The 230,686-nt window shown below is 59.7% G+C and carries 205 protein-coding genes, 3 pseudogenes, 1 riboswitch and 1 other annotated feature (1 of these 210 cut by a window edge); of the genes and pseudogenes, 149 read left to right on the top strand and 59 right to left on the bottom strand.

Annotated features, from left to right (window positions below; translation table 11 throughout):
- Positions 1–286, bottom strand: the beginning of a protein-coding gene (locus ACFSKT_RS22690; protein ID WP_377717628.1) for a Nif3-like dinuclear metal center hexameric protein. Its footprint begins 512 nt before the window's first position; only the first 286 of its 798 coding nucleotides appear in the window; its start codon is at positions 284–286; its stop codon lies beyond the left edge, outside the window.
- A gap of 91 nt (positions 287–377) precedes the next feature.
- Here ACFSKT_RS22690 and ACFSKT_RS22685 point away from each other — a divergent pair, with 91 nt between their 5' ends.
- From ACFSKT_RS22685 to ACFSKT_RS22675, 3 genes are all read left to right on the top strand, one after another.
- Positions 378–2,495, top strand: coding sequence for an alpha-glucuronidase family glycosyl hydrolase (locus tag ACFSKT_RS22685; RefSeq protein ID WP_377717627.1), 2,118 nt, complete (start codon positions 378–380; stop codon positions 2,493–2,495).
- A gap of 80 nt (positions 2,496–2,575) precedes the next feature.
- Positions 2,576–3,559: a glycoside hydrolase family 43 protein gene (locus ACFSKT_RS22680; protein WP_377717626.1), complete on the top strand. Its 984-nt coding sequence runs from the start codon at positions 2,576–2,578 to the stop codon at positions 3,557–3,559.
- A 114-nt stretch (positions 3,560–3,673) separates the two neighbouring features.
- Entirely contained in the window at positions 3,674–4,105 is a 432-nt protein-coding gene (locus ACFSKT_RS22675; protein ID WP_377717625.1) for a hypothetical protein, read from the top strand.
- 93 nt (positions 4,106–4,198) lie between these two features.
- Here ACFSKT_RS22675 and ACFSKT_RS22670 read toward each other — a convergent pair whose 3' ends face one another.
- Both ACFSKT_RS22670 and ACFSKT_RS22665 read right to left on the bottom strand, forming a co-directional pair.
- The gene (locus ACFSKT_RS22670; protein ID WP_377717624.1) at positions 4,199–5,041 is read right to left on the bottom strand and encodes a phosphotransferase family protein; all 843 of its coding nucleotides are present in this window, start codon (positions 5,039–5,041) and stop codon (positions 4,199–4,201) included.
- 11 nt (positions 5,042–5,052) lie between these two features.
- Positions 5,053–5,442, bottom strand: coding sequence for a VOC family protein (locus tag ACFSKT_RS22665; protein ID WP_377717623.1), 390 nt, complete (start codon positions 5,440–5,442; stop codon positions 5,053–5,055).
- Between the two features lie 274 nt (positions 5,443–5,716).
- Between ACFSKT_RS22665 and ACFSKT_RS22660 the strand changes: the two genes are divergently transcribed.
- The 4 genes from ACFSKT_RS22660 to ACFSKT_RS22645 all read left to right on the top strand — a co-directional run bounded on the left by ACFSKT_RS22660 (position 5,717) and on the right by ACFSKT_RS22645 (position 10,682).
- Entirely contained in the window at positions 5,717–6,721 is a 1,005-nt protein-coding gene (locus ACFSKT_RS22660; protein WP_377717622.1) for a LacI family DNA-binding transcriptional regulator, read from the top strand.
- A gap of 285 nt (positions 6,722–7,006) precedes the next feature.
- The gene (locus ACFSKT_RS22655; protein ID WP_377717621.1) at positions 7,007–8,425 is read left to right on the top strand and encodes an ABC transporter substrate-binding protein; all 1,419 of its coding nucleotides are present in this window, start codon (positions 7,007–7,009) and stop codon (positions 8,423–8,425) included.
- Positions 8,426–8,503: 78 nt separating this feature from the next.
- Positions 8,504–9,586 (top strand): carbohydrate ABC transporter permease, encoded by a 1,083-nt coding sequence (locus ACFSKT_RS22650; protein WP_377717620.1) that lies wholly within the window; start codon positions 8,504–8,506, stop codon positions 9,584–9,586.
- 1 nt (position 9,587) lies between these two features.
- Positions 9,588–10,682, top strand: coding sequence for a carbohydrate ABC transporter permease (locus ACFSKT_RS22645; RefSeq protein ID WP_377776352.1), 1,095 nt, complete (start codon positions 9,588–9,590; stop codon positions 10,680–10,682).
- 87 nt (positions 10,683–10,769) lie between these two features.
- Here ACFSKT_RS22645 and ACFSKT_RS22640 read toward each other — a convergent pair whose 3' ends face one another.
- Genes ACFSKT_RS22640 through ACFSKT_RS22630 form a run of 3 tightly spaced genes read right to left on the bottom strand, consistent with a single transcriptional unit; the run spans position 10,770 to position 12,627 of the window.
- Positions 10,770–11,105: an AzlD domain-containing protein gene (locus tag ACFSKT_RS22640; protein ID WP_377717618.1), complete on the bottom strand. Its 336-nt coding sequence runs from the start codon at positions 11,103–11,105 to the stop codon at positions 10,770–10,772.
- A complete protein-coding gene (locus ACFSKT_RS22635) occupies positions 11,096–11,830 on the bottom strand; it encodes an AzlC family ABC transporter permease (RefSeq protein WP_377717617.1) in 735 nt (244 codons plus the stop codon). The genes ACFSKT_RS22640 and ACFSKT_RS22635 overlap by 10 nt, the downstream gene beginning before the upstream one ends.
- Positions 11,830–12,627, bottom strand: a complete 798-nt coding sequence (locus ACFSKT_RS22630; RefSeq protein WP_377717616.1) for a PhzF family phenazine biosynthesis protein — start codon at positions 12,625–12,627, stop codon at positions 11,830–11,832. Before ACFSKT_RS22630 ends, ACFSKT_RS22635 begins: the two co-directional genes overlap by 1 nt.
- A 310-nt stretch (positions 12,628–12,937) precedes the next feature.
- On the opposite strand from ACFSKT_RS22630, the gene ACFSKT_RS22625 reads away from it, so the two are divergent.
- Positions 12,938–13,276, top strand: a complete 339-nt coding sequence (locus ACFSKT_RS22625) for a winged helix-turn-helix transcriptional regulator (RefSeq protein ID WP_377717883.1) — start codon at positions 12,938–12,940, stop codon at positions 13,274–13,276.
- Between the two features lie 7 nt (positions 13,277–13,283).
- On the opposite strand, the gene ACFSKT_RS22620 is transcribed toward ACFSKT_RS22625, so the two are convergent.
- Both ACFSKT_RS22620 and ACFSKT_RS22615 read right to left on the bottom strand, forming a co-directional pair.
- Complete coding sequence (locus tag ACFSKT_RS22620) at positions 13,284–13,847, bottom strand: NAD(P)H-dependent oxidoreductase (protein WP_377717615.1); 564 nt, start codon at positions 13,845–13,847, stop codon at positions 13,284–13,286.
- Positions 13,848–14,094: 247 nt separating this feature from the next.
- Positions 14,095–15,186, bottom strand: a complete 1,092-nt coding sequence (locus ACFSKT_RS22615) for an alpha/beta fold hydrolase (RefSeq protein ID WP_377717614.1) — start codon at positions 15,184–15,186, stop codon at positions 14,095–14,097.
- A 399-nt stretch (positions 15,187–15,585) separates the two neighbouring features.
- Between ACFSKT_RS22615 and ACFSKT_RS22610 the strand changes: the two genes are divergently transcribed.
- Positions 15,586–16,476: a LysR family transcriptional regulator gene (locus ACFSKT_RS22610; protein ID WP_377776351.1), complete on the top strand. Its 891-nt coding sequence runs from the start codon at positions 15,586–15,588 to the stop codon at positions 16,474–16,476.
- Positions 16,477–16,544: 68 nt separating this feature from the next.
- Here the strand turns inward: ACFSKT_RS22610 and ACFSKT_RS22605 are convergent, their stop codons facing one another.
- Together ACFSKT_RS22605 and ACFSKT_RS22600 are read right to left on the bottom strand one after the other, a co-directional pair.
- A complete protein-coding gene (locus ACFSKT_RS22605; RefSeq protein ID WP_377717612.1) occupies positions 16,545–16,784 on the bottom strand; it encodes a glutaredoxin family protein in 240 nt (79 codons plus the stop codon).
- A 210-nt stretch (positions 16,785–16,994) separates the two neighbouring features.
- Complete coding sequence (locus ACFSKT_RS22600; RefSeq protein WP_377717611.1) at positions 16,995–17,501, bottom strand: DUF6022 family protein; 507 nt, start codon at positions 17,499–17,501, stop codon at positions 16,995–16,997.
- A 207-nt stretch (positions 17,502–17,708) separates the two neighbouring features.
- Between ACFSKT_RS22600 and ACFSKT_RS22595 the strand changes: the two genes are divergently transcribed.
- From ACFSKT_RS22595 to ACFSKT_RS22570, 6 genes are all read left to right on the top strand, one after another.
- Positions 17,709–18,482: a MerR family DNA-binding transcriptional regulator gene (locus tag ACFSKT_RS22595; RefSeq protein WP_377717882.1), complete on the top strand. Its 774-nt coding sequence runs from the start codon at positions 17,709–17,711 to the stop codon at positions 18,480–18,482.
- Positions 18,483–18,618: 136 nt separating this feature from the next.
- Entirely contained in the window at positions 18,619–18,981 is a 363-nt protein-coding gene (locus ACFSKT_RS22590) for a hypothetical protein (RefSeq protein WP_377717610.1), read from the top strand.
- A 658-nt stretch (positions 18,982–19,639) separates the two neighbouring features.
- Complete coding sequence (locus tag ACFSKT_RS22585; RefSeq protein WP_377717609.1) at positions 19,640–20,701, top strand: ABC transporter substrate-binding protein; 1,062 nt, start codon at positions 19,640–19,642, stop codon at positions 20,699–20,701.
- An 83-nt stretch (positions 20,702–20,784) separates the two neighbouring features.
- On the top strand, positions 20,785–22,806 hold the full coding sequence (gene fhuB, locus ACFSKT_RS22580) for a Fe(3+)-hydroxamate ABC transporter permease FhuB (RefSeq protein WP_377717608.1): 2,022 nt from the start codon (positions 20,785–20,787) through the stop codon (positions 22,804–22,806).
- Positions 22,807–22,977: 171 nt separating this feature from the next.
- Entirely contained in the window at positions 22,978–23,742 is a 765-nt protein-coding gene (locus ACFSKT_RS22575) for an SDR family NAD(P)-dependent oxidoreductase (protein ID WP_377717607.1), read from the top strand.
- A 184-nt stretch (positions 23,743–23,926) separates the two neighbouring features.
- A complete protein-coding gene (locus ACFSKT_RS22570; protein WP_377717606.1) occupies positions 23,927–24,364 on the top strand; it encodes a hypothetical protein in 438 nt (145 codons plus the stop codon).
- On the opposite strand, the gene ACFSKT_RS22565 is transcribed toward ACFSKT_RS22570, so the two are convergent.
- Positions 24,358–25,236, bottom strand: a complete 879-nt coding sequence (locus ACFSKT_RS22565) for a LysR family transcriptional regulator (protein WP_377717881.1) — start codon at positions 25,234–25,236, stop codon at positions 24,358–24,360. The genes ACFSKT_RS22570 and ACFSKT_RS22565 overlap by 7 nt on opposite strands.
- Before the next feature lie 169 nt (positions 25,237–25,405).
- Between ACFSKT_RS22565 and fsa the strand changes: the two genes are divergently transcribed.
- From fsa to ACFSKT_RS22550, 3 genes are all read left to right on the top strand, one after another.
- Positions 25,406–26,080, top strand: a complete 675-nt coding sequence (fsa, locus tag ACFSKT_RS22560) for a fructose-6-phosphate aldolase (RefSeq protein ID WP_377499723.1) — start codon at positions 25,406–25,408, stop codon at positions 26,078–26,080.
- A 204-nt stretch (positions 26,081–26,284) separates the two neighbouring features.
- Entirely contained in the window at positions 26,285–26,572 is a 288-nt protein-coding gene (locus tag ACFSKT_RS22555; RefSeq protein WP_377717605.1) for a hypothetical protein, read from the top strand.
- Between the two features lie 220 nt (positions 26,573–26,792).
- A complete protein-coding gene (locus tag ACFSKT_RS22550) occupies positions 26,793–27,215 on the top strand; it encodes a helix-turn-helix domain-containing protein (protein WP_377717604.1) in 423 nt (140 codons plus the stop codon).
- A gap of 179 nt (positions 27,216–27,394) precedes the next feature.
- Here ACFSKT_RS22550 and ACFSKT_RS22545 read toward each other — a convergent pair whose 3' ends face one another.
- Together ACFSKT_RS22545 and ACFSKT_RS22540 are read right to left on the bottom strand one after the other, a co-directional pair.
- A complete protein-coding gene (locus ACFSKT_RS22545; RefSeq protein WP_377717603.1) occupies positions 27,395–28,759 on the bottom strand; it encodes a sensor histidine kinase in 1,365 nt (454 codons plus the stop codon).
- Positions 28,756–29,475: a response regulator transcription factor gene (locus ACFSKT_RS22540; RefSeq protein WP_377717602.1), complete on the bottom strand. Its 720-nt coding sequence runs from the start codon at positions 29,473–29,475 to the stop codon at positions 28,756–28,758. The genes ACFSKT_RS22545 and ACFSKT_RS22540 overlap by 4 nt, the downstream gene beginning before the upstream one ends.
- A gap of 170 nt (positions 29,476–29,645) precedes the next feature.
- On the opposite strand from ACFSKT_RS22540, the gene ACFSKT_RS22535 reads away from it, so the two are divergent.
- The 5 genes from ACFSKT_RS22535 (at position 29,646) to ACFSKT_RS22515 (ending at position 34,165) form a co-directional block, all read left to right on the top strand.
- Complete coding sequence (locus tag ACFSKT_RS22535; protein WP_377717601.1) at positions 29,646–30,512, top strand: hypothetical protein; 867 nt, start codon at positions 29,646–29,648, stop codon at positions 30,510–30,512.
- 138 nt (positions 30,513–30,650) lie between these two features.
- The gene (locus ACFSKT_RS22530; RefSeq protein ID WP_377717600.1) at positions 30,651–31,706 is read left to right on the top strand and encodes a GGDEF domain-containing protein; all 1,056 of its coding nucleotides are present in this window, start codon (positions 30,651–30,653) and stop codon (positions 31,704–31,706) included.
- Positions 31,707–31,947: 241 nt separating this feature from the next.
- Positions 31,948–32,460, top strand: coding sequence for a hypothetical protein (locus ACFSKT_RS22525; protein WP_377717599.1), 513 nt, complete (start codon positions 31,948–31,950; stop codon positions 32,458–32,460).
- Between the two features lie 221 nt (positions 32,461–32,681).
- Positions 32,682–33,425: a metallophosphoesterase family protein gene (locus tag ACFSKT_RS22520; RefSeq protein ID WP_377717598.1), complete on the top strand. Its 744-nt coding sequence runs from the start codon at positions 32,682–32,684 to the stop codon at positions 33,423–33,425.
- Positions 33,426–33,457: 32 nt separating this feature from the next.
- A complete protein-coding gene (locus ACFSKT_RS22515) occupies positions 33,458–34,165 on the top strand; it encodes a hypothetical protein (protein ID WP_377717597.1) in 708 nt (235 codons plus the stop codon).
- Positions 34,166–34,378: 213 nt separating this feature from the next.
- Here the strand turns inward: ACFSKT_RS22515 and ACFSKT_RS22510 are convergent, their stop codons facing one another.
- Together ACFSKT_RS22510 and ACFSKT_RS22505 are read right to left on the bottom strand one after the other, a co-directional pair.
- Positions 34,379–34,807 (bottom strand): VOC family protein, encoded by a 429-nt coding sequence (locus ACFSKT_RS22510; protein ID WP_377717596.1) that lies wholly within the window; start codon positions 34,805–34,807, stop codon positions 34,379–34,381.
- Positions 34,808–34,919: 112 nt separating this feature from the next.
- A complete protein-coding gene (locus ACFSKT_RS22505) occupies positions 34,920–35,150 on the bottom strand; it encodes a DUF6199 family natural product biosynthesis protein (protein WP_377717595.1) in 231 nt (76 codons plus the stop codon).
- A gap of 52 nt (positions 35,151–35,202) precedes the next feature.
- Between ACFSKT_RS22505 and ACFSKT_RS22500 the strand changes: the two genes are divergently transcribed.
- Together ACFSKT_RS22500 and ACFSKT_RS22495 are read left to right on the top strand one after the other, a co-directional pair.
- The gene (locus tag ACFSKT_RS22500; protein WP_377717594.1) at positions 35,203–35,625 is read left to right on the top strand and encodes a VOC family protein; all 423 of its coding nucleotides are present in this window, start codon (positions 35,203–35,205) and stop codon (positions 35,623–35,625) included.
- Between the two features lie 383 nt (positions 35,626–36,008).
- A complete protein-coding gene (locus tag ACFSKT_RS22495) occupies positions 36,009–42,203 on the top strand; it encodes an S-layer homology domain-containing protein (protein ID WP_377717593.1) in 6,195 nt (2,064 codons plus the stop codon).
- Between the two features lie 84 nt (positions 42,204–42,287).
- Here ACFSKT_RS22495 and ACFSKT_RS22490 read toward each other — a convergent pair whose 3' ends face one another.
- The gene (locus ACFSKT_RS22490) at positions 42,288–42,755 is read right to left on the bottom strand and encodes a DinB family protein (RefSeq protein ID WP_377717592.1); all 468 of its coding nucleotides are present in this window, start codon (positions 42,753–42,755) and stop codon (positions 42,288–42,290) included.
- 282 nt (positions 42,756–43,037) lie between these two features.
- On the opposite strand from ACFSKT_RS22490, the gene ACFSKT_RS22485 reads away from it, so the two are divergent.
- Complete coding sequence (locus ACFSKT_RS22485) at positions 43,038–44,033, top strand: hypothetical protein (protein ID WP_377776350.1); 996 nt, start codon at positions 43,038–43,040, stop codon at positions 44,031–44,033.
- Between the two features lie 273 nt (positions 44,034–44,306).
- Here ACFSKT_RS22485 and ACFSKT_RS22480 read toward each other — a convergent pair whose 3' ends face one another.
- Positions 44,307–44,681, bottom strand: coding sequence for a hypothetical protein (locus ACFSKT_RS22480; RefSeq protein WP_377717590.1), 375 nt, complete (start codon positions 44,679–44,681; stop codon positions 44,307–44,309).
- A 164-nt stretch (positions 44,682–44,845) separates the two neighbouring features.
- On the opposite strand from ACFSKT_RS22480, the gene ACFSKT_RS22475 reads away from it, so the two are divergent.
- The 6 genes from ACFSKT_RS22475 to ACFSKT_RS22450 all read left to right on the top strand — a co-directional run bounded on the left by ACFSKT_RS22475 (position 44,846) and on the right by ACFSKT_RS22450 (position 53,807).
- Entirely contained in the window at positions 44,846–46,201 is a 1,356-nt protein-coding gene (locus ACFSKT_RS22475; protein WP_377717589.1) for an ABC transporter substrate-binding protein, read from the top strand.
- 146 nt (positions 46,202–46,347) lie between these two features.
- Positions 46,348–47,235 (top strand): carbohydrate ABC transporter permease, encoded by an 888-nt coding sequence (locus tag ACFSKT_RS22470; RefSeq protein ID WP_377717588.1) that lies wholly within the window; start codon positions 46,348–46,350, stop codon positions 47,233–47,235.
- 4 nt (positions 47,236–47,239) lie between these two features.
- Positions 47,240–48,070, top strand: coding sequence for a carbohydrate ABC transporter permease (locus tag ACFSKT_RS22465; protein WP_377717587.1), 831 nt, complete (start codon positions 47,240–47,242; stop codon positions 48,068–48,070).
- A 46-nt stretch (positions 48,071–48,116) separates the two neighbouring features.
- On the top strand, positions 48,117–50,849 hold the full coding sequence (locus ACFSKT_RS22460) for a glycoside hydrolase family 2 protein (protein ID WP_377717586.1): 2,733 nt from the start codon (positions 48,117–48,119) through the stop codon (positions 50,847–50,849).
- A 15-nt stretch (positions 50,850–50,864) separates the two neighbouring features.
- Positions 50,865–52,151 carry a glycoside hydrolase 5 family protein gene (locus ACFSKT_RS22455; protein WP_377717585.1) on the top strand — a complete coding sequence of 429 codons (1,287 nt, stop codon included), beginning with the start codon at positions 50,865–50,867 and terminating at the stop codon, positions 52,149–52,151.
- 423 nt (positions 52,152–52,574) lie between these two features.
- Positions 52,575–53,807: an MFS transporter gene (locus ACFSKT_RS22450; RefSeq protein WP_377717584.1), complete on the top strand. Its 1,233-nt coding sequence runs from the start codon at positions 52,575–52,577 to the stop codon at positions 53,805–53,807.
- Between the two features lie 46 nt (positions 53,808–53,853).
- On the opposite strand, the gene ACFSKT_RS22445 is transcribed toward ACFSKT_RS22450, so the two are convergent.
- Entirely contained in the window at positions 53,854–54,315 is a 462-nt protein-coding gene (locus ACFSKT_RS22445; RefSeq protein ID WP_377717583.1) for an SRPBCC family protein, read from the bottom strand.
- Between the two features lie 210 nt (positions 54,316–54,525).
- Entirely contained in the window at positions 54,526–55,560 is a 1,035-nt protein-coding gene (locus tag ACFSKT_RS22440) for a YheC/YheD family endospore coat-associated protein (RefSeq protein ID WP_377717582.1), read from the bottom strand.
- A 563-nt stretch (positions 55,561–56,123) separates the two neighbouring features.
- Here ACFSKT_RS22440 and ACFSKT_RS22435 point away from each other — a divergent pair.
- Together ACFSKT_RS22435 and ACFSKT_RS22430 are read left to right on the top strand one after the other, a co-directional pair.
- Positions 56,124–56,495, top strand: coding sequence for a hypothetical protein (locus ACFSKT_RS22435; RefSeq protein WP_377776349.1), 372 nt, complete (start codon positions 56,124–56,126; stop codon positions 56,493–56,495).
- 246 nt (positions 56,496–56,741) lie between these two features.
- Entirely contained in the window at positions 56,742–57,377 is a 636-nt protein-coding gene (locus ACFSKT_RS22430; RefSeq protein WP_377717880.1) for an HAD hydrolase-like protein, read from the top strand.
- Positions 57,378–57,390: 13 nt separating this feature from the next.
- Here the strand turns inward: ACFSKT_RS22430 and ACFSKT_RS22425 are convergent, their stop codons facing one another.
- The gene (locus ACFSKT_RS22425; protein WP_377717581.1) at positions 57,391–58,155 is read right to left on the bottom strand and encodes an MBL fold metallo-hydrolase; all 765 of its coding nucleotides are present in this window, start codon (positions 58,153–58,155) and stop codon (positions 57,391–57,393) included.
- Positions 58,156–58,352: 197 nt separating this feature from the next.
- Here ACFSKT_RS22425 and ACFSKT_RS22420 point away from each other — a divergent pair, with 197 nt between their 5' ends.
- On the top strand, positions 58,353–58,946 hold the full coding sequence (locus ACFSKT_RS22420; RefSeq protein ID WP_377717580.1) for a TetR family transcriptional regulator C-terminal domain-containing protein: 594 nt from the start codon (positions 58,353–58,355) through the stop codon (positions 58,944–58,946).
- A 96-nt stretch (positions 58,947–59,042) separates the two neighbouring features.
- Here the strand turns inward: ACFSKT_RS22420 and ACFSKT_RS22415 are convergent, their stop codons facing one another.
- Positions 59,043–60,866: a galactose-binding domain-containing protein gene (locus ACFSKT_RS22415; RefSeq protein WP_377717579.1), complete on the bottom strand. Its 1,824-nt coding sequence runs from the start codon at positions 60,864–60,866 to the stop codon at positions 59,043–59,045.
- A 634-nt stretch (positions 60,867–61,500) separates the two neighbouring features.
- Between ACFSKT_RS22415 and ACFSKT_RS22410 the strand changes: the two genes are divergently transcribed.
- Positions 61,501–62,547, top strand: coding sequence for a LacI family DNA-binding transcriptional regulator (locus ACFSKT_RS22410; RefSeq protein ID WP_377776348.1), 1,047 nt, complete (start codon positions 61,501–61,503; stop codon positions 62,545–62,547).
- Positions 62,548–62,611: 64 nt separating this feature from the next.
- On the opposite strand, the gene ACFSKT_RS22405 is transcribed toward ACFSKT_RS22410, so the two are convergent.
- Positions 62,612–62,758, bottom strand: a complete 147-nt coding sequence (locus ACFSKT_RS22405; RefSeq protein ID WP_377717577.1) for a hypothetical protein — start codon at positions 62,756–62,758, stop codon at positions 62,612–62,614.
- Positions 62,759–63,265: 507 nt separating this feature from the next.
- Here ACFSKT_RS22405 and ACFSKT_RS22400 point away from each other — a divergent pair.
- The 10 genes from ACFSKT_RS22400 (at position 63,266) to ACFSKT_RS22355 (ending at position 76,767) form a co-directional block, all read left to right on the top strand.
- Positions 63,266–64,912, top strand: a complete 1,647-nt coding sequence (locus ACFSKT_RS22400; protein WP_377717576.1) for a type 2 periplasmic-binding domain-containing protein — start codon at positions 63,266–63,268, stop codon at positions 64,910–64,912.
- 31 nt (positions 64,913–64,943) lie between these two features.
- On the top strand, positions 64,944–65,900 hold the full coding sequence (locus ACFSKT_RS22395; RefSeq protein ID WP_377717879.1) for an ABC transporter permease: 957 nt from the start codon (positions 64,944–64,946) through the stop codon (positions 65,898–65,900).
- Positions 65,901–65,913: 13 nt separating this feature from the next.
- Positions 65,914–66,789, top strand: coding sequence for a carbohydrate ABC transporter permease (locus tag ACFSKT_RS22390; RefSeq protein WP_377717575.1), 876 nt, complete (start codon positions 65,914–65,916; stop codon positions 66,787–66,789).
- 596 nt (positions 66,790–67,385) lie between these two features.
- On the top strand, positions 67,386–68,219 hold the full coding sequence (locus ACFSKT_RS22385) for an alpha/beta hydrolase (protein ID WP_377717574.1): 834 nt from the start codon (positions 67,386–67,388) through the stop codon (positions 68,217–68,219).
- Positions 68,212–70,116 carry a discoidin domain-containing protein gene (locus ACFSKT_RS22380; RefSeq protein WP_377717573.1) on the top strand — a complete coding sequence of 635 codons (1,905 nt, stop codon included), beginning with the start codon at positions 68,212–68,214 and terminating at the stop codon, positions 70,114–70,116. The genes ACFSKT_RS22385 and ACFSKT_RS22380 overlap by 8 nt, the downstream gene beginning before the upstream one ends.
- On the top strand, positions 70,113–70,943 hold the full coding sequence (locus ACFSKT_RS22375; RefSeq protein ID WP_377717572.1) for an NAD-dependent epimerase/dehydratase family protein: 831 nt from the start codon (positions 70,113–70,115) through the stop codon (positions 70,941–70,943). Before ACFSKT_RS22380 ends, ACFSKT_RS22375 begins: the two co-directional genes overlap by 4 nt.
- 40 nt (positions 70,944–70,983) lie before the next feature.
- The gene (locus ACFSKT_RS22370) at positions 70,984–71,712 is read left to right on the top strand and encodes an SDR family NAD(P)-dependent oxidoreductase (RefSeq protein WP_377717571.1); all 729 of its coding nucleotides are present in this window, start codon (positions 70,984–70,986) and stop codon (positions 71,710–71,712) included.
- Between the two features lie 19 nt (positions 71,713–71,731).
- Positions 71,732–72,373, top strand: coding sequence for a ThuA domain-containing protein (locus ACFSKT_RS22365; protein ID WP_377717570.1), 642 nt, complete (start codon positions 71,732–71,734; stop codon positions 72,371–72,373).
- A gap of 635 nt (positions 72,374–73,008) precedes the next feature.
- Positions 73,009–74,904: a Calx-beta domain-containing protein gene (locus tag ACFSKT_RS22360; RefSeq protein ID WP_377717569.1), complete on the top strand. Its 1,896-nt coding sequence runs from the start codon at positions 73,009–73,011 to the stop codon at positions 74,902–74,904.
- 303 nt (positions 74,905–75,207) lie between these two features.
- Positions 75,208–76,767 carry an IS1182 family transposase gene (locus ACFSKT_RS22355; protein ID WP_377776347.1) on the top strand — a complete coding sequence of 520 codons (1,560 nt, stop codon included), beginning with the start codon at positions 75,208–75,210 and terminating at the stop codon, positions 76,765–76,767.
- A 227-nt stretch (positions 76,768–76,994) separates the two neighbouring features.
- Here the strand turns inward: ACFSKT_RS22355 and ACFSKT_RS22350 are convergent, their stop codons facing one another.
- Positions 76,995–77,600 carry a TetR/AcrR family transcriptional regulator gene (locus ACFSKT_RS22350; RefSeq protein ID WP_377716396.1) on the bottom strand — a complete coding sequence of 202 codons (606 nt, stop codon included), beginning with the start codon at positions 77,598–77,600 and terminating at the stop codon, positions 76,995–76,997.
- A 220-nt stretch (positions 77,601–77,820) separates the two neighbouring features.
- Between ACFSKT_RS22350 and ACFSKT_RS22345 the strand changes: the two genes are divergently transcribed.
- From ACFSKT_RS22345 to ACFSKT_RS22310, 8 genes are all read left to right on the top strand, one after another.
- Entirely contained in the window at positions 77,821–78,579 is a 759-nt protein-coding gene (locus ACFSKT_RS22345; RefSeq protein WP_377716398.1) for an SDR family oxidoreductase, read from the top strand.
- A gap of 170 nt (positions 78,580–78,749) precedes the next feature.
- A complete protein-coding gene (locus ACFSKT_RS22340) occupies positions 78,750–79,241 on the top strand; it encodes a CBO0543 family protein (RefSeq protein WP_377716400.1) in 492 nt (163 codons plus the stop codon).
- A 261-nt stretch (positions 79,242–79,502) separates the two neighbouring features.
- A complete protein-coding gene (locus tag ACFSKT_RS22335; protein WP_377716401.1) occupies positions 79,503–80,426 on the top strand; it encodes an aldo/keto reductase in 924 nt (307 codons plus the stop codon).
- A gap of 244 nt (positions 80,427–80,670) precedes the next feature.
- Complete coding sequence (locus tag ACFSKT_RS22330; RefSeq protein ID WP_377716403.1) at positions 80,671–81,609, top strand: aldo/keto reductase family protein; 939 nt, start codon at positions 80,671–80,673, stop codon at positions 81,607–81,609.
- A 33-nt stretch (positions 81,610–81,642) separates the two neighbouring features.
- Positions 81,643–82,491 (top strand): NAD-dependent epimerase/dehydratase family protein, encoded by an 849-nt coding sequence (locus tag ACFSKT_RS22325; RefSeq protein ID WP_377716405.1) that lies wholly within the window; start codon positions 81,643–81,645, stop codon positions 82,489–82,491.
- Positions 82,492–82,494: 3 nt separating this feature from the next.
- Complete coding sequence (locus ACFSKT_RS22320; RefSeq protein ID WP_377716406.1) at positions 82,495–83,391, top strand: DMT family transporter; 897 nt, start codon at positions 82,495–82,497, stop codon at positions 83,389–83,391.
- Positions 83,392–83,515: 124 nt separating this feature from the next.
- A complete protein-coding gene (locus ACFSKT_RS22315; protein ID WP_377716408.1) occupies positions 83,516–84,496 on the top strand; it encodes a Gfo/Idh/MocA family protein in 981 nt (326 codons plus the stop codon).
- 346 nt (positions 84,497–84,842) lie between these two features.
- Positions 84,843–85,841, top strand: coding sequence for a DUF3231 family protein (locus ACFSKT_RS22310; protein ID WP_377716411.1), 999 nt, complete (start codon positions 84,843–84,845; stop codon positions 85,839–85,841).
- A 118-nt stretch (positions 85,842–85,959) separates the two neighbouring features.
- Here ACFSKT_RS22310 and ACFSKT_RS22305 read toward each other — a convergent pair whose 3' ends face one another.
- A complete protein-coding gene (locus ACFSKT_RS22305; protein ID WP_377776386.1) occupies positions 85,960–86,160 on the bottom strand; it encodes a methyl-accepting chemotaxis protein in 201 nt (66 codons plus the stop codon).
- Positions 86,157–86,687, bottom strand: coding sequence for a GNAT family N-acetyltransferase (locus tag ACFSKT_RS22300; protein WP_377716413.1), 531 nt, complete (start codon positions 86,685–86,687; stop codon positions 86,157–86,159). The genes ACFSKT_RS22305 and ACFSKT_RS22300 overlap by 4 nt, the downstream gene beginning before the upstream one ends.
- A 134-nt stretch (positions 86,688–86,821) precedes the next feature.
- On the opposite strand from ACFSKT_RS22300, the gene ACFSKT_RS22295 reads away from it, so the two are divergent.
- From ACFSKT_RS22295 to ACFSKT_RS22200, 20 genes are all read left to right on the top strand, one after another.
- Positions 86,822–87,700, top strand: coding sequence for a LysR family transcriptional regulator (locus ACFSKT_RS22295; RefSeq protein ID WP_377716415.1), 879 nt, complete (start codon positions 86,822–86,824; stop codon positions 87,698–87,700).
- Positions 87,700–87,987, top strand: a complete 288-nt coding sequence (locus ACFSKT_RS22290) for a hypothetical protein (RefSeq protein ID WP_377716416.1) — start codon at positions 87,700–87,702, stop codon at positions 87,985–87,987. Before ACFSKT_RS22295 ends, ACFSKT_RS22290 begins: the two co-directional genes overlap by 1 nt.
- A gap of 92 nt (positions 87,988–88,079) precedes the next feature.
- Complete coding sequence (locus tag ACFSKT_RS22285; protein ID WP_377716418.1) at positions 88,080–88,619, top strand: GNAT family N-acetyltransferase; 540 nt, start codon at positions 88,080–88,082, stop codon at positions 88,617–88,619.
- A 164-nt stretch (positions 88,620–88,783) separates the two neighbouring features.
- Entirely contained in the window at positions 88,784–89,650 is an 867-nt protein-coding gene (locus ACFSKT_RS22280) for a transporter substrate-binding domain-containing protein (protein ID WP_377716632.1), read from the top strand.
- A gap of 37 nt (positions 89,651–89,687) precedes the next feature.
- Complete coding sequence (locus ACFSKT_RS22275; protein ID WP_377716419.1) at positions 89,688–90,482, top strand: amino acid ABC transporter permease; 795 nt, start codon at positions 89,688–89,690, stop codon at positions 90,480–90,482.
- The gene (locus ACFSKT_RS22270; protein WP_377716421.1) at positions 90,472–91,182 is read left to right on the top strand and encodes an amino acid ABC transporter permease; all 711 of its coding nucleotides are present in this window, start codon (positions 90,472–90,474) and stop codon (positions 91,180–91,182) included. Before ACFSKT_RS22275 ends, ACFSKT_RS22270 begins: the two co-directional genes overlap by 11 nt.
- Positions 91,179–91,931 (top strand): amino acid ABC transporter ATP-binding protein, encoded by a 753-nt coding sequence (locus ACFSKT_RS22265; RefSeq protein WP_377716423.1) that lies wholly within the window; start codon positions 91,179–91,181, stop codon positions 91,929–91,931. Before ACFSKT_RS22270 ends, ACFSKT_RS22265 begins: the two co-directional genes overlap by 4 nt.
- Before the next feature lie 11 nt (positions 91,932–91,942).
- Entirely contained in the window at positions 91,943–92,953 is a 1,011-nt protein-coding gene (locus tag ACFSKT_RS22260) for an LLM class flavin-dependent oxidoreductase (protein WP_377716424.1), read from the top strand.
- A gap of 22 nt (positions 92,954–92,975) precedes the next feature.
- On the top strand, positions 92,976–94,163 hold the full coding sequence (locus ACFSKT_RS22255) for an amidohydrolase (protein ID WP_377716426.1): 1,188 nt from the start codon (positions 92,976–92,978) through the stop codon (positions 94,161–94,163).
- Positions 94,160–95,332, top strand: coding sequence for an N-methyl-L-tryptophan oxidase (solA, locus tag ACFSKT_RS22250; protein WP_377716428.1), 1,173 nt, complete (start codon positions 94,160–94,162; stop codon positions 95,330–95,332). Before ACFSKT_RS22255 ends, solA begins: the two co-directional genes overlap by 4 nt.
- A 15-nt stretch (positions 95,333–95,347) precedes the next feature.
- Positions 95,348–95,938 (top strand): DinB family protein, encoded by a 591-nt coding sequence (locus ACFSKT_RS22245; protein WP_377716429.1) that lies wholly within the window; start codon positions 95,348–95,350, stop codon positions 95,936–95,938.
- A complete protein-coding gene (locus ACFSKT_RS22240) occupies positions 95,935–97,272 on the top strand; it encodes an LLM class flavin-dependent oxidoreductase (RefSeq protein WP_377716431.1) in 1,338 nt (445 codons plus the stop codon). The genes ACFSKT_RS22245 and ACFSKT_RS22240 overlap by 4 nt, the downstream gene beginning before the upstream one ends.
- Before the next feature lie 398 nt (positions 97,273–97,670).
- Positions 97,671–98,108 carry a MerR family transcriptional regulator gene (locus ACFSKT_RS22235; protein ID WP_377716433.1) on the top strand — a complete coding sequence of 146 codons (438 nt, stop codon included), beginning with the start codon at positions 97,671–97,673 and terminating at the stop codon, positions 98,106–98,108.
- Positions 98,109–98,178: 70 nt separating this feature from the next.
- Complete coding sequence (locus ACFSKT_RS22230; protein ID WP_377716434.1) at positions 98,179–99,093, top strand: DMT family transporter; 915 nt, start codon at positions 98,179–98,181, stop codon at positions 99,091–99,093.
- A gap of 401 nt (positions 99,094–99,494) precedes the next feature.
- On the top strand, positions 99,495–99,809 hold the full coding sequence (locus ACFSKT_RS22225; protein WP_377716436.1) for a hypothetical protein: 315 nt from the start codon (positions 99,495–99,497) through the stop codon (positions 99,807–99,809).
- A gap of 248 nt (positions 99,810–100,057) precedes the next feature.
- Complete coding sequence (locus ACFSKT_RS22220) at positions 100,058–101,011, top strand: SMI1/KNR4 family protein (RefSeq protein ID WP_377716634.1); 954 nt, start codon at positions 100,058–100,060, stop codon at positions 101,009–101,011.
- A gap of 11 nt (positions 101,012–101,022) precedes the next feature.
- Positions 101,023–101,577, top strand: coding sequence for a hypothetical protein (locus ACFSKT_RS22215; protein ID WP_377716438.1), 555 nt, complete (start codon positions 101,023–101,025; stop codon positions 101,575–101,577).
- A gap of 42 nt (positions 101,578–101,619) precedes the next feature.
- A complete protein-coding gene (locus ACFSKT_RS22210; RefSeq protein WP_377716439.1) occupies positions 101,620–102,009 on the top strand; it encodes a hypothetical protein in 390 nt (129 codons plus the stop codon).
- Positions 102,010–102,263: 254 nt separating this feature from the next.
- A riboswitch (cyclic di-GMP riboswitch) is annotated at positions 102,264–102,348 on the top strand.
- Positions 102,349–102,419: 71 nt separating this feature from the next.
- A complete protein-coding gene (locus ACFSKT_RS22205; protein ID WP_377716441.1) occupies positions 102,420–103,916 on the top strand; it encodes a diguanylate cyclase domain-containing protein in 1,497 nt (498 codons plus the stop codon).
- Positions 103,917–104,002: 86 nt separating this feature from the next.
- Entirely contained in the window at positions 104,003–104,695 is a 693-nt protein-coding gene (locus ACFSKT_RS22200; protein WP_377716443.1) for an MBL fold metallo-hydrolase, read from the top strand.
- A gap of 126 nt (positions 104,696–104,821) precedes the next feature.
- On the opposite strand, the gene ACFSKT_RS22195 is transcribed toward ACFSKT_RS22200, so the two are convergent.
- The 3 genes from ACFSKT_RS22195 to ACFSKT_RS22185 form a co-directional block, all read right to left on the bottom strand.
- Entirely contained in the window at positions 104,822–106,021 is a 1,200-nt protein-coding gene (locus ACFSKT_RS22195) for a serine hydrolase domain-containing protein (RefSeq protein ID WP_377716444.1), read from the bottom strand.
- A gap of 205 nt (positions 106,022–106,226) precedes the next feature.
- Positions 106,227–106,961, bottom strand: coding sequence for a suppressor of fused domain protein (locus ACFSKT_RS22190; protein ID WP_377716446.1), 735 nt, complete (start codon positions 106,959–106,961; stop codon positions 106,227–106,229).
- Positions 106,962–107,063: 102 nt separating this feature from the next.
- A complete protein-coding gene (locus tag ACFSKT_RS22185) occupies positions 107,064–108,446 on the bottom strand; it encodes a cryptochrome/photolyase family protein (RefSeq protein ID WP_377716447.1) in 1,383 nt (460 codons plus the stop codon).
- A 169-nt stretch (positions 108,447–108,615) separates the two neighbouring features.
- Here ACFSKT_RS22185 and ACFSKT_RS22180 point away from each other — a divergent pair, with 169 nt between their 5' ends.
- On the top strand, positions 108,616–120,828 hold the full coding sequence (locus ACFSKT_RS22180; RefSeq protein ID WP_377776346.1) for a fibronectin type III domain-containing protein: 12,213 nt from the start codon (positions 108,616–108,618) through the stop codon (positions 120,826–120,828).
- Between the two features lie 71 nt (positions 120,829–120,899).
- On the opposite strand, the gene ACFSKT_RS22175 is transcribed toward ACFSKT_RS22180, so the two are convergent.
- The 5 genes and pseudogenes from ACFSKT_RS22175 to ACFSKT_RS22155 all read right to left on the bottom strand — a co-directional run bounded on the left by ACFSKT_RS22175 (position 120,900) and on the right by ACFSKT_RS22155 (position 124,925).
- Positions 120,900–121,061 carry a hypothetical protein gene (locus ACFSKT_RS22175; RefSeq protein WP_377716450.1) on the bottom strand — a complete coding sequence of 54 codons (162 nt, stop codon included), beginning with the start codon at positions 121,059–121,061 and terminating at the stop codon, positions 120,900–120,902.
- Complete coding sequence (locus ACFSKT_RS22170; protein WP_377716452.1) at positions 121,058–121,300, bottom strand: Ger(x)C family spore germination C-terminal domain-containing protein; 243 nt, start codon at positions 121,298–121,300, stop codon at positions 121,058–121,060. Before ACFSKT_RS22170 ends, ACFSKT_RS22175 begins: the two co-directional genes overlap by 4 nt.
- Before the next feature lie 121 nt (positions 121,301–121,421).
- A pseudogene (locus ACFSKT_RS32670) lies at positions 121,422–122,309 on the bottom strand (Ger(x)C family spore germination protein); the annotation flags it as partial.
- Positions 122,306–123,394 (bottom strand): GerAB/ArcD/ProY family transporter, encoded by a 1,089-nt coding sequence (locus ACFSKT_RS22160; protein ID WP_377716453.1) that lies wholly within the window; start codon positions 123,392–123,394, stop codon positions 122,306–122,308. The pseudogene ACFSKT_RS32670 and the gene ACFSKT_RS22160, both read right to left, overlap by 4 nt.
- Before the next feature lies 1 nt (position 123,395).
- Complete coding sequence (locus ACFSKT_RS22155) at positions 123,396–124,925, bottom strand: spore germination protein (RefSeq protein ID WP_377716455.1); 1,530 nt, start codon at positions 124,923–124,925, stop codon at positions 123,396–123,398.
- 224 nt (positions 124,926–125,149) lie between these two features.
- Here ACFSKT_RS22155 and ACFSKT_RS22150 point away from each other — a divergent pair, with 224 nt between their 5' ends.
- The 11 genes from ACFSKT_RS22150 to ACFSKT_RS22100 all read left to right on the top strand — a co-directional run bounded on the left by ACFSKT_RS22150 (position 125,150) and on the right by ACFSKT_RS22100 (position 143,142).
- Entirely contained in the window at positions 125,150–126,037 is an 888-nt protein-coding gene (locus tag ACFSKT_RS22150; protein ID WP_377716457.1) for an ROK family protein, read from the top strand.
- A 321-nt stretch (positions 126,038–126,358) separates the two neighbouring features.
- Positions 126,359–126,856: a GNAT family N-acetyltransferase gene (locus tag ACFSKT_RS22145; protein WP_377716458.1), complete on the top strand. Its 498-nt coding sequence runs from the start codon at positions 126,359–126,361 to the stop codon at positions 126,854–126,856.
- A gap of 69 nt (positions 126,857–126,925) precedes the next feature.
- A complete protein-coding gene (locus ACFSKT_RS22140; RefSeq protein ID WP_377716460.1) occupies positions 126,926–127,426 on the top strand; it encodes a phage tail protein in 501 nt (166 codons plus the stop codon).
- Positions 127,427–127,467: 41 nt separating this feature from the next.
- Positions 127,468–127,965: a phage tail protein gene (locus tag ACFSKT_RS22135; protein ID WP_377716462.1), complete on the top strand. Its 498-nt coding sequence runs from the start codon at positions 127,468–127,470 to the stop codon at positions 127,963–127,965.
- A gap of 11 nt (positions 127,966–127,976) precedes the next feature.
- Entirely contained in the window at positions 127,977–128,513 is a 537-nt protein-coding gene (locus tag ACFSKT_RS22130; protein ID WP_377716463.1) for a phage tail protein, read from the top strand.
- Between the two features lie 199 nt (positions 128,514–128,712).
- Entirely contained in the window at positions 128,713–136,233 is a 7,521-nt protein-coding gene (locus tag ACFSKT_RS22125; RefSeq protein ID WP_377776345.1) for a cadherin-like beta sandwich domain-containing protein, read from the top strand.
- A 243-nt stretch (positions 136,234–136,476) separates the two neighbouring features.
- Positions 136,477–137,619: a sugar ABC transporter substrate-binding protein gene (locus ACFSKT_RS22120; RefSeq protein WP_377716470.1), complete on the top strand. Its 1,143-nt coding sequence runs from the start codon at positions 136,477–136,479 to the stop codon at positions 137,617–137,619.
- 96 nt (positions 137,620–137,715) lie between these two features.
- Complete coding sequence (locus ACFSKT_RS22115; protein ID WP_377716472.1) at positions 137,716–139,236, top strand: sugar ABC transporter ATP-binding protein; 1,521 nt, start codon at positions 137,716–137,718, stop codon at positions 139,234–139,236.
- Positions 139,233–140,228: an ABC transporter permease gene (locus ACFSKT_RS22110; protein WP_377716473.1), complete on the top strand. Its 996-nt coding sequence runs from the start codon at positions 139,233–139,235 to the stop codon at positions 140,226–140,228. The genes ACFSKT_RS22115 and ACFSKT_RS22110 overlap by 4 nt, the downstream gene beginning before the upstream one ends.
- 124 nt (positions 140,229–140,352) lie before the next feature.
- Positions 140,353–140,582: a binding site (T-box leader), on the top strand.
- Between the two features lie 49 nt (positions 140,583–140,631).
- The gene (gene argS / locus ACFSKT_RS22105; RefSeq protein ID WP_377716475.1) at positions 140,632–142,362 is read left to right on the top strand and encodes an arginine--tRNA ligase; all 1,731 of its coding nucleotides are present in this window, start codon (positions 140,632–140,634) and stop codon (positions 142,360–142,362) included.
- Positions 142,363–142,389: 27 nt separating this feature from the next.
- Positions 142,390–143,142, top strand: a complete 753-nt coding sequence (locus ACFSKT_RS22100) for a hypothetical protein (protein WP_377716476.1) — start codon at positions 142,390–142,392, stop codon at positions 143,140–143,142.
- 95 nt (positions 143,143–143,237) lie between these two features.
- Here ACFSKT_RS22100 and ACFSKT_RS22095 read toward each other — a convergent pair whose 3' ends face one another.
- The gene (locus ACFSKT_RS22095; RefSeq protein ID WP_377716478.1) at positions 143,238–143,774 is read right to left on the bottom strand and encodes an NAD(P)H-dependent oxidoreductase; all 537 of its coding nucleotides are present in this window, start codon (positions 143,772–143,774) and stop codon (positions 143,238–143,240) included.
- Between the two features lie 97 nt (positions 143,775–143,871).
- Positions 143,872–144,240, bottom strand: coding sequence for a winged helix-turn-helix transcriptional regulator (locus ACFSKT_RS22090; protein ID WP_377716480.1), 369 nt, complete (start codon positions 144,238–144,240; stop codon positions 143,872–143,874).
- A 190-nt stretch (positions 144,241–144,430) separates the two neighbouring features.
- Between ACFSKT_RS22090 and ACFSKT_RS22085 the strand changes: the two genes are divergently transcribed.
- From ACFSKT_RS22085 to ACFSKT_RS22075, 3 genes are read left to right on the top strand one after another with little or no spacing between them, the layout of a single operon-like run.
- Positions 144,431–144,817 (top strand): CidA/LrgA family protein, encoded by a 387-nt coding sequence (locus ACFSKT_RS22085; protein WP_377716481.1) that lies wholly within the window; start codon positions 144,431–144,433, stop codon positions 144,815–144,817.
- Positions 144,804–145,496, top strand: a complete 693-nt coding sequence (locus tag ACFSKT_RS22080) for an LrgB family protein (RefSeq protein ID WP_377716483.1) — start codon at positions 144,804–144,806, stop codon at positions 145,494–145,496. The genes ACFSKT_RS22085 and ACFSKT_RS22080 overlap by 14 nt, the downstream gene beginning before the upstream one ends.
- 29 nt (positions 145,497–145,525) lie before the next feature.
- Entirely contained in the window at positions 145,526–146,164 is a 639-nt protein-coding gene (locus ACFSKT_RS22075) for a YdcF family protein (RefSeq protein ID WP_377716485.1), read from the top strand.
- Between the two features lie 19 nt (positions 146,165–146,183).
- Here ACFSKT_RS22075 and ACFSKT_RS22070 read toward each other — a convergent pair whose 3' ends face one another.
- From ACFSKT_RS22070 to ACFSKT_RS22060, 3 genes are all read right to left on the bottom strand, one after another.
- A complete protein-coding gene (locus ACFSKT_RS22070; RefSeq protein ID WP_377716486.1) occupies positions 146,184–147,227 on the bottom strand; it encodes a hypothetical protein in 1,044 nt (347 codons plus the stop codon).
- 617 nt (positions 147,228–147,844) lie between these two features.
- Positions 147,845–149,656 (bottom strand): sensor histidine kinase, encoded by a 1,812-nt coding sequence (locus ACFSKT_RS22065; protein ID WP_377716488.1) that lies wholly within the window; start codon positions 149,654–149,656, stop codon positions 147,845–147,847.
- Positions 149,653–151,356 (bottom strand): response regulator, encoded by a 1,704-nt coding sequence (locus ACFSKT_RS22060; protein WP_377716489.1) that lies wholly within the window; start codon positions 151,354–151,356, stop codon positions 149,653–149,655. The genes ACFSKT_RS22065 and ACFSKT_RS22060 overlap by 4 nt, the downstream gene beginning before the upstream one ends.
- A 252-nt stretch (positions 151,357–151,608) precedes the next feature.
- On the opposite strand from ACFSKT_RS22060, the gene ACFSKT_RS22055 reads away from it, so the two are divergent.
- The 26 genes and pseudogenes from ACFSKT_RS22055 (at position 151,609) to ACFSKT_RS21930 (ending at position 176,327) form a co-directional block, all read left to right on the top strand.
- On the top strand, positions 151,609–153,045 hold the full coding sequence (locus ACFSKT_RS22055) for an extracellular solute-binding protein (protein ID WP_377716491.1): 1,437 nt from the start codon (positions 151,609–151,611) through the stop codon (positions 153,043–153,045).
- Positions 153,046–153,229: 184 nt separating this feature from the next.
- A complete protein-coding gene (locus ACFSKT_RS22050) occupies positions 153,230–154,126 on the top strand; it encodes a carbohydrate ABC transporter permease (protein ID WP_452474002.1) in 897 nt (298 codons plus the stop codon).
- A 235-nt stretch (positions 154,127–154,361) separates the two neighbouring features.
- Positions 154,362–155,249 (top strand): carbohydrate ABC transporter permease, encoded by an 888-nt coding sequence (locus ACFSKT_RS22045; protein ID WP_377716492.1) that lies wholly within the window; start codon positions 154,362–154,364, stop codon positions 155,247–155,249.
- 78 nt (positions 155,250–155,327) lie between these two features.
- A complete protein-coding gene (locus ACFSKT_RS22040) occupies positions 155,328–157,526 on the top strand; it encodes an exo-alpha-sialidase (RefSeq protein ID WP_377716494.1) in 2,199 nt (732 codons plus the stop codon).
- Positions 157,527–157,925: 399 nt separating this feature from the next.
- Positions 157,926–158,846 carry a dihydrodipicolinate synthase family protein gene (locus ACFSKT_RS22035; RefSeq protein ID WP_377716495.1) on the top strand — a complete coding sequence of 307 codons (921 nt, stop codon included), beginning with the start codon at positions 157,926–157,928 and terminating at the stop codon, positions 158,844–158,846.
- Positions 158,847–158,898: 52 nt separating this feature from the next.
- A complete protein-coding gene (locus ACFSKT_RS22030) occupies positions 158,899–160,305 on the top strand; it encodes an ABC transporter substrate-binding protein (RefSeq protein ID WP_377716497.1) in 1,407 nt (468 codons plus the stop codon).
- A 127-nt stretch (positions 160,306–160,432) separates the two neighbouring features.
- A complete protein-coding gene (locus tag ACFSKT_RS22025; protein ID WP_377716498.1) occupies positions 160,433–161,308 on the top strand; it encodes a carbohydrate ABC transporter permease in 876 nt (291 codons plus the stop codon).
- A 12-nt stretch (positions 161,309–161,320) separates the two neighbouring features.
- A complete protein-coding gene (locus ACFSKT_RS22020) occupies positions 161,321–162,160 on the top strand; it encodes a carbohydrate ABC transporter permease (protein WP_377716500.1) in 840 nt (279 codons plus the stop codon).
- A gap of 28 nt (positions 162,161–162,188) precedes the next feature.
- Positions 162,189–162,899, top strand: coding sequence for an N-acetylmannosamine-6-phosphate 2-epimerase (locus tag ACFSKT_RS22015; RefSeq protein WP_377716502.1), 711 nt, complete (start codon positions 162,189–162,191; stop codon positions 162,897–162,899).
- Positions 162,900–162,910: 11 nt separating this feature from the next.
- A pseudogene (locus ACFSKT_RS22010) lies at positions 162,911–163,294 on the top strand (ROK family protein); the annotation flags it as partial.
- Positions 163,295–163,361: 67 nt separating this feature from the next.
- Positions 163,362–163,790: an ROK family protein gene (locus ACFSKT_RS22005; RefSeq protein WP_377776344.1), complete on the top strand. Its 429-nt coding sequence runs from the start codon at positions 163,362–163,364 to the stop codon at positions 163,788–163,790.
- Between the two features lie 56 nt (positions 163,791–163,846).
- Positions 163,847–164,299, top strand: coding sequence for a NanQ anomerase/TabA/YiaL family protein (locus ACFSKT_RS22000; RefSeq protein ID WP_377716505.1), 453 nt, complete (start codon positions 163,847–163,849; stop codon positions 164,297–164,299).
- A 213-nt stretch (positions 164,300–164,512) separates the two neighbouring features.
- Positions 164,513–165,757, top strand: a complete 1,245-nt coding sequence (locus tag ACFSKT_RS21995; RefSeq protein ID WP_377716507.1) for a threonine synthase — start codon at positions 164,513–164,515, stop codon at positions 165,755–165,757.
- The gene (locus ACFSKT_RS21990; RefSeq protein ID WP_377716508.1) at positions 165,754–166,419 is read left to right on the top strand and encodes an amino acid ABC transporter permease; all 666 of its coding nucleotides are present in this window, start codon (positions 165,754–165,756) and stop codon (positions 166,417–166,419) included. Before ACFSKT_RS21995 ends, ACFSKT_RS21990 begins: the two co-directional genes overlap by 4 nt.
- The gene (locus tag ACFSKT_RS21985) at positions 166,400–167,059 is read left to right on the top strand and encodes an amino acid ABC transporter permease (protein WP_377716510.1); all 660 of its coding nucleotides are present in this window, start codon (positions 166,400–166,402) and stop codon (positions 167,057–167,059) included. Before ACFSKT_RS21990 ends, ACFSKT_RS21985 begins: the two co-directional genes overlap by 20 nt.
- Before the next feature lie 36 nt (positions 167,060–167,095).
- Positions 167,096–167,863: an amino acid ABC transporter ATP-binding protein gene (locus tag ACFSKT_RS21980; protein ID WP_377716511.1), complete on the top strand. Its 768-nt coding sequence runs from the start codon at positions 167,096–167,098 to the stop codon at positions 167,861–167,863.
- On the top strand, positions 167,860–168,816 hold the full coding sequence (locus tag ACFSKT_RS21975) for a transporter substrate-binding domain-containing protein (RefSeq protein WP_377716513.1): 957 nt from the start codon (positions 167,860–167,862) through the stop codon (positions 168,814–168,816). The genes ACFSKT_RS21980 and ACFSKT_RS21975 overlap by 4 nt, the downstream gene beginning before the upstream one ends.
- A 284-nt stretch (positions 168,817–169,100) precedes the next feature.
- Complete coding sequence (locus ACFSKT_RS21970; protein ID WP_377716514.1) at positions 169,101–170,003, top strand: class I SAM-dependent methyltransferase; 903 nt, start codon at positions 169,101–169,103, stop codon at positions 170,001–170,003.
- Positions 170,004–170,098: 95 nt separating this feature from the next.
- Positions 170,099–170,896 (top strand): lipid II flippase Amj family protein, encoded by a 798-nt coding sequence (locus ACFSKT_RS21965; protein ID WP_377716515.1) that lies wholly within the window; start codon positions 170,099–170,101, stop codon positions 170,894–170,896.
- Positions 170,897–170,990: 94 nt separating this feature from the next.
- The gene (locus ACFSKT_RS21960) at positions 170,991–171,407 is read left to right on the top strand and encodes a hypothetical protein (RefSeq protein WP_377716517.1); all 417 of its coding nucleotides are present in this window, start codon (positions 170,991–170,993) and stop codon (positions 171,405–171,407) included.
- Between the two features lie 252 nt (positions 171,408–171,659).
- Complete coding sequence (locus ACFSKT_RS21955; protein WP_377716518.1) at positions 171,660–171,938, top strand: hypothetical protein; 279 nt, start codon at positions 171,660–171,662, stop codon at positions 171,936–171,938.
- Between the two features lie 28 nt (positions 171,939–171,966).
- Positions 171,967–172,089, top strand: coding sequence for a hypothetical protein (locus ACFSKT_RS21950; RefSeq protein WP_377716519.1), 123 nt, complete (start codon positions 171,967–171,969; stop codon positions 172,087–172,089).
- Between the two features lie 37 nt (positions 172,090–172,126).
- The gene (locus ACFSKT_RS21945; protein WP_377716521.1) at positions 172,127–172,507 is read left to right on the top strand and encodes an iron chaperone; all 381 of its coding nucleotides are present in this window, start codon (positions 172,127–172,129) and stop codon (positions 172,505–172,507) included.
- A gap of 265 nt (positions 172,508–172,772) precedes the next feature.
- Complete coding sequence (locus ACFSKT_RS21940; RefSeq protein ID WP_377716522.1) at positions 172,773–173,636, top strand: hypothetical protein; 864 nt, start codon at positions 172,773–172,775, stop codon at positions 173,634–173,636.
- A gap of 234 nt (positions 173,637–173,870) precedes the next feature.
- Positions 173,871–175,190: pseudogene (locus ACFSKT_RS21935) on the top strand (alpha-L-fucosidase); the annotation flags it as partial.
- A gap of 21 nt (positions 175,191–175,211) precedes the next feature.
- Positions 175,212–176,327, top strand: coding sequence for a glycoside hydrolase family 88 protein (locus ACFSKT_RS21930; RefSeq protein WP_377716638.1), 1,116 nt, complete (start codon positions 175,212–175,214; stop codon positions 176,325–176,327).
- 204 nt (positions 176,328–176,531) lie between these two features.
- Here the strand turns inward: ACFSKT_RS21930 and ACFSKT_RS21925 are convergent, their stop codons facing one another.
- Both ACFSKT_RS21925 and ACFSKT_RS21920 read right to left on the bottom strand, forming a co-directional pair.
- Entirely contained in the window at positions 176,532–176,936 is a 405-nt protein-coding gene (locus ACFSKT_RS21925; RefSeq protein WP_377716524.1) for a carboxymuconolactone decarboxylase family protein, read from the bottom strand.
- A 79-nt stretch (positions 176,937–177,015) separates the two neighbouring features.
- Complete coding sequence (locus ACFSKT_RS21920; RefSeq protein WP_377716526.1) at positions 177,016–177,690, bottom strand: Crp/Fnr family transcriptional regulator; 675 nt, start codon at positions 177,688–177,690, stop codon at positions 177,016–177,018.
- 286 nt (positions 177,691–177,976) lie between these two features.
- Between ACFSKT_RS21920 and ACFSKT_RS21915 the strand changes: the two genes are divergently transcribed.
- On the top strand, positions 177,977–178,231 hold the full coding sequence (locus ACFSKT_RS21915) for an acyl carrier protein (RefSeq protein WP_377716528.1): 255 nt from the start codon (positions 177,977–177,979) through the stop codon (positions 178,229–178,231).
- 74 nt (positions 178,232–178,305) lie between these two features.
- On the opposite strand, the gene ACFSKT_RS21910 is transcribed toward ACFSKT_RS21915, so the two are convergent.
- The 3 genes from ACFSKT_RS21910 to ACFSKT_RS21900 are packed head-to-tail and all read right to left on the bottom strand — an operon-like array spanning position 178,306 to position 181,576.
- The gene (locus ACFSKT_RS21910; protein ID WP_377716530.1) at positions 178,306–179,355 is read right to left on the bottom strand and encodes an ABC transporter permease; all 1,050 of its coding nucleotides are present in this window, start codon (positions 179,353–179,355) and stop codon (positions 178,306–178,308) included.
- Positions 179,352–180,407 carry an ABC transporter ATP-binding protein gene (locus ACFSKT_RS21905; RefSeq protein ID WP_377716532.1) on the bottom strand — a complete coding sequence of 352 codons (1,056 nt, stop codon included), beginning with the start codon at positions 180,405–180,407 and terminating at the stop codon, positions 179,352–179,354. Before ACFSKT_RS21905 ends, ACFSKT_RS21910 begins: the two co-directional genes overlap by 4 nt.
- Positions 180,408–180,409: 2 nt before the next feature.
- Positions 180,410–181,576, bottom strand: coding sequence for a COG1470 family protein (locus ACFSKT_RS21900; RefSeq protein ID WP_377716534.1), 1,167 nt, complete (start codon positions 181,574–181,576; stop codon positions 180,410–180,412).
- Positions 181,577–181,747: 171 nt separating this feature from the next.
- Between ACFSKT_RS21900 and ACFSKT_RS21895 the strand changes: the two genes are divergently transcribed.
- Both ACFSKT_RS21895 and ACFSKT_RS21890 read left to right on the top strand, forming a co-directional pair.
- A complete protein-coding gene (locus ACFSKT_RS21895) occupies positions 181,748–182,341 on the top strand; it encodes an RNA polymerase sigma factor (RefSeq protein WP_377716536.1) in 594 nt (197 codons plus the stop codon).
- Positions 182,338–183,135, top strand: coding sequence for an anti-sigma factor domain-containing protein (locus ACFSKT_RS21890; RefSeq protein WP_377716538.1), 798 nt, complete (start codon positions 182,338–182,340; stop codon positions 183,133–183,135). The genes ACFSKT_RS21895 and ACFSKT_RS21890 overlap by 4 nt, the downstream gene beginning before the upstream one ends.
- Positions 183,136–183,219: 84 nt before the next feature.
- Here ACFSKT_RS21890 and ACFSKT_RS21885 read toward each other — a convergent pair whose 3' ends face one another.
- Positions 183,220–183,609 carry a hypothetical protein gene (locus tag ACFSKT_RS21885; protein ID WP_377716540.1) on the bottom strand — a complete coding sequence of 130 codons (390 nt, stop codon included), beginning with the start codon at positions 183,607–183,609 and terminating at the stop codon, positions 183,220–183,222.
- A 312-nt stretch (positions 183,610–183,921) separates the two neighbouring features.
- On the opposite strand from ACFSKT_RS21885, the gene ACFSKT_RS21880 reads away from it, so the two are divergent.
- A complete protein-coding gene (locus ACFSKT_RS21880; protein WP_377716542.1) occupies positions 183,922–188,202 on the top strand; it encodes a glycosyl hydrolase in 4,281 nt (1,426 codons plus the stop codon).
- Between the two features lie 218 nt (positions 188,203–188,420).
- Here ACFSKT_RS21880 and thyA read toward each other — a convergent pair whose 3' ends face one another.
- From thyA to ACFSKT_RS21865, 3 genes are all read right to left on the bottom strand, one after another.
- Complete coding sequence (gene thyA, locus ACFSKT_RS21875) at positions 188,421–189,281, bottom strand: thymidylate synthase (protein ID WP_377716640.1); 861 nt, start codon at positions 189,279–189,281, stop codon at positions 188,421–188,423.
- Between the two features lie 81 nt (positions 189,282–189,362).
- On the bottom strand, positions 189,363–190,385 hold the full coding sequence (locus tag ACFSKT_RS21870) for a serine hydrolase domain-containing protein (RefSeq protein ID WP_377716544.1): 1,023 nt from the start codon (positions 190,383–190,385) through the stop codon (positions 189,363–189,365).
- Positions 190,386–190,400: 15 nt separating this feature from the next.
- Positions 190,401–191,225: a MerR family transcriptional regulator gene (locus tag ACFSKT_RS21865; RefSeq protein ID WP_377716546.1), complete on the bottom strand. Its 825-nt coding sequence runs from the start codon at positions 191,223–191,225 to the stop codon at positions 190,401–190,403.
- Between the two features lie 106 nt (positions 191,226–191,331).
- Here ACFSKT_RS21865 and ACFSKT_RS21860 point away from each other — a divergent pair, with 106 nt between their 5' ends.
- Positions 191,332–192,015: a hypothetical protein gene (locus ACFSKT_RS21860; protein ID WP_377716548.1), complete on the top strand. Its 684-nt coding sequence runs from the start codon at positions 191,332–191,334 to the stop codon at positions 192,013–192,015.
- Between the two features lie 322 nt (positions 192,016–192,337).
- Positions 192,338–193,660, top strand: coding sequence for an ankyrin repeat domain-containing protein (locus ACFSKT_RS21855; protein WP_377716550.1), 1,323 nt, complete (start codon positions 192,338–192,340; stop codon positions 193,658–193,660).
- Positions 193,661–193,674: 14 nt separating this feature from the next.
- On the opposite strand, the gene ACFSKT_RS21850 is transcribed toward ACFSKT_RS21855, so the two are convergent.
- Complete coding sequence (locus ACFSKT_RS21850) at positions 193,675–194,247, bottom strand: hypothetical protein (protein ID WP_377716552.1); 573 nt, start codon at positions 194,245–194,247, stop codon at positions 193,675–193,677.
- 166 nt (positions 194,248–194,413) lie between these two features.
- Here ACFSKT_RS21850 and ACFSKT_RS21845 point away from each other — a divergent pair, with 166 nt between their 5' ends.
- The 9 genes from ACFSKT_RS21845 (at position 194,414) to ACFSKT_RS21805 (ending at position 203,090) form a co-directional block, all read left to right on the top strand.
- Positions 194,414–195,334 carry a DMT family transporter gene (locus ACFSKT_RS21845; RefSeq protein WP_377716554.1) on the top strand — a complete coding sequence of 307 codons (921 nt, stop codon included), beginning with the start codon at positions 194,414–194,416 and terminating at the stop codon, positions 195,332–195,334.
- 33 nt (positions 195,335–195,367) lie between these two features.
- Entirely contained in the window at positions 195,368–196,588 is a 1,221-nt protein-coding gene (locus tag ACFSKT_RS21840) for an MFS transporter (protein ID WP_377716556.1), read from the top strand.
- A 105-nt stretch (positions 196,589–196,693) separates the two neighbouring features.
- Positions 196,694–197,236 (top strand): eCIS core domain-containing protein, encoded by a 543-nt coding sequence (locus tag ACFSKT_RS21835; protein ID WP_377716558.1) that lies wholly within the window; start codon positions 196,694–196,696, stop codon positions 197,234–197,236.
- An 81-nt stretch (positions 197,237–197,317) separates the two neighbouring features.
- The gene (crcB, locus tag ACFSKT_RS21830) at positions 197,318–197,710 is read left to right on the top strand and encodes a fluoride efflux transporter CrcB (RefSeq protein ID WP_377716560.1); all 393 of its coding nucleotides are present in this window, start codon (positions 197,318–197,320) and stop codon (positions 197,708–197,710) included.
- A complete protein-coding gene (gene crcB, locus ACFSKT_RS21825) occupies positions 197,707–198,063 on the top strand; it encodes a fluoride efflux transporter CrcB (RefSeq protein ID WP_377716561.1) in 357 nt (118 codons plus the stop codon). The genes crcB (ACFSKT_RS21830) and crcB (ACFSKT_RS21825) overlap by 4 nt, the downstream gene beginning before the upstream one ends.
- 96 nt (positions 198,064–198,159) lie before the next feature.
- A complete protein-coding gene (locus ACFSKT_RS21820; protein WP_377716562.1) occupies positions 198,160–198,435 on the top strand; it encodes a YuzF family protein in 276 nt (91 codons plus the stop codon).
- A 258-nt stretch (positions 198,436–198,693) separates the two neighbouring features.
- On the top strand, positions 198,694–200,598 hold the full coding sequence (locus ACFSKT_RS21815; RefSeq protein ID WP_377716564.1) for a DUF2334 domain-containing protein: 1,905 nt from the start codon (positions 198,694–198,696) through the stop codon (positions 200,596–200,598).
- Between the two features lie 40 nt (positions 200,599–200,638).
- Positions 200,639–201,889 (top strand): glycosyltransferase family 2 protein, encoded by a 1,251-nt coding sequence (locus ACFSKT_RS21810; RefSeq protein WP_377716566.1) that lies wholly within the window; start codon positions 200,639–200,641, stop codon positions 201,887–201,889.
- A gap of 28 nt (positions 201,890–201,917) precedes the next feature.
- Positions 201,918–203,090: a CPBP family glutamic-type intramembrane protease gene (locus tag ACFSKT_RS21805; protein WP_377716568.1), complete on the top strand. Its 1,173-nt coding sequence runs from the start codon at positions 201,918–201,920 to the stop codon at positions 203,088–203,090.
- A 105-nt stretch (positions 203,091–203,195) separates the two neighbouring features.
- Here the strand turns inward: ACFSKT_RS21805 and ACFSKT_RS21800 are convergent, their stop codons facing one another.
- Positions 203,196–204,155 carry an EamA family transporter gene (locus ACFSKT_RS21800; RefSeq protein ID WP_377716570.1) on the bottom strand — a complete coding sequence of 320 codons (960 nt, stop codon included), beginning with the start codon at positions 204,153–204,155 and terminating at the stop codon, positions 203,196–203,198.
- Between the two features lie 467 nt (positions 204,156–204,622).
- Between ACFSKT_RS21800 and ACFSKT_RS21795 the strand changes: the two genes are divergently transcribed.
- The 3 genes from ACFSKT_RS21795 to ACFSKT_RS21785 all read left to right on the top strand — a co-directional run bounded on the left by ACFSKT_RS21795 (position 204,623) and on the right by ACFSKT_RS21785 (position 208,423).
- Positions 204,623–204,991 (top strand): hypothetical protein, encoded by a 369-nt coding sequence (locus ACFSKT_RS21795; RefSeq protein ID WP_377716572.1) that lies wholly within the window; start codon positions 204,623–204,625, stop codon positions 204,989–204,991.
- 36 nt (positions 204,992–205,027) lie between these two features.
- Complete coding sequence (gene secD, locus ACFSKT_RS21790; protein WP_377716574.1) at positions 205,028–207,202, top strand: protein translocase subunit SecD; 2,175 nt, start codon at positions 205,028–205,030, stop codon at positions 207,200–207,202.
- A gap of 132 nt (positions 207,203–207,334) precedes the next feature.
- Entirely contained in the window at positions 207,335–208,423 is a 1,089-nt protein-coding gene (locus ACFSKT_RS21785) for a threonine aldolase family protein (RefSeq protein ID WP_377716576.1), read from the top strand.
- A gap of 374 nt (positions 208,424–208,797) precedes the next feature.
- Here the strand turns inward: ACFSKT_RS21785 and ACFSKT_RS21780 are convergent, their stop codons facing one another.
- Positions 208,798–209,115 (bottom strand): thioredoxin family protein, encoded by a 318-nt coding sequence (locus tag ACFSKT_RS21780; protein ID WP_377716577.1) that lies wholly within the window; start codon positions 209,113–209,115, stop codon positions 208,798–208,800.
- On the bottom strand, positions 209,087–209,494 hold the full coding sequence (locus ACFSKT_RS21775) for a MerR family transcriptional regulator (protein ID WP_377716579.1): 408 nt from the start codon (positions 209,492–209,494) through the stop codon (positions 209,087–209,089). Before ACFSKT_RS21775 ends, ACFSKT_RS21780 begins: the two co-directional genes overlap by 29 nt.
- Before the next feature lie 154 nt (positions 209,495–209,648).
- On the opposite strand from ACFSKT_RS21775, the gene ACFSKT_RS21770 reads away from it, so the two are divergent.
- A complete protein-coding gene (locus ACFSKT_RS21770) occupies positions 209,649–210,197 on the top strand; it encodes an RNA polymerase sigma factor (protein ID WP_377716580.1) in 549 nt (182 codons plus the stop codon).
- Entirely contained in the window at positions 210,184–211,326 is a 1,143-nt protein-coding gene (locus ACFSKT_RS21765) for a hypothetical protein (protein ID WP_377716581.1), read from the top strand. The genes ACFSKT_RS21770 and ACFSKT_RS21765 overlap by 14 nt, the downstream gene beginning before the upstream one ends.
- A 414-nt stretch (positions 211,327–211,740) precedes the next feature.
- Here ACFSKT_RS21765 and ACFSKT_RS21760 read toward each other — a convergent pair whose 3' ends face one another.
- Both ACFSKT_RS21760 and ACFSKT_RS21755 read right to left on the bottom strand, forming a co-directional pair.
- Positions 211,741–212,721, bottom strand: a complete 981-nt coding sequence (locus ACFSKT_RS21760; protein ID WP_377716583.1) for an asparaginase — start codon at positions 212,719–212,721, stop codon at positions 211,741–211,743.
- Between the two features lie 103 nt (positions 212,722–212,824).
- Complete coding sequence (locus ACFSKT_RS21755) at positions 212,825–213,517, bottom strand: DUF421 domain-containing protein (RefSeq protein ID WP_377716585.1); 693 nt, start codon at positions 213,515–213,517, stop codon at positions 212,825–212,827.
- 148 nt (positions 213,518–213,665) lie between these two features.
- Here ACFSKT_RS21755 and ACFSKT_RS21750 point away from each other — a divergent pair, with 148 nt between their 5' ends.
- Entirely contained in the window at positions 213,666–214,250 is a 585-nt protein-coding gene (locus ACFSKT_RS21750) for a GNAT family N-acetyltransferase (RefSeq protein WP_377716587.1), read from the top strand.
- 75 nt (positions 214,251–214,325) lie between these two features.
- On the opposite strand, the gene ACFSKT_RS21745 is transcribed toward ACFSKT_RS21750, so the two are convergent.
- From ACFSKT_RS21745 to ACFSKT_RS21735, 3 genes are read right to left on the bottom strand one after another with little or no spacing between them, the layout of a single operon-like run.
- Positions 214,326–215,204, bottom strand: a complete 879-nt coding sequence (locus tag ACFSKT_RS21745; RefSeq protein WP_377716588.1) for a DMT family transporter — start codon at positions 215,202–215,204, stop codon at positions 214,326–214,328.
- A gap of 26 nt (positions 215,205–215,230) precedes the next feature.
- Entirely contained in the window at positions 215,231–215,683 is a 453-nt protein-coding gene (locus tag ACFSKT_RS21740; RefSeq protein ID WP_377716590.1) for a GNAT family N-acetyltransferase, read from the bottom strand.
- Positions 215,684–215,731: 48 nt separating this feature from the next.
- Complete coding sequence (locus ACFSKT_RS21735; RefSeq protein ID WP_377716592.1) at positions 215,732–216,619, bottom strand: AraC family transcriptional regulator; 888 nt, start codon at positions 216,617–216,619, stop codon at positions 215,732–215,734.
- 166 nt (positions 216,620–216,785) lie between these two features.
- Here ACFSKT_RS21735 and ACFSKT_RS21730 point away from each other — a divergent pair, with 166 nt between their 5' ends.
- The 6 genes from ACFSKT_RS21730 (at position 216,786) to ACFSKT_RS21705 (ending at position 223,237) form a co-directional block, all read left to right on the top strand.
- Complete coding sequence (locus tag ACFSKT_RS21730) at positions 216,786–218,540, top strand: glycoside hydrolase family 35 protein (protein ID WP_377716594.1); 1,755 nt, start codon at positions 216,786–216,788, stop codon at positions 218,538–218,540.
- Between the two features lie 204 nt (positions 218,541–218,744).
- On the top strand, positions 218,745–219,158 hold the full coding sequence (locus tag ACFSKT_RS21725; protein ID WP_377716596.1) for a VOC family protein: 414 nt from the start codon (positions 218,745–218,747) through the stop codon (positions 219,156–219,158).
- A 281-nt stretch (positions 219,159–219,439) separates the two neighbouring features.
- A complete protein-coding gene (locus tag ACFSKT_RS21720) occupies positions 219,440–220,198 on the top strand; it encodes a methylenetetrahydrofolate reductase (RefSeq protein ID WP_377776343.1) in 759 nt (252 codons plus the stop codon).
- 152 nt (positions 220,199–220,350) lie between these two features.
- The gene (locus ACFSKT_RS21715) at positions 220,351–221,631 is read left to right on the top strand and encodes an ArsB/NhaD family transporter (protein WP_377716600.1); all 1,281 of its coding nucleotides are present in this window, start codon (positions 220,351–220,353) and stop codon (positions 221,629–221,631) included.
- 12 nt (positions 221,632–221,643) lie between these two features.
- Entirely contained in the window at positions 221,644–221,928 is a 285-nt protein-coding gene (locus ACFSKT_RS21710) for a hypothetical protein (RefSeq protein WP_377716602.1), read from the top strand.
- A 145-nt stretch (positions 221,929–222,073) separates the two neighbouring features.
- The gene (locus ACFSKT_RS21705; RefSeq protein ID WP_377716604.1) at positions 222,074–223,237 is read left to right on the top strand and encodes a cation:proton antiporter; all 1,164 of its coding nucleotides are present in this window, start codon (positions 222,074–222,076) and stop codon (positions 223,235–223,237) included.
- On the opposite strand, the gene ACFSKT_RS21700 is transcribed toward ACFSKT_RS21705, so the two are convergent.
- From ACFSKT_RS21700 to ACFSKT_RS21690, 3 genes are all read right to left on the bottom strand, one after another.
- Positions 223,238–223,891 carry a hypothetical protein gene (locus tag ACFSKT_RS21700; protein ID WP_377716606.1) on the bottom strand — a complete coding sequence of 218 codons (654 nt, stop codon included), beginning with the start codon at positions 223,889–223,891 and terminating at the stop codon, positions 223,238–223,240.
- A gap of 154 nt (positions 223,892–224,045) precedes the next feature.
- The gene (locus ACFSKT_RS21695) at positions 224,046–224,342 is read right to left on the bottom strand and encodes a hypothetical protein (RefSeq protein ID WP_377716608.1); all 297 of its coding nucleotides are present in this window, start codon (positions 224,340–224,342) and stop codon (positions 224,046–224,048) included.
- A complete protein-coding gene (locus ACFSKT_RS21690; RefSeq protein ID WP_377716610.1) occupies positions 224,339–225,007 on the bottom strand; it encodes an ArsR/SmtB family transcription factor in 669 nt (222 codons plus the stop codon). The genes ACFSKT_RS21695 and ACFSKT_RS21690 overlap by 4 nt, the downstream gene beginning before the upstream one ends.
- 318 nt (positions 225,008–225,325) lie before the next feature.
- Here ACFSKT_RS21690 and ACFSKT_RS21685 point away from each other — a divergent pair, with 318 nt between their 5' ends.
- From ACFSKT_RS21685 to ACFSKT_RS21655, 7 genes are all read left to right on the top strand, one after another.
- Entirely contained in the window at positions 225,326–226,018 is a 693-nt protein-coding gene (locus tag ACFSKT_RS21685; RefSeq protein WP_377716612.1) for a metal-dependent hydrolase, read from the top strand.
- A gap of 205 nt (positions 226,019–226,223) precedes the next feature.
- Entirely contained in the window at positions 226,224–226,652 is a 429-nt protein-coding gene (locus ACFSKT_RS21680; protein WP_377716614.1) for a MarR family winged helix-turn-helix transcriptional regulator, read from the top strand.
- Positions 226,653–226,685: 33 nt separating this feature from the next.
- The gene (locus tag ACFSKT_RS21675; protein ID WP_377716616.1) at positions 226,686–227,771 is read left to right on the top strand and encodes a YhgE/Pip domain-containing protein; all 1,086 of its coding nucleotides are present in this window, start codon (positions 226,686–226,688) and stop codon (positions 227,769–227,771) included.
- A 93-nt stretch (positions 227,772–227,864) separates the two neighbouring features.
- Positions 227,865–228,287, top strand: coding sequence for an organic hydroperoxide resistance protein (locus ACFSKT_RS21670; RefSeq protein WP_377716618.1), 423 nt, complete (start codon positions 227,865–227,867; stop codon positions 228,285–228,287).
- Between the two features lie 129 nt (positions 228,288–228,416).
- Positions 228,417–229,001: a P-loop nucleotide/nucleoside kinase family protein gene (locus ACFSKT_RS21665; protein ID WP_377716620.1), complete on the top strand. Its 585-nt coding sequence runs from the start codon at positions 228,417–228,419 to the stop codon at positions 228,999–229,001.
- A gap of 21 nt (positions 229,002–229,022) precedes the next feature.
- Complete coding sequence (locus tag ACFSKT_RS21660; RefSeq protein ID WP_377716622.1) at positions 229,023–229,586, top strand: NUDIX domain-containing protein; 564 nt, start codon at positions 229,023–229,025, stop codon at positions 229,584–229,586.
- A gap of 140 nt (positions 229,587–229,726) precedes the next feature.
- Positions 229,727–230,539 carry an HAD family hydrolase gene (locus ACFSKT_RS21655; protein WP_377776342.1) on the top strand — a complete coding sequence of 271 codons (813 nt, stop codon included), beginning with the start codon at positions 229,727–229,729 and terminating at the stop codon, positions 230,537–230,539.
- The last annotated feature ends 147 nt before the right edge of the window (positions 230,540–230,686 follow it).

Below are 230,686 nucleotides of genomic sequence, written 5' to 3'. Positions count from 1 at the left end.
GCCCCGATTGGCGGAGGAAGTCGCGCTTGAACCGGCACACCGGGTCATCGGCCAGATGCGGCGCATGCTCCGGACGATGGCTGTAATACGGACTTTCGTGGACGACGAGCAGGTTGGCGCCCATAGACGCGGCTTGCTCGATCACCGCCTGCGTCGGCATGAACGCGACGGCGATGCTCGTCACGGGCGTCTCCGGCGACGCGCCATCCAGCGTGTCGGCCGTGTCCGCGATGGGCGGCACCGTGCCGCGAAGCTCGGCGATGACGTCTTGCATCGTAATCGTCATGATTCTGTCCTCCCGTGAATGGATGATATGACCAACATTCTAAGACGAAGGACCTTGATGTTGTCAAGATCAAAAAAGAAGGAGAGTCGACATGAGCGAACAGCAGCATGAAGGGCAGGCGGGCTACCGAGCTTGGCTCGCTTATCACCCGCGCGTAGATTCTGCGACAAGCAAGGAGGATTCGCTCCGTTATGGCTGGATCGCCTCCGGCGACCGAGACGATACGGTCCGCGCGGCTATCTCGGAGCTGGCCGAAGGGATCGGGGCCATGTACAGTGAACTGCCTGAGATTCATGTGTTCCCGACAGACGCCGCCGGAGAGAACGGCGCAAGGGACCCCGAGCCGGATACCGCGATCGGCGTCGGGACCGGCATTCTCGTCGGCACCTTCGCGGCCAACGAACGGCTGCGGGACATCTTCGGCGTCGAGGTTGCGGAGCTCGGCCGCGAAGGGTTCGCCATCCGGACCCGAGAGGGCGCGACCGCGATCGGCGCTCACACGCCGGTCGGCGCACTGTACGGCGCCTTTCACCTGCTGCGGCTGCTGGCGACGGGGGCCGACCCAAGCGGGCTGGAGGTAATCGAGCGGCCGGCGAACAAGCTGCGCATGATGAACCAATGGGATAACATCGACGGCAGCATCGAGCGCGGTTACGCCGGGCCGTCGATCTTCTACAAGAACGACGCGATCGACTTCGACCCGGCGCGCATTCGGGATTATGCCCGGCTGCTCGCATCGACCGGCATCAACGCGATCTCGATCAACAACGTGAATGCGCATCGGCTGGAATCCCGGTTCGTCACCGAGGACTACTTGCCGCGCATTGCCGAGCTGGCGGATATCTTCCGTGTCTATGGCATCCGGCTGCTGTTGAGCATCAATTTCGCTGCGCCGATCGAGGTCGGCGGCTTGCCGACGGCCGATCCGCTGGATGCGGACGTGAAGCGGTGGTGGCGGGATAGAGCGGCGGACATCTACGCGGCAATTCCTGATTTCGGCGGCTTCCTGGTCAAGGCGGATTCCGAGAACCGGCCGGGGCCGTTCACCTACGGGCGCGGCCACGCGGAAGGCGCGAACATGCTGGCCGAGGCGCTTGAAGAGCATGGCGGGCTGGTCGTCTGGCGCTGCTTCGTCTACAACTGCAAGCAGGATTGGCGCGACCGGAAGACGGACCGCGCGCGGGCCGCGTACGATCACTTCCTGCCGCTCGACGGCGCGTTCCACGATAATGTCGTGCTGCAGATCAAGAATGGGCCGATGGATTTCCAGGTGCGCGAGCCGGTCTCGCCGCTGCTCGGCGCGATGGAGCGGACGAACCAAGTCGTCGAGTTCCAGATCACGCAGGAATATACCGGCCAGCAGCGGCATCTATGTTATCTCGTGCCGCAATGGAAGGCGGTGCTGGACTTCGAGACGTACGCGAAGGGGAACGCCTCCCCGGTCAAGCGAGTCGTGGACGGCAGCGTTCACGACCGGGCGCTTGGCGGGTTCGCGGCAGTGTCCAATATCGGCGCCGACGCCAACTGGACCGGCCATCCGCTCGCCCAAGCGAACCTGTACGGCTACGGCCGTCTGGCGTGGAATCCCGAGCTGTCCGCCGAGGCGATCGCCGAGGAATGGGCCTTGCAGACGTTCGGCGCAAGCCGGCAGGTCACGGACGCGGTAGTCGGCATGCTGATGGATTCGCTGGACATATACGAGTCGTACACGGCGCCGCTCGGCGTCGGCTGGATGGTCAATCCGAACCATCACTACGGACCGAACGTGGACGGCTACGAGTACGACAAATGGGGCACGTACCATTTTGCCGACCGCGACGGCGTCGGCGTCGACCGGACCGTGCTCACGGGCACGGGCTACGCGGGTCAATATATGGGCCCGAACGCCGGCATGTACGAATCGCTCGCGGAATGCCCGGATGAGCTGCTGCTGTTCTTCCACCACGTCCCTTACGGGCATCGGCTGAAGTCCGGGCGCACGGTCATCCAGCATATCTACGATACGCACTTCGATGGGGCGCGGCGCACGGAGGAGCTAACCCGGCGGTGGGCGTCGCTCGAAGGGCTCGTCGCGGCGGATGTCTACGACGCAGCCCTGGCCCGATTCCACGAGCAGGCGGAGCACGCCAAGGAATGGCGCGACCGGATCAACACGTATTTCTACCGCAAGAGCGGCGTGCCCGACGAGCAGAAGCGCGCGATTTACTGAGCAGAGCTGAAGCTAACAATGAGCAAAGCCAATCGCATAGCCCGCCAAACCATTTCGGAACGAGGAAAGGAAGCGAGAACATGACCCAACGCACCAAAAGCGGCGAACCGCTCGTGAAGCATATCTATACCGCCGACCCATCGGCGCACGTATTCGAAGACAAAATCTATATCTACCCGTCGCATGACCTCGACCACGAGCGCGAATCCAACGACAACGGCGACCAGTACGATATGGAGGATTACCATGTGCTGTCCATGGAAGACGCGGATGCCGCGTGCGTCGACCACGGCGAAGCGCTGCACGTGAAGGACGTGCCGTGGGCCTCGAAGCAAATGTGGGCGCCTGATGCGGCGTACCGGGACGGCAAATACTACCTGTTCTTCCCTGCTCGGGATCACGAGGACGTCTTCCGCATCGGCGTGGCGACGGGCAGTCGGCCGGAAGGTCCTTTCGTCGCGGAACCGGACTATATCCCCGGAAGCTTCAGCATCGACCCGGCGGTGTTTATCGACGATGACGGCCAGGCGTACATGTATTTCGGCGGTCTATGGGGCGGCCAACTGGAGAAGTGGCGGACGGGCGAATACGACGCGGCAGGCGAAGGTCCTGCGGCCGACGAGCCGGCATTGGGTCCGCGCGCGGCTCGGCTCAGCGACGATCTGCTGACGTTCCGCGAGCAGCCGGGCGAGATCGAGATCGTGGACGACGCAGGCAATCCGATCCTGGCAGGCGACGAGGAGCGGCGGTATTTCGAAGGACCGTGGATGCACAAATACAACGATCGCTACTACTTGTCCTATTCGACGGGCACGACGCACCAGATCGTCTACGCGATCGGCGACAACCCGCTCGGCCCCTTCGTCTTCCAAGGCACGATCCTGACGCCGGTCCTCGGCTGGACGACGCATCATTCCATCGTGCAATTCCAAGACAAATGGTATCTGTTCTATCACGACAGCTCGCTCTCCGGCGGCGCAGATAATAAGCGCAGCGTGAAAATGACGGAGCTGACGTACAACGAGGACGGCACGATCCGGACGATCGACCCGTACGGCGAATAAGGGCAGGCCGATGGCTTGGATGGCGTAAGCCTACCGCCGTCACGGACCGAAAAGGAATGCCGCCGCCGAACGATGTAGAGTCAAGCTGATTTTAAGCCAAGGAGGCGGCGGCCGATGGAACACCTCCCCTACATCACCCAGGAAGACATGCGGGCGGAAGCCGAACTTTTTCAAACTGTATATACGTCGTTGATCCGCGAGATCGACCGAGGCGAAAGTCTGCGGGGCAAGCTGAACGACTTCCAGCTGCAGCAGGCGGTCGCGCACGCGAAGGACGGGATGGGCGTGCTCAGCTACGAGCGCAGGCAGACGATGAACGCCATCTTCGAGAACTTCTCGGCGATCTACCGGTCGGACGGCCGGGCAGCCGCGGCCGTCTGGGCAAGCCAGAACTTCGGCTGCTCGCTGTCGGACGCCGGCTCCGAAGACCGGAACGACATGCGCGCGCGCATCGAGGAGCTGGCGCTGCTCATCCAGATGAAGGAGACCGAGCTGCTCCAGCTATACCGGGAAATCCACGCGCTGCAGCAGTCGCTCGCGGAGTGACCGGCGTACGGCTAATATCGAAGATACATACACAAGCAGAACAGGCAGCCATGGGAGGCGCGAACGCATCTCCGATGGCTGCCTTTGTTGTTCCTAACCTTCGGACTTCGTCGCTTGCAGCCGCTCCCGAATCATGGACGCCAGACGCGCGGCCTGCTCCTCCGGAATGGCCCCGGACGCGATTGCCCGCGCGGCCAGCGGGACATACCATTCGCGGATTTCCGCCTCCGACATCCCCGACAACCGGCAATACTCGCCGATGAACAGGCGATAGGCGGCCTCTCGTGTTTCTTCGAAGAACCGTTTGGCCGCAGCGGGCGTCTCGGGCGGCAGGACGGCATACTCCAGCATCACGCATACTTCCGCGACGTCCGCGGCCGGGTTGCCAAGGGAGGCGTGCATCCAGTCGATCATGACCGCTTCGCCGTCTGCTTCCCGAATGAGGAGATTATTCGGGTTCGCGTCGCCCTGGCACAGCTGCCGTTTGGCGGGAAGGCGGTCGAGGTACGCGTGGAGAGCCGTGATCTCTTCCGGTATCAGGCCAGGGGGCCGACTGATAATGCCCTTCAGATTCGCCTTCTGGTCTGTGATGATCCCGGGAGGGGACATCTTATGTATGCGATGCAGCACGTCCGCGAGCAGACGCAGCTCCGCGTCCATCGGTTCCTGCGCGTTCAATCTGGCGAACAGCCGGCTGACGAGCGTATCGCCGGCGACCCGCTCGAACACGATGCCGAGGCGATCCTCCCATTTCACTTGCTCATACGGTCGTGGTACCGGCAGCCCGGAGGCCCATGCCGCTTCGTGATTGCCATATTCGAGCCGAACGGCGTGCGGCGGCGTATCGGCATGGAACAGCTTGATGATCTTGTCCGGGCCGTCCCATTCGTACACCTCGCAGCTCGATCCTTCCGCGATGCGCGGTCCTAGCATCATAAGGCCTCCTTTTAGAACGATTGAACGATCATCAGACGGTGCCCGTCCGGATCTTGCACGGTAATGAACGCGACGTCAGGGAACCGCTCGATGCCTTCGCCGACGATCCGAACGCCGAGCCGCTCCAGCTGCTTCAGACTTCGGTCGATGTTGTCGGAATCGAACGCGAACAGCGCGTGCGGCGAAGGCGATACGGGATCGTCTCCAATCGAGTCGAGCAATAATATCGTATTCTCGAGCGGGATGGAGACGATGGGCGAGAAGGGCGCTTCGGGTACCGATAGCCCTAGCAGGTTGTGGTACCAGGCGACGGAACGGGACATATCCGAAGTCTTGATGAGGACGGAGCCGATCTTCGGCTGAGCGGCTGGTTGGTTGGCATTAGCGGAATGGCTGGACACGGAATCTCTCCCCTTCGCGATGTTATAGTTTACAGAATAATCCAGTATCAGTTTATCGAATGCACATCTCGACTGTAAAGAAGGAGTTGCCTGTAAAGGAAGCCGGCGAATGGCAAACTGTTCGTCGGACAGACCACCCCAAGAAGTTGTTGTCAAAATCATGCGCGATGGTTATAATACAAAATGTAAGGGCTTACAGAAAACCTTTTCAGAAAAGCTTTTCAGTCTACATATCTGCCATACTTCATCCTAAACGAAGAGGACGTTCGTACGCATGAAACCGACCATACACGACGTGGCTAGAACGGCGGGCGTCTCGATCAGCACCGTATCCAGAGTGATGAACGCCCCGGAGACGGTGACCGAAATGAAACGGCTGCGCGTGCAGGAAGCAATTGATCTGCTGCAATATCAGCCGAATGGCTTCGCCCGCGGACTGATCTACAAGAAGTCGGGCACGCTCGGCGTGATGATTCCGGATATCGAGAACCCGTATTACGCCGGTCTGCTAAGGGGGATGCAGGACGAGGCGGTACGGCTCGGGCACAGCCTGATGATTTGCAACACGGACAGAGACAAAGACCGGCTGATCGCCTATATCCAGAGCTTCTACGAGAAGCAGGTCGACGGGATTATCTTCGCGAGCGACGCGCTTCATCCCGAGTATATCGAGGAGATGCAGCGCTATCGGATGCCGATCGTGCTCGCTTCGACGAACGCGCCCGACTACGACATTCCCTCGATCGACATCGACGACGAGCTGGCCGCCTTCGAAGCATCCGCCTACTTGATCGACTCGGGTCATGTCCGCATCGGCATGATCAGCTTCCCGCCGGGAGACACGATATCCGGGAGACCGCGCATGGAAGGCTTCCGGCGCGCGCTCCGCGAGCATGGCCTGAAGGCCGAGGAGGCTCCGGTCGCCTATGCGGCGCACCGTTTTGAAGACGCTTACGCGGCGACGGGCGAGCTCCTGGCGGCTGAGCCGGAGCTGACGGCGATCTTCGCGGCATCGGACGAATTCGCCATGGGCGCGATTTCGTATTTGCGCGAGCATGGCAGACGCGTGCCGGATGACCTGTCGGTGATCGGCTTCGACGATATCCGGATGGCCGGGATGTTCATCCCGAAGCTGACGACGATCGCCCAGCCGGTGTACGAGATCGGGGTGCGCGCGGTGCGCAAGCTTCATGAGCTGGCGATCGGAGGTCACGTGGAGCCGCTCCGGGAGAAGGTGCCGCATAAGCTGGTCGTTCGCGAGTCGAGCCGAAGTCTATGAGGCGTGGGGAGCGCAGCCTCCCGCTCGCGGCCTTCGAGCCGCGAGCGTCCCGACGACCCAAGTCGGTCACGCGCTGGCGGATCAACCCAAGCGGACTCTTTTCGCCCCTCTCTGAAAAGCTTTTCAGAATGTCGTTTGCCGATTGGTTGGGACGGGGTACTAATAAAAAAACGAACCTATACAGTTTATTTTAGGGGGTGATGCGGACCCATTCAGGCATTCCGCTCCACAAGCAATCGCGTTAGCGCCATACACAAGCAATTATTCGGAAAGGGTTGAGGTCTTTTGAAAACGAAGAAAAAGAGCGCATTGGTGATGTTCGGCACAATTATCGCGCTGTCGGCGGCGCTTAGCGCCTGCGGCGGCAACAATGAGACGAACAATTCGGGGAATACGGGCGGCGGAAGCACGAATACGACCGACACGACGAACCAAGGCGGGACGAATACGACAACTCCGGATACGGCGGCGGGAGATTCCTACGTGGCCAAGGCGCTGAACGGTGACTATAAAGGAACGAAGGTAACGATGTTCGGCCCGTTCACGGACGCGGACGAACAGAAATTCAACGCGGCGATCAAGGATTTCGAGGACAAAACGGGCATCGACATCGCGTACGAAGGGTCCAAGGAGTTCGAGGCGACCATCTCCGTGCGCGTGAACGGCGGCAATGCGCCGGACATCGCGGACTTCCCGCAGCCGGGTCTGCTCAAGGGCTTCGTCAAGGACGGCAAGGTCATCGACATCAAATCGTTCCTGTCGGACGACTATCTGAAGAAGCAATATAACCAAAGCTGGCTGGACATGGCGACGATGCCGGGACCGTCCGGCGACGTCTACGCAGGCGTATGGGCGCGCAGCAGCGTGAAGAGCCTCGTCTGGTACAACAAGAAGGCGTTCGACGAAGCGGGCTACACCGTGCCGACGACGTGGGACGAATTGATGGCGCTGTCCGACCAAATCGCCAAAGACGGCGACCCGGCGTGGAGCATCGGCATCGAGAGCGGCACGGCTACCGGCTGGCCGGCGACGGACTGGATCGAGGACATCATGCTGCGCACGACGACGCCGGAGAACTACGACAAGTGGGTGAGCGGCGAGCTGCCGTTCACCGATCCGATCGTCAAGAATGCGGTACAGAAAATGTCCGACATTTGGTTCAACGACGACTACGTGTACGGCGGACGCAAATCGATCGCCACGACGTCGTTCGGCGATGCCGTGAAGCCGCTGTTCGACAATCCGCCGAAAGCATGGCTGCACCGCCAGGCGGGCTTCATCACCTCGTTCTTCCCGGAAGGCCTGAGCGCGGATAGCTTCGACTGGTTCCCGCTGCCTCCGATCGATGCGCAATATGGCCAGCCTGCGCTCATCTCGGGCGACATTTACGCGATGTTCAACGACCGTCCGGAAGTGCGCGCGGTCATGGAATTCTTCACGACGGCCGATTCGCTGAAGACGTGGATTCAATCCGGAGGCGTAACGGCGCCGATGAACGGCGCGGATCCGTCGTGGTACGCGAACGATCAAGAGAAGCGCATGGCGGAATTCCTCTCGTCCGCGAAGACGATCCGCTTCGACGGCTCCGACCTGATGCCGGGCGCGGTAGGCGCGGGCACGTTCTGGAAGGGCATGACGGACTACGTCAGCGGCACGGTCGATTTGGATAAGGCGATGGAGGAAATCCAAGCCGGCTGGAAATAATTTTGGGCAAGCTGGAGGCGTGCGCGCGCCTGACGCGGCGCGTACGTCTCTTTTTCTATGACGTGAGGAGGTTGTCGGATGGAACTTAGAGCTGGAAAAGGCAATGCTCTGCGCTTGCTGTTGCTGTCCGTTCTCGTACCGGCTCTGAATATCGGCGTGCATGGGCTGATTTTCTGGTTCTTCCGGGATTCCGGGCTGCCGCCGGTCGCGAACGCCGTGTTTGCCGTGTTATGGGGCGTAATCGGGATCTACAGCATTTACTTCACATTCAACTGGCTGGTCGAACAATATCCCGACCAATGGAAGCGGAGACTATTGCCTTTCGTATTCGTCGGGCCGGCGGCGCTGCTCTTGGGCTGGCTGCTCGTGCTGCCGACGCTAAGGACGCTTTATTTGAGTTTCATGAACGCGAATTCGACGGAGTTCGTCGGCTTCGCCAACTTCGCGGCCGTGTTCACCGACCGGCTGCTGGTCACCGCGCTGCGAAATAACCTGCTGTGGGTCGTGTTCGGCACATTCCTGTGCGTCGGCTTCGGCCTGCTCATCGCCATTCTGGCGGACCGCAGCAGCTTCGAGCGGGTGGCGAAAGCGATTATTTTCATGCCGATGGCGATCTCGTTCGTCGCGGCGGGCGTCATCTGGAAGTTCATCTACTACTACCAGCCGGAGCAGGAGCAGATCGGCCTGCTGAACGCGATCGTCGTCGCCTTCGGGGGCGAACCGCAAGCGTGGCTGAGCATGATCCAGCCGTGGAACAATCTGTTCCTAATCGCCATCCTCGTCTGGATGCAGACCGGCTTCGCGATGGTCATTTTCTCCGCGGCGATTAAGAGCATTCCGGAGGATATGCTGGAGGCGGCCCGCGTGGACGGCGCGAACGAATGGACGATTTTCTTCAAAATCATGATCCCGACGATCTCCGGCACGGTGCTGTCGGTGACGACGACGATCATCGTGTTCACGCTGAAAATTTTCGACGTCGTCATGATCATGACAGGCGGCCAGTACGAGACCGACGTCGTAGCGACGCAGTTCTACCGGCAGCTGTTCATGTACCAGAACACGGGTTACGGCTCGACGCTCGCCATCGTGCTGCTGATCGCGGTAATCCCGGTCATCATCGTCAACCTGCGCCAGTTCCGCAAGGAAGGAGGATTCTAGGATGGCCAAACGCAGAAGCAAGCTGAAGAAATCGAAGTGGCTCGTCAATACCGTCCTCGCGGTCATCTGCCTCGTCTGGTCGATTCCGACGATCGGACTGCTCGTCTCCTCGTTCCGGCCGGCGGCGGACATCCTGCAATCCGGCTGGTGGAACGTGCTGCCGCATCGCGAGTGGCAGACGGTGGAGCAGCTGACGCTGCCGAAGGACACCGACTTGCGGGAGCCGATCGACGTGAACGGTCAGACGTACACGGACGACCAGCTGCGGGCCGGCATCACGGTCGGCGATCAGCGGTACATTTGGGAGAATCGCCGCGCCCGTCTCCTCAACGTGCAGGAGAAGCATTGGGGCGCGATCACCAACTTCACGACGCAGAACTATGAAGCCGTCCTTGGCGGCAAGGAATACAAAATCGCGCTGCCGGACGGCGGCACGAAGACGGAGAAGGGCAGCGGCATGGGGCAGTCATTCTGGAACACGATGGCCGTCACCGTGCCCGCGACGATCATCCCGATCCTGATCGCTTCCTTCGCGGCGTATGCGTTCGCTTGGCTGCGCTTCCCGGGAAGACGCTCGATCTTCGTCATCATCATCGCGCTGCTCGTCGTGCCGATTCAGGTGGCGCTCATCCCGATTTTGAAGGATTACACGTCGCTCGGCCTGAACGGCACCTATGCCGGCATCTGGCTTGCGCACGCCGCGTTCGGGCTGCCGCTCATCACGTATTTCATGTACAACGCGATCAGCCAGCTGCCGAAGGATCTGTTCGAATCGGCGTTCATGGACGGCGCGACGAATTTTACGATCTTCAGCCGCCTCATCCTGCCGCTCACCGTGCCGGCGCTGGCGTCGATCAGCATCTTCCAGTTCCTGTGGGTGTGGAACGATTACTTGGTGTCGCTCATCTTCCTCGGCAGCCAGCCGGAGGTGCAGGTCATGTCGATGAAGATCGCGAACCTGGTCGGCTCCCGCGGCAACGACTGGCACCTGCTCACCGCGGCCGCGTTCATCTCGATGCTGACGCCGCTCGCCGTCTTCTTCGCGCTGCAGAAGTATTTCGTGCGCGGATTGCTCGGGGGCTCGGTGAAGGGGTAAGTCGCATCGCCGCAACAAGTCAAAAAGCCGCTTCGCGGGATTCCGAGAATCCGCGAAGCGGCTTTTTGGCTTTGGCTTAGCCCGCGCTTATGACCCGGGAAATAACAGCCGCAGCACCATCAGCACCACGATCCCCGTCGTTACGGTCGCGAGAATGCTGCGCGTCTTGACCGCGACCAAGAAGGAGGGTATCGCCGTATAGAGCGCCAGGTTGCCGCTCAGTCCGACGGCCGCGCCTTCCGGGAAGAACAGCGCCTGTCCGACGAGCGCCGCCATGACCGAGACGGGCACGTAATGCAGCCATCTCATCAACCATCCAGGCAGGCTCAGGCGGCTGAGCAGCATGAGGGGCACGACGCGCGGCAGCAGCGTGACGAGCGACGCGCCGAATATCGCCAGGAAGACGTCCCATCTTACTTCCATCGTTCCACCGCCAATCCCGCCGTCGAGGCAATCAGGGTCGCGGCGATGACCGCAAGGCTGCCGGAGAGGAAGAAGAAGCTGCCTACGGCGACAATAACGGCAATACTGGCGACGATGACGTCCGTCCGGATTTGGTTCCGTCCCAGAATCGTCAAGACGAGGAGCGAGATGAACATCGCCGGAAGGGCGAAATCGAGCCCGAACCGCTCCGGATCGGCGATCCACTGACCGAGCATCGCGCCCGCGATATTCGCGAGCCACCAGAAGACGTAAGCCGTCAGGTTCAGTCCGTGCATCCACCGCTCGCTGATCGGCTTCCCGTCCGACGCCTTGCTGATGGCGACGCCGAACGTCTCGTCGCTGACGAGCGCGCCGACGAACAAATTCCGAAGCGGGGTCAAATGGCGGAAATACGGGGACAGCGCCGCGCTGAGCAGCAGATAACGCAGATTGACGAAGAACGCGCCGATGACGATGCCCGCGATCGAGCTGCCGGAGACGAGCATGCCGACCGCCATGAACTGGGCCGAACCCGCGTACAGCAGCAGGCAGAACAGCGTGATCTCCATCAGACTGAGTCCGGCGGTCGTCTGGATGACGCCGGCGGCCAGGCCGATGCTTAGATACCCGGGCAGCGTAGGCAGACAATCCTTCATCCCTTGGCGAAAATCGCGGGCGCCGCCGGCCATGCGGGACTGCGCGGTTGAAGTGTGCTCCAACGCCATTAGTCCGCTACTCCGACATGAAGCTCCGCGGTGGCATAGAGCACGGCCCGCCCGCTCATGCTCACCCGCTCGCCCAAGTCTTCGCAGTAGAGCGTCCCGCCTCGCGCGGACACTTGACGGGCGGTCAGCTTCCGCTTGGCCAGCCGCTCTGACCAGTACGGCACGAAGCTGCAGTGCGCCGATCCGCAGACGGGATCCTCCGGCACCTTCAGCTTCGGGAAGAAGGCGCGGGAGACGAAGTCGTACGGCTTCCCTTCCGCGCTTGGCGCCGTGACGAGCGCGCCGAGCCCATCCGGCAGCGCGGCAAGCTTGGCGAAGTCGGGCGACAGATTCGCGACGTCGGCCTCCGATGCCAAGACGAACATCAGGTCGCGGCCCAAGTATGTCTCGAGCGGCATAATTCCGAGCGCGTCGGCCATGGGAGCGGCGAACGGATGAGCGGCCGGCATGCGGCTCGGGAAGTTCATCTCGTACAGGTCGCCGAGCCGCCGGACGACAAGCTCGCCGCTCAGCGTCCGGAACCGGATCGTCTCTACGCCGAGCTCGCGGAAATTCGCGATCACGAAAGCGGTCGCGAGCGTCGCGTGTCCGCACAGGTCGATTTCGCCGCCCGGCGTGAACCAGCGCAGCCGGTAATCGTCGCCTTCCGGGACGGCGAAGGCCGTCTCGGAGAGGTTATTCTCGATCGCGATGCGCTGCATGAGATCGTCCTTCAGCGGTTGGTCCGTGACGATGACGCCGGCGGGATTGCCTTCGAACACGCGGTCCGCGAACGCGTCAACGACGTAATATTTCATAGTCATACACCTTCCTTGCGTGCTAGCTATCGGTTGTCTATGTGCCATTGTAGCAGTGGCGGTATGGCGGTTCAACGCGATAATTGTAGGCCATACAATTTTTCGCGTGACGGCTCTTCCTGTTGCGAATGATTCCGCCGCCTCCTAATAAAAGGTAAAGTAAGAAGAGGCGAAGAGGAGGAGCCGCCAGCGACTCCTCTTCGGGTTGAACCGAATCGCGCGTCATATTTTGGTGGGAGGTGAGGCAGTGAAGAAGGATGCGGGCGCCGCGGGAGCGCGGGTTGACGAGGGGGTAAGGGGTGCGCGAGCGATGGACGATACTTGCGTGCCGACCGGCGTCAAGCTTCATGAGACAGGCTTCGGATACACGCTGTCCGTCATTGGCGGCAAGTATAAAATGATCATTCTGTACTGGTTGTCCGAGCATAAGGTGATGCGATTCAACGAATTGAAGCGGGGGATCGGCACCATTACATTCAAGACGCTCAGCGTCATGCTAAAGGAAATGGAGGCCGACGGGCTCATCCGGCGCGAGGAATTCCCGCAGGTACCTCCAAAGGTGGAATATTCGTTAACGGAACGGGGACGTTCGCTCATGCCGCTGCTGGACTTGATGTGCGAGTGGGGCGAGAAGAACGATCCGTTCTGAACCGAAATTACAGGTTGTGGATAAAATGCAAATACCGCCGCGCGCTGTCGTCCAATAAGCTGTTAGCTGGTTCGTCCTCCTGCCCTGGCACATTCTCGCCCGGTTCGCCTTCCGTGCCATAGTACGCAAAGAACGATCGGTAATCCGCCCTGCAATAGCGGAACGTCAATTCGAAGGGCGCCAAAATTTGCCCGAGCGAATAGCTGTATTTGCCGTCCGGTCGGTAATCGGATTCCTTGATGCCCGCCGAGACCGCCAGCGCTATCTTGCGGCTGCGCAGCTTGTCGCCTCCGTTCGAGCCGTACGCCCATCCGTACGTGAACACATCGTCCAGCCACTTCTTCAACAGCGGCGGACAATTAAACCAATAGATCGGGAATTGGAGCACCAGGCTGCCGTGCGCTTCGATTAATGCCTGCTCGCGTTTCGCGTCGATGCGGCCATCCGGGTAGGTCTTGTGCAAGTCGTGCACCGTGTAGTTGTCGGGATAGTTGCGAAGCTCTTCGACCCATCGCTTATTGACGACGGAACGTTCAAGATCGGGATGCGCGACGATGACAAGCGTGTTCATGCGGTTGCCCTCCTTCAACATGGATCATTTCGTGTTTGAGTATACGGATCGCACGGCGGCATGGAAAGTACGCACTTTTGTAACAGGTACTGTCGTAAAGGTAAGCGTCAAACTAGCTCAGATCCGTTCGCCTAGCAGGTTGGGCCGGTAGACGCTCAGCGCAAGAGCGCGTCCTGGCAGCGCAAAAAGCAGCCGAAATCTTCCGATTCGGCTGCTTCACCTTTCTATTCGGCGCTTTGACCCCTGCTTACAATACCGTCTCGAGCGCCTGTCGCAGCACGCGCTCGAATGCCTCCGGCTGCTCAAGCATCGCGTCATGCCCGGCCCCTTCGATGACATGCAGCTGTTTGAGCGGCGCTTGAATCGAGGGGTAATGGGCTTCCATCAAAACACGGTAAGGCCAATCGTATTCGCCCAGCATGACGATTACCGGAACTTCATAAGCGGAGCTGCGCGTCCGGAGGTCGAAGGTGCTCAAGTATTCGGTCAGCGGCGCCTGCAGCTGCTCTCGCCGGGCGAAGTAGACCAGCTGCTTCATGGAGAACGTCGGGGACACACTGCCGGCTTTCAGGAACAAGAGCGGGTCGGGCTTGTAGGGCTGATGCTTGGCGGCAAGCTTATGCAGCTTGGCCGTCGTCTGCTCGGTCGTCTTGACATCCCGGCGCAGCCGTCCCGCCAGCCGTTCCGCGGCCGCGGCATCCCGCTCGGCTCCTCGCGACAAGGCGAGCTGCCGGACGTCCTCCGCCATCCGCGCGGCGCCGTCGTGGAGCTGCACGACTTGAGCGATGCTCACATAGGCGCGGGTCAACGCCGGGTAGCGCTGCGCGAACAGGCTCCCGAGGACGCTCCCCCAGGAATGACCGATCATGATGATCTTCTCCTGCCCGAACCGCTCCCGCAAATACAGGACGAGCTCGCGTATGTCCTCGACCAGCTGGTCTGCGGTCAATGCATCTCGCACCTGTCCCGCCTGCGATTTGTTCAGCAGGTAGGTACGCCCGGCATTGCGCTGGTCCCAGTTGACGACCGTGTAGTCGCGCTCCCACCCGAATTGGTATTTGTGCATGACCGGCGTGAACGGGCCGCCGGGCCCGCCGTGGAGGTAGAGGATGACCGGATTGCGGATATCATGCCCTCTAATATTCACGTACTGGCGCAGACCGCCAATCTCAAGCGCTAGCTCCTCGTCGATTCCGTGCTCTGTCGCGATGCGATGCTCTTGCGCGAGGCGGCGCCGCATTCGCGCCCGATAGCTCAGGGCGCCGAGCATGACGGCCGTGACGACCGCGAGCCATGGCGATACGGCCGCCAACAGCAGACTAAGCAGCCGCGTGATCATCATTCGCCCTCCGACCCGTCGCCGTAGCCGCGGCGGCAGCTGCGCTCGTGCCGCCTTGGGCTTGCAAGCCGTGGGCTGAAGCTAATAAGGCGGCATACGTTTGCTGGAGCAATGGTAATGGTTTGTCGTCGTGCATGAAGGTGCATCTCCCGTTAAATAAACATGATCCTGTCTAATTAGCTTAGCAGGGAACGATGCACGGGACAATGGTTCAAGCCTGCCGCGAGCGCTGGGAACGAGTGGGCGGAAGACGAAGCGTCGCTTTATTGATATAGTGACAATAGCTATGACAGGCGGTATAGAAGGAAGGGGATTCGGTATGGACGATCATGTGTTTGGCGAAGTAAGCGGAGCAGCCGGGCATGTAGGGTGCGGATCGCCTAAACGGGGGACGAGCAGATGGAGCTGAAACAGCTGGAGTATTTTCTTGCGATCTGCCGGGAGCTGCATTTTACGCGCGCGGCGGAAAAGCTCGGCATCGCCCAGCCTTCGCTGAGCCAGCAGATTCGGCTGCTCGAGCATGAGGTGGGGACGCCGCTCTTCGACCGCATCGGCAAAAGAATCGCGCTTACGGAGGCCGGCGGCTTGCTGCAGACGCACGCGCTTCATGTCTTCCACGAGCTGGCGCAAGCCAAAGCCGCGATCGGGGAACTGCAAGGGCTCAAGCGGGGAACGCTTAAACTTGGCGCGCTGCCGTCGGTCGTAAGCGACTTGCTTCCTCCCGCGCTTGCGAGATTTCACGCCCGGTACCCGACGATCGAGCTGACGGTGCAGGACGCGAGGACGGGCGAAATTATCGATCGTCTGATCCGCAACGAATTGGATATCGGCATTGTAATGTCGGCCGGATTGGATGGGAACGTGGATCTGTTCGAGCGAATGCCGCTCTATCGCGACGAGCTGGTGTTCGCCGTGCCGACGGAGCATCCTTTGGCGGTGCGCGGGTCGCTGCCGCTAACGGCGCTGGAGGATACGCCCGCGATCCTGTTCCCGACGCCATACGTGCTCCGCCGACAGCTGGACGAAGCGTGCGTCAGTCTCGGCTTCAAGCTCAAGCCGGTCCTGGAGATGACGACGATGGAAGCGCTGCTGCGCATGGTCGCGACGGGAGTAGGCCTCTCGATCGTGCCTGCATCGGCCGTCAGGACGAGCGGCGGGGCCGTTCGCGCGATTCCGCTCGAGGGCTCGGCGATTATGACGGAGGTCGCGTTGATCTACCGGAAGCACAAGCATCTTTGCGCGGCCAGCCGGGCATTCATCCAGGAGCTGCATGCCTCGGTCAGTGCGTGAATCACCAGCTAATGAGAGAAGGCGCCCGGAGCGGAAGTTGCATTCCGCTCCGGGCGCCTTATTCGGCTTTACCCTTTCTTGACATCCTCCAGGCTGGCGCCGAAATTGATGTGGTACACATTCCCTTCGATCAGCAGCGCGGGCACGGATTGCACGCCGGCCAGCTCCGCTTCGGAGATGCGGTCGCGGTCGGTGCCCAGATGGACCACCTCCACGCTAAGCTTAGCGGCATCCAGGTAGTTCAGAACGGTTTGCTCGGCATCCACGCAAACGGGGCATCCGGCATGATAGAAGACGGCTTTCGACATTTGAATCACTCCTTGTACGGGTTAGGTTCGGGTCGTGCACGGCCCTTGCACTACTGATGTTACTCCGAGCCCTATCGATCATCAATTGCGATTATCATATCGAAATGATAGGTATTTCCTATCGACCGCGGAGTCCCGAAATGTGTAGGCCGGAAGCGAGAGCGTGCGTTCGACGTCAAGCAAACGCAGTCGGAGTGGCGTTAAAAGCGTTCAGTCTTCCTTGCCGCCTTCGCCCTTCACCCGCCTGATGCCCGCTGAAATTTGTTCCCGTTCATGCTCGGCCAGCGCGTACAGCTTCGGGCTGGAAGGAATATCGAATTTCAGATGAGAGTGGGGGATATCGGTCAGCAGCGCGCCGATCGGCTCGCCTTGCGCATCTCGGACGACATTCCAGAAGACGCGGGAGCGGTTGTCCTCGCTGCCCCATTTTTCCATGGAGCTTCGGAACACCAAGCATTGGCCGATGACGAAATCGTCCTCCCGCAGAGGTTCCATCACGTCGAAGCCCGCCTCGATCAGACCGCCGAACACGGCTGGCATCAACCGGTCCAGATACAGGCCGTACGCCGCATCCTCGATCGTCCGGAACGCCTCCGTCAGCTCTGCATGCAACTCCTCGTATAATCGCTTCCATTCGCCCTCGATATAACGGTTGCCCGCCTCGCTAATTTCCTCGATCGTCATGCCTTGCCGGAAAGCCGGATACTCGTTTTTCATCAATAAAACCCTCCTTGGCTGATTGGGTTGCGTCCACGTAAATGGATGCAGCATTCAGCGGATTTTCTCGTGCTCACTCATTGTATAACATGCATGCAAATTGCAAGGTTTAGCGAAAGTTTGATCCCAAATTGCTGCATTTGGCACCATAAACCTTATAATGAAGCTAATGTTGAGCTAATGGAGGGAGTGAATCTGATCGTGAGCATGCATCCGTCGAAAATGGCCGCCAGGTTCGGCATAAGTCCGAGTACCTTGCGTAATTACGAAGCCAAAGGCTTGATCCCTCCGGCGATTCGAGCCGAGAACGGTTACCGCGGTTATACGGAGGAGCACGAGGCCTATCTGGCCTGCATTCAGGCGATGGCGCCGGCCTTCAGCATCGAGATCGTAACCGAGGTGCTGCGTTTGTTTAGGGAGGACAAGCTGGACGAGGCGCTGTGGGTGGTCAAAGCGCGGGAGCTCGCGTTGTACGAACAAAAGCGAAGACTCGAGACGTTAATCGCCGACTTACGAAACGAAGAGAAGGACCCGCAGCAGGCGGAACGGAACGATCGGCTGACGCTGCAGCAGGCGTCGACGCGGGTCAAGGTGCCGAAGTCGGCCATCCGCTATTGGGAGAAGGCGGGCTTGCTCGCGGCCAAGCGGGATCCGGCCAACGGCTATCGGCTGTACGGCGCGTCAGATCTGCGGCTCATGCGGCTGCTGGGCGTGCTGCGCAATACCGTGTATTCGGCGGATACGGTGATGCTCCGGCAAGCGGTCGCCCAGGCGACTTCGGACGATGCGGGCGGACAAGGGGCTATGCGCATCGCATTGGATGCCATGGCGCATATGAACAAGCTGAATCAGGCGCAAATGCGGGGCGTTAGCTATCTATATCGGCTAATTCGGACAACGCGGCCGGGCATTTTGAATGAAATACCGGATTGGGAACAGCGGTTGGAGCAGCGGGATACGGAGCGCGTCGAACCTGTTTAACGAGAGTGGGAGCCGCTCGCGACCTGGTAGGCGAGTCAACGGAACATTTTGGCCGGAGAGACGGCTTACGGTGCAACATCAAGCAACCGGATAGCGTCCGAAGTAGGGAAATACTTACAGGGAGGCGTTGGAACGCATGGTCTATTGGACGGTTAGTTTGATCGTAGTCGCCGGTTCCATTCTGGGGCTTTGGAAAGCGGGGGTTCGGCATCCGTTCTCCAAAGGCGTCGCGATTGCCGCCGCTCTCTCCTTGCTTGCGGTGATAGGTCTGGCTCAAAATTACACGCAAAGCCTCATACCCGAAGCGAATGACGGCATCGGCATCTCCAATCCGGTCGCCTACTGGATCATTGGCGAAGACGGCTGGTCGCGGTCCTTGTTTCATGCGGCGTTCCGCATGTCGATCTACTGGACGGTGGCGCTCATCGCGCTTTATCCGTTCGTCGCGGCGGCCGAGACCAGGTACCGGGCCGGCATGAAGGCGGAAATCCGCGGATAGGACGGCGAGCGCGGTGGCCTATGATGTTTCATTTCATCTTGCGTGTATTAAATACACGTTGTATGATTATAAATAACAAACAGGAGAGCGCGCCAACGCTCTCCCTGCACGACACTTGGATGAGAGTCCTCCGAACAGTATCAGAGAATAACCCGTTCCCTTGGCGCTAACCTGGGCGGGTTATTTTCGTTTTCCGTTAAGATAGGTGAGCAACGCGAGAACGAACATCCCGAGCAACATCACTTCTTCGAACGTAAACGTCATAGGCATACACCTCCTTCCCGGAGGCTGCCTGTCCCACCCAAGTCTGTCGTGCGTTTCCGGTATATCAGAAGTCTATCGGGCATCGATAGGCTTATTTTGATTGCGTAAAATGGACAACCGATTTGTCTGACGAATGGATCCGAATATCGTGGCCGACTTTGTTCGCATATAGGACCTAACTCTCCGGCACGCGAGTCGCGCCGTCTGCGTTTTTCGTATTTCGACAAGAGGTCTGATGTAAATTGCTATAATTCCCGATCGGATTTCCTTTTTTACATTGACACCAAGAGTGAGAACCATTATCATTGGTTTCAATTGATTTGAGAATGATTATCACTCTTTCTCGTTCTGTTTCAAGAAAAAGACGATATCAAGCATCTAGGGGGAAATGATTGTGTCCAGATTTAGAACGTCCATGCTATTCATCGTATTTGCCATCGTGCTCGTTCTGGCAACCGCTTGCGGGAATAACGCCAACAACGCGAGCAGCACGAACGGCGGCAACAGCGCGAATGGCGCAAACAATGCGGCATCGACGAATGCCGGCGCGAACGAACAGGCAACCGATACGGCCGATACGACAAGCGAGACGCGCAGCATCAAACACGCGCTGGGCGAGCTGCCGATTACGGGCGTGCCGCAGAAGATCGTCGTGCTCGAATGGACCTACGCGGAAGATCTGCTGATGGTCGGCGTACAGCCGGCTGGCGTAGCGGACATCGAGAACATGAAAAAATGGGTGTCTCCTCCAACCGCGCTTTCGGCCGACGTGACCGACGTGGGCACGCGCCAAGAGCCGAACCTGGAGACGATCGCGGCGCTCGAGCCGGATCTGATCATTGGCGTGAAGTTCCGTCACGAAGCGACGTACGATCAGCTGAACGCCATCGCGCCGACGCTGCTGTTCGACCCGTATCCGGCCGAAGGTCAAGGCGACCAATACCAAGAGATGATCGAGACGTTCAAGACGATCGCGGACGTCGTGGGCAAAACGGCCGAAGCCGACAAGGTGCTCGCCGATCTGCAGCAAGCGTACGACGACGGCAAGGCGAAGCTTGCCGCGGCCGGCAAGGAAGGCGCGCAGATCGCGCTGGCGATGCCATGGGTTGACCAGAACGCGGTAACGTTCCGCGTCTCTACGGATAATGCCCTCGCCATCAAAGTGCTCGAGCAGCTCGGACTGAAGAATACGTTCAAGCCGGCGCAATTCGAAGTGTATGGCTACTCGCAGGGCGGCGTTGAGCTCTTGCAGCAAGTGCCGGACGCGAACTATCTGCACATTACGAACGAAGACAACGTCATGGGCGTGCTGGAGAAGAACGCGGTTTGGACCGGTCTGAACTTCGTCAAAGAAAACCGCGTCTTCGCGCTTGGCGGCGACACTTGGCCATACGGCGGCCCTCATTCCGCGAAGCTGCTGGCAGAGCGCGCCGTCAGCGTGCTGACAGGTCAATAATGAAACTAGCGAAGGAACGGGTAACCGCTCCCTCTCCATTGAACGAAACTCCAGCCCGTCGCACCTCGCGTGCGAAGGGCTGGATGCCGTTTGCGATGCTTGCCGGAGGGAGCCTGCTGCTGGTCGCGCTGACCTTCTTCAGCTTGACGCAAGGGATGAAAGCTTTATCGCCGTCGACCGTCGTCGACGCGCTCTTCTGGCCCAAGGATACGCCAGAGCATCGCGCCATCAACGGCGTTCGTCTGCCCCGCACGGTCATGGGACTGCTGTCCGGCGCCGCGCTCGCCGTGGCCGGCGCGCTCATGCAGTCCGTCACGCGCAATCCGCTCGCCTCGGAGACGACGCTCGGCGTCAATGCCGGTGCTTTCCTCGTCGTCGTCATCGGTACGATCTTCTGGCCGGGCTTGCTGCACCAGTATGCCTTCTTGTTCGCCGTGCTGGGCGGCGGCGCGGCCGCGCTCGCCGTCTTCGGCATGGGCGGGGGGCGCAAAGGAACGCCGATCCGGATCGCGCTGTCGGGTATGATCGTCACGCTTGTCCTCTCCTCGGTGACGAGCGCGCTGATGATGCTGTTCGAGCAAGATACGCAAGGGCTGTTCGTGTGGGGCTCCGGCAGCTTGAATCAGAATGACTGGAGCGGGGTTCAATTCGTCTGGCCGTGGGTGCTCGGCGGCGTCGTGGCGGTGCTGCTCGCGTCGCGGCACCTGGACCTGCTCGCCTTCGGCGAGGAAAGCGCCCGCTCGCTGGGCCAGAATGTGGGCCGCACCCGTATGTTCGCGATGGCGATCGGCATCGTGCTGGCTTGCGTGAGCGTCAGCGTCGTCGGGCCGATCGGCTTCATCGGCTTGCTCGCGCCGCATATCGTCAAGCTCTCCGGCATGCGCGCCCATGCGCTGCTGCTGCCGGTCAGCGCGATATGGGGAGCGGCGATTCTCGTCGGGGCGGACACGGTCGCCCGCGGCTTCGCGGCCAGCGCGGTCGGCGAGCTGCCCGCGGGCGCGGTAACGGCCTTCATCGGGGGGCCGTGGATTATATGGCTGGCGCTTCAAGCGTCCAAGCACGCGGCCTCGTCGTCTCCGATAGAGGGCCGATCGTCGATGAGCGTCGGGTCGATCGGCAGGCGTCTGCCCTTCGTTCCGCTCGTCATCGTATCGGCTGTGCTGCTCGTCGTGGTCAGTATCGCGGCGCTGATGAACGGCACGCTGCATCTGTCCGTGAGCGAAGTAGTCGCGACGTTAACCGGCAGCGGGACGAAGCTGCACGAGAAGGTGCTGCTCGAGCTTCGGCTGCCGAGGCTGCTCACCGCCGCCGTCGTTGGGATGATCTTGGCGGCCAGCGGCGCGCTCATGCAGAGCGCGGTGCGCAATCCGCTCGCCGATCCGCAGATCGTCGGCGTCTCGAGCGGCGCCGGCGTCGGCGCGATGCTGCTCCTCGTCGTATTCCCGCAGCTTCCGGCCGGCTGGGTGCCGGTCGGCGCCTTCATCGGCGGCATTGCCGCGGCGGTCATCGTATACGCCGCCGCTTGGCGAAGAGGGCTGAATCCGACCGTGCTGACGCTCGTCGGGATTGCGGTGGCCGCCTCAGGCACGGCGCTCATCAATATTCTCGTCGTCTACGCCAAATTAACCTTGGCCCCGGCGCTGACTTGGCTGGCCGGGAGCACGTATGCAAGAAGCTGGCCGGAATTCGCGCAAGTTGTGCCGTTCGCGCTCATCCTGCTGCCGATCGGTTGGTGGATGGGGCGCAAGGTGGATCTGCTCTCCTTCCAGGACGACAGCTCGACCGGGCTTGGTCTGCCGGTACGCCGGACCCGGCTGCTCGTGACGCTGCTGGCCGTCGTGCTAACTTCCGCGGCGGTGTCGGCTGTCGGCGCCGTTGGCTTTATCGGCCTGCTCGCTCCGCATGCCGCGCGCATGCTGGTCGGCTCGAACCATAGACGGCTCTTGGTGTTGTCCTCGCTGCTCGGCGCGATCCTGCTCGTAGCGGCCGACTGGATCGGCCGCATCATGCTGTCGCCGAGGGAGATCCCCTCCGGCATCGTCGTCGCCTTAATCGGCGCGCCGTACTTGATCTTCCTCATGTTCAAGTCCCGCACGGCGAAATAGCGCGAAGAAAGCTCCTTCCGATCCCCTGCAACCAGGGCGGGAGGAGCTTCTTGCCGTGTCCTCAAGCATTGGGCGGATTCCGCAATTCAGAAGAAGCCAGGCTCATCGCAGTCAGGTATGATGAGGATAGGCTTTTCTTTCATCCCATACCATGATCAAGGAGGATGCTTCATGCTGCTTAAGGATAAGATTGCCGTCGTGTACGGCGCAGGCGGGAAAATCGGCGGCGCTGCCGCTCGAGCGTTCGCTCGCGAAGGCGCGAAGGTGTATTTGGCCGGGCGCACGTTTGACAAGGTTGAAGCGGTCGCCAGAGAGATTGAGCAAGAGGGCGGCACGGCCGAAGCGGCGGAAGTGGACGCGTTGGACCTCGATGCGGTCGAGCATCATCTCGAGCAAGCCGCGGGGCGGTCGGGGCGCATCGATATTTCGTTCAATGCCATCGGCATTCGCGGGGATTTGCAGGGCACGCCGCTGCTGGAGATGGCGTATGAGGATTTCACGCTGCCCGTGTTAACCGGCGTTCAGACGCACTTCCTCACCGCGACGGCCGCAGCCCGGTACATGGTCCGGCAGCGGTCGGGCGTTATTCTGACGTTATCGACGTCTGCATCCGTCTTGTCCGGACGGGATCGGCGCTACCACTTGACCGGCGGGTTCTCCACGGCGTGCCTAGCGATCGAAGGGTTCACGCGCAGCCTGGCCGGCGAGATCGGCTCTCAAGGCGTGCGGGTCGTCTGCCTGCGTTCGGATGCGATTCCGGAGACATGGGGTGACCCGCACGCGCCGGCAAGAACGTACATGACGGACGGAACGGCGCTAGGACGACTCCCGACGCTGCGCGAGGTGGCCGACGCCGCCGTACTGACGGCTTCCGACCGGGCGAGCGCCATCACGGGAGCGATCGTGAATATAACGTGCGGCTCGGTCATGGACTAGCGGTTACGGGGTTATATCGGACTACATACTAAACAAAAAAGAGCGCATGCACCCAGCAAGCGCTCTTCTTTGCGCATCGTTGCGCGAAAATAAGAAAAAACATCCGAGCTTTTTGCGCTTTTTGCGATCGCGGGCATTCCCTTATAATGGCGGTAACCATCCTTTGAGGAAGGACGTGCGGCAGATGCGGAGAATCATCGAGTTGAGCCTGGCCCCATTCGTGCATAGCGGCTTCGCCATATTGTTTCTCGCGTATCTGCTGAACTACGCCGATCTCGTCATCATCTGCGCTTTGTTCATGATCAAGCTTGTGGTCCATGCGGCGCTGACGGCGATGACCGCACGCGGAAGAGGGTACGTCCTGATGACGAATCTCCTGCTCTTCCTTTTCTTCCTACTCCTCATGTTCGCCGGCCGGCACGGGCTAACAAGTCCGAGCGAACCGGCTGAAGAAGACTACGGCGCCGGCATCCTGCTGCTCGTCGTGGGGTTCCCGCTGTCCTTGGCGAGCTTGCTAATCGGATCGTTCGCCGGTCTGATGCTGTCCATCGTCCTTCGTCGGCCGATCGCGCGGATAAGACGGCGTATCTACCGCAAGCTCGCCTGCCGCACGCTCTATTGAATGAGCTCGAGAAACTTGCTCGCGCTGCCCGATAGCGGCACGCTGCGCAGCGTCATGATGCCGACGTGCGAGGGCGGCAGCTGCACGTCCAGCCGAATTTCGAACAGCGATCCGTCCTCCAGCTCCTTGGCGATGAACTCTTTGGCCACGTAGGAAAGTCCGAGTCCTTTGCGCGCGAATTCGATGAGCAAGTCGACGCTGCCGACCTCGATGCCCGGCTTGATTTTGTACCCGTATCCCCGGAACAGCTCCGTGATGGCCATGCGCGCGCGGCTGTTGCGCGAGAACAGAATGATCGGATGCTCCAGCAGCTCTTCCAGCGTGATGACGCGGTCCTTGAGCCCCGAGAACGCGGCTCCGGCCACGAAGCAGTCCTGCAGCTGCAGGCTTTCCTTCACCGCGAGCTGCGGATCGACGATCGGCATCCGCACGACCCCCATGTCGATGCGGCCTTCCTTCAAGAACGTGATGATCTCCGGCGTCGTGCCGTGGTTCAAGTGAAGACGAATGCCGGGGTAGGTCCGGTGGAAGCGCTCGAGGTACGGCAGCAGATAATGCTTGAACAGCGAATCGCTGCCGCCGATCCGAAGCTCTCCGCTGTCCAGATTTTTGAGCGCGCTCATTTTCTCCTCGGCGAGCGAGATGAGCATTTGGGACTGTTCGATGTAGGAGTACAGCACGGTGCCCTCCTGCGTCAGCGTCACGCCCTTGGACGTCCGGTAGAAGAGGGTCAGACCGAGGCTTTCCTCCAGCTGCTTGATGGCATGGCTGACGCTCGGCTGGGTCAAATAGAGCGATTTGGCGGCTTGGGACAGGCTGCCGGTCTTGGCGGCCCAATAGAACACTTTGTACAGTTCATAGTTATTGGTCATAGACACGATCTATAGCTCCTGTGAAATGTATTAATTACGCATATATTGATTAATCGTATTATAGTTGATGTAATGGGACTTAGAAAAGAGAGACCAGAAATGCCAGGAGTGGCACGAGAGAAGCAAGCCCGATTAAGGCGAGACCAAAAATGAACGGAGGCAATGAATCATGAAGTTTTTTATCGATACTGCGAATTTGGCCGATATCAAGAAAGCGTATAAAATCGGCGTGCTGTCCGGCGTAACGACGAACCCGTCCCTGGTGGCCAAGGAAGGCGTCCGTTTCGAAGACCGCATCGAGGAGATTTTGCGCGAAGTGCCGGAAGTGGAATCCGTATCGGCGGAAGTTACGCCGGACGCGCTGACGGCGGAAGAAATGATCGCCCAAGCGAACGAACTGATCAAGCTGAACAACAACGATAAAAACATCACGATCAAACTGCCGATGACGCTGGCTGGCCTGGAAGCTTGCCGCTACCTGACCAAGAAAGGCGTCAAAACAAACGTCACGCTCATCTTCACCGTCAATCAGGCGCTGCTTGCCGCTCGCGCAGGCGCAACGTATGTTTCGCCGTTCCTGGGTCGTCTGGACGACATCTCCGAAGATGGCGTACTGCTCGTTTCCAAAGTCGCCGAGCTGTTCCGCACGCATAACCTCGACACGCAAATCATCGCCGCATCCGTTCGTCATCCGGACCACGTCACGCGCGTGGCGATGGCCGGCGCGCACATCGCGACGGTTCCGTTCACGGTTATCGAGCAAATCTCCAAGCATCCGCTGACGGATCAAGGCATGGAGAAGTTCGCGGCGGACTGGAAGAAAACCGCTGAACTGAAAGTATAATCCGCATTGAAGCATCATCGGCAAGAACGGTAAGTGTAAGGCGCACTGGCTAATTGAACGCTTTGAATTCCGGTCTGAAGCCGGGATTCAAAGCTTTTTTTTGTTCACCTACAAGCACGCAGCCGATTCCCATTATCGCGTGGTTTAGAATTCGGCGGAGGGCTGTATGATGAGAATGGAGAGCATTTTGGGGGAGGCGAGGGTATGTGGGATGGCATGCTGATCACGACGCTAGCGCTGCTCGGCGCATCGTTTCTGGCGCTAGGCGCATGCATGGCGGGGCGAACCGCGCGTACGGTCGTCGGGATCACGTTCGCGGCGCTGGCTTTTCTTTTGCTGTATGGCCAATATGAGGACTGGAGTGGAGAGTACGAGGATGCGAATATCGGCCTTGGGCTTGCCTATATGCTCGTATGGGGCGCGTCGGCGGTCGCGATCGTCGGGGCGATCATCGCATGGCTCCTCAAGGGAGGAAGCAAGCGCCGCGGATAATGGTTCTGCGGAGGTAGACTATTCGCATGGGTTGGCGTCCGCCGCACTGACCTGTAGAAGGGCCGGTGCGGCGTCGACGCTTCCCTAGCAGACGACCTCCGAATCGATCTCGCCTAGCTTTGGCAGCTTCTTGCCAATCGCGGCGGAATGATTTATGATTCAAATGATAATGATAATTATTATCAATTAAAGTTGTCGATTTTCCAGTAGGAGGTATCACATGCTCGATAACACGAATTCTTCCCCAGCCTCGGACGGCAGCGCGGCACGGATGTCGATGGATGAAGTGCGCGCCTATATCATAAGTCATTATCATGAACCGTTGTCGATCGAATTATTGGCGCAGTTGGCCGGACTGAGTCCGAATTATTTTGGCGAAGCGTTCAAGAAGGCGACTGGGCGCAGCGTGATGGACTATGTGACGGGACTGCGCATCAGCAGGGCGAAGCAGCTGATCCGGGAGACGGACCTCTATATGCGGGAGGTTGCCATAAGCGTAGGCTACAGCGACGAATATTATTTCAGCCGCAAATTCAAGAAGGAGGTCGGCGTCTCGCCGTCGGCGTTCGGCCGGAGCGCCCGGCAGCGCTTCGCGGTGTTGTCCGCGTCATCCATTGGGCGATCCGAAGGAAGCGAGCTATAATCACCCTCTTAATGAGAATGATCATCATGGAGTTGGCCGCATTCCGCGTTTCCTATCTTCCGCGCCGAGCCATGAATTGGGCAGCTAGAGGGCTGGGAGGCCGGCAAGCCGTATCTAGCACGCACAAAAGCCCGGCAACCATGGTCTGCCGGGCTTTTGCGTGCAGCTGAACTATGACGTCAGCCGTCTGCGGCTGGGAAGCGCATCGCGATCAGCGCGCCGCCCTCCCTGCGGTTGGCGGCGGCGATCGTGCCGCCGCTGCGTTCGACGATCGCCCTGGCGATGGCGAGCCCCAGGCCGGACTCGCCGTCCTTGCCTTTCACGAAGCGGTGGAACAAGCTCGGCAGCAGCTCCTCCGGGAAGCCGGGTCCGTCGTCCGCCACGCTCAGCGCGAGCAGCCCGCGCTCTCGGCGGGCCGTCACCCAAATATGTCCGCGCGCGTACCTGGCCGCATTGGCGGCGACGTTGAGCAGCGCCTGCAGCAGCTTCTCCGGATCAGCCTTGACGATCATCTCCGCTTCGTCCTCGCCCTGCAGATGCAGCGTCAAGCCGCGCCTTACGAGCAGCGGATTGATCCGCTCGGCGGCCTCCTTGAGCAGCTCCGCCGCGCTGACCGGGGCCGGGCGGAAAATATCCTCCTCGCTGTCCAGCTTGGCCAGCAGCGTCATCTCCGTTACCAGACGCGTCAGCCGTCCGCTTTCATCCAAAATGATCTCCAAGCCTTTGCGCGCGCTCTCGCCTTCGAAAATGCCGTCGCGGATGCCTTCGGCGTAGCCGGCGATCGACATGAGCGGCGTCTTCAGCTCGTGCGAGGCATTCTGGAAGAACTGCTTCTGCGCGACGCTCGCCCGGTTCAGCTCGCCGGCCATCTCGAATACGGTTTGCGCGACCGCGCCGATCTCGCCGCCGCCCTTCACGAGCCGCACCTCCATGAACTGCCGCCCTTTGACCTTGCGCAGCTCCTCGCGCAGCAGCATGAGCGGCCGGATGAGCTTGCGCGTCATGAACAGGCTCAGCAAATAGAGCACCGCTCCCACGGCGAAGAGGACGAGCACGAGCCGGCCGAGCAGCGCCTGCTCGATTGCCCGGATTTTGCTCATGGGGGAGAGCAGCGTCAACGTTCCCGCCGGAATGGGGCTGACCTCAACAACATATTGGCCGGTGGCGCTGTCGATGATCTTCGCTTGCGACGCGCGGATTTCGTAGATCGGTTTCTGCGTTAGCTCTGTGACGAACGGCGCGGCGGCGGCGCTCAGCGGGGTCGTAGATGAGATGATGTTGCCCTGGCTGTCCGCAACGATCGCTTCCACGCCCGAATAACCGGCAGAGGCAAGGTATCGCTTCACCCGGATGGCCTGCGCGCCGGAATCGGCGCTCGTGATGCGCAAGGTCGACGACATGGCCGTGCTTAGCGTCCGCAGATCGTCCTTCTGCGCGCCGACGAAGTGATCCAGCAGGACGTAATGGACGATGATGGCCGTTATGGCGAGGATGAGCGCGAGCGCCAAGCCGAACGCGAGGTTAATTTGATGAACGAGCTTCATGGCCGGCCTCGCTCCTCGGACGTCCTCATCCGGTAGCCGTGTCCCCATACGGATTCCACCGGCAGGCCGTCAATCTTCTTGCGAATCCGCTTGACGAGATGGTCTACGGCGCGGTCGCTGCCGTAATAGTCGTCCCCCCACACGAGCGTCAGCAGCTCGCTCCGCGTGAACGCGCGGTTCGGGTGCTCGGCCAGCGTCTTGGCGAGCAGCAGCTCCTTGGCCGTCAGCTCCACTTCCTCGCCGCGCCAGAACGCGCGCCGCTCCTCGAGCAGCAGCGATAACTCGCCGAGGTTGAGCGCGGCGGCCGCTTCCGTCGCCAGCGCAGCGCTCGCTCCTTGCCGCATTCTCGCCCACCGCTCCAGCTGACGTTTCACGCGCGCGACGAGCTCTCTTGGGCTGAACGGCTTCACCATATAATCGTCGCTGCCGAGCGTCAGCCCGAGGATTTTGTCGACCTCGTTGTCCTTGGCCGAGATCATGATGATCGGCACCTCGGCCTCCTGGCGGATGCGCCGGCATAATTCGTACCCGTCCATGCCGGGGAGCATGATATCGAGCACCCACATGTGGGGCGGGTCCTGCCGCCACAGCTCCCACGCTTCTTCGGCGCTGGACAGTCCGATCGTGCGGTAATGCTCCTTGCGCAAATAGGCCTCGATCAAATGCCTTATATTGGCGTCGTCATCCACGACGGCGATCACGTAATCGTTGTTCATGGGTTTGTTTCGATCCTCCTACCCTTGTCTCTATCGCCAGTATACCAAAGGTAGAGCGGCCGATAGGGCGCTGCCATCGTTTTTCCACAAATCCACCATTATCGTGCCACACCCGTTCGGTACATTGGTTACGGCAAGACCACTACGAACCGAGAAGGAGTGTTTTCCCCATGAACAAACGCATCCATTTCAAAAACGCCGCGCTCTCCGCGATGCTGCTGACCAGCCTCGTCGCCATGCCAGTCGCGACGAGCGCGGCCGCCGTCACCACGTCGCAGGCCGCCCAGCCTTCCGCGCCAACGAAAGCCGCCGAGAAACGGATCATCCGCTTCGGCGCCGCCGATCCGCTGGCGCTGGCCAAGCAGTACGCCCCGGAGACGGCCGCGGAGTGGGAGCGCGTGCTGAAGGCGTATAAAGAAGCCGGAGGATTCGTGCTACCGGGCCCAATTCGCGTCGGCAAAGCAGCCGCTGTCGAGGGGAGCGACACGTTCATCAAGACTGGCGGGGATGGCGACGCGGTTATCCTGCACGACGTCACGCAGAGCGGCGAGCATCGAGTAGCCGTACGCTTCCATCAGACGCCAGCCCAAGACGGCGATCAGGATGTGTTCACGGAGCGAGCGGTGAAGATTACGAAGGCCATAGAGGCAGAGAAGATCGGCGAGATCGGCGACACCGTTCCTATCGTGAAAATAGAGGGAGACGCCAGTACAGCGGAAGGCGCGGGCGTTGTGAAGACGGCGATCCCGCTGGACGAAGCCGCCATCGCGAAGCTTAAAGAGCTGCATGGCGCCGAGATCGCGATCGCTTCGCCGATCGGGGCGAAGGCGGATGCGATCCGTGCCGAAGCGATCGCGATCGAAAGTGCGGACGAAGGCGAAGGCGGCATCAAAATCAAGATCAAAGCGCTCACCGAAGCGGACAAGGCGTTCTTCGAGGCGCGCGCCGAGCTGGCCAAAGCGGCGGCATCCAAGGACGCGGCCGCGATCAAGGTCGCGTTGGCCGAGCTGCTGAAGCAGTATAAGGCGCAAATCTAGTAGAGCGTCTCCCCAACCTCCTCCGATACTTAAGCAACGACCCTTCCCGTGGGCTATCTGCCCACGGGATTTTTTGTCAGCAAAAAGGCATACTAGGCGAAAGGAGATGTGGCTAAAACAGAGCGAGGAGCGCTAGGCATGCGGACAGAACTTACGCGGTCTCCAAGACTGATCGCACCTCCGATCTACCGGTATGCGACAGTCGGCGGGCTGCTCATTCATCTAGCGTTCGTGGTTTTTTTTTATGTGCTCGGCTATTCCTTCATGGCCTGGTTGAATCTTGGCTCATCCGTCTGCTACGCGGCAGCCATGCAGCTGCTGAGGCGCGATCGTATGGAGGGGTGGAGTGGTCTCGTCGCCTCCGAGCTGCTGATCTATGCGGTCGTGGCCACCGCCCACATGGGGTGGAACGCGGGTTTTCACTATTACCTGTTCTTCGTCATATACGGCGCTTACGCGACGCTAACGTCCAAGATAACCTCGCGCGCCTTCGTGACCTTGAGTCTGATTGCCTACGTTCTGCTGTACCGCTATGCCCCGAGCGGGATGGCCGAAGGAGGCGGCGTGCCCGTCTGCCGGATGCTGCATTATTTGAATCTGATCAGCACGCTCGGCTACACGACGCTGTTGTCGTATTATTACCGGCAAAGCATAGAAAGGTCCATGGCGAACCTGCAAGAGGCCATACAGGAGCTTGAGATTCTGTCTCGCACCGATCCGTTGACGGGCTTGCGCAATCGGCGGATGATCTACGAGCGGCTGGAAGAAGCGCGCCGGCGTCACGAAACGGCGGGCGAGCCCTTCAGTCTCCTGTTGGCGGACATCGACGGGTTCAAGCAGGTGAACGACCGCTATGGGCATAACTGCGGCGATGCGGCTATTCAGCACTGCGCGTCTCTCATCGAAGAGGCGGCGGAAGACGGGGCGCTTGCGGTCCGATGGGGCGGCGAAGAATTTCTCGTGCTGCTGCAGGGAAAGCCGCTTCAGGAGGCGGTGGCGCTGGCCGAGCGGATCCGGTCGGAGGCCGAACGAAGCGCATTCCGGCACAAGGAGCGTCAAATTCCGATCACGCTCACGATCGGCGTCTCTGCGCACCGCGTAGGCCAGCGAGTCGACGAATGCATCCACCTGGCGGACGTGGCGCTAATTGAAGGGAAACGGGCGGGCAAGAACCGGGTCGTGGCGAGCCGGTAAACCTTTTACTCCGATTTCATCGTAAATAGTTGAACGATGAATGAACGGGGATGTGCTCTATGCGGTCAATCGGATCATGCCGATTGTGTAGCAGCGTCCAAGCAGCTCGATACACAATCGGGGAATCGCCGTGAAGCGTCTTTCGGACGCCCGGAGTTCCCTGCCAAAGACAGTTAGTTCTGCCGCTGGTGAATAATTCCTGCCGGATATGGGGAGTTTCTTATCCATACGGGGTGAAGACATGAAGTGGGAAATGCTCAAAGAGCTGGAACGGTTTACGCCGATCGGCGAGCTGCCGTTCGCCAAGCCGTCGGAGGTCGGCGTGCGAATGTACGAGGCCGGGGACGGATTCTGGATCGCCGCCGCCGAGAAGAAGTTCGGCACGGAAGGATCGGGCCGGATCGAATTCGGCGCGCGTGGAGCGTACTTGACCAGCATCTTCTTTTTTCAATACAGGCGCGGACTTGAGGCGTATTTTAATTTGACGCCCTCCACGCGCAGGGGGGAGATGCTGGGCGAGCGGTTTGAAGTTTGCGAGGGCATCGCGATTGGGGACGCCCTGGAGGACATCCAGAGTCTGCTTCGCCGCAACCATCGCGTCTTTCAGGTTAGCGAATCCGGCAAGCTATCGGGAGGCGAGATTCAGTTCCGCTACTCGGAGCTCGTCTGGGAACGTTACCGATTCTTCTTCTTCGACCGGTCGAAGCAAGCCCGGCTTGCAGGATTCGAGTACACGCCGGGGCCTGCCGTATAAGGCGGAAGGAAGCCATTCAGACGGGAAATGCGCCGTCATGGATGGCTTTTTTGCCGTCTGACAATGAATGTGCGCGGGGAAGTCGGAAAAGGCGTGGTTGATCGGCAGCCGTAGGTTGGGGGAGCAACTTTTAAAGCTAGGGTGCGTCAAAGATATGTTGGAACCAAATGGGAATTGCTGCAAGGATGAAAAGATACGATTGGTTAGGAGCGACGAGGAAGATGCAAACAGCCGTCATTGCGGTTATTTCCGATATCCATGGGAACAAGCAGGCGCTCGAGGCGGTGCTTCGGAATATCGACGCCAGGGGGATTCCGCGCATCGTGAATTTGGGCGACGCGTTGTTCGGACCGCTTGATCCGGTCGGCACGGCGAAGCTGTTGATGGCAAGGCCGAACATGACGCATATCAGGGGCAATTGCGACCGCTACCTGCTGCAGGACGAGATGGACTCGGCAACGTTCCGATACGTCAAGCCGCAGCTTACGGCGGAGATCGAAGCGTGGCTGCGCGCCTTCGCCCGGACGGCCGTCTTAAGCGACGCGCTGTTCTGCCACGGTACGCCGTTCTCGGACGAAGCGTATTTGCTGGAAGAAGTGACGGCCTCGGGCGTCAGGGACCGAGACCGCGATGCGCTGATGGCGGAGCTGGCGCCGATCGGGCAGCGGGTTATTTTCGCCGGTCATACCCACCTTCAGAAGACGGTCCGGCTGCCCGACGGCAAGCTTCTGGTCAATCCGGGGAGCGTCGGTCTGCCCGCGTACGAAGAGACGCTTCCCTTCCCGCATGCGATGGAGTCGGGCACGCCGCACGCCAGGTACGCGATTGCGTCCAGGCAGGGGGAGCAATGGGATATCGAGCTCGTCGCGCTGACTTATGCGCATGAGGAGGCAGCCGAGATCGCGGCCCGGAACGGAAGGGATGATTACAGCCATGCCATTCGGTATGGAAGCGTGCTAGGGTAGATTGGAACAACGAAGAGAGAGCAGGCAGGGGAATGAAAACAGGGGCATTGGCCGGAGTGGCGATCGCGATCGCGCTCCTATTGGCGGGCTGCGACGACAACGGCGGGAATGCAGGACAGCATCAGCCACCGGCATCGGTGACGCAGGATAAGGCCGAGCAGGCAGCGGAAAAAGAAACGGAGGCGTCTACTGAATCCGGAACGGCGTCCGCCAATAAAACGTCTGCACCAGACGCTGCGACGACGGCAGAACAGGGGAGCGAGTCGCGCCGCAGCTTCTCCTACTTGGAGCAGCTGCCGCCTGAGAAGCAAGAAGCGTACAAGGCGTTCGAGCAGAGCCGGGATTTGGATCTACTGACGAATTTTACGCCGGAGGATATGGTGGTGGCTTATTTCCATACAATCTCGAACGGCGATCCGTACGTGCTTTATCCACTTATTTATAACGGAGGGTATCTGTCGGATCCGGGACGTTTTACCGAAGAATATTTCAAATATGTAAGCAACCATGATTCCGAAACCGCCATGCATTACCGGTATTACGATTCGATCAAGGTGGACGAGCTGAACTCCAGCCCGGACTATAAAGCAGTCGCAACGACCGTGAGCATAGGCATACAACACCATAGCATGCTGCTCGGCCTCCGAGAAGAAGACGGCGTCTGGAAGCTCGACGTGTATGGTTTGATGAAGGACCAGATCCGGGCAGGCATAGAGGCGGAGCGCAAGATGAAGAAGTAAGGCCATCCTCGGCGCACGTGAAGAACTTGCGGAATGGGAGAATCCGAATGAACGGCGATAGAACGAATCAAGAGCAGGAGTTACTTGGGACGTCTGCGCGAGCTGCTCGTTGACTTCTGACCCGCTAGCCTCGAATTGCGCGTAAGCGCGTTTTTGCGGCAATGGGCGCAAAAAAGCTCCCCCGCCGTTCCTTGCGGGAGAGCCGTCGTTCTATTAGTGAGGCTTGCCTTCCGCGAAGACTTGGAACGTCACGCCGAACTTGTCTACGACGATGCCGTAGGCCGGACTGAAGAACGTTTCCTGCAGCGGCATGTTGACGTTCCCGCCGTCCTGCAGGGCGTTGAAGTAGCGGGTCGCTAGTTCCTTATCGCCTACAGTCAGACAGATCGTCACCTGCGTGCCGATTTGGTGAGGCTGGCCCGGGAACGTATCCGAGAACATCACTTCGGATTCGCCGATTTTGAGCGTCGCGTGCGAGACCCGGTTTTTCGCTTCCGGCGGAAGCGGGAATTCCGGATTGTCCGGCATCTCGCCGAATGTCTGGCTGAAGAGCAGCTGCGCGTCCAGCGCCTTTTGGTAGAAGCTCATCGCTTCGGCCGCGTTGCCGTCCATTACCAAGTAAGGAATCAATCTTACGGTCATTGCGTCACTTCTCCTATTCGGATAGGGTAAAGGTTCCATGACCAAGTATATCCGAACGGCCGATTTTGAAACCGGCTGCCGGAGTTGTCCCTGCATCCCGCCGAAGTCCCCATTATTCGTTCCACAGACGAATGGCCGAGATGACGAACACGATCGCCAGGAAGACGATGGCGGCAAGCGAGGCGAATTTCATGTAACGAAGGTAGCCCTCCGAATACTCGGGTTCTTCCTCGTACATCCATCGTCTGCCCCATTTGAGGCTGGACTCCGGATCCAGGTACGTCCAGACGAGGACGGCAAACAAGGGGATCATAAGCATGAAGATGAAAATAAGCTGAGCCATGGGCAGGCACCTCCAAATCGTATTGAAACGGAATGAAGAAGGAGCGTAAGTCATGAAGCAATCCATCGTCCATATCGCGCTCGTGGTCCACGATTACGACGAAGCGATCGAATTTTACACGAAGAAGCTGAACTTCGAGCTGTTGGAAGACACGTATCAGCCTGAGCAAGACAAACGCTGGGTCGTCGTGTCGCCGCCGGGCTCCATCGGCACGAATCTGCTGCTCGCGAAGGCGTCCAAACCCGAGCAGGAGACGTTCGTCGGCAACCAAGCGGGCGGACGGGTCTTCCTGTTTCTAAACACGGACGATTTCTGGCGGGATTACAACGAGATGACGGCAAGGGGCATCGAATTCGTGCGGCCGCCTCAAGAGCAGCCGTACGGCATGGTAGCGGTATTCAAAGATTTGTACGGGAATTTATGGGATTTGTTGCAGTTGAACGAGGAACATCCGATCGCGAAAAGGGCGAGATAGAGTGAGGTGGCGCTGACAGCGAGTGGCTTGATCGCGATATCGCACCGCAGCGCTTCTCGTTTAACGAGACAATCCAGCACCCATGGCTCATCCTAAGGAGCAAACAAGGCTATCCATTAACCAGCAGCTCTAACCGTGAAGCGAATCACGGCTAGGGCTGTTTTTTGCTTTTCCTTAAAGTCTTAATTCAACAATTTCAACTAATTAATTATACTAAATTAAAAATATTTCAATTATCTATTGTGCGACGGGGTGAATCTGCATATAATCTTTTTAAGCGCTTACATAAAAAGCGGGGTCGAGACGCGCGTCAGACCCTGCATGAACGAACATTTTCTTCCCTAATCGACCTCGCGAAAACCGCATACGAAAGGATGAACGAATTGAGCACAACAACTCGCAAATTGAAGAAACCTGCGCACATGCTGATGGCCGGTTCGCTGCTCGTCAGCTTGATATCGCCGGCGATCGGCGGCAGCCCGGCAGCGGCGAACGGCCTCGCTCCAGAAGGGGAGCCGATCGCGATCGAAGCTCAGGCGGCGGCTCAGCCAGCCGCCTCCGTCTTCGCCGATTTCATCACGGTCGACGGCGACGCGCTGATGGAGGGCGACCAGCCGTTCCGTTTCGCCTCGCTCAACTATCCGGGGGCCATGCGAGATCCGGCGTTCTCGCAGGAGGACGCGCTCCGCACGATTGCCGCCATGGGCGGCAAGGTGACGCGGACGTACGTGCCGCCGGTCAAGCGGTACGATAACGCGAACGCGTCGTACGCGCTCGTGAAGGGGCCGGATGCCGAGGGCGTCATGCAGTTCAACGAGGAGGGCTTCCGCAAGCTGGACCATCTGCTGGCGCTGGCGAACCAATACGGCGTGCGGCTCATCATTCCGTTCGTCGACCAGTGGCAGTGGGAGGGCGGCATCGAGAGCTATGTCAACTTCCGCTATCCCGGCACGATCTCCAATGATGCGGCGAACGATCCGGATGCATGGAAGTTCTATACCGATCCGCTCGTCATTTCGGACTTTAAGCAGGTTATTCATTACATGATGAACCGCGTGAATACGATCACGGGCGTCAAGTACAAGGAAGACAAGGCGATCCTCGCCTGGGAGACGGGCAATGAGCTTGGCGGCTACAACCAGGATAAATTCCCGCAAGCGTGGACGACAGAGATCGCCCGCTACATCCAAGAGGAGGAGAATCCGAGTCAGCTGCTGCTGGATGGCCGGTTCGCCGTACATGCGGATTCGCTCGCCGATCCGAACGTCGATATCGTGGGCAACCACTTCTACACGGGCAACTTCATCGACAAAATCAATGCCGACCAGGCTTCCGCCGAAGGCAAGAAGCCGTACATTCTCGGCGAGTTCGGCCTCTATACGACGGGCGAGCCGGTCGATCAGCTGTACAACGCCGCCCTCCAGAATGGGACGGACGGCATCATGATCTGGTCGCTTCGCCCGCATAAGGACGATGGCGGCTTCTACTGGCACGACGAGAATCCGGGCAACTGGGCGTCGTACCACTGGCCGGGGTTCGCGTCCGGCAATTATTACGGCGAGAAGGACATCATTCGTACGGTTTATAAGTACGCGCATTACATGAACACTGGCGATACCGACAAAACGACGCCCGTGCCGCCGATTCCGGCGCCTGCGAACGCGCCGGTGCTGTTCCCGATCGAATCGGTCGCGGATATCCGCTGGCTCGGCTCTGTCGGCGCGTCGGGCTACGAGGTGCAGCGTTCCACGGACGGCGAGAATTGGATCAGCGTCACGACGGATTTCTCCGACGGCGGACGGGCGGGGACGCCATCCTTCCACGACGAGAAGGCGATTACGGGTCAGGCGTACCAGTACCGCGTGCGCGGCGTTAACGAGACCGGCGTCTCGGACTGGTCCAACGTCGAGCTGACGAACGCGAAGCACGTCATCACCGACGAGCTGAGCCTGCTCTACAGCGAGAAGGAGAAGCGCCGCACGTACGCGTACGACCACTCCTCGAACCTCCTGACGAGCTCGCCGGACGGCAACGAGCGGGGCTATGGGTACAAAGCCTACGTATCGACGCCTGCTGCAGGCACGTTGACGTACGCGTCGCCCGTTCCGCTATCAGAAGTGCGGATGACGGCGGCCGGCAGCGGCGTAGTCAAATGGTTCGCGTCGGAGGACGGCCGCCAGTATGAGGAGGTCCAGCCTGCGGAGCAGGACGGCCAACTCGCCGCGAAGGAGCTGCCGGCCAATACCCGGTACGTCAAGTTCAGCATACCGGGCGGCAATGCGGTGCAGATCGACCGCATCCAGCTGCTCTACAACTATGACGGCACGGGCTACGTAGCTGTTCCGCCGCTCGTCCGGAGCGGGTTCATCAAAGATGCGGCGTTCGAGGACGCGCCAGTCTGGCGCACGCCGAATTTGCAGGTGGACTCGATTCAGGCCGGCGGCGAGACCGTGAATGCGCTGGTCAAGCAGAGCAGCGGCGACGCGGAGCTTGTCTACAAGGCGGACGGAGACATCAACTCCTACCGCGTAACGGCGTATGCGGACACGGCGGCGGACATCGAGTTCCATGCTTCGATCGACGGCTTGACGTATACGAAAGCGACGCCCACAGTCAGCCGTACCGCCCTCTCCGGCGGATGGAGCAAAGTTGTCTATACCGACTTTGCCGTGCCGGCCGGCGCGCGTTACGTGAAGCTGGTCTATCCGGCGGCGGCCGGCGAACAGTCGCCGGCGGTGGCGCGCTTCGAGCTGGGCTATGGCAGCAGTATGATTCCGCCGACGGATCAACCGCCGGTGAACGTGCTGGAGGACGGCGAATACGATTACGGCCAGAACGAGAGCATTCAGGCGAGATACGAGCAGGATGCGGCAGGCGGCGATATTGCCGTGACGCTGCTCGCGCTCGATACGCTGGTTGCGGCGAACGCCAAGAAAGGCACGAGCAGCATGCAGCTCGCGTACGATCTCGGCGAGGAAGATTTCGCGGGCTTGACGCGTACGACCGGTCATGCCGACCTGTCCATGTTCGACGCGCTGCATGCGGTCGTCCGAGGCGACGGTTCGGGCAATACGCTGGCGATTCGCCTGACCACGGCGGACGGCAGCGCATGGGAAGGTCTCAAGACGCTTAGCGGCACGAACGAGGAGACGATCGAGATCAAGCTGACGGATTTCGTCCGCGTAAGCGGCGAGGCGGCGGAGCCGGATTGGAGCGACGTGACGGCGTTCGGCATGTACGTCGTGCGCGGCGAAGGCGCAGCGTCCGCCAACGGCACGATCACGCTGGACAACATCAAGCTGGCCAACGCCTCGAAGCTGGACGGCTTCGAAGGCTACGGCGGCTACAACGTCCTGCTGCAGAAAGCCTTCTCGCGCAATGCGGGCGGCGGCGCCTTCGCGGTGTCCCTCGATGCGGAGCATCGCTCCGAGGGCGGCTACGGCATGCGCGTGGATTACAACTTTGCCGGTCCGGGCTACGCGGGCGGCAGCTTCAACCCGGACTTCCTGAACCTGAAGGGCTATGACGGCTTCACGTTCTGGTTCCAGCCGGACGGCGCGGGCAACGAGCTGGCCATTCAGTTCACGGACGACGCCGGCAAGTATTGGGAGACGAAGGTCGTGTACAAAGGGAACGACGCGCGGCTCATGTACGTGCCGTTCGACGCCTTCCGCCATCCGGGCTGGTACAGCCAGGACCAGACGGCGCGGCCGGATGCGAATCGCAATATCGTGGCGTTCTCGCTGTATATCGGCGGAGGAGAAGGGTCACTCGCAAGCTCGGGCACGTTCTACGTCGACGATATTAACGGCGCCAAGTTCGTGGACGAACTCGGAGCGTCGACCGTCGTAATCGACAAGACAGCCCAGTCGGCCACCGCGCTGCCGGTTACGTTCCGCGGTACGGCGACGGGAGCCGAATATGTCGCGATTCACGCCGGAGAGCTGATCTTCCATGCTCCGGTTCAACCGGACGGCGCGTGGACCTACGCGAGCGACAAGCTGCCGAACGGGGAGATCGCGATCAAGGCGGCGGTCGAGCTGTACGACGGCACCGCGCTCAGCTCGGATACGCATACGCTGAACGTCAACGTACCGAATAATCCGAATACGGGCGGCGAGCCGGGACCGGTGCTGACCAACTACGTGCAGAACCCGGGCTTCGAGGAGCCTGTGGACGCGAACGCGTCTCCGCCGCTGCCGAAGCATTGGACCCATAAGGATGCGGCGGGCGCGGAAGTCACAAGCGGCATCGCGAAGATCGAAGCGGTATCCCCGCGCTCGGGCACGTATCGGCTGGCGCATTGGAACGATGCCGCGTACGAGGTCACGACCTCGCAGACGGCGACCAATCTGCCGGACGGCATCTACGAGCTTCGCGCCTGGACGAAGAGCAAGGGCGGCCAGCAAATCGCCGAGATGACGGCAGCCGTGCCGGGCGGCGAGACGAAGAAGATCGACATTCCGGCGGGCGAAGGCACGTGGGTCTACTTGAAGCTGTCCGACCTGGCGGTTCGCGGCGGCGAGCTGACGCTCGGCTTCCACTCCAAGGACCTCGGCGGCAATTGGATCGCGGTCGAAGACGTGGAGCTGGTGAAAACCGGCGACATCAACTACGCATCGAACCCGAGCTTCGACGAGCCGGTCGACGCGGGCGTCTGGCCGATTTTGCCGAAGCAGTGGACGAACAAGGACGCGAGCGGCGCAGACATCACGAGCGGCATCGTAAAGCTGGAAGCGGCGAATACGCATTCGGGCGCGTACCGTCTGGTGCATTACAACGACACCGCATATGAAGCGACGACGTCGCAGACGGTGACGAATTTGCCGGACGGCATCTATACGCTGAGCGCGTTTACGAAATCCAAGGGCGGACAAGAGAAGGCAGAACTGCAAGCGATCGTCGGCGACGCTGTGCGTTCGGCTGCCATCCCGACCGGCGAAGGCGCGTGGGTGACGACAAGCGTGGCGAATATCGAGGTGCGGGGCGGTTCGCTTACAATCGCGATCCATTCGAAAGACGCGGTAGGCAATACGTGGATCTCCGTCGATGACGTAACGCTCGTCCGCAGCGGCAATTTGGCGGTGACGGCGGTCACGGGCGTAAGCTTGAACAAGAGCGCGTTGACGATCGACGTCGGCGCAAGCGAGCCATTGACGGCGGCCATCGCACCGGCGAATGCGACGAACAAAGCCGTGACGTGGAGCACGAACGATGCAAGCGTCGCAACGGTCGTTGACGGTCTCGTCACCGCCAAGAAAGCGGGCACGGCAGTCATCACCGTGACGACCGCGGACGGCAGGAAGCAAGCATCGGCGACCGTGACGGTCGTATCGCCTTCGACAGGCGGCGGCTCGGGACCCGTGGTTACGCCGCCGGTCACGACGGATCCGAATCGCGTAGTCGAGGGCGGAGACATTCGTCTGAGAGCCATCGGCACGGGCGCTGATTCGGTCGTGACGGTTAAGAACGACGAAGTGAACAAGGCGCTGGAGCAAGGCAAAGACGGCGTGCTGGCCATCAAGGTGGAGACCGGAACCGACGCGAAGGCGCTCACGCTGCGCATCCCGGTCGGCGCTTTCGGAAGCGACGCGGACGCGAAAGCGATCCGGATCGAATCCGGCCTCGGCACGGTAACCGTGGCGCGCGACCTGTTCCTCCAGGCGCTCGCGGGAAGCGGAGCAGCCGAGCAAACGCTGGAACTGACTATTCAAGCGGTCGATCCATCCGGTCTGCCGGCCGACACGCAGACGCAGCTGTCCGGCAGCACGGTGTACGATTTCGCGCTGCGCGTGAACGGCAAGGCCGTGCGCGAGTTCGAAGGGCACCAGGTACAAGTGGCGATCCCGTATAAGCTTCAGGCGGGACAGCATCCGAACGCCGTCATCGTCTACTATGTCGATGAGGCAGGTAAGCTAACGATTGTTCCTGCTGCGCATTATGAATCGGCTACCGGCCTTGCGGTATTCGCGGCGGAGCACTTCAGCGGCTACGCGGCGGCGTATCGGGCGATCGCATTCGAGGATGCCGGCAGCGCGCCTTGGGCAGCAGACGCGATCCAATTCCTGGCGGCACGGGATATCGTCCGCGGAGTGGGCGAAGGACGGTTCAACCCGGATGGTTCGGTGACGCGGGCGGAGTTCGTGCAGATGCTCATGAACGCGGCGGGCTTCGAGGCGAAGGGGATCGAAGGCGGAGCGGGTGCCGAATCGGCATTCTCGGATGTTGCCGCATCGGCATGGTACTACGAAGCTGCAGCCGAAGCCAAGCAGCTTGGCCTGGTGAAGGGCAGAGCGGACGGCAGCTTCGGCGCGAACGAGCGGATCACGCGGCAGGAGATGGCCGTGCTGATTCACCGCGCGGCGCTCCTGCTTGAAGTCGAGCTGGCGAAGCCGGACCAAACGGACGCGTTCCTGGATCAAGCTGCCATTGGCGGGTTTGCCCGTGAAGCGGTGCAAGCCGTGCAGGCTGCCGGCTTGATGCAGGGTGCAAGCGGCAAATTCTTGCCGGACAGCACGGCAACGCGCGCCGAAAGCGCGGTCGTCGTGTATCGGTTGTTTCAATTGTTGAACGCATAAGTTGGATTGCTGAGCATGACCGGAAGCCGCCCTTCGCGAAGGGCGGCTTTTGGCCGTTTGCCGGGTACGGCGATGGATTGAACTTCAGGCCAAGAGCATCGCGTCGCCCAGCACGATTTGGCGTAGATGGTGCTTCAGGTGCGCGACATAGTCCGTGATTAGCCACGCCAAGGTTTGCGTTTCGCCGCTTGGCAGCCTTACCGTTCGAGCCGTGACTTCGTCCGGCAGATGGGCGATCATGCGCACGATCGACCGGTTCAAGCTCACCCAGAGCGCGATGATCTCCTCGATGGGGGCATCCGCGTAACGCTGAGCCGCTACCCACTCGTCCTGGTTATAGGGCTGGAGCTGCAAAGGCTCCGGCCTATGCTGGACGTGCACGAACCGGGTCAAATTATGAAGCGCCGAATCGCACAGGTGACCGAGAATTTGCAGCCGCGACCATTTGCCCGGATGAGGGGGCGTTACCATCGCTTCGACAGATAGGTCCGCGATTGCGGCGGGGACTAAAGCAAGAAATGCTTCAAGTTGGGCAGTGGCGTTTAAGGCCATCCGATTCGCTCCTATTCACAGGGGATTTTCAACTTCTCAGCTTGAAGAATAACATGGATCGGAGCGCGCGAGTTATCGAGAGATTTCGATGCGGATGATCGGTTATGGTGATGCGAGCGGCTATCTGCGGCAAAGGCTTGCTTGTTGTCTCTCGTGCCAAAAGCTGTTAATTTGGTTGGTGGGAGTCAAGGCAACAGGCATGAATGAAAGCGGAGGTGAAATGCGCGATGAAGTCACGGGTATTCATCCTTGCCCTGCTCGCGCTGGCAGTGGGGTGCAGCAATGGAGCGAACGCGCCGGAACCGGCAGCTCAGCCGCCATCCAGCGCTGCCCATACGGGGGGGGACGCTACCGGCGGACGATGCTTCGCCTACGGGCAACGACGCGGAGCAGGCAGCTCCATCGAGCGACCCGAATTCGATCGGCGGCATGGTGGGGAAAGTCGTACCGTCCGGCGATACGCCGAGCGCACAGCCTGCGCAAGCTTCGGACGCGATCGTCGGCGAAACGGTGAAGGAACAGTCCTTTCCGGTCGAGTTCGAGCTGGCGGGGAAGTCGGAATTCATCACGACCGCGGAGGACGTGGACGGTCGGCCGCAGCTGCACTTTTACGTCAAAAAAGCGGATGCGGTGATCGAACTCGACTATGAGGCTGAGTCTCCGGGGGCTTATTATAGCGTCGCCGCGGTCGCGTTCCGGGACGTCAGCGGGGATAACCGCAAGGACATGATCATCCTGATGGAATACGTGACCGGAGCGGGTCAGATGGGCGCTGTCCCGGTATCGCAGCTGCTGATCTATAAGCAGACGGAATCCGGGTTCGTCCAGGATCAAGCGCTGGAGGAGGAGGCGAGGGCCGGCGTGCCCTACCGGATCTTAACGATTCAGGACGTCATGACGGGCTTAGCGACCGCGCCGGCCGACAGCATCACGCATGCATGGAAGAAGCTGAAGCCCGGCCGGTACGAGCTGGAAGGCTCGACGGAGCTGCAAGCCTCTACGCTGACCGTCGAGGCGGTCGAGGGCGACCGATTGCGCTTCCGTCTGGATGCGATCTACGCGGCGGACGAAGAGGCGGCCGAGCGGGGCGGCGTCAATATCGGCAATATCGAATCGGGCGAAGCGACGTTGTCCGAGGCGGATATGATTTTCCGCGATGGCGACTTCGAGCTGACGATCTCGTTGATTGCCAGCAACAAGCTGTATGTCAGCGACAATGGCGTGGGGTATTTCGGACATAACGTATGGGTGAAGGGGATGTACGAACAGTCCCAATAACCCGCAGCAAACAAACGGCAGCTGGTTCAGCTGCCGTTTGTTTTATTTGGGTGTCATCATCAATGTCAAGCTTAGAGGCTTCTTGCACCAGGAGGCCGAGCATGAGCTTGCCGTAACCCATTCCTCGAAGGGAGGGACGAATGACGTAGCCAATATGCCCGCCATGCCGTTTCAATTGGTCGTTCAACCGATGTCTAATCTTCCCCTATCCCGCAGGGGAGCCGTTGATGAGGAGCCAATAGGTCTAAGTTCAACCAACTTCCGACTCCTCCTTTATTTCCCCGAACCCCGCACCTGCAGCAACCGTTCGCCTTCCGAACGCGCACGTGCCTTCTTCCGGACAAAAACCTTCGCTTCCGCCAATGTCGCGGGCCGGTACCCCGGACCATCGCAACCGCACGAATGGTACGTATAGCCATGCCGGTATAACAATTCAACTTTTTTCCATTGTTTCAAATCCGTCTGCTTCGGCGCTTGAAAGTCATGGCCCATATCCTTCATTGTCTCGCCGCATTGCGGACACCGGTAATGCCGGTTTTCCTGTTCGCTTTTGTCCAGCTCGTGCGCCGAGGTTTGACGAAATACTTTGCGGCATGCGAAGCAGGCATAGTTGTCTTTGTATGGACCGTACATGGCGTAGCGGCACATGGCGTTCCCTTCTTTCGGCAGCAAGGTTTATGTTTGGTTTTCAACAAGTTGAATTAAATTATATTGAATTTAGTTAAAATATGTTGAACAAATAGTTTCAACATGTTAAAATCGTTTCTGTAAGCGATATCAATACACATCATGCCTTAAGGGGGATTCACGCAATGAAGAAGTTCGGTTTGGTGCTGGTCACGGTCTTCATGACGGTCGCGCTTCTCGCTGCTTGCGGCGGCGGCAATGGGGGCAACAACGGGGGCAACGCGGTTAACAATGGCGGAAATGCGGCCAATGGCGGCAGCAATGCCGGAGCCGAGAACGCGGGCGGCAGCGCTGGCGCGGCGGAAGGGGAGTCAACGGAAGGCGGCGACATCAGCGGCACGATCACGTTCCTGACCAACCGCACGGACATGATCGACAAGGAATACGTCGATTACGCGAAACGCTTCAAGGAGAAATATCCGAACGCCGAGGTCAAATTCGAAGCGGTCACCGATCTCGACAAAACGACGAAGATCCGCATCGCCTCGGGCGAATTCCCGGACGTCGTGCTCATCCCGACACTGCCGAACAGCGACCTGCCGAAATATTTCGCGCCGCTCGACGATCTCGGCCTGAACGACCGCATCTACTTCAAAGACTACAAGTCGTTCGAAGGTAAAGTGTACGGCATCTCCGCGGGCGGCAGCACGACGGGCATCGTGTACAACAAGAAGGCGTTCGCCGACGCGGGCATTACGGCGATCCCGAAGACGCTGGACGAATTCTACGCGGCCGCCGAGAAGCTGAAGGCGAAGGGCATCGTGCCGCTCGCTTCCAACTTCAAGGATCAATGGACGCTCTATCCGTGGGCATCCGAGCTGCCGTCTTCGATCGCGGGCAACGCGAACCTGAATAATGAGCGCGTGAACAGCGACACGCCGTACACGCTGGATAACCCGTACGGCCAAGCGATGACGATCATCCGCACGATGTACGAGAAAGGCTACCTCGAGCCGGACGTCAACTCGACGAACTGGGAGCAATCCAAGAAAGACATCGCCAGCGGCAAATTCGCGATGTACCTCCTCGGCAACTGGGTCATCCCGCAGGTGATCGAAAGCGGCACGACGAGCGACAACGTTGGTTTCTTCCCGATGCCATACGACAATTCCGGCAAAGTGAACGTGGCGCTCGCGCCGGACTGGGGCTATGGCGTCAACAAAGACAGCAAGAACCTCGCCACGGCGAAAGCGTTCGTCAAGTGGATGGTCGAAGAATCCGGCTTCGACGACTTCGCGGGCTTCATTCCGGTCTTGAAGGACAAAGAAGCAAAGGTCGCGCAGCTCTCCGAATTCAACAGCTTCAGCCCAACCTACATTGAAGCGGTATCGGATTCGGCGGAGACGACGGAAGTCGTGAACAAGGCGCAAATCGTCAAGGAAGCGCTCGTGCAGGAATTCGTGCTGGCGAAGGATCCGCAAGCGATTTTGGACAAGTACAACAAGCAATGGGCGAAAGCGAAGAAAGCCGTTCTTAAATAAGCACTCGGCGTTTGGGACCAGGCAGGCTATCTTGGGACGGGATAGCCTGCCTTTTCTCTGGCATGCAGCGCGCTTCGCCTTCGATAGCGAGGCGGCAGCCGTTCGTCCAACCCAAACGAAAACCGAGGCGGAAATGGAGTGGAACCATGGGAAGCATCTCGTACAACGCGCAGCGCAAGCTGATTCTGATCGGATTTCTGGCGATCCCACTGCTGCTGCTTGGCCTTTTGACGTATTACCCCGCGATTAAGCTGGTCTACTTAAGCTTCACCGATTGGGACGGCATCAGCTCCGATAGCATGTGGCTTGGCTTGGAGAACTACAAGGAAATTTTCACGAACCCGGATCTATTCGGCGTCTTTCTACATCAGATTCCCTACGCGCTAATCGGCATCATTCAAAATATCGTCGCGATTGTATTCGCCGTCATCCTGAATTCCCGGCTGAAGGGGCGGAACTTCTTCCGCGTGCTGCTGTTCCTGCCGTTCATCATGAACGCGGTCGCCGTGGCCTTCATGTTCCAATATGTGCTCGACACGACGAACGGCTCGCTGAACGGACTGCTCGGGGCGCTCGGCCTCTCGTCCTTGCAGCAAAGCTGGCTCGGCAACGCTTCTCTTGTCAATTACTCGCTGGCGTCCATCGGATTCTGGCGGTTCATGGGGTATAACATGGTCATTTATCTGGCGGCGCTCCAGGCGATCCCGGGCGATATGTACGAGGCGGCGAAGATCGACGGCGCCGGCCGTCTGCAGACGCTGTGGCATCTGACGCTGCCGAACTTGACGAAGATCATCCAGCTCAACATGTTCCTGACGATCAGCGGCGCGCTTGCCGTATTCGACCTGCCGTTCGTCCTGACCAAAGGCGGCCCGGCCGGCGCGAGCGAGACGTTCCTGCTCAAGACGATCGAGACGGCCTTCCAATTCAACAATTTCGGCTTGGCGTCGGCGATGAGCGTCGTGCTGCTGCTGCTTACGATCGTCGTGCTCGGCATCCAGAACGCCGTCATCAACCGCAGAGGAGGGGAGTAAGCGCATGACGACCAGACGATTCGATCCCGTACAACCGATCAAATACGTGTTCCTGCTCATCGGCGCCTTCGTCGTGCTGTTCCCGCCGTACGTCGTGCTGGTGAACGCGTTCAAGCGGGAGGACGAGGGCGGCAGTCCGTTCGCGCTGCCGGCCAGCTTCCTGAACATGGACAATTTCCGGACGGTGTTCGAGCGCGCCGACCTAGGGCATGCGTTCCTGAACACGCTTGTCATCATTATCGCTTCGCTTATTGGCAATATCATTCTCGGTACCATGGTCGCGTTCGCGCTCGGACGGATCGAGTTCCGGGGCAAAGGCGTCATCCTCGGCGCGTTCCTGTTCGCGACGCTCATCCCGACGATTACGACGCAGGTTGTCGTCTTCTCGCTGCTCCAGGATTTCGGCCTGTACAATACGCTTGGCGCGCCGATCCTGCTGTTCATTGGAGCGGACGTCGTCCAAATCTACATCTACCTGCAGTTCATCAAGAATATCCCGGAGGAGCTGGACGAAAGCGCGATGATGGACGGGGCGAGCCTGTTCCGCATCTACCGGACGGTCATCTTCCCGCTGCTCGGCCCGGCGACGGCGACGCTCGTGATTCTCAAGACGATCAACATCTACAATGAGCTGTACATTCCGTTCCTCTATATGCCGAAGACCGAGCTGGTCGTCGTCTCGACCTCGATCATGCGCTTCGCGGGCAACAACCAGGCGCAGTGGGGCAATATTTGCGCGGCGATCCTGCTCATCATGATTCCGACGGTCGTCATGTATTTGTTCCTGCAGAAGTACATTTTCTCCGGCGTGACGAGCGGCGCGGTCAAAGGGTGAGCCGGCGGCGATTCCCGAACAACGCATGGACAAAGGAGCGGTAACGATGACAACGAAGAGCGCCATGGAATGGAATCTTGGCGGCGAAGGCTGGGAGCTGAAGGGCTTCTGGCCCTGGGTGCCCTTGAAGGGCACGAGCATGGAGATCGGCAACGAGCTGATGGGCGTGACCGACTGGATGCCGGCGACGGTGCCGGGCGGCGTCCACCACGATCTATACCGGGCCGGACTGCTGGCGAACCCCTATCGGGATTTGAACAGCCTGCACGCCGAATGGGTCGAGAACCGCTGGTGGGCGTACCGCAAGAAGTTCCGCGCGCCGGCGCAAGCGGGCGCAACGATGCAGCTGATCTGCCGCGGACTGGATTATGAGGCCATGGTGTATTGGAACGGCGTTCTGCTCGGCGAGCACAAAGGGATGTACGAGGCGGCCGTGTTCGACGCGACGGACCATTACCGGCCCGAAGAGGAGGTCGAGCTGCTCGTCGTCTTCAAGCAAGCGCCGGACGAAATGGGCCAGATCGGGCGGACGAGCGAGACGTTTACGCAGAAGAGCCGGTTCAACTACAAATGGGATTTCTCGACGCGCCTTGTAAACGTGGGCATCTGGGACGACATCGTGCTCGCGGCCAAGGGCGCGTATTCGCTCGGCGAGCTGTCGGTGACGACCGATGTTCGGGGCGAGACGGGGCTGATCCGGGTGGTAGCCGAGGTCGAAGCGAATGGACGGCGCGGTAATGGTTCTGCGGTCGGCACGAAGGAATCGCAGTACGAAGAAGCGCTTGGTATGACCGGCCGCGGGTCGGAGAAAGGCGGGAGGGCAGCCGATTCATCGGTCGCGGTCATCGTGAAGCTGTACGATCCGGAAGGCGCGCTCGCGCACACGATGCAGATCGTGCCGGACGACGAGGGGCTTGCGAGCTGCACGATCGAGGTCGAAGCGCCGATGCTCTGGTATCCGAGCGGCTACGGCGATCAACCGCTTTACCGGGTGGAGTTGACCCTTGCGGGCGATGCCTGCGATTACGATTCACGCTCGCTGCGCACGGGCATCCGCAAGCTCGAATACGTGCAGAACGAAGACAGCCCTGCCGATGCGCTGCCGTACACCTTTGTCGTGAATGGACGGAAAATTTATATCAAAGGCGCGAACTTGACGCCGCTCGATCATCTGTACGGGAACGTCACGGAGGAGCGTTATGGCTGGATGGCGCGCTTGGCCAAGGAAGGGAACTTGAACCTGCTGCGCATATGGGGCGGTGGGATCATCGAGAAACCAGTGCTGTACGACCTGTGCGACGAGCATGGCATTCTGATCTGGCAGGAGTTCATTCAATCCAGCTCCGGCATCGACAACGAGCCTTCCAAGCGGCCGGACTTTCTGCCGCTGCTCGCGCGGAGCGCGGAGGCGGCGCTGAAGGCAAGGCGCAACCATGTCAGCCTGACCGTATGGAGCGGGGGCAACGAGCTGATGAGCGCGCCGAACGTCCCGTCCACCTTCGCCGACGAGAATCTGGCCATGCTGCGCGAGCTCGTACGGCGGCATGATCCGGGACGGTTGTTCCTGCCGACGTCAGCATCGGGGCCGGTCCAGTATATTACGGAGGAGCGCGGCGTCAGCCATGACGTCCACGGTCATTGGAAATACATGGGCAACCCCGATCATTACCGGATCTATGGCACGGCGGACCATCTCTTCCACAGCGAGTTCGGCGTCGACGGGCTAAGCGGGGTGAAGAGCATCCGGAAATTCATCGGGGAAGCGCACCGGAAGCCCGTGCCGATGAAGGACAGCCTCGTTTGGCGGCATCACGGCGAATGGTGGGATACGTTCGACCGCGATACGGCGCTGTTCGGGCAGATGACGACGCTCGCGCGGTTCGCGGATTGCAGCCAGTGGATGCAGGCGGAAGGGCTTCGTTATATTCTGGATGCGAACCGGAGACGGAAGTTCAACAACAGCGGCAGCATCATCTGGCAGCTGAACGAGCCATGGCCGAACGTGACGTGCACGAACCTGGTCGATTACTACATGGAGCCGAAGATGGCGTATTACGGGGTGCGCGAAGCGTTCCAAGGCAGAAGGGCGAGTCTGGATTACGTGCGGCTCGATTGGCAGGCGGGCGAGGCGATGAGCCTTCCGGTCTACGCGGCCACGGACGGCGAATCTGCGGATTGTCTCGTCTGCGCCGAGGTGCTGGATAGCGCGGGCAAGGTGCTGCACGGTCAGGCATTCCAGAGAAGGACGACGCCGGACCGGACGCTGCGGCTGGGCAGCTTGTCCTTCCAAGCGCCGGAGACGGCAGACGGGCTATTTTATATTCGGCTTACGCTCGCGGTGAACGGCGAGGCGGCAGCCGTGCCGGGCGCGCCGTACATCTTCTCGACGCGTCCGGATCCGATCTATGCCCCGGCGTTGACGCTTGCGGGCGGGAAACTGGCGACGGAAGCTTTGGGCGAATGGGCGGCTGAATCTGGACATGGGGATGCTGCGGCCGACGCCGTGTTTACGCGCCAATACGTCGTCAGAAATACGGGCGACCGGGTTCTGCTGCATGTGTATCCGATCGAGCGTACCGACCGTTACTGGACGCTGGCCAGCGACGCCTACTTCACGCTGTTCCCTGGCGAGGAGCGGGTCGTGCGAGTCAACTGCAGGAAGCGAACGGGCGAGTTGTTCCTGGAGACGTCGACTAGCGCCGCGGCCGACGCGCAAGAGCGGCCTCATATCGACTTTCTATATTTCAACGCGGCTGCGGCGGCAAATATCAATCCATAAAGGCGGGAACTGGCGATGGAGCAGAATGAATTTGTAACCCGGGAAGGCGCTCGCTTAATGCTCGGCGGGCAGCCGTTCCGGTTTGCGGGGCCGAATATCTACTGGCTCGGCTTGGACGAGAATGTGGACGGCGTCGATTGGCCGTCGCCCTTCCGGGTGACGAACGCGCTCGATACGGCCGTCGAGATGGGCGCGACGGTCGTCCGCTCGCATACGCTCGGCGCTTCGCACGGCTGCGAGAAGGCGCTGATGCCGTCGCTTGGCGAGACGAACGAGGAAGCGTTCCGCCGGGTGGACTACGCCATCAAGGAAGCGGGCAGCAGAGGGCTTAAGCTCATCATTCCGTTCGTCTGCAATTGGCATTATTATCACGGCGGACGCCGCACCTTTACGCTTTGGCGCGGGTTGGATGATCCGAACCTGTTCTATGCGGATGAAGACGTCATCGCGGACTTCGAGGCGTACATCTCGCTGCTGCTGAACCGGGTGAACAGCTATACCGGCATCGCTTATAAGGACGATCCGACGATCATGGCGTGGGAGCTGGGCAACGAGCTCAATGACGCGCCGCCGGCTTGGGTTGAGCGAATCTGCAACCATGTGAAGGCCATCGATGCGAACCATCTGGTCGCGCACGGCAAGCAGTTCCAGCTGGACGTCGACAAGCTGGCCGTCGATGCGCTCGATATCCTCGACGTCCACTATTATCCAGCCAACGCGGCGGAGCTTCGGCAGGATTCCGAAGCCGTCCAGGCGGCGGGCAAAGTGTACATCGCGGGCGAATTCGGCTGGCCCAACTGCGATCTGGCCGCCTTCCTGCGCGAGGCGGAGTCGAACGCGGCGGTGTCGGGAACGCTGTTCTGGTCGCTCTTCGGTCATCATGACCGGGGCGGATATGTGCAGCATTTCGACGGGTTCGCCGTCCATTATCCCGGGACGGGCGTCAATGACGACGTCCGCATGCGGGTGAAGGCGCTGCGCGAGCATGCTTTCGCGATGAGCGGGCGCGAAGTGAAGGAGGAGGCGGTGCCGGGCAAGCCGATCATCGTCGACGCGGAGTGCGGACGCATCGCGTTCCGCGGCGTCGTCGGCGCCGCCAGCTACACAGTGGAGAAGTCGCTTACCGGCGAGGGGGACAGCTGGCAGATCGTCTACGACAAGCGTCCGGCGGATCACGCCATGCCGTGGACCGATCCGACCCGCATCCAGTCCGCGCCGGCCTACTACCGGATCAAAGCGGCGAACGCCTCAAACGTGGAAGGGGCGTATTCCGACGTGTTTCATGCGGTGCCGTTTAAGTAGATAAACAAGCGGACTGTAGAACGCAAGGACATCGAAGAGTTCTCTTGAAATTTATGGGATTTACAACCAAACCTTCGATCTGCTACGATGACTCAAACGCGATGACGAGAAGAGTAGATAAACGCGGTCTTTCGCCAGAGAGCTCCGGCAGCTGGAAAGGAGCAAAGAACGCCTTATCGAACCAAGTCTCCGAGCAGTCCGATGGAACCGGAATGATCCGGGGATGGCGGGACGGGAGCTCCCGTTATAGAGCTGGGGTATACGCATGCCGTGTCATGCCGTACCTGACGAGGCTAATCCGGCGACGGAGCGGCAAATTGGGGTGGCACCGCGACGATCGATCTCGCCCCCAAGACCTTGGTCTTGGGGGTGGGATTTTTTTTGTTTTTACGTATGAATCGATCGCGGAAGGAGCTGCCCTGCATGAGTGCTAGAGGCTTATTCGAAAGCTGGAAATACCCGGCGATCCTGCTGCTTGGCATCGGTATCGCCAACGTCAGCGGGTGGATCTATTTCATCGCTTTAAATCTGATCGTGCTGCATACGACGGGCTCCGCGCTTGCCGTATCCGGGCTGTACGTCGTCCGGACGCTGGCTTCGCTGTGCGCGGGCGCCTGGTCGGGCAGCTTGATCGATCGCATGAATAAGCGGACGCTGATGATTGCGCTGGATATCTTTCGCGCCGGGGTGATCGCGATGCTCCCGCTGCATGGCGCGATCGGGTATATCTATGTGATGGTATTCGTCATTCATATGGCGGGCGCCGTCTTCGGTCCGGCTTCGGGTGCTTATGTCGCGAAGCTGATTCCGCCGGACCGACGGCAGCGGTTCAATTCGCTCAACGCCTTGATCGGCTCGGGCGCGTTCCTGATCGGTCCGGCGATCGCCGGCTTGCTGTTCATGGCCGGTTCGCCGTCTACGTCGATATATATCAATGCGGCGGCGCTGCTCGTCTCCGGCGTTCTTACCATGTTCATGCCCAATCTGGAGGACGATATGGGCGGCGTCATGCAAGAGCGGATGAGCTGGGCGATGATCCGGCAGGATTGGCACGACGTGATCCGCTTTTACGCGCGGTCGAAGCATGTGCTGGCGGTCATCCTGCTGTTCGGCGGCGTCATGGTCGTGATGGCGTCGGCCGTGGATTCGCTGGAAGCGGCATTCGCCAAGGTCGTTCTGGGCTTGTCGGAACGCGGTTACGGGCTGTTGGTCAGCGTGGCCGGAGCGGGCATAATCGCCGGCGCAAGCGTCAATGCGCTGTTTGCGGCACGGATGCCGGCGATCCGCTTGATCGGACTGGGAACGCCGGGCGTATGCGCCGGATATTTCATCTACGCGTGCTCATCCGGCTTCACGGGAGCGGCGGCCGGATTTTTCATCCTCGCGTTCTTCCTTGCTTTCGCCAATACGGGGTATGCGACATTCTATCAGACCCATATTCCCGTCGAGAGGATGGGAAGGGTCGGGAGCGTGAACGGCTTCGTCGAAGCGCTGCTCGTCATGACGGCGACAACCGCGATGGGAGCGGCGGCCGAGGTGCGGGCGATACAAGACGTCGTCCTTGCGGGTGTAGCGGTCATGACCGTGTTAGGGGGAAGTTTGAGCGTTTATTTACTTCGGTCCAAAAGGAACGGGCAACCAGAGAAGCGCCCCTGACGGGAGCGCCGCATGCTGCTTGCCCGGGGGACGAAGCGATATCGATCTAGACGTGGAAATCCGGCGCTTTGTCGGCCACCAGGTTGAGTTCGATGTTATGCTCCAGCAGCGCCTTCAGTCCGCACAGCACCATCGTATAGCCGCCCATGGAATCGATGGCCTGATTGACGATCTCATCGCCGGTGCCCGCGAATCCCGCGTTCGTAATGACGACATGCGTCTGATCCTCGGCACGAGCCGTGAAGGTCCACTCGACCTTGGTGCCGTCCGAGGAGACAATCCGGATCCGTTTGTTCGCCTCGAGCGCCTCGACGTAGATGCGGTCGGCGACGCCGTACATTTCCCATTCCCATGTCGCATGCTGCCCGGATTCCAGTCTGCCGCTGCTTTTGGTGAACCAGAATTTCGTCGTCACGGCCGGATCGACGAACGCTTCGTACACTTGACTGGCCGGTTTTCGGATGAGCATCTCGGCTTTGACGACCAGATCGGAATTGAAAGTGGTCATTGTATATTCCCTCCTTTGGCGTGTAGGGCTTGTCCTTCCCACAGCTTAACACAACATGAGGGGAAGAGCATGATTGCGGGCGCATGCCAATCCCCCGCCGGCTGTGCTGGCGGGGGTGTTCGTGCGAGTAACCGGATGCCGCGTGACGGAGTTGAAAATAGACGCGTAACCTTGCCAAGCTATATCCCATATGCTGATAACCGGAACCGATTAGCGGCTGCACAAATATTGCGCGTATTGGATCGGGCGCTTGTACACGGCGGTTTGCTTGCGGATGCCCTGATAGAGCTCTTTCTGCGGCTTCCCGTTGAGCTCGATGATCCAAGCATGGGCGTTGTCGTCCAACGCGATGTCCACGCTGAACTCGCCCATATGATAGTCGGTTTCGGTGTCGATGATTTCGGCTGAGCGCAAACTAAGATTATAAATGGAACGAATTATTCCATTCACGTTTTCGAGCGGATACAACCGGTTGAGGACTTCTTGCGATAAACAAGCCTTCTCGTAGATGCTTGTATTATAGCTGCCTCTAGAAGCAATCCGGCTCACAAGATTCGTAACCGACCAAGCGCCCCTCTCGTTCCTTTGGACGAGAGCCCGTATATCGAACGTTTGACCGTTTATTTTACATATATCGACGCCCTGTTGAATGATATAGGGTGTTGAGCCGAGAAGTGCTTCCATGCTCTGTTGCCATGCGCCGACGTCGTTCACGATGGTTTGTGGCGAGAAATAGTGGTGGCCAATGTGGATTTCGCCTTCAGGCTTCAAGTCTACGCGATAAACGCCCTTGCCCTGATGCCCAAAAACGGGTTTGAAATAGATCGTATGATGCTTAAGCAGCATTTGCACGGCAGTATTAGGGTCATAAGCGACGGTTTCCGGTAAATGGCCGCCGAGCCATCTGCCTAATCGCTGGTAGATGTCGAGTTTGTTGAATTGATTGAGATGATTAAAGCATTTATCGCTTCCGATCACCGCCTCCAGTCGTTCGATGATCTCCTGATTGGTGCCGTAACAGCGGTTATACACGACATGGGGAAGAGGGAATCGGCGGACGGCCCATTTTCCGTTTGAACGATGTAGTCCGACTACGGTTTTCTTCTCCCAGTCTATCGAGGAGGGAGTGAAACTGAATAGCTTCATATTCGTCGTATTGTGTCGGAGATATTGACCTAGTACGCGCTTTCTTTGCTGCAAGTTAGCCACCATAATCCCCACTAATCCGGTTTTAAAGTTGTTCATGATTCGCCTCCGTCATGTACTAACAAGCCTCATAGTATAGCATATGTAGGAGAGATAGAATGGTATAGACAACAATACAGCCAAGGGACACAAAATGATCACGTAAGGAATACAATATTCTGTAATTCGAAGGCCTTGAGACCGCATCGGCAGCGCGGAAGTTCTTCGCACGCCCGCGTGCCTCGAGACCGCCGCTTCACGAAAAAATGTTAAGGGGCGTGAATCAGAATATGGGTAAATTAGTCGGTCCTCCAGGGCCTCCGGGGCCGCAAGGTCCACAAGGGCCAGCCGGTCCTCAGGGACCAGCCGGTCCTGCGGGTCCAGTCGGTCCAGCCGGTCCTCAAGGGCTCGTCGGTCCAGTGGGTCCTGCCGGTGCCGTGGGTCCAGCCGGTCCTGCAGGCCCTGCCGGCCCTGCCGGTGCCGTGGGTCCAGCTGGTCCTGCGGGCCCAGCCGGTCCAGCCGGCCCTGCGGGCCCAGCCGCGGTAGCATCATTTGCGTTTCTGTGCAGCACGGTTGCCCAGACGATAGCCGCTGCGCCGGCGCCGGGCGGTCAAGGAGGAGCCGTGACGTTTAATGACGGGGTCATCAACTCGACCGCGCTAACCTTCACCGCACCGTCCACGATTAATGTTTTGGAGAGCGGGTTCTACCATATTAGCTGGGAAGTCTTCCCTACGCCGGGAAACTCCGCTTTCGGATTGTTCTTTGATCCCGACGCTGCCGGTCCGCTTCCTCCTGCTCTGGTTCCTTGCAGCAATTACGGTTCAAGCGCAGGTAACAATCCTTATCAAGGCCAAGTCGTCGCTCAATTAACGGCCGGCGGGGTGCTGACGTTAAACCGGATTGATAATATGGGCGTCGTGACCTTGCAAGCGGCAATTGGCGGAGGGACGCCGGTAGTTAGCGCATCGATTGTTATTCAGAAATTTTCATAAAAGCAAAGTCGGGAGCTGTCCAATGAGATCCGGGAGGATCTTTTGGGGAAGCTCCCTTTTGCTGACGAGGCAGCATCTACGAGGACGACGGCCAGGTCGGCGTCACCCCGCCGGACGAAGCGACCGAAGCGGCTGGTCATCATCGCGACGGCGGGGTTTTGCGCGAGCCGTAGCCGAGGTCGATCCGATTTGGTATGATGGCATGAGATTATTTTCCAAGGATGGGAGAGGGCGGCGTTGACGTGCGTGGTGTTTAATTTTAATGGCGTGCTGGTCCAGACCAGACCGCTGGCTGTGAAGTACTATAATGAGATCGCGCGCGATAAGGGCTACCGGCCGATTGCCCCGGACGAAGCGGAGTCGCTCGGCGGACTGTCTATCCGGGAGCGCTGCAGATTGCTGGGCGTGCCGCTGCACCGAATGCCGCTCGTCGGGATGGCGATCAAGCGGCGGTATCAGGCGGATTTGCCGGCGCTGTCGGCCATTACGGGCATGCCGGAGCTGCTGGCCGAATTGAAGTCGCGCGGGTACAAGCTTGGATTCGTAACGTCGAACGGGAAGGAAGCGTCGCGCGCGTTCCTGCGGCACAACCGGATGGAGCTGTTCGATTACGAACGTTACGCCGCGCACCCGTTCTCCAAGTCGAGAGACTTGATGCGGTTCGTCAAGTCCAGCGGCATGGACCGGGCGCGGCTGCTGTACGTCGGCGATGAACGCCGGGACTTGGCCGCGGGCAATCGGGCGGGGATTGTAAGCGTCGGCGCCGCATGGGGCTACGATTCGAGCGGGCTGCTTCGGCAGAGCAATCCGGCATTCGTGGCCGAGCGGCCGGAGCAGCTCCGGGCGTATCTGCTGGACGATCGGTTCGAAGGCGGCCTATAAAGAAGCATAAAAATTAATGCGAGTGTCCTGCTGCGCAGCAGCGCTTATGCTCGAGTGCCGGCGGCAGCTGCAGGAGCGAGCGGACGTGACGCTCGACCTCGGCCGCCTTCAATGGACCGCCGTGCCCGATGTGGAAGGTTTCGACGCCGGAGGCAAGGAGCCGATCGAGCTCGCGGGCAACGGCATGCGGGTCATCTTCGAAGGGCGGGCGCGCGGCGCGGCCGGTCCGGACGATGCCGCCGAGCAGAATGCCGGAGGCGACCAAGTCGCCGACCAAGGCTTCCCGGCGATCCAATTCGATCGACACCGAGCCTGCCGTATGCCCGGGGGTCGGCTTGACGTGGCCCGCGATGCCGAATCGGCCCAGATCAATCGTCTCTTGCCCGCGGAGCAGAATGTCCGGCGCGAAGGCGCGATATGGCCTGAACATGACCGGCGTCTTGATATACAGTCTGGCGACCCAGCCGGTCGGGCAGAACGTCATCGTCTCTTCCTGCGCAAAATGTTTCGCATCGCCTTCATGGGCGACGATCGGCGCGCCCGACCATTCGCGGACGATCGCCGCGCTTCCGGCATGGTCGATATGCGCATGCGTGATCACGATGAGCTTGATATCCTTGAAGGTCAGCCGCTCGCGGGCGAGCGCCAATTCGATTTTCTTCTCGGACCCGGGTATGCCGGCATCGACCAGAATACAGCCGTCCGGACCGATCAGCAGGTGGGCGTTGACCATCTGCAAGGGGAGGATGGGGATGCGGACGATTCGGAATGCGTTCATGCGAATGCTCCTCTCAAGATAGGGGTAATGGTTGCGCTGCAACCGAACCGAACCGTTCGGTTCGGAATAAGCATAGTCGAATTCTCGCGGCGATTCAACCCTGATTTTCCATGCCGTTCCACATCGGGTTGTGACGCGGCTCCGGATCGGTGTTACAATAGCGCCAAAGCGATATAGGAAGCATGGAGGCGTGAAGGATGCGCAAAGACGAGCAGGCGCGGCGGCAAATCGTAATGAAGGCGGCCGAGCTTTTCAATCAGAAGGGTTATGCGGCTTCGTCGATCCAAGACATCATGGATACGACGGGACTGACGAAGGGCGGGCTCTACCGGCGCTTCGCCAACAAGGACGAGATCGCGCTGGAAGCATTCGAATACGCCGGCGAGCTGCTGCTGGACCGACTTACGAAGGCCATCGGCGAGGCGCGGTCCGCGACGGACAAAATCATGGCGATCTGCGGCGTGCACGCGGACCCGGTTCACAATCCTCCGCTCAAGGGCGGCTGTCCGCTGCTCAACGCGGCGGTCGAGAGCGACGATACGTTCCCCGAGCTGCGCGATAAAGCGTTGACCGCGTATGAGGTGATGGTCGGACTTGTCCGGCGGATCTTGGATGAGGGGATTGCGAACGGCGAACTCCGCAGCGAGCTGGATGCGGAATCGATGGCGTCCTTTATCGTATCCGCCCTCGAAGGCAGCGTCATGGCGAGCGGGCTGACCCGGGACGCCAAACACGTGGGGTTCATGATGCGGCAGGTTCGCCACTTGTTGGACAGCTATGCCGTGAAGTAGGCAGGTTGGAGGAAGGACAAGCAGGCAGCCGCGAAAGAAGAAGCCCGTCATCCTGCGAGGATGGCGGGCTTCTTGGCTAAATTCCGTTATGTCGCGCTAATTCCAGCCTGGCATTTCGTCCAGCGTCAGCACGTTGGAGGCGCTGTAGATGCCCGGCAGCGTACTGCGGTTCTCTTCGATGAAGTCGGGCCAGAGCATGGCGTAAATCCACTTATTCTGGCTGGCGAGCAGCGAGGCGGACGGCATGAACTGGCATTCGCCGATCGCGATCGGCTTGCCGGCCGATACCCGGAGCATCGTGTTGTAGTTGTTCTGGGTGTAGCCGGTGTTGTACACGTCGAGCGAGGCGATGTCGAAATAAGCGGCCCCCGGGTTGTAGGCGTCGATCTCCGTGCTCAGATTCGAGAAGTCCTGCACGTTCCACACCCAGATCAGGTTCTCGAGCCCCTTGGTATTGGCGAGGTAGTCGTGCGTAATCTGATACAGCTTCGCGGTCCCGTTCGCGCCCTTGTGGCACGCCCACCAGAAGACGCATTGATTCATCTCGTGGAACGGACGGAACAGCACGACGACGTTGTTGTTCTCCAGATCCTGCAGGTAGGTCGCCAGCGTGTCGAGACGACCGATCCAGGCATTGTACAAACTCGTCCCCGGCGTCGTGAGCTGGGTGAATTGAGTGGAGGTCAGCTTGGCGGCATTGCCGGCCCCGATGTCGTCCCACGAGCAGTATTCGTCGCGCGTAGGCGCGCAAGGATGGTACATAAGCGTGACGAGCGCGCCTTTGTTGAACTGGTTCTTCGCTTCGTTGATCATGTTCCAGCGGTTATTCACGGCCTGGCTCCCGAACCCGAAATCGCCGCCCCACAAGGAAGGCGTCCTACCCGTGATCGAAGCGATCGTATTGCTGTCGCTCGTCGGGGTGCCGGCGTTCTTGTTCTCAATGCCGACGATGGTATGGTTGCCGGATATGCCGTACAAATAATCCAGCACGCGCTGCTTGACCGCCGCGACGCCGCCGGTACCGCCGCTTGCGCTGGCATACGCTTCAAGCTCATAGAGAGAGAAGCCGTAAGTCGTCGCGCGTTGGATGAGATAGACCTTCACGTAGCGGGCCGTAACGGGCGAGAAGGTGATGGAATTGACGCCGCCGGTGCCGTTGTAATTAGAGTAAACGGTCGTCCAGGTGATATTATCCGTGGAGGTCTGCACCTGGAACTGCTTTGCGTAAGCCAGCTCCCAGCGCAGGACGACCTTGGCTACAGCCTGCTGCGAGCCGAGATCGACGGTGATGTACTGCTGATCGGCGTAGGACGAGCTCCAACGCGTTGCCGTGCTGCCATCCACCGCATAGGAAGCGGCCTTGGTCGCGTCCTCGGTCGTGGATACGCTCACCGGCTTGCCGAGCGCGAGGTTGCCGCCGCCCGAGCCGGCGCCGTCCTCGCCGTAAATCTCGAATTCGTACAGGGAGTAACCATAAGCGGTCGCGCGCTGGAACGCGTACATCTTGACATAACGGGCATTGGCGTTGAATGTAATCGTATTCGTGCCGCCGGTGCCGTTGTAGTTGGAGTACACGGTCGTCCAGGTCGTATTATCGCCCGAAGTCTGGATTTGGAAGCCCTTGGCGTACGCGGCTTCCCACTTCAGAACGACGCTCGAGATCGAGCGGGACGCGCCGAGGTCGACGATGATGTACTGCTGATCGCTCGCGGCCGACGACCAGCGGGTGGCGGTGCTGCCGTCCACGGCATTGGCGCCGCCGTATTGGGCATTCTCCGTGGAGGAGACGGTAACGGATTTGCCGAGGGCGAGATTGACCGTGGCCGCCTTGGCGGGGGCGGCTGCGAACGCGGCGGCGCAAGCGAGCAGAAGCAGCGCCGACAAGACAGCAAGCCATAATGTGCGGGTGTTGAACGTCATGAATCTAACCTCCTAAAGGAATGAGATGGGCCGAAGGGCCGGATGATTGCAGCAGGCCGTCCGGGCGAAACCGAACTACAACGCGAATCAAGCCGTCTTGCCGTCAGCGAACAGGTGGTCTTTGGGCCTCACCTCCCTCATTTTGATGTAAGTGCTTTCATTTGTTTGAATCCAAGCATGGATAAGTTCCGCGCTTATCCAACGTCTTGGATTTCATGATCGATGCGACGTCCGCAGGCAACAACAGGCATTTCACTTTGATTCAACGATATAATAAAATTAAATAAACAAAAATGCAATACAGTCATAAAAGTTGAATTTATTTAAATCTTCCTGTCATCGGAAACGAGAAGCGTACCTGGGAAGAACCGGAGACTCCATGAGGATGGATCGGTAGATAACAGATAAGACGGGCAGGAGCATAACAGAATGGGATTCGAAGTTAACGCTCACCGGGGCGAACAAACAAGAGGGCACACAACAAGGTGACGCTCGGTACGGATAGAACGGAAGACGGCGAGCAAAACGCTTGTTTGTCTATTAATTGGGCTAATATGTCCATCGATAGTTGAAATTTGTTGAACTAACCATTATGCTTATTTTATACATGCAACATCAAGGGGGATCGAAAGCCGTGAAGAAAGTAACGCTGCAGATGATCGCGGATCATTTGCAAGTCTCGAAGGCGCTCGTCTCGAAGGCGCTGTCCAACGATCCGGCCGTCAACGACGGGACGAAGGAAACGATCTGGAAGACGGCGGAGGAGATGGGCTACCGCTTCAAAATGTCCCGGAAAACGATACCGGCGGCGAAAACCGGCAATCTGGCGGTGCTCATGCCAAGAGCTTACCTGGACGATATGGAGTATTGGGGCAAGGTGCTCCATGGCATCGAGAACGAGCTGCAGAATCATAACTTCAGCATGATTCTATCCAGCATCGATATTTCGCTCTCCCCGAAGGACGGGCTCCCCTCGAGCATCCACGAGCGCAAAGTGGACGGGGCGATCGTCATGGGCCATCTGCCCGACAGCTACATCAACTCGCTCAAGGCGAACGCCTTCCCGTTCATGATGGTCGACGCGAATTTGCTCGACCCGTCGATCGACCACGTGCTGGCCAACAATTTCCTCGGCGCCTACCAAGCGACGACGTACTTGCTTGAGGCCGGACACCGCAGAGTCGCCTTCGTCGGCGACGAGCATACATCTTGGAGCTTCCGGGAGCGCAATCGCGGCTTCATCGAGGCGATCCGCGATTATACCCGCCGGACCGGCAAGGAAGTGACGTACGAATTCATCGCCGGCGTCGGGGTAAGCGGCACCGGCATGTACGTCTCGCCGGAGTTTGCGGCCGATCTGAGGGCGCAGGCTTCGGGAGAGCGGCCGGTGACGGGGTTGTTCTGCGCGAACGACCTGACCGCCTTCGAGGCGCTGCGCTTCCTGGCGGAGGGCGGCATTCACTGCCCGGCGGACGTCTCGGTCGTCGGCTTCGACGATCTGACGCTGACCGAGATCATGCATCCGAAGCTGACGACGGTTCGCGTGCCGAAGTCGGTCATCGGCAGCCGCGCGGCGCAGCTCATCCTGCGCCGGATCAACGAACCGGAAGCGACCGCCGAGCACGTGCTGCTGTCGACCGAGCTGGTCGAACGCGCTTCGGTAAGCGAATATAAGGGGTAACGCATTGGACTAATAACAAAGCCGGCCGCGCACGTCATTCGTGCGCGGCCGGCTTTGTTTCGGTTTAGAAGTTGCGGCGGCGTTGTCTGCCCCATCCGCCCTGCGTATCGTTCAATTCCTGCTCGGTCAGTTCTTGCTCGATATCGTTCACTTCCGCTTCCGGTTCGTACGTCTGCGGCTCTTGTTCCTTCGGGTTCTGCGATTCGGACATGTCGGCACCTCCACTTACAGTAGCGCTATCATATCATGGCCGGAGCGCGGGCGGTATTACCCTTTTGGGGGAGTGAGCGGCCACCGGTGGAAGCTCGGCCATTCAGCAGCATGAAGGCTGTTCTACAGAGGCGGCATTATAAATCCATTCCGGAATTTCAACTTTTCAACGAAAATGAATTACTGCTCCGATCAGCGGACTCACATTCTATGTCGCGGAAACGTAGTTCGCAATCGAGCGAAATCCTTGAAGATCCGCCGTGCGAGCAACTCTTTCTTCGTCGTGACCCCGTTCCTCCAATCCGCCGCTGTTCGTCAAGACTCTCCTTTCGGCGCAGTTCTTTCGACTATTTTCGAGAAACTAAATTAAACAAATTGAATTATTTTTATTAAAATAAAATAATTTTGTTTACAGAATTTAACGGCGGGGATATAATCAACGTGTAATTGTAAGCGCGTACATTTCCAGGCGCGCCCAATGCACGAATTCATAATGGGGGGATTGTGAATGAAACGGACGAGAGTGCTTCTGGCTTTAACGCTGGCGTCGGTCATGTTCGTCGCCGCGTGCTCTGGCGGTAATGGCAGCGGCAGCGGTAACGGGAATGGAGCAGACGCGAATGAACCGGATAACGGCGGCCAAGCGGCGAACCAAGAAGGCGGCAATGCCGCATCGACCGAGCCGCTTGCGATCAGCATGGCGCTGATGGCGGGCTCCAAGACGCCGGATTCCTGGGCGGAGAAGACGCTGGAGGAAGAAGCGGGCAAGCAGATGGGGCGCAAGGTCGACGTGAAGCCGGTTTTTCTCCCGGACTGGTCGGAGCTGAATACGAAGATCAATCTGCTGATGAGCGCGAAGGATACGCGGCCCGGCATTCTGTGGACGGGCGACACGAAGGAATTCACGAAGTGGGTGGACGCGGGCATTGCGCAAGATTTGACCCCGTCCCTGCAGAAATACGGCAAAGAGATCATTAATTACTACTCCAAAGACACGCTGTTCTACCATTGGGACAAGAGCGGGAAGATGTTCCGCATTCCGGGCGACGTGCCCGAGGCGAGCTACATGACGACCATTCTGCGCAAAGACTGGCTCGACAAGCTCGGCCTTCAGGTGCCAAAGACGCTGGAAGAATACGTGAACGTGCTGCGCGCTTTCGCGAACAATGATCCGGACGGGAATGGCAAGAAGGACACGTTCGGCCTTTCGGGCGACAACTATTACCGCAGCTTGGCGCCGTTCTTCTACGCGTACGGCCTCGACGTCGAGAATTTCGTGAAGCAGCCGGACGGCTCCATCCGATTCGGCGCGCTCGATCCGCAGGTGAAGACGGTGCTCGCCCTGCTCGCGGACCTGTACAAGGAAGGCGTCCTGGATCCCCGCATGACGACGAGCGCGAACAACGACGACACGAAGGTGAACGACATCTACGCCTCCGGCAAGGTCGGCTCGTTCTACCGCTGGGTCGATTACTTCAACCCGGGCAATTCGGTCGCGATGTCGTTCAAGAAGCTCAACCCGCAAGGCGAATACATCTCGGTCGACCCGATCCAAGGTCCGGACGGCTTCAGCTCGGATATGCCGGATCCGCGTATCGGCTGGTGCTATCTGATCGTGACGGACGCGGCCGAAGCGGACGAAGCCGTGCAGGTGCTGAATACGATGGCGACGCCGGAAGTATTCAAGCTCGTCACGTTCGGCCGGGAGGGCGAGCACTACAAGATGGAGGACGGCATCTTCACGCCGACGATCCAGCCGGAGGAAGGCAGCAAGCTCGGCCTCGGGAATTTCGGCTGGTACATTCAGCGCAAGGACGCGGCCAACATCAAGAACACGCCGGAAGTGACGGCCATGTTCGAGCAGAAGCTTGCGACTTCCCAGCCGATGCGCGACAAGATCGTCGTATTCAAGGCGATCAACCGGCCGGAGTGGGACCGCTATTCCGCGGACGTGAAGAAGGCGCGCGACGAGCTGTTCTGGGGCATCATCACGGGCAAGACGCCGATCGACGCGTTCGACGGCTTCGCCAAGACGTACGAGAAGCTGGGCGGCAAGAAGATCGACGAGGAAGCGGCGGGACTGTTCGACAAGGAGCAGGCCGAGCGCGCCGAGTACGACAAGTGGTATGAAGCGAACATTACGCCTTACAAGTAAAGGGCGATAGGAGGAGAAGCGCATGGCAGTGATGAATGGAGCGGCGCGCCGGGGGCAAGCGGCGGGCTTGGGAGCTCGCGCTAGGCGGCCGCTGTGGAAGGATTTGATCCGGGACCGGTATTTGTACCTGCTGCTGCTGCCGGGCCTGCTGCTCATCCTCTTGTTCCGCTACGGTCCGATGTACGGCGTGGTGATCGCTTTTCAGGACTACAACATTTACAAGGGCATCTCGGGGAGCGAGTGGGTCGGGTTCGACCAGTTCACGCGGCTGTTCAACTCGCCCGATTTCGTCGAAATCTTAAGCAATACCATTATCATCAGCCTATACAAACTGGCGGCGTCGTTCACGATTCCGATCATACTGGCGCTGCTGCTGAACGAGCTGCGCAGCGTCGTCTTCAAGCGGTTTGCCCAATCGGTGATCTACCTGCCGCACTTCGTCAGCTGGGTCATTTTCTCCGGCATCATCATCACGTTCCTGAATCCGGTCGACGGCATGGTCAACGTCGTCATCCAGCAGTTCGGCGGTTCGCCGATCGACTTCCTGGGCGACGTGCGCTACTTCCGCCCGATGCTCGTCATCACGGACGCATACAAGGAGGTGGGCTGGGGCACGATCATCTACCTGGCGGCGATCGCCGGGGTGAACGCGGAGCTGTACGAGGCGGCGCGCATCGACGGAGCGACCAAGCTGCGCCAAATGTGGCATGTGACGCTGCCCGCGATCCGGCCGGTCATCGTCATCCTGATCATCCTTAGCCTGGCGAACATTCTGGAGGCGGGCTTCCAGCAGATCTTCCTGCTGTACAACGCGCTCGTCTACGACGTGGCGGACATTATCGACACGTACGTGTACCGCGTCGGCATCCAGGAGGCGAATTACAGCTACGCCACGGCGGCGGGATTGTTCAAATCGGCGGTGGCCATGGTGCTGATCCTGACCGTCAATACGATCGTGAAGAAGAGCGGCCAGGAAGGCCTGTGGTAAAGGAGCGAACGGCATGGGACTTACGCGAGGCGAAAAACTATTCTCGGCGGCAAACGGACTGTTCTTCATCGTCCTGATGCTGATCATGATTTACCCGTTCTGGTATATGGTCATGGGCTCGCTCAGCGAGTCCGACCGGACGGCCGAAGGCGGGTTGTTCCTCATCCCGGCGGGCTTCTCGCTGACGGCGTATGCGGCGGTGTTTCAAAATGTGTCGATCCTCTCCGGCTTCAAGGTGACGCTGATCACGACGATCTGCGGCACGGCGATCGGCACGTTCTTCTCGGCGACGACGGCGTACGCGATCTCGCGGAAGCGGCTGCGCGGCGGCAAGCTGTTCTCGCTGCTCATCCTGTTCACGATGCTGTTCAGCGGCGGCTTGATTCCGACTTACCTGCTCGTGAAGACGCTCCATATGATCGACACGTATTGGGCGCTTATTCTGCCGGGGGCGATGGGGGCATGGAACATTTTCGTCATGGTCGGCTTCTTCCGCGGCATTCCGGATGAGCTGGAGGAGGCGGCGCGCATCGACGGGGCGAACGATCTGACGATTTTCTTCCGGGTCGTCCTCCCGCTCTCGAAGCCGGTGCTCGCTACCGTCGGGCTGTTCATCGCCGTGGGGTATTGGAACGACTTCTTCTCCTCGGTGCTCTACGCGACGGAGAAGGACATGTGGCAGCTGCAGATGGTGCTCAAGGATCTGATCAGCAACACGTCCGCGGCGATCTCGCAGGCGGGCATCTCGGTGGCGGTGCAGCAGCAGGTCAACCCGTTCACGGTCAAAATGGCCTCGATCATCGTGTCGAGCCTGCCGATTCTCGCCGTCTATCCGTTCCTGCAAAAGCATTTCGTCAAGGGCGCGCTGATCGGCTCGGTGAAAGGCTGAGCAAACCAACACAAGCAAAGCCCCTGGCGACGGGGGCTTTGTCATTGCTAGGAACCCTCCCCCCACCCCCTCCGCCGAGGAGGCTCCAAAGGGCTTCGCCCTCTGGACTCCCTTTTCGAGCAGCATGCAGGGGGAGTGGGCGGCGGGTGTCTTCGAGCGGGGCACGCTTTTGTCCTAACGGACAAAGCTAACGTTGGGTCTCCACACCAAAGAAATCTTCACCGAACGATTTTCTTCTTAACCTGACAGAAATGCGGCGGAGGAGGAACCCACTCGCCTGGAGCTTTGTCCGCAAGGACAAAAGCGTGCCAAGCTCGAACCACCCGCCAACCGCAAACAACTCGTATTGGCACGAAGACGGAGTCCAGAGGGTGAAGCCCTTTGGTTCCCCTCGGCGGAGGGGGAAGGGGGAGGGATATAGATTTTGAAGGCCAAAGTTCTGGGTTCCCGCTCGCCTGGAGCTTTGTCCGCAAGGACAAAAGCGTGCCGAGCTCGAACCACCCGCGCACAGCGAACAGTTGTATTGGCACGAAGACGGAGTCCAGAGGGCAAAGCCCTTTGGTTCCCTCGGCGGAGGGGGAAGGGGGAGGATAAACATGGCTATTGCCCATGTAGATTTTTTCGCGGAGACGCTCGGGCTGCAGAGCGCGATCGACGTGATCCTGCCGGAGCGGACGCGCAGAAGGGTCGGACTCGCATCGTCGGCAGGCGGACCGCCTTATCCGGTGCTCTACCTGCTGCACGGCGCGTCCGATAATCACACCTGCTGGCAGCGATTCACCTCGATCGAGCGGTACGCCGCGGACAAAGGGATCGCGATCGTCATGCCCGCGGTGCAGTACAGCTTCTATTCCGATATGAAGCAGGGCTTCCCGTATTGGACCTATCTCGCCGAAGAGCTGCCGGCGATCGTGAGAGACTTCTTCCCCGTGTCGGACCTTCGCGAGGATACGTTCGCCGCGGGGCTGTCGATGGGCGGCTACGGCGCGTTCAAGCTCGGCATCCGGCAGCCGGAGCGGTTCGGCGCGGTCGCGAGCCTGTCGGGCAGTCTCAGCCAGCGCAGCCGGATCGTCGCCGACCCGAACGCGGGTTTCAGCAATCCGATCTTGTTCGAGATGGCGCGTCTGACGTTCGGCTCCGCGGAGGCGTATGACGGGAGCGAGCATGATTTGGCGTATGTGCTGGAAGGAAGGATCGGAGAGGGCGCGCGGCTGCCGAAGTTCTACCAAGCGTGCGGAACGGCCGATTTTAACCTCGAGCTCAATCGGGATTTTCACCGGCAATTCGCGGGCCGCGCCGATCTGACGTATGTCGAGACGCCGGATGCGGGGCATGAGTGGCGCTATTGGGATAACGCGATCCAGCAGGTGTTGGATTGGCTGCCGATCCGGCGAGGGAAGGGCGAAAGGAGCGAAGAAAGAGATGGCTGAAGAAAGGCCGAACGAGGGGGGCGCGCGGAGGAACACAGTTGGCACGATTATCGTCGATACGGATCACGTGCTGGTCGAATCTTACATGGGCGTCGGCTTCGAATGGGATCCTTCCGACGATTACGACTATACGGAAGAACAATGGGCGATGATCGTGGAACGGGTAGCGTTCACGCGAGTGCCGCTGATCCGGCTCATGCTGCGGGCCAACGCCTATACGACTGGCTGGGACGCGGAAGGGGAGCCGATCTACGACTGGAACACCCCGATGATGAAGCGGACGTATCGCATTCTGGATTATTGCGAGCGTCACGATATCCGGGTAATCATCGGGGAATGGAGCCGCAGTCCGGAGATCGGCTTGACGGCCTCGGACGATGCGGCGTGGGCTGAGCTGATCGGCGACTTTCTCGTACACCTGTTGGATGTGAAGGGCTACACCGTGCTGCTGTACTACAATTTCATCAACGAGCCTAATGGCGCTTGGGCGACGGAGGACGGCAATCGGTTCGCGCTCTGGAGGCGCGGCATGCTGCATGTACGCCGGATGATGGAGGAGCGGGGGTTGACGGAACGGATCGGGCTCATCGGTCCGGATTCTTCGAACGAGGACGACTGGGTCGATTTGACGGTATACGCGCTTGGCGGCATCGTATCTGCCTATGACGTGCACCGTTACGTGAATGACCGGGACATCGTGAGCGGGGAGATGGAGCGGATGGTGCGGGAGAAACGGGATTTCATCGACCGGCATGATCCGGAGGGAGCCGCGAAGCCGTACCTGATGACCGAAGCGGGCATCGTGGAAGGGAAGGACGAGGCGCACGACCAGCAGAGCCGCGTGAGGACGTTCGAATACGGCCTGCTGATGGCGGATTTCGCAATCCAGACGATGCGTGGCGGGCAAGCGGGCGTCATCGCCTGGATGCTGGACGATGCGATGCATCGCGCGCCCGGTTATCCGGCGGGCTCCGGCCAGCTGAAGACGTGGGGGTTCTGGAACACGGTCGGCGACGAGACGGATCGCGGGCTGCGTCCGTGGTATGATCCGATGGCGATGTTGTCGCGGTATTTCCCCCGGGGAAGCCGGATCGTGTACGCAAGCGAGAGCGGCGTCCCGGGCGTGCGCGCTGCCGCGGCCGTCGTCCCGGGGACGGAAGGCCGCGGGCATCTGTCGCTGATCGCGGTCAATCATGGGGACGAGGAGCAGCGAATTCGGTTGGTTGTGCCGGATGCGGCCGGACGAACGGAGTTGAGCGTGTACGAATATCGCAAGGATGCGCGGTCGGCGGATGACGCCGGGTTCCCGGCGCCGGCGTTCCGAATCGCAGACGCGAATCTGGCGGAAGGGACGGAGGTGCGGCTGCCGGGTCGAAGCGTGCTGCTGCTCACAACGCTGGAAACCGGTATCGACCCAGAGGGCGTTCGGTTCGCGGAATCGCGCAATATCGCGCGGCATCGTCCTGTGGCCGTCAGCTCCTGCCAGTATGCGAACGAACAGGGCGGCAAATGCGCGGTGGACGGAAGGCGGGAGACCGCATGGGTATCGAAGCGCCGGGGTGGTCAGTGGCTAACCGTCGATCTGCAGGCGGCGCATTGGGTGAAGCGGATCAAGCTGCTATGGGGTGAAGGATACGCGCGCGTATTCGACGTGGCCGTCTCGGCGGACGGCGAGCGGTGGACGACGATTCGCGAGCGGACGCATGGGACGGGCGAGCCGGAGCAAATATGGCCGGAGCGTCTTGACGCACGGTATATCCGGGTGAACATGGCGGAAGCGGGCACGACGCTCGGATTCGCGATCCGCGAGCTCGCGGTGTACGGCGAGCGGACGGGAAGCGAAGATGATGGAGTGCGCGTGATAGCGGTGGCGGAACCGGAGACGGGGATATCATGAGAATCGCCGTCACCGGCGGAAGCGGCCGAATCGGCGTCTACGTCATCGAAGAGCTGCTCGCGCATGGGCACGAGCCGGTCAATCTGGACCGGCAGCTCCCGCGGAAGCGGCTGTGCCGGACCCGAATCGTCGATCTACTCGACTTGGGCGAGGTATACGGCGCGCTTCAAGGCGCCGAGGCCGTCATCCATCTGGCGGGTATCAACGCGCCCGGCACGCATCCGAACGAAAAAGTTTTTCAACTCAACGTCATGTCCACCTATAATGTACTTGAGGCGGCGGCCGGGCTTGGCATCGCCAAGGCTGCAATCGCTTCCAGCGAATCGATCTATGGTTATTGCTACGCCGCCAACCGGTTCGCCCCGCATGTGATTCCCGTCGACGAATCGCATCCGCTGCTGCCGCAGGAGGGCTATGGCCTCTCCAAAATCGCCTGCGAGCAGACGGCCGCCATGTTTCACCGCCGCTGCGGCATGCAGGTCGTCTCGCTCCGGTTCGGCCACGTGCCGCTGCCGGACGAATACGCTTGGCTGGCCCGTCATGAGGGCGCCTCCCGATTCCTGTGGAGCTATGTGGACGCTAGGGATGCGGCGCGGGCGGCGCGTCTTGCGGTAGAGAAGGACGGAGTAGGCTGCGAGGCGTTGAACATTACGGGAGACGATACCTGTTCGCCGTTGGACAACGGGGAACTTCTGAGACGGTATTACCCGTCCTTGGCTGATCGTTATGCGGGACTAACCGGTCATGCGGCATGGTCCAGCAACGCCAAGGCGAAGCGGCTGCTCGGTTGGAAGCCCGAGCACGGCTGGCGGCACGACAACGATTAACGGCAAGACAGCTCGAGTATGTGGAGGAGGAGAGGCTCGCATGAAGAAATACGCGGTTGTCACCGGCGCGGATCGGGGGCTTGGCTTCGCGTTGACGATGGAGCTCGTAAAGCAAGGTTATACGGTATTCGCAGGCCGGTATTTGTCGGATTGGCCGGCGCTCGATGAACTGCCGGAGGAGATTCGCGGCAAAGTGATCGTGCTCGAGCTCGACGTATCGGACGAGGCGAGCGTTCGGGAAGCCGCCGGGCGGATCGCAGCGTTCACCGACCGGATCGAGCTGCTCGTGAACAACGCGGGCATCGCGGGCAACCAGGAAGGAAATATGCACGGCGGCATCGATTACGAACGGCTCCAGATGATGTACCGGGTGAATGCGGTCGGGCCGCTGCGGATGGCGGAGGCGCTGACCGGACTGCTACTGGCGGGCGGACAGAAGCTCGTCGTGAACATTTCGTCCGAGGCGGGCCAGATCAACCAGACATGGCGCGAAGGCTGGTACGGCTACTGCATGTCGAAGGCTGCGCTCAATATTCAATCCAATATTCTACATAACGAGCTGCGCAAGCACGGCGGCAAAGTGCTCGTCATCCATCCCGGCTGGATGCGCAGCTATATGGGCGGCACGCTTAGCGAGCACGGCGCGATCTCGACGGAGGAAGCGGCGACGGGCATTGCCGGCGTCATCGCGGCTTATCTAGACGAGACGGAAGATCGCGCGCATCCGGCGTTCCGGGACTATACCGGTGCCGAGATGAGCTGGACCTAATCCAAGGGAGGCGAGACGGATGACTGTATTTGCGAAAGCATTGTTGATCGGGGATTTGACGAATCCGCAGTACCACCCGCTGCAAGCGGCGATGGACGAGGTGCGGGATATTTTTCAGGGCGAGCTGGAGCTGGCGGTAACAGAAGACTACGGACGGCTGCGCGCGTCGGAGCTGGCGCCGTACGAGCTGGTCATCTCCTACGCGGACGCATGGCAAATCAAGAAGGAACGCGAGGAAGTCGCCGGTCTGCTGGGCTATGTCAGCGGCGGCGGCGGGCTGCTCGTCATCCACAACGGCATCTCGCTCCAGTGCGATCCGGAACTGGCGCAGCTGATCGGGGCGAGGTTCACGGGGCATCCGGCATATACGGAGCTGCGGTTCCATCCGGCTGCCGGCGCGGAGGTGCATCCAATCATGGCAGGCATCGACGGGTTCACGATGGACGAGGAACCGTACCGATTCGACATGGACCCGATCGGACAGACGACGCTGCTCCTCGAGTACGAGCACGAAGGCGAGCGCTGGCCGGCGGCATGGGCGCACGACTTCGGCCTTGGGCGGGTCGTCTATCTGATGCCGGGCCATCACAACCCGTCGTTCAAGAGCGAGACGTATCGGCGGCTGATCAAGCAGGCGGGGCTGTGGGCGCTGCGCAGGTAGAAGCGCTGCCCGACATTTAAGAATAGCGTCCGTATCGCGCTGCATGGGACGTGTCAAACCGAGTCCTTAGATCCGCCAGCCACGCTTGGCAGGGAGACTTTGGCACGGGATGGTGCGTCCCTTTTTTAGGCACAAAGCATCGCCTAGGCCTATTTATTGAAGTAGGTCTTGCCAAAATTGATTTTTGTGGCAATATAGATACGTAACGTATCAAACACCACCGCATCACCCTATGCAAGTCTGGTAATTCCCCTCATTCGGCAAGTGCTTTCTACCTTGCCCATCTGTTTTCTTCCCAATGTTTTCTACCTTTTCTCTTTTTCCCTCGATTGTTTTTTGGCTAAGTATGTTCATGTTCTCCCACTACAATTGCGTTGTCCTTACGCTCTGAAAGGAGGTGAAGGGCATACGGAACGATTGACGACAAGCCTCGCCGCAGCAAGAGGCGACTTCATGGATACATCTGCGTATGACCGTCTATTCCCCGCTTAGAAGCGTCTGATCCACGAAATCCGAAGCTTGTCCGCTCGTTTATCCTCCGGGTGCGGTCCCGCCCCGCGTATGTCTCTGCTTACCCTGCCAGTTCCACCCATCCATTAATCCTATGAAAATCAAATCATATCGGAGGTTTTATTATGCAAGGTTTATTTGTGCTGAACACGAAAGCGATTCGCCTTAAAATCGGAGCCGCGCTGCTGGCCGCTTCGTTGGCGCTGCCGGGCAGCGTGATCCATGCGGAGGAGGGGGACGATTGGATTCCGGACCCGCCGGCTACGATCTCGTTCGACGCGCCGACGGTTACCGTCGACGAAGGCGCCGGCTACGTCTATGTCGGCGTGAGCCGCACGGGCGCGGCAAGCTCCTTGACGGTCGACTACGCCACTTACGGCGGGACGGCGACAGAGGGGACGGATTATTTGGCCGCGAGCGGGCAAATCACCTTCGGACCGGGCGAGACGTTCGCGACGATCGAGATCCCGATCACGAACGACATCAAATACGAGCCGGACGAATCGTTCAGCGTCGAGCTGTTCAACGTCAGCGACGGCGTAACGACGATCGACCGCGGCACGACGACGGTGACCATCGCCGACAACGATCCAGACGTGCCGTACAATCCGGGCAAGTTCGGCTTCTCGACGTCGCTGACCGAGATTGACGAGGCTCATCCGGACGGAACGGTCACCCTCACCGTCACGCGGACCGAAGGAACGGATGGCTATGTCTCGGTCGATTACCAAGTCGACAGCGGCACGGCGGGCAATGGCTCCGATTTCGAAGGAACGGGCGGCACGCTGGCGTTCGAGCCGGGCGAGAGCAGCAAGACGATTCAGGTGACGCTCTATGACGACGCGGAGAGCGAAGGCAACGAATATTTCCATCTGTCCTTGAGCAATCCGACGAACGATGCCACGCTCGCCGAGCCTTCCTTTACGAAGGTCCGTATTCTGGACAACGAGCCGTGGACGCCGCGCGCGGGCAGCTTCGAGGTGAATCCGACCGCACCGATGGGCGAAGCGTCCGGCACACATTACATTAACGTTATTCGCACAGACGGCGCGGACGTGGAGGCCGCCATCGACTATACCATTACCGGCGTTACTGCCGAAGAAGGAAGCGACTTTACCGGCTCGAGCGGCACGCTCGTATTCCCGGTGGATGAGACGCTGCAATATATCCCGCTGCCGATTCTCGACGATGCGCTGTCCGAGGGTAACGAGACGCTGACGATTACGCTGTCCAATCCGACGAACGGCGCGGTCATCGGCACCTATGGCGCGAGAACGTACACGATCGAAGACAACGAGCCGCACGAGGAGCAGCATCCGGGCATGTTCATGCTGGGCGCGAGCCAGTACACGGTGGATGAGAACGGCGGTTCGGCGAAACTGCAGGTGACGCGGATGGACGGCGCCGACGGCGAAGCCACGCTGACGTATGCGATTCTGGGCGGATCGGCTGCGGAGAACGCGGATTATGCGGGCAACAGCGGTCAACTGACGTTCGCAGACGGCGAGACGGAGAAGTTCATCGAGGTCCCGATCGTAGACGATAGCGTGCACGAGGCGGAGGAGCAATTCCAAGTCCGGCTGCTCGACGCGACGGGCGGCGCGGTCGTCGGCCCGAACTACCTGAGCGGCGTGACGATCAAGGATAACGACCCGGCGGGCGTGCTGCAGTTCAGTCCGTTCACGACGACCGTCTATGAAGAGAGCAAGCAGGTGATGATGACGGTCGAGCGTACCGGCGATACGAGCGGAACGGCTTCGGTGAGCTATGCCACGAAGGATTATTCGGCGCTGGCCGGCCGGGATTATGCGGCGCAATCCGGCGTGCTGACGTTCGCTCCAGGCGAGACGAAGAAGACGATTACGATCACGATGTACGATGACAGCGTCAAGGAGTGGTTCGAGTATTTCTCGATTCTGCTGTCCAGCCCGGCAGGCGCGGAGCTGGGGACGTATTCGACGGGGCTCGTCTATGTCTACGATAACGACAAATACACCATTCCGACTTGGCCGCGTTACTAGAGTTAGGGAATCCGCAGGTCAGCAGGATGAATGAGGAAGGGGGTGTCCCAAAAGTCATCAAAAGATGACCTTGGGATACCCCCGTTTTTTAAAAACAATGTCTGGGTTACCGCACCCACTGCGCGGTCACATGTTTTGGGCGAAGGTAGGAATCCGCTCACAAAGGCGAACGCTGACGCTTCTCCAGAATCATGCGACCTGCTCCGTTTTGGCTAACCATTCATTAAAATTTCAAAACAAAAGAAGCCTGTCCTTGTTAGAATGGAAGTACCACCAACCATCTAACCAAAGGAGAGGCTTCTTTTGTACAAAGAATATACCATGGACCAACTGTCCTTGCCAATGGACTTGCAAGAAGATATCCCTCAAAACCATCTCGTTCGCATCGTCAATGATGCGGTCGACCGCTTAAATATGAACCTCTTCACCAAGGCCTATCCCGGCGGCGGTCGGGACAGCTACCACCCCAAAATGCTGACGAAGATCATCATCTACGCTTACACGCAGCGGATTTACTCCTCACGCCAAATTGCCAAAGCCGTTCGGGAGAACATCATGTTCATGTGGCTGGCTGCGCGGCAGCGCCCAGACTTCCGCACCATTAATCACTTTCGTTCCGAGCGCATGAAAGACGTATTGGAATCCATTTTCACCGCCGTTCTTCAGTTTCTCATCGAAGCGAAGTACGTCAAACTCGAGCATTACTTCGTAGACGGGACCAAGATTGAAGCCAATGCGAACCGCTACACCTTCGTCTGGGGTAAGGCGGTCATTAAACACAAAATGAAACTGCAGGAGAAAGTACAGACCTTGTTCGCGACCATCGAAGAAGCGGAGAAGCAGGAAGATCAAGTCCTCCGCGGTCTGGATCTAAGTGAGCTTGGTGAAGCAGCAGACATGACGAGCGAAAAGCTGGAACATGCGGTGCAGCAGCTCGAACAACGACTCGAAGCGAAACCAAAGGACAAGCCGCTCAAGAAAACAGTTCGCATCCTTCGTAAAGACCTGCTGCCGCGACTCCAAAAGTACGAATCCCAGCAAACCATCTTGGGGAGCCGCAACAGTTTCAGCAAAACAGATCCAGACGCCACCTTCATGCGCATGAAAGAAGACCATATGCGAAATGGTCAGCTCAAACCCGGCTACAATGTACAGATCGGAACCGAGAACCAATTCATCCTAGGGTACAGCGTTCACCAGCGTCCAACGGACACCAGATGCCTGAAGCCGCATCTGGAGAAAGTGAAACACGCATTAGGTGTACTACCTGGCACGATCATCGCGGACGCCGGCTATGGCGGAGAAGAGAACTACGCGTACCTGGAGCAAGAAAACGTGGAAGCCATTGTGAAGTACGCAACGTACCATCGCGAGAACACCAAGGCATGGCAGCAAGACGTGAGCAAACTAGATAACTGGACGTACACCGCTGAAGAGGACAGCTGGGTATGTGTGGCGGGACAAACGCTTACCTTCCGCAGAGAAAGCAAAGAACGTACGGAAAGCGGTTATGAACTTCGCCACCGTCATTACCGTAGTGCCAGCTGCGAAGGATGTCCGCTAAAAGTAAACTGCACAAAGGCAGCTGGTGACCGCGAGATTAAAGGGAGCTTGGATTATCTTCGCTACAAGCAACAGGCACGTGAGCGCTTGAAGAGCGAAGAAGGCTACGCACTCTCGGTTCGACGAATGCATGAACCCGAGAGCGTATTTGGACAGATGAAGAACAACCGGGGATTCCGAAGATTCCTGCTTCGGGGCTTGCCAAAAGTGAGCCTGGAGGTCGGGTGGCTTTCGCTCGCCCATAATTTGCTGAAGAAAGCCGCAATGGACCGAAAATGGCAAATGGCGTCACAGGGATAAGACCCTGTAACGCCATTTTTTGTGCAATTGGAGGCCATTCGCGAGTTAGGAGTCACTTACTTCAACCCTTTTGAGACGGCCTCTTTTGCGGTCCAGGTAAGTGGACTGTAGAGCCGAAGCCTCTGTACGGAAGAGAAGAAACCAAAGCCGCGTCCGTGAAAGGTCGCAGGTCTGAACGGCTTTGTTCGCATGCAAGCGGACAAGGCCGTTTTTATATGCGCTCAAACCTACTTGCTTTTCGGCCTCGGCACGACGGTCCGAGCGCCGGACGGGCGCCAATTGATGATCTTCACGAGCTGATCCTGCATATAGGACGTCGAGTGGGCGAACCCGCCCTCCACCCAATAGAGGACAAGGCCGAGCAGCGCGTGGATCGAGTAGATGGCGAGCAGCTCCCGGTCCGGTCCTTCCACTTCGTAGATCAGCTCTTCCTGCGTAATCCGCTTGAGCGCGGAGAACATGCGCTCGCGCAGGAGCGGGAGTACGTCGCTCTTCATCAGCGTCGTATAGACGTCGGCATGTTCGCTGAAGTGCTTGAAGATCGTGACGGAATTGGCCGGCAGCTCGTAAACGTTGAACACCTGCACGTTCTCGTAAGGCGCCCGGTAGGATTGAAGCAGCTTCTCGATGAGCTCGTCCAGCACGTCGTCGAGCAGCGCTTCCTTGCTCTCGTAGTTGGCGTAGAACGTGCCGCGATTGTAGTCGGCCAGCTGTACGATCTCGGTGATGGAGATCGCGGTGAACGGCTTCTCCGCCATGAGGGCGAGCAGCGCTTCACGCAGGGCGGCGCGGCTGCGGAGAATCCGCCGGTCGGTTTTTTTCGTGTCGGGCATGCCTTTCCATTCCTTTTTCGTGTTATTGAACAGTTTGGCGCGATTTGTGCGTTAGCGGTCAAATCGGCCGATTTTACTGATTGTAACCCCTTCCAATCGTCTATTATACTCGGTTTAACAACTGTTCTCTACTGTACAGTTGTTGGTTTACTCGTCTAGACGGCACCGACTCGCGCGATGCCACAACCTATACATTATCCCTTGCAGGAGGTCATTCAACATGAAACTTACGGGCAAAGTAGCCGTCGTTACGGGCGCGGCATCGGGCATGGGCAAAGCGATCGCGGAGCTGTATGCGGCCGAGGGCGCGAAAGTCGTCGTCGCCGACCTGCGGCTTGAATCCGCACAGGAGGTCGTGGCGGGCATTGAAGGCAAAGGCGGACAAGCGATCGCGGTTGCGGCGAACGTCGCCATCGAGGCGGATATTCAGCAGATGATCGATACGGCCGTCGAGCAATACGGCACGGTCGACATTCTAGTCAACAACGCGGGCATCATGGACAACTTCGTGCCGGCAGGCGACCTGACGGACGAGCTGTGGGAGCGCGTCTTCGCGATCAATACGACGGGTCCGATGCGCGCGACGCGCAAAGCGCTGCCGATCTTCCTGGAGAAGAAGAGCGGCGTCATCATCAACGTGGCTTCCGCGGGCGGCTTGTACGGCTCCCGGGCAGGCGCGGCCTATACGGCGGCGAAGCATGCGGTGGTCGGCTTCACGAAGAATGTCGGCTTCCAATACGCGACGTCGGGCATTCGCTGCAACGCGATCGCCCCGGGCGGCGTCGCGACGAACATCGGCACGTCGATGACGGCCCCGAACGAATTCGGCATGAGCCGCGCCATGGTGGGCATGCAGATCAATCCGCGCGTAGGCACGCCGGAGGACATCGCGAAGGTCGCGCTGTTCCTTGCTTCCGACGATTCCGGCTTCGTGAACGGCACGGTCGTGACGGCCGATGCAGGCTGGACAGCCTATTAATTCGTCTCGTTCAAGTTGAACCACGCAAGGCGGTCAACGGCATGATGCCGATTGGCCGCTTTTTTTGCGTCGAGCCCGCGCGGATGCCGAACAGATGTGCATACAAATTGTTGCCTGATGCAAAATAATGGTGTGCGCGTAAACATCCGCCACGACTGGAGGTGAACGGCGTGTCCGAATTGGCCATCGATCGGACGATACTTATATCCATCGACATCATAATCGCGCTGGCCTTGATCTGGCTCACGCCCAAGGACAAGCTCCGGGAGGCGACGATCATCTTCCTCTTCAAGCAGACGATGACGTGGAGCTTCGGCTTGCTGGTCGTGGAATGGGGACTAATCGAGTATCCGGTTCGCGAATTCGTAAGGGCGAACGCGACGAGTTTTTCGTTCGAATATTTTATCTATCCATCCCTGTGCGTCATTTTCAATCTTCGCTATCCGACAAGGTCGGCAAGATGGAAGAGATGGGCATGGATCCTCGCTTTTCCGACCGCGATGACGATCTTGGAAGTCATGATCGAGCGCAATACGGAGTTGATCCGTTTCGTGCACTGGAACGGTTACTATACATGGATAACGCTCTTGCTCACGTACTTAATGTCGCGGACGTATTTCGTATGGATGTATCGTCACAGCGGCAAAGGCTACAGCTGGTAAAACCCCGTCGGGCGGCCGACGGGGTTAATTGCTTAGAGCATGCGGCCGATTCGCCTTGCCTGGGCAAGTATCGTTATAACGGTTCTCGGCCTTGTCTGAGGCGACGTATTCGTTACAATAATGGGGGATGAACGGGCGGCTGTTGCCCTACGGCGTCCTTGATCTCGGCGCTGCGATTGTGAGACAATGCGGTTGGCCTTATGGCTTCGTCCTGATGATGGCATGGATAAGAGCGTGAACACAAAGAGGAGGATACACGGTATGCGTACGATCAAGCTTGGCACGAGCGGATTGGATGTGCCTGTTGTCGCGGTTGGCTGCATGCGGATCAATTCGCTGGAGAAGAAGGAAGCGGAGCGGTTCGTGCAGGCTTCCTTGGAGCAGGGGGCGAATTTCTTCGATCACGCGGATATTTACGGCGGGGGCGCCTGCGAAGAGATTTTCGCCGATGCGATACATATGAATGACAGCGTGAGGGAGAACATCATCCTGCAGTCCAAATGCGGCATTCGTCCCGCTAAGGGCATGTTCGACTTCTCGAAGGAACATATTCTGGCGTCCGTCGACGGCATTCTGTCCCGTCTTCGCACCGATTATCTGGACGTCCTGCTGCTGCACCGTCCGGATACGCTCGTCGAGCCGGAGGAAGTGGCCGAAGCGTTCGATCAGCTGGCCAGCTCGGGCAAGGTGCGCCACTTCGGCGTCTCCAACCAGCATCCGATGCAGATTCAGCTGCTCCAGAAATACGTGAAGCAGCCGCTGGTCGCCAATCAGCTGCAGCTGAGCATTACGAACGCGACGATGATTTCGAGCGGCTTCAACGTGAACATGGCCAACGAATCCGCGGTGAACCGCGACGGCGGCATTCTGGACTTCTGTCGTCTGCACGACATCACGATTCAACCGTGGTCGCCGTTCCAGTACGGCTTCTTCGAGGGCGTGTTCCTCGGCAGCGACAAGTTTCCGGAATTGAACGAGGTCATCGACGAGATCGCGGCCAAATACGAAGTCAGCGCCACGACGATCGCCATGGCATGGCTGCTCCGCCATCCGGCGCGCATGCAGCCGGTGACGGGTACGACGAACGTCGAACGTCTGACCGACTGCATCAAGGCGAGCCGCGTCGAGCTGACACGCGAGGAATGGTATGCGATCTTCCGCGCGGCGGGCAACGTGCTGCCGTAAGGAACGCGATTGGCGTTGCGGCTATCCGCGGCGCAACCGTCTCCGGCCACTGCAGGCCGGGGACTTTTTTTGTCGTTTAAGGCCAACGTCCACGTCCGGCACTGCGGGGGCGGTTTTACATAGAACTTGCCAAATCTCTTTCCTTACGTTGAACTTATTTCCATCGTCATCGAAGTAGGATAGAATGTTGATGTATCTCGTAGCACTAGATTTTGGTAACGAATGAATAGGAGGCGTTGTGTTCATGAAGTATCGGAAATTAGGCGGGAGCGGCATCAAGGTTAGCGAAATCAGCTTGGGCAGCTGGCTTACATACGGCGGCTACGTGGAGCGCGAGAACGCGGTGAACGCGATCAAGACAGCCTACGAGCTTGGCATCAATTTCTTCGACACGGCCAACGTGTACGAGCGGGGCGCGGCGGAAGAGCTCGTCGGCGAAACGTTGAAAGCGTATCCACGGCATTCCTACGTGCTGGCGACGAAGGTGTTCGGCCAGATGGGCGACGGTCCGAACGACCGCGGCCTCTCCCGCAAACATATCCTCGAGCAGGCGGACGCCAGCCTCAAGCGGCTCGGCCACGATTACGTGGACATCTATTACTGCCATCGCTACGACCCGGAGACGCGGCTCGAAGAGACGCTGCGCGCGCTGGATGATCTCGTTCGCCAAGGCAAAGTGCTGTACGTCGGGGTGAGCGAATGGCAAGCCGCCCAGATGGCGGAGGCGCTCGGCGTCGCGGATCGCTATCTGCTGGATCGGATCGTCGTGAATCAGCCGATCTACAACATGTTCGAGCGCTACATCGAGAAGGAAGTCATCCCGCTCGGCGAACGCGCCGGCATCGGTCAGGTCGTGTTCTCGCCGCTGGCGCAAGGGCTTCTGACCGGCAAATACACGTCGGCGTCCGCCATCCCGGAAGGCAGCCGCGCGGCGAGGCTCGAGTGGATGCGCAATGGCATCACCGAGGAGAAAATCTTGAAGGTGCGCGCGCTCGAAGGCGTCGCGGCCGAGCTCGACATCACCGTGGGCAACCTGGCGCTGGCTTGGATCCTGCGTCAGCCGAACGTGGCGAGCGCGCTCGTCGGCGCGAGCCGTCCGGAGCAGGTGACCGAGAACGCGAAGGCGTCCGGCATCGAGCTGAGCGAGGAGACGCTCAAGCGAATCGACGAGATCTTGGCATAAATTCTATTCTTCATCAGACAAGGAGAGCGCACAATGGCAAAGGTAGTTGTAACGGGCGGAAGCGGGATGCTGGGCCGGTGGGTCGTCAAACATTTTATCGAGCAAGGCTATGAGGTGCTGAGCGTGGACACCCGTCCACCCGAAGAGGCGGTATGCCCCTCGCTGACGATCGATCTGGAGGATCTTGGCCAGACGTACGGAGCGCTGGCTGGCGCGGACGCGGTCGTGCATATGGCGGCGATTCCGAGGGCGGGCATGACCTCGCCGGAGGTGACGTTCCGCAACAACGTCATGACGACGTACAACGTGCTGGAGGCGGCGGCCGGACTGGGCATCCGCAAGGCGGTTATCGCCTCGAGCGAGTCGTCCTACGGCATCTGCTTCGCGGTGCATCCGCTTAGTCCTGCGTACGTGCCGATGGACGAGGCGCACCCTCAGCTGCCGCAGGACAGCTATGGGCTGTCCAAGATCGTGAACGAGGCGACGGCGGACATGTTCCACCGCCGCACGGGCATGCAGGTCGTGTCGCTGCGCCTTGGCAACGTCATTCCGCCGGAATGGTACGAGCGGTTCCCGTCGTTCATCCATAAGCCGGAGGAACGCGAGCGCATCCTGTGGAGCTACATCGACACGCGCGACGCAGCGGAAGCGTGCCGGCTGGCCGTCGAGGCGGAAGGGCTCGGATCGGTCGCGCTCAACCTTGCGGCGGACGAATCGAGCATGGACATCCCGAGCCGCGAACTCATGGCCGCCCGGTACCCGGGCGTGACCGACTTCCGCGCCGAGCTGTCCGGCCATGAGTCGCTGCTCAGCAGCGAGAAGGCGAAGCGCCTGCTCGGGTGGCAGCCCCGTTACAAGTGGCGCGAGCAGCTGGGCCGCTAACTTGTGAGCTATGTGCTGCTTCTGCTGGCGACGCTCTCGTGGAGCTTCGTCGGCATTCTCGTCAAGCTGGCTTCGAGCGTGGCGGACAGTTGGCTCATCACGTTCGCGCGATTCTTCCTCGGCGTCGTCTTCCTCGGCGTTTATTTGCTGCTGAGAGATCGCAAGCTCTCGCTTCGGGCGGCGCTTCCCTGGATCTGGATCGGGGCGATCGGCAAGTCGCTGAACTACCTATTCGAGAATATCGCGATCGCGATCGGGTACGCCTACGCGGACATTCTCGTGCAGCCGGCGCAGACGATCACGCTGCTATTGGCGGCGCGCTTCATGCTCGGCGAGCGAATTACGCCGCGCGGCTGGATCGCCTCCGCGCTCTGCGTGACAGGGGTGCTTATCGTCGGCTGGAACGGCATGCCGATCGGGCTGCTGCTTGGCGGCGGCGCGCTCACGACGCTGCTGTTCACGCTCGCGGGCATCGGCGCGGCCGTGCATATTCTGAGCCAGCGCGTCCTCGTGCGCACCATGGACGCGGGCAATCTGAACTTCTCGGTGTTTCTGTGGAGCGCCGCGCTGTGCGCGCTGCCGCTGCCTTTCCAGTCGGAGGGCATAACCGGCGAGTGGACGGCTGCCGCCTGGATCGCCTTGCTTCTGCTCGGCGTGATCACGGGACTGAGTTTTCTGTGGTTCGCCGAGGCGATGAAGAAGGTGCCCTTCGCGATCGTGGCGATCGTCGGCAACTGCTCGGTGCTGTTCACGATCCTGTGGGCGTACCTGTTCTTCCGCGAGCCGATAACGTGGATCGTCATCTTGGGCACGATCGTATTCGTCGCCGGCTTCCTGCTGCTTAACTTTTCGGTACCGCGCCGGGAAGCAAAGCGGGAGAGCGGCGAACTGACCGCATAAATTACGCCTGACCCAAGCCGGGTAATAAGGCTTGCGGGCTTTCAATACGCAACGTATCCGAGCCTCCGGCACGCCATGTCCCGGAGGCTGCGTTGTACGAAATAGCGAGAGGATGAGGGGAATCATGACGTTGAATGTGGGGATTATTGGGACTGGCTGGTTCAGCAACGTGCACGCCGATATTTTAACCCGTATGGACGGGGTCGCCGTGAACGCGTTCGCGGGATCCAGTCTCGCGAAGGCGGAGCAGTCCGCGCTGCGCTACGCGTCGTCCAAGCCGTATGCGAGCGTGGAGCAGATGCTCGATCAAGCCAAGCCGGACGCGGTGTATATTTGCGTACCGCCCTTCGCGCACGGCGATATCGAGCGGCAGCTCATCGAGCGGGGCATTCCGTTCCTCGTCGAGAAGCCGCTCGGCACCGGCATGGGGGAGCCGCTTGCGATCGCCGAGGCGGTGAAGAAAGCCGGATTGACGACGTCCGTCGGCTACCACTTCCGGTATGCGGACGCGGCTTCGAGAGCGGCGGACCTGCTTCGCGACCGGACGGCCGGCATGGCGCTCGGGTATTGGATGGGCGACATGCCGCAGGTGTACTGGTGGCGCAAGCAGGAGGGCTCCGGGGGCCAATTCATCGAGCAGACGACGCATATCGTCGACCTGCTGCGTTATTTGCTCGGCGAGGTGGAGGAGGTATACGCCGCCTTCGCGCAGCGCGCGATGCACGAACGGCACGAGGGCGTGACTGTCCACGACGTGGGCACCGTGACGATGAAGCTGGCGAGCGGCGCCGTCGCGACGATCTCCAACACGTGCATCCTGCCGGAAGGCGGTCAGGTCGGCCTGACCGTCTACACCGCGCAAGGACAGGTTGAAGTGCGGCCAGACAAGCTGATCGTGACGGAGAAGGGCGTGCTGACCGAGCATCGGAACGCGGGCAATCCGTACGAGCGGGAGAACGAAGCGTTCATCCGGGCCGTGCGAACGGGCGACGTCTCGGGCATTCGTTCGTCGTATGCGGACGCGGCGAGGACGATGGCGGTGACGCATGCGGCGCTGCGCTCGGCACAGAGCGGGCTGCCGGTTCGGGTGGCGTACGGCGAGTAAGTTCGCGATGATGAAGAAAGATAGGAATGACGGGAATGCGAAATCTCGTCATTCCCTGCCGGGAGAGCCGCTCGATCGAGCGGTTTTTTTTTCGTTTCATGGCAAATGTCTGCCGGGATCGGCCGAGCGGCGAGTCAAGCGGCGGTGCACGAAGGGCTGCTTGCCGCGTCCCGGAAGGACAAGGGTTCTGTCTAGTCGTCGGCGGTGACGCGGTATCGGGTGCCGACTACTGAAGCGCGCCATGCAACGCTCCCCGTCTATAGCAAGAAAAGCATGACGAAAAGTATGCTTTTTGCGGGAGTAGGGCATTTTAGGGAACAACGACCCGCATCGGGAGGCATCCAACGTGAAGCATCATACTTCGCTAACGTCGGCAGAGGTAGGGAACCTATGGAATTTCTACATGGCCAATACGCTTTCACATTGCTTGCTGAGCCATTTTTTGGCGACCGTCGAAGATAAAGAAGTCCGCGGCATTTTAAAGCAATGTGACAATCTTGCCGTGGAAATCTCGGATTACGTCGTGGAAGTATATAAGCCGGAAAGACATCCGCTGCCCTTTGCATTTAACGAGCAGGATGTGAACAAAGGCGCCCCTCGGCTATATTCGGACAATTACTACATTGAGTTCATGGATATGATGTTGAAGGTCGGCATAATCTATTATGCCATTACGCTTCCGAATACTTCGAGGCCTGACGTGCGGAAAGCGATCACGAAGTTCCTGTTCGACACGGCCGAGCTGTCGAACGAAATGACGGAGATCATGCAGCGCAAAGGGTTGTATATCCGACCTCCGTATATGCCGCCGAGCGAGAAGGAGATCGTGCTTAAGCAAAGCTTCTTCAACGGGTTGTTCGGGGACAAGCGGCCTCTGCTCGGCGTCGAGATCTCGCAAATTTTCGCCAACGTGCAGTTCAATTCGCTCAAAGCCGTGCTGCTGACCGGTTTTGCCCAGGTGGCGGAATCCCAGAAGATTCGGGATTATTTTATCCGCGGCAAGAACATCAACATCGAGCAAGGCAACGCCCTGCTGAACCTGCTTCGCAAAGAGGATTTGCCGGCAACGCTGCCTTCGCAATATACGATAACCGCCAGCACGGTCCCGCCGTTCTCGGATAGACTGATGCACTTTTTCGTCACGAGTCTGTCCTCGGCCAAGGTGCGTAATTTCGGAGACTCGATCGCGGTCAGTCCGAGACATGATTTGGGGGCCCTATACGCCAAACTGTTGGTTCAGACCGGCAACTACGCCGAAGACGGGGGCAATCTGATGATCGAGAACGGCTGGATGGAGCAGCCGCCGCATACGCCGGATCGGCACAAACTAGCGATGAAAACTTAGTCTTCGGCGGCGAGGAGTCGGAATGACCCGGCGGCGATTCGCGCCAATCGAAAAAACCGCCGCGGATCGCCGCGGCGGTATTCGTGTTGCATTTGAAGCACTTACAGCTCGAAACGATTCATCCGCTCGTCGAGCTGTCAGGCGATTTCGCCGAGCTGGCTCGCGCTCTGCGCGATTTCCTCCGCATCGTAATGTTCTCCGCGCAATCCGCGACTTGAGCGGCAAGATTGCGCACCTCGCCGGCCACGACTGCGAAGCGGCGTCCGCTCTCGCCGGCCCGCGCCGGCGATTGCCGATGGCGTGTGAGCTTATCGTCTATATCCGCAGCGCCGCCTCGTTCAGCTCGAGCCGATAGCCTTTCACGACCGCTTCTCCGCCCGTCATATCGGTCTCGCTGGCTCGTTCGAAGCCTAGCCGCTCGTATAGTCGGATCGCATCCTGCATCAAGTCGGTCGTATGGAGATTCAGCCGATCGGCGCCGAGCGCCTTGGCGCGGCGGATCGCCTCGCGGATGAGCAGCGTGGCCACGCCGCGGCCTCTGGCCTCGGGGGCGACCGCCAAATAACGAAAGACCGGGTTGCGAATGTTCAGCTCCGGCATGCCGTAGGCTTCCTCTGATGAGCCGAACAGCTGCAGGCTGCCGATGAGCCGTCCTTCCAGCACGGCGACGATGCGGGCGATCGGCCGTCCTTCATCGAACGATGCGCGGAGCGAAGCCCGATACGTTTCCCAGCGTCCGGCAGGCAGCACATCCGCGTATTGGCCGTATGCGGCCAGCAGCACGTCGATGAAGCCGTCCCGATCCTCCTCCCTCGCATCTCGCACTTCAATCACGGCATTACGCATGCGCGTCCCCCTTTACATTTTTTATACGCCTACTATATTCCAAAATCCCAACTATTCCTATATGATAAAGTTAATTTCAATGCTGGAATTGAAAACTTCTATCGTGCCCATTCATTCCAAGGAGGGATCCGCGCATGAATATCGAGAACATCGAAGCCTTCGTGTACGTCAACCATTACGGCAGCTTCAACAAGGCGGCCGAAGTGTTATTCTTGTCCCAGCCGTCGGTGACCGCCCGCATTCAGACGCTCGAGCGCGAGCTGGACTGCAAGCTGTTCGACCGCCAAGGCAAGCAAATCATGCTGACGGAGAAAGGCAAGCAGTTCCTGCCTTATGCCCAGCAAATTCTCCAGACGATCCAGAAAGGCCGGCTCCACTTGCAGGACCGAGTCGTCCGTCCCCAAGAGCTGCGCATCGGCAGCACGGTGTCGGTGTCGAACTATTTAATCCCGGATATTCTTCCCCAGCTGCGCCGCCAGTTCCCGGAGCTTGCATTCAAGCTGACGACCGCGCCGTCCGACGAGCTGGTCAAAAAGCTGCTCGACCGCGAGATCGATCTCGCGTTCGTGCGCAAGCTCAGCCATCCCTCGCTGCAATCCTATCCATTCTATGAAGATCCGATCCGGCTCTATGTCTATGAAGGACATCCGTTCGCCCGGACGCGCCGGGTGACGATCAGCGAAATTCGCCATCAGACGCTCGTCTTCTTCGAGTGCGGCTCGCTCGATTGGCTGCGGCTGCATCGCGTCTTCGAGCATCTCGAGCACAAGCCGCATATCGCGTTCCACGCCGACAACTCCGAGACCGCCAAGAAGCTCGTGCTTCAGAAGGCGGGCATCTGCTTCCTGCCCGGCCTGTGCGCCCAGGAGGAGGAGGAGCGGGGAAATCTCATCCCGGTCGAGATTGAGGAGACCAAGGGCATCTCCCTGTATACGAACTTGATTGCCCTGACTGGCGAGAACGAGGAGTTCATCCATGCGATTATGGCGAAAGAGAGCATGTATAGTATTTGATGGGCAAGGCACAAAGCTGTGAGGAAGGACATCCGCCCAGCTTTGTGCTGTTGTCAAAATGCTGCCCAGTTTATCAACTGTGGCAAAATGCTGAGCAGTTTAACCTCGTTGGCAAAATGCTGAGCAGCTTAACCGCTGCTCAAACCAATTTGCCTGCTCAAACCAATTTGCCTGCTCAAACCAATTTGCCATGGGCAATCCAATTTTCCAAGGCACAAAGCTGTGCAGACCGCCATCTGCCCAGCTTTGTGCCATTCTTCAATCCATCTATAGAGAAACTCTATTAGCGCGCCGGGAAGAGGCGGTGATACAGTAATAACATCCTAAATCCCATTAAACACATGGGAATTATGTTTATCCAGATAGAAGGGGTGAAGTCATGGGGGAAGTGTTCCGTTTGGCAGGCGTGGACGATGCCGCCCGGCTTCGGGAGGTTATCTATGAGGCGTATTCGCTCATTCGGGAGCTGAAGCTGAGCTGGCCGGCAGCCCATGCGGACGTCGCGTTAGTGAGAGATAACATCATTCGGAACGAATGCTACGTGCTGGAAGCGGACGGCGTCATTAAGGCGACGATTACGCTGTCCAAGGGGAACGAAGTGAAGGATTTTACGGACTATCCGTTCATCAAATGGTTCGCGGTTCATCCGGACGAACAAGGCAAAGGGTATGGCGACAAGCTGCTGACGTGGGTGGAATACGAGGTCATCCGCGAGCGGGTCGGCGAGCCGGCGGTGACGCTCGGCACGGCGGAGCGTCATCCTTGGCTGCTGCCGATGTACCTGCGCCGGGGCTACGAGAGCATCCACGCGTTCGACCCCGGCAACGGGGACGGCACGATGCATTTGCTTCGCAAGGTGATCGACCCGGATCTGTTCGCGCGGCGAAACGGGGATCGGCGGCAGGCGGCCGGGCATTAGCGGGCGTCGAGCGCGCGCTTGCGACCCGAGCCATGCCGCAAGCGCAGAGCTTGCGGACCGCGAACGCGACCCAATGACTACACCAAACCAATAAGAAACGGCGAAACGGCAAGTCGACCCGATCATGGGCGCGGTCGTTGGCCAAATATGGAGGGGCATGGATGATGAAGAGAAAAATGTTGACGGCGGCTGCGGCCGCGCTATCTTTGACGCTGGTCGTAACGGGGTGCGGTTCGAGCAAAAACGAGGGCGGCAATAACGCGGTGAACGCATCGGCGACGGCATCGGGCGACAATGCGAAAGCCGGCGGCGAGGCGAAGAAGATCATTGTGGGCACCGGCACGGAATTTCCGCAAATTTGCTTCATCGACGAGAACGGCAAGCTGACCGGCTTCGACGTGGAGCTGGTGCGCGAGATCGACGAGCGGCTGGCGGAATACGAGTTCGAATTCCAGACGATGGAGTTCTCGAACCTGCTGCTGAGCCTGGAGACGAAGAAGATCGACTTCGTGGCGCACGAGATGGAGAAGAATCCGGAGCGCGAGCAGAAGTATCTGTTCAACAAAGTGCCGTACGCCCACTGGCGCAACCGGATCATCGTCGCGAAGGACAACGATTCGGTCAAGACGCTGGATGACCTCGCCGGCAAGAAGGCGATTACGAGTCCGACGAGCGCGGGCAATCAGATTCTCGAGAATTACAACAAGGATCACGACAAGAAGATCGAGATCGTCTATGAGGGCAGCGCTGCCAACGATACGATCAACCAGATCGCGAGCGGCCGCGTCGACGCGACGATCGGCGCCGATTTCTCGCTGGCGCTGGAAGACCCGCAGAAGAAGCTGAAGACGGTCGGGGAACCGCTGTCCGAGGCGGATATCCTGTTTATTTTCCGCAAGGACGAACCGGAAGCGCAGAAGCTCGCGGACGCGATCGACGGCGCGCTGACGGAAATCAAGTCGGACGGCACGCTCGGCAAGCTGAGCGAGGAATGGCTGGGCAGCGACTTTACGGGAGATACGGTCAAGTAGCGTAACCTTACTTAGACGAGAAAGGTGAGAGCGACGGATGGAGTATGGCTTCGATATCACCTACATTTTCGATTTTATCCCCAAGCTGCTGCAGGTGCTGCACCTGACGCTGGCGATCGTGGCGGGCGCGATCGGGATCGGGCTCGTCGTCGGCCTGCTGGCTGCGCTCCCCCGGCTGTACAAGGTGCCGGTGCTGCAGCGGCTTTCCCAGGTATACGTGTCGTTCTTCCGGGGTACGCCGATTCTCATCCAGCTGTTCCTGTTCTATTACGGGCTGCCGGAGCTGCTGAAGCTCGTGCATATCGACGTGACCAAGGCGCCGGTGCTGTTCTTCGTCATCGTCACGTTCGGCCTGAACGCCGGCGCGACGATCGCGGAGATCATCCGCGCTGCCGTGACGGCCGTAGACCGGGGGCAGGTAGAGGCGGCCTACTCGGTCGGCATGACGGGCTACCAATCGTTCGCGCGCATCGTGCTGCCGCAGGCGCTGGCGACGGCCGTGCCGGTATTCGCGAATCTGGTCATCGCCATGCTGAAGGAGACGTCGCTTGCCTTCGCGCTGGGCGTGATGGAGCTGACAGGCAAAGCGCAGACGCTCGGCACGCTGACCCGCCATTTCATGGAGACGTATATCGCGCTGGCCATCATCTACTTGGCGGTCAGCTTCACGCTCGAGCGCGTCTTGCTGCTCTTCGAGCGCAGGCTGCAGCGTCACCTGCGGCGAGATACGCCGGATCGGGAGCGAGGCTGGCGGATATGGCGCGGACGCAAGCCGCTGCGCGAGCTGTCCCCGGAATTGAGCGGCAAGGAGGTGCCGAGATATGAAGCTTGACCTATCCTTTATCTGGACCGCGTTCGTCGGGCTGCTGCCCGCGATTCCGACGACGCTTATTCTGACGCTGGTCTCCGTTACGTGCGGTTTCGTCATCGGCACGGCGACGGCGCTGGCGCGCTTGTACCGCATTCCGGTGCTGGCGCAGCTCGCGAGCAGCTACGTGACGTTTATCCGGGGTACGCCGATGCTTGTGCATTTGCTGCTCATTTATTTCAGCCTGCCGCTGCTGATCGACGCGCTGTCCGCACAGCTGGATCTCGGCTGGAATTCGGCGAAGGTGCCGATGATCACGTTCGCATTCGTCTCTTTCTCGATTACGGCGGGCGCTTATATGTCCGAGGTCGTGCGCTCCGGCCTGCTGGCGATCGACCGCGGCCAGATGGAAGCGGCGCTGTCGGTCGGCATGACGGTGCCGCAGGCGCTGCGGCGCATCGTGTTCCCGCAGGCCGTCGCGGCCGCGCTGCCGAACCTGACCAATTCCGTCATCGGCATGCTGCATGGGTCGACGCTCGCATTCACCGTATCGGTCGTCGATCTGAACGCGAAGGCGCAGATCGTCGCGTCGACGAACTGGAAATATTTCGAGGCGTATTTGGCGGTCGCGATTATCTTCTGGGGACTCACGATCGTCATCGAGCGGATCGCGGGGGCAATCGAGCGGCGAATCAGCCTGTACAGCAGAGGAGGGGTAGCATGATTCGATTAAGCGGCATCCGCAAGAGCTTCGGGCGCAACGAAGTGCTGAAGGGCATCGATCTGAGCGTCGGGAAAGGCGAGGTCGTCGCGATTCTCGGGCCGAGCGGTTCGGGCAAAACGACGCTGCTCCGATGCATCAATTATTTGGAGAAGCCGGGCGAGGGCGAAATTCGCATCGGCGATCAGACGCTGGATGCCAGGCGCGCCGGGAAGAAGGACATCCATGCGCTGCGCCGGCGCTCCGCGATGGTGTTCCAGCAATACAATCTGTTCAGCCACAAGACCGCGCTTGAGAACGTAATTGAAGGCCTCGTCGTCGTGAAAAAAATGAACAAGGACGAGGCGCGCAAGCGGGGCATCGCCCTGCTGGAGAAGGTCGGCCTCGGCGCGAAGCTGGACGCGTATCCGAGCCGGCTCTCCGGCGGTCAACAGCAGCGCGTCGGCATCGCCAGGGCGCTCGCGCTCGAGCCGGAAGTGATTCTGTTCGACGAGCCGACGTCGGCGCTCGACCCGGAGCTGGTCGGCGAAGTGCTCGCCGTCATCCGGCGCATCGCGAAGGAGGGCATCACGATGATCATCGTGACGCACGAGATGGGCTTCGCGCAGGACGTGGCGAACCGCGTCGTCTTCATGGATGAAGGGGTCATCGTCGAGGAGGGGCCGCCCGCGCAGCTGTTCGGCAATCCGAAAGAAGAGCGGACGAAGCAATTTCTGAAGCGGCTCACGCCAGAGGCGAGCTACACGATTTAGGAGGAATGAGGATGAGCGTCTCATTAAGCATATTAGATCAAAGCCCGATCTATCCGGGCGAAACGGGCGCGGACGCGCTGGCGAAGACGGTGGCGCTGGCCCAGCGGGCGGAGGCGCTCGGCTACCGCCGATACTGGGTCGCGGAGCACCACGATTCGGAGCATCTGGCCGGCTCGTCCCCGGAGGTGCTGATCGCCTACCTGCTGGCGAAGACGAACCGCATCCGCGTCGGCTCCGGCGGCATCATGCTGCAGCATTACAGCCCGTACAAGGTGGCGGAGAACTTCAACGTCCTCGCGTCGCTCGCGCCGGGGCGCGTCGATCTGGGCGTGGGCCGCGCGCCGGGCGGTCTTCCCCGCAGCACCCAAGCCTTGCAGCGGGGCGTTGCGAACCCGGAGCCGCTCACGGACAAAATCATCGGGCTGCGGCGGTATCTGACGGGCGAGCTTGAAGAGAGCGATCCGCTGGCGGGACTTGCGGCGACGCCGATTCCGCTCGCGCCGCCGGAGCTGCACGTGCTGGGCGCATCGGAGGATAGCGCCGCGCTCGCGGCAAGCCTTGGTTTGCCGTACGTATTCTCGCTGTTCATCGGCGGGGACGAGGAAGCGGCGGTCCGGGCGGTAAGAAGGTACAAGGACGAATTCCGCGGGGCGGACGGCGCTTCGCCGCAGACGATTCTGGCGCTGTCGGCGATCGTGGCGGACACGGACGAGGAGGCGCGCGAGCTCATCCCGCCCCAGAAGCTGGTGAAGGTCTACTTAGCCAGCGGGCGGAAGGTGACGCTCGGCACCCTCGAGCAAGCCGAGGAATACGGGCGGCAGTCCGGAGAACCGTACACGATCGAGGAGAAATCGCCGCTGATCGCGGCCGGCTCCAAGGCGACGGTGCGGGCGAAGCTGCTGGAGCTGCAGGAAGCGACCGGCGTCGACGAATTCATCGTCACGGCCAACGTCGCCCCGTACGAGAAGCGGGTGCGCTCCTATGAATTGCTGAGCGAGGCGTTCGCCGAAGTGACGGCATAAAGCAAAGCGAGGAGAGGGCGATATGAGCAAGGAAACGACGCTTCGCAGCGCGGCGGCCCTGTCGGGGCGCCTGTCGGAGATCCGGCGGGAGCTGCACCGTTACCCCGAGCTGTCCCACGAGGAGTTCGAGACGACGGCACGGATTCGCAGATGGCTGGAAGCCGCCGGCATCCGCATCGCGGCATATCCCCTCCGCACGGGGTTGGTCGCGGAGATTGGGGGCCAGCGCCCGGGACCGATCATCGCCCTGCGCGCGGACATCGACGCCCTGCCCATCCAGGAGGAGACCGGGCTGCCGTTCGCGTCCGAGCATCCGGGCAAGATGCACGCCTGCGGCCACGACTTCCACACGGCCGCGCTGCTCGGCGCGGCTTTTCTGCTCCAGGAGCGCGAGGCGGAGCTGGCCGGTACGGTCCGGCTGCTGTTCCAGCCCGCGGAGGAGAAGGCGTCCGGGGCGCGGAAGGTGGTCGAGAGCGGAGCATTGGACGATGTGCAGGCCGTATTCGGCCTGCACAACAAGCCGGATCTTGCGGTTGGCACGATCGGCATCAAGGGCGGGCCGATTATGGCTGCCGCGGACGGGTTCATCGTGGAGGTGGCCGGTCTCGGCTCGCACGCCGCGGTGCCCGAAGCGGGCATCGACCCGATCGTGACAGCGGCGCATATCGTGACGGCGCTGCAGTCGATCGTCAGCCGCAGCGTCGGCTCGCTTGACAGCGCGGTCGTCAGCGTGACGAAGCTGCATAGCGGCACGATCTGGAACGTCATCCCGGAGCAAGCCGTACTCGAGGGCACGATCCGCACGTTCGACGAGCAGGTGCGCAGCCGCGTGATGACGCGCTTCGCCCAAATCGTCGAAGGCGTCGCGGCCGCATATGGCACGACCGCCAAGCTAAGGTGGATCGAGGGGCCGCCCCCGGTCCGCAACGACGAGGCGCTGGCTGCCCTGGCATGGCAGGAAGCGGAGCAGCTCGGCTTGCTTCCGGTCGTACCCGTTCCATCTCCGGCCGGCGAAGACTTCGCGGTCTATCAGCAGCTCGTTCCGGGACTCTTCGTCTTCCTCGGCACGTCCGGGCCGCACGAGTGGCATCATCCGTCGTTCGATCTGGACGAACGCGCGCTGCCGGTCGCGGCGGATTTCCTCGCCGGGACGGCGGTTCGGGCGCTCTCGCATTTCGCGGCCCAAGCCGGCGGGCATCTCGCCGGATGAGCAGGGCGACCGGCGAGCGCGCCTACGACGTCATCATCGTCGGTGCGGGCTCCATGGGCATGAGCGCCGGCTACCAGCTGGCCAAGCGAGGGGTCCGGGCACTGCTGCTCGACGCGTTCGACCCGCCGCACGGCGAAGGCAGCCATCACGGCGAGACGCGGCTGATCCGCCATGCCTATAGCGGCGGCGACGCTTACGTCCGTCTTGCGCAGCGCGCCCAGCAATTGTGGGAGGAGGCGGAGGCGCTGACAGGCGACCGTCTCCTTGCGAGATCGGGCGTGCTGAACCTCGCCGACCCGGAGGTGTATTCGCATCGCGGCAGATATGCGGACGCGGCGCGGCTGGGCGTATCCGCCGAGCTGCTGGACGCGGCGGACATCCGCCGCCGCTGGCCGGGGCTCGCGCTGCCCGATCGGTTCGAGGCGCTGTACGAGCCGGACGCCGGCTATTTGTTCAGCGAGCGCTGCGTAGCCGCCTACCGGAAGCTGGCGCTGGCCCATGGCGCGAAGCTTCTGACCGGCACGCGGGTGACCGGCGTTACGGCCCGCGCGGGAAGCGCGAGCGTATATACGCCGCATGGCCAATACCATGCCGAGGCAGTTATTCTCTGCGCTGGCGCATGGTTCGGCGGGCTGGCCGATTTCCTGCCGCTGCCGATTCGCCCTCTTCGCAAAGTCGTCGGCTGGTTCGAGACGAGCGGCGGCGGCTTCCGGAAAGGAACGTTCCCGGGATTCACGATGGCGACAGCAGGCGGCGTGTATTACGGCTTCCCGGATATCGCGGGGACGGGGCTGAAGATCGGCCGGCACGACGGCGGCCATCCTTGGCTGCCGGGCGAGCCGCTGGCGCCCTTCGGCCGATACGCCGAGGACGAGGGAGATCTGCGCGGCGCGCTCGAGGCTTTCATGCCCGGCGCGGCCGGTCGTCTGCTGCGCGGCTCGGCGTGCAAATACGCGATGACGCCGGACGAACATTTCATTATCGACCGTCATCCGGAGCATCCGCACGTGCTGATCGCGGGCGGCTTCTCCGGCCATGGCTTCAAGTTCGCAAGCGCAGTCGGCGAGCTGTTGGCCGAGATGGCCGACGGCACCGCCGACCGCGCGGATATCAGCCTGTTCGCGCTCTCTCGCTTCAACCCGGCGTCCGCGCCGGCACACGACCATTAAACGGAGGGGAACCGTATGAGCGAAACCGATATCCAGTCCTATCTGGACACGCATCTGCAGCTGACCCGGGCCATTGCGGGCCTGAATGAGGAACAGCTGAAGTGGAAAGAGTCCGAGACCAAATGGAGCGTCGCCGAAGTGCTGGCCCACTTGGCCGATCATAATATCGTCGTCTCCTTCCGCATCCGGGATATTCTGGCGGATACGAAAGCGCAGCTGCCGGCGTTCAACCAAGATCTATGGGTGTCCGGGCAGCATGCCAACGACAGCGACGTCTATGAGATTCTCGACGCATTCTGGGGGCTGCTCCGCTATAACGGCCAGCTGTTCCGGCGGCTTGGCGAAGCGGATTTGGATAAGAAGGGCATTAATTTCAAAGGCGAGACGGTGCGCGTTCGCGATATCATTCGCGGCTTCTCGAAGCATGTCCAGACGCATCTGAATCAGATCGAACGGATCAAGCAGGCATACGAGGCTGAGCGCGGCGGCGAAGCCCGACCGAGCGCGAAGGCGCCGGCGGCCGTCGCATCCGGCGAGTCTTCGTCATGCAGTCTGCCGTCCGCCAGTCTCCCGGCATCCGCCGCGCAAGGAGGGCAGCCGGCATGAGCAGACGCAGACAATTAAAGCTCGGCGCGATGCTGCACGGCGTCGGCAGCAGCACGTCGCTCTGGCGTCATCCGGACGTCCCGTCCGATGCGAGCGTCAATTTCGAGGTGTATAAACGATGGGTCGAGCAAGCCGAAGCCGGCAAGTTCGATCTGGCCTTCATCGCCGACGGTCTCTATATTAATGAAAAATCGATCCCCCACTTCTTGAACCGGTTCGAGCCGATTACGATCCTAAGCGCGCTCGCCTCGGTCAGTAAGCACATCGGCCTCGTCGGGACGCTGTCGACGTCCTACAGCGAGCCGTTCACGGTGGCGCGCCAGTTCGGCTCCCTCGACGTCATCAGCGGCGGCCGCGCGGGTTGGAACGTCGTGACTTCTCCGCTCGAAGGCTCGGCGCTCAATTATGGGAAGAAGGAGCATCCGGACCATGCCAAGCGGTACCGGATCGCGACGGAATATCTCGAGGTGACGCGCGGACTGTGGGACTCGTGGGAAGACGACGCGTTCGTGCGCGACAAGGCATCGGGCGTGTTCTTCGATCCGGCGAAAATGCACGCGCTGGATCACGAGGGCGAATTTTTCTCGGTGAAGGGACCGCTGAACATCGCGCGCAGCAAGCAGGGCCGGCCGGTTATTTTCCAGGCCGGGGCATCCGAGGTCGGGCGGAACTACGCGGCCAAGGAAGCCGATGCGATCTTCACCGGACACGAGACGGTCGAAGAGGCGATCGCGTTCTATCAGGATGTGAAGCGCCGCGCGGCCGGATTCGGCCGGAATCCGGACGAGATTCTGATCTTCCCGGGCATCGGGCCGGTCATCGGTTCGACCGAAGAGGAAGCCGAGCGCAAATACCAGGAGGTCGTCGATCTCGTGTCGCCGGAGAACGCGCTGCTCTACCTGGGCCGGTTCTTCGAGCATCACGATTTCTCCCAGTACGAGCTGGACGCGCCGTTCCCGGAGCTGGGCGACCTCGGGCGCAACAGCTTCCAGAGCAGCACGGACCGCATCAAGGCGCAGGCGAAGGAGAAGGGGCTGACGCTGCGGCAGGTCGCGCTGTCGGTCGCGACGCCGCGTCCGACCTTCATCGGCACGCCGGAGCAAGTCGCGGACCGGGTGCAGGAATGGTTCGAGGCGGGCGCCGCCGACGGCTTCATGGTCGGCTCCTCGGTGCCTCGCGGGCTGGAGGATTTCATTGCGCACGTCGTGCCAATTCTGCAGGAGAGAGGCTTGTTCCGGACCGAATACGAGAGCGATACGCTGCGCGGTAATCTGGGACTTGCGATTCCGGTTAATCGCTACGCGGAAGCGAAGCGAACGGCGGAGCGAGTGTAAGGCGGCATGTAGCGAACGAGCAGAAAACCTTTGCGGGCGGTATATCTACCGTTGACTGCAAAGGTTTTTTTCTTTAAATACAAGAATTTATAAGTTACACGTTTATAAATCATCTTGTATTTCACGATCGCCGAATGCTGCATTCCCAATCCTTGGATTGTGAACGCAAACCAATCCGCTTCTCCGGAATGAAACTTGCTGCGCCGCCAATGGGCGACAGCCGTTTCACCTTGTATAACCAAAATCTAACGTTAACGTAAGCTTCGGAATCTGGTATGGTAGGGAGATCATGAACACCCCAGGCGAAACGGCTATCGCCGTCTTTTGCGGCGAGGCGCGTGTCGTGCCAAACGGATTGGTTTGCGTTCAGGTGGACGAAAGGAGGCCGCTTCCGCCCGATGACGGAAATCCGGAAATATACGGTGGAGGAAGTGACGCGGCAGCTCGGCATTACCGCCCGGACGCTGCATTATTACGAGGAGGTCGGCCTGCTGCCAGGCGTCTCCCGCACCGAAGGACGCCATCGGCTCTATTGCGAGAGCATGCTGGCGCGCACCCGGCATATTCTGAAGCTGAAGCAGGTGCTGGGCGCTTCGCTGCAGGAGATCCGCGATATTTTGCAGGCAGAGGAAGAACTCGACCGGCTCAAGGCTTCCTACTACCAGGAGCCGCATACGGAAGAAGAACGCGATGCGCTGCTGGAGGAGGCCGCGCAGCGGCTGGAGGACATTCTCGGACATATCGACGAGAAGATGGAGAAGCTTCGGATGCTCCGCGACGGCTTCGCCGAGCGGCTCGCGCGGGCGAACGCGCTGAAGCGTCGGCCGCGCGGCTAGAAGATGGGGATGGGGGAATCCGTCTCCGTCCCGAAGCATTTATATTGGCAATCAAGGAGAACACACTATCATGTCAGATCGTACGGTATATCTTAAATTATGGGGCGTCTCCCTGCTGTGGGGAGGCAACTACGTGGCGAGCGCGTACATGCTGCGCGAATTCTCTCCGATCTTCTTGTCGTTCGCACGGCTCGTCGTCATGTCGCTCTTCCTCATCTCGGTGGCGATAATTAACAAATCGATGCGGAGGCCGACGATGCGCGAGTGGGGTCTCTTGCTCATGGCGGGCATTACCGGCACGCTGATTAACCAGCTGTTCTACTTCACCGGGCTGCAGGAGTCGACGGCGGGCAACGCGGCGCTGATCGTCGCGCTGTCCCCGATCGCCACGACGCTGCTGTCTCGCGTCTTCCTGAAGGAAGTCATTACCGGGCAAAAGCTGGCCGGCGCGATCATCGCGCTCGTCGGCGTCGTCTGCATCGTGCTCTACGGAGGCAAAGAGCTTGGCATCTCGCACGGCGACGTATACTTGCTGGTCGCGATGCTGGGCATGTCCGTCAGCCTCTTGTTCATCCGCAAGCTGACGGCGGCGATGTCCGCGTACGAGGTCACGATCTACGCCACGGTGATCGGCACGATCCTCATGTCGCCGGCCGTCGCGGTCGAGGCCATCAGCGGCGATCTGCATGCGAGCCATCGGGTGCTCACGTGGATGCTGCTCGTCTGCGTCGCCGTCATCGGCCAAGGATTGGCCGGCTTCTGGTGGAATTCCGGGATCGCGGTGGCGGGCGCGTCCATGAGCGCGATGTTCATGAACATACCGCCGTTCATCGCGATTATCGTCAGTCATTTCGCGCTGGGCGATCCGATCCTGCTCGCGCAGCTCGGCGGCGGCGTGCTGATCCTGGCCGGCGTCGCGATCACGAACATGAAGCGGCGGCTGCCGCGCGAGCCGAAGACGGGCTTGGGGGTTAAAGGCGCCTAGCCGCTGTTGATTTCGCATAGAGGACCTGCTTGTCTGCGTTTGCGCGCTTGCGCACCGCGGCGGGCAGGTTTTTTGCATGGGAAGAGTAGGTCCATAACCACGAGAGAGTTATATTTTTTGAATGGATTTACAAGACGAACGTTAGTGCGAGGTGATACAATAAGCAAGATTTTGTAATTTGATAGAAGGTACTGGGAAAGGAGATATCGATGGCTTGGCGTCTGTTGATCGCGATTATCGCAACTGGCGGCATATACGCGAAGCATCGCTACTTCTTTAGCCCGTTTCTTCATTCTTCGGAGAGAGCACCCGGCATCGAGTGGAGTCGTTGGGGCTTGAAGACGATGAACAATAGATGCTTGGACCAGCGTACACCTGAACGACAGAGGAGGAACTCCGAGATGCATAATTCGGATTTGAAGCTGCTTATTGCGCAATATGAACAGCTGACGATCGAAGAACAACGTAAAATCGCGACGGCGCTTGAACGGCATTTTGGCCGCGAGATTCGGTTTGACGAGCCGGAGCTTGCGAAGCTCGAGGCCCCGGATTTGGCCGTTATACGCTCGATGATTCAGGGTTGGCTGATGACGAAGCAGTATGTGCCGAATGTGAAGGATGCCTATGAGGCGTTGAAAGGAACGGAGCTGCCGCGTAAAGTCTCGTTCGGCCGCCGCATTCGAGGCGAGAGCGACGCAGAGTCATCCGGCGACTGAATCTGCACAAGCTCGAGCCGGCGGCATGGCCGGCAATCTCAAACCTACGGAGCGGTCGTTCGTCGTCGGCTCCTTTTTGGGCTGCGCGAGAATCGGCATCGGGCCGCAAGTCCAAGGAACAAAAAGAGCTTCGGCGTCGTTTAAAAGTTAAAGGTACAGGCAAATTGGAATTCATGGTACAATATGGTTCCTTGACGATCGGATCGAAATCGCAGGAGCCTTGCATAGAGGGGGAGAGCAGGTTGGATATGAAGCTGGCGGACAGGCGCCATTATGTGAAACTGCGCGATTGCAGCGAGCTGGAGGCGATGTTCTTCGAGCAATTGCTGGAGACGGAAAGCATCCCTTATTTCCGCCGCGAGCCGGGGGCCGGCGGCTATATGCGCGTGTTCATGGGGAGCGCGCCGTTCCCGATCGAGCTTCACGTGCCAAGTGACCGGTACGAAGAGGCGGATGAGCTGATCACCGCGTTGACGGCTGAGGCCGATTGGCGAGAGGAGCTGGTCGGGCCAGCGGAGGAAGCGGAAGAGGAAGGACGCGACAAAGCCAAGCGGCGTCCACGTTACTGGCGACGAGGCTTAGCGGCGTTGTTTCTGCTGGTGTTGATCTCCGTGAATCCGCTCTCGGAATACGAGGTGTCGAGCACGGTCATGAGCCTGGTTGAGATGCCCTATGCGGAATTGATGGACGGTTCGATGGCTCCGACGCTGTTGATGCCTGGCGAGCCCGAGGAGCCGTACGCGGAAGTCTCATTGCCGCCGCCTCCCGAGCGCGAGATTGCCGGCGAGCCCGGCGAGTTCCCGTATCCGCCCGCATTCCTCCGCATGCTGGAGGAGGGGGCGCAGCCGGAGTCGGTCATGCAGGTCGTCCTGCCGGACGGCGAAGGGACGCTGCTGCTGAGCGGATTTTTGAACTTCAATCCAACCAGCGACGATTATTTGCCCGCTAAACATCGGATGTTCGCGGAGAGCCGGGGCTTTCCGGATAAGCTCGTTCCGTTCGCATGGGATCCGTTCGGCGAATATTATTTCTTCGATTACCGCGAAGAAGCAGGCGACAATCCGCCGATCGTGCAGGTGGTGGAGGAGTGGGAAGAAGGCGTGTATGCGGATGGCATGGCAATAACCGGCGTCGAGACCATGCCGATTGCGGCTTCGTTCGAGGACTTCATGGCCAGCTTGACCGAGATGACGGACGAGTAGGAGGGCACGCCATGAACCGCAACTATAAATCGAACGGCTTCATACTCGCCGCCGTCGCTCTGCTTGCGATCCTCATCCTTTACACGTCGGGCAAAGACAAGCAGCTTTACGGCAATGATAATCAGTCGGTGATTGAGGTTATTCAATCGATCGACAGCTATCGCGGCGCCGCGGTCGAGCTGCTGGAAACCCGGGATATCGGCGCTGACCGCTACGTGGCGTTTTTGGCTGATGGCAAACCGGCCAATATTCATTTTAAGCAAAATGACAAAGGGAACTACCCGATGATCGATACCGAAGGACCGGCAAGGCATGATTTTGCCGATTTTCTTATATTTCCGGATAAGGAGTCCGGAAACCTGCCGCAATTTCTATTCGTAGCCAATGAACGAAGCGAAGTCGCCAAGCTCGAGCTCACCGTGAACGACGAGACGATCGTGCAGACGTTCCCTGTCCGCCAGAAGACGGCGACTTGGCTCGAGCTGCCGAATACCGAGGAACATGCCTACCGTTTCGCTTACAACTACTACGATGAGGCGGGCAGCCTGCTTCATACGCCGAACTAGCTTCGGAGCTGCGAAAGCTTGCCATCTTCGGAGGTGAAAAGGATGACAATCCGTCGAATAGGGGCCTATGTTACCGGCCTCTTGCTCCTGTGCCTGGCTGCAATCGCGGGGATGATCCTCTGGAGCAAAAGCTATTATCCCCCTCTCCCCTTCGATTCCGTTAGCCGTAAAGAGGCGCTCGCGATCGTCCGGCAGGCGCCCGCGGACACGCTGGCGAAGGTGGGGGAGGACGCGCGCTCCGACTGGTATCTGACGAGGACAAGCGATGCGAAGGAGAAGGTCAAACGATGGTTCGCGGAGCGAGGATGGACGTTCAAGGATCAAGAAGGCGCCGGTCTGTTCTTCGAGCGGAACGGCCGAACGGCGATCGCCACGACGACACAATGGACGGGGCGTTACGTGCTGTGTCAGATTCCGGCGGATGTGACGTGAACGGGATGTGCCTGGATGCATACAAGCCCTCGGCGGTCATATGCATGACGCGCCATACGATTCAGAAGCCTTCGAGCCCGCTAAGCAGCGGAGCCGGAGGCTTTTTATAGAGCTGACGGAGAAGACCTCGTTCTGCCTAAATCGACAATTCCTTGCCATGTATACCTGTCTGCATCCTGTTCTTGTAAGTATTGGTCATGGAAAATAATCGCCAATCGCTGTATAACTAGATTACGATAATATGACCTATCACGATCACGTTTCGGCAAACTTACTGAAAAGTAAGGACGCAAAGTCATGGGCCTAACGCGCGCGCGCAACGGCTGCCAGACCGCTTGCCCCGAGGCATTCGCGTCAGAAGCGGATGCCTTTTTGCCCTATATATACCAAGTATGCACGGGGGAACAACTATGAATGCACGATCGCGGCCTAACGCCCTTGTACTTTTTACTGTTTTTCTTTGTTTTCAGTTCTTCGAGATGATTCGTTCGGACGGGGATAGCGACCTGCTTTACGTGATGAATATCGTGGCTCCGGCACTCGCGATAGCCTTCATGCTGCCGATGCTGAAACGGGTTGAAGCCGGAAAGCGTCGATTTTGGCGATTGATCGTCTTTACGCTGGTGCTTGAAACGCTCGCGCAATCCATGTGGGCGGCCAGCGATTGGATCTGGCAGACCCCCACGCCGGAGCTAAGCGCGGCAGATGTGCTGTGGCTGCTGCAGTCCGGACTGCTCGTGGTGGCAATGGCGCAATTGGTGCGCGGCGGCAAGGAGCGGTTCCGTCTCGTCACCGACTCGCTCTCGCTCTTGGTCAGCCTCTTGGTCGTTAGCTGGGAATTCGTCATCAAACCGGCGTATACCGATGCGTGGACCGAAGGGATCGACCTGTCGGTCGCGGTCAATATGCTGTACCCGATTGCCGATGCCTTGATGCTGTTTATTCTGTTCATCTGGGTGTTGAATAGCGATCGTCTATATAGCCGGGCGGCCCGGTCATATATTGTCCTCGCCTTCCTGCTTTATATTGCCGGCGATACAGCGTACTGGCTGTTCGTGGATATTCGGGAGCTGGATATCGAGGGCTATCTGGATGCCTGCTGGAGCGTTGGCGCATTCGCGTTGGCGCTGGCTTGCATGCATGAGGCGACGGATACGCGGAACGCGGCGTCGAACGAGCTGCCGCAGCAAAACCGAGTCTTTCAGATGATCAAGTTCGGCGTGCCTTACTTGGGTCTCATGATTGTGACAGGCATCATTCTCATCGACCGGATGAACCCGTTTATCCAATACGCGCTGCTGTTTATCGTCGTGTTGATTATCATTCGTCAGGTGCTGTTCTTTGCGGAGCGGGAGCGCCTGCACGAGCGGCTGCAATCCACGCTGGCGATGACCGAATTCGTAGCTCGTCATGATGGCTTGACCGGGCTGCTCAATCGAAAGTCGTTCCTTGAGAAATTGGAGGCGTCAATCGATGAGGCTGCCCGATCCGGAGAGCAGGTCGCGGTCTGCTACTTCGATCTGGACCGGTTCAAGCCGGTGAACGATCAATATGGCCATCGGGCAGGCGACTTGCTGCTGCAAGCCGTAGCCGACCGGCTTCGGGTGCTGCAGGAGGAGAACGTCACCTTCGCGCGGCTGGGCGGAGATGAATTCGCACTCATCATGGAGCATGCGACTCGAGCGCGCGTCGGACAGCTGGCGGCGTCGATCGCGGCCTGCCTGTCGGAGTCATACCGCATCGAAGAGCTGGAGCTGCACGTCTCATCCAGCATCGGCGTCGCGCTCTACCCGGACCATGCCGCGATGTCGGTGGAGCTGATCCAGCTGGCGGATGCCGCGATGTATATGGCCAAGCGCAAAGGCGGATGCCAGGCGGTGTTTGCTCCCGCACAACCGGGCGGTTGACACCGTGAGCCGAAGCAGGCATGATGCAAATATAACCCGATGCAGCGCTACCGGGCTCCATATGAACCAAGATGGGGAGTGAGGACATGGCCTTAGGGAACCAAGGGCTTCAGACAATCGTATTCCAGATGGATGTGAACGGCAATCCGTTCGTCGTCCATACCGCTTTGCTGGCAGACGAGCAAGGCGCGATTCTCGTCGATACGGGCATACCCGGGCAGTTGGAGCTGATCCGCGGGGTGCTGGAGCAAGCGTCGCTGCCGCTCGCGGAGCTGTCGACGATCATCATTACGCATCAGGACCGCGACCACATCGGCAGCCTGCCAGAGCTCGTCGATGCGACCGGAGGTACCGTACAAGTATGGGCGCACGAGGTCGGCGTGCCTTACTTGGCGGGCGAGATGCCGCTGTTGAAGAGCAAACAGCTCGCCGTGCCGGTCAAGGTCGACCGCGCGCTGCGGGACGGAGATGTGCTGCCCGTGGCAGGAGGACTGCAAGTCGTGCACACGCCGGGCCATACCCCGGACCACATCTCGCTGTATCATCAGCCGAGCAAGACGCTGATCGCGGGCGATGCCTTGACCGCGGCGGACGGCGTGCTCCGCGCGTTCGACCCGCGCCATACGCTCGATCCCCGCACGGCGCTTGCGAGCATCGCCAAGCTGGCCGAGCTGGATATCGAGACGGTCATCGCCTATCATGGCGGCGTCGTGACCGGCGGCATTCGCGAACGTCTGCGTGAACTCGTGGACACCACGATCCTCACCGATCCGGCATAATGCATAAAGCGGCCTCTTCCCTTCGCGGGAGAGGCCGCTTTTGTCGTCAGGTCGAGGTACGTGTGGGTAAAGAGAAGACGTTCGTCGGTGTTGCCTAGAGATGCGCCAAGGTGAGGGGCCGTATCGTTACATGCCCGTCTCCGCAACCAACCGTTTCATCAACGCATGCAGATTAAGCGCCCGCAAATTCAAATCCAGCTCTTGGTTGAAGAAGGCGATGAAGCCCGATTTGGTGTCCGGATTAAACGCCGTAATCGTCGTCACACCGGGATCGGATCCGCTGTGTCCGAGTGTCGTTCCTTTGGCGACGCCGTCAAGATAGAGGGAATTCAGCACGTCGTACGACCAGCCGAGCGCCTGGTTGCCTTCGTCCGCCTGCGGTTTGAACATCTCCGCAATTGAAGAGGCCGTCAAAATACTGCCGTGCTCGCCGCGCCCGCCGTTCATGATAGCCAGATAGAATTTCGCGAAGTCGGCGGCTGTCGTCTTGAGCGCCCCGTCCGGATACGTCGGGAACGAATAAGGCGTGATGGGCTTGTTCTTTGCTTCATAGGGGATCGCGAGCCGCGTAGGATCCGTCAGATCCGCGTGCAGCCACTTCGTGCTCGTCATGCCGAGCGGGTCGAAGATGTGCTGCTGCGTGTACGCCGGGAACGGCATGCCCGATATTTCTTCGACCAGGTAGCCGAGCAAGCCGTAACCAATGTTGCTGTACGCGAACGTCGTGCCAGGTTGTTTGTTCGTAAAATTCTTTTCCTCGTCGTACCACTTGCCGCCGGATACGAGAAATCCGCTCAGGAACGTCTCCAGTGAAAGGGGAGAATCGCCGCCGCCGTCATGCAGCGTGTAGAGACTATCGTAGACGTCCCAATTGTTGTCGATGCTCGAGGTGTGGGTAAGCAGCATGCGGAACGTTATCGGCGTGTCCGTGAACTTCGGATGCGCAACGCGGAACGGCAGGTACTCGTTGATGTCGTCGTCAAGCCCGATGCTCCCCTTCTCCGCCAGCTGCATGACCGCCGTCGCCGTCACGGTCTTGGAGACCGAGGCGATCTGGAACATCGTCTCGTCCGTCACCGGTTTGTCCTTCTCCGCATCGGCCATGCCGTAATGGATGATGCGCGCGAGCTTGTTGTCTTCGATGAGGGCGATGGATGCGCCGGTTATGCCGGATTTGTTCATTTTGGCCTCGACGAACCGGTCTAGATCCCGCGGATTCGTGAAATCCACGTGCACGTACATGAGTACCCCGAGCGTCAACGCTGCCGCGCCCAGCAGCAGGCCGATGATTTTCCAGACACGGCCTTTCTTTCGTTTCTCCTTCAACGTTCTCTCCACCTTTCGCCGGCTTTTGTTGCTATCCATAGATTACCAGCGGCGGTGCGGAAGGGACTCATTCCGGAGGCTTGATGTGCTCCCCGTCCAAGGGCGGAATTCGTCTCCGGCTGGAAGCGGAGCGGCGTAAAAGGGGGCTGTATACATGAAAAAGCCGCTTCTCTTCACGGAGAAACGGCTCGTGCTCACGATAAATTTAAAAAAGACCGAACAGCTTTTTCTTGGCGACGTTCTTCCGGTCCAGCTGCACCACTTCGTTCACGCCGGCTTGATCCAGCTTCACGCGCAGCGCCTCCGTCCCTTTCGACAGCTTGAGATCCATCTCTTCCGCGTAGAGCGGGATTAAGCTGAAGAAGTGCACATCCTTGTCCGGTTCCATGTTCAAGGTGAAGAAGGCGTGCAGATCGTCGACGATCGTCGGCAGCTCGACCAGCATACCGGCCAGCTTCGTATTGCGGGCATACGGTTCGGCCGGATCGCCGTTCGGAATCGTATGCGCGTGATACAGCCAGGTGCCGTATTCATGCGGAAGGCGAGCGAGCATCTTCAGCATGCGGACCGGCCAGTAGTGCTCTTCGTTCCGGAACGCCTCTTCCGACATCGGCCACGACGGCGGCAGACACAGCATGAGCTCCGCGAAGCGGAAGTTCTCGGCGCCCTCGGGCACCGTCATGGGCCGGTTGCTCATGCCGCACGTCACGAGAGTATGGTAATTGCGCTGCGGCGTCGGCGGCACGAATAGAATATCGATATGCACCAAGTCCGAGACGATTTCGTGGAACACGTTCGCGACCGGCCCGATATGCTGCTCGACATGGGCGGTAATGCGCGCGATGGCTTGCTCGTCGCCGGCCGCGAAATCGATCTCGCGCTCTTTCGCTTCGTGGCGGTAAATGGGAATGCCGGATGCGGAAACTTCTTGGTTGCTCATGGCAGCCTCCTTAAATTTGGACGAAATGGCTTGTCCATCTAACTGTACGACGAATCGGCCGGTTTGTGAACGGCTTCTTGGCGTAATTGGACAACCCGGCGACTATTCTTCGGGCGGCTCGTCCGGCCGAACGGATGGGCGAAGAATGTCGCGGTACGCTTCGATGGCGAGCGCCCGCGAGCGCTTCAGATCGACGACCGCTTCCGGTATCGGCTGATGAATCTCCTTGTCCGGGAGATGGGCTAGATGCGGCAGCCAGCGGCGAATGTAACTGCCGGACGGGTTGTGCGTCATCGATTGCGTGACCGGGTTCATGATCCGGAAGTAAGGCGCGGCGTCATAACCGAGCGAAGAGCTCCACAGCCAGCCCCCGCGGTTCAGCGTGTTGTCGTAATCGGCAAGCATATCCCGGAAATAATCTTCGCCTTTCGTGAACGGGCAGCGCAAGTTTTTCGTCAGGAACATGGCCGCGATCATGCGCAGCCGGTTCGGCAGCTCGCCCGTCTCGCGCAGCTGCGTCATCGCGGCGTCGATGATCGGAATGCCGGTTCGGGCTTCGGCCCATGCGTCAAAATACGTCTCCGACAGCGGGCTAAGGTCAAGCAATCGCTCATAGGCGAAGTAGTCGGGATTCTGGCGGGCTTGCATGAGATAGAAGTCGCGCCAGGCAAGCTGGCGAATCCACGATTCCGCGCCGTCGCGGCCGGCGACGGTCTCGTACGCCAGACGCGGCGAAAGCGTGCCATGGTTCAGCCAGCGGGCAAGTCCGCTTCCGGCGTCCACGGCGTAAAGGTCCCGACGCTCGGCGTAATCCGCCAGGCTCGATTCCGCGAAGGCGGCCAACTGCTCCAGCGGGCTTTCCTCCGATGCGTTCGCCTTCGCCGCCGCCGTCAACCGCGAGAAGATGTCCGCCGGCAGGCGGAAGCGGGCATCGATGCCGCCCTCCAGCTTGCGAATCGTCTGCAGTTCGGCAAGACGGGTTTTCCCGGAGGGAGCGTAGCATTGGCGCATATAGCCGAGCCACATGCGGTAGAAGGGCGTGAACACTTTATAGGGCTCGGACCGCTTGGCGAATTGGTCGAAATCCGCCAAGTCGACGAGCGGCGCGTCGTCATAGGCTTTGTATCCGCGGCCGTGCCGCTCGCAGATGAGCTGCAGCCGCGCGTCGCGCCGCAGCGCGTACGGCGTGTAATCCGCGTGCACGACAAGCCCCGCGATCGGCATCGCCAGCAGGAGCGCTTCCGCGATCTCCCCCGGATCGCCATAGAGCAGATGCAGCGTCCGGTTCGCCGCCTTGTAGTCGGCGAAAAGCCGGGCGAGCGCGCGGAGGAACGTTCGTCCGCTGTGGCTGTCCAGACGCCGGCGATCGGCAAGCGCGGGATCGAAGACGAACAAGTGAATGCCTTCGCCGCCGCGCCGCCGGATCGCGTCGAAGGCGCGAAGGTCGTAGCCGCGCAAATCTTTGCGGTGCATGAAGAGGTACATGGGCCGGCTCCTTTCGTTAAGTAAGAGTTCAAAAAGTCGACGATTCACCTCTTTAATAAAAGTTTAGCATTGACCCGATATTTTTGAATAGACAGAGAAGATTAACCAATGGTATACTCCCAAACATGTGGATACGGTACGTATCTGAACGTGAAAAGGAGCATATAGCGTGAAGCAGCTAAAATTGAATACGCGGAAGCGATGGACCAGGCGATTGGCCATGGTGCAGACTGGCGTCCTGCTCATCGGATTGTCGGCCCCATTTGCGCATGCCTCGCAGACCAGCGATTCCCAAACCATTCAGCATTTATTCGAGCAATTCCTGCAAAACAACCCCCAGATTGAACGCAGCACCTTGGATTCATCCGCTTTACCCCCCAATGCTTCAACCACAGCTTCACCACCAACCTTAACGAATACCATTAAGATCGCAACCCTGGATAACGAACCATCCTCCCAAGATTCATCATCCGGCGACACCGGGCAACCCGCGCAAGACGAACCATCTTCTTCCGATTCCAACTCATCTCAACCACCCATTTCAAGCGAAGATATTTCTGATGATGTACCCGATCCGAGTTCGAATGATTCGGCGGGCGGCGATGATGGCGGCCAATCTTCCGGTGAAGCGCCGACGGACGATGGCGGCATCGAAGCGCCAAATGATGGCGAAGAGCCTGGACCATCGAGCGAAGATGGTGAAATTCCCGACGAAAATCCTGATCCATGGACGTCATTCGCGAATCAATGGGCGTTCGGCCATATCGAGACCGAGGCTGCTTCCGCGCTCGTCGCGGCAAGCGGAGCGATGCCGAAGACGACGGTCATCGCGGTAGTGGACACGGGCGTCGACGCGACGCATCCGCTGCTCGATGGCGCCGTGCTGCCCGGCATCGCGTGCACCGGCGAAGGCGAGGGCATATGCGACGGCGACGATGCCGGCGATGCCTCCGAGTCCGGTCACGGCACAAGCGTAACGGCGCTAACAGCCGGATTAGCTAAGCTAGCCGCGCCGCAGGCGCAAATTCGCGTGCTGCCCGTGGCAGTAGGCGACGAAGACCGCGAAGAGCGGCTGGACCGCTTGGCGGCTGGCGTCCGAGCGGCCGCCCAGTGGGAAGGAAGCGGCGGCGAGAAGGTCGGCGTCATTCTGATCGGTCTTGGCCAGCGTTATCCGGGCTTGCCGTTCAGACTCTCCGAAGCGGTCGAAGAGGCCCGGCAAGCGGGCATTCCGATTCTTGCGCCAGCTGGTAACGATGGCAATCCGATCGTCATGGAAGACGAGGAGATCGGCTCCTATTACCCGGCGGCGCTGCCTGGCGTTACTGCCGTAGGCGGTTACGACCGATTGGGCCGGCCGATCTCCAATAGCGGCGCTTCTCTTCTTCTGCCGGGCGAGGCGTTATTCACGGCCTCGATCGGCGGCGATTACGCGGAGAATAGCGGAAGCGAATATGCCGCTGCCCTATCGGCTGCCGGAGCGGCCATTATCCGGGCGTATAGCGAGACGCCGGCGGAAGAAGCGCTCACAGGCGGCATGCTCAGCGGCACATGGAGCTTGAAGCGCGCGCTCGAGACGGCGTTCCCGGACCCGAACGACAAGACGGCGCCGGCATGGCCGGATGGCGCGCAGATGACTCCAATCGGGATCGGTTACGCCAGCGTCAAGCTGGATTGGCCGCTCGCGCAGGACGACAGCGGAAGCGTTCGTTACGAGGTCACCCAAGCGGGCGTCAAATTACCGGGGAACTACTTGCCCGGACAGACGTTCGGCGGCTTGAAGCCAGGCACGGCCTATGCGTTCGCCGTCGCGCCGGTCGACCGCTCGGGCAATCGCGGCCTTCCGCTCGGCGTCTCGATCGAGACGAAGGCGGTATCGCCGATCGAACGCATCACGGCTGCGGCCGATGGCGCAAGTCCGAACGGAGACAGCGAGTTCGCCTCCGTCAGCGACGACGGCAACCTGATTGCTTTCGAATCGGAGGCGAGCAATCTCGTCGCGGGCGACGGCAACGGGGAAGCGGATATTTTCGTCCGCGATCGCGCGGCCGGCACCACCCGGCTGATCAGTCGCTCTTCTTCGGGCGGCGATTCGGACGGCGGCAGCTATGCGCCTCTAATTAGCGGAGACGGCGCTTATGTGCTCTTTACCTCCCACGCGTCCAACCTCGTGAAAGGTTTGGAGGCTGGCGAGACGGAAGATCTGTATTTGGCGAATCTCAGGACCGGCGCTATCGAGCGAGTGGCGGAGAACGTGATGGCCGGCTACATCTACAATACGGCGCGTCCTTACGCCATGAGCGATGGAGCCCGGTACATCGCGTTCTCCTCCTATGCCGCCAACGGCACGGCGAACGACTACAACGGCACATGGGACGTATTCGTGAAGGACCGGACGACCCAGACCGTCACGCGAATTACGGACCGTCTGCCCGACTTCTTCAATTCGTCTCAGCTGGACATTACGCCGAACGGGCGGTACGTGACTTTTGCCATTAATCAAATCGGCTTGCTGCAAGAAGACATCAATATTGACGACGACATCTATGTGTACGACACCTTGTACGGGGAGTATGAGCTGATCAGCCATAATCCGCAAGGCTTATCCGGAAGCAATAGCAGCCGTAATCCGTCCATCAGCGACGACGGCCGTTACGTGACGTTCGAATCATTCGCCGGCGATCTTAGCGACGAGGATCAAGATTATACGAACGATGTGTACGTCTACGACCGGAAGACGCGCAGCTTGAAGCTGGCCAACTATACGGTGGATGGTCAGGCAAGCGGAGGAGAGAACGTGCTGGCTTCTATGAGCGGCAGCGGCCGGTTCGTGGCCTTCGAGTCCGACGACAGCCTCGATCCGTCCGCCGTTAACCGAAGCGTATATATCCGCGATCTGAAGCGGGGCATGACGTATTGGATGGGGCAATCCCCGACGGGCGAGTCGGCCAATGCGGACGTACAGCGTCCTTCGATTAGCGACGACGGCAGCCGTCTCGTCTTCCAATCCCGCGCGTGGAACCTCGTGCCGGGACAGGAGGAGGGCGCGGGCTACACGGAAATTTATTATGCGACATCTCCTGTCGAGCTGGACAATGAAGCGCCGGTGTGGGAAGACGGGGCCGAGCTGAAGGTTGCGCAATATGGTTCGACTTATGCCGCGCTGCAATGGCCGCAGCCGAAATCGAGCTCGGGCGCACCGCCCGCTTACCGGATTTACCGGAACGGCGAGCTCGTCGGCTCGACGACAGAGCCTTCCTTCCTGGTGACGAATTTGAAGCCGGGCGCGAGCTATGCATTCAAAGTCGTGGCCGGCAGCGTCGACCATAAATGGGGGAGCCAGGCGCTTGCAACGAATCTTACGACGCTGGCCGAAGCGGAGACCGACGCGCCGAGCGGCGTGTCGGACGCGAGCCTCTCGATCCAGCCCGGACAGGTCGCCGTCAGCTGGACCGATCCAGCCGATCTGGATTTCATGTACGTTCAAGTGCTCTGGCGCAAGCTCGGCGCGCCGGATGACAAGACGAACGCGACGCGCATGCTGCCCAAGGGCAAGCAGAAGGCGCTCATTACGAATCTGGTCAACGGCACCACGTATCAATTCGCCTTCGCGGTCTATGACGCCGAAGGCAACAAACGCGTCTATTCGGCCGATAGCGTCACGATGGGAGCGGGTCCTCGGATCGCCCGCGTGGCGGGCTCCGATACGGACGGCGACAACATGTCGGGCTACGGCGGTATTCAGATCAGCGCCGACGGCCGCTACGCGGTGTTCGAATCTACCTCGCCGCGGCTGGCGGAAGGCGATACGAACGGCGGGTTTGACGTATTCCTTTACGATTACGTGGATGGGACCGTTCAGCTGATCAGCCGTGACGAACTCGGCATGCCGGGCGACGGCCAAAGCATGAAGCCGGACATTAGCGGAGATGGACGTTTCATCGTCTTCCAGTCGGATGCCCAGAATTTGATGGGCGCGGTTTCTTCGGGAACGGATACGCAGATTTTCGTCATGGATCGCGACGCGGACGGCAACGGGAAGTTCGACGAGCCCGGCGGCGTAACGTTGAAGCGAATCAGCGAATCCCCGATGGGCGATCCGGCCAACAATCACAGCGAGCTGCCTTCAATCAGCGCGGACGGCAAGACGATCGTCTTTATCTCGCGCGCGGATAATCTGTCCGGCGTCAAGACGAACCAGACGGAGCAGCTCTACATCTACGATAACGGAAGTCGAGAAGGCGGGCTGACCTTGCTCTTGAACGCCGAAGGCAAACTGCCGAATGCTTCGATGTCCGAGCCGGACGTCAGCGGCGACGGCAAGACGATCGTATTCGGCACCAATGCGACGAATCTAGCGCCGGACACGAACGAGTCCGAGGACGCCTACTTATACGACGTGGCGACAAAGACATTCACGCCGCTCACTCATTTCGAGAATGATAATCCGTTCTATTATAATGATGTGAGCCAACCGACTGTCAGCATGGACGGCAAACGGGTCGCATTCGCGTATCACGGCTACGAATTCAGCGGATTCGATATCTACGTGTACGACCGCGGCGGCGATGCGCCGACCGTAAGGCGCATCACCGACAAGCCGAACGAAGAGCTGTACTACATCAACAGCAAACAGCCGTCGATTAGTCCGGACGGCCGCTACGTAGCCTTTAGCTCGGATCTGCCGAATTTGGTCGCCGGGGATAAGAACGGTAACACGGACATCTTCCTCTACGATCTGCAGGAGAACAAGGCGAGGCTGGTTAGCCGCGCGTTCAACGGCGAGCAAGGCAACGGTTCATCCTACAACCCCGCGGTCAGCGAAGGCGGCAAAGTCGTCGCATTCCGCTCGGTCGCGGAAAATCTCGTCACGGGCGATTTCAACGGCGTCGATCTGTTCGTCACGGAGACGGACGAGGAGACGGGCGAAGGCGAGCTTGCCGCCTTGGCGGCCGAGCTGCTGGGAGACGGCAAGGTGAAGCTGACTTGGAGCGCGCCATCCGCCGCTGGCGATATCGCGGCGTATGAAGTCGTCCGCACGGGCAGCAATCAAATGCCGGTGACCATCGCGACGCTTGACGCAGACCAGCACACGTACACGGACCAGCCGGACATGCAGGACGTGTTCAGCTACCAGATCATCGCCGTGGATCGGCAAGGCGCCAAGCGTCCGTATTCGGAATCGAAAGTTATCCGCGTGACGGATCTGGTAATCCGGACGGTCAGCTACCATACCCCGCTCATGCAGAACCGATACGCGGCGGTCGGCGGGCGGATCGCGGTCAGCGCGACCGGCACGTCCGAAGCTGCGGCTGCAGCGGTGCTAACCTATCGGTACGGCGCCGAATCGCGAACGGCCGAAGTCGCGCTCACGGAACGGACGGCAGGCGGCTACGAAGGCGCATTGACCGTGCCGGAGGGCGCTTCCGAGTTGATTGCGCTTCAGATCGTGCTGGCTAAAGACGGCAACGAGGTCGCCAAAAGCGCGCTCACCGGTTCGATCCGAGTCGGCGGCGCCATGCGCTTCACGTTCGATACGCCGCATGGCGAATTGCTCAAAGACGCGTATTTATCGGTTTCAAGCGCGGCCATGAAGGCGCGCGCAGGTCTCAAGTTATCCGGCGGCGGCGAAGTGGTGCTGAACGGCCTGCCGCAGGCGAGCGACTACCGGATTAGTCTCGTGACGGACTCCGGTTTGGAGCTGCTGGCGAAGCCGGGCGACCGTATGTATACCGTGACTTGGGGCTCGGAAGAGAAGTTGAATTTGGTGCCTGGTTTCGAATCCACCTTGTTGACGAGGATCATCGGTCCGGACGGCAATGCGCTGCCCAACATCGACGTCACGATCTGGGATGAAGCGAGCGTGGTCCTTCGAACCGGCCAATCGTCGGCTCAAGGCACGATCAGCCTGCTCAAAGGCCGATATTCCGGCGAGAAGCTGTCGGTGGAAGCTAACGATGCTTCACGGGAATACTTGTGGCAATCGAAGGATATTACGCTCTCTCCGGGGACGAACGAGATCGTGCTCGCCCTGGACGAACGACCGACAGCGAAGGTAAGCGGGAAGGTCGCGTATGCCGACGGCAGACCGGCGGTCAAAGCCGACGTGACGTTGATTCAAACAGTCGACGGCAGCCCGCTGACGAAGACGGTGAAAACCGACGCAAGCGGCAGCTACGCGGCGGATGTCTTCGCGGGCGAACTCAAGCTGCTGGCCGCGGTCGCCAAGTTCGGGCGTTCCCAGGCGAAGTCGCTTACACTTGCGAGCGGAGCGTCGCCTACAGTCGACTTGGAGCTCCAAGAAGGCGAACCGACGTCCGTCCGTATAAACCTCTATACGAAGCATCTCGGCGCCGAGTGGGTGGGACCGCTCGAGCTGGATTGGCGGACGATCGCGCACTATCATTTCACGGTGCCGACGCACACGGTGCTCTCCTCGGGCAATCCGATGATGATCAAAGCGTCGCCTGGCGACGAGGTGCGGGTGTGCGCGCGCGGCGTTGAGTCTCGCCTGCCGGACGCATGCGGAACGGCAAAGGTCGGCGAGAACGGCACAACCGAGCTGGAAATCCGGATGGAAGACCTTGGCACGCGCTTCAAAGGCGAGCTGCTGGCGAAATTCGCGCCGGATCAAGGCTGGCCAGCCATGAATCTGTTCAGACTGGACGCGCAGGGCAAACGCCAGCTGGTGCTGGAGAGTGCGATCAAAGCCCGCGCCTTCGAGTTCACCCTGCCGAGCGAAGGGCGCTACGTCGCGCAGATCAAAACCGGCGGCCGCATCGTCGAGCGCGAGTTCGAAGCTAGACGAGGAGAACCGTCCGACCTGGGCAAGATCGCGCTGCCGGAGAAGACTTTCTACGGCGGCCAGTCGGGCAACGGCTTGACGCTGACGCCAGGGAGCGTCGCGCTCGACACCGATTTCCAGGTCCGCGCGACGTTCCGCAATCAGGGAGAGGCCGTGACGGACCAGACCAAAATGCGCTTCATGCTCCCGCAAGGCGTCAGCTATGTGCCGGCCAGCGGCGCCCTGAACGGTCAAATTACGATTCCGAATCTTGGCGACGGTTACGTGGAGTTCTCGCTAGGTCAAGTGGCCAAAGGCGAAGCGGGCGTGCTGGTCTTCCGCCTGAAGCTGAGCAAGAGCATGAACGCGGCTTCCGTCGTGCTGGCTTCGGAAATGTCGTTCGCGGCAAGCCGCCAGAATGTCTCCGAAGTCGTTGCCCGCGCGGCCGCGGAAGTCTCGTCGGTTACGCTCGACGCGCCTGATGTGACGGGCCGCCGCGATATCAAGCTGAGCGGCATCGCGAAATCGAACAGTACCGTTCGGATCTACGAAGGCGAATCGCTCCTCGGCGAGACGCGAGCTACTTCCGCGGGAACGTGGAAGCTGCCGGTCAACTTGCCGGATCGCGGGGAAGAGGCGACCTACCGTATCTTCGCCGAATCGGACGACGGCACGGTCAAGACGCCTAGCGATATCAAGCGCATTCGGGTCAGCAAGGCTTATCCGCAAATGACGAAATTTTCGATGCGCCAGGTGGACGGACGGGAAGTCACGTTCGACCCGGGCGACGGCGTGGCGAAATTCCCGTACGTGTTCGCACCGCACCTGCCGTTCATTTTCAAAATCTCCTTTAATAATCCGGACGCGGTGAAGAACGTGAAAGTATTCTCCGGAAGCGAATCGGCGATCGCCGAACGAGGCGACGACGGCGTCTTTACGGCCGTGCTGCAAACGAGCAACCCGGACGGCATCTCCGTCTCGTACGAGGCGCAGGAGGTATTCACCGTGCCGCCGCAGCCGCAGACCGACGAAGAATACCGCGAGCAGCTGCCGCCAGACGTGCAAGACTTCGTGAAGGAAGATCTTCAGCTCAATACGGCGAGCGCGACGGTGCATACCGCGACGATGAAAGGGTCCGTGCCGGTCGAGGGCGGCAAGGTCGGGATGAGCATGAATTACCGGCTCGAGCGGATTGAGAACTATACGCCGCCGGCCGCCGACCGCTCGGGTTCGCCCGTGCGCGGCCTGCGTTTCAACTACAGCCTTAGCAACAATCAGTTGAACGTCTCCATGACGGCTTATATTCCGGAATCGGAATTCGCTTCGCTCGGCGTCGAAGGGGCCATCGCGAAGATGTCCTCCGCCATGAGCGGCGACAAGAACGCGGAGCGTTCGTTATCCGCGTTCAGCGGCGCGGGCGCAGCCATCAAGATCGCGGTGCAAAACGCCATGAAATGGGAAGGCGCGGGCAAAGTATGGACATCGATCGATACGCCGTATTCGATCTTTGACGGCTTGGGCGTCAACGATTCGCTCAAGGAGCTCGGCGACATCGCGCTGTCCGCGGGGGGATGCTCGCCGGGCGTGGCGCAGCAATACGCCGACGAAGCCAACGATATCGCCAAGCTGGCGATGGCTTACGAACTGGCCAAGTGGTCGATGATGCTCGGATCGCTCGTGGCCGGTCCGGCCACGTTCGGCTGGGGTACCGTCGGGCTGTGGATGCTGACCAACGGCATCGGCAAAGTCATGGATGCCCACATCGGCGCGAAAGTCGACGATCTGAAGGCGCGCGTGGCGAACGATGAAGACTGCCGCGACGACGAGGACGACGACGAAGATGACAACGACGATGACAACGACGATCGCGATGACGACCGCGATGATTCCGAGGATGTCGCCGATCCGGTCTGGATTTACGATCCGAGCGGCTACGTGTACGAGGTGACGGAAGCCCGGCGCGTGCAAGGCGTCAAAGCGACGGTCATGTACAAGGACGAAACGACCGGCGAGTGGAAGGTATGGGACGCGGACTGGTTCGGCCAAGTGAACCCGCAATTTACCGATACCGCAGGGCGTTACGGCTGGGACGTTCCGCGCGGCTTGTGGAAAGTCGTGTACGAGAAAGAAGGATTCGTCACCGCGGAGAGCAGCGAGCTTCCGGTGCCGCCGCCTCACTTCGACGTCAACATCCCGCTCGTCTCCGTATTACCGGCGACGATGACCGATGCGTATGCGCAGGCAGGCGGCTCTGCGATCGACCTCGTGTTCGATCGACATGTACGGCTCGATACGATCGAGGCCGGCGGTATTGCCGTCATGGCCGAAGGCGACGGTGGCCAACCGTTGGAAGGCTTGTTCACAGCGGTGGATGAGACCGATTGGAAAGGGATAAAGGTCGCCCGCCATATCCGGTTTACGCCGGCGACCGCCTTGCAAGCCGGTGCGGTATACACCGTCGCGGCGAGCAGCGCGGTGCTGAGCTACAATAACATTCCATCCGGTGCCGACACGAATAAACAAGTGACGGTCTCCGCAGCCGATACGACGGCGCCAATGGCTGTCACGAATCCGGCAGCCTTCGCGGAACGACGCGCGTTGCTATTGACCTGGGAAGACCCGGCCGACATCGACTTCAAGCAGGTCGAGCTGACCTGGAAGCCGAGAGGCGGCAAGGATCCCGCCCAGACGGTCGCAATTGCCAAAGGACAGCAATGGGCGCGGTTATCCGGTCTTGAGACGGGAACGGAATATCAGATCGCCTTCCGTTCGATCGACGAGACGGGCAACGCCGCCGAGACGATCATGATGAAGACGACGATCGCCGCGGACGAGACGGCGCCAGACACGGTCGGACCGCTCGACGTGACGAACGTTAGCGCGACGCCAGGCCGCGATAAATTGACGCTCACCTGGACCGATCCGACCGCGACCGATCTGGCGAACGTGCAGATCACGTGGCGCGAAGCCGGCACGGAAGCGGTTCAAGGACCGGTTACGGTGGCCAAAGGCGAGCAGACGTATACCATCGCCGATCTGAAGAGCGGCACGGCGTACGAAATGATGTTGACCGCCTTCGATGAGGCGGGCAACGGCTCGTTCGGCATTACCGAGACGGCCCAGACGAAGGGCGAAATCAACGAAGTGACCAACGTCAAAGCCGAACCGAGCCTCGATAAGCTCAAGCTGACGTGGACCGACCCGACGTTCGCGGATCTGAAGCACATTCGGATCACGTGGCGCGAAGAAGGCGCGGCAGCCGAGCAAGGAACAGCGACGGTGGAGAAAGGCGCGCAAACGCACACGATCACCGGTCTCAAAAGCGGCACGAAGTATGAAGTGACGCTCATTGCACTTGATAATGACGGCAACACCTCGACAGGGGTTAATGTCACGGCGCAAACGAAGCAAGCGCCGACGAACCCGACTAACGTCAAAGCCGAACCGAGCCTCGATAAGCTCAAGCTGACGTGGACCGACCCGACGTTCGCGGATCTGAAGCACATTCGGATCACGTGGCGCGAAGAAGGCGCGGCAGCCGAGCAAGGAACAGCGACGGTGGAGAAAGGCGCGCAAACGCACACGATCACTGGTCTCAAAAGCGGCACGAAGTATGAAGTGACGCTCATTGCACTCGATAATGACGGCAACACCTCGACAGGGGTTAATGTCACGGCGCAAACGAAGCAAGCGCCGACGAACCCGACGAACGTCAAAGCCGAACCGAGCCTCGATAAGCTCAAGCTGACGTGGACCGACCCGACGTTCGCGGATCTGAAGCACATTCGGATCACGTGGCGCGAAGAAGGCGCGGCAGCTGAGCAAGGGACAGTGACGGTGGAGAAAGGCGCGCAAACGCACACGATCACCGGCCTGAAGAGCGGGACGAAATACGAAGTCACGCTAGTCGCAGTCGACACCGACGGCAACGCCTCGACGGGTGTTAAAGTCACGGCGCAAACGAAGCAAGCGCCGACGAACCCGACCAACGTCAAAGCCGAACCAAGCCTCGACAAACTGAAGCTGACGTGGACCGACCCGACGTTCGCGGATCTGAAGCACATTCGGATCACGTGGCGTGAAGAAGGCGCGGCAGCCGAACAAGGAACAGCGACGGTGGAGAAAGGCGTGCAAACGCACACGTTCACCTCGCTGAAGAGCGGCACGAAGTATGAAGTGACGCTCATTGCACTCGATAATGACGGTAACGCCTCGACGGGTGTTAAAGTTACGGCGCAAACGAAGCAAGCGCCGACGAACCCGACGAACGTCAAAGCCGAACCAAGCCTCGACAAGCTCAAGCTGACGTGGACCGACCCGACGTTCGCGGATCTGAAGGAAATTCGGATCACGTGGCGCGAAGAAGGCGCGGCGACGCAGCAAGGCCCGGTCACAATTGCAAAAGGTGCGGAAGCGCACACGATCACTGGTCTCAAAAGCGGCACGAAGTATGAAGTGACGCTCATTGCACTCGACACCGACGGCAGCGCCTCGACGGGTGTTAAAGTTACGGCGCAAACGACAACCGCCGGCGGTGGTGGCGGTGGTGCTCCCGGTGGCGGAGGTGCCCCAGGAGGTGGCGGTACTCCCGGCGGTGGTGCCGGCAATGGCAACGGTAACGGAAACGGCCAGCAGCCGGATATCGATACCGGCTCCCTCGCGACAGGACCAAGCGGCGGTAACTATCTGCTGCTGGACGGGAAACTCGCCGTCGTCGTGCCGGCGTATGCGTATGCCGCGGATACGTCGATCGCCGCGAAACGGAAGCCGGTCGGTTCGCTTGCCGGAACGTTATTGAAGCCGGCATCCGAAGCCTATGAGCTGACCGGGGCGGCACCGTCCAAGCCGATTGAGCTTACGCTATCGTACAGCAAGCCGCAAGCGGCAGGCATCGATCCTCGGAAGCTAGCCGTGTATCGCCTGCTTCCGAACGGACAATGGCAGCTGACCGGCGGTCTTGTCCGGAAGAACAAGGGCACCGTGACGGTAACCATCTCCAGCCTCGGCACCTATGCCGTCCTGGCAGCAGAGCCTCGCTTCGCCGATTTGCAAGGTCACTGGAGTCTTGCCGACGTGGAAGCGCTCGTCAGCCGCGGCATGATGGACGGCGTTGGCGGCGGCGAGTTCAAGCCGAACCGTCAAGTCACGCGCGCGGAAGCGGCGAAAATGATGGTGACGCTGGCCCTTTCCTTAGGACGCTTCTCGGCGCAAGCGGACGTAAGCTTCTCCGACGTCGACGCCGATGCGTGGTACGCGGATGCGGTCCGTCAGGCGCAGTCGCTCGGCATCATCGAAGGCGCCGGCGGCAGGTTCAGACCGAACGATCCCATCACGCGCGAGGAGCTGGCGCTTATGTTCGCCCGCGCGAGCGGCGCCGATCTGGCGCAGATGGCTGACCGGGCGGATCAGGTCCTGGCTCCATTCGCCGACGGCGGACGAATCCCGGCCTGGGCACGCCAAGCCGTCGCTTTCGCGGTGGAGGGCGGCTTGATGAAAGGGGCGCACCATGCGCTGAACGGCGACGGTCTGGCCACCCGCGCCGAAGCGGCGGTCATGCTGCTGCGGACGCTGGAAGCCAAGTCGCCGCTCGCGGCCGACTGACGAACACGCAAAACGAAAATCCCTCTCGGGCACGAATCCGAGAGGGATTTTTTGACGCTTGCGATCTGCTGCTAGCCAAACACGATGTAAGCTCCAAGCGGCAGGAAGCTCGCGGCGACCAACAGGATGCCGGCGCCGGCGGCCTTATTGCCGACCTTCCATGCTTCTCGGGCCTGTCCCCACGTATAGAGGGTCATGTAGATACAAAGGATGGCCATGATGATAGACGTCATCCCGCTTGACCCCCCTCGATTTCGAGCGGCAGAGGCGGCCCGATTTGCTTACCGAAGTTCTCGATGCGCATGAGAATCGTGACATGGACTTTCGCTTTGCTATAGTGCATCCCCCAATCGTACGCCTGATAAGCCTTCAAGGTCCAAAAATGCTTGCGGGCGATCAGATGCCATAGGAAAGGCTCGCACTCGTAGGTTTGCTGCGTCTTGGCGATAAAGGAATCGATCTTTGCTTTCATGCTGTCCTCGATCGACTTGCGCAGCTTGTCCAGCTTTCGAGGGTCCTCTGCATAATCCGTGAATCCCGGACGGAATAGAGAGAATTTGCGCCCGCAGCGGCAGGGTGACCCGTATATCGGGCCGCTCCCGACTGAGATTCATCTTGATGCGTGTATCCCCGTCCTTAATCAGTCTGGCGGTTACCTGATAATCCGGGTGAAGCGGGTCCGGATACGAGGAGATATACGAATGGGCGAGCGACTTTCTACGCAAAAAGAGCGCGAGCCGGGTCTCCTCGCCCGTAATCGTGCCGATCATACGGCCGGCTTTGAACAAGGCGGATCCCATGATTTGCACGGGATCGCCGTTCCGCTGGGGAATCTCCCCGGCCAAATATTGGTCTTCCTCGCGCGCGTATTTCGGCTTCGTTCGTTTGGTCGTGCCGTAGATCGCCAGAAACAACGTATCGTTGCCAAGCCGCTGGAAGTAGCGGTTGAGCGTCGAGAACGGCACATAGCCGGTGTCTCGCCAACGCTCCTGCATGAACGCGTAATATTTATGCGGCCGTGTCTCCAAGCGGGGTTTGTTCCGGGCGATGAAGTCGGAGGCTCGTTCGCGCGAGATAATGAGATTCGTTTCCCGTCTCATCTCCGGGTCCCGGATCGAAGAACCGATGATTTGGTTAAACAGCTTGGATGCGGCGAACGTCTGGCTGATAACGATGGTGCGCAGATGGGCGAAGCTGATTTTTCGGGTAATGACGCTGTTAGCGATTTCCTTGGCGGATAATATATCCGGCGCGGCGAACGTGACGATGTCGCTGGGCGGTTCGTGAGGAGACGACCCTTTGTCGCTGGAACCCACCTGAGGGTTAGCGACCTGAAACGTGACGGACACCAGCCCGTCCGGCGCCTTGTCCAAGCCAAGGACGACGACGAAAGCCTGCTCCTCCAGCTCTAGCTTATCCCAGCATCCGCTAAGCAGAAGCGCGACGCATGCCAGCAAGAATGCGATGATCCCTCTCTTCATTGCGCAAGCCTCCTTAGGCGAATCATGCCCCATAGGACAAACGGCAGCAGGAAGAACATGAACGAACTGACGTGCAGCGTCGTATCGAGCAGCTCATTCACGCGCGAAATGTTCTCGGGCATCATGCCGATCAAGAGCGTCAAGCCGGTAAAAGGAAGGATGAGCGGCTCGAACGCGTCAAGCCCGAGCGAACGGGCGAACAAAAAGGCAAGCAGGTACACGTAGACGGCAAAGTGGATGACGGTCGTGATGATCCAAAAGGCGAAAAAAACCGATTCCACATGGGAGATGATTTGCCCAATCGACGCGGCCCGCGTCAGCTGCTGGAACGGAAACGCCATATTCTCCGCCGGCGGATAATCGTACACGGCCACGAATACGGCCATCATGCCGGCGATCTTCACGGCGCACGCGCCATATCCGACCCAGGAAGCGGCCTTGAACGCGCGCAAATTGCGCACCAGCGGCACGAAGGCCGCAAATAGGATCATTTCGCCGAAAATGGAGCCATGGCTCGCGCCTTCCCGCAGGAGCACGGGCAACCCCGGCCCGGCTGCAGGAAGCAGGTGCAGCCATTCCACGTCGTACCAGACGAAGACGACGAGCAGCGCAAGGAAAACCTCGATGTACGGCACCACGATCCAGGCTGTGCGGCCGATGGTTTCGAATCCCCGGTTCGCGATGTAGAAGACGGCCGCCATCAGCATCAAGTAGAGCGCGAATATCGGCGTGCGCTGATAGCCCATCGTGTTAATGATATCAATATATGTGCGGCTGCTAAGCGCCGTCGAAACCAGCGTGACCAGGCATAATACCAGGCCTATAAGCATGCCGCCCCAGCGACCGGCCGCGAGTACCAGCAGATCGACCAGGCCTTTTCCCGGATGCGCCTTTAACATGGCGAGCAGCAGCAGGAATGGGGCGAGCATCGCGGCGAAGGCCAGAAGCGGAACGACCCAAGCGGCGACTTGCCCGCTCTTGAATAGGAGGGAGGGTGTCGTGTCGGATAGCTTTAGGCCGACGGTTAGCAGGAGCAGCGCGGTGTATTCCCGCGTGCCGGTCTTCCCGTTTGAACGGCTCAGCATGCTATCCCCCTCCTTCCGGCTTGTTCTTGCGTCGTTTATCCAATGGGTGAATATTGAACGGCCGGAGCCAATGTTTCCATACCGGCGGACGCACGATCAGATCCTTGGAGGAACGATAGTGCGGAGAGAGCGGCGACAAGAACGGAACCCCGAACGATTTGAACGAGACCATATAGGCGATCACGCACGTCAGCACGAGCGAGATGCCGAAGAATCCCATGAACGATGCCGCGAACAGCATCGCAAAGCGGAGGATCCGGACAGCGAAGTTGAAGCTGATCTCCGGAATCGTAAAGGACGAAATGCCCGTCAGCGCCACGATAATGACCAGAATCGGACTGACCAGGTTCGCTTCAACGGCCGCTTGTCCCAAGATGAGCGCGCCGACGATCCCGATGGTCGGGCCGATTACGGACGGGATGCGAACGGCCGCCTCCCGAACCAGCTCGAACGCGATTTCCATAACGAGCACCTCGATCAGCGCGGGGAACGGCACGCGCTCCCGCGTCGCCCCGATGGCCAGAAGCAGATCGGTCGGGATCATTTCCTCGTGAAACGTGCTGATCGAGATATATAAGGAGGGAGTTAAGAGAGCGACGAATACCGCCAGAATGCGCACGACGCGAATAAAGTTGCCGTACGCCCAGCGCAAATACTGGTCTTCCGGCGTATGGAACAGCGCCCAGAACGTCACGGGCACGACCATGGCGGTCGGCGAATTGTCCATGATCAGGACGATATGTCCCTCCATAAGGAACGAGCAGGCCCGGTCGGGCCGTTCGGTCAACAGCGCCGAAGGGATGAGGGAATACGGCCGCTCCTCGATATACTGCTCGAGGATCGAGAGATTGGCGACCGTATCCGCATCGATGGCTTGCAGCCGTTTCTTCACGTCCGCCACTAGTTCGGGGTTGGCCAGATCCTTCACGTACAGGATCGACACGTCCTTGACCGATCGCTGACCGACGGTGACCGTCTCCGAGACCAGCTGACGGTCCCTCAGCTGCTTGCGAATGAGCGAACGATTGACGGCGGCGGATTCGATGAACGCTTCTTTCGGGCCTTTCAGGACATGCTCGACCTGCGGTTCGGTGACGGCGCGAGATTGAAAGCCCGGCGTCTGCAGCGATAACGCGGCCGACTCTCCCTCCAGCAGGAGAAGCGCGCTCCCCTTTAGCAGCTCGCCGGGCAGAAGCGAAAGCTCTTCGATCATGGCGCCAGCCGGGCTGGTCACGATCTCGCGCAAGATGGACGCTAATTTATTGGCAGGTTGCGGCGAGACCGGCGATGTCGTAAGCAGCGGCTCGATAATGTACGATTCAATCAGCCTGTCGTCGGCCGCTCCTTCGAGATACACGACGGCCGCCTCTGCGTCCAAGGCAGAGACTCGCAAGCTTCGGATCAGCAGCGCCGTATTTTCGGGGAAGGCGAACAGCCGCTTGATCCAGGCCAAGTTCTCCTCCAGCTGGGATGATAACCGGCGGGGCATGTCTTCGGGCATGTCGCCGGGCGTGTTCCCCGTGTCCGCCAAGTTCGTTCGCCTCCTCGCATCCGGTATTTACCAATCGGGTTCTATCGTTAAGATAACACCAATCCAGGCAGGTTATTCCAGCCGCGGCGCGAGCGACTTCCTGGCCTTCTACGAATTGGTAATCGCTGTAATTCCGATCGGCGGCAAAGACGTGTAAAATAAGAGGAAGCAAGGGAACGCAGGACAAGCTGATCGAGCGGTCCGGCCATAGAGGAGGCAAAAGGATGCGTATTGGCGCGGTAGAAGCGGGCGGCACGAAATTCGTCTGCGGTATTGGCAACGAGCACGGCGTGATCGAAGATCGCGTTAGTTTCCCGACAGAGCGGCCAGCGATTACGATGGCGAACGTGATCGGCTATTTCCGGGACAAAGGCGTAGAGGCGATGGGGATCGGCTCTTTCGGCCCGATCGATATCGACAAGACGAGTCCATCGTACGGGCATGTCACGACGACGCCGAAGCCGGGCTGGTCGGGCTTCGATCTGGTGGGGACGCTGAAGCGGGAGTTCGATGTTCCGTACGGCTGGGATACGGACGTGAACGCGGCGGCGCTCGGCGAGGCGACATGGGGAGCGGCCAAAGGACTGGACAGCTGCGTCTATTACACGGTGGGCACCGGCGTGGGCGTCGGCGTCTATGCGGAAGGGAAGCTCGTGCACGGGCTCGTGCATCCGGAGGGCGGACATGTGCTCACCCGCAGACATCCGAAGGACGACTTCGCGGGATGCTGTCCGTACCACGGCGATTGTCTGGAAGGAATGGCGGCAGGGCCGGCGATCGAACAGCGTTGGAAGGTGAAAGGGCACGAACTCCCGGCGGACCATCCGGCATGGGGCATCGAAGCGTATTATATCGCGCAGGCGGTGACGGGCACGATCCTGCTGCTTTCGCCGAAGAAAGTCATTCTGGGCGGCGGGGTGATGCAGCAGCAGCACCTGTTCCCGCTGATTCGCGAGGAAGTGAAGCGGAATCTGAACGGCTATGTAAGCGCGGCCGCGATTTTGAATCAGATCGACAGCTACATCGTTTCGCCTGGTCTCGGCCACAATGCGGGTTTGAGCGGCTCGCTGGCGCTTGGAGTAGAGGCGCTGAAAGATGCCACCCGAGGGTAATCCGCACATGGTCAGCACGAAAGTCGGTTTCGCCGAAGCCGCAATATACTCCATTCGGGGTATGGGAGCAAGGCGCGTTAAATGTTACGATTAGCCAAGTGAGCATGTTCTAGAAACAACATGAAAGTCAGTCTGGAAGGGGGAAGCCCCTTCTTTTTTTGTTCCAACGTTTATATAGATCTAGGAGAAGACTGAAATGAAAAATATGACAATTGAGCAGGGAAAAATGGACTGGTATCGAATTACTAGATTTGGTAAGAAAAATGTCGAAAAAAACTCAAAATAGTGCTTAAGTGGCGAAGGGGAGGATCGGAATAAGTCATGGTTGGGGATGCACGCATCTCAACGAGAGAAGCGACCTGGGGAGATGAATCCTTCCGCTTTCGCGTCTACGAGAGCACCCGTCAATCCGAGTTCGCATCGCTTGGTTGGGAACCGGCGCAGTTGGAAGCCTTTCTTCGCATGCAGTTCGAGATGCAGCAGCGCTCCTACGCGATGCAGTATCCGGGATCCGGCTACCAGGTGGTTCTTCTGGACAGGGAGCCGGTCGGCCATTTCATGACCGTCGAAACCAGCAACCGTCTGCTGCTCGCTGATATTGCGCTTATGGCGCCTTATCGGGGAGGCGGAATCGGGTCCGCGTTGATCCGGCGGCTGCAGCACGCTGCGGCTGCCAAGGCGCTGCCGCTTGAGCTTCGCGTTGTCGCTTCGAATCCGGCGGCGGGCCTGTATGTGCGCTTGGGTTTTCGCGCGGTCGAAGAGCAAGGGCTGCATGTTTTGATGCGGTGGGTGCAGGAGGAAGACGACGGCTTCGTCTAGCAACGGGATGCTGCAACGTCACTTAGCACGTGCATGATCGCTTTTACTACTTTTATAGAGGTGATAGACATGAGTGATTCTTATTTGGGGGAAATTCGTATATTTGCCGGCAACTACGCGCCGCAAGGCTGGGCGCTCTGCCAAGGCCAGCTGCTGTCGATCGCCGAGAACGAGGCGTTGTTTGCGCTGCTTGGCACGACCTATGGCGGTGACGGCCAGACAACCTTCGGACTGCCGGATTTGAGAGGACGTTTGCCGGTTCATCCTAGCACCGCGATTCCGCTGGGAAGCCAGGGCGGAACGGAGACGGAGACGCTTACCTTGAATCAGCTGCCGGCGCACACGCATACGGCAAATGCCAATACGGCCGCCGGGAACGCTAACATGCCGGATAACCATGTTTGGGCGGGCTCGGCTTTGCAAAATTACAATACGGGCGGCGAACTCGTCGGAATGAACGCGCATGCGCTAGCACCCGTTGGCGGCAATCTCCCGCACGACAACATGATGCCTTCGTTGACTGTTTCGTTCATCATTTCGCTATACGGGGTTTTCCCGCCTCAGCCGTAAAGCGCTATCACAATCTGACAACCAATAGAGGAGGTTTTCTAATGTCCGAACCATTTGTTGGCGAAATTCGCTTGTTTGCAAACAACTATGCGCCGCGCGGCTGGGCGTCATGCGAAGGTCAACTTCTTCCGATTAATATGAACCAAGCGCTTTACTCGCTGCTGGGCAATGTATATGGCGGCGATGGCGTCACGACGTTCGCTTTGCCGGATCTGCGCGGACGCGTCGCGCTTCATGTCAGTCCGACCATCCCGCTCGGCACGTCGCAGGGCGAGGCGGCGCACACGCTGACCGTGAACGAAATGCCTCAGCATACGCATCAAGTGAGCGCCTCCAACGTCCAGGCGGACCAGATTTCGCCAGCCAACAACGTTTGGGCGCAGGTCAATGCGCCTTATGACCCGGCGGCTGCAATGGTGCCGATGAACGCAGGCGCGATTGGGACCAGCGGAGGCAGCCAGCCGCACAACAATATGCAGCCGTATTTGGCTGCGAATTATTACATTGCGGTTCAAGGAATATTCCCGTCGCGGAACTAGGAGGAGAATTTATGGCAGAAGCATATATTGGCGAGATTCGAGTATTCGCCGGCAATTTCGCGCCAAAAGGCTGGGCGTTGTGCAACGGGCAGCTCATGTCGATTATGCAAAATACCGCGCTCTTCTCGATATTGGGCGTCCAATACGGCGGCGACGGCAAGACGACGTTCGCCTTGCCGAACCTAATGGGCGCGGCCCCGATGGGCCAAGGCCAAGGCCAAGGGTTAACGCCCCGCACGGTGGGAGAGAAGGTCGGCAGCCAGACGGTTACGCTGCTCACGACCGAAATACCTGGCCATACCCATACGCCCATGGCCGTGAACGCGCCATCGTCGGAGAATGACGCGGCGAATAACTATTGGGGCCAGACGCCTCCGGTTGGCCGCTCCAAGACCCAGACTCCGGTATATGCGGCAACGCCCAATGCACAGATGTCGCCTGTGGCTTTGAATGTCGCAGGGGGCAGCCAACCGCATAACAACATGCAGCCTTTCGTGGCGATGAACTACATCATTTGTTTGCAGGGCGAATTTCCGCCGAGAGGCTAAATTCTGGGTAAGCGATTGCAATCATATACTTTCGATGGCAAAGAGACGAGACTGCGTGGATGTAGGGATCTGGCAGTCTCGTTGTTTTTGAACGAAGCGATGACAGAGATGGTATAAAGGGAGAGGGTAAGCAGTGAAGCGTGCATTCGGGAATCAAACGGGGCCAATAAGAAGGTGGGGAATGAGATCAGCGCTCAGAATGACAATGCTGCTTGCGCTCGTGGTATCGTTGTGCGTGCCTTTCGTGCCTGCGGCCACGATATATGCGGCCGCCGTGCCTGCGGACGGCACCTATACGTTCGGCGGCGCAGTTACGCCGAGCTCGGAAGCGGGTTTTAAGAATGTTGGCACGATGTGGCGCGTGAACAACGCAATCGAGCAGGAAGGAACGGTGCTCTACGATTCTGCCGGTACGCCCGGTTCGACCGGCTCGCTCACCTTAAAAGTGCAGCCAGGGACGTTAAGGAGTTTCAACTTCAACAATTTAAGTATCTCGCCTACAGCTTCGGGTTTCTATATGACCAGCATTAGTATTCAATTGCGGGATTCCAACGGGGGAGTGGTTCGCAATATCGTTAGCAGCTTCTCTCAGGCGAAACAAATTCCGACCGGCATCACGCCTTTATCGAATTTTATTAATGGTTCCAGCGGGTTTAACGTGCCGAATACATCCGAGGTTTATGTAACATGGCAGCTTGCTGACAACAGACCCGCGGTAGATATCAGCTTCGAGTCGATCACGATCTCGAACGCGCTTGGTCCGGCCAGCGTAAACGCGGATTTAAGCAATCTGACGATTTCCGCAGGAACGCTGAACCCCAGCTTCTCCAGCGCGCAAACCGCATATAGCGCCAATGTGGGTTCGGGCGTCTCGAGCTTGACGGTAACGCCGACGGTGGCAGACAGCAAAGCGACGGTGACCGTGAACGGCCAAGCGGCAACGAGCGGAAGCGGTACGGCGGTATCGCTGAACCCGGGCTCGAATACGATTACCGTACGGGTAAGAGCCGAAGACACCGCGGTGACGAAGCCGTATACGATCACCGTCACGCGGGCGATTGCGAGTACGAATGCGAATCTAAGCAATCTGTCGCTCTCGTCAGGAACCCTGTCGCCAGGCTTCTCCAGCGCCCAGATCACGTATAGCGCCGATGTGGGTTCGGGCGTCTCGAGCTTGATGGTAACGCCGACGGTGGCAGACAGCAAAGCGACGGTGACCGTGAACGGCCAGGCGTCAACGAGCGGAAGCGGTACGGCGGTGTCGCTGAACCCGGGCTCAAATACGATTACCGTGCTCGTAAGAGCCGAAGACACCGCGGTGACGAAGACGTACACGATCACCGTCACGCGGGCGATCATGAGCAGCAACGCCGATCTTGGGAATCTGACGATTTCGTCGGGAACGCTGACGCCGGGCTTTGCTAGCGGGACATACAACTATGATGTCGCGGTAGGCAACGCGGTTGCAAGCGTGAACGTTACGCCGTCGGCAGCGCATAGCGGGGCGACGCTGACGGTAAACGGCACGACCGTAGCGAGCGGCACTGCGAGCGCGTCGATTCCGCTTCAAATCGGACCGAACAATACGATCACGATCGTTGTAACGGCCGAGGACGGAACAACGAAGAAAACCTATGCGATTCAAGTCACGCGCGCAAAAAACAGCGACGCGACGTTGAGCAATTTGACGATCTCGTCCGGCACATTAACGCCGGGTTTTGCTAGCGGGACCGAAGGTTACGAAGCAACCGTAGGCAATGAGGTAGGGAGTCTGACGGTAACGCCTACCGTAACGCATAGCGGCGCAACGGTTACGGTTAACGGAACTGTCGTGACGAGCGGGAATGCGAGCGGAGCAATCTCGCTAAGCGTGGGCTTAAAGACGCTGGTCACCATCGTAATTACGGCGGAAGACGGCCTTACCACGAAGACGTATACGCTGCAAGTGACGCGGGAGAAAAGCAGTAACGCCCTATTGAGCAGCCTGACGTTGACAGGCGGTACGCTGAACGAGACGTTCGCGGGCACGAAAACAGACTACACGGCGACGGTAGGTCATGAAGTGGCGAGCGTCAAGGTCACGCCGACGGTCGCAGCCGTCAATTCGACGGTGAGCGTAGAGGACGTTGATGTCACAAGCGGTACGTCTAGCGCGGATTTGCCGCTAAAGGTTGGACTTAACGAGATTACGGTCATCGTCACGGCGGAAGACGGGACGACGAAAACGTACACGATTCAAGTGACGCGCGCGAAGAGCAGCGACGCGACGTTAAGCAACTTGACGACGACTGCAGGGACGTGGAATAAAACTTTTGCGAGCGGGACGGAAGACTACGAAGTAACGGTAGAAAACGCGGTAGCGAGCTTGAGCGTGACGCCGACGGTTGCACATAGCGGTGCAAAAGTAACCGTGAACGGAACGCCTGTCACAAGCGGCAGCGCGAGCGAGGCCATCTCGCTTAGCGTCGGAGTGACAACGACGATCGCTGTCGTCGTCACGGCGGAAGACGGCATCGCAACGAAAACATACACGCTGAAAGTGACGCGGGAGAAAAGCAAAGATGCGACGCTTAGCAATCTGACGACATCCGCGGGAACGTGGAGTGAAGCTTTCTCGAGCGGAACGGGAGACTACGAAGTAACGGTAGAAAACGCGGTTGCGAGCGTAAGCGTGACGCCGACGGTGGCGCATAGCGGAGCAAAGGTAACCGTGAACGGAGCGCCTGTCACAAGCGGCAGCGCGAGCGAGGCCATCTCGCTTAGCGTCGGAGCAACAACGACGATCGCTGTCGACGTTACGGCAGAAGACGGCATCGCAACGAAAACATACACGCTGAAAGTGACGCGGGAGAAAAGCAAAGATGCGACGCTCAGTAATCTGACGGCATCCGCGGGAACGTGGAGTGAAGCTTTCTCGAGCGGAACGGGAGACTACGAAGTAACGGTAGAAAACGCGGTAGCGAGCGTAACCGTGACGCCGACGGTGGCGCATAGCGGAGCAAAGGTAACCGTGAACGGAGCGTCTGTCACAAGCGGCAGCTCGAGCGAGGCCATCTCGCTTAGCGTCGGAGCAACAACGACGATCACTGTCGACGTTACGGCAGAAGACGGCATCGCAACGAAAACATACACGCTGAAAGTGACGCGGGAGAAAAGCAAAGATGCGACGCTCAGTAATCTGACGACATCCGCGGGAACGTGGAGTGAAGCTTTCTCGAGCGGAACGGGAGACTACGAAGTAACGGTAGAAAACGCGGTAGCGAGCTTGAGCGTGACGCCGACGGTTACGCATAGCAACGCGAGAGTAACCGTGAACGGAACGCCTGTCACAAGCGGCAGCGCGAGCGAAGCGATCACGCTGGTCGTAGGCGCGAAGACGCCAATCAGCGTCGTGGTCACAGCAGAAGATGGGTCGACGAAGACATACACGATCCAAGTGACGCGCGCGAAGAGCAGCGATGCTACGTTAAGCAACCTGACGACATCTGCAGGGACATGGAATAAAGCATTTGCGAGCGAAACAGGAGACTACGAGTTAACGGTAGAAAACGCGGTAGCGAGCGTAACCGTGACGCCGACGGTGGCGCATAGCGGAGCAAAGGTAACCGTGAACGGAGCGCCTGTCACAAGCGGCAGCGCGAGCGAGGCCATCTCGCTTAGCGTCGGAGCAACAACGACGATCACCGTCGAGGTTACGGCAGAAGACGGTGTCGCAACGAAAACATACACGTTAAAGGTGACGCGGGAGAAAAGCAAAGACGCGACGCTCAGCAACCTGACGACATCTGTGGGAACGTGGAGTGAAGCTTTCTCAAGCGTAAAAGTAAACTACGAAGTAACGGTAGAAAATGCGGTAGCGAGCGTAAGCGTGACACCGACGGTGGCGCATAGCGAAGCGAAGGTAACCGTGAACGGAACGCCTGTTACGAGTGGCAGCGCGAGCGAAGCGATCACGCTGGTCGTGGGCGCGAAGACGCCAATCAGCGTCGTGGTCACGGCGGAAGACGGGTCGACGAAAACGTACACGATTCAAGTGACGCGCGCGAAGAGCAGCGACGCGACGCTCAGTAATCTGACGACATCCGCGGGAACGTGGAGTGAAACTTTCTCGAGCAGAACGGTAGACTACGAAGTAAGGGTAGGCAACGCGGTAGCGAGCGTAACCGTGACGCCGACGGTCGCGCATAGCGGTGCAAAAGTAACCGTGAACGGCACGCCTGTCACAAGCGGCAGCGCGAGCGAAGCGATCTCGCTGGTCGTAGGCACGAAGACGCCAATTAGCGTCGTGGTCACGGCGGAAGACGGGTCGACGAAAACGTACACGATCCAAGTCACGCGCGCGAAGAGCAGCGATGCGACGTTGAGCAACCTGACGATCTCGGCAGGCAACCTAACACCGGGCTTCGTGAGCGGAACGCAAGACTATGAAGTTACCTTAGGCAATGTGGTAGCAAGCGTAACCGTGATGCCGACGGTCGCGCATAGCGGTGCAATCGTGACGGTGAACGGCACGCCTGTCACAAGCGGCAGCGTGAGCGAAGCGATCTCGCTGGTCGTAGGCGTGAAGACGCCAATCAGCGTCGTGGTCACAGCAGAAGACGGGACGACGAAGACATACACGATCGAAGTCACGCGCGCAAAGAGCAGCGATGCTTCGTTGAGCAACCTGACGATCTCGGCAGGCACACTAACGCCGGGCTTCGTGAGCGGAACGCAAGACTATGAAGTTACCGTAGGCAACGCGGTAGCGAGCGTAACCGTGACGCCGACGGCGGCACATAGCGGTGCAAAAGTAACCGTGAACGGCACGCCTGTCACAAGCGGCAGCGCGAGCGAAGCGATCACGCTGGTCGTAGGCGCGAAGACGCCAATCAGCGTCGTGGTCACGGCGGAAGACGGGTCGACGAAAACGTACACGATTCAAGTGACGCGCGCGAAGAGCAGCGACGCGGCGCTCAGTAATCTGACGACATCCGCGGGAACGTGGAGTGAAACTTTCTCGAGCGGAACGGTAGACTACGAAGTAACGGTAGGCAACGCGGTAGCGAGCGTAACCGTGACGCCGACGGTCGCGCATAGCGGTGCAACCGTGACCGTGAACGGCACGCTTGTCACAAGTGGCAGCGCGAGCGAAGCGATCACGCTGGTCGTAGGCACGAAGACGCCAATTAGCGTCGTGGTCACGGCGGAAGACGGGTCGACGAAGACATACACGATCAAAGTCACGCGCGCAAAGAGCAGCGATGCTTCGTTGAGCAACCTGACGATCTCAGCAGGCACACTAACGCCGGGCTTCGTGAGCGGAACGCAAGACTATGAAGTTACCGTAGGCAATGCGGTAGCGAGCGTAACCGTGACGCCGACGGCGGGAAATAGCGGTGCAAAAGTAACCGTGAACGGCACGCCTGTCACAAGCGGCAGCGCGAGCGAAGCGATCACGCTGGTCGTAGGCACGAAGACGCCAATTAGCGTCGTGGTCACGGCGGAAGATGGGTCGACGAAAACGTACACGATCGAAGTCACGCGCGCAAAGAGCAGCGATGCTTCGTTGAGCAACCTGACGATCTCGGCAGGCACACTAACGCCGGGCTTCGTGAGCGGAACGCAAGACTATGAAGTTACCGTAGGCAACGCGGTAGCGAGCGTAACCGTGACGCCGACGGTCGCGCATAGCGGTGCAAAAGTAACCGTGAACGGAACGCCTGTCACAAGCGGCAGCGCGAGCGAAGCGATCACGCTGGTCGTAGGCGCGAAGACGCCAATCAGCGTCGTGGTTACAGCAGAAGACGGGTCGACGAAGACATACACGATCCAAGTCACGCGAGCGAAGAGCAGCGATGCTTCGTTGAGCAATCTGACGGTCTCCTCGGGCACGTTAACACCTGCATTCGCGCCGGGTACAATCACCTATACGGCTTCGGTAAGCTTCGGCACGAAGAGCTTGTCGGTCACGCCGACGGCTGCGGCTACCGGTGCAACCTTGAAGGTGAACGGGGCTGCGGTTGCCAGCGGAAGCACCAGCGCAGCGATTTCGCTGCAAGTGGGCGCGAATCCGATTACCGTAGAGGTTACGGCCGCCGATGGCACGATCAGGACCTATACCATCACGGTGACTCGCGCGGCAGGAAGCGGCAACGCGAACTTGAGCAGCCTGACGATCTCGGCAGGTTCGCTGGACCCGGTATTCGACAGCACGACAACGGACTACACGGTACGCGTCAACGACGCGGTAACCACCTGGAAGCTGACGCCAACCGCAGCAGATAGCCATGCGGTCATCAAGGTCAACGATGCGGTGGTGGCCAGCGGCGCTGCCAGCCCAGGTTTCGAGCTGAAAATGGGCTCCAATCGGTTTGCAGTCCAGGTAACAGCCGAGAACGGGACGACGATCAAAACGTACAACATTCATCTCATTCGCAGCGCCGCACCGACGACAACCCCGACGCCTTCGACGCCGAGCGGAGGCAGCTCGGGCGTGGAGATCATCGTGAACGGCGTCAAGCAAAATGATTTGGCCGACGCCGTCAAAACGACGGAGAACGGCCGCTCTACAATTACCGTCAAGCTGAACGAGGATAAAATCAAAGCCAAGCTGGCGAAGGAGGGCAAAGGGGCTCGGGTTACGATTCCGGTTACGGAAGGCGCCGATGCCGTCGTAGCCGCATTGAATGGGCAAACCGTACAGGATTTAATCGCGGCCGAAGGCGTTCTGGAAGTACGCACCGCCAATGCCGCCTACGAACTGCCAGCCAGCCAAATCAAGCTGGCCGACATTCAAGCCAAGTTAGGGGCGGACGTCTCGCTCCGCGATATTCAATTCACGGTGAATATCAGCCTTAGCAAGGCGGACGTAGCCGGCCCCGCGAAAAACGCGAACGCCATCCTGGTTGGCGCGCCGGTCGAGTTCACGATTCAAGCTTCGGCGAACGGCCGCACGTACGAGCTGAACAACTTCACCGCTTACGTGCAGCGCGAGATTACGCTTCCGGAAGGAACGGACGCCAGCAAGATCACGACCGGCGTCGTCCTGGACAGCGCCGGCAAGATCATCAGCCATGTGCCGACCTTCGTATTTCAAAGCAACGGTCGTTATGCGGCGAAAATCAAAAGTTTGACCAACAGCACGTATGCGGTCATTTGGAACCCGATGACGTTCCAGGACGTGGAGGGGCACTGGGCGAAAGCGGACGTCAACGACATGGGTTCCCGTTTGATCGTCAAAGGCGCGGACAGCCGGCATTTCAACCCGGATGCGGCGGTTACACGGGCTGAATTCGCCGCGATCGTCGTCCGCGCGCTCGGCTTGCAGGAGAATGGAGCGACGAACGCATTCGCCGACGTAGATGAGGCTCATTGGGGATTTGGCGCTATCGGCAAAGCCGTCGAATATGGCATTGTGACCGGCTATAGCGACGACACGTTCAAGCCGAACGCGACGATCAGCCGGGAAGAGGCCATGGTGATGATCGGCAGAGCGATGACAATCGTCGGATTGCCGGCATCGCCTTCGACCGATGAGATCGAGAGGGCGCTGGGCGGATTCAAAGACCGCGACGCGGTTCATGGTTGGGCCGCGAAGGCGGCGGCCGCAACGGTGCAAGCAGGCCTCGTCAACGGACGCGGCGACAGCCTGTTGAAGCCGGAAGCGAACATGACGCGGGCGGAAACGGCGGCGCTGCTTCGCAGAATGCTTCAGCAAGCAGGGCTGATTAATTCCTAACGGCCCGGGGCTATACAGAAGAGGACGGTTTCCCGCTTTTTGGGTGACCGTCTTTTTTTGTAGCAGAGGAGGCGCCGATGCACTGCGCGGCAGGGGCACGAACGCCGATTATTCGAAATTGTGTAATTTCTCTAAACTTTGCCGCCGGACATGCCGATTAAGCTTTTAGGTTATTGACGCATCTTAGTATATCCTATAGGATTACTAGTATTACATAGAAGCAAGGTATAGGAGGGTTCTACTATGAACAAGAAGTTTCGGGGGCTGATCGGGCTTGCGCTCGCGGCGGTCATCGTGATCTCGGGCTGCGGCCAGCAGAACGGCGGCAACAATGCGAACAACGGCGGCAGCGCGAACGGAGGCGAAGCGGCGGCGAGCGCAACGGCGGAGATCGCGAACTTGCCGGCGGCGATCAAGGATAAAGCGATCAAGGTGAAGGTTATTCGCAAAATCGGCGGCGACGATCATACGGCGCAATTCCTGGCCGGCGCGAAACAAGAGGGCGAAGCGCTGGGCTTCAAGGTCGACACGTTCACGGCGAACGGCGATACGGCCAAATTCCTTGACGCGCTGGAGCAGGCGGCGGACAGCGATTATGACGGCGTCGTCATCTCGCATGGCGACGACCCGGCGACGGTCGAAGCGGTGAAGAAGCTGCGCGAGAAAGGCAAGCAAGTCGTGGCGTTCGATTCCAACGCCGAACTGGCGAACGTGGAAGGCGTGACGCTGACGAGCCAGAAGGACGAGGCGCTGGCGCAGTTCGCGCTCGACCAGCTCGTGAAGGAGCAGGGCACGGACGCGAAGATCGTCTACCTGTGGGTCGACGGCTTCCCGCCGATGGTGCGCCGCAACACGGTATATCAAGACGTGCTGGCGAAGAACCCGGGCATTAAAGAAGTCGAGCGCTTCGGCGTGGCGACGGCGAATACGTCGGTCGAGACGCAGAACGCCGTGACCGCGATGCTGGCAAAGCACCCGAAAGGCGAGATCGACGCGATCTTCGCGACGTGGGATGCCTTCGCAACCGGCGCGGCGCGCGCGCTGATCGAAGCGGGACGCACCGAGATCAAGATCTACGGGATCGACGTCTCCAATGCCGACCTGCAGCTGATGCAGGAAGCGAACAGTCCGTGGGTGTCCACGGCGGCGGTTGATCCGAAGATGATCGGCGCGGTCGATCTGCGGCTGCTGGCGAAGAAGATCGCGGGCGAAGAGACGCCGGCTTCTTACGATCTGGAGGCCGCGAACATCGAGCAGGCGAAGCTTAAAGAATCCGCAGAGCCGGTGAACATGGTCACGTTGGCCGACATCATCCCGGGCTGGGGCCAGACGGACGCCTTCGAAGAGGATTGGATGAAGGCGCTCAAAGAAGCGAACGCCAAGTAATTGAACGCGGGTCCCCGGCGGACCACAACCTTAGCAGCGCTCCTATCCCTTACGGATAGGGGCGCTCTATCCTGTTTAGAGGGGATGGCGAGACTAATGATGCAGCAGCAGGCCGCAAGGCTGGAGATGAAACGGATTTCGATCGCTTTCCCGGGCGTGCAGGCGCTCAGCGAGGTCGACTTTGCAGCCGAAGGCGGTCGGGCGCACGCGCTCATCGGCGCGAACGGCGCCGGCAAATCGACGCTGATGAAAGTGCTGGCGGGCGCTTACGGGCATTATACCGGCACGATCCATATCGACGGTCAAGAGGCGGCAATCCGCACGCCGAAGGACGCGAAGCGGCATGGGGTCCAGATCGTCTACCAAGAGGTGGACACGGCGCTTATACCGAATTTGACCGTGGCGGAGAACATTATGCTCGAGCGCACGGTTCACGATATGAAAGGACGCCAATGGATCAACTGGGGCGAGCTGCACCGGTCGGCGCAGGCCGTGCTGGAGCGGATGAACGTTCGGGTGCCGACGCGAAAGCTGGTGCAGGAGCTGACGCTGGCGGAGAAGCAGATGGTGCTTATCGCCCGGTCGATGACGCTGGAATGCCGCTTCCTCGTGCTGGACGAGCCGACCGCGCCGCTCAGCCGCGCCGAGACCGAGCAGCTGTTCAAGCTCGTCCGGCTGCTGAAGGATCAAGGCGTGGGCGTCATATTCATCTCGCACCGGCTGCCGGAGCTGTACGAGATCTGTGAGGACATTACGATCATGCGCGACGGCAAGCTGGTCATCCAAGACGAGATCGCCAACATTCCGCAGCAGCGGGTCGTCGAGCATATGCTCGGGGCGAAGATGGATGGTCAGTTCCCCAGCGTCCGGCGCGAGATCGGCGACATTGGCTTCGAGGCGAAACATATCGTGGACCCGGGCAAGGTCGGTGGCGTAAGCCTGGCGGTGCGCGCGGGCGAAATCGTCGGTCTCGCGGGGCTAGTCGGCGCGGGCAAGACCGAGCTGTGCCGGGCGTTGTTCGGCGCTTCGCCGTCGGCGACGGGCGATATCATCGTGCGCGGGCGGAAGCTGCGGGTCGGCTCGCCGCATGACGCGGTGCGCGGGGGACTCGCGCTCGTACCGGAGGAACGCCGACGCGAAGGCGTCTTCGTCGGCGAATCGGTCGGAGATAACTTGACGGCCGCCGTCTTGTCGCGGTTCACCGCTTGGGGCTCTTGGCTGAGCCGGAAGAAGGAGAACGCCGCGGCGGCGGAGATGATCGCGAGCCTCGGCATCAAGACGCCGAGCGAGCGGGCGCTCGTGCGCAATCTCTCCGGCGGCAATCAGCAGAAGGTCGCGATCGGCAAGTGGCTGCTCGCGGACGCGGACGTGTACATTTTCGACGAGCCGACCAAAGGGGTGGACGTCGGCGCGAAGCGCGACATCTACGAGCTGGTGGCGGGCCTTGCGGCGCGGGGCAAATGCGTCTTGTACGCATCCAGCGAACTGCCCGAGATGCTCGGACTGACGGACCGCATGTATGTCATGTATGACGGCGCCATCCGCAAGGAGCTGGTGACAAAGGATACCAGCGAGGAAGAAATTTTGCTCTACAGCACGGGAGGTATGGCGAAATGAAAACGACGGTCGAGCTTCGCGAGAAACGCGCGTTCAATGCGGTCGAATTGTTGTACAAATACGGGACGATCCTGACGATCCTCGTGCTGGTGGCGGTATTCGGCACGATGGCGGACGGCTTCCTGAACGGGTCTAATCTTATCAATATTTTGCGCTCCATCTCCATCGTCACGATAATCGCGATCGGTCTCACGGTCTCGCTTGCGGTCGGCGGGTTCGATCTGTCTGTCGGCTCGGCGGCTACGCTCGCCAACGCGGTCGTCATCTCGATGTTCGTCTGGCACGGACAAAACCTGTTCGTCGGCATCGCGGTCGCGGTCGCCATCTGTCTGGTGATCGGGCTGTTGAACGCGTTCCTGGTGACCAGCTTCAACATTCAAGACATGCTCATGACGCTGGCGACGATGTTCGTCATCCAGGGCGTGGCGCTCACCTATACGAAGGGCGCGACGATATCGGAAAATATGGTCATGCCAAGCGGCGATTTCGCGACGGGACTTATTCCCGATGTCTTCTCGAAGCTCGGCTCCGTGCCGTGGATCATCATCATTATGCTGATCGCGGTGGCTGCGGTGCACGTGTTCTTGAACTATACGAAGCATGGCCGCTACATGTACATGATCGGCGGGAATGCGGAGGCCGCGAAGCTGTCGGGCATTGCGGTGAAACGCTACCGGCTGGCCGCCTATCTCCTCTCCGCGCTGTTCGCGGGCGTCGGCGGCATCGTGCTTGCGGCGCGGGTCATGACTGCGGAAGTGAATGCGGGCGCGCCTTATCTGATGGACGCGGTCGCGGCGGCGTTCATCGGCTTCTCCGTCTTCGGGGCTGGCAAGCCGAACGCCTTCGGCACGTTCGTCGGCGCGGTGCTCATCGGCATTTTGTCCAATGGACTGGTCATGTTGTCCGTGCCCTATTACGCGATGGATATCGTGAAAGGCTCGGTGCTGGCGCTGGCGCTGGCCATAACGTACTATAAGCGGAAACATGCATGAGCTGAGGCCGGCTGCGGGAGACGCGGTCGGCTTTTGTTCGTTTGGCGGCGACGGCAGCATGGGTGAACCAGTCTTGCCAATGTGCGAATTTTGTGATAATTTATCTCCAAGTTCATTCATAGCGTAAATGTTGAAGAACGGGAGAGTACTCTGCGTGGCGCAGTCTTAGCGAGCCGGGTTGGTGGGAGCCGGTACGCGCGCATGGAGGAAGCGGACCCGGGAGATGATTCGCCGACAGCCGCGCCGCGGTCGTAGGCGAATCCGGTCAAGGGCCGTTATCCCGATCGAGCGGCCGTCCTTCGGGAGCGGCACTTAGAGTGGCACCGCGGGAACCAACAGGCTCTCGTCTCTTAAGAGACGGGGGCTTTTTTGCGTTTGAAATCGACCAAGGGAGTGCAAGGACATGCAGAAGATGAGAGCCATTATTGCGCGGGAAATAACGAAATTGCTCGAAAACGCCGAGGCTTCGGAAATCGAGAGTCTGATCGAATATCCGCCGAATCCGGAGATGGGAGACTTGTCGCTCCCTTGTTTTAAGCTGAGCAAGCAGCTGCGCAAGCCGCCGCAGGCGATCGCCGAGGAGCTGAAGTCGCGGATCGGGCTGGATAGCTTCGCTCGGGTAGAGGCCGTCTCCGGGTACTTGAACTTCTATCTGGACGGCGCGCGGTTCGCGTCGTCGGTCATCAGCGAAGCGCTTACGCAGGGAGACCGTTACGGCTCGCGAAATATCGGCGAAGGCGGGAAGGTGGTCATCGATTATTCGTCGCCCAACATCGCCAAGCCGTTCCACATCGCGCATCTGCGTTCGACGGTGATCGGCCATGCGCTGTACCGCATTCATGAATTTCTCGGCTTCGATTGCGTCGGCGTGAACCATCTTGGAGACTGGGGCACGCAATTCGGCAAGTTGATCGTGGCATACCGTCAATGGGGCGATGCAGCGGAGGTCGAAAGTGACGGGATCGACGAACTGCTGCGTTTGTACGTGAAGTTCCACGATGAAGCCGAGCGCGACCCATCGCTGGAAGATCAGGCGCGGAACTGGTTCGTGCGCATGGAGCAGGGGGACGAGGAAGCGCTGACGCTGTGGCGCCGTTTCGTCGACATCAGCTTGGCGGAGTTTAAGCGGATCTATGAGCTGCTCGGCGTCTCGTTCGATTCGTATACGGGAGAGAGCTTTTACAACGGCCGCATGGAGGCGGTCGTCGCGGAGCTTCGCGAGAAAGCGCTGCTCGAGGAAGACAACGGCGCTTGGCTCGTGCGGCTGGATGCCTACGACATGCCGCCCGCGCTCATTCTGAAGAAGGATGGCAGCTCGCTCTATCATACGCGCGACATAACGGCAGCGCTGTACCGCAAAGCAACATACGATTTTCGCAAGGCGATATACGTGACGGATTACGCGCAAAACCTTCATTTCGCGCAATGGTTCAAGGTCGTCGAGCTGATGGGGTACGGCTGGGCGAAGGACCTCGTCCATGTGCCGTTCGGCCGAGTCAGCTTGGAAGGCGCCAGCCTATCCACGCGTAGGGGCAACGTGCTGAAATTGGAGGATGTGTTGAACCAAGCAATCGCCAAAACGCGCGAGATTATGGAAGCCCGTCCCCAGCCGATCGCGGATGTCGAGACGGTGTCCCGACAGGTTGGCGTCGGCGCGGTCATCTTTCACGATCTGGGCTCCAGCCGGATCAAGGACATCGATTTCAAGTGGGAGGACGTGCTCAATTTCGAGGGCGAGAGCGGTCCGTACGTGCAGTATACGCATGCGCGCGCATGCAGCGTGCTGGCGAAGGCGGAAGCAGCCGGGCTTGCTTTATGCGAGATCGGGCAGCAGGCACCTGGCGAAGCGGTGTTGGGGGCGCTGCCGATCAACGAAGCGACCGTGCGACTGGCGAAGGAGCTGTCGCTGTTCGGCGAGCGGGTGGAGCTGGCGATGCACAAGCTGGAGCCGTCCATCGTCGCGCGCTGCTTGGTCGACGTCGCGCAGGCGTTCAACCGTTTCTATCACGAATGCCGCATTATGGCGGAGGAGGATGGCGTACGGACGGCACGGTTGGCGCTCGTGCAGGCGGCGAAGCTTACGCTCGCCAATGGACTGCGGCTGATCGGGCTGGAAGCGCCGGAGAAGATCTAAGATGCGGGGGAAGGGGAGAAACCGGCGATGAACATTGAAATCCGTCACTTGAGCGCTCATGCCGTGCCCCGCATTTTTCATGAATTTCAAATGATCGATGCGATTCGGGATTTCGAACTGACGATGGAGCCTGGGAAGGTCTATGGGATCGTCGGATCGATCGGGTCCGGCGGCTGGCTGCTCAGTTGGCTGCTCGCCGGGCGCGAACCTATACTGACGGAACTGCTGGAGATGTCGAAGAGGTCGATCAACGTGGATGGAAGAGCCGCGGACAACGCGATGCTGCAGCGCATTTCATGTTATATCGGCGAAGGGGTAGCGGAATTTCCTTACCGGATATTCCACTCGTATCCGTCGGCGCTGACGCGACTACTGCGACGCGTCAAGACGGTCGCGGAGCAGATCGAGACCGGACTATCCCTGAGCGGAAGCCATCTGACACTGCGCGACGTCGCGGAGCTATTCGAGCTATCAGGGGCGGAAATGCGCGATCCCGCCAACGGACGCATCCATCGGCCCCTTGAATTCAACAGCAGGGAACGTTGGAGGGCTTCGCTGGCAATCGGGTATGCGTTTGGGAAGAAACTCTACTGCGCGCCGTGGATCGAGCCCCATGGCATCGACGATCTGCTCAGCCGCTACAACCGCAGGTTCGTCAACATCGTGCGCGATGAAGGCGCTACGGTGGTAATTCCGGTGAGCAGCGAAGCGCATGTGGCTGACATCGCGGATCATATCTCGTATTTGAAGCCATGGAGGCCGCTGGATGCGGATGAATAGCTGCAGAAACGCGCCAAAAAGCTGCCGTTCCGCGTACTGCGGACCGGCAGCTTACAGGTTTCACGCCTACAAGTCATCTTGCATTCGGCTAGTTTTTACACGGTTACGTGCTCGGACGTCACGAATTTCGCATAGTCCTGCGCGCTGCGTGCCAGCTCCTCGTCCGTCACGTTGCCGACGTCGCTTAGCGAGAAGATCGGCAGATAAGAGGCGCCGACGTAATGGGCTGTACCTTCGAACGGGCGGAGAAACTCCCGGATCGTGAAGCGATTAGGACCGTCCGTCGCATAGGCCGCGGCGGGGCCGTACGTGGAGACGGCGACGCCGAACTGTTTGCCTTTCAGCTTGCCGCCGTCCGGTCCGTATGCCCAGCCGTATGTGAACACCTCGTCGAGCCATTGCTTGAGAAGCGGCGGCGAGCTGTACCAGTAGAGCGGGAACTGGAGGACGATGCGGTCGTGCGCTTCCAGCAGCTGTTGTTCGCGGGCGACGTCGATCGCCCGATCGGGATAGGCCTCGTACAGCTTATGCACCGTTACGCTGTCGGCGTGCTGCTCGAGCTCCTCGGACCAGGCGCGGTTAATGCGGGAGGCGGACAAATTCGGGTGCACGACAAGGACTAACGTTTTCATCTTCGATCATCTCCTGTACGGATCATTTTTGCTTCCTTGTTATCTACGATACATAATATGCTGAAGAAAAGTAAGTACGCACTTTTTGGTGCAATACTCACCGATTGGAAAGTATGCCCTCGCGGTCGGGCAGTCTGAAATGCTCGCCCCACTCGTTTAGTCTGTCGAGGATCGGGAGCAGTCCAAGGCCGAGCCCGGTCAGTTCGTACTCCACTTTCGGCGGCACGACGGGATACACGTAGCGCCGCACGATGCCGATCTCTTCCAGTTCGCGCAGTTGTTGGGCCAGCATTTTGTGCGTGATGCCCGGGATGCTCGATTTTAGTTCCCCGTATCTTTTCTTGTCCTCGCGCAGCTTCCAGATGATCGTCATTTTCCATCGGCCGGCTAGCAGCGAGATCGACAGCTCGGTCGCGCAGGGGAAGTTTTTACCGTTAAAACCGTATTGGGCGTTCGCATCGGACATCTTCGTTCACTTCCTTTCGGCAAGCGTGAAGCGTGCTTGTGGTGCAAGTATAGGCGTTTGGGCAAAAATTGTAAATCGGACTATAAGCGCGAAAATGTCCCGTGCAGCAGCCGGAATCGCGCTATAATAGGGGCAATGTGTAAGACATCGAGGGTGGAAGGGCAGCAAGCTGCCGGTTGGGGAGGAAACGATGATGAGAGGCTTTGCGATATTGCTCGGCTTTTGGCTGGCGGGAGAAGGCATCGTGTACGCGACGGAAGCGCCGCTGCCGGGTCAGGTGGTCGGCATGCTGCTGCTGTTGATCGCGCTGCTGCGCGGCTGGGTAAAGGAAGCATGGATGAAGGATGCGGCGGACTTGCTGTTCTCGCGAATGATGCTGTTCTTCGCGCCGGTCATTGCCGGGGTGATGATTTATATGCCGATCATTCGGGCGCACTGGCTGCCCGTGGCGGGCGCGGTGCTTCTCGGTACGCTCGGCGTGCTGGCCGCGACGGGCGGGGCGGTGACGGCGATGACGGCGATGACCTCGCGCAGGCGGGATCGCGCGCGGAAGGAGGATTACCATGTGGGGGCATGAATTGTGGGCGAAGCCGGTGTTCGGCGTGGCGCTGACGGTCGGCATTTTCGAGCTGTCCTATTATTTGTCGGGCAAATACCGGCGCATCCATCCGCTGCTGCTCTGCTCCGCGCTGCTCATCGCGATCTTGACGCTGCTCGATATCCCGTACGAGGATTACAATAACGGCGGGCAGTGGATTACGTTCCTGCTCGGTCCGGCGACGGTGGCGCTGGCGCTGCCCTTGTACCGCAACTGGCAGCGGATCATGGCGGAGTGGAAGGTGCTGCTCCTGGGCGTCGTGTTCGGCGCGATCGTCAGCCTGGCGGCCAATGCCGGCATCGTCTTCCTGCTGGGCGGCGACCGGGCGCTGGCCGCGGCGATGATGCCGAAGTCGGCGACGACGCCGATCGCGATCGAGCTCGTGCGGCTGTATGGCGGCGTGCCGGAGCTGGGGGCGGTGTTCACCGTGCTGACGGGCTTGTTCGGCAGTCTCGTCGGCGTCTCGTTCCTCCGGCTGATCGGCATCCGCGGCGACAAGGCGATCGGTCTTGCGGTCGGCACCGCGGCGCACGGGATCGGCACGGCCAAGGTGATGCGGGACTCCGAGACGCAGGGCGCGTATTCCGGCTTGGCGATGGGGTTGATGGGCGTTGTGCTGACGCTGCTGTCGGTGCCGCTGACGCTGTGGTTTTTCTAGTTAAGGCATAGAAAAGGAGATTCAACCCAATGTGGAACCTGCGAAACCGCTTCTTCCAATGGTCACTGCGCATCATCGCCCTCGCAGCGGCCGCCATGCTGGCGTTCTCCGCCTACTCGGCTTACGCCATCTGGACGTACGGCGAGACGAACGAAAGGGTACGCGCGGATGCGGCCGTCGTGCTCGGCGCCGCCGCCTGGGGCGATGAGCCGTCGCCGGTGCTGCGAGAGCGGGTGAACCATGCGATCCTTTTGTACAAGGAAGGGTATGCGAAGCTGCTCATCTTCACCGGTGGCCGGGCGGCTGCGGACAACCAAGCGGAGTCGGAGGTGGCGCGCAGCTACGCGATCCGGCAAGGCGTGCCCGCCTCGGCCATCCGGATCGAGACCCAATCGACCATTACGGAGCAAAATATGTCTTATGCGTACGAGCTGGGCGTCCAGGAAGGGGTTCGTTCGTGGACGATCGTCAGCGATCCTCTACATATGAAGCGCGCGATGATCATGGCAAAGCATGCGGGCATGGAAGAGGTCTACGCCTCTCCCACGCAAACGTCCGCCTATCAGTCGACGAAGAGCAAGCTTCCTTTTCTGCTGCGCGAAGTGTTCTACTATACCGGCTACCGGATCACGCTGCCTGTACGGAGAGCGTTGGGTTATGGGCTCTGAACGCGTGGAGGGAACCTCATCACGCCTTCAACTGCTCCAGCAATCGGCCGAGCGCGCCCTGCTCCTGCTCTTTTAGGCTCCCTAACCGGTCTTGAATTTGGGCATAGATCGCCTCGTCCGCCTTCCCTCTTATGAACGCCTTGATGAGTTGATTCCGTATGCCGAAGCTCTGCTCCTGCAGCTCCGCATAGTCCGCAATCAGCTCCTCCGGGTGCTCCAAATAGCCTTCCGCATGCATAAAACGCAAACGATCCAGCATGACCTGCTTGTGCTCCATAACCAGATGAAGCTGCCGGACGCCGTTGCGGTTGACCAGATTGGGGTCGTTCGTCCGCTCGGCCTCGAAATAGTTCCGCAGCGAATCATAGGTGCGCAGTCCGAACGAATAGCGGTCCACGTTGCGATTCATCAAGTTGTGGCTTGTCCGGGAATAAAAATAATTTTCCAGCTGCTGCCGGACGCTCTCCACATTGAACGCGTACGTGTCGGCTGTATTGAACCGGAAAAAAAACATGTGGTCGTCGCGCTGCTCTTTGCGGGCGACTTTGTCGCGTATCGATGTATACGCGCGCTCCAGATCCGCGAACGAGGTAACATGCTTCCCGAAGGTCATCGCTTGGCCGAAGCCTGCCGTAAGGAACGCCTGCTGCTCCCGGTCGTACCCGTAGACCAGCATGTGATGCGGACAGTAATAGGTCTGATAAGCATGGCGGCTGGGAATGTAATATTCATCGATGAATAAGACGGGGTAGTACTTCAAGTCGATGCAATGGATTAAGTAGTCGGCGAGTCGCTCGCCCGTCAGCGCGGAGGCAAGCTCGAAATTGAGATTGCAGCTGCTTAAGAACGGATTGTTGGAGCGGAATTCATTGCCCCCGCCGCGATAAAAATCAAAGAAAAACTCGGTTCGCTCGTCCAGGAAAAAATCATTGGCGAACACCTCGATAAAATTGCCGACGTACCACGGATACGTTTGTTCATAAGCCGACGTGATGCCCAGCGTGTAGGCCCAGCTCAACAGCCCCCACACGGGCGGTTCTTGAAAAGGAAGCTCTTTTCTCATCAAAGGATCACCTCGTTAAGTTGTACGGCCCCAAAGGCCAATTCCTCCAGCATTCCTCGTATTCATGGTTGTGGAAGCATGCAGTCCGATCGCAAAGGCTATCCATCAGACCGTATTCTCCACAGGCAACAGCCTCCTTCACCGTAAAGGCGTCCAGATGGCGCCGGGCGACGCCTCCAATCGAAATAACCCCCAAGCGGAAAAATAGCGACAAACCAAGCGGCGCCTTCGCGAGACGTCGGCCGTCGAACCCGCACGCATGAGCGCCTCGCTGGACGGCAGCGAAAGCGGTGTGCGAATCTATAACGAATTGTGACACACGCCTGCTAGAGTATGCAATAATTATATTTAGGACCTTATTTTAGCATTTTTGCGAAGCGAAAAAGTGGTCGTCGGACCGGCTGGAAATGGTGGGAGCCATGGCGATCTACCGACATTTTGCCGGGTTTGCGGAAGCCTAAGAAGGAACGCACAAGTCCACCGTTTGTAACGCAAAACAAAAACGCGCGTACCGTTAAGCGGCACGCGCGTTTTTCAATATGCATCGGAGTATGCGATTACTGCTGGTCGGCTCGGCCGGCGGCGGAGCCGGTATCCGTCTCGGCATGCCGAAGGCTTTACCCCGACGCCGGCACCCGAATGACGACGCGCGTGCCCTCCCCCGCCGCGCTGTACAGGTCTACGCCGTACCGCTCGCCGAAATAGTAGCGAATGCGGTCGTGGACGTTTTTGATCCCGATATGGTCCATGTCGAGCGTGTCGGAAGGAGCTGCGAGCCGACTGCGGATCGCCGCCAGCCGCTCCTCGCTCATCCCGGCGCCGTCGTCGGCGACGATGATGCGCATGAGCGTGCCGTCGACCTCGGTGGAGACGGTCAACTGTCCGCTGCCGCTGCGCCGTTCGAGCCCGTGCACGATCGCGTTCTCGATAATCGGCTGCAGCGCGAAATGCAGCACCGGCGTCTGCTCCGTCCCGGCTGCGAGCTCTTCGTCGTATCGCAGCTTGGCGCCGAACCGCATCTGCTGCACCTTGATGTACAGCCGGATGTTCGCCAGCTCCTCGTTCAGCGGCACGACCTCCTTGCCGGTCTGGATGTGGGCCCGGAACAGCCGCCCGAGCAGCCCGACCATCTCTCCAATCTCCCGCTGCCCGGCGATGACCGCCTTCATCTGGATCGATTCGAGCGCGTTGGCGAGAAAATGCGGATTAATCTGGCTTTTGAGCGCGCCGTATTGGGCCATGCGCTGCTGGGCCAGCGTCATGGACGCCCGTTCGATATGCGCCTTGAGGTCCTCGGTCATTTTGCGAATGCCGTTGTACAGCACGCCGAACTCGTCGGATCGGTCGCTCCTCAGCTGGACGTCGAGATTGCCAAGGCCAACCGCGCGCACCTGTCGGCTGAGCATAATAATCGGCTTCGTCACCCGCACGGACAGCAGGAAGAGGAACAGCAGCGCCACGCCGAGCGTGCAGAACGCGAACACGAGCAGGATGAGCCGCAGCCGCTCCGCGTCCTTCGTCATCTCGCGTTCCTCGATATATTGAATGACCTTCCAGCCGGAATACGGCGACGTGGCGAAGTTGAAGAAGGCGCGTTCGCCGCTCATCGGCGCGTAGAAGCTCCCCGTCTGGCTGCCTCTCACCTGCGCGAGCACCGTGCCGTCCGTCTCGGCGCCTCCGCCGTTCTCGTCCATGCCCGACGCATAGACGTAGCTGCCTTTGTTGTCCACGATGAGGAAGTTGTGGTTGCTGTTCTCCGACAGGGCGAGAATCTCCCGCAGCGAGTCGAGCCGGATGTCGACGAGCATGACGCCGAGCGGCTGCTTCGTGCCGGTCTTGTTAATGACGCGTGCGATGGAGATGACCTTCTGGCGCTCCTCGTCCGACGTGCGGCGAAACGGCGTATGCGTGCCGAAAATGACGATTTTCCCCTTGGCGGCGAGCGTCTGCTTGTACCACGTCTCGCTCATGAAATTCGTCTCTTCGTAGCTTGAACGGTCAAAGTTCGCGGAGTAGAACACCCGGCCGCCGGAGTAGATTTGCACGCTGTCGACGTTCTTGATCGTCATCTCGATCGTGCTGACGAACTGCTCGATGACCGCACCGTACTGCAGGCTTTGGCTGACGTCGACCTCCGGATGGAGCAGCCAGCTGGCCAGCGACTCCTGCAGCCGGTTGTCCAGCTGGGCGGTCAGCGTGCCTTTCTCGATGCTCTGCAAATATTGGTCGATATTGAACGAGAGATTGTTCAAGATAAGCGTCGCGCTGCTTTGATACTCGCTCTTGACCGCCTGCAGCGTGAACAGGTAGATGATCCCGGACATGAGGGTCAGCGGTAGCGTAATGACGACGATCGTCAGCACGAAAATTTGCCGGTTGACGCGCTTGAACCGAAGCGGGCGGAGCAGGCCCCGGAGCCGCCCGCTCATGGCTCGATCCCCAGCTGCTTCCGATAGTCGGTCGGCGTCATGCCGGCGACGCTGCGGAACGTCTTCACGAAATGCTTGTAGCTCTTGTACCCGCACATCGCGCACACGTCGGTGATGAACAGGCTCGGGTCTTTCAGCCGATCCTGCGCGTAGCGGATGCGAATCTCGGCGACGAAGGCCAGGTAGTTCTTGTTCAGCTTCGTCTTGAACAGGCGGCTGAGGTAGGAAGGATTATAGAAGAACCGGTCGGCGACCATCTGCAGCGTCACTTCCTGATCGAGATGCTGCCGGACGAACTGTTCAATCTGGGTGAAAATGCGCGCGTCCGCACCGCCTGCTTGCGCGCCGCCGCTCTCCGGACTTGCCGCGATCAGCCGGTCCGTCCAGTCGGCGAGCCAGGCGAACAGGTCTTCGGCCGTCGCGAAATCGTCCGCGAACCCGAGCGTCAGCATGCTGCCGCTGGCGAATTCCTCCACGGCGATGCCGTGACGGTGGGCATACCGTAGCAGGGCGCTGATCAGCTCCTGGAGGAACGCGAGCCATCGGTCCGGCGGCGTATCGGCAGGAAGCTGCCGGACTCCCTCCGCCAGCTTCATCAGCAGCTTGCGCGCGGCAGCGGCGTCGCCCTGCAGCAGGTGCGTCTGCAGCAGCTCCCGGTCCCGCGCGGCGAGCAGCGGCGTCTGCGTCTCGGACGAAGACGGGGCATGCGGCGATGCCGAGCGGAACAAATAAGCCCCATACTGATAATAGCGCTTATACAGCGCTTGCTCAGCTTGCGCGAACGATTGGCGTGCTTCCGCCGCCGTGGCGGTGAGGCTGCCGGCGGCGATATAGATGGCCGCGTCCCGTCCGCGATTCAACGCGGCCAGCGCCGCCTCCGTATCTGCCGTCGCGTGGCTCGATCCGGCCGGCAATTCGGATCGAGCCGCGTCCGTGCTGCGAGGGGCGTCCGTCTCCGCTTCCGACTCGGCCAGCGCAAGGACGAACATTTTGCCGCCGCGGGCATAGGTGAGCAGCTTGTCGGCTACCCGCGTGCCGAGCAGGCGGCTGGCATGGTCGGCGATGAACCGCTGCGCGTCGGCCGACCAGACATCGGGCGATACGGGCAGGGCACCGGGCGGCGAGGGCGCGGTTGCCGCAAACGCGGCATACCGGCGGCTACGGCCGTCTTCCGGATCGGGCATGCCGAGCGCCAGAAGCGCGGGTGCAGGGTCGAAGCCGGGCTCGTCGAGCAGCCGCCTGACGATCTGGCGTTCTTGTTCGCGCCTCCGTTCCTGCTTCAGCTGTTCCGCGCCCTGGAGCAGGAGATCCTCGGCTTGGCGCTGCTTCAGCTTGGCGAGACAGTCCTGAACGGTCGCGAGACTTTCTTCGTATCCAAGCGGCTTAAGCAGGTAAGCCTGGATATTGCCGAGCTTAATCGCTCTCTGGGCGTATTCGAAATCGTTGTAGCCGGTCAAAATGACGAACGCCGCGGATGGCAAATGCGGCCGCAGCCATTCGATCATGGTCAGCCCGTCCATCTGGGGCATGCGAATATCGGTAATTATGAGATCGGGCCGCTCCAGCAGCGCAAGCCGTTCGCCCTGCGCGCCATCCTCCGCTTCTATTATTTGCGTCACGCCGAGCTCGCTCCAGGGGAAGTAATGCTTCAGCCCTTCGCGGATGAGCGGCTCGTCTTCCACGATCATCAGTTTGTACATGGTGCGCGCCCCCAGTTGGATGATAGACGCTTCCGGTGCGGAAGCGCTTCCTGCTATGACTATTATACCGGAGGCGAGCCGTCATTTTGGGAGAAGAATCGCCATTTAGCGCGCCGCGGCGGCAACAGGTCAAAAATGAACCCTAAAAGTAAAAGGACGGGGATTCATCGATAGCCGGCAATGCTCTATGCTTAGGTACAAGAGATGAGATGGCCAATCATTTCGACATATGAAACGCTGGGGGGATCAGCAATGGCAGCAAGAAAGAGAAAAATCGCGTCTTTCATCGCCATCTCGCTCATGACGATGGTCATGGCGGCTTGCAGTTCGAACAATGGCGGAACGAACAACGGCGCCGGGGAGCAAGGCAACGCCGCGGGCAACAATAAGGCGGCTAATGCGGCCGGCGCGGCTGACGAGGCGAACAAGCAGCCGGAGCCCGACCAGGCGAAGCCGGTGGAGATTACGTGGTGGAACTTCCCGACCTACCAGCCGGTGGACGGCGAGGTGGGCAAGTACGAGAAGCAGCTGATCGAAGCGTTCAACGCGAAATACCCCGACATTAAGGTCAACCTCGAGATGATCACCTTCGACGGCGGACCGCAGAAGCTGAACGTCGCCATCGCGACGAACTCCGCGCCGGACGTCATCTATGACGCGCCGGGGCGGATCATCGACTGGGCGAAGAAGGATTTGCTCGCGCCGCTGGACGACATGGTGTCGGGCGAGGTGCGCGGCGATATTGCGGACGCGTTCTGGAAGCAGTCGATGGTCGGCGGCAAGACGTATATGTACCCGATCAACACCGCGCCGTTCATGATGGCGGTGAACAAAACCGTGTTCGAGAAGATCGGCGCGCTGGATCTGCTGCCGCTGGGCCGGCCGGACCGCACGTGGACGTTCGACGAATACAAGAAGGCGCTGCAAGCCGTGAAGGACAAGGCGCCGGACATCATTCCATCCGGCTTCTATGCCAAGAGCCAAGCGGGCGACCAAGGCACGCGCGCTTATCTGGCGAACCTCGGCGTCTCCCGGTTCCTGAACGAGGACAACAGCGCGGTCGCGATCAACACGGACAACGCTGCCGCGGCGCTCGATTGGCTCGCCCAGGCGTCGAAGGAGAAGCTGATCGTGAACGGGGCGGCCTCGCTCGCCGCGGGCGACGTGAACGACCTGTTCCTGCAAGGGAAGCTCGCCTTCAGCATCAACTATTCCGCGGTGCTGCGCGCGCAGAACGCGCCGCTGAAGAAGGCGGAGTTCGAGGACGTGCTGCTGCCGTTCCCGACGCTCGACGGCTCGAAGCCGAAGCTGGAGCCGTATCTGGGCGGCATGGCCATCTTCAATAACGACGACGAAGCCAAAATCGCCGCGTCCAAGAAGCTGATCGACTTCATCGCGAACGATCCGGAGTGGGGCAAGAAGAGCCTGATCCAGACGGGCGGCTTGTCCGTCCGCAACTCCATCACGGGCTTGTACGACGATCCGGAGTACGCGTACTCCGAGCTGGCCCGCCAGTTCATCACCGATCCGCCGACGATCGCGGACGGCTATGCGGAGATTCGCACGTTCTGGTTCCCGGAGCTGCAGCGCGCCATCCTCGGCCAGGCATCCGGCAAGGAAGCGCTGGACGGGTTCGCCGCGAAGGCGAACGACGCGATCGCCAAGGCGAAGGCGTCCGCGGCGAAGTAGCGCACGTAATATCAGCGGACCGCATGGCGTCAAGCGCGATAGCAAGGGGCGTTCGCAGACGGTGGGCAGCCGCCAAATCGCCCTTGCTTCCCGCGCGGCGTCCGCAAACATCATAAGCACGGCCAAGGGCAGCGCGCCAAGCGGTGGGCTGCTCTTTGCCATACGCAAAAAGGGGTGAAATTTCGTGGCTGGAGCGGTTATGAGGCCGAAACGGTACATTTGGCGCGAGTGGCTGACGAGTTATTTGTTCTTGCTGCCGGCGCTGGCATTCTTCCTGCTGTTCGTGGCGTTCCCGATGCTCAAGGGCATCTATATCAGCTTTTTCGACTATACGCTGCGGGACTTCGAGTTCGTCGGCTTGCGCAACTTCAACGTGCTGCTGCATGACGACGTGTTCGCCAAATCGATGTGGAACACGATGCTGATCGTGCTCGTCGCGGTGCCGGCCGTCGTGCTGTTCTCGATCTTCATCTCGATGACGATCTACAAGAAATCGGAGATGCAGCGGTCGTTCTTCCGGGGCGTGTTCTACTTGCCGGCCGTCTCCTCGGTCGTCAGCATCACTGTCGTGTGGGCGTCCATCTACCATCCGAATTACGGCATTCTCAACTACATCACGAGCTTGTTCGGGGCGGAGCCGATCGGGTGGCTGGGGGATACGCGCACGGCGCTGCTGGCCATCATTCTCGTGCTGATCACGACGTCGGTCGGGCAGCCGATCATCCTGTACGTCGCGTCGCTCGGCAACATTCCGACGTCGTACATCGAAGCGGCGCAGATCGACCGGGCGAGCGCGGGGCAGATTTTCCGCAAAATCATCTGGCCGATGCTCATGCCGACCAATCTGTACATTATCGTCATCACGACGATCAACACGTTCCAGGTGTTCGCGATCATCCAATTGCTCACCTCCGGCGGTCCGATGTACGCGACCTCGACGGTCATGTACGGCGTCTACGAGCAGGCGTTCATGCTCGGCAGCTTCGGCCTCGCCTCGGCGATGGGCGTCATCCTGGCGGTCGTAATCGGCATCATCTCGGTCATTCAGTTCAAGTATTTGGGCAGCGAAGTGGAATATTGAGCTGCTTGGTTTGCGTTCGCAATCGGAAGATTGGGAATGCAGCATGCAGCCAGTGAGCTAATTGGTTTGCGTGCGAGATCAGGCGCGCAGCATTTAGCAAACTGCTTGGTTTGCGTTCGCAATCGGAAGATTGGGAATGCAGCATGCAGCCGGTGAGCTAATTTGGTTTGCGTGCGAGATCAGGCGCGCGGCATTTAGCCAACTGCGTCATGAAGCAAGTCAGGGGGGCATCAAAATGAGTACATTTACGGAAGTCCGGCAGGGCGGCAAGCGGGAAGGGGTTGCGTTCGCGGGGCGGCGACGAGGCGAGTGGACCATCGGCAAAATCGCGTCCAACGTTTTGCTCGTTATCAGCGCGCTGCTGTTCATTTTCCCGTTTTACTGGATCGTCACCGGCGCCTTCAAGGTGCAGAACGTCGCGGTCGCCATTCCGCCGGAGTGGTTCCCGCTGGAGCCGACGCTCGATAATTTCCGGGTGCTGTTCAATAACCCGGTGTGGAAATGGGGCTTCAACAGCTTCTTTGTGGCGACGTGCGAAATGGTCGGCGTCTGCCTCGTCGCCTCGATGGCCGGCTACGTGCTGGCGAAGAAGCAATTTCCGGGCCGGAAGTTCATCTTTATCCTGTTCGTATCGGCGATGGCGCTGCCGAAGCAGGTCATCCTCGTGCCGCTGTTCACGATGCTGGCCGATTTCGGCTGGATCGACACGTACCAGGGGCTGATTTTGCCGGCGATCGGCTGGCCGTTCGGCGTGTTTCTAATGAAGCAGTTCGCGCAGACGATCCCGGGCGAGCTGATCGAAGCAGCCAAGATCGACGGCTGCTCGGAGCTGCGGTTGTTCTATCGCATCATCCTGCCGCTGTTGAAGCCGGCGCTGGGCGCGCTCGCGATTTTCACGTTCATCAACGCATGGAACGACTATTTCAGCCAGCTTATCATGACGCGATCGACGTCGATGATGACGCTGCCCCTCGGTCTCGCGACCCTGCAGGGCGAGTACACGACGCCTTACGGCGTGCTGATGGCGGGCGCGGCGCTCGCTTCGCTGCCGATGATCCTCATCTTCCTGCTGTTCCAGAAGGCGTTCACGCAGGGCATTACGATGGGCGCGGTCAAAGGGTAGTTGGCGGCGAAAGGAGGTGAGTATTCGTAATCGCGCACGTCCGAGCAATCAAACGATGAGTAAGGGAGAGATGTTGGGATGAAGTTTGGCACACTCATGCATGCCGCTCGCTGGATCGTTTGTTTTACCGTATTCGTCGCGGGGTTATCGCTGACGCCCTATGGATCGGAGGCCGCGCCGACGGATGGCCGGGTGCTCCAGTATACCCTGAACCGCTCCTTCAACGGCACGAGCGACTACGTGGACAAAACGTCGGATATCGCCACGGTCGCCTCGTTGACGCAAGGCTCCATCGTCGTCCGGTTCAAGACGACGAGCACCGCGGCGGCGAAGACGTTCATCAGCGCCTCGCACACCGCCGATCCGTCGAGCAACCTGTCGTTGACGATGAACGGCGGCACGGTGTATGTCGAGAATCGCGAGAACGGCGTCTACGCCACGCAGCTCAGCGCGGCCGGCTCGTTCAACGACGGCGCGTGGCATACCGCGGTGCTGTCCGTCGACGGAACCGGCACGCGCATCTACGTCGATGGCTTGCTGAAGGGCAGCACGACGTCCACGGCGTTTTTCTCGAACGTGACGAGTCTCAACGGCATGTGGATCGGACGCAATGCCGACAACGGCGGCGGCCAGTGGTATTACGCCGGCGAGCTGGCGTACGTGGACGTGTACAGCCGCGCCTGGTCGCAAGCGGAAGCGATGGAAGCCGCAGGCTTGCTGCCGCAAGCGGCGATGTCCGCTACCGTGAACCGTACCTTCAACGGCACGACGGATTACATCGATCGCACGCCGGACCTCCCCTCCGTCTCCGCTCTTACGCAAGGCGCGATCGTCGTCAAGTTCAAGTCGACGAGCGCCAATCCGGCGCAGACGTTCCTGAGCGCCTCGAACACGGCGGCGGCTTCGACCAACGTGTCGCTGACGATGAACAACGGCACGGTTTATTACGAGAACCGGACGAACGGCAACTACGCGACGCAGCTGAGCGCCACCGGCAAAATGAACGACAACAAGTGGCACACCGCCATTCTGAACGTCGATGCGACCGGCACGAAGATATACGTGGACGGGCAGCAGCGCGCGTCCTCGGCGTCGACGGCGTTCTTCGCCTCGGCCCAAGGACTGAACGGGCTGTGGATCGGGCGCAACGTCGATAACGGCGGCGGCCAATGGTACTACACCGGCAGCATGGCGTACGCCGCGGTGTATCCGGCGGCGCTGAACGCAAGCCAGATCAACATGCTGAGCGCCGTGTTCGAGGAGACGATCCTCTTCGATACGACCGACGGCAGAGGCTACGCGGAGTACCGGATTCCGAGCGTCGTCTCCACCGCCAACGGCACGATTCTGGCGGTGGCGGAAGCGAGAGCCGGCGGAGATCAGACGCCGACGGACCTTGTGTTGAAGCGCAGCACCGACGGCGGCGTCACGTTCTCCGAGCAGGTGATCCTGTCGCCGGGCAAATCGCAAGGCAATGCGGAGATGAACCCGATGCTGCTCGCCGCGAACACAGGCAATACGGTTCATTTGCTATGGGGACGCTGGGTGTGGGGCAACTGTCAATATTTCATCCGCACGAGCACGGATAACGGGCTGACGTGGGGCGCGGCAAGGGATATTACCTCCGTGTTGAACGCGTACAAAAACGCCGCCAGTCCTACCTACTTCGCGGGGCTCTCCGGTGCGGGCATGGGGCCGGGACACGGGTTCCAGATGACGAACGGGACGCTTGTCGTACCGATCTATCTGACGACGAGCGGCTGGACGAACAGCACGGTGGCGACGATCTACAGCACGGATGGCGGCGCGACGTGGCAAGCCGGTTCGCTCGTGCCGAACCCGAGCGGCTTCACGCGAATCCACGAGAATATGATGGTCGAGCTGTCGGACGGCCGGCTCATGACGAACATGCGCAATCCGGGCAGCGACTACCGGGCGGTCTCGATCGCAAGCGGCCCGACCGGAGCGTGGTCGACGCCGTATTCGGACACGACGCTCATCGATCCGATCGTCGCGGCCAGCCTGCAGCGCTACGATGCGAGCACGATACTGTTCACGAATCCGGCCCATATTTCGTCGCGCACCAACATGACGATCCGAATGAGCGGCGACGACGGCGCCACTTGGTACCGGTCCAAGGAAATTTACGCGGGGAACAACGGCTATTCCGATATCGCGGTCGCTCCGGACAAAACGATTTTCGTCTTCTACGAAAAGCCGGCCGCGAGCAAAATCGCGCTGGCCCGCATGAACAAGGCGTGGATCGAGTCGCCGTAAGGCGAAGCCGCGCCGAGCACGACGAGTAAATGTGCAGGAGCAGGGCAAGGATCCGAAGCATTCCGCCGCTTCTCCAACCCCGCCAACAATGCTGTCAGGTGAAGTAAAAACGTCGGGTGAACCCACCAGTGTCCTTTAGTTGACAGCCATAGGCACAGGCATTTGTCTTAGAACTGTCTTCAAAACCCACTGAAGCTTTGTCCGCAAGGACAAAAGCGTGCCCGGCTCCAGCCAACCCGCCGACCGCAAACAAACGTGCCAGCACGAAGAGGGAGTCCAGAGGGCAAAGCCCTTTGGAGCCTCCTCGGCGGAGGAGGTGGGAGGAGGGAGCAACAAAAGCGGGGTCAAAGGGGCGCAGCCCTTCTTAACAGCACCAATCCCACCAACGGAGGTTACATCATGGACATGGATTTGACCAAATTTCACGGCATCATTCCGGCGTTCTACGCCTGTTACGATGAGCAAGGGAACATGTCGGAGCCGCGAACGGCCGCTTTGGCAGATTACTTATACCAGAGGGGCGTGCAGGGCGTCTACGTCGGCGGAAGCTCCGGCGAATGCATCTACCACAGCGTGGAGGAGCGCAAGCAGGCCCTCGCTTACGCAGCGCGCGCTTTAAAAGGGAAAATGACGCTCATCGCCCATGTCGGCGCGCCTTCAACAAGAGACAGCATCGAGCTGGCCCGGCATGCGGCGGAGCTCGGATATGACGCGCTGTCGGCGATTCCGCCGATATATTTCAAGCTGCCGGACTCGGCGGTCGTCGGCTATTGGACGGCGATCATGGCGGCGACGGAGCTGCCGTTCATCATTTACAACATTCCGCAGACGACGGGCTATACGCTCACGCCGGCCGTCTTCCGGCAGCTGCTCGCGAATCCGAAGGTGATCGGGGTGAAGAACTCCTCGATGCCGGCGCTCGACATCGAACGCTTCAAGTCGGCGGGCGGCGACCGGGTCGTCGTCTTCAACGGGCCCGACGAACAGTTCGTCGCGGGCCGGATCATGGGCGCGGCGGCCGGAATCGGGGGCACGTACGCGGCGATGCCGGAGTTATATTTGCAGGCTGACCGGCTCGTGCGCGAAGGCCGCTTCGAAGAGGCCGGCAAGCTGCAAAGCAAGATCAACGACGTCATCGTCGCGCTCTGCTCGCTGGACGGCTCGATGTACGCGGCGATTAAGGAAGTGCTTCGCCGCCGTGGCGTGAATATCGGCGGCGTGCGGGCGCCGCTTGAGGACGTTTCGCCGGCGGACGCGGGACGGATCGACGGCATCGCCGCCGCGATCGACGCGCTGGTGAAGCGTTACGACGAAGCATGAGCGTAACCGGTATCGATTTTAGCCAACACAACGAACCAGGGGGAGAACAACCATGAAGCGCACACGCATTTTCGCGGCCGCGGCCGCGCTCACGGTATTGCTGGCAGGCTGCTCGAACGAAAATAACCCGAACAACTCGGCAGGGAGCGGCGGCGACGCATCGGGCGGCAAGGAACAGGTTGAGATCAAAGTCTGGCTGACGCCGCAATGGAAGGGCGTGCTTGATGCCTCCGAGGAGGGCGCCGATTACGACAGCTTCTTCAAGCACGCGGCGGAGAAGTTCGCGGCGCAGTACGACAAGTACGACGCGAAGGTGAACGTCGAGGTCATCGCGGGCGACCAGCGGGACCAACTGTTGAACGTCAACCTGAGCGGCGGCACGCCGCCGGACGTCTTCTTCGAGAGCGTCTTCGCCATGGGCGATTACGTCCACCGCGGCGCGCTCGTGCCGCTGACGGACATCGTCGACGACGCCGCGAAGCAGGACATCGCGGACAACTACTGGAGCTCGGTCACCTTCGGCGACGACATCTACTTCTACCCGTTCCAGAACAATCCGGGCACGCTCGTCTACAACGCGGACATGTTCCGCGCGGCGGGCCTTGCGAGCGACATCGGCGGCGAGAATGAAATCAAGACATGGACGCTGGCGGACTACGAGCGCATTCTGAAGACGCTGAAGGAGAAGCTGCCGGGCACCCCGTATGCCGGCGCTTACCCGATGGCGCTGTACGCGGTGAACAATCAAGGCGACACGTGGAATCTCGCCTACCTGCGCATGTTCGGCAGCAAATTTTTCGACGCGGAAGGCAGCATCGCGCTGGACGACGCGAGCGGGGCGAAGGCGGCCGCTTGGCTGAAGGCGATCAAGGACGCGGGCTACACGAATCCGGGACCGGAATCCGTCTCCTCCAATGACGCGAACGGCATGTTCCAGAACCAGCAGCTGGCGATCAGCTTCACCAACCCGGTTCTCTTCGCGAACGCGAAGGCGGACATGGCCAGCGGCAAAGCGCCGAAGTTCGACGCTCGCCTGGCGAACATTCCGTCGGAGAGCGGCGATCCGCTCACGTTCACTTATGTCGTCGGCGCGAGCGTGTTCCAGACGAAGGACGAGAAGCGGATCGAGGTCGCGAAGGATTTTGTTAAGTTCTTCTCCGCCGACCCCGAGCTCGTGAAGTCGTCGAAGAACGGCATTCCGGTCCGAAGCTCGGTCGCAGAGGCGTTCAAGGGCGAGAACCCGCTGTTCGCGGCTTATGACGCCAACGCGCAATACCTGTTCAACTTCACCGGCAACGTGCCGGGCTACAGCCAGCTGCGCGAGGTGCTGTATCCGGAGCTGCAGGCGCTGTACACGGGGGCGAAGACGCCGGAGCAGGCGGTCAAGGACTACCAAGCCGCTGGCAACAAGGTCATCGAGACGAACAAGGCGAACTCGGTTATATTCGGCGGGAAGTAAACCTTACCGTCCTCTCGTCACGCACATCAGGCACATCAATCCTACGCGGGGAGCATCCGGACGCGGACGTGGGCGCGTTAGCTAGCCGCCGGCACCTGGACGGATCTCCCCGGGAAAGGAAAACAACATGCGATTACGCAAACAAGCGCTTCAAGCGAATTTGACGGGTTACTTATTCATCCTGCCGCAAATGGCGATCTTCCTGCTGTTCCTCGTCTATCCGATTGTCGAAGGCATCCGGCTGAGCCTGTATCAGATCAACTACCAGGACGAGCGGTTCGTCGGCCTGGACAATTACGCCGCGCTGTTCAGCGATCCGGTCTTCTACAAGGCGCTGCTGAACACCGTCGTCTTCGTCGTATTCATCGTCTTGCTGACGGTCTTGTTCGCGCTGTTCGCGGCGTCCGCCGTCTTCGACAAGAATGCCAAATACGTCTCGTTCATCCGGGGCAGCTACTATATTCCGGTCATGGTGTCGATGGTCGTCATGAGCATGGTATGGAGCTTCCTGCTCAATCCGGCCAGCGGACTCATTTCTTATTTGGCAAGGGAGGCGGGAGCGGGGCAGGGGAATTTGCTCGGCGGCGGCAAGACGGTCATGCCGGTGATCATCTTCGTCACGTTCGCGACCAATGTCGGGCAGGCGATCATTCTGTACATCGCGGCGATGATCGGCGTGCCGAAGGATCTGTTCGAGGCGGCCGAGGTCGACGGGGCCAGCCGATGGCAGACGATCCGCCATATTCTCATCCCGTCTGTGCAGCCGTCGACGGTGTACATCACGATCATCAACATCATCGCCGTGCTGAAAATATTCGTCGTCATCCAGCTCTTGACCGGCGGCGGTCCGAACAACGGCTCCGTCACGCTCATGTACTACCTGTACAACAACGCGTTCAAATTCAACCAGCTCGGCACCGCTTCGGCTGTCGGCGTCATCATGTTCCTGATCACGCTGCTCCTTTCCGTACCTCAGCTTCGAAGCATGCTCAGACAGACGTAAGGAGGAGGCCGCATGCCGCAATCGACCAGCAAGAAAAGGGAGCCGTTCGATCTCGTCTCGAACGCTCTCGTCGCGTTCTTCGCCGTCCTGAACCTGTTCCCGCTGTACTGGCTGTTCACGAGCTCGCTGAAGAACAGCGCCGACGTCGTGAAGATGCCGCCGGACTGGTTCCCCGCGTCCATCACGTTCGACAACTACATCGACGTGTTCCGCAACCAGCCCGCGCTGCGCTGGACGTTCAATAGCTTGTTCGTGTCGGGCGTCAGCACGGTGCTCGTCATTATCGTGGGGGCGATGGCCGCGTACGCGTTCTCGAAGCTAACGTTCAAAGGGCGCAACATCATTTTCGTCGTCTTCATCTCGAGCCTCATGATTCCGAAGGAGATCATGATCGTGCCGCTGTTCCGGATCATTCAGGATTTCGGGATGGTGAACGAGCTGAGCGGGATGATCTGGCCGAATGTGGCGACGGCGTTCGGCGTATTCCTGTTAAAAGGGTTTTTCGACGCGACGCCGGACGCCCTGCGGGAAGCTTCGCGCATCGACGGGGCGGGCGAATGGCGCACGTTCGCCCAAATTATGCTTCCGATCGTGAAGCCCGGCATCGGGGCGCTGTTCATCCTGAATTTCGTGCAAGTGTGGAACGACTACCTGTGGCAGATGGTCGTCGGGCAGGAGAAGACCATGAAGACGCTCATGGTCGGCACCGCGACGCTCATGCAGGATCTGAATCCGAACTATGCGTACAAAATGGCGGGCGCGACCGTCGCGGCCATCCCGATGCTGATCATCTTCCTGCTGTTCCAGCGGTATTTCACGCACGGCATGACGGCCGGGGCGGTTAAAGAATGACATCCGGCACTAGAGGAGGAAACACGCAATGGATTACGGCGGAACAAAACTATTCGATGCCATAAACGGCAAGCTGATCGTCTCCTGCCAGGCGCTGCCGGAGGAACCGCTGCACAGCCCGTTCATCATGGGACGGATGGCGCGGGCGGCCGCGCTCGGCGGCGCGGCGGGCATTCGGGCGAATAGCGTGGAGGACATTCGCGAAATCAAAAAAGAAGTCGCGCTTCCGATCATCGGCATCATCAAGCAGGTGTACGACGGTTCGGACGTGTTCATCACGCCGACGGCCAAGGAAGTCGAGGCGCTCTTCCGGGAAGGCGTGGACATGATCGCCCTCGACGCGACTGATAGGATCAGACCGGACGGCGCGACGATCGAGCAGGCGTTCCCGATGCTGCGCCGGGCATTCGGCGATCAGCTGTTCATGGCGGATTGCGCGACGTTCGAGGAGGCGGCGCGGGCGGCCGAGCTCGGCTTTGACTGCGTGGCGACGACGCTGAGCGGCTATACGGCGGCGACTCGCGGCCGCGCGCTGCCGGACCTCGAGATGGCCGAGCGATTGGTGAAGACGGTAAGCGTGCCGGTCATCGCCGAAGGCGGCATCTCGACGCCGGAGGAGCTGAAGGCGCTGTTTGGCGTCGGCGTTCATGCGGCGGTCGTCGGCTCGGCGATCACGCGGCCGCTCGAGCTTACGCGGCGGTTCGTCGCGGCGACCCGCGCTTTTGATCCGATCGAATAGGGGGGAGAGCCATGAAGGTGCTGGCGGCGGACATAGGGGGAACGTCGACGAAAATGGGGGTATGCGACCGATCCGGACAGGTGGAGCGTTACCGGGAGTATCCGACCGAGGCGCTGCGCGGCGGGCCGCATCTGATGGAGCGGCTCATCGCCAATCTGGCCGAGTATGGGGAATACGACGCGATCGCGATCAGCACCGCGGGACAGGTGGACGCGGCGGCGGGCACGATCGTGTACGCCAACGGCAACATCCCGAACTACGCGGGCACGCGGATCAAGGATGAGCTGGAGGCGCGGTTCGGCAAGCCCGTCCGGGTCGAGAACGACGTGAACGCCGCCGCCCTCGGCGAGTCCGTCTTCGGCGCGGCGCGCGGATACCGGGATTTCCTCTGCCTCACCTTCGGCACGGGCATCGGCGGCGCGATCGTGCTGGGGGGCCGGCTGTACCGGGGGGGCGGACGGCGTGGCGGCGGAGTTCGGCCATATGTTCACGCACGCGCTCGGCGAGAGCGGGGACGCCGGGAAGGCGGCGTTCTACGAAGCATACGCCTCGACGTCGGCGCTCGTGCGCATCGCGGCCGGCATCGATCCGCTGTGCGCGGACGGCAGGACGTTCTTCGACCGGGTTAATCGAGGGGACGAGCGGATGGGCGCGATCCTGCAAGCTTGGGTATCCGAGACGGCGGCGGGACTGGCCTCGCTCATTCATATTTTCAATCCGCCGGCGATCATCGTCGGGGGCGGCGTCATGGAGCAGGAGCCGCTCGTGCGGATGGTGGAGCGGCGTACCCGGGAGCTGATCATGGATAGCTTCCAGGGCGTGCGCATCCTCCGGGCCGAGCTCGGCAACAAGGCGGGGATGCTTGGAGCGGCTTCGTTGTTTGCGGGGTAGGCAGCCGCTCAAGGCGCTATCGATTCGATTTTTCGCGGAGAAAAGAGGCGAGCAACATGATGTTAGGTTGGTTGGCGGATGCGAGCGGACGTCCCGAATACGCCGGGTTGGAAGAGTCACTGGCGGCTCTGAGGTCGCTCGCGGCGGACGATTGGCCGGAAGGCAAGACCGTCATCGACGGCGATCGCTTGTATGCGACGATCATGAAGGCGGCGGGCAGATTGCCGGACGAACTGCCGGCGGAGGCGCACGAACGTTATATCGATGTTCATTTGCTGCTGGAGGGAGAGGAGACGATCGGCTGGTCGCCGCGGCGCGAACCGTTGTCCTTGGTGAAACCCTATGACGAGGAGGCGGATTATCTGTTGGCCGCGCCTGCTCCGGACGAGGTGATGCTGAAGCTGTCGCCGGGCATGTTCGCGGTGTTCTACCCCTGGGAGCTTCATCGTCCGGGTCTCGGGGGCGGCGTGTTGAAGAAAGCGGTATTAAAACAAAGAATCGATACCTAGCTGAACCTCTATTAGAGCGTCTTCCCATGGAAGGCGCTCTAGAATTTTTCTCTTGTAAGTTGTGAAATAGGCCCGATTTCCTGACTTAAATCATAGTTGACATACAGGAATAGTATAATTTAGTATGGGGGATATTGGTTGTTTTAACCAATAATTATGATTGCCGCCGTGGCGGTCCGAATCGCTATCTTACGAAAGAGGTGACCAACATCCATGTTGTTCAGCTATGTATCGCATTTGGAATGCGCCAAATGCGCAGCGTCCTATTCGCATCGGGAACGACATCAGCTGTGCGCGTGCGGCTCACCGCTTCTGGTTCGCTATCATCTTGAAGCGCTGCGCAAAGCTTGGAGCAAGTCCGATCTGGCCGGCCGGGACAACAGCTTGTGGCGCTATCACGAGCTGCTCCCGGTCGAACATGAAGCGCACGTCGTCTCCCTCGGCGAAGGGATGACCCCGCTGCTGCCGATGCCCCGCGCGGGCGCGGGCATGGGCATTCCGAAGCTGTACATGAAGGATGAAGGGCTGGTGCCGACCGGTTCGTTCAAGGCCAGAGGCGCGGCCGTCGGCGTCTCGAAGGCGAAGGAGCTGGGCGTGCGCGCGCTCGCGATGCCGACCAACGGCAATGCCGGCGCGGCTTGGGCGCTGTACGCGGCGAGGGCCGGCATCGAGGCGGCGGTGGTCATGCCGGTCGACGCGCCGTATATCACCCGCGGCGAAGTCGCAATCTCTGGCGCCCGGCTTGCGCTCGTGGACGGCTTGATTAGCGACGCGGGCAAGATCGTCGCCCAAGCGGTGCGGGATGAAGGCTTGTACGATGCGTCCACGCTGAAGGAGCCTTATCGGATTGAAGGCAAGAAGACGATGGGGCTCGAGATCGCCGAGCAGATGGGATGGCGGCTGCCGGACGTCATTCTGTATCCGACCGGCGGCGGCGTCGGTTTGATCGGCATCTATAAGGCGCTGCTGGAGCTGAGGGAGATCGGCTGGATTGAAGGCAAGCTTCCGCGTCTGGTCGCCGTTCAAGCGGCGGGCTGCGCGCCGATCGTGAAGGCATGGGAGGAGGGGCGCTCCGAGTCGTCATTCTGGAGCGAATCGGCGACGATCGCCTTCGGCATCAATGTGCCGAAAGCGCTCGGCGACTTCCTGGTGCTGGAGGCCGTCTACGCCACCGGAGGCTGTGCGATCGCGGTCCGGGACGAAGAATTGCTCGCGGAGCAGCGCGAGGTCGCAACGCTGGAGGGCGCGTTCATCTGCCCGGAAGGCGCCGCCGTGTTCGCGGCGGCGCGTCGGTTAAGGGCGAGCGGCTGGATCAAGGATGAGGAGACGGTCATCGCGCTCAATACGGGGATGGGGATTAAATACCCGGATACCGTGCGGGCCGATGCGCCGATTGTGCCGCCGGGCGGGACGCTGCCCACGGGCTCGCAAGCCGGCGAAGGCGGGGAGTCGCGATGAGTTTCGATACGGAATTCGTGCTTCGCGTGCTGCCCCAATTCCTGAAGGCGACGCTCGTGACGTTCGAGATCGCGGGCATTGCCATCCTCGCTTCGATGCTGGTGGCATCGGCGAATGCGGCTATTCTTTTCTTCAGGCTAAGTGGGCTCGCGTTCCTGGTGCGGTTGTATGTGGAGCTCGCCCGCAATACGCCGCTGCTGATTCAGCTGTTCTTCCTGTACTTCGCGCTGCCGTCGCTCGGCATCCGGCTATCCGGGATGACGACGGCCATTCTGGCGATGACGTTCCTGGGCGGCGGCTACATGACGGAGGTATTCCGCGCCGGGATGGAAGCCGTCCCCAAGAGTCAGCTCGAATCCGGGCTCGCGCTCGGCTTGTCCCGGCTGCAGCTGCTGCGCGCGATCGTGCTGCCGCAAGCGATGCGCATTGGGACGCCAGCCTTGTTCGCGACCTTCGTGTTCCTGCTGAAGGAGACGACGGTCGTCTCGGCCGTATCGGTTCCCGAAATCATGTACACTACCACGAATTACATCGCGCTGTACTACAAAACGTACGAGATGCTCGCCGTCATGACCGGAATCTATCTGGTCATGTTCCTGCCGCTCTCCGCCCTTCTGAGCGCGCTCGAGAGGAGGTTTCGGCATGGACAGTTCGGGACTTGACGTGCTGCTCGGCGCGCTGCCGCAGCTAGGGAAGGGATTGCTCCAGACGCTCCTTATTGCCGCTTACTGCATTGCCATCTCCACGCCGGCCGGCATCGCGTTCGGCATATTACGTTCCTCCCGCCGGTTATGGCTGCGCGTGCTGACACGCGTTTACTTGGAGCTGTTTCGCTCCATGCCGATTCTCGTCTGGCTGTTCTTCTTTTTCTTTGGACTACCGATCTTCTTCGGCATCGATCTGCCGAGCGTGCCGTGCGCGGTGCTTGTCTTGTCGCTGTGGGGAATCACGGAGATCGGCGAGGTGGCCAGAGGCGCGCTGCAATCGCTGCCGAGCGGGCAGCGGGAGGCGGGCAAGGCGATCGGTCTGGGCACTGCGGACCTGTATGTTCACATCTTGATTCCGCAGGCGATGCGGCGAATGATCCCGCCTTCGATCAATGTCTATACGCGGATCATCAAGACGACTTCATTGACGGTCATGATCGGCGTCGTGGAGATGATCAAGAGCGGGCAGCAGATCATTGAGCGGACGGGCGAATCGGTGATCATATATGGCACGCTGTTCCTGTTGTATTTCCTGATCTGCTATCCGTTATCGGCGGTGTCGCGGCGGCTCGAGCGCCGGTGGGACGCCGCGTAGCCGACGGCCGGCGGATCGGGCGGAGAGGAGAATCGCATGGAGGAGACGATATTGGAGCTGCGGCAGGTCAGCAAGTCGTTCGGCGGCCAGCCCGTTCTCCGGGAGATTGACCTATGCATACAGAGAGGCGAGGTCATCGTGATTCTGGGTCCGAGCGGCTGCGGCAAGAGCACCTTGCTGCGGTGTATGAACGGATTGGAGGAGACGCAGAGCGGTACGATCCGGTTCGGCGGAGAAGCATTGACCGCTCGCGGGACGGATTGGCGGCAGATCCGGCAGCGGGTCGGGATGGTGTTCCAACACTATCACTTGTTCCCGCACATGACCGTAATGGAGAATATTTTGCTAGGGCCGGTCAAAGCGCAAAAGCGCGCGAAAGCCGAGGCGGAGGGGCAGGCGCTGCGGCTGCTCGGCCGCGTCGGGCTTGCCGACAAGAAGGACGCCTATCCACGGCAATTATCCGGCGGCCAGCAGCAGCGGATCGCCATCGTGCGGGCGCTGTGCATGAATCCCGAGGTTATGCTGTTCGACGAGGTGACGGCCGCGCTGGATCCCGAGATGGTGAAGGAAGTGCTGGAGGTCATGCTCGATCTGGCGGATCAGGGCATGACGATGGTCATCGTGACGCATGAGATCGGGTTCGCGAAAGCGGCGGCAGACCGGATCGTGTTCATGGATGAAGGACGCATAGCCGAGGTCGGAGACCCTCTTTCGTTCTTCGAAGAGCCGAAGACGGAGCGGGCACGGCGGTTTTTGCGGCAATTTTGGGAGATCGGCGATAGGCAAAGGAGGAGAATAAAATGAGAAAACGGTTTTTTTTAGCACTAATTCTTACTATTTTCATGGGGTTACTGGTTGGTTGCGGGAATAGCGGCAACCAGCCGGCCGGAGAATCGACGGGGGCTGCCGCGCAGACCGATAACTCGGAGACGAAGAATGCGGAGACGAAGAATGCGGAGACGAAGAACGCGGAGCCGGCGGGCGAGGCGCCCGCGGAAGGCGGCGCGATCCAGAAAATCAAAGACCGCGGCAAGCTGATCGTCGGCGTCTTCAGCGACAAGCCGCCATTCGGCTATGTCGACGAGAAAGGCGATTTCGTCGGACTGGATAACGAGCTGGCCAAACGCTTCGCGAAGGATCTGCTGGGCGACGAGTCAAAGATCGAGTTCGTGACCGTGGAGCCGGCGAGCCGCATTCCGTACCTGCAGAGCGATAAGGTAGATCTGATCGTAGCCAACATGACGGTGACGGAGGAGCGGAAGCAAGCGGTCGATTTCACGAATCCGAATTTGAAGGTGGCGACCCAAGTCATCGTCAGCGACAAGAGCGGCATCAAGACGCTGGCGGATTTGAAAGGGAAGAAGATCATCGTGACAAAAGGCACGACGGCCGACCTTTACTTGACCGAGAATTACCCAGATGTCGAACTGGTCAAATACGAGAAAAACACGGAGTCGCTGCAGGCGCTCGCGGACGGACGCGGCGACGGTTACGCGCAGGATAATTTCATCCTGTTCGCATGGGCGAAGAAAAACCCGGGCTTCACGGTCGTTCCCGAGAAGTTGGAGAAGGAAGCGCCGATCGCCCCGGCCGTGAAGAAAGGGAACACGGAGCTGCGGGACTGGGTCAATCAGGAGCTGGAGCTGCTGGCGAAGGAGAAGTTCCTGCTGGGACTCTACGACAAATACGTCAAGCCGGAGCTTGGTCCGGACGTCGATCCGTACGACGTCATCGTGGAAGGCGGCACGCTGGTGTAGCGCCGATTAGGGATCGGGCGTTAGAAAGGAGCGTTTCTCGGGAGAGACGCTCCTTTTTCGTGCGGATCGCTAAGCATGGCATTCGTTCGGCATAGGCAAGCGGCGGAAGCGGATCGACCTGCCTATTCGCCTTCGCGGCTGACGGTTAACCGTCGGCCTTTTTCGCATACGCGGGAAGGAATGGGCGCGGCGGCGCAGAATGCATAACTGCATGTTAAAAAATGGGATGAATAGCGACCAACTGCGGGATGGATGGCGGGATTACAATCGAAGGAGGCAGCCGATTGAGCGACTATTTCTGGGATAGCCAAATCGAATATCTCCGTAAAACGAGGGACCTGTACTATAACGACGACTATCTGGCATTCCTGGTCCAAATGGTATGGAAAATGACGAGTCCGGTGCGCGTCGTCGACTTTGGCTGCGGATACGGTTTGTTGGCCGCCAAGCTGATGCCGCTTCTCCCGGAGGGTTCCAGCTATACCGGAATCGACGCGGGCGTGAAGCTGATCGAGCATGCGAGCGAGTTGTTCAAAGACGCGCCGTTCGAGGCCGAATTTATCGTCGGCGATCTGACGGCGATGGACATTGCCGGCACCTACGACTTGGCCGTCTGCCACGCGTTCCTGCTGCATATGGAAGATCCCCGCACGATGCTGCGCAAGATGCGCGATTGCCTGGAGGATGGCGGCCGGATCGCGTGCTTTGAGCCGCATTGGATCGCGAATATGGCGAACTATCATTTCGATGGCCATTCGTTGTCGGAAGTCGTTCAGCTTGGCGTGCTGCAGAAGCTGTTCGAGCAGGATGCGGCGCGCGGCGGGCGCGACGGCAACATCGGGCTGAAGCTTCCGGTCTATATGAGCGAGCTTGGCGCGCGCGACATCGACTGCCGGGTGAGCGACAAGGTCAACTTCCTGAATCCCGCTGAGGAAGCGGTACGGACGGAGGCGCTGTTCAACGCTTTGAAGGAGGAGGGGATCGGCGGCGATCCCGGCGATGCCGACGCCTACCTGGCCAATCTCACGAGCCGGGGCCTTACCGAGGAGGAAGCGATGCGCGCATACGGCGCGGAGCGGCTCCTCTCCGAGCGATTCGACCGCGAGCGGGCACTCGTCTATGCCCCGAATATGAAGATCACGACGGGGGTCATTCGACGCTCCGATGAAGCATTAGCCGCCCAATAATAAGAAAGATGTGCAACGGAAGTTTCTCTTTTTGACCGGGACAACGTTCGATATGCTGATGTTGAATATTGACGGTGAATAAGGGAGGATGCATCATGACGGAAAGGCTGATCGGCATCGCGCTGCTGACGCTGACCATCCATGCGGCGGAGACGCTCTCATATGCGGTCCGCATGGCCGGCATTCGCACGGGGAAGCTGGCGATCGCGCTGTCGCTGACGGGGATGATCGTGTTAGTCGCACGTACTTCGAATATTGCGCAGGGGACAATGACGGGGAAGATCGTGGATTTTGCGAAGACCCACGGAGATTTCGATCTGGCCGGGAGCTTCCGGTTCATTATTGGGGGCGCGTCGGCCGGCACGCTGGTCGCGATCGCGCTGTTTCCGACGTTCGTGCAGCTATCGGCCCGGCTGATCGCCCATCTGGAGAAAGCCGGTTCTGTACCCGGGATGGCGCGGAGCCTCATGCGCGCCGATGCGATCCGGCATAGCGTACATCATATCCGCAGACCACGGCTGGCCATGGTGCGGCGCTTCCGCAAGGGCGGCTACCCGCTGCGCCTCATGCTGCTGAACGGCTTCGTCACGGCGATTTACACCGTGGGCGTGCTCGCGGCGTTGTATGCGTCTTCGCTGCCGGGTCCCTATAGCATCGGCATTTCGCAATCGTCGGGCTTGATCAACGGACTGGCGACGATTCTGCTGACGGTGCTGATCGATCCGCATGTAGCGTTGATGACGGATCGGGCGCTGCGCCAGGAGGCCGCGCTCGCTTCGGTCAACCAGCTGTACGGCGCGCTCATGCTGTCGCGATTGGGCGGCACGCTGCTCGCGCAGGCGCTGTTCCTGCCGGCGGCCTATTGGGTGCAGTGGGCAGTGCCTTATTTGTAAGGAAAGGAGCATAGCATGCGGGACGATCCGATCGTCGAAATGCTCCGCAACATCCCCACCGTTTCGGCCGTCTGGAACGTGAAGGAGGGAGCGCATGAGAACGATGATCGCTCTGCTGCTCGGACTCGGTATCTTATTGACCGGGTGCAGCGAGCAGCCGGGTTTGCCGACGCTGAAGCAGGTCGAAGAAAGCTTTGCGTCTCAAGGCATTCCGCTAACCCGATCGCCGGAGCTGGCGCCGAAGAGTATCTTTCGCATGACGCTTCAAGGCGTGACGCCCGAAGGATTCTCCGTGAACGGGGATCAGTTGGTCAGCGTGTATATCTTGAGATCGGCCAAGGAAGTAGGCAAGGCTGTCTTGGAGTTTGAAGCCAATACGGCGGCGGCCAGCGTTGAAGATCATGACCGCTATGAGGTAGGGAACGTGTTTATTTTCTATGGCGCGGAAGGAATTCAGAAGGATGAGCGCGTCGATCAGGCTGTCGAACGGCTGCGGGGCATGCTGAAGTAGCGCGATTGCGCTCGCGACTGCCGTTGGCGCATGGATTAGAGCAGGGTATCAATCAGCGTTAGCAGCGAAGCCATTAGCGCGGTAAATAAAATGTAGAGGCGAGTTAGCATGATGAGCCCTCCTTGGCATGACATTCGAATTTTTCTTCAACATTTACCAGGTTTAGTATGCTTAGCGGCAAAACGCATTATGCAGTTATTGGCATGCATGATGAGCGGATTAGCAACAAAAGGGAGGAGGAGAGACCCTAACATGAGCTTAAGAACGTTACGGTTCATCGCGATCGGTCTCGCCGCAACAGCGATCGCCGCGTTTGTCGTTGACGGTCTCTATGTCACGCATCGGCAGTCTTATGACGGGTTCGGCATGTTGGCCACGTTCATCCTGCCGCCGATCGGCATCGCGGCCGCCAGTCTCGCGAACAAGCGATCGGACTCCGCCAAGGATCTCCTCCTTATTTGCTTGAATATCCTCGCTTTTTTCACCTTTTGGCTGTATATGTTTTTCGGCACGCTGTTGTGGGGACCATGAAACAACGGAAGCGGGAGGGGAGAAGGGAATGGAATTTCTCGGCTTTGTCATCGTGATCGGCATTATTTCGATTATTGCGTACCTCAGAGCGATTCATATTTCGCTCCAGCGGTTATTGGAGACCAAGGAGTCCGATCGGAACCTTCATTGATCGGCTATGGCCTAGGTACGGGACAAGGAGTGAGTGAATGGAAGAAATCAAGCACGCGCCCGATACGATCGACGCGTATATCGCCGGCTTCGCGCCCGACATTCGGGAGCGACTGCAGGCGCTTCGGAACGTCATCAAGGAGGCCGCGCCGGATGCGACGGAGAAGATCAGCTACCGGATGCCGACGTTCGAGCTGCATGGCAACCTGGTTCATTTCGCGGCCTTCGCGAATCATATCGGGTTCTATCCGACGCCGAGCGGGATCGCGGCATTCCAGGAGGAGCTATCGGTATACCAGGGGGCCAAAGGATCGGTTCAGTTTCCGCTCGATCAGCCGCTTCCGCTTGATCTCGTGCGTGCCATCGTACGCTACCGGGTAGCCGAGAACATCGAGCAAGCGACGAAGAAGAAGTCGTGACGCTCGGCCGCGATTTCAGCGCCAGCCCTACATAACTCAAGACCGCGAGCCGCCTGCAAGGGCGGTTTTTTTGTTTGCCTTAGCGGTCGCCATGCATCGGCTTCGATCTCGCGCGTAACCGTCGTCTCAAAAAATAGAATCTCTTCAAAGTAAGTTTTGGTAAAATAAGTCTAGTAATGGCGTTCGACAAGGAGAGGGCGGTGAGCTTCAAGCGAATAAGCATGGCGATGAGAGGGTGCGGAGCAATCAGTAAGGGGGGAGCAAGATGATTCGAAATCGGACGATTCGCGTGATCATTGGGGCGCTGGCGCTGTTCATCGCGGGCTGCGCGGACGGCGCCGCGGGCGACGAGCGGACGGCGGAGACGTATATAGAAGGTCATCGTTACGCGGTTATATCCAGAGAAGGCTTGCTGAACCAATACGTGCTGACACGAGAGAAGCTGTACGGGAGCGGCTTGGAGTCCGCGATGAACATGCAGACGTGGGGCGTGCAGCTCGTGCCGCCGGATGCTTATATCGGGAAGGAAGTCAAGGAATACGGGTTCACCGTGAACGATCATCCGCTCGTAGACAAGTACCGCTCGCATATTCAACTGGTCGTGCTCATGTCCGAAGGCAAGGTCATCGGCGGCACGTCGTTCCCGGTTAACGAGGGCAGCGAAATGCGGATCGGCGCGCCTTTTTCCGTCGACGGCCGAACGCTGGAGGAGGTAACGGGGCTGTCCTACGAGGAATGGGTCGCCAGCTGGAACCGCAAGTACGGTCCGCCGGCAGCGCCGGGGAATCAGGATTTGCGGGAGGGCGAGATTGCGCTCGTCGAGTTGTTATGTCATGAAGGCCTGCCGAATCCCGGCTGTACCGATTGGCAGGCCGACGCGCCGGAGGCCATCCATGCGTTCGTCCAGGCGATTCGGAGCGCGGAGTCCATGGCCGGTCCCATCAATGACATGGCGCAATACGATATGAATCTGGTCTACCGGAATCAGACGACGAAGCGCTACCACATCACGCTGGGGACCGATCGCGGCATGAACGGGATGCTGGTCGACTTGGAGAATACGGACCAAGGCTATGCGATCCCGGCGGAGCAGGCGAATAAGCTGCGGGATTGGATTGCCGGGAGCTAGCACGGATAAGGTGCGGCGCAATGACGACAAGAAGCGGGACGTCCAGCGGGCCATGTGGTCCGCTGGATTTTTTCATAACGAAGCCATGGCGGACGCGGCGCGTCCATCGATCCCCCGCGCAAAGACAAAAGGTAAAGAATGTGCACGCGGAAGTTCGTTTTGGTTATTCCGCTATTCGAGCACCTCTCCCTATAATGATAGCAAACAATTCGTTCATGAAATGGAGAGGTTCCAATGAAGGCGCATTCGGTAGTAGAAGAACGCGAGGCGCGCACGGCGTGGTTTCGCGAGGCGAGATTCGGGATGTTTATCCACTGGGGATTGTACGCGATACCCGCCCGGGGCGAGTGGGTGCGCAGCTTCGAGCGCATGCCGGTCGAGGCGTACCAGCCGTACTTCGAGCAATTCGATCCGACGGGCTACGACCCGGCCGCATGGGCCAGGGCAGCGAAGCAAGCGGGGATGAAATACGCGGTGCTGACCGCGAAGCATCATGACGGGTTCTGTCTGTTCGATAGCGCGCTGACGGACTACAAGGCGACGAGCACGCCGGCAGGGCGCGATCTCGTGCGCGAGTTCGTCGAGGCGTTCCGCGCGGAAGGCCTCAAGGTCGGCTTGTATTATTCGCTGCTCGACTGGCATCATCCCGACTATCCGGCGTACGGAGACAAGCACCATCCGATGCGCGACGACCCGGCTTACGCGCGCGACCCGAAGCATTTCGACCGCTACCTCGATTACATGCACGCTCAAATCCGAGAGCTGCTTACCGGGTACGGCAAGCTGGACGTCATGTGGTTCGATTTCTCTTACGACGAGCTGTCCGGCGAGAAATGGCGGGCGACGGAGCTGATGAACATGATCCGCGAGCTGCAGCCGGACATGCTGATCGACAACCGGCTGGAAGTGAACGGCGAGCGCCAGAGCAGCATCTATACCGATGAACCGCTCGTCTATGCGGGCGACTTCGCCTCGCCGGAGCAAATCGTGCCGCCTGCGGGGATAATCAGCAACGGCGGACAGCCGATTCCATGGGAAGCCTGCATCACGCTGAATAATAATTGGGGCTACGCGCCGGCGGACAGCGCGTACAAATCGGCTACGACGGTCATCCGCAAGCTGGTCGAATGCGTCAGCAAGAACGGCAACCTGCTGTTGAACGTCGGTCCCGACGCGAAAGGAAGGATCCCGGATGAGTCGCTCGCCATTCTCCGGGAGGTCGGCGCGTGGATGGAGCGTAACGGCGAGAGCGTCTACGGCTGCGGCGCCGCCGATCTGGAGAAGCCCGAGTGGGGCCGCTACACCCGCCGGGGGAACAAGCTGTACGCGCACCTGTTCGAGCCAAGCATCGGGGCCGTCCTGCTGCAAGGGCTGGAGGGTCGAATCAAGCAGGCGCGACTGCTGGCTGACGGCTCGGAGCTGCACATGGCGCGGCCGTGGAATGCCGAACTCTTCCCGAACGACGCGTTCGTTAATTTCGCCCTGCCGGTACACGCGACCTACGAGCTGCCGGATGCGCGAGATACGGTAGTGGAGCTCGAGCTCGCTTCCCAACCCGGCCGCGAGCCGAACGGCATGTGGCAGGAAGCGATCGAAGCGGCGCTGGACACGCTGCGCGGCAATATTCGCAATCACCCGGGGCTCTTCCCCCATATTACGGAAGGACAGAAGTACGAGTGGGGCGGCAACGACGATTGGATCGAAGGATTCTATACCGGCATGATGTGGCTGGGGTACGAATACGGCGGAGACCCGTTCCTCAAGGCCGTGGCCGAGGAGCAGCTCGCGAATTACCGGCACCGGCTGGACCATCATATCGTGCTCGACCATCATGACATCGGCTTCCTATACTCGCTCTCGGCGGTCGCGCAGTGGCGGGTTACGGGCAGCGAGGAGGCGCGTCAGCTGGCGCTTGCGGCGGCGGACAAACTGCTGCTCCGCTACCGGCCGAAGTACGGCGCGCTGCAGGCGTGGGGCAAGGAAGGCGATCCGGAGAACGGCGGGCGGATCATCATCGACTGCCTGATGAATGTGCCGCTGCTCTATTGGGCGTATGAGCAGACCGGGGATCGGACGTACTACGACATTGCCTTGAAGCATGTGCAGAAAAGCTTGCGTTTCCTCTTGCGCGGCGACGGCTCGAGCTACCATACGTTCTATTTCGACCAAGAAACGGGCGGGGCGATTCGCGGCGGTACGCACCAAGGCTACCAGGACGGCTCGACGTGGACGCGCGGCCAATCGTGGGGCGTATACGGGTTCGCGCTCAGCTACCGGTATACGGGCGATGCCGCTTACTTGGACGCGTCCAAGCGGCTGGCCAAGTATTTCATCGCGCATCTGCCGGAGGATCATGTCGCGTATTGGGATTTCGACGTGGCGATCGAAGACGGCACGCCGCGCGACAGCTCGGCGTCGGCGATCACGGCTTGCGGCATTCTCGAGCTGCTCGAGCTGCTGCCGGCGGATGACCCGGACCGTGCCGAGCTGACGGAGGCGCTGCACGCGATGATGACATCGCTCGTCGAGAACTACTCGACGAGGTCGATCCCGGGCGCGGAAGGGCTGCTCCAGCATGGCTCCTACCACGTCCGCGGGGACCGGGCGCCGGACGACTATATGATTTGGGGCGACTATTACTACCTGGAGGCGCTTGTGCGGATGGAGCGGGGCATCAAGGGGTATTGGTAGACGGGGTGTGGACGGGAGATTTCTTGAAATAACCGCGGGTGGCGTAATGATTGCTCGCGTGGAATCTCGACCAATATAGCCAAAAGCTCTTCCTTTGCGATGAAGGAAGAGCTTTTTGGCATGGAACGGCAGGCGCTGCAATCGGACTGTGCAAACCGTCTCAACCTGGCTGCTTGTCTCGCGTCGCCTACGCGCAAGGCGTTTCTAGCAGAAACATTCGGGTCCATCGGCGGCCGGAACCGGCGCTTCTTGCCGGTCGCTTGCTGCCTCGGCAGCTCGCTCGCTCTCCTCGTAAGCAAGGAGAGCATGCGTCCCATGGCTCAGCACCGCGCCCGCCCGCGTGGACGCGGCGACCAGGAGCGCCTGCATGATTTCTTCCCGCGTGCCGCCGAGGGTCTTGAACTTCTTTACATGGACGTCGATGCAGTACGGACAGCCGGTGACATGCGCGACGGCCACGGCGATGAGCTCTTTGGTCCGAACGGGCAGCACCCCGGATTCCGCATAGGCTTCCTGCTCGAAGGCAAGGTAAGCCTCCGCCGCGGGCTGCGCCAGCTTCACCAGGTCGGGAATACGGCTTAAATTCGAGCGGTCGTAATAAGGGGACATGATGGTTCTCTCCTATCGGCTTGGTTTGATGCTGCTAGAGCCATTATAGGAGGAGACGGCGGTCGGTTCCGTGACAATGTCACCTTGAGCGATCCCGAATCGCGGCCAGCTGGGCGCGATCCAGGATCGTAATGCTGCCTCTGCTCAGCGATACGGCGCCTCGGGCGGCGAAGTTCTTTAGCGTCCGGCTGACGACCTCGCGCGCGGTGCCCAGCTCGATCGCGAGCCCTTCGTGGGTGACGGGCAAGCAAGCGCGGTCGGCCGCGCTTGCAAGCAGCAGGCCCGCCAGCCGGCAGGGCACAGGCTCGAACGCGATCTGCTCAAGCAGCCGCGTCACGTTCGCCATCCGCTCGACGAATTGACCGTAGACGTACCGGCGAACCGGCGCGCAGGCGGCGGTCCAGCTTCGGAACGTGTCCACCGGCAGGAGCAGCACCTCTGTATCGGACTCGATCGCGATCGACGCTTCGTATTCCAGGTCGCCGAGGATGCTGGCCAGCATGAGGACGCAGCATTGGCCGCCGGTCAAGCGGTACAGCGTAATTTCGCGGCCCGCCGGGCTGATTTTATAGACGCGCACCCACCCGCTTAGGACGAACGCCGCGTGCCGGAAAATATGACCTTCGCGAATCGCGAGCGTCGTATCCGGGCTCAACCGGGCGATTTCGGCTTCCCGCCAGTCGTCGTCGGGCACCGTGCCGAAGCAGGGGAAAAGCCGTAGAATGCGGGGAAGGTCGAGCGGCTGCGAGGGCATGGAAATACCTCCTTGCGCGAAGTTTTCTACATCCTACCATGGCTGTTAGCTAGATGAAAGCATGTAAGCTCCAGCTGCGCCTTGATTGCATGCGCAGACATTGCATAGGCGAAGTTTCCCCCTTCTCAAAGGTAGAATTTTCTCCTATTGTTAGAGTTGCACGATAATTTGGCAGGTTGAAGCAATAACAATTCAAATTGGAAAAGAATCGGCCGGAGCGAAGGAGGGATATCGTGCCCGCAGCGGTACGGAGTAGTTAGCAAAGCCATCTACCGGGAGGTCATTTATGTCCATCGACCAGATCAAAACGGAAATATTGCGCATTGTCTGCGAGGTGCTGAAACAGGAGCTCGACTACGAGACGAGCCATACGATCATCTTCGTCAACCGGGAGCTGAACTCGTTCACGTTTCTGCAGTTTCTCGTCGCGGTGGAAGACGCCTTCGACATCGAGTTCCCCGAGGACCAGCTCAGCGTCGGCCGGTTCCAGTCGCTGGACGACGTCGTCGAATATATTCAAGCTCAGGCGGTCGGGGCGTAATAAGCGCCAGAATGGCTCCGAGCTTGAAAAGCAACAAGGCTGCCGTCGCCGGCAGCCTTGTTTCGCTGCGCGCATCAAGCGCGCGAGCGGATTTCTTGGCGCATGAACAGCGCGTAGGAAATCCCGAAGCAGATCATCGTCGCCGCGAGTAGACCGACCAGCTGCGGCCAGCAGAGCAGGATGCTCTGGCCGAGCGGGAGCGGGCTTGCGATCGCGCCGACGACCTGGGCGGTCGTGAGCGGACCTAAGGAACGCACGCCCGGCGTGAGCAGCGTCGTCGTCAGCTCCGTGAACAGGAACGACGGCGACAGCCGGTTCAGCAGCAGCATCTGCTCGGCATGGCGGATGAGAATCGAGAGCGCCGAATTCTCGGCGGGCGCCGTCGCCTTCTCGATCAAGCCGACGATCATGCCGTAGAAGATCGAGAAGAACAGCCATAGCGCGATGCCCGAGAGCGCGGAAGTCGCGGCCTGGCGGAACCGGATCGAGAACAGAATCGACAGGTTCAGCCAGAAGCCGACGTAGACGACGGCCACGAACAGGAAGAGCACGACCCGAATGAATTCCTCCGGCGTCGGCGGGTAGCCGATCGTCAGCAGCCCAAGCCCCATGACGAGGAAGCCGAGCGCGTACAGGACGACCGCGATGAGCAGCAGCGAGGCCGTGAATTTCGCCAGGATGAAGTCGTCCCGGTAGACGGGCTGCGAGAGCAGACGGCCGAGCGTCCCTTTGTTCCGTTCGGCGTTCACCGCGTCGAAGCCGAGCGCGATGCCCATGAGCGGCCCGAGGAACGTGACGAACGTCGCGAACGTCGGCAGGCTGCCGTCGGAGGCGGTGAACATTTGCAGGAACAGAAACTCCGTATCCGTCGCCTGTGCCTCGACGCCGGATTGCAGCGCGGTGACCGCGGTATAGATCGAGCCGATGCACGCCAGCGTGATGATGCCGATTAAGATGCCGAACCGCCAGCTGCGCATATGGTCGCCGAACTCCTTCTGCACGATGACCCAGAACGGGGAAGGGGTACCGGACGAAGCGGGCAGCGACGTCTCCTTGCCAACGCCGCGGCGCAGGCCGGCCGCCCAGGACCTCCAGCGTCCGGCGCCGATTGCCGTCTCCTTCATGCGCGCGCACCTCCTTCGAAATAACGATGGTAAATATCGTCGAGCCCATACTGCCTGCGCTTCATGGCGAGCAGCCGGCCGCCGGCCTGCACGATCGCGGCGGCCGCCTCCGAAGCGACGTCGCGGTCGCAGACCAAGGCGACGTGCGTCGTACCGACCGCATCCATGGCATCCCTCTCGGCTGCTTGCCCGGCATCAACAGCGCCTTGCTCGGGGCCCGTCTCGCCCGCATCCTCCGTGCGGACTTCCTTCACGCCTGGCAGCGAAGCCAGCGTCTGCGCCAGACGATCGTTCCAGCCGCCGACCGCAAGCTCCACCGTCACGGTACCGTCTTGATCGAGCTGGCGGGCCAGCGACGGAACGTCGCCTTGGGCGATCAGCTCTCCGCGCACGAATAGGCCGACGCGGTCGCAAATTTGCTGCACTTGGTGCAAATGATGCGAAGACAGCAGCACGGTCAGGCCGTCTTGCCGGCTGAGCTCCCGGATCAGGCGCAGCAGCTCCCGCACCCCTTCGGGGTCGATCCCGAGGGTCGGTTCATCGAGGATAATGATCTCCGGCTGCTTGATGAGGACGTCGGCGATTCCGAGGCGCTGCCGCATGCCGCGCGAGAAGGCGCCGACCTTCTTGTCCCGGGCTTCCGCCAGCCCGACGCGCGCGAGCAGGCGGTCGGCGAGCCGATGCGCCTGTTCGCGCGGAATCCGGTTCAGCCGTGCCGTATACATCAAGTTATCGAATGCGGTGCGGTCCTCGTAGAAGCCGACATCGTCGGGCATGTAGCCGACCCGGCGCTTCACGGTCAGCGGATTGCGCGCAGGGTCTAGTCCGCAGACGCGCACGCTGCCGTCCGTCGGCTCAGTCAAGCCGAGCATCATGAGGATGGTCGTCGTTTTGCCCGCTCCGTTCGGGCCGAGCAGCCCGAAGATCTCGCCCTTCGCTATGGACAGATCTAGCCCGTTCACGGCCATTTGTTCGCCGTACCGCTTCTTCAGCCCGCTCAGCTCGATGATCGGCTCCGCCGACGCGGATGCCGTCCAAGGAGTCGCTTCCATGCTTACCGCCTCCCGTATTTCCGGAACAAGTAATAGATGCCCGCCGCGACCGCGATGATGATCAGAATGCCGACCCAGCCCCAGAGCACGGACGTTTCGACCGCAACGCGGAATTGGGCGCTGGCGGATTTCTCGGGCGCCGACGCGGTGACGTTCACGACGTAATCCCCGGCGAGCGCCTTCTTATCCGCTTTGATCGTCGCCTGGACGCGCGCCGTCTCGCCTGGCTTGATGGATTCGACCGTGGCCGGCTCGAACGTGACCTCCCAGCCGCTCGGCGATTCGGCGGACAGGCTGACATTGGCAAGCTCCGCGGAGCCGGTGTTGTCCAGCGTCAAGTCCAGCTTGCGCTCCGACCCCGCCGTCACGTCCGTGCTGAGCAAGTCGTTCGGCGTGCTAAGCGACAAGGCGTACGTGCCGGTGACGACGGCCTCGAATGTCGTCTCGGCGGAGCTGGCGTTGTTCGTGGCCGCGACCGGGATTTTGTACGTGCCGGCTTGAACCGTCTCCGGCGGCTTGACGCTGATGCTGATCGATTTCTCGCCGCCGGGGTCGACCTCCACCGAAGTCACGCTCGCGCCGCCGTCGGTGAACGTGACGTCCCAGCCCGGTTCGGCTTGCGCATTCAACGCATAAGTCTGTTTCTCTGCCGTGCGGTTGCGCAGCGTCGCGCTATATGAGAACGTCGAATCGCTGTGCCCCTTCATATTCGGCTGTTCGGTCTCAAGCTCCGTGCGGAACGTGCCTTGCTCGGAGACGACGACGGCGAGCGGCAGCGTGCTGCCGCCCGCTTTGACCTCGAACCGGTAGACGCCTTTGTTGATCTCGAGCGGTACGTGGAGCATGAGGCTCAGCGTCTGCGATTCGCCGCCCTTGACGGCCAGACGGTCGATGGCGCGTCCGCCTGCGGTCAGTTCATAGTCCCACTTGTTGCCCTTGGCGTCGAACGCGACATCGGCGATCGCCGTCGACTCGCCGCGGTTGATCGCTTCGATCGAGTAGCTGATCGCGTCGCCCGGCGGCGCGGATAATTGCAGATAAGGCGTATACAATTCCACCGTTCCCGCGGCCTGCGCTTGCTGCGGAATTACGCCCGCCAGCGCGATTACGAGGCCTAGCAGGACAATCAGAAATTTAGATAGCGTTGGTTTGCTGCATGCGTCTCGCATGCGAATCCCTCCTTGAGCATTGTTCGCCTCTCGGCATTCATAGGGGTTACGCTTGAGATCGGCCGGCGGATTTAGGTCGCGAAAAAAATATTTTCACTTGCCGGATTTTTTGGTAAAACGAAAAAGAGAAGCAAGTTTCGGACAATGAATCAAGGAGGTAGAAGAAGGAGCATGGACCGTCCAACCGATGACATGCGCGAGACGCTGCTGGCCATGTGCGACGGCTCGGCCTGCGCGTTCGAGACGTTCTATGAACGGTTCGCCCCGCTCGTGATGAAGATCGCGCTGCGCGTGACGGGCGACCGGATGGAGGCGGAGGACGTCTGCCATGACGTCTTCCTGGAAGCGCTGAGGCGCGGCCGCGCCTATGATCCGGCACGGGGATCGATCGCCGCATGGCTGGCCGTCATGGCCCGCAGCCGAAGCCTCGACCGGATGCGGCGCAGACAGCGGCTCGTCCAGGCGGAGATCGAGGAGCTGGAGAGAGCGGGGGAAGCCGCCCCGACGGAGGACGTCGTGTTGACGCGGCTGCAGAAAGAAGAGCTGATGGAGGCGCTGCGGGCGCTGCCGGATTCACAGCGGACGGCGGTCGTCGGCAGTTATTTCGGCGAGAGCACGCAGCGGGAGATGTCCGCGCAGTGGAACGTGCCGCTGGGCACGGTGAAGTCTTGGGTGAGATACGGGCTGAATCATCTGCGCAAGCAGTTGGAGAAGCGCGGCGGATCTAGCGAGCCGAGGGCGTCGGCGAAGGGGGCGAGACGATGAGCGCGATCGAAAGACATCGACAAACTTGCAGCGGGCTGTACGCGGAAGAAGACTTCGTCGACCTGCTGATGAACCGGAAGACGGCTGCCGAAGCGCTCATTATGCGCCGGCATTTGGCGGCCTGCGCCGATTGCCGCGCGAGGGCGGACGAGTGGACGGACCTGTTGGACGAGGAAACCCCTGATGCGGCCGGGGTAATTGCCGGCGAAGGCGAGAAGATCGCGGCGCTTGAGCCGTCCGCTGCCGTACGGCTCCGGCTGGCGCGTCATGTCCGGCGGGCGGCGATCCGCAAGCGGGTTGCGGACGCGGCGCGCGCCCACAGGAAGGCGTTGACCGTCGCCGCGGCGGCCGCCGTGCTGTTCGTCAGTCTGGCGAGCCTCCTCCGGACGATGCACGAGCCGGAGGAGCGCCGAGCCGAATACGTGGCCGAGCACGAGCCGCGCGCAATGGTGCTGGTGAACAACCCGCAGACGGCGAGCCTTCGGGTGCATGCCGCGGGCGACGAGCTTGGCGACGGTTACGTGTGGTTCAACGGCGCTTCCCGCGAGGTGTTCGTGCTGCTCGAAGGCTTGCTGCCGAGCGCCGATCTGGACGTCCGCGCGTGGGCGGAGAACGAACGCGGACGGGAGAATCTCGGCGTGCTCCGGCACGAAGAAGCGAATCTGGCGCATCTCTACGTACGCGGACGCATGCTCGACCAGGCGCGCCATATCGTATTGACCGTGGAGCCGTCGGGCGGCAGCATCAAGCCATCTGCGCCGGATGCCTTGGTGTTCCGGCTGCCGGCGAAGTGACGGGCAAGGAGAGCGGCGGTTATATACAATAAAACGGGAGCTTCGGCATTGAGCCGGGCTCCCGTTTTAGTTGACAGCAAGGATTCAGTCCTTTTGGGCACGAGACAACAGAACCACTTTCTTCGCTTTTACCGAGCCGAGACCTTCCCGTATGTTGTAGGGTCTTGCCAGCACGATGCGTATGCGATCGCCATGCGAAAAATCGTCCATTGACAACTTGTTTCCAGATAGGTCCTCTAAGGTCGTGTCTTCGCTAATTCTTGCCGTGCATCCAATTGCCATATCGTTTCGGTCGCCGGGGTTCCATTTATTCATTTCGTCCGTACAATCGAACTCGATGGCATCGCTGCTCACGCCATAGACGACCGTCTCATCGATCTCCCGAGTAAACGCATGCAGCAGCAAATACCCAACAAGACCGACGATAATGACGGCGACGGCAACGAGCAGCGCCACATTCTTTCGATGCGTCATGACAAATCCCCCCTCTTAAATCGGTTTTCTTCTTACTCAAACGTTACCCGGAACGCCGAAGTTGCATGCAACTCCCTCTCGACCTAACAAAACATAACAAAATCAAGAGTGTAATGGATCTATTTAGTGAAATACAAGCCTATAAATGACAATTCAAGACATTGAGGAACACGTTACCAGTGTTTATACTAACATGTAAACGCATACACAAATTATATTAGGCTAACAAAATAGGAAACCTAGCTAGCTTTCTATATTTGCGTATGCACGAAAATGTTTGGTCTATCAAACGAACTACGGGAGGAACGAACGATGAAGGGGAAGAGGAAATGGCTGACGGCGGCCTTGAGCGGCGTGGTCGCGTTATCCAGCGGAATGCCGGTATACGGAGCGGCAGGCAACGGCCAGGGCATGGCGGCAAATACGGCATCGGCACAAGACGAGGCAGGCGGATGGGCGAAGAATAGCTTGGACCGCTGGGTAGAGAACGGCGTGTTGACGGGCGATGCCAATGGTGTGCTCATGCCGAACAAGGCGATTACGCGAGCGGAATTCGTCACGATTTTGAACCGGGTATTCGGACTCACCGCCAAAGCCGCTGCGAATTTCACAGATGTCGGCTCGAACGCCTGGTATGCGAACGAACTTGCGATAGCCAAGCAAGCCGGGTATTACACCGGTTATCCGGACGGTACCGCGAGAGCGCTTGCGCCGATCACGCGCGAGGATGCCGTTACGCTGCTGGCAAGGATGTTCGGCTTGAAGCAAAATGGAAACGTTAACATCGCATTCGCGGACGAGGCTTCCATTCACGCCTATGCGAAGGACGCGATAGCGGCGCTCACCGGCATCATCAAAGGCTACGGCGACGGTACTTTCCGACCTGGATCCGCGATCACCCGCGCGGAGGCGATCGCGCTCGTGGATCGGCTCGTCGCCGGTTATTATCATGGCGCAGGCACGGTAACCGCTGGCACGATCGACGGCAATCTCGTCATGAATGAAGAGAATATCATCCTGAAGGATACGACGATCAATGGCAATCTGTACTTGACCGCTGGCATTGGAAGCGGCAATGTAACGCTCGATCATGTGACCGTCAAAGGCAAGACGTTCATCCAGGGCGGCGGCGAGCACACCGTTACGCTGACCGATACGGTGCTTGGGGAAGTGGCGGTGAACCGGCCGGACGGCAAGGTTCGCGTGCTGGCGGAAGGCAAGACGCAGATCGGCCGCGTGGCGCTGGATAGCGCCGCCAAGCTGGAGTTGAACGGCGAGTCGAAGGCCGATCGCGTGGAAGCGAATACGCCGGCTGAACTTAACGTGGGCGACAGAGCCAAGATCGGCAACCTGACGATCGGAAGCGGCGCGAACGGCACCAAGATCGAAGCCAAGGGCACGATCAGGTCCGCAGACATCGGGGCAGCGGGCGTTCAGCTTGGCGGCAAACCGCTCGAGCCAGGCAAGTTCGTGATCGAGGGCGGAACGGCGAAGCCCGTAGGATCGACAGGCGGGGGGACAACCGGCGGGAGCAGCGGTTCCAGCAACGGGGTCAGCGGCTCGGGCGGCCAGACGCCGGCAACCGGAATCGACTTCGTCGACTACGAGGCGACCGCCGAGACCAAATCGCTGTTCGCGTATTTGAACGAGCGCCGGGGGCAGGAAGTGCTGTTCGGCCAGCAGCACGTCACCGACGAAGGCCTCTCGTTCGTCGACGGCGCGGAGGGACCGCAGTCCGACGTGAAGAACGCCGTCGGCGACTTCCCGGCCGTGTTCGGCTGGGATACGCTTAGCCTCGACGGCAAGGAGAAGCCCGGCGTGGCGGGCGACGAGACGAAGAGCCGAGAGAACTTGGCCGCGTCGATGAAGGAAGCTCACGAATTGGGCGGCATCCTGACGCTGAGCGCGCATATGCCGAATTTCGTGACGGGCGGCATGTTCAACGATACGGCGGGGAGCGTCGTGGCGAACATCCTGCCGGGCGGCGCGAAGCACGCGGCCTACAACGCGTACCTGGATAACATCGCGGCGTTCGCGCATCTGCTGAAGGACGACAACGGCAAGTCGATCCCGATGCTCTTCCGTCCGTTCCATGAACAGAACGGCGGTTGGTTCTGGTGGGGAGCGAAGACGACGTCGACGAGCGAATACGTCGAGATTTTCCGCTATACGGTCGAGTATCTCCGGGACAAGAAGGACGTGCACAACTTCCTGTACGTCTACTCCCCGAACGGCTCCTTCGGCGGCAGCGAAGCCTCTTACTTGACGACCTATCCGGGCGACGATTACGTGGACGTCCTGGGCATGGACCAGTATGACAATCAGGCTTCGCCGGGATCCGAGTCGTTCGTGAGCGGACTGGTCGGCGATCTGGCCATGATCTCGAAGCTGGCGGACAAGAAGGGCAAAATCGCGACGTTCTCGGAATTCGGCTACAGCCCGCAGGGCATGAAGGTAAGCGGCAACGGCGACAAGGCGTGGTTCACCCGCCTGCTGAACGCGATCAAGGCTGATTCGGACGCGAAGCGGATCGCGTACATGCAGACGTGGGCCAACTTCGGCACGAACGGCAATCTGTTCGTTCCGTACAAGAATGCGAAGGATCTCGGCGATCATGAGCTGCTGCCGGACTTCCAGGCTTATTACGCCGACACATACTCCGCTTTCGCTGCCGACATCAAAGGCGACGCGATCTACACGCGGACGGTCGAGGCCAGAGCCGAACGACCGTTCATGCATATCGCTTCACCGTCGCATGACGGCGCGGTGACGACGAATACGGCGACGATCCGGGCCCGCGTGCTGAACGCGGCCCCGACGAAGGTCGTCTTTACGATCGGAGCGGGCGGACCGGAGGTGCCAATGACGTTGGATGGCGACGGCTTCTACGCCGCGAATTGGACGCCAAGCGGCGCGTACAACGGCAAGACGGCGGACATTACGGTCAAAGCTTACAACGGCACGAACGTCGTACTGGAGTCGAAGTCGAGCGTCTTCGTGAAGGTCCCGCAAATTCAGCTGCACGCCTACGCGTTCAACGAAGCGGCGGATATCGCGGCGATCCAGAACAATGGCACCTATTCCAATGTCGGTACGCACGACGGAATTGGCCTTGCCTTGACGCACAAGGCGGAGGAAGGCAACGGCATGCTGGCGATGAACGTGACCGGTCTCGATGCGACGGATACGTGGCAGGAGCTGAAGCTCGAAATTCCGACGGCGGCCCAGACGGTCGGCATGGCGAACGTCAAGCGTCTCGCGTTGGACGTCTACGTGCCGGTGACGGAGCAGCAGAGCGGAGACGCGACCTTGCGCGGCGTCGTCATGCTGCCGCCGGACTGGAATACGAAGTACGGCATGTCGACGACGCAGCAGAAGCTGGCCGATCTGGAGAAAGTGACGATCGGCGGCCAATCCTACTGGCATTACAAACCGGTCATCGACGTGAACGACGCGGCCAAATCGGCGGCGGCCGCCAGCCTGGCCATCTCGCTCATCGGCAGCGGCTTGTCCGGCAGCGCGGCGATTCTCGTCGATAACATCCGGCTCTTCAATACGTATGTCGAAGCTCCGCGCGATCCTGCGCTCGTCGACGATTTTGAATCGTACTCGGGCAGCGACGCCCAGCTGGCCGGCAGATTCAAGCATGCCGGAGGCGACGCGACGAGCGTCTCCTTGACGGCGTCCAACAAAGTCGAAGGCAGCTATGCGATGAAATACGATTACACGCTGGCCGGCAACAAATACGCGGGCATTACGAAATCGCTCGGCGGCGTCGACTGGTCGGGCTTCAACAAGCTGAAGTTCTACCTGAAGCCGGACGGATCGAATCAGAAGCTCGTCATTCAGATCAACATCAGCGGCATCTCGTTCGAAGCTTATCCGTCGCTTGCTTCGACCGAAGCGGGTTGGGTGACGCTGCCGTTCAGCGCGTTCAAGCCGGCGCCATGGGATACGGCGAACGCGGGCAAAGTTATTACGAAGACGAACCTGAAAGAAGTGCGCGATTTCTCGATCTACGTCAATGCGGTGGACGGCGTGCCGATGAAGAGCGGGTCCCTCTACTTCGACGACATCCGAGTCATCAACGACGGCACCGGCGGCGTGCCGAACGGCGGCACGGGAGCAGGCAGCATGCCGGCGCGGGCGGGCACGCTCTACGGCTTCGAGTCCGGCACCCAGGGCTGGGCGGTTAGTCAGAACAACGCGAGCGCCACGGCGGCAGTATCGTCGGTAGACGCGGCGGCAGAAGGCACGCACGCGCTCGCCTCGACGTTCAACCTCGGCGGCGACTTCGAACTGACCAAAGTCGAGCCGGTCGACCTATCCGGCGTCTCCGCGATCAGCGCGAAAGTGAAGCTGTCCAGCGGATCGGCCAAGGCGCGGCTCTATATCAAGGTTGGTTCGGAATGGAAATGGTACGACAGCGGCACCTCGCAAGCAATCGGCGCGGACGGATTCGCGACGCTGACCCTCTCGCTCGCCACCATCGCGGGCCGCGAAGCGGTCAACGCGATCGGCATCAAGATCGAGCCAGCCGGGGGAACCGGACAGGCGACGGTGTACGTGGATGAGGTCTCGCTGGCGGAGTAAGAGGCATGGCCCCAAGGAAGCCGTTAGCTTTGTCCGCAAGGACAAAAGCGTGCCGAGCTCGAAAGCACCCGCCAACCGCAAACGCTCGTGCTAGCACGAAACCGGGAGTCCAGAGGGCAGAGCCCTCGGAGCCCCCTCAGCGGAGGGGGTGGGGGGAGGTTAAGATTTTACCAGAATTAACGAAAGGACGGCATGCACATCGCATACCGTCCTTTCGCTTAAATCGCGACTTCCATCTGAATCTTCTCATGATGCTTGTAATCAAGCAACTTAAAGTCCTCGATCGTAAAGTCGTCGAAGTTCGTCACCTCGGGGTTGATCCACAACTTAGGCGCTTCGAACGGCTCAAGCTCGATCTGCTTGGCGAGCGGCTCGAGGTGGCGCTCATAAATGTGGCAGTCGTTAATGTTGAACGTGAGCGTGCCGAGCTCGTACCCGGTCACCTGCGCGATCATCCGCTGCAGCACGTAGTATTGGAACACGTTGAACGGATGCCCGAGGCCGACGTCGTTGCTGCGGATGCCGACGATCAGGTGCAGCTTGTTCGCTTTGACGAGCCATTGATTGTGCCACACGCACGGGTAGAGCGCCATGTCGTGATTGTCGTCAATGTTGTACAGCGAGATGATATGGCGGCGCGACGCCGGATTGCGCTTCAGCCCGTCGATCAGCTTCGCTACTTGGTTCGTCATCTGGTCAGACTGACGTTTGCCGTCCGGGGAGCCGTCCTCGGGGAACGATTTGCCCAGCTGGTAGCCGTATGCCCGTCCGATCGTGCCGTCCTCGCGCGTCCATTCTTCCCAGATCTTCACGTTGTGCTCGCGCAAATACGAGACGTCGGACGTGCGCTTGATATAGAACCAGATCAGCTCGTGAATGGCCGTCTTCCACGCGACCTTCTTGGTCGTCAGGATCGGCACCTCGGCGTTGTCGAGCACGATTTGCTTGGAGATGACGCTCTGCGTGTAAGCCGGCGTGCCATCCGCCCATTTGGCGCGGACGTTCTGGTCCTTGTCCCAGACGCCATTAGCCATAATATCGGTGACGATGTCTTTATAAATCAAATCGAATTGACCCAGTGTACTCACCTCGTAAAAAATAGCTTCCGTCATTATACCACGCGGCGAGGAGAGGGCAATGAGAAACTCTTCAAGCAGCGTTCAGTCCGCGACGGCCGGCAAAATATGCTCCTTAATCAACCCCCACCGATCCCGCGGCTGCGGCATGAATTCGGACGTGATCGCGACGACGATGCCGTAATCCGGGAGGCAGCAAATCGCGCTGCCGCCATCGCCGAGCGCCATGAAGGCACGTCTGCCATCCTCTTCGCGCACCCACCACAGATAGCCGTAGCCGTGCGCGTTCACGGCCGTGGACGCGTCGATCCACGCCGGCGAGAGAATTTGCGCGTCGCCCCACCGTCCCTGGTTCAAATACAGCAAGCCGAACCGCGCCATATCCCGCGGCGTGAGCGTAAGCCCCCAGCCGCCGGTCGAGTGGCCGCTTGGGTCCTCGACCCATCCGCGCACGGCGTGCCCGAATAGTTCGTCGAACCCGTAGGCGGTCATGCCATAGGCCGGAATTTCGCGCATGCCGAGCGGCCGGAACAGGCGTTCATTGGCGAATTCACGCGCGCTGCTGCCGGTGCTCCGGGTTAGGATGACCGACAAGAGATGCGCCCCTGACGTGGAATATTTGAAGTCGCCGATATTCCCGCCGCGCCCCAGCTTACCCATCGTATACGCCGCCCAGTCGGGCTGCATGCACAGCTGATCCAGCGGCTCGCGCCAAGCCTCGAACGGATAGGGAGCCGTCATCGTGAGCAGATGGCGAATGGTAATATTCGCGATCACTCCGTTATCGGCCGCCGGCCTGTATGCTGGGAAAAACTCGAGCACCTTCTGGTCGACGTCGCGAATATGCCCGTCTTCGATGGCCAGGCCAATCAGGGCGGATAGGACGCTTTTCGTCACAGATGCGACATGGTGCGGATGATCCGGACTAACGCCGCGCCAATACCGTTCATAGGCGAGCGCGCCATTTCTAGCCACAACGACGGCGTTAATGTTCGCATATTCGGATGCGATGACGGCTTCCAGCCCGGCCAGCTTGCGCGTGTCCATCCCCACAGCTGCCGGATCGGGGGTTGGCCAGCTGGAAGCGGTACGGTCGATACGTTGCACTATTGCATGCCTCCCTTATCTTTTGCGAATCGGAAAATAAACCTCGGTCACGCTCTCCGCCGCGTCGTTCACCTGCTTCGGATCGGTCAGGTACACCTCGTAGGGCGCGTCCGCGACGATGTACCCTTCCTCCTCGATCCATGCCCGCAGCCGGGCGTACACGCTTTTTAATTCCGGATAAGCGCCTTTCAGGACGGCTCGCGCGCATAAGCTTTCGGGCAGCCTCCGCGTCCCGTCGCCTGCCTCCTCGACCGGGATGGCGAACTCGGTATCATGGCCGGCCGGACTATACTCCGAACTGTGGTAGATCGTCATCGGCGTACCGGCTATCGTGAGCCCGTCAGCGGCGATACGGTCATAGAGCCGGGCAAAATACGCGCCGTACCCGGCGGCGTCATCCTCGCCGCGAATCATCAGCCGCGTCGACGCAATCGTCATCGGCGGCACGGCGGCAAGCTGCACGTCGATGCGGTCGATGTACGCCAGCAACGGAATACCGCGCGCAAGATTTGCCAGATCGGCGTTCATTTGGCGGAGGGTGCGCTCGAGCGAGCCTAGCCGCTCCTGCATATCGCGCCGTTTGCGGTGCAGCGCGGCGCTTAGCCGCTCCTCGGCATCATCCGCCTCGGCTTCTAGAATGGCTTTGATTTCCTCTAGCGAGAAATGGTAGGATTTGAGACGACCTATCATGAGCATCGTCTTCATCTGACGGACGGCGTAGTACCGATACCCGTTGTCCGGGTTGATTTCATCCGGTCTAATCAGTCCGATTTCGTCGTAATAACGAAGCGTCTTGGTTGATACTTCGCACAGCTTCGAGAATTCGCCGATCGACAGCAATAAGGCACCTCGCTTTCATCGTGCTCCATTCGAATGTCTGCTTCTACTTTGCGCCTTCCCCTAAGGGGAAAGTCAACCGCTAATTTTAGTATAGGAGGAACGATAGATGACGCGAACCGATATCGCCGTGCAAAATAACATCGCCTGGTGCGCTGCCATATGCGAACTGTATGGAGTTGTCCATACCTCAGAAGGGCAGTTATGGGGGACGCTCGCGCCAGCCCCGCCATTTCATCCGGACCTCATTACGGCCACGGCAGATGCAACGACCGAGGACGTAAAGAAATGGTTGGAGGGACGGAAGGTGTCCGGATTAAAGGACAGCTATGCGAAGCTGGACATGGCGCCGCTCGGGCTCCGGCTCTTGTTCGAGGCGCAGTGGATGACATCCGATCCGTCTGCGGACCACCGGGCGGCTGCCGATGAGACGGCATGGACCATCGTCGCCACCGAACGCGAGCTCGCCCGATGGGCCGCAGCCGGCGACATGCCGCATTTGATGAAACCCGAGCTGCTGCAGCGTCAGGATGTGAAGGTATTCATGCGTGAATCCAACGGCGGCGTATCCGGCTTTATTGCGAACGTCAGCGAAGGCGCGGTAGGCATCTCCAATGTGTTTGCGACGACGACAGATAGTAGCTCTAACACCCTCTGGTCCTCGATTGCAGCCGCGTCGTCGGCGCATTTCCCTGGAATTCCGCTCGTCGGCTACGAGCATGGCGAGACGTTGGATGCCGCGCTGCAGGCGGGCTGGACGGCGATTGGGCCGCTGCGGGTTTGGGTTCGATAAGTGGCAACACTTTCTTGTGTTTCGACTCATAGCCAATCAAAATAGCGAACACTCCCGTACAAATGGACCGTGCGGGAGTTTTTGCCGTTTGCCTATCATGAGGTCAATAAGGTGATGAATCTCTAAGGCGCAAGCGCCATTCCGGCACATCCCGCTTTCTATGGATACGCGCAAATGAACCATTTCTCTCCCGTAGTTCGCTATAGTATGATGGAGCAATCTACTAGTCTTGTCATGCAGCAATCCATTCTTGGCATCGGGGAAGACGAGACAGGCGATGCGGCAAGAATGGCTGAGTAAAGACGGAGAGAGGGACGATGGAATGACGTACGGGAAGCAGCACGCGAATACAGGAAATCGCACCAAAGACGCCCAGCGTAATAAAGTTAGGGTCGGATTGGCGGTAAAAAGACTGCTTACGATCGCCTTGTTCCTGACCTGCTTGCCCATGACGACGCTGAACGCCGCGACAGCAGCTAGCGATCAGGCTTCGCCAGCGCTCTATATTGATGGGCAAAAGACGGCATACAAGAAGGTGACCGCAGCGGGCAGAAGCGAGAATATGATCGGTCTTCGCCAGGCCGCACACGCGCTGAAGCTAGCGTTGACATGGTCGGCGGCGGCCAAAGAATGGACGCTCTCGGGCGGAGAGAAGCCGATTCGGGTGAAATTGAACGCCAAAACGGCGTTCGTCGGCGGGCAGGCGACGACGCTTGCCGTGCCTCTTCGAGAGGAGAAAGGCACGGTCTACATACCGCTTCGTTTCGTGATCGAGGCTAGCGGCGGAGAGATGCAGTATTACAAAGAAAGCGGCATTAATGTCGTCTGGGCGCTGTCTCATTCGCAGAACCAGCTTAACAGAGCCATTATGGATGGCGATGCCGCCACCGTAATAAGGCTGCTAAAGGATTGGAGGATGGCCGCGCTCCCGATGGGCGTCGACGGACTCATACCGTATACGTTCGCGGCCGCAAGTCTCCCGGTGACAAAAGCGTTAATCGAAGCGGGCTTCCCAGTCAATTACCGGGAGAATCCATACGCAGATATCATCATCCCGGGCGGGGGCTACACGCTGCTTCATTTCGCGGCGGGTGACGGGCAAGCGGACGTTGTCCGATATTTGCTGAAACAGGGCGCGGACCCTGCAATCCGCTTGATGCAGGGGCCGGGCGATGATGGCTGGGAGCCGATCGATCATGCCATTCATGGGCTGATGTACGCTCCAATTCTGCTGCAGCTTGGCGGGCAGCGTTTTACGGATGACGTAATGGAAGGATACATGGATACGCTTCGGCTGTTACGGCCGTACAGCGGGCTGCACATCTATGTCAAGGATCGGTTCGGCGAAGTGCTGGCAACCGGGGAGGATCTGGCGTCGAACGTGGAGTCCGCCTCCTCGGCCGGCACGGCTTCGAAGCTTGTGGTATCGTTTGAGCATTCAAGCCGATTCGAGCGCCTGACGGTCGATCATGCCGGATCGACCGTCAGGCTGTTCATCAACGAGGTCGAGATCGGCAACGCGAAGGTGCCACAGTCCACAGAGGACGGCACGCTGTCGTTCGTTCCGGAGGATAACCTGGAGGAGCAAATCACGGGCATGACGGCGATGATCCGACTGGCGCTCGACGGAAGCGGCGAGAGCTAAGCCGGCACTGCTCGCTACAAGAAACCCAGCAGCCCCTTCGCCCGCTTAATCCCTTGCGCTTCGAGCAAGACTGGGTTATCGCGCGTTTCCCGGTGCATATAATCGTAGGAGAGCCAGGCGTAATGCTCCAGCGCGAGCAGCTCCGCCAGCTGGCCGACCGGGTCGCGGTCGGCGATGTCGTCGAAATCGCTGACATAGAGAATCCGGGTGATATCGAGCGGCGTTACCGTCCGCGGCCGGTGCGGATTGGCGTTAATGAGCTCGACGATTCGGCCTCGGTCGTATTCGCGCTGATCGATCTCGATTTCCTCTTCCCATGTGCACGCATAATGACAGACGCGCTTGTTCCCTTCATAAATGCTGAACGACCAGCCATGGTCCTCCGCGTGAATAAGATGGACGAGCGTCCCTTTATTGGCGGCGATCAGCCTGCGGTTGGGCCGGAATGCCGCGCCTTTGGGCAGAATCGTCACCCAGTTGTGGCCTGCCGGGAACACATACCCGCGCATGAAACCGCGTCGGAGCAGCTTCATGCCGTCCGCTTGTTCGGTCGTAAATAAATGATAGCTCTCGCTAAACTCGCTCATGACGCGAAATCTCCTTCCGTCGCGCTCGGCTTGCAGCCGGCGTGCATCGCTTCAGTGGGTCTTATGTCCTATGTACGTAGCATAAGCGATGCATGATCGCGCTGTAAACGGTCAGCCTGCGGGAGTTTTCGCCAGTTCACAAGACATCCATGGAGGACAACTAGACATGCATACGCAGCACCAGAAGACTTGGTCCACGAATCCTTATATCCTCATGCCGATGCTGCTCCTCATGTGGGGCTCGGTGGCCGCCGTCAGTAAGCTGCTGCTCGGCCGGCTGGACAGTTATCAACTCCTGTTCTATCTGTACGGGCTCGGCGCGGCCGTTTTCGCGTTGATCGTGTTCTTCCGGGGCGGCTGGTCTGCGGTTAGAAGCTGGACGATCAGGGCGTGGCTCATTTTAGCGGCTTGCGGACTCTTCACCTTTCTGTACGACTTTCTTTATTTCAAAGCGTTGGAGCGCATCCCCGCGGTCGAAGCGTCCATGCTGAACTATTTGTTCCCGATCTTCATCGTGCTGCTTGCGCTGCCCATGAACAAGGAGAAGCCGACGGGCGGCACGGCGGTCGCCGTACTGATGGGGCTTGCGGGAACATGGCTGCTCATGACGGAGGGGAATTGGGCGCAGCTTCGCTTTACCGATCTCGCCGGCGATCTGTATGCGATCGGCGCGGCGGTCAGCTGGGGCGTGTTTACGAATCTGCTCAAATGGAACAAGCAGGACGCGGTGCTGAGCGCCTTCGCGATTACCTGCTTCTCCCTGCTCTTGGCCGTATGCGCGCTCGCGATGAATTCCGGATTCGCTTGGCCGGCGCGACCGGACTTCTACGGCGCATGCTGGCTGGCCATGAGCAATGTCGTGCTCGGCTTCTTCCTTTACCTCCGGGCGCTTTCGCATTCCCCGGCGACGCTGATCGCCGGCTTTACCTTTTTCACGCCGGTCGTGACGCTGCTGTTCATCTTCATCCTGCTCGGAGAGCCGCTGACGCCGACCGACGGCGTAGCGGCGCTCCTCATTCTGCTCAGCATGCCCGCGGGGCGGATTCGCTTCACGGCTCGAAACAGGAGCGAGTCATCGGCGCTATAAGCTTCGGCAATGGGGAGGAGGTGCATAATCGATATGAGACTGGGCCGGAATTATTATTTATTGTTGGCCGCAGAGGGAGCGCTTAATTTGGCGGACGTGCTCTTCACGCTCACGCTGATCGTGCTCGTGAACGAAGCGACGGATTCGGCGTTCATGACGGGACTGGTGCCGATCGTGCGGGTGGCCGCCGTGTTCGCCAGCGGCTTGATCGCGCCGCTCGTGCTGCGGCGCTACCCGCTGCGCAGCGTCTTGGTCGGCAGTGTGGCCGGAGAAATCTTGTTCATGGTGCTTATTGCGGCGATGGTAGGTGCCTATGCTTTTGATACGGGGATTACGCCGCTCTTGGCGCTGCTATTCGGATTCGCGTTCTTCAAGGGCTGGTCGGGACCTGCGAAGGATGCCGTGCTGCCGCGACTGGTACCCGAATCGCTGCTCGTCAAGGCGAACGGGCTGATGTCCACGACGGACCAGACGGTTATGATGGCCGGCTGGGCGCTCGGCGGTATCGTCATCGCGTGGATCGGGCGCTCCGGCAGCCTCTGGGCGGCTGTGGCCATCATGGGGGCGGCCTTGGCCGCCGCGTGGCTCGTCCGGTTTGCGGAGGCGCAGCCAAGCGGCAGGAAGGACGAGCGGGAAAGCTCCAATTGGCGCACGATGAAATCCGGCTGGAGCGCCATTTGGAACCGCCCGATATTGCGCGTCGTGACGACGATGGACGTGACCGAGAGCATCGCCAACGGGGTCTGGGTGGCGGCCGTCCTGCTCATCTATGTCGAGGATGTCCTCGGCAAAGGCGCGGACTGGTTCGGCTTTATGAATGCCGCCTATTTCGCAGGCACGATATCGGGCGGATTGCTCGTCATGCTATTCTCGCGAAAGATCGAAGGCCGGCTGATTCCCGCGATGATTACGGGGGCGCTGGCGATCGCGGCGATGACCGTGCTGTTCGCGCTCACATCCTCGCCGCCGATTGCGCTGCTGCTGTGCCTGCTCATGGGGCCGGCGTTCCAGATGCGGGATATCGCGCAGCGCACGATTTTCCAGACGCGGATCAAGCCCGAGGAGCTGGCAAGCGTGTATGCCGCGCAAGGGACGCTGCTCTCGGTAACTTTCGGCGTATCCGTCTTGGTCATGGGGCTGGTTACGGATCTGCTCGGCGTTCGCGCGACGTACTTGACGGCAGGCGGATTGTTCCTCTTGTCGGGCATGCTGGCGCTTCGGCTTCGCCGCGCGCTGCCGGCCGAACAAGCATAGGCGGGGCGGCCAAAGTTGCCCCGTTCTTTTCTACTGTTTAATGCTATAATGAGGAAAAGATTACGCGTTCATCTTACGCAATCGGGACAAAAGGGGCCGGCGGACTTGCATCAGTATACGAATAGAAGCGGAGAGCGGCAGCCATCCGCGCCATCGACTTCACGGCATCAAGCGCCCGCGCAGCCAGCGCGGAATACGGGCGTTCCCACGTCCGCAGGCACGATCACGCAGCTGCAGCGCGCGGTCGGCAATCAGATCGCCATGCAGCTCATACAGTCGGGACGCCTCGGGAGCGATAGTGCGCGGCCGGTACTCCAGGCGAAGGGAGATCGCACCGGACTGCCGGAGAATTTAAAGGCGGGCATCGAGAGTTTGAGCGGGTATTCGATGGATGACGTGCGGGTGCACGCCAACTCCTCGAAGCCAAGGGAAGTCGGTGCGCTCGCGTACGCGCAGGGGACGGATATACATGTCGGTCCCGGTCAGGAGAAGCATCTCCCGCATGAGGCGTGGCATCTCGTACAGCAAAAGCAAGGGCGCGTGAAGCCGACGGCCGAGATCGGCGGCAAGGCGATCAACGACGAAGAGTCGCTGGAGAGCGAGGCGGACGAGATGGGCAGCCGCGCCGCGCAGTTCAAGCTGGAATAGGATCCGGAAGGCTTATGAACTCCTCTGCGCCGTCATGGCGGGGAGGAGTTTATTTGGCTTGCGAAGAGAGAGGCGACGAATATGAATGGCATCGCGCTTGCGGCTGGCGGTTTCGCCGGCACGCTGCTTCGATATTGGCTGGGCGAGGCGATCCCGACGCTCGGGGACGGCTTTCCGCTCGGCATTCTGATTATTAACTTGCTGGGCTGCTTCGCGCTCGGCGTGTTATTCGCGGCGACGCCGGGGAGATGGAGTCTGCCGCCGCAGGTTCGATTGGGACTTGGCACGGGCGTCATGGGAGCGTTCACGACCTTCTCTACGTTCTCCGTCCAATCGGCGGATTTGGTCCGTTCCGGGCACGGGGTCACGGCGGGGCTCTACATCGCGCTCAGCGTCGTCGGCGGGTTGGCCCTCGCCTTTGCCGGCGCGCGGTTAGGCCGGGGGACTCGAGTCCAAGAGGAGGCGGCGTCATGATTTGGCTGATCGGGCTCGGAGGCGTCGCGGGGACGCTTGCGCGCTTCTATGGGGGCAAGTGGATGCATGCCCGCATGCGCTCTTCCTTCCCATGGGGGACATGGGCGATCAATATATCCGGTTCCTTGCTGCTTGGCATCTTGTTCGGCCTGCACGACGCAGGTCGTCTGACGGAAGGCGTTTGGCTGACGCTCGGGACGGGATTTTGCGGGGCATATACGACGTTCTCGACGTTCGGGTATGAGACGGTCCAGCTCGTCTCGAACGGTCAAATCGGGCGGGCGGCGGTGTACGTGCTGTCCTCGGTCATCCTTGGGCTGGCGTCGGCAGGGTTGGGCTTGGCGTTGTTCTAGATCGGAGAACATGGAGGGCGGCTTGCGCCCATACCGCGTCTTGGGCGGCTGCATACGATAACGATGTGCCGTTCAATCCATTGGAGGAGTGAGTTCGTGAACCCTTACGGAATGCCGTCGTATCCCTATCATCAAGGCGGACAGCCGCCTTCGCAGCCGCTGTTTGGCGGGCCTGTCACAGTGAACCCCGTCGACCCGTTCGTCGTCGAAACGCTGCAAGGCTGTATGGGCCAACACGTCGTCATCGAGACGACGCGCGGCCGCATTGAAGGCGTGGTGCAAGGCTGCAAGCCGGATCACGTCGCGCTGCGGGTACGCGACAATACGTTTTTCGTGCGGATCGCCGAGATCGTCTGGATCATGCCGGATTAATACTCGCATAAAGGGTCAGAAGAGCGCGCGCGTTCCTGAGAGGGAGCATGCGCGCTCTTTATGTTTTCCGCAATCCTCCACTGTCTATCTATGTCGAACTTGGTCGCAATCTAGTTCTCGCGCTTTAGTTAAAATTAAGGCGAAAAGCCCAAACTCGCTCTATTCGCGGCCTAGGAAATGTTTTATACTAACTCTCGTCAGCTTGGCGGGAAGGAGAGAGAACAGATTCCCGGCTGCGCGGCATTAGGGGGGCTTACCTTGATTCGAATACTCCGTAAGTGCAAAAAGCTGATCTATCCCGTCGCGCTGCTCGCGGCGGCCGCGATCGCTTATTATGCGTACGACAGCTCCGGGACGAACGCGTACCCGAATACAAACAAACACCATGCCATGCTCCGGCTGGAAGACATCGAGCCCGGAGGCGAATACGGGACGCCGGAAGGACTCGGCAAGCTAAGGGCGGTGTTGGACGAATTGGACAGCCTCAATATTCCGTTCCACATGACGGTCATCCCCCGGTCGATCCATCCAGAGGAAGACGGGACGTGGACCGAACGGGGCATCGACGATCCTTCCCCGGACGCGTTCACCGCGCGGTTCATCCGCCTGCTGCAGACCGCGCAGAAGCGCGGCGCTGTGCTCGGCATGCACGGCTATACGCATCAGTACGGCCGCGAGGTGCGCGACGACGACAATCATATATCGGGCATCGCGCGCGAATTCAAAGTGCCCGGCGCGGACGAGACGTTCGAACCCGCTTACGCGGCCGAACGGATCGAGCGCAGCTTGGAGGCGTTTCGCCAAGCCGGGCTTACCCCCGCATTTTGGGAATCGCCTCACTACAAGGACACCCGCGAGCAGGAGGAAGTATTCCGCTCCTACATGGGCATCTTGTACGAGCCCGACCTCTACTCGATCCGCACGTTCCGGGATCTCAACGTCTACGAGACTCTGAATACATACGGAGGCGTAACCAACGGCTCGGTCTACGTGCCGGCCCCTCTCGGCTATTTGACGGACGAGGCCTCGGTCGATCGTTTGCTGAAGAAGACGGACGGGTACGATGGGCTGGCATCCTTTTATTTCCACCCATTCTTGGAATTCAAACATTTGGAGGCGGTGACGGACGAACAAGGCCAACCGAAGTATCGCGACGGGCTGCCGGTTTATCGATACCGGAGCAACGAGCCGACCTTGCTTCACCGTCTCGTCGCCGGTCTTACTGATCAAGGCTACCGGTTCATCACGGTGCACGATGCGGTGCCGTTCTCGCCTGCGAACCGTTTCGTCGCCCAAGCCGCGATGGAACCGCCGCTGATCGGTGAAGTCACCGGGGACGGTATAGCCGACGTCGTGACGGTGCGAGCAGCCAGCATCGAGATTAGCGAAGGGGCGTTCGGCTGGCCGCGCAATCAGCTGCAGCATCAAACGGCGACGTGGCTGACGCGGGATTACGATGAAGGCGAGCAGCTGCTGCTGTCCGATATCCATGGCGACGGCAGGGCGGAGCTGATCATTTACGATCAAGAGACCGGCATCCTGCAGGCCGCCGGATACGCCGCCGGCGGCACGGCATATCCGGCGGAGATGGGCAAGCTGCCCGCGGGATTGACGCAGCTTCAAGGCTGCTCGGACGCATGCGCGGGCGGCGGGATTTGGATCGCAGTACGGCCCGAAGACCGTCACGTGATCGCGGTGTCGCGCTTGGGCGGTACCTTGACCTGGACGGACACCGGCGTGGCCGTACCCGAAGGCGCGTCCATCGCGAGCGCGCGTCTCGATGATGACGGACAGGACGACCTGCTCTTCCTGCCAATCGGGTCGACCGAGCCGATCGCAGCCTATCTGACGGGCGGCGGCACGCTCGCGCAGGCCGCAGCGTTAAGTCTGAAGCGCGAAGCGGACGCGAACATGCTGGTGGCCGATACGAACGGCGACGGGCGCGACGACCTGATCGTGCATGAGGCGAGCCGCGGCGTCTGGCAGGTCTATGCCGGACAAGGCGGCGGATCGTTCCGCGCCATCGACAATGCGTTCGGGCCTTGGGCCGCCGGCAGCGATCGCGTGCCGCTCGCCGCCGACTTCGACGGTAATGGCAAGACGGATATCGCCGCATATGAGGAAGCAGAGGGCGTTATGGACATCGCGCTATCTTTTCAATAAATAAGCAAGCCATACACCACGAGGAAGGGACAACGGTACGATGCACGCCATTCAATTCGGATTTAACCTCATTTGCATTGTGATCCAGGCGCTCATTTGCTTTATCGGCGTCTACCAAACGCTGCTCAGTTTTGCGGGCTTCCGTGCGAAGAAGGAGGCATCGCCGCGACCGCCGCAGCGATCGTTCGCCGTCATCGTCGCCGCGCACAACGAGGAGAAGGTCATTGCGCCGCTGCTCGACAATTTGAAGCGTCTGGATTATCCAAGCGAGCTCTACGATATTTTCGTCATCTGCGACAACTGCACGGATCGGACGGCGGACATCGTCCGCGAGCATGGGCTCGCGCCGATGGAACGGCGAGATTTGGCACACAAGGGTAAGGGACATGCCATCGAGTGGCTGCTCGGCAAGCTGTGGTCGGGCGATAGGCAGTACGACGCAGTCGTCGTCTTCGATGCGGACAATCTCGTCAGTCTCAATTATTTGGCCGAGATGAACGAGAAGCTGCTGCAGGGCAAGCGTGTCATTCAAGGCTACCTCGAGACGAAGAACCCGTACGATTCATGGGTCTCGATCTCGTACGCGATTACCTACTGGTACATCAACCGGATGTGGCAGCTGGCAAGATACAATCTCGGCATGGCCAATACGCTGGCCGGCACAGGCATGTGCTTCGAGTCCGCGCTGCTGGAGGAAATGGGCTGGAATGCCCATTCGCTGACGGAGGACGTGGAATTCACGGCGCGCTGCGTCGAGCGGGGCATCGCGCCGTCGTGGGCGAACAATGCGATCGTCTATGACGAGAAGCCGATCACGATGATGAGTTCGTACCGGCAGCGGCTGCGCTGGATGAGGGGCCATTTCGATTGTGCGGGACGGTTCACGTGGCCGCTGCTCAAGAGCGCGATCCGGCACAGGAGCTTCGCCAAGTTCGACGCGGTGCTGTACTTGTTCCAGCCGTTTCGTTTCCTCTTTCTGGCCAGCATTTCGGTCATGCTCTACCTGCAGGTCGCGACGCCGCTGTTCGAGCAGCTCGGCATCCGGCAGCTCGCGCCCGACTGGGTGTGGTGGGGGATTCACATCGCGATCTTCCTTCAGACGCCGCTTGTGCTGTTTATCGAGAGGCGGCCTTGGAAGGCTTATCTCGGCATCCCGGTCTATCCGATTTTCCAGCTGACATGGCTGCCGCTGACGTTCATCGCCTTCTTCACGAGCCGGAACAAGTCGTGGAATCATACCGTGCATACGCGCGCGATGCGCATTGAAGACGTGACGGTGCCGAAGTCGTGACGTTATGGCGAGAGGAGAGTGGGGAAGGATGAACAACATCGCGGCGTTTTTGGGCGGGCATCCGCTCTTGGCGCATTTGACGCCGGACGAGCTGGCGCGCGTGGCCGCATCGGCACAGTGGCTGGAGGTTGAAGCGGGTACGGAGCTGATTCGCGAAGGGGATGCGGACAAATCGGTGGTGCTGCTCGTCAAAGGCGGCGCGGAGGTGCTTAAGCGCAACGCGGAGAGCGGCGAGAACTACGTCATCGTTCGGCTGGAGCAAGGGGCGAGCGCCGGCGAGATGGCGCTGCTCGCGGACGCGGAAGGCACGCGGACCGCGACGATCCGGTCATGCGAACCGTCGATGGTGATCCGCATCGACTTTGAGCCGATATGGCAGGATAGCGCGAATGACGCCATGCGCGTCAAGCTGCTCAGCAACATTTCGCGGGATCTCTCGGCCAAGCTGAATACGACGAATCAGGTGACGGTAGCCTCCATTCGCAAGGAGCTGGCGGCCAGCAAAGCGCAGATCGCCATGGGCATGTTCACGGTGAACATCTTGTTTCTGCTCGCGATTTACACGCTTTCGTTCCGGACCTTGATGGACTTGGTTATCCAGTGGGGGTCCAATTGGATCTCGATCGGCATCCTGGCCATTATGGCGACCGCGATGTACGTGCTCATCCGGCGAAGCGGCTACCCGCCATCCATGTTCGGGCTCACGCTCGCGAACTGGCGGAAGGTGCTCGGCGAATCCTTCCTGCTGACGGTACCGCTGCTGGCGGGGATCGCGATTCTCAAGTGGATCGTGCTGCTGCTGAATCCGGACATCGACGACACGGTGTTTAGCATCGTCAGGCAAGTGGCGAATGGGGAATTTGATCAAACGATGCTTATATATGGCGCGGCCTACGCTTTATTCTGTCCGATCCAAGAATTTATTTCGCGCAGCGGCATTCAGTCCGCCTTGCAAAATTTTCTTCCGCCGTCGAACAAACGAGTCTGGCTGGCCATCATTCTTTCGAATTTGCTGTTTGCCATGGCGCACGCGCATTTGAATTTGACGTTCGCGCTGTTGACGCTGTTTCCGGGGCTCTACTGGGGATGGATGTATGCGCGGCAAAATTCCCTCTTGGGCGCCTCGTTCTCGCATATCCTGGTCGGCGTATGGATTTTCTTCGTGGTCGGCATCGATAAAATTTGGTGGGCGTTGTTTTAGACATGGCGCCAATTATCAGCAAAGAACCTCCCGATCGCAGTTTGCGGCGGGAGGTTCTTTGTTGTTGCGCCAGATACGTCTTTCGCACGGACAGAGAATGATCTATTATGAAGAAGAAGATAAGACGCTTCCTGTACCGGAGGCTTTCCTATGCTTGTAAAGCTCCGGCAGCGCGACGCCGAGCAAGACGAGCGCGACGCCCGCCCATTGCAGCGGACTTACGTGCTCGTGCAGCACGATCGACGAGAGCGCGACCGCGACCGGCAGCTCGGAAGCGCCGAGGATGCTCGACATGCCTTCGCCGATATGCGGCACGCCGACGGCGAACAGCAGCGGCGGGATGAAGGCGCCGAACAGGCCGAGCATGAAGCCGATGAGCAGCAGGTCGCCCCAGATGACGCCGTTGAACAGGAACGCCGGCGGGAACAAGATGAAGACGAGCGTCAGACCGCCGGTCAGCATCCATGCGCTGCGGTAGACCGGATTCGCGGCCGGCACCGCTTTGCCGCTGAACAGAATGAACAGCGAATAGCTGATCGCGGCCAACAGGCCGAACATGACGCCGAGCAGATTGAAATTCGAAGCGCCCTGCTCCAGAATGCCGGCTGCGAGCAGCGTCCCGCCGAACAAGACGGCCAGCGTCAGCAGCATGATGCCGTTCGGGCGTTTGCGCTGGCTGATCGCCTGCATCAGCACGCCGATCCAGGTGAATTGGAACAGCAGAATGATGGCAAGCGAAGCCGGAATGTAGCGAAGCGAGTGGTAGTAGACCAGTCCGGTAATGGCGGTCGGCGTGCCGGCGGCCATCAGGATCAGGCGGTGTTTCCAGGTCAGCTTCTGCTCCAGGCTAGCGGCCTTGGCCGAGGCGGCAGGATTGGTCTTGGCCAGGCGGCTGCTGCGGTATTTGGTCCACAGCGCAAGACCCCAGGAGAGCAGGAAGCCGGTCAGCAGCTGGCTGCCGACGACTTCGCCGAGATCATATCCCTTGCCGTAAGCGGTCACGACAATGGTGGAAAGGATGCCGTAACTGACGGCTCCGAGAAAGACGGATAATAAGTATTTCATACTTGGTACAGACCTCCTTGATTTCCTTACCCTAATTCCAGCAAACAAAAAAATCCTAACTCCGATCGTCAGCGGATCATCGTCAGGATGAGCGGCTGGCGTCGTAGTTAGGAAGTTAAGGCTTCCCGTAGAAACCCTCACCCTTGCCCGAGCGGGCATTTTGCGAGGTTATACGATCGTAAGTATGTGGTTATCGTGGTGCGCGCGCAGCACCCGGATAATATTACATGACAGGTTATATCGTGTCAATAGCCGTTTGCATGGAAGAGCGGGGCTTCTCACTCCTCATCCGCCATCGGATGAGACGTCAGATTAGCGAGAGGACAACGCTGCAAAAAAATGAAACCAATCGCCTGCTCATCCGTATAGCATCCGGATTCTCTAACAATTTCGCAGACTTGCAGCTGCATGCAAGCCTGCTTTTTTATGCGTGATTGACATGCCTCATGAAAGGAGGGACAACCGGAATGACGCAGGCAAGCTGGCGCAAAGCCGTGCCTTATACATGGACCGCAGTTACACTGCTCGGCATGCTGACGCTGCTCCTCGCCCCGGCGCTGACCGGCCATCCGCATCGGGTGGAAGTGGGCGGGGCGCGGATCGGCGCCGAGCAGGGCGTGCATGCCGCGGGAGCGGTCAAGCCGGCCAACGATCCGAAGGTTGTCCCCCTTGCGCTGGGCGGGTTATGGCTGGCGGCTTCGATTCATCGCGCGCGCAGGCCGTTCGCGAAGCTGGGGCGCACCGGCAGCGACGCCATCGCAATTATGCTGCGGCACCGGCTGCTGGCGCCGATCCAGATGACGAGCGTATTCGTGGACAAGCCCCGGGTTAATTGAAGCGGATAGAAGCCAACTAACGAAGGGATGTTTACGATGAGAGGAAGTAGAATAGCAGGGTTTCTGCTGACGGCGCTGATCTCGCTGACCGTCGTGTTCGCGACGAGCCCGACGATATTGAACGGCATCAAATTAGGCCTGGATCTTAAAGGCGGCTTCGAGATTCTGTATGAAGCGCAGCCGATCGAAGAAGGCGGCACGGTAACGAAGGAAGCCCTTCAGCAGACCGCCAAGAGTTTGGCCAAACGCGCCGATTCCTTCGGCGTGACGGAGCCCGAGGTGACAACGGAGGGCACGAACCGCATCCGCGCGCGCATCGCGGGCGTCCAGGACGAGACAACCGTCCGGGAGATGATGAAGAAGCCGGCGGAGCTGACCTTCCGCGGACCGGACGGCAAGAAGGAGCTGCTCGGCAGCGATTTCGTCGAAGGCGCGGCGGAAGTGGCCATGGACGAGATGAACCAGCCGATGATTCTGATCGAAGTGAAGGATAAGGAGAAGCTGCGCGAAGTTTCCCAGCGGCTGCTCGGACAGGAACTGTCGATTTATCTGGACGAGGAGATGCTCTCCAATCCGGTCGTGAGGGACGTGCTCAGCGCGGGAAGCGCCACGATCAGCGGCAACTACACGATGACCGAAGCGAAGGAACTGGCAGAGATCATCAACATGGGTGCGCTGCCGCTCAAGCTGACCGAGAAATACACGCAGTCTGTCGGCGCAAGCCTCGGGCAGCAATCGCTGGAGCAGACGCTGTTGGCCGGCGTGATCGCCACGGTATTCATTCTGCTGTTCATGCTGTTCGTCTATCGCGTGCCGGGCTTCATCGCCTGCATCACGCTGATTATTTATAACTGGGGTCTGCTCGTCCTGTACTACTGGATGCAGGCGACGCTGACGCTGCCGGGCATCGCGGCGTTCGTACTCGGCATCGGCATGGCGGTCGACGCGAACATCATTACCGCCGAGCGGATTCGCGAAGAGATGCGCACCGGCAAGAGCTTGCTGTCGGCGATGAAAGCCGGCTCGAAGAGCTCGTTCCGCACGATTCTCGACGCGAACGTCACGACGATCGTCGCCGCGGGCGTCCTGTATTTCGTCGGCACCGGGGCCATTCAAGGCTTCGCGCTGACGCTCATTCTCAGCAACATTCTGAGTATGGCGACCAACGTCTATCTGTCGCGCTTCCTGCTCAAGCTGTTCATCGGCACGGGCTGGCTGAGCGAGAGCAAACACTACGGCGTTAAGCCTGCCGACATCCAGAAGCTCTCGGACAAGTCGGGTTATGAAGATGGCTACTATCGTATTTTCAATTTCACCAAGCTCCGCAACCTGTTCTTCGCGATCTCCGGCGGGATTACCGTGCTGGGTCTCGTGTTCGTATTGGCGTTCAACTTTAATTACGGCGTCGATTTCAAAGCCGGCACGAGCCTCGACATGGTCGTTGGCAAGACCGTCACCAAGGCCGACGCGGAAGCGCTGTTCGAACAAGCGGGCATCATGCCCGAGACGCTCACCGTCGGCGGCGAAGGCAGCGAGCGTGTGACCGCCCGTTTCGATCGGGTGCTCGATTCCGACAAGGGCGAAGTGAAGGCGATTAAAGCGCTGTTCGTCGAGAAATACGGCGATGGCGTCTCGATCGAGGAGAACACCGTCGATCCGGGCATCGCGCGGGAGCTGGCGGTCAAGGCGATCTACGCGATTTTGTTCGCGAGTATCGGCATCATCATTCTGGTCAGCATTCGCTTCGAATGGCGGTTCGCGGTGGCGGGCATCGTGGCGCTGTTCCACGACGTGTTCGTCGTCGTCAGTATTTTCTCGATCTTCCGGCTCGAGGTGAACCTGACGTTCATCGCCGCGATTTTGACGATCATCGGCTATTCGATCAACGATACGATCGTCATTTTCGACCGGATCCGCGAGAATCTTCGTTTTGCCAAACTGCGTACGTTCGACGATCTGTCGAGACTCGTCAACGTCAGTATTTCGCAGACGCTGACGCGTTCGATTAATACCGGCTTGACCGTGCTTGTCGCTTCGTTCATTCTGCTCTTGTTCGGCAGCAAATCCATCGCGCTGTTCTCGATGGCGATGACGCTCGGCCTTGCCGTGGGCATGTACTCGTCGATCTACATCGCGGCGCAAGTGTGGCTGCTGCTGAAGAAGAATTCGATCGGCCGCAAGCCGGCGGAGGAAGGCAAGCCGCAAGAATAAGGCTGGACCGCGATCAGGCGAGTCTCGCGGGAGAGGTCTTCCATAGCCATGGAAGGCCTCTTTCTCTTTTGCGCGTGCTATACTAGATTTGAACGCGGCTTTAGCAGCGCGGACCGAAGGGAGAATCATAGGATGTACCAGCATAACGCCAACTCGTTAGCCACCGTCTTTCAACAGGCGGATTATAAGCTCGGCGGACATGGTCCCCGCAATATGGACATTTTAAAGCAAGCATTCGAAGCGGTAGACGGTGAGACGGACGCCGATATGTACGGTCAGGGCAAGGTGATTGGCGATTTCGAACGTAAAATGGCCGATTACTTGGGCAAACCTTCGGCGGTGTTCTTCCCGAGCGGCACGATGGCCCAGCAGATCGCGCTTCGCATCTGGTGCGACCGCAAGGCGTCCAAGCGGGTCGCCTATCATCCGCTGAGCCATCTCGAAATCCACGAGCAGCGCGGCTTGCACGAGCTGCACGACATCGAGCCGGTCTTGCTGGCGGAGGCGGATCGTCTCATCCGGCTGGACGACGTGACGAGCATGCCGGAGGACGTCGCCTGTCTGCTGCTGGAGCTGCCGCAGCGCGAGATCGGCGGTCAGCTGCCGGCGTTCGAGGAGCTGGAGGCCATCTCTGCCTACTGCCGCGCGCGTGGCATTAAGCTTCAATTGGACGGGGCTAGACTCTTTGAAGTGCTGCCTTATTATCAGAAGACCGCAGCCGAAATTTGCGCGCTGTTCGACAGCGTCTATGTCTCTTTCTACAAAGGGATCGGCGGTATCGCCGGCGCGATTTTGGCGGGAGCGTCCGATTTCACCGAGGAGTCGGCCGTGTGGAAAAGACGGCATGGCGGCGATTTGATCAGCTTGTATCCGTATATCGTCACGGCGGACTACTACTTCGATCGGCGCGTAGGCAGGATGGCCCATTACTGGTCCGGCGCGGAGAAGGTGGCTCGTCTGTTCAATGCTTCACGGCACGTCGTCACGGTGCCCGAGGTGCCCGTTACGAATATGTTCCATGTTCACATCGCGCTGCCGCCGGAGCAGGTGGAAGAGGCGCTCGTCAAAGTCGCGCAAGCGAGCGGCGTTGGGCTATCCAGTTATGTGAAGCCAAGAGGCGATGGCAGTTGCTTCGAGATCAGCATCGGCGACCGGCTGGACGCGATTCCGGAGGAGAAGCTGAAGCTAGCGCTCAAGCAGCTGGACGAGGCGCTCGGCTAGGCGGTCCGGGGACGGCTTGGTTTTCCGGGCAAACCGAACGAAGCAAGAACAAAGGGCTTCCCGCGCGGGAAGCCCTTTGTTCGACTTGGTTCAAGTAAAGCGTGTCCGCAAAAGCGGACGAAAGCGAAGGTCAGCACGGAGCCGCATCAAGCGCATACCCATGCAGGATCCCGCCCCAAGGCATCACGTCCCGAACGAAGCGCGAACAAGAGCCAGTCCGAAGGACTAGCGGGCTCCCCGCGAAAGGACACATCGAAGACGGCCGCGTGGCAGGTACGTCCCTTTCGGGTGTCCAGAGGGACGAGTCCCTCGGAACCCCCTCGCGAGGGGGCTTGGGGGAGGTAAAGGACGGGTTGTCGAAGGGCGAAGCCCTTTCAGCTATACTTATCTAACGTCTGGCGGTACGCCGCCTTCGGACGCAGGCCGACCAGCTTATCCATCGGACTGCCATCCTTGTAGACGACGACCATCGGCATGCTCATCACGCCGGCAGCCGAGGCCGCGTCCGGCAGCTCGTCGCAGTCCACCTTCACGATGGTCGCGGCGCCGCCCAAGTCGCGGTCCAACTCTTCCAGGATCGGCAGCAGTACTTTGCATGGCGGGCACCAGGACGCGCCGTAATCGACGAGCACCAGTCCCTCCTGCACGATGCGCTTCAACTCGTCATGGCTGGCTGCGCTTCGAATCGTCATTTGTCCCACACTCCTCGCAGGTTGCTTCGTTTTGTTCGGCGGTCAACGCCGCCATCCGGTCGATGAGATTCGTCCGGATTTGGGTCAGCTCCACAATTTGCCGCTCGATCTCGGCCAGCTTCCGCTCATAGACGGGCATGACCTCGGCGCAGAACGCTTCCTTGTTCTGGATGACGCAGGTAAGGAAGCCGGCGATCTGCTCCGTCGTCAGTCCCAAGTTCAAGTAAAGCTTGATCGCTTCGACGGTTTCGACCGTCAGCGGCGAATACGTCCGGTACCCGTTGGCCTGACGGGTCGACGCGATGAGCCCTTGTTGTTCATAGTAACGGAGCGAGCGGATGCTGACGCCCGTCGCTTCCGATAGTTGACCGATTTTCATGTCGTCCTCCCGGGATTGTCGATGGAATCGGGTACATCGTCAGTATAAAGGCTGACATCAGTGTCAGGGTCAAGCAAAAATTTATTTTTCCATTTTACCGGAAATCGGGAACTTCTTCACTGCTTTCGTTGTCTAATGGCTTGGAGGTGAGGAGATGGAGGAAGCGCACTGGAAGCATTTGAGCGCGATGAGCGACGAATTGTTCCGGGAACTGATGGAGAAATACGGACAGGACGTATGGAACGTGGCCTTCGTGCTGACGAAGAGCCGCGATCTGGCGGACGATATCGCGCAAGACGTGTTTCTGAGCGCCTACCGCAGCATTGACCGTTTCCGCGGCGAGTCTTCGATCAAGACATGGCTGCTTACGATAGCGCGGAACACCGCGATCAATTACAGACGTACCGCTTTCTTTCGCAAAGTGTCGCTTATGCCGTGGATCGAGAGCAAAGGCTCGAATCCGTCGGCCGAGCGTATGGTCATGGAACGGACCGCGATCTCGGATCTGTGGCAGGCGGTCATGAAACTGCCGGTTAAATTCAGAGAGGTGCTGCTGCTGCACGTCAAATATGAAATGCCGCTGAAAGAAATCGCCAAGCTGCTGGACGTCTCCGAAGGCACGGTCAAATCCCGGCTGTCGCGGGCCAGGCAGAAAGTCGCGGTCTATTGGAAGGAGGCGGGCGCGTCCTATGAACGAATTTGACGCTGATTGGGAACGATTGTTGAAGACGACGGAGCCTGCCGGGCAGCGAACCTTTACGCCCCGGCATATGCTGCAGATCGAGCGGGAGGCCAAAGGGATGAACGAGAAACGAAACAGAGGCAGCAAAAGGAGGGTGGCTGCCGTCTTGGCAAGCGCGCTGGCGTTGATCGTGCTGGTAATGGGCGTACTGCCCGCCGGGCCGTATACAGGCTGGTTGAGAGACGCAGAGAGCCGGACGGCGGGACAGCCGAACGAAGCGAGCACGCCCGGGGAGGTTACACCCGACGAGCAGCCGACGCCGGACGGCCGGGAGGAAGCGATCGAGCCGCAGCCTCCCGCGGAGACCGAACCCCTGACCGGGTTGCTTCGCGAGCAGCTGCCGTTCGTGATCGACCGACAGGAAGGCATCAGCATTCATCGGCCGGACGGCGGCGAGGACATCGATCTCAGCGTCATGGAGCAATCGTATTTGATGCAGAGCTTGTACGGACTGGACTTCGAGAAAGCCCGGGCGCCCATGGCGAACAACCGCGAAGACGTCTATTTTCGAATCCGGGACGGCGGCAAAACATTCGAGATTCCGTACGAGGTCGCGACGAATACGATCCTGTGGAAAGGCCAGTCTTTCTATGCGAACGAGAACACGCTGCTCCTCATGCACCGGCTGTTCAAACCGGAATCGAAGCTGGCGGAGATTGCGGCTTTCCGTGATGAGCAGCAGCTGGCCATGGAGCGCAAGGAGGACACCGTGAATGAGGGCAGCTACGACGCGGAGCTGCTGGAGGTAGACGGGAAGCTGTTCCCCGATTGGGAGCGAGAGGAAGCCAAGTTAACGCCGAAAGAGGAAATCGGTTATTTCGACGAGATGTTCGGGGAGGCGCGGAAGGTCGTCGTTTACGAAGAGGGTGTGATTGCAATGAGTCTTAGCTACTTTTTCGTGGATGATCGTTACCGTACGAGCAGCGGCGCCGGGGTCGGATCGACCGAAGCCGAGCTGCTCGAGAAGATCGGGGAGCCCAATTCCAAGTCGTCCGTCGCCTGGAGCTACCGGTGGGGGGATTACTTGCGGGTGCATTTTTATATGAAAGACGGCAAAGCCGCATTGATGTACCTAACGCAGCCGATGTAAGGGACGGATGTGCCGAGCAGTGCGGGAGGTCTTGGAATATCGCTTCTAGAAGCGGGAGACAAGGCCTCTTTGGCATGCGATCCTCGAGAGCGGCAGCTGGAAGCAAAGAAAAAGCACCTGTCGCAGACAGCTGCTTCGCGTTTAGACGGTCTCAGGCTTCGATGGGCCCTGGTGGGATTCCTCGCGCGGATACGCGATGTCGTCCGGCTGGTCGTACGGAACCCGGTCTTCTTCGTAGTACATGCCTCTCACCTCCATGCTGCTAATTGTAGGCAGCGATCGTTAACGCTTGGTTATCGGGATGTTCGATTTGCGTAAAGATGGCGGTCTCAACCCGTGGTTATTTACGCTCAAACAAAAGGACCTCGTTTCGCGCAGTTCGCGCGGAAGCGAGGTCCTTCTTTGTTAACAGGTTTATTCGGGCATGCTCGCTTCCGCTTCGAACGCTTCGCGAATGACGGCCGCATCCGTCGTGACGGCGAGCAGCGAAGCGAGCTTGATTCTCGCCTTCGGCCCGTTCAGACGATTGCAGAACATGACGCCGAGTGCCTTCAAACTGTGACCGCCGCCTTCGTAGCCGTACGTATCCTGCACGCGTCCGCTGCCGCAGCGGCTGACAAGCACGACGGGAATGTTGGCGCCGATCGCCCGTTTGATGCCCGGCATGAGCGTCGGCGGCACGTTGCCTTGCCCGAACGCCTCGATGACGAGTCCGCAGATGCCGCGGGTAATCAAGAAGTCGATCATCGCGCTGTCCATGTCGATGGCCGCCTTCACGATGTAGACGGATTTCATCTCCGCCGATGCCGGGTAGTTCTCCTGCTGACGGGGCTTGTAATGAAACACGGCCTGATGCTTCTCCACGTACCCGATCGGCCCGAATTCGGGCGATTTGAAGGAGGAGAGGCTTGACGTATGCGTCTTGGTCACGTAGCGCGCCGCGTGCACCTCGTCTTGAAAGACGACGAGCACCCCTTTGCCCACCGCCCCCGGGCTGCCCGCCGTCCGGATCGCGTTGACCAAGTTGGTCGGACCGTCCGAGCCGATCTGGTTGGAGGAGCGCATCGCGCCCGTCAATACGACGGGCTTGCCGAGCGGCAGATGAAGATCGAGATAATACGCGGTTTCCTCCAGCGTATCTGTCCCATGGGTGATGACGATGCCGTCGATCTGCGGATCGTCCAGGTTGGCCTTGACCTTGGTTAGCAGCAGATGCAGGTCGGCGAACGTCAAGTGCGGACTCGGCTTGTTGAAGACGTCTTCCATATCGATACTGGAGCTATGGTCCAGCCAGCTTGTCATATGATGGCCTTCGATCGGTTCCACGACGCCTGTTTCGGGATTGCTTTGCATCGCGATCGTGCCGCCGGTCGTCAGCATTTTGATTCGTTTCATAAGGGGCCTCCCATGCGGTAATACCCTTATTATAAGCTTGGACGCCCGCGGTTTGCACCTATTCTCCGTCGCTGGACGCCAACCCATCCGCTTATCCGCCAACCTAGGACTCGGTCGCGTCGCGGTAAAGATCGATATAGAGCTCGCCGTCGGCATCGAGCTGGGCGAGGAACACGTCCTCGGCAGCAAGGCTCCGCTGGGCCAGCTCGTGATCGAGCCAGCCCCGGTTGAGCCGAATGGATGCGAGCTGCTCTTCCATGACAACGCCGTCCATCAGCACGGCGATCGGTTCGCGCTTCATCCCCGTGTGCATGCCGAAATCCCGCCTCGTTGGCGGTCTTCCTTCGGCGGCGGTCATGACGTTGATCTCGCCGCTCGTCTCCATCAAGGCGAACTCCGCGTCGGCCAGGCGGAACACGCCGTTGCGGCGAAGCTCCTGCAGCAGCTCGTCCGTCGTCAGACGCTCCTTGCGCATATTGGCTTCCAGCACATGCCCTTGCTGGATGAGCACGGTCGCTTTGCCTTCGACGAACGCGCGCACCCGCTTGCTTTTCATTTGGGCGAATTCCATGCCATACGAGAACGAGACCCACACGACGAGCGAGACGAGCCCGAGGTACCATGGGGTGCTTAAATTAATCGAGACGTACGCGGCCAAGCTGCCGATCGTAATGCCGGTCATATATTCGAATACCGACAGTTGGGACACCTGACGCTTGCCGAGCATTTTGGTCAGGAAGAACAGAATGACGATGGCCGTCAACGTGCGAATCGCGGCCTCCAGCCAGTCGGGCATTTCAGCATCTCCTCCGCTCGAATCGTGAACTGCCCTGAGCATGCGCAGTGAGAAGGCGAATTATGCGCAATCTGCCGAAAAACGAATAGACAATGATTCTTGCCGTATGCGATAGTGGGAGTTATAAACAACGGAGGAGGGCGTGGCGATGGAGGACCAAAACGTACATCCGCAGCTGTTGGAGGTGGCGGAGCAGTTCGAGAGCGAAAGATTGCTTATCCGGGCGCCGCGCTGGGGCGACGGGGCAATGCTGAACGAAGCGGTCGCCGAGAGCATGCCTGAGCTATCCGCTTGGATGCCATGGGCGGTCGAGCTGCCGAGCGTGGCGCAATCCGAGATTACCGTCCGCGAAGGTCGGGCGCGTTACTTGGACCGTTCGGATTTGTGGCTGCTGCTGATCGAGAAGGCAACCGGACGGCTCGTCGGATCGAGCGGCCTGCACCGGATCGAATGGGAGGCGCGCAAATTCGAGATCGGCTATTGGGCGCGAAGCGGCTTCACCGGGCAAGGGTACATCACCGAAGCGGTCCATCGCATCACAAGCTTCGCGGCCCATGAGCTGGGGGCGAATCGGATCGAAATCCGCTGCGATGCGCGCAACGTTCGCAGCGCCGCGGTGGCGGAGCGGTGCGGGTTTACGCGGGAAGGGCTGCTTCGCATGGAGAAGCTTGGCGTCGACGGCTCGCTTCGGGACACGCTCGTGTTCGCGAAGGTCCGGGGCATTGAATTTTAAACCGAATAAGGGAGCATGCCATTGTCGCGGAACGCGACGCCGGCATGCTCCCTTTATGTTTCTCTTCGTCTCTGATTAATCCCGGCGAAGCAGCATCACGGCCATGCCGCCGAACGTCAGCGCGATGCCGGCGGCTTGCGGCCAAGTCGGACGGAATCCGCTCAGCCCCATATCGACCAGGATCGCCACGCCCGGATCGAGGAAGACCAGGGCGGAGATGGCGCGGGCGGACAGATGGCGGACGCTGCCGAAGAAGAGGAAGTAGACGAGCCCGGTATGCACGACCCCCACGATGGCAGCCGCCGTCCAGTTGCTTGCCGATAGTCCCTCGTAAGCGCCGAAATGGACGAACGGCGGCAAGATGGCGACCCCGAGCGCCGTCTGCAGCATCGATACGGCGTAGGGACTCATGGTGCGAATGCCTTTGCCGAGCAGGGTGAGCGCGGCGTAGAACAGCGCGGCGAGGAACGCCCACAGGACGCCGCCCCCCAGCCAATCGGATGGCGGCATGTCGAACCGGATGCCGGATACGAGCGCCGTGCCCAAGGTGCACAGCGCGATGGAGACGACCGCGTGCCAGGTCAGCTGCTCCCGGAACAGCAGGCTGCCCGCGAGCAGCACGATGACCGGCGCGAAGTAATAGATCGAGATCGCCACCGTCACCGGCATCAATTCGAAGGCGCGGAACAGGAAGACCCAGTTGAAAACGAGCAATAGCCCGCTGGCAAGCACGAGCAGCACTTCCTTGCGGTTCCACCGCTCGCGGGCGGCTTGTCCGGACAATAGCCACCCGGCGGCGAGGAACAGCGTGCCGCATAGACAGCGGACGAAGACGAGCTCGTACGAGCTTAAGCCGGTGAAGCCTGCCGCGAAGCCGACCGTGCCGAAGATGGTCATGGCCAGCAGCATGCCGAGGAGCGGCCGGCGGTCGGCCGCGTTCATTGCGTTCATCATGATGTACTCCTTCTGTGCGGGAACAATTAGGTTAACATAAGCTTCATGCCTTCGTGCGAAGCGGCGAATCCCAGCTTCTCATAGAAGCGGCGGGCATCGGCGCGGCTCTTGTCCGTCGTCAGCTGGACCATCCCGCAGCCTTCGCGGCGAGCGGCATCGATCGCATGCCGGAACAGCTGCTCGCCGATTCCGCGGCCGCGGTAACGACCGTCGACCCGCACGCCTTCGATTTGCGCGCGAAGCATGCCTTTGCGGGCAAGTCCGGGAATAAGGGTGAGCTGCAGACAGGCCACGATTTCGTCGTCCGATTCGACCACGAGGACGGAATTGCCCCGTTGATGCTGGATGCGTGCGAATGCTTCCATATAAGCGGCTGGCAGCGGGTCGGTGATCAGCTCGCGGGTCGATCCCAGCTCATCCTCGCTAAGCAAGCGCACGATGGCGGGCAGATCTCGTTCGTTTGCGGTACGAATATTCATGTCGTGTCCTCTTTTCATGCATAAGTTCGGCCAGTGCGGCAGTCGTTCCTACCGCTTGGATTCGTAGCGAGGCCGATAGTGCGAAGGCGCCATGCCGGTCCAGCGTCGGAATTGCCGGGAGAATTGGCTAGCCGATTCGAAACCAAGCTCCTCCGCGATCCGCTCCATCGTCAGTGTCGAGTAGACGAGCAGATGCTTGGCCCGGCTCAGGACGAGCGCGCTCACATATTGACGCGGCGACTGGCCGTAGATATTGTGGAAAATTTTCGTGCATTGGCTGCGGCTTAATCCGATCGTGCGCGCCACCTCGCTGATCGCGCCTTTGCGGGCATAGTAGAGCTTCAGCAGCCGCTCCATTTCCCGGGCAATCTCCGTTTCGCTCGTCGTTGCCGGCGATCTAGAAGCGGAAGGGGCGGCTTGCGGGCCTTCCGTGAACAGCTTGTCCGCGAATTTGCCGATCAACTGAAGAAGGAATACCTGAATGCGAAGCTGCCCGATCGCGCTTTCCATGCCGGCTTCCCCTTCTTCGCCATGAAGGCTCATGATCGTCTCGAGCTCGGCGAGCTGACCGGCGCTCCCTTCGGCGGGATTGACCTCGTCATCGCTCAACAGGACGCAATCGGCGCTGCAGAGCAGCTCGCGCAGCTTCGGTTCGTCCAGATCGAAATGAACATTGAAATATCGGTAGAGGTCGCCGGACGCTTCATTGATCGTCTCGTGCGGAATGCCGGATTTGATCAGCAGCCAGTCGCCCGCCCGCAGCGTCAGCGCATCTTGTCCGACGATTTGGGTTACCTCGCCTTCACGGCAGTGGAGAATCTCGAACAGAAAATGATGGTGGCGCTCGTAGCGCCAGCCCGGCGGTTTGACGCCGAAATGGCAGCCGACCGTCTGCAGCGTACTGATCATATTTGGAAGACGGATGATGTTGTCCATTATGTAACGCGTGCCTCCCTGACAATGAATTGCGACTAGTGCCATCAGTATAAAAGACCCTCTCTCAAAAGGTCAATCAATCGGACGGTTTGGCTATTCGATTGGCTTCCCATCCTCATTACGATGAAGAGGAATAAGGGACTACATAACGGAAGGTGAAGGATCGATGGGACATTTCGGCGTAGAAGGCCAATCATTCGTGCTGAACGGGGAGCCGATTCGGATTTTATCCGGCGCGGTGCATTATTTCAGAATCGTGCCTGAATATTGGGAAGACCGTCTGTTGAAGCTGAAGGCTTGCGGATTCAATACGGTAGAGACGTATGTGCCGTGGAATCTCCACGAGCCGAAGAAAGGACGGTTCAATTTCGAGGGGATCGCGGACCTGCCGGCATTCGTCCGGTTGGCCGGCGACCTGGGGCTGCACGTCATCGTGCGCCCAAGCCCGTATATTTGCGCGGAGTGGGAATTCGGCGGGCTGCCGGCTTGGCTGCTGGCGGATCCGGGCATGAAACTGCGCTGCATGCACGAGCCGTACTTGAAGCACGTGGACGACTATTACGATACGCTGCTGCCGCTGCTTAAGCCGCTGCTCCTCACGCACGGCGGACCGGTCATCGCTGTGCAGATCGAGAACGAGTACGGCAGCTACGGCAACGACAAGGCGTACCTGAATTATTTGCGCGACGGACTCGTCGCCCGCGGCATCGATGTGCTGCTGTTTACCTCCGACGGGCCGGAGCATCACATGCTGCAGGGCGGCATGGTTGAAGGCGTGCTGGAAACGGCGAACTTCGGCTCGCAGGCCGCTCGTTCGTTCGAGATGCTGCGGCGCTACCAACCGGAAGGTCCGCTCATGTGCATGGAATATTGGAACGGCTGGTTCGATCATTGGGGCGAGCCGCATCATACCCGCGAGGCGGGAGATGCCGCCGCGCATTTCCGGGATATGATGGAGCTCGGCGCTTCGGTCAACTTCTATATGTTCCACGGCGGCACCAACTTCGGCTACATGAGCGGGGCGAACTGTCCGTCTCGCGACGAGTACCAGCCGACGATTACGAGCTACGACTACGATTCTCCGCTCAGCGAGACAGGCGAGCCGACGGTCAAGTTCTACGCGGTGCGGGACGTGATCGCGCAGTTCGAGACGCTGCCCGAGCTGAAGCTGCCGGCACCGATTCCGACCAAGGCTTATGGCACGATCGCGGTGCAGGCATCCGTCGGTTTGTTCGGTCAACTGTCGCGTCTGTCGTCCCCGATTCGGACCGCCGCGCCGGAGACGATGGAAGCGCTCGGCCAGAACGACGGCTTTATCGTCTACGAGACGTTCGTCTCCGGCCCGCGCGACGAGGAGGAGCTCGTCATTCAGGACTGCCATGACCGCGCGCTCGTCTTCGCCGACGATCGGTTCCTTGGCGTGATCGAGCGCGCCGACAAGACCAAGAAGATCCGGTACGCCGTGCCGGCAGGCGGCATTCAGCTGCGGATTGTCGTCGAGAACATGGGGCGGATCAATTACGGACCGTATATGCTGGACCGCAAGGGCATTACCGAGGGCGTGCGCATCGGCAATGCGTTCCTGTTCGGCTGGTCGACATACTGTCTCCCTCTCGACAACTTGGATGCGCTCGACTTCGCGGCCGCGGAGCCAGCCTACCCGCAGCCGAGGTTCCACCGCGCGGTGCTCCACGTGGAAGGCAAGCCGTGCGACACGTTCCTGGAGACGAGAGGCTGGACGAAGGGCGTCGTCTACTGCAACGGGTTCAACCTCGGCCGATACTGGGAAGCGGGCCCGCAGAAGACGCTCTACATTCCCGCTCCGCTGCTTCGCGAAGGCGAGAACGAGTTCATCGTATTCGAGCTGCACGGAACCGAGAAGGCCGAGCTCAGCTTCGTCGATCGCCCTAACTTGGGTTAAACCAGCCTTCACCCCATTTAATTGGGAAGAGGTGTCCCGACGTCATCATCATGATGACTTTTGGGGCGCCTCCTTATTGACGTGTGCTGTCTTTTTGCGCTTCCTCCTTCATGCCTTCGTCGCCCGCTCGCCGCGTTTGTTGTAATGCTTTTCAGCATTCTGGTAAATAGTAGAGGGTAACATGTTAATTGGGAGTGAGCGTTCGTGATTCAGGATCAGCAGAAGGCGCAAGGCCCTCATGGCCCCAGCTTTAACTATGCCTCGCATGTTTTTATCGTCACTGATCTCGAAGAGGCGCAGCGCTATTACAGCGACGTGCTCGGGTTCGCGGTGGACGGCGAGTTCGTGATGCGCGACGGGGTGCAGTTTCTGTTCAAGGAGAGCAAGGTGGAAGGGGCTGTTCGTCCGAACCGGCGTGTGGGCGTCGAACTCGACACGTACATTTGGGTGGACGATGTGAACGCGGTGTACCAGGAGTTCAAGGCCAGCGGGGCCAACATTATTTTCGGCCCGGAAAATATGGCTTACCGCATGCGCGATTTGATCGTGGAAGACCTCTACGGCTACCGGCTATGCTTTGGCGCGCCGCTCGGATTGGAGTCGGAGGAGACGCGATAGGCGGTGCCGGAATGTCGGGACGAACGGGCCGCGCGTCATCGTCGCCTTGCCGGGATTTGCCCAGATGAGCGCGCAGCAGGCACGGCGTAATTCTGGGAGTTGGCATGCAGCTCGCGGCCATAATATTTTCGTTTGGACGACCTCCTGGTCTAGTGAATTATGATAGACTGGGATGAACACGATCTCCTTTTCCGTAGACGGACATAGAATAGTAGTGTAGCGTCGGAATGATAGATTGGCGCGCAGATGCATGCCGATCGTAGGGGACAGATGATGATAGAATGGATGTGGCCGCGCTGAACATCTCAATTGAGCTTATACCGAGGGACACCGCCCATTTGGAAGCGGAGCTTGAGCTCGTGCACACGGGCTATGCCGCGATCAATGCGATTAATATACCGGATTTGCTGCGCTTGTCGATGCGCAGCTGGGAAGGCGCCGCGCAGGCGAGCCGCCGCTTCGGCACCTGTATTCCGCATATTCGGGCCATCGATTTTAATTTGAAGCAGGATTTCGGCCTCCTGGACGTACTGGATGAGCGAGGCATCAACCAAGTGCTCGTCGTGACCGGGGACCCGCCGCAGGATATGAACCGCTCGGTTTATCCGACGACGAGCGTGGAATTAATCCGCAAGCTGAAGCAAGCCCGTCCGGCGATGAAGGTATACGGGGCGATCGACCCGTATCGGGACAACTTCCGCGGCGAATACGACTATATCCAACGCAAGCTGGACGCGGGCGCCGACGGATTTTTCACCCAGCCGTTCTTCGACCTGCGGCTGATGGAAGTCTATCACGAGTTGATGGATGGGCAAGAGATTTACTGGGGCGTGTCGCCCGTCACCAGCGAGAGGTCTCGCAACTATTGGGAGACGAAGAACAACGCGGTGTTCCCGGCAAGCTTCGAGCCGTCACTGGATTGGAATGTGCGATTCGCGCGGCGGGTGCTCGATTATGGCGAGACGACCGGAACCAACGTCTATCTGATGCCGATTAGGGTTGATCTCAAAGCGTATTTGGACGGCATATTCAGCACGTAGGCGCTCTTTACAACTGGAACCGCTTGCCGCTATAATTACGACATCTAATCATATGGAGATTACCGGAGGAGCCTGCCAACAGCGGGCTCTTTTTGTCTTTTTTGGGGTATACCAAGGTTAGGGCATCACGCATTAAGCAAGGAGGAGTACAAGTGGAGCAGCAGGCTTACTGGGCAATCAGCATTTTTCTTTTGATCTATGGTTTAATTATTTCGGAGAAGATTCACCGGACGATCCTAGCCATGCTGGGCGGGCTGGCGATGGTCGTATTCGGCATCGTGGAGCAGGAGGCGGCGCTCCATCATATCGATTTCAACACGCTTGGCTTGTTGGTCGGGATGATGATCATCGTAAGCGTAACCGCAGATACCGGGCTGTTCAAATACGTCGCCGTCTGGGCGGCGAAGAAGGTGAAAGGAGAGCCTGTGCGCATTCTGGTCGCCCTCGCGCTAATCACGGCGTTCGGCTCGGCCTTTCTCGACAACGTGACGACCGTGCTGCTTATGGTCCCTGTCACATTCAGCATTACGAGACAGCTTCGGGTCAATCCGATTCCGTTCCTCATCACGCAAATTATCGCGTCGAACGTGGGCGGCACCGCGACGCTGATCGGCGACCCGCCGAATATCATGATCGGCAGCGAAGTGGAAGAGCTGACGTTCATGGCGTTTATCTACAACCTGGCGCCGATCGTCATCCTGATCATGCTGGTCTATATTCCGCTCTTCATCTGGATGTTCCGCAAGCAGATTCGGACGACGCCCGAGCTGCAGGCCGACGTCATGAAGCTGGATATGTCGGAGCTCATTACGGACCGCAAGCTGCTGATGAAGTGTTTGATCGTCATGGGACTGACCATTTTGGGTTTCTTCCTGCACCAGACGCTGCATCTGGAGTCGTCGGCCGTCGCCTTGACCGGCGCCTTCGTGCTGCTGCTATTGACGGGCGAGCACAAGATGGAGCAAGCACTCACCCGGGTGGAGTGGACGACGATCTTCTTCTTCATCGGGCTGTTCGCCTTGGTGTCCGGCTTGGTTGAGACCGGGGTGATCGCGCAGCTGGCCGCCAAGGCGATCGAGCTGACGGGGGGAGACCTGCTCGCGACGTCGATGCTGATTTTGTGGCTAAGCGCGATCGCGTCCGCGTTCCTTGACAACATCCCGTTCGTGGCCACGATGATCCCGATGATTCAAGAGATGGGGCAGATGGGCATGGATAATCTCGAGCCGCTCTGGTGGAGTCTGGCGCTGGGCGCTTGTCTGGGCGGCAACGGCTCCTTGATCGGCGCGAGCGCGAACTTGATCGTGGCGGGATTGGCGGGCAAGGAAGGGTATCCGATCCGGTTTCTCTCCTACCTGAAGATCGGGTTCCCGCTCATGCTGCTCTCTATTGCGATGGCAAGCGTATATGTTTACGTCCGATACTTGATGTAAGGAGAGGCAACGATGATACGATACGAGATCGACGATACCGTAATCGAGATGCAAGAGGCACGGGACGGCGAGGAAACCGAATTTCGAATTCGCCTGATTCAAGCCGATCCATATGCGGCAAGGATGAAAGACATCCAGCGGTTGTTCGAGGACAACGATGATTATACGGACGCGCTGTTCTACGTATACCCCGATCATACGTATAAGATTATTGTTCGGGCTGAGCATTACGCGGATCTCCTGACGGCGCTCTTTAAGGCGAAGCTGATTCTCTCGCTAGCGTGGGAAGAGGAGTAACAATCGAATACGAGCAACGACCCGGAGGAGCCTGTCACCAAGGGATCGCCGTGCCTAGCGCACGGGATCCGCTGGTGGCGGGCTCCTTTTGCGCATACGGGTCATCGAAGAATCCATACTAAAGGAATGAGGAAGGTGTTGAACGATGTTGATTTTTGATTTGGCCATCATTTTGCTAGCATCCAAACTGGCTGGCGATTTGAGCGTGAAGCTTCGACAGCCGGCCGTATTGGGCAAGCTGCTCATCGGGATTGTTTTGGGACCGGCCGTGCTGGGACTGATTACGGCGACGGACGTATTGGAGGAGCTCAGCCAGATCGGCGTTATTCTGCTGATGTTCTTGGCGGGTCTCGAGACGGATGCGGAGGAATTCAAGCGTACGGGCAAAGCGGCGTCTTATGTCGGGGTGGCCGGGATCGCGTTGCCTCTCGCGCTAGGGTACGGGGCGGGCGTGCTCATGGAACTGCCGCCGCTCGAATCGGTGTTTCTCGGCTTGCTGCTTTCGGCCACGAGCGTGAGCATCTCCGTTCAAGCGCTCAAGGAGATGGGCCGGTTGAAGTCAAGAGAAGGGGCGACGATTTTGGGTGCGGCTGTCATAGACGACGTGCTCGTCATCATCGCGCTGGCATTCGTCATGAGCTTGGCAGGCGGCGATGTCAATTTGAGCGTCGTCATTTTGAAGAAAGTCGCATTTTTCGCGGTCGGCATCCTGGCGGCGTGGAAGCTCGTGCCGCTTGTGCTGCGGATGTTCGCGCCGCTTCGCGTGACGGAATCGGTCGTATCGGCGGCATTGATCCTATGCTTCGTGTTCGCTTATATGGCCGAATACACGGGCGTGGCTGCCATCATCGGCGCTTACATGGCGGGCGTGGCGATTAGTTTCACGGGTTACAGGCACGAGGTCACGGAGAAAATCGAGATCATTAGCTACGCCGTGTTCGTGCCGGTCTTCTTCACGTCGGTCGGAGTCAAAGTCGAGTTCTCGGGCATTTCGTCCCAGCTCGGCCTGATCGCGGGTCTGACCGTGATCGCAATCGTCTCCAAACTTCTGGGGTCTGCGTTAGGCGCAAAGGCGGCGGGCTTCGGCTGGCGCGGCGCGCTAGGCATCGGAGCGGCGATGGTATCGCGCGGCGAAGTCGCGCTCATCATCGCCGCGATCGGACAGGAAGCAGGCTTGCTGCAGCCGGACTTGTTCGCGGTGCTTGTCGTGGTCGTGCTGCTGACGACGATCGTGACGCCGCCGATGATGAAGTGGTTTTTCACGGACAAGGCGGAAGCCGGAAAGACGAACGCGGCAGCGAAAGGGTAGCTATTTCAGCACATGGCCCATTACGGCATGAACCTGCGCGCGATAAATGGCTTGGCTGTCCGCGGCCCCTTCAACCTGGAACGTAAAGTCGTAGACGAGCGGAACGCCTGCCCGCGCGGGCAAATAATACAGCGACGTGACGGGCTGCGCTCTAAGCTGGCCGGCCCCCTTATACGACGCTCTTGCTTTCTGCTCCGCACGTCTGACGCTAAGGGCCGGGAACTTCTTGAACACGCGGCTCGCTAGCTGTGGATACACGGTTCCTTCTACGCGGCGGATGACCCCTTCGGCATCAATACGCAGCGCCAGTTCGCCGCCGAATACGGGTCTTCCGTGAAGCTGTTGCTCCATATGTACCGTATAGCCGCCGGTTTCGTGCCTTGCGATGCGCCGAACGATCATCTCTTTTTTCGGCTGACGGAGGCCGTATGGTTTGCGCATTTGGTCCAAATACGTGTAAGCGATCCAGGTCGGCGTGTGGGCGGACGGCTTGCTGAGCGCGCCTTCGGTGACGAAGTACGTCCCCGCGATCGGATTATCGCGCTGTGTGGCGAGGACTGGCGCGGCGAGGGCTTCTGGTCGCGTCAGCACCCGGGTGGGAACGAGAATGAGACTGACGGCAACGAACATGGCGGCGATTTGATAGCGCAGCATAAAAACAGCTCCTTCCGCGGAATGACGACCTCTCTTAAGGTCTTGCCCGGGAAGGAGCTTTTATACATGCAAGCTTTGATTTTATGGCATGCAGCGGGACGGGTGGCGAGAATAAGTTGGATTCGCATCGCTGCGATTAGGCGGGATGCGCGCATTACGAACGATGGACCGAGCGGGGGATCGCGGCGCCGCGAGCGGGACGGAGAATAATTTCGGCGGCGCGCAGGCGGAATTCGTCGTTCTCGTGGCGCAGCATTTCCTCCAAGACCAGATAGGCCTGACGTTTCAGCGCATCGTCCTTTCTTCTCGCGAGACGTTCGATCAATCTGGCGACAATTCTCTTGCGCGGCTTCGCCTCGGCGAATTTCCACGCATGGCGGGCGCGTTGGACCATTTCGGCCTGCTGCGCCTGATGCATTTTCTCGAATGGATACGGGTGCATAGGGTTCATTCTTCTTCCTCCTTGAGGGTGATGGATGGGTCTTCTTGTTCGGAAATCGGTTCTTCGACGGCCGGCTCGCGGTCGGTCCCGAAGCGGGGCTCGTCGATTTGCAGCCCGATGCCGGAGAAGTAGTACCATTTGGCTTCATCCGGATTTTCCGGTTCCGGAAGCTGGTCGAGCTCTTCCACGAGCTTGCGGAAGCGGACGAGCCAGTCGACGAATTGCGCCTCAGTTGCCCGAATTTCCGCCTGCATCATGAGACGCGGGCGACGCGTCACGTCTTCGATTGTCGTGTGGAAGGCTTCCTCGGGGGCGGAGATGACGCGCAGTCTCGCCCGGTTTAGCACCTCCAACATGCTGTGTCGATAATAATCCCCGACTTCGGACGCGTAAGGCAGCAGGTCGTCGGCAATGCGGAAGCTGTACGCAACCGAACGGTAAAACTTCTGGATAATGCCGTTTTTGGCTTCCGTGTGAACGACGTGAATGAATCCGTACTTCTCCAGTTCATTCAGATGATAGTGGATTTTGGCTCGCGGAATCTCAAGACTATGCGCAATCTGCTGGCCGGTATAGGAGCCCTCGATGAGCATGTTCAGAATTTTCACCCGGAACGGGTCGCTGAGCGCCTTGAGCTGGTCGTAGTTCGTGATCATGTAGTATTGGTCCAACATATTTTCACATCCTAATCGTTTTACACGGTCAAATTTATTTACTCGTATAATAAAACATGACGGTAATAACTGTCAACCACATTTTGCCATTGCCTGCGCCTATTTTTCTTTTCGCTCCATTTGCGCAACGTTTTGGAATAACAGGAGTTCCTCTTTCTTTGTTTCAACATCGTTCTCGCAGCATGGAGAGAGGAATTTGGTCTTGACCGGGCGAATTAGTTCACGTCGGCGTCCAATGTCCAATATTATCCTGCGCCGCACGGTGAAAGGCATTGCTCGCGGCGAACAACCAGATAACAAACCAAAGGAGGAAATCCTATGAAAATCGTTTATCACGGTCATTCGTGCATCCAACTCGTGACGTCCGAAGGCAAATCGCTCGTCATTGATCCGTTCCTCAGAGGCAATCCGCTCGCGGTGGCGAAGCCGGAAGATATCCAAGCGGACGCGGTTCTGCTAACGCACGCGCATATGGATCACTTGTTGGATGCGGAGCCGATCGCCAAAGCGAACGACGCGCCGGTCGTGGCCATCGTGGAGTTGGCGACGTATATGTCCTGGAAGGGCGTAAAGACGATCGGCATGAACATGGGCGGTACGGTCGATCTTGGTTTTGCGCAAGCCAAAATGATCCAAGCATTCCACAGCTCGGGCATCGTCTTGGAGGAGTCGCAGCAAATCTTGTACGCAGGCATGCCGGCGGGCTTTATCGTTCGCGCCGACGGTCTGACGATTCTGCATGCGGGAGACACGGCGCTCTACGGCGATATGAAAATGATCGGCGAGCGCAACGCCATCGACGTCGCCTTCATTCCGATCGGCGATCATTACACGATGGGACCCGAGGATGCGCTGCAAGCGGCGGAGTGGTACAACGCGAAGCTGGTCATCCCGGTGCACTACGACTCCTTCCCTGTTATTAAGCAGGATGCGGAATCCTTTGTTGCGAAGCTTGCGAACCGCGGCTTACAAGGCAAAGTACTGGCGCCGGGAGAGTCGATCGAACTATAGACGGCGAACGCAGCGCACTCATTGTTCGCATCATTCTTTGAATCGAATACCCAGTTCCCATATAACCTGTTCCCAAAAAACTGCCCGAGCGGCAGTTTTTTTGTTGTATTCCGACTCGTCCCCAATAAATGGAACATTGACGCCAAATAATATGTACACATATAATATGTATACATATGAATTGCGGAAGGGAGCTCGATTTACAATGTCCACGCGCGATGACCGCTCGCTCGGTTATCTGCTTCATCATACGGCATCCGCATACCGCAGAGTCATGGGCGCGCACACCAAGGCGTTCGACTTGACGCCGGAGCAGTTCGGGCTGCTCGTGAACCTGCGATTGAAGGACGGCATCAGCCAGAAGAAGCTGGCCGATCAAATGTACAAGGATCAAGCGACGACTGGCAAGATCATTGAGAAGCTTGAAGCCAAAAACCTCATTAAGCGAAGTCCGGACCCATCGGACCGGCGCGCCTTCCTGTTGTACATGACGGAAGAGGCGGAACGCGTATTGGATCAGCTTGCCCCTTGGGAGGCAAAGACGAGAGCTCAGGCGTTGCGAGGCATTTCGGACGAGGAGCTGGAGCTATTCGAGCGCGTGATCCGCACGATGCAAGACAACCTGCAGGACTGATCGAATACAGAAAATATACACACAAGAGGATGGATGGACTTGAAATCTGCTAGACCGATGTTGAACATTTTGCAAACCCGGATCGGAATCGTATTCTCGATTTTCGTTCCCGCCGTATTCCTGCTTATTTGGATGACCGGCTATAATCATGCGACGGACCGGATCGACCAGCTTCGCGTCGGGCTCGTCGGGAGCGAAGCCGCAGGCGCGGAAGATCGGATCGCGAACGTCATGGCTAGCATGCCCTTCCAAGTGATTCCGCAGGCGGAGCTTGATGCGGCGATGGACGACATGAACGAAGGCAAGATGGATATGGTCATAGCGCTTCCCGCGGGCTTGGCCGAGCAAGCGCAATCCGGAAGCGGGGCACGACTGACCTATTACGTCAATGATCGAAGCTCCGAGGTCGTCAAAGCGGTAATGGAGGGGATGGCGGCACAGTTGACGACGGCTTTGAACGGTGTCATCGTTCCGGAAGCCAAGCCTTTGCCGATTCAAGGCGAAGTCGTCAAGACGAATCCGGTTTCCAACTTCGCGACATCGATGCTGCCGATGATCCTCGGCTTCATCCCTTATATCGCGTCCATGACGGCGAACATTCAATTTAATATTTCGTCCCTGCGCTTGAAGCGCGAATATTCCAAATGGGACATTTTCCTGAGCAGGCAGCTGATTTTGGCGGGGATCGCGATCGTCGTGCCGCTGCTTATGTCGGCCGCGACCAAGCTTTTCTTGGTGGTGGAAGCTTCTTTTTGGCAGCTGTGGGGCTTCGAAATGCTCGTCTTTGCCGCTAGTTTGACCGTCACGCAGTTTGCCTTTGCCTATTTCGGCAATGCGGCTCCGCTCTTCAACGTCTTGTTGATTCCGGTCCAGCTGATGACCGCGGGCAACATCATTTCGACATCTATGCTTTCGCCGTTTTATCGCGATCTCGGCAGCTTCCTACCGGTGCCCAACGCGGTCGACGGCGCGATGCGGCTTGTATATGGGGGCGGCACGATCTTTGGCTCGGCGATCGGTCTGGCGATGATCACGGTCGCGGCGCTCGGCTTAACGATCCTACGGATCGCCTTGAGCGAACGCGGCAAGGCGGCGCTGCCTCTGAAGGCCGCGGCGTAACGCTGTATAACGCTGCATAACTTTCCTCCCCTTGACCCACAATACGGAAGCATATGGATCAACCGACTATAAGGATGCGAAGGGACGGGAACGATGAGCGTATTATACACGGCTACGGTAACGGCAACCGGTGGAAGGTCCGGCAAGGTCGTTTCTTCGGACAACGTATTGAATTTGGATATCAAAATGCCCAAGGCGCTAGGCGGCGTGGACGGCCAAGGAACAAATCCGGAGCAGCTGTTCGCGGCAGGCTATTCGTCCTGCTTTGACCAAGCGCTGCAGCTGGCCATCCGGACCAAAGGCGCTCAAGGCGTCACGGGAACGCAGGTTACCGCGAACGTGTCGCTCCTGCGAGACGAAGCGGATAACGGCTACAAGCTCGGCGTGACGCTTGACGTGAAGGTGGACGGGGTCGATCCAGAGACGGCTAAGCAGCTCGTGGACGCCGCGCATGACATTTGTCCGTATTCCAAAGGGACGAGAGGGAACGTTACCGTCGATTTACGGGTTGTCTAATAGTGGACAGCAAGGGGGATCCCCGAAGCGCGCATCTATTGTGCGTTTCGGGGATCCCTTTTTGCATTTACGAAAGGCGGGAATTTGGGCTATTCTTGACATACACTCGTGAAGTGGAGGTGCAGGCAGGTGAAAAGGCTCGTTTTTATTCTAGGCGGTGCCGGAGCTGGCAAAACAACGGTTGCCAAGGCGCTTGCCGCCCGACGCGGCAGCGCCTTTTTGGATATGGATACGCTGCTTCGACCGGCGGCGGTAGCCATCATGACGCTTCAGGGGCTTGATCCGGATGACCGGGATTCAGCCGCGTATAAGGCATTGTGCAGAGATTTGGGTTATCGGATCACGATGGACGCCGCGCTCGAAAATGTCGCCCTCGGGACGGAGGCGTTCGTGATTGGACCCTTTACGAAAGAAATTGCCGATTCAACCTGGTTGGACCGCGAGTTTGGCCGCGTCGGCGAGTCGCGGGACAACGTGGACGTGAAGGTATTGTTCGTCACCCTGCCGGCCGAAGCGGATTACCGGGCGCGTATCGTAGAACGAGGTTCGAAGCTAGACGATTGGAAATTAGCGAATTGGGATACGTTTGCCGCTTCCCTTGCGCCGAGGCGGATTGCATGGCCGCTCCGGCCGGAAGCGATATTGCGCTTCAGTAACGCGGAACCTTTGACGGCGGAGAGACTGTCCGAATTGGAGCGATTTTTGGATGTATAGGGGAAGAGAGAAGGGGAACGGATGGAAGCGAATTTTTGTATGAAGTGCGGATCCGCGCTGGCGGAGATCGTAATCGATGACACGCCGCGCAAAGCGTGCGCAAGGGAAGGCTGCGGTTTTATCCATTGGGGGAATTACAGCATAGGCGTCGGCGCGCTTGTCGTGAAGGAAGGCAAGGTGCTGCTCGTTCGGCGTGCGCAAGAACCGGGCAAGGGATTTTGGACCAACCCTGGGGGCTATATCGAACAGCTTGAGCCCATTCAGGAGACGATCAAGCGCGAAGTGTTCGAAGAGACGGGCATCGTGGCTGAAGCGACCCGCATCGTAGCGCTGCGGGATCAGCCAAGAGGAATTCACAACGTCTATCTGGCGTTCGCAATGGAGTACGCGTCCGGCGAGCCGAAGGCTGACGGGGTCGAGGTGGACGAAGCGGGCTTCTTCAGCCTGCAGGAGATGGAGACGATGCAGGTGGCCGCATTAACGCGCTGGCTCGTCGATATCGCGCTGTCCAATAATGGCAATGGCTTGCAAGCGGATCACGATCCGATTGTGCCTCTGAGCGGGCAAGGATTGTTTCGTATTTAGGAATCGGGATTTAGTTGTAATTGGTCATGATTATTTGTTTTAGACAACACATATCAACATAATGTTGACATGAAAGCACAACTTCGCTTACCATTTCCATAAGAGCAGTCCAGCTATAGGAGAAGGTGAGCGTAATAACAATGATGTCGGGAATCAAGGTTAGGCCAAGCACGTTAATATTCGATTTGGATAACACGTTGATATGGGATGAACGGAGCATGAAGGAAGCGTTCGAGACGGTCTGCTTGTTTGCGGAACAAGAGACGGGCGTCGGTGGAGCCAGGCTGGAGGCATTGGTCAGAGAAGAAGCGGGACGGTTGTTCCGAAGCTACGATACCTATAGTTATGCGGAAGCGATCGAAGTGACCGAGCTGGAAGCGCTGTGGGCGCGTTTCGACCGTGGCGATCATCCGATGCTTCGCAGACTGGAGGCGATCGCCGCCGGCTATCGCCGCGATGTTTGGCGGAATGCCCTTGCACGTGCGGGTGCGGATGGCGACAAGGCCGGCGCGTTGTCTAGCGAGCTTGCGGAACGGTTCATGACAGAGCGGCGATCGAGGCCTTTTGTCTATGATGATACCTTTGCTGCGCTGAAGGCGCTGAAGCCGACGTACCGCATGGTACTGCTCACCAACGGCGATCCGAGTCTCCAGCAGGAGAAGGTCGATGGCGTGCAAGGACTGGGCGTATTTTTCGAACACATATTTATATCCGGCCATTTTGAGGTTGGCAAGCCTTATCCCCTCATATATGAGAAGGTGCTGGAGGAACTTGGCGAAGAAGCTCGGGATTGCTGGATGATTGGCGACAACATGCTTACGGACATTAAGGGTGCGAATGGAGTCGGCATGCCTAGTGTATGGTTGAATCGCAGCGGCCGGGAGCCGATTGAAGGTATTAAGCCAACCTTTAGCGTCTCGTCATTGAGCGAGCTCGCAGATCTTTTAATGTAATGCACGCAAAAAGGAGGCCCCACATCGTTACGATGACGGGAAGCCTCCTTTTTCATTCGTTGTGCAGCGCTCGCCTTGCAAGCATAGGTTCCATAGATTCATCGAAGCTGGACGCGGACGCCGCATGAACGCCGCGGTCCGCTGAGG

The organism is Paenibacillus xanthanilyticus, from assembly GCF_042682185.1.
GTDB classification, from domain to species: Bacteria; Bacillota; Bacilli; order Paenibacillales; family Paenibacillaceae; genus Paenibacillus_Z; species Paenibacillus_Z xanthanilyticus.
The sequence above is the reverse complement of the archived record's forward strand: the minus strand, read 5'-3'. Positions and strand labels throughout refer to the sequence as shown.

Bases quoted from the DNA above. Each gene is read 5' to 3' on its own strand.
- ACFSKT_RS22685 (WP_377717627.1), top strand. From the start codon at position 378: ATGAGCGAACAGCAGCATGAAGGGCAGGCGGGCTACCGAGCTTGGCTC.
- ACFSKT_RS22680 (WP_377717626.1), top strand. From the start codon at position 2,576: ATGACCCAACGCACCAAAAGCGGCGAACCGCTCGTGAAGCATATCTAT.
- ACFSKT_RS22675 (WP_377717625.1), top strand. From the start codon at position 3,674: ATGGAACACCTCCCCTACATCACCCAGGAAGACATGCGGGCGGAAGCC.
- ACFSKT_RS22670 (WP_377717624.1), bottom strand. From the start codon at position 5,041: ATGATGCTAGGACCGCGCATCGCGGAAGGATCGAGCTGCGAGGTGTAC.
- ACFSKT_RS22660 (WP_377717622.1), top strand. From the start codon at position 5,717: ATGAAACCGACCATACACGACGTGGCTAGAACGGCGGGCGTCTCGATC.
- ACFSKT_RS22650 (WP_377717620.1), top strand. From the start codon at position 8,504: ATGGAACTTAGAGCTGGAAAAGGCAATGCTCTGCGCTTGCTGTTGCTG.
- ACFSKT_RS22645 (WP_377776352.1), top strand. From the start codon at position 9,588: ATGGCCAAACGCAGAAGCAAGCTGAAGAAATCGAAGTGGCTCGTCAAT.
- ACFSKT_RS22640 (WP_377717618.1), bottom strand. From the start codon at position 11,105: ATGGAAGTAAGATGGGACGTCTTCCTGGCGATATTCGGCGCGTCGCTC.
- ACFSKT_RS22635 (WP_377717617.1), bottom strand. From the start codon at position 11,830: ATGGCGTTGGAGCACACTTCAACCGCGCAGTCCCGCATGGCCGGCGGC.
- ACFSKT_RS22630 (WP_377717616.1), bottom strand. From the start codon at position 12,627: ATGAAATATTACGTCGTTGACGCGTTCGCGGACCGCGTGTTCGAAGGC.
- ACFSKT_RS22625 (WP_377717883.1), top strand. From the start codon at position 12,938: ATGGACGATACTTGCGTGCCGACCGGCGTCAAGCTTCATGAGACAGGC.
- ACFSKT_RS22620 (WP_377717615.1), bottom strand. From the start codon at position 13,847: ATGAACACGCTTGTCATCGTCGCGCATCCCGATCTTGAACGTTCCGTC.
- ACFSKT_RS22615 (WP_377717614.1), bottom strand. From the start codon at position 15,186: ATGATCACGCGGCTGCTTAGTCTGCTGTTGGCGGCCGTATCGCCATGG.
- ACFSKT_RS22610 (WP_377776351.1), top strand. From the start codon at position 15,586: ATGGAGCTGAAACAGCTGGAGTATTTTCTTGCGATCTGCCGGGAGCTG.
- ACFSKT_RS22605 (WP_377717612.1), bottom strand. From the start codon at position 16,784: ATGTCGAAAGCCGTCTTCTATCATGCCGGATGCCCCGTTTGCGTGGAT.
- ACFSKT_RS22600 (WP_377717611.1), bottom strand. From the start codon at position 17,501: ATGAAAAACGAGTATCCGGCTTTCCGGCAAGGCATGACGATCGAGGAA.
- ACFSKT_RS22595 (WP_377717882.1), top strand. From the start codon at position 17,709: ATGCATCCGTCGAAAATGGCCGCCAGGTTCGGCATAAGTCCGAGTACC.
- ACFSKT_RS22590 (WP_377717610.1), top strand. From the start codon at position 18,619: ATGGTCTATTGGACGGTTAGTTTGATCGTAGTCGCCGGTTCCATTCTG.
- fhuB (WP_377717608.1), top strand. From the start codon at position 20,785: ATGCCGTTTGCGATGCTTGCCGGAGGGAGCCTGCTGCTGGTCGCGCTG.
- ACFSKT_RS22575 (WP_377717607.1), top strand. From the start codon at position 22,978: ATGCTGCTTAAGGATAAGATTGCCGTCGTGTACGGCGCAGGCGGGAAA.
- ACFSKT_RS22570 (WP_377717606.1), top strand. From the start codon at position 23,927: ATGCGGAGAATCATCGAGTTGAGCCTGGCCCCATTCGTGCATAGCGGC.
- ACFSKT_RS22565 (WP_377717881.1), bottom strand. From the start codon at position 25,236: ATGACCAATAACTATGAACTGTACAAAGTGTTCTATTGGGCCGCCAAG.
- fsa (WP_377499723.1), top strand. From the start codon at position 25,406: ATGAAGTTTTTTATCGATACTGCGAATTTGGCCGATATCAAGAAAGCG.
- ACFSKT_RS22555 (WP_377717605.1), top strand. From the start codon at position 26,285: ATGTGGGATGGCATGCTGATCACGACGCTAGCGCTGCTCGGCGCATCG.
- ACFSKT_RS22550 (WP_377717604.1), top strand. From the start codon at position 26,793: ATGCTCGATAACACGAATTCTTCCCCAGCCTCGGACGGCAGCGCGGCA.
- ACFSKT_RS22545 (WP_377717603.1), bottom strand. From the start codon at position 28,759: ATGAAGCTCGTTCATCAAATTAACCTCGCGTTCGGCTTGGCGCTCGCG.
- ACFSKT_RS22540 (WP_377717602.1), bottom strand. From the start codon at position 29,475: ATGAACAACGATTACGTGATCGCCGTCGTGGATGACGACGCCAATATA.
- ACFSKT_RS22535 (WP_377717601.1), top strand. From the start codon at position 29,646: ATGAACAAACGCATCCATTTCAAAAACGCCGCGCTCTCCGCGATGCTG.
- ACFSKT_RS22530 (WP_377717600.1), top strand. From the start codon at position 30,651: ATGCGGACAGAACTTACGCGGTCTCCAAGACTGATCGCACCTCCGATC.
- ACFSKT_RS22525 (WP_377717599.1), top strand. From the start codon at position 31,948: ATGAAGTGGGAAATGCTCAAAGAGCTGGAACGGTTTACGCCGATCGGC.
- ACFSKT_RS22520 (WP_377717598.1), top strand. From the start codon at position 32,682: ATGCAAACAGCCGTCATTGCGGTTATTTCCGATATCCATGGGAACAAG.
- ACFSKT_RS22515 (WP_377717597.1), top strand. From the start codon at position 33,458: ATGAAAACAGGGGCATTGGCCGGAGTGGCGATCGCGATCGCGCTCCTA.
- ACFSKT_RS22510 (WP_377717596.1), bottom strand. From the start codon at position 34,807: ATGACCGTAAGATTGATTCCTTACTTGGTAATGGACGGCAACGCGGCC.
- ACFSKT_RS22505 (WP_377717595.1), bottom strand. From the start codon at position 35,150: ATGGCTCAGCTTATTTTCATCTTCATGCTTATGATCCCCTTGTTTGCC.
- ACFSKT_RS22500 (WP_377717594.1), top strand. From the start codon at position 35,203: ATGAAGCAATCCATCGTCCATATCGCGCTCGTGGTCCACGATTACGAC.
- ACFSKT_RS22490 (WP_377717592.1), bottom strand. From the start codon at position 42,755: ATGGCCTTAAACGCCACTGCCCAACTTGAAGCATTTCTTGCTTTAGTC.
- ACFSKT_RS22485 (WP_377776350.1), top strand. From the start codon at position 43,038: ATGGAGCGAACGCGCCGGAACCGGCAGCTCAGCCGCCATCCAGCGCTG.
- ACFSKT_RS22480 (WP_377717590.1), bottom strand. From the start codon at position 44,681: ATGTGCCGCTACGCCATGTACGGTCCATACAAAGACAACTATGCCTGC.
- ACFSKT_RS22475 (WP_377717589.1), top strand. From the start codon at position 44,846: ATGAAGAAGTTCGGTTTGGTGCTGGTCACGGTCTTCATGACGGTCGCG.
- ACFSKT_RS22470 (WP_377717588.1), top strand. From the start codon at position 46,348: ATGGGAAGCATCTCGTACAACGCGCAGCGCAAGCTGATTCTGATCGGA.
- ACFSKT_RS22465 (WP_377717587.1), top strand. From the start codon at position 47,240: ATGACGACCAGACGATTCGATCCCGTACAACCGATCAAATACGTGTTC.
- ACFSKT_RS22460 (WP_377717586.1), top strand. From the start codon at position 48,117: ATGACAACGAAGAGCGCCATGGAATGGAATCTTGGCGGCGAAGGCTGG.
- ACFSKT_RS22455 (WP_377717585.1), top strand. From the start codon at position 50,865: ATGGAGCAGAATGAATTTGTAACCCGGGAAGGCGCTCGCTTAATGCTC.
- ACFSKT_RS22450 (WP_377717584.1), top strand. From the start codon at position 52,575: ATGAGTGCTAGAGGCTTATTCGAAAGCTGGAAATACCCGGCGATCCTG.
- ACFSKT_RS22445 (WP_377717583.1), bottom strand. From the start codon at position 54,315: ATGACCACTTTCAATTCCGATCTGGTCGTCAAAGCCGAGATGCTCATC.
- ACFSKT_RS22440 (WP_377717582.1), bottom strand. From the start codon at position 55,560: ATGAACAACTTTAAAACCGGATTAGTGGGGATTATGGTGGCTAACTTG.
- ACFSKT_RS22425 (WP_377717581.1), bottom strand. From the start codon at position 58,155: ATGAACGCATTCCGAATCGTCCGCATCCCCATCCTCCCCTTGCAGATG.
- ACFSKT_RS22420 (WP_377717580.1), top strand. From the start codon at position 58,353: ATGCGCAAAGACGAGCAGGCGCGGCGGCAAATCGTAATGAAGGCGGCC.
- ACFSKT_RS22415 (WP_377717579.1), bottom strand. From the start codon at position 60,866: ATGACGTTCAACACCCGCACATTATGGCTTGCTGTCTTGTCGGCGCTG.
- ACFSKT_RS22405 (WP_377717577.1), bottom strand. From the start codon at position 62,758: ATGTCCGAATCGCAGAACCCGAAGGAACAAGAGCCGCAGACGTACGAA.
- ACFSKT_RS22400 (WP_377717576.1), top strand. From the start codon at position 63,266: ATGAAACGGACGAGAGTGCTTCTGGCTTTAACGCTGGCGTCGGTCATG.
- ACFSKT_RS22395 (WP_377717879.1), top strand. From the start codon at position 64,944: ATGAATGGAGCGGCGCGCCGGGGGCAAGCGGCGGGCTTGGGAGCTCGC.
- ACFSKT_RS22390 (WP_377717575.1), top strand. From the start codon at position 65,914: ATGGGACTTACGCGAGGCGAAAAACTATTCTCGGCGGCAAACGGACTG.
- ACFSKT_RS22385 (WP_377717574.1), top strand. From the start codon at position 67,386: ATGGCTATTGCCCATGTAGATTTTTTCGCGGAGACGCTCGGGCTGCAG.
- ACFSKT_RS22380 (WP_377717573.1), top strand. From the start codon at position 68,212: ATGGCTGAAGAAAGGCCGAACGAGGGGGGCGCGCGGAGGAACACAGTT.
- ACFSKT_RS22375 (WP_377717572.1), top strand. From the start codon at position 70,113: ATGAGAATCGCCGTCACCGGCGGAAGCGGCCGAATCGGCGTCTACGTC.
- ACFSKT_RS22370 (WP_377717571.1), top strand. From the start codon at position 70,984: ATGAAGAAATACGCGGTTGTCACCGGCGCGGATCGGGGGCTTGGCTTC.
- ACFSKT_RS22365 (WP_377717570.1), top strand. From the start codon at position 71,732: ATGACTGTATTTGCGAAAGCATTGTTGATCGGGGATTTGACGAATCCG.
- ACFSKT_RS22360 (WP_377717569.1), top strand. From the start codon at position 73,009: ATGCAAGGTTTATTTGTGCTGAACACGAAAGCGATTCGCCTTAAAATC.
- ACFSKT_RS22350 (WP_377716396.1), bottom strand. From the start codon at position 77,600: ATGCCCGACACGAAAAAAACCGACCGGCGGATTCTCCGCAGCCGCGCC.
- ACFSKT_RS22345 (WP_377716398.1), top strand. From the start codon at position 77,821: ATGAAACTTACGGGCAAAGTAGCCGTCGTTACGGGCGCGGCATCGGGC.
- ACFSKT_RS22335 (WP_377716401.1), top strand. From the start codon at position 79,503: ATGCGTACGATCAAGCTTGGCACGAGCGGATTGGATGTGCCTGTTGTC.
- ACFSKT_RS22330 (WP_377716403.1), top strand. From the start codon at position 80,671: ATGAAGTATCGGAAATTAGGCGGGAGCGGCATCAAGGTTAGCGAAATC.
- ACFSKT_RS22325 (WP_377716405.1), top strand. From the start codon at position 81,643: ATGGCAAAGGTAGTTGTAACGGGCGGAAGCGGGATGCTGGGCCGGTGG.
- ACFSKT_RS22315 (WP_377716408.1), top strand. From the start codon at position 83,516: ATGACGTTGAATGTGGGGATTATTGGGACTGGCTGGTTCAGCAACGTG.
- ACFSKT_RS22300 (WP_377716413.1), bottom strand. From the start codon at position 86,687: ATGCGTAATGCCGTGATTGAAGTGCGAGATGCGAGGGAGGAGGATCGG.
- ACFSKT_RS22295 (WP_377716415.1), top strand. From the start codon at position 86,822: ATGAATATCGAGAACATCGAAGCCTTCGTGTACGTCAACCATTACGGC.
- ACFSKT_RS22290 (WP_377716416.1), top strand. From the start codon at position 87,700: ATGGGCAAGGCACAAAGCTGTGAGGAAGGACATCCGCCCAGCTTTGTG.
- ACFSKT_RS22285 (WP_377716418.1), top strand. From the start codon at position 88,080: ATGGGGGAAGTGTTCCGTTTGGCAGGCGTGGACGATGCCGCCCGGCTT.
- ACFSKT_RS22280 (WP_377716632.1), top strand. From the start codon at position 88,784: ATGAAGAGAAAAATGTTGACGGCGGCTGCGGCCGCGCTATCTTTGACG.
- ACFSKT_RS22275 (WP_377716419.1), top strand. From the start codon at position 89,688: ATGGAGTATGGCTTCGATATCACCTACATTTTCGATTTTATCCCCAAG.
- ACFSKT_RS22270 (WP_377716421.1), top strand. From the start codon at position 90,472: ATGAAGCTTGACCTATCCTTTATCTGGACCGCGTTCGTCGGGCTGCTG.
- ACFSKT_RS22265 (WP_377716423.1), top strand. From the start codon at position 91,179: ATGATTCGATTAAGCGGCATCCGCAAGAGCTTCGGGCGCAACGAAGTG.
- ACFSKT_RS22260 (WP_377716424.1), top strand. From the start codon at position 91,943: ATGAGCGTCTCATTAAGCATATTAGATCAAAGCCCGATCTATCCGGGC.
- ACFSKT_RS22255 (WP_377716426.1), top strand. From the start codon at position 92,976: ATGAGCAAGGAAACGACGCTTCGCAGCGCGGCGGCCCTGTCGGGGCGC.
- solA (WP_377716428.1), top strand. From the start codon at position 94,160: ATGAGCAGGGCGACCGGCGAGCGCGCCTACGACGTCATCATCGTCGGT.
- ACFSKT_RS22245 (WP_377716429.1), top strand. From the start codon at position 95,348: ATGAGCGAAACCGATATCCAGTCCTATCTGGACACGCATCTGCAGCTG.
- ACFSKT_RS22240 (WP_377716431.1), top strand. From the start codon at position 95,935: ATGAGCAGACGCAGACAATTAAAGCTCGGCGCGATGCTGCACGGCGTC.
- ACFSKT_RS22235 (WP_377716433.1), top strand. From the start codon at position 97,671: ATGACGGAAATCCGGAAATATACGGTGGAGGAAGTGACGCGGCAGCTC.
- ACFSKT_RS22230 (WP_377716434.1), top strand. From the start codon at position 98,179: ATGTCAGATCGTACGGTATATCTTAAATTATGGGGCGTCTCCCTGCTG.
- ACFSKT_RS22225 (WP_377716436.1), top strand. From the start codon at position 99,495: ATGCATAATTCGGATTTGAAGCTGCTTATTGCGCAATATGAACAGCTG.
- ACFSKT_RS22220 (WP_377716634.1), top strand. From the start codon at position 100,058: ATGAAGCTGGCGGACAGGCGCCATTATGTGAAACTGCGCGATTGCAGC.
- ACFSKT_RS22215 (WP_377716438.1), top strand. From the start codon at position 101,023: ATGAACCGCAACTATAAATCGAACGGCTTCATACTCGCCGCCGTCGCT.
- ACFSKT_RS22210 (WP_377716439.1), top strand. From the start codon at position 101,620: ATGACAATCCGTCGAATAGGGGCCTATGTTACCGGCCTCTTGCTCCTG.
- ACFSKT_RS22205 (WP_377716441.1), top strand. From the start codon at position 102,420: ATGAATGCACGATCGCGGCCTAACGCCCTTGTACTTTTTACTGTTTTT.
- ACFSKT_RS22200 (WP_377716443.1), top strand. From the start codon at position 104,003: ATGGCCTTAGGGAACCAAGGGCTTCAGACAATCGTATTCCAGATGGAT.
- ACFSKT_RS22190 (WP_377716446.1), bottom strand. From the start codon at position 106,961: ATGAGCAACCAAGAAGTTTCCGCATCCGGCATTCCCATTTACCGCCAC.
- ACFSKT_RS22185 (WP_377716447.1), bottom strand. From the start codon at position 108,446: ATGTACCTCTTCATGCACCGCAAAGATTTGCGCGGCTACGACCTTCGC.
- ACFSKT_RS22175 (WP_377716450.1), bottom strand. From the start codon at position 121,061: ATGACGTCTATCATCATGGCCATCCTTTGTATCTACATGACCCTCTAT.
- ACFSKT_RS22170 (WP_377716452.1), bottom strand. From the start codon at position 121,300: ATGAAAGCAAAGATCGATTCCTTTATCGCCAAGACGCAGCAAACCTAC.
- ACFSKT_RS22160 (WP_377716453.1), bottom strand. From the start codon at position 123,394: ATGCTGAGCCGTTCAAACGGGAAGACCGGCACGCGGGAATACACCGCG.
- ACFSKT_RS22150 (WP_377716457.1), top strand. From the start codon at position 125,150: ATGCGTATTGGCGCGGTAGAAGCGGGCGGCACGAAATTCGTCTGCGGT.
- ACFSKT_RS22145 (WP_377716458.1), top strand. From the start codon at position 126,359: ATGGTTGGGGATGCACGCATCTCAACGAGAGAAGCGACCTGGGGAGAT.
- ACFSKT_RS22140 (WP_377716460.1), top strand. From the start codon at position 126,926: ATGAGTGATTCTTATTTGGGGGAAATTCGTATATTTGCCGGCAACTAC.
- ACFSKT_RS22135 (WP_377716462.1), top strand. From the start codon at position 127,468: ATGTCCGAACCATTTGTTGGCGAAATTCGCTTGTTTGCAAACAACTAT.
- ACFSKT_RS22130 (WP_377716463.1), top strand. From the start codon at position 127,977: ATGGCAGAAGCATATATTGGCGAGATTCGAGTATTCGCCGGCAATTTC.
- ACFSKT_RS22125 (WP_377776345.1), top strand. From the start codon at position 128,713: ATGACAATGCTGCTTGCGCTCGTGGTATCGTTGTGCGTGCCTTTCGTG.
- ACFSKT_RS22120 (WP_377716470.1), top strand. From the start codon at position 136,477: ATGAACAAGAAGTTTCGGGGGCTGATCGGGCTTGCGCTCGCGGCGGTC.
- ACFSKT_RS22115 (WP_377716472.1), top strand. From the start codon at position 137,716: ATGATGCAGCAGCAGGCCGCAAGGCTGGAGATGAAACGGATTTCGATC.
- ACFSKT_RS22110 (WP_377716473.1), top strand. From the start codon at position 139,233: ATGAAAACGACGGTCGAGCTTCGCGAGAAACGCGCGTTCAATGCGGTC.
- argS (WP_377716475.1), top strand. From the start codon at position 140,632: ATGCAGAAGATGAGAGCCATTATTGCGCGGGAAATAACGAAATTGCTC.
- ACFSKT_RS22100 (WP_377716476.1), top strand. From the start codon at position 142,390: ATGAACATTGAAATCCGTCACTTGAGCGCTCATGCCGTGCCCCGCATT.
- ACFSKT_RS22095 (WP_377716478.1), bottom strand. From the start codon at position 143,774: ATGAAAACGTTAGTCCTTGTCGTGCACCCGAATTTGTCCGCCTCCCGC.
- ACFSKT_RS22090 (WP_377716480.1), bottom strand. From the start codon at position 144,240: ATGTCCGATGCGAACGCCCAATACGGTTTTAACGGTAAAAACTTCCCC.
- ACFSKT_RS22085 (WP_377716481.1), top strand. From the start codon at position 144,431: ATGATGAGAGGCTTTGCGATATTGCTCGGCTTTTGGCTGGCGGGAGAA.
- ACFSKT_RS22080 (WP_377716483.1), top strand. From the start codon at position 144,804: ATGTGGGGGCATGAATTGTGGGCGAAGCCGGTGTTCGGCGTGGCGCTG.
- ACFSKT_RS22075 (WP_377716485.1), top strand. From the start codon at position 145,526: ATGTGGAACCTGCGAAACCGCTTCTTCCAATGGTCACTGCGCATCATC.
- ACFSKT_RS22070 (WP_377716486.1), bottom strand. From the start codon at position 147,227: ATGAGAAAAGAGCTTCCTTTTCAAGAACCGCCCGTGTGGGGGCTGTTG.
- ACFSKT_RS22065 (WP_377716488.1), bottom strand. From the start codon at position 149,656: ATGAGCGGGCGGCTCCGGGGCCTGCTCCGCCCGCTTCGGTTCAAGCGC.
- ACFSKT_RS22060 (WP_377716489.1), bottom strand. From the start codon at position 151,356: ATGTACAAACTGATGATCGTGGAAGACGAGCCGCTCATCCGCGAAGGG.
- ACFSKT_RS22055 (WP_377716491.1), top strand. From the start codon at position 151,609: ATGGCAGCAAGAAAGAGAAAAATCGCGTCTTTCATCGCCATCTCGCTC.
- ACFSKT_RS22045 (WP_377716492.1), top strand. From the start codon at position 154,362: ATGAGTACATTTACGGAAGTCCGGCAGGGCGGCAAGCGGGAAGGGGTT.
- ACFSKT_RS22040 (WP_377716494.1), top strand. From the start codon at position 155,328: ATGAAGTTTGGCACACTCATGCATGCCGCTCGCTGGATCGTTTGTTTT.
- ACFSKT_RS22035 (WP_377716495.1), top strand. From the start codon at position 157,926: ATGGACATGGATTTGACCAAATTTCACGGCATCATTCCGGCGTTCTAC.
- ACFSKT_RS22030 (WP_377716497.1), top strand. From the start codon at position 158,899: ATGAAGCGCACACGCATTTTCGCGGCCGCGGCCGCGCTCACGGTATTG.
- ACFSKT_RS22025 (WP_377716498.1), top strand. From the start codon at position 160,433: ATGCGATTACGCAAACAAGCGCTTCAAGCGAATTTGACGGGTTACTTA.
- ACFSKT_RS22020 (WP_377716500.1), top strand. From the start codon at position 161,321: ATGCCGCAATCGACCAGCAAGAAAAGGGAGCCGTTCGATCTCGTCTCG.
- ACFSKT_RS22015 (WP_377716502.1), top strand. From the start codon at position 162,189: ATGGATTACGGCGGAACAAAACTATTCGATGCCATAAACGGCAAGCTG.
- ACFSKT_RS22000 (WP_377716505.1), top strand. From the start codon at position 163,847: ATGATGTTAGGTTGGTTGGCGGATGCGAGCGGACGTCCCGAATACGCC.
- ACFSKT_RS21995 (WP_377716507.1), top strand. From the start codon at position 164,513: ATGTTGTTCAGCTATGTATCGCATTTGGAATGCGCCAAATGCGCAGCG.
- ACFSKT_RS21990 (WP_377716508.1), top strand. From the start codon at position 165,754: ATGAGTTTCGATACGGAATTCGTGCTTCGCGTGCTGCCCCAATTCCTG.
- ACFSKT_RS21985 (WP_377716510.1), top strand. From the start codon at position 166,400: ATGGACAGTTCGGGACTTGACGTGCTGCTCGGCGCGCTGCCGCAGCTA.
- ACFSKT_RS21980 (WP_377716511.1), top strand. From the start codon at position 167,096: ATGGAGGAGACGATATTGGAGCTGCGGCAGGTCAGCAAGTCGTTCGGC.
- ACFSKT_RS21975 (WP_377716513.1), top strand. From the start codon at position 167,860: ATGAGAAAACGGTTTTTTTTAGCACTAATTCTTACTATTTTCATGGGG.
- ACFSKT_RS21965 (WP_377716515.1), top strand. From the start codon at position 170,099: ATGACGGAAAGGCTGATCGGCATCGCGCTGCTGACGCTGACCATCCAT.
- ACFSKT_RS21960 (WP_377716517.1), top strand. From the start codon at position 170,991: ATGAGAACGATGATCGCTCTGCTGCTCGGACTCGGTATCTTATTGACC.
- ACFSKT_RS21955 (WP_377716518.1), top strand. From the start codon at position 171,660: ATGAGCTTAAGAACGTTACGGTTCATCGCGATCGGTCTCGCCGCAACA.
- ACFSKT_RS21950 (WP_377716519.1), top strand. From the start codon at position 171,967: ATGGAATTTCTCGGCTTTGTCATCGTGATCGGCATTATTTCGATTATT.
- ACFSKT_RS21945 (WP_377716521.1), top strand. From the start codon at position 172,127: ATGGAAGAAATCAAGCACGCGCCCGATACGATCGACGCGTATATCGCC.
- ACFSKT_RS21940 (WP_377716522.1), top strand. From the start codon at position 172,773: ATGATTCGAAATCGGACGATTCGCGTGATCATTGGGGCGCTGGCGCTG.
- ACFSKT_RS21930 (WP_377716638.1), top strand. From the start codon at position 175,212: ATGTGGCAGGAAGCGATCGAAGCGGCGCTGGACACGCTGCGCGGCAAT.
- ACFSKT_RS21925 (WP_377716524.1), bottom strand. From the start codon at position 176,936: ATGTCCCCTTATTACGACCGCTCGAATTTAAGCCGTATTCCCGACCTG.
- ACFSKT_RS21920 (WP_377716526.1), bottom strand. From the start codon at position 177,690: ATGCCCTCGCAGCCGCTCGACCTTCCCCGCATTCTACGGCTTTTCCCC.
- ACFSKT_RS21915 (WP_377716528.1), top strand. From the start codon at position 177,977: ATGTCCATCGACCAGATCAAAACGGAAATATTGCGCATTGTCTGCGAG.
- ACFSKT_RS21910 (WP_377716530.1), bottom strand. From the start codon at position 179,355: ATGAAGGAGACGGCAATCGGCGCCGGACGCTGGAGGTCCTGGGCGGCC.
- ACFSKT_RS21905 (WP_377716532.1), bottom strand. From the start codon at position 180,407: ATGGAAGCGACTCCTTGGACGGCATCCGCGTCGGCGGAGCCGATCATC.
- ACFSKT_RS21900 (WP_377716534.1), bottom strand. From the start codon at position 181,576: ATGCGAGACGCATGCAGCAAACCAACGCTATCTAAATTTCTGATTGTC.
- ACFSKT_RS21895 (WP_377716536.1), top strand. From the start codon at position 181,748: ATGGACCGTCCAACCGATGACATGCGCGAGACGCTGCTGGCCATGTGC.
- ACFSKT_RS21890 (WP_377716538.1), top strand. From the start codon at position 182,338: ATGAGCGCGATCGAAAGACATCGACAAACTTGCAGCGGGCTGTACGCG.
- ACFSKT_RS21885 (WP_377716540.1), bottom strand. From the start codon at position 183,609: ATGACGCATCGAAAGAATGTGGCGCTGCTCGTTGCCGTCGCCGTCATT.
- ACFSKT_RS21880 (WP_377716542.1), top strand. From the start codon at position 183,922: ATGAAGGGGAAGAGGAAATGGCTGACGGCGGCCTTGAGCGGCGTGGTC.
- ACFSKT_RS21860 (WP_377716548.1), top strand. From the start codon at position 191,332: ATGACGCGAACCGATATCGCCGTGCAAAATAACATCGCCTGGTGCGCT.
- ACFSKT_RS21855 (WP_377716550.1), top strand. From the start codon at position 192,338: ATGACGTACGGGAAGCAGCACGCGAATACAGGAAATCGCACCAAAGAC.
- ACFSKT_RS21850 (WP_377716552.1), bottom strand. From the start codon at position 194,247: ATGAGCGAGTTTAGCGAGAGCTATCATTTATTTACGACCGAACAAGCG.
- ACFSKT_RS21845 (WP_377716554.1), top strand. From the start codon at position 194,414: ATGCATACGCAGCACCAGAAGACTTGGTCCACGAATCCTTATATCCTC.
- ACFSKT_RS21840 (WP_377716556.1), top strand. From the start codon at position 195,368: ATGAGACTGGGCCGGAATTATTATTTATTGTTGGCCGCAGAGGGAGCG.
- crcB (WP_377716560.1), top strand. From the start codon at position 197,318: ATGAATGGCATCGCGCTTGCGGCTGGCGGTTTCGCCGGCACGCTGCTT.
- crcB (WP_377716561.1), top strand. From the start codon at position 197,707: ATGATTTGGCTGATCGGGCTCGGAGGCGTCGCGGGGACGCTTGCGCGC.
- ACFSKT_RS21810 (WP_377716566.1), top strand. From the start codon at position 200,639: ATGCACGCCATTCAATTCGGATTTAACCTCATTTGCATTGTGATCCAG.
- ACFSKT_RS21805 (WP_377716568.1), top strand. From the start codon at position 201,918: ATGAACAACATCGCGGCGTTTTTGGGCGGGCATCCGCTCTTGGCGCAT.
- ACFSKT_RS21800 (WP_377716570.1), bottom strand. From the start codon at position 204,155: ATGAAATACTTATTATCCGTCTTTCTCGGAGCCGTCAGTTACGGCATC.
- ACFSKT_RS21795 (WP_377716572.1), top strand. From the start codon at position 204,623: ATGACGCAGGCAAGCTGGCGCAAAGCCGTGCCTTATACATGGACCGCA.
- secD (WP_377716574.1), top strand. From the start codon at position 205,028: ATGAGAGGAAGTAGAATAGCAGGGTTTCTGCTGACGGCGCTGATCTCG.
- ACFSKT_RS21785 (WP_377716576.1), top strand. From the start codon at position 207,335: ATGTACCAGCATAACGCCAACTCGTTAGCCACCGTCTTTCAACAGGCG.
- ACFSKT_RS21780 (WP_377716577.1), bottom strand. From the start codon at position 209,115: ATGACGATTCGAAGCGCAGCCAGCCATGACGAGTTGAAGCGCATCGTG.
- ACFSKT_RS21775 (WP_377716579.1), bottom strand. From the start codon at position 209,494: ATGAAAATCGGTCAACTATCGGAAGCGACGGGCGTCAGCATCCGCTCG.
- ACFSKT_RS21770 (WP_377716580.1), top strand. From the start codon at position 209,649: ATGGAGGAAGCGCACTGGAAGCATTTGAGCGCGATGAGCGACGAATTG.
- ACFSKT_RS21765 (WP_377716581.1), top strand. From the start codon at position 210,184: ATGAACGAATTTGACGCTGATTGGGAACGATTGTTGAAGACGACGGAG.
- ACFSKT_RS21760 (WP_377716583.1), bottom strand. From the start codon at position 212,721: ATGAAACGAATCAAAATGCTGACGACCGGCGGCACGATCGCGATGCAA.
- ACFSKT_RS21755 (WP_377716585.1), bottom strand. From the start codon at position 213,517: ATGCCCGACTGGCTGGAGGCCGCGATTCGCACGTTGACGGCCATCGTC.
- ACFSKT_RS21750 (WP_377716587.1), top strand. From the start codon at position 213,666: ATGGAGGACCAAAACGTACATCCGCAGCTGTTGGAGGTGGCGGAGCAG.
- ACFSKT_RS21745 (WP_377716588.1), bottom strand. From the start codon at position 215,204: ATGATGAACGCAATGAACGCGGCCGACCGCCGGCCGCTCCTCGGCATG.
- ACFSKT_RS21740 (WP_377716590.1), bottom strand. From the start codon at position 215,683: ATGAATATTCGTACCGCAAACGAACGAGATCTGCCCGCCATCGTGCGC.
- ACFSKT_RS21735 (WP_377716592.1), bottom strand. From the start codon at position 216,619: ATGGACAACATCATCCGTCTTCCAAATATGATCAGTACGCTGCAGACG.
- ACFSKT_RS21730 (WP_377716594.1), top strand. From the start codon at position 216,786: ATGGGACATTTCGGCGTAGAAGGCCAATCATTCGTGCTGAACGGGGAG.
- ACFSKT_RS21720 (WP_377776343.1), top strand. From the start codon at position 219,440: ATGGATGTGGCCGCGCTGAACATCTCAATTGAGCTTATACCGAGGGAC.
- ACFSKT_RS21710 (WP_377716602.1), top strand. From the start codon at position 221,644: ATGATACGATACGAGATCGACGATACCGTAATCGAGATGCAAGAGGCA.
- ACFSKT_RS21705 (WP_377716604.1), top strand. From the start codon at position 222,074: ATGTTGATTTTTGATTTGGCCATCATTTTGCTAGCATCCAAACTGGCT.
- ACFSKT_RS21700 (WP_377716606.1), bottom strand. From the start codon at position 223,891: ATGCTGCGCTATCAAATCGCCGCCATGTTCGTTGCCGTCAGTCTCATT.
- ACFSKT_RS21695 (WP_377716608.1), bottom strand. From the start codon at position 224,342: ATGAACCCTATGCACCCGTATCCATTCGAGAAAATGCATCAGGCGCAG.
- ACFSKT_RS21690 (WP_377716610.1), bottom strand. From the start codon at position 225,007: ATGTTGGACCAATACTACATGATCACGAACTACGACCAGCTCAAGGCG.
- ACFSKT_RS21685 (WP_377716612.1), top strand. From the start codon at position 225,326: ATGAAAATCGTTTATCACGGTCATTCGTGCATCCAACTCGTGACGTCC.
- ACFSKT_RS21680 (WP_377716614.1), top strand. From the start codon at position 226,224: ATGTCCACGCGCGATGACCGCTCGCTCGGTTATCTGCTTCATCATACG.
- ACFSKT_RS21675 (WP_377716616.1), top strand. From the start codon at position 226,686: ATGGACTTGAAATCTGCTAGACCGATGTTGAACATTTTGCAAACCCGG.
- ACFSKT_RS21670 (WP_377716618.1), top strand. From the start codon at position 227,865: ATGAGCGTATTATACACGGCTACGGTAACGGCAACCGGTGGAAGGTCC.
- ACFSKT_RS21660 (WP_377716622.1), top strand. From the start codon at position 229,023: ATGGAAGCGAATTTTTGTATGAAGTGCGGATCCGCGCTGGCGGAGATC.
- ACFSKT_RS21655 (WP_377776342.1), top strand. From the start codon at position 229,727: ATGATGTCGGGAATCAAGGTTAGGCCAAGCACGTTAATATTCGATTTG.